The organism is Mesorhizobium sp. Pch-S (assembly GCF_004136315.1).
Taxonomy (GTDB): Bacteria; Pseudomonadota; Alphaproteobacteria; order Rhizobiales; family Rhizobiaceae; genus Mesorhizobium.
Window position 1 is genome coordinate 56,588 of record NZ_CP029562.1, and the last position, 230,686, is coordinate 287,273.

The 230,686-nt window shown below is 60.6% G+C and carries 203 protein-coding genes, 2 tRNA genes and 6 pseudogenes (2 of these 211 cut by a window edge); 84 read left to right on the forward strand and 127 right to left on the reverse strand.

The window, feature by feature from the left end; genetic code table 11:
• From C1M53_RS00260 to purF, 5 genes are all read left to right on the forward strand, one after another.
• On the forward strand, positions 1 to 438 hold the end of the coding sequence (locus C1M53_RS00260) for a small ribosomal subunit Rsm22 family protein (protein ID WP_129410404.1). Its footprint begins 540 nt before the window's first position; 438 of the gene's 978 nt are visible here — the last part of the coding sequence; its start codon lies off the left edge, out of view; it ends in the stop codon at positions 436 to 438.
• A gap of 208 nt (positions 439 to 646) precedes the next feature.
• Complete coding sequence (locus C1M53_RS00265) at positions 647 to 2,137, forward strand: replicative DNA helicase (protein WP_129410405.1); 1,491 nt, start codon at positions 647 to 649, stop codon at positions 2,135 to 2,137.
• A 39-nt stretch (positions 2,138 to 2,176) separates the two neighbouring features.
• Entirely contained in the window at positions 2,177 to 3,580 is a 1,404-nt protein-coding gene (gene radA / locus C1M53_RS00270) for a DNA repair protein RadA (protein WP_129410406.1), read from the forward strand.
• Positions 3,581 to 3,606: 26 nt separating this feature from the next.
• Complete coding sequence (locus tag C1M53_RS00275) at positions 3,607 to 4,272, forward strand: CvpA family protein (protein WP_129410407.1); 666 nt, start codon at positions 3,607 to 3,609, stop codon at positions 4,270 to 4,272.
• An 86-nt stretch (positions 4,273 to 4,358) separates the two neighbouring features.
• The gene (gene purF / locus C1M53_RS00280) at positions 4,359 to 5,828 is read left to right on the forward strand and encodes an amidophosphoribosyltransferase (RefSeq protein WP_129410408.1); all 1,470 of its coding nucleotides are present in this window, start codon (positions 4,359 to 4,361) and stop codon (positions 5,826 to 5,828) included.
• A 17-nt stretch (positions 5,829 to 5,845) separates the two neighbouring features.
• Here purF and C1M53_RS00285 read toward each other — a convergent pair whose 3' ends face one another.
• Positions 5,846 to 6,268, reverse strand: a complete 423-nt coding sequence (locus C1M53_RS00285) for a DoxX family protein (protein ID WP_129410409.1) — start codon at positions 6,266 to 6,268, stop codon at positions 5,846 to 5,848.
• Positions 6,269 to 6,453: 185 nt separating this feature from the next.
• Here C1M53_RS00285 and C1M53_RS00290 point away from each other — a divergent pair, with 185 nt between their 5' ends.
• The 6 genes and pseudogenes from C1M53_RS00290 to C1M53_RS00315 all read left to right on the forward strand — a co-directional run bounded on the left by C1M53_RS00290 (position 6,454) and on the right by C1M53_RS00315 (position 13,009).
• Positions 6,454 to 7,215, forward strand: coding sequence for an SDR family NAD(P)-dependent oxidoreductase (locus C1M53_RS00290; RefSeq protein ID WP_129410410.1), 762 nt, complete (start codon positions 6,454 to 6,456; stop codon positions 7,213 to 7,215).
• 92 nt (positions 7,216 to 7,307) lie between these two features.
• On the forward strand, positions 7,308 to 7,937 hold the full coding sequence (locus C1M53_RS00295; protein ID WP_129410411.1) for a hypothetical protein: 630 nt from the start codon (positions 7,308 to 7,310) through the stop codon (positions 7,935 to 7,937).
• A 197-nt stretch (positions 7,938 to 8,134) separates the two neighbouring features.
• A complete protein-coding gene (locus C1M53_RS00300) occupies positions 8,135 to 8,386 on the forward strand; it encodes a hypothetical protein (protein ID WP_129410412.1) in 252 nt (83 codons plus the stop codon).
• A 251-nt stretch (positions 8,387 to 8,637) separates the two neighbouring features.
• Positions 8,638 to 9,527 (forward strand): annotated as a pseudogene (locus C1M53_RS00305) (DMT family transporter).
• Positions 9,528 to 9,593: 66 nt separating this feature from the next.
• A complete protein-coding gene (locus C1M53_RS00310; RefSeq protein ID WP_129410413.1) occupies positions 9,594 to 10,502 on the forward strand; it encodes a DMT family transporter in 909 nt (302 codons plus the stop codon).
• A gap of 287 nt (positions 10,503 to 10,789) precedes the next feature.
• Positions 10,790 to 13,009 (forward strand): AMP-binding protein, encoded by a 2,220-nt coding sequence (locus tag C1M53_RS00315; RefSeq protein WP_129410414.1) that lies wholly within the window; start codon positions 10,790 to 10,792, stop codon positions 13,007 to 13,009.
• Positions 13,010 to 13,046: 37 nt separating this feature from the next.
• Here the strand turns inward: C1M53_RS00315 and pssA are convergent, their stop codons facing one another.
• From pssA to C1M53_RS00345, 6 genes are all read right to left on the reverse strand, one after another.
• Complete coding sequence (gene pssA, locus C1M53_RS00320) at positions 13,047 to 13,880, reverse strand: CDP-diacylglycerol--serine O-phosphatidyltransferase (protein WP_129410415.1); 834 nt, start codon at positions 13,878 to 13,880, stop codon at positions 13,047 to 13,049.
• 10 nt (positions 13,881 to 13,890) lie between these two features.
• The gene (locus tag C1M53_RS00325) at positions 13,891 to 14,616 is read right to left on the reverse strand and encodes a phosphatidylserine decarboxylase (protein WP_260855053.1); all 726 of its coding nucleotides are present in this window, start codon (positions 14,614 to 14,616) and stop codon (positions 13,891 to 13,893) included.
• A gap of 129 nt (positions 14,617 to 14,745) precedes the next feature.
• A complete protein-coding gene (locus C1M53_RS00330; RefSeq protein WP_129410417.1) occupies positions 14,746 to 15,135 on the reverse strand; it encodes a YciI family protein in 390 nt (129 codons plus the stop codon).
• 179 nt (positions 15,136 to 15,314) lie between these two features.
• Positions 15,315 to 17,204 (reverse strand): ABC transporter ATP-binding protein/permease, encoded by a 1,890-nt coding sequence (locus tag C1M53_RS00335; protein WP_129410418.1) that lies wholly within the window; start codon positions 17,202 to 17,204, stop codon positions 15,315 to 15,317.
• A 10-nt stretch (positions 17,205 to 17,214) separates the two neighbouring features.
• Positions 17,215 to 17,556 carry a metalloregulator ArsR/SmtB family transcription factor gene (locus C1M53_RS00340; protein ID WP_129410419.1) on the reverse strand — a complete coding sequence of 114 codons (342 nt, stop codon included), beginning with the start codon at positions 17,554 to 17,556 and terminating at the stop codon, positions 17,215 to 17,217.
• 63 nt (positions 17,557 to 17,619) lie between these two features.
• Positions 17,620 to 18,954, reverse strand: coding sequence for a LysM peptidoglycan-binding domain-containing protein (locus C1M53_RS00345; protein ID WP_129410420.1), 1,335 nt, complete (start codon positions 18,952 to 18,954; stop codon positions 17,620 to 17,622).
• Positions 18,955 to 19,070: 116 nt separating this feature from the next.
• Here C1M53_RS00345 and C1M53_RS00350 point away from each other — a divergent pair, with 116 nt between their 5' ends.
• Positions 19,071 to 19,682 (forward strand): TIGR00730 family Rossman fold protein, encoded by a 612-nt coding sequence (locus C1M53_RS00350; RefSeq protein ID WP_129410421.1) that lies wholly within the window; start codon positions 19,071 to 19,073, stop codon positions 19,680 to 19,682.
• A 100-nt stretch (positions 19,683 to 19,782) separates the two neighbouring features.
• On the opposite strand, the gene rarD is transcribed toward C1M53_RS00350, so the two are convergent.
• The 7 genes from rarD to cysS form a co-directional block, all read right to left on the reverse strand.
• Complete coding sequence (gene rarD, locus C1M53_RS00355; RefSeq protein WP_129410422.1) at positions 19,783 to 20,691, reverse strand: EamA family transporter RarD; 909 nt, start codon at positions 20,689 to 20,691, stop codon at positions 19,783 to 19,785.
• 105 nt (positions 20,692 to 20,796) lie between these two features.
• Entirely contained in the window at positions 20,797 to 22,419 is a 1,623-nt protein-coding gene (gene cimA, locus C1M53_RS00360) for a citramalate synthase (RefSeq protein WP_207213058.1), read from the reverse strand.
• Positions 22,416 to 23,372, reverse strand: coding sequence for a prolyl aminopeptidase (pip, locus tag C1M53_RS00365; RefSeq protein ID WP_129410424.1), 957 nt, complete (start codon positions 23,370 to 23,372; stop codon positions 22,416 to 22,418). The genes cimA and pip overlap by 4 nt, the downstream gene beginning before the upstream one ends.
• Positions 23,369 to 23,845: a GFA family protein gene (locus C1M53_RS00370; RefSeq protein WP_129410425.1), complete on the reverse strand. Its 477-nt coding sequence runs from the start codon at positions 23,843 to 23,845 to the stop codon at positions 23,369 to 23,371. Before C1M53_RS00370 ends, pip begins: the two co-directional genes overlap by 4 nt.
• Positions 23,842 to 24,333: a GFA family protein gene (locus tag C1M53_RS00375; RefSeq protein WP_129415955.1), complete on the reverse strand. Its 492-nt coding sequence runs from the start codon at positions 24,331 to 24,333 to the stop codon at positions 23,842 to 23,844. The genes C1M53_RS00370 and C1M53_RS00375 overlap by 4 nt, the downstream gene beginning before the upstream one ends.
• Positions 24,333 to 24,716: a VOC family protein gene (locus tag C1M53_RS00380; protein WP_129410426.1), complete on the reverse strand. Its 384-nt coding sequence runs from the start codon at positions 24,714 to 24,716 to the stop codon at positions 24,333 to 24,335. The genes C1M53_RS00375 and C1M53_RS00380 overlap by 1 nt, the downstream gene beginning before the upstream one ends.
• Positions 24,713 to 26,149 carry a cysteine--tRNA ligase gene (gene cysS / locus C1M53_RS00385; RefSeq protein WP_129410427.1) on the reverse strand — a complete coding sequence of 479 codons (1,437 nt, stop codon included), beginning with the start codon at positions 26,147 to 26,149 and terminating at the stop codon, positions 24,713 to 24,715. The genes C1M53_RS00380 and cysS overlap by 4 nt, the downstream gene beginning before the upstream one ends.
• A 388-nt stretch (positions 26,150 to 26,537) precedes the next feature.
• Between cysS and C1M53_RS00390 the strand changes: the two genes are divergently transcribed.
• Positions 26,538 to 26,693, forward strand: a complete 156-nt coding sequence (locus tag C1M53_RS00390; RefSeq protein ID WP_129410428.1) for a hypothetical protein — start codon at positions 26,538 to 26,540, stop codon at positions 26,691 to 26,693.
• Positions 26,694 to 26,854: 161 nt separating this feature from the next.
• Here the strand turns inward: C1M53_RS00390 and C1M53_RS00395 are convergent, their stop codons facing one another.
• The gene (locus tag C1M53_RS00395) at positions 26,855 to 27,640 is read right to left on the reverse strand and encodes an SOS response-associated peptidase (RefSeq protein ID WP_129410429.1); all 786 of its coding nucleotides are present in this window, start codon (positions 27,638 to 27,640) and stop codon (positions 26,855 to 26,857) included.
• Between the two features lie 131 nt (positions 27,641 to 27,771).
• Here C1M53_RS00395 and C1M53_RS00400 point away from each other — a divergent pair, with 131 nt between their 5' ends.
• The 4 genes from C1M53_RS00400 to C1M53_RS00415 all read left to right on the forward strand — a co-directional run bounded on the left by C1M53_RS00400 (position 27,772) and on the right by C1M53_RS00415 (position 29,920).
• Positions 27,772 to 28,197, forward strand: a complete 426-nt coding sequence (locus C1M53_RS00400; RefSeq protein WP_129410430.1) for an NUDIX hydrolase — start codon at positions 27,772 to 27,774, stop codon at positions 28,195 to 28,197.
• 71 nt (positions 28,198 to 28,268) lie between these two features.
• The gene (locus tag C1M53_RS00405; RefSeq protein ID WP_245488659.1) at positions 28,269 to 28,622 is read left to right on the forward strand and encodes a TIGR02301 family protein; all 354 of its coding nucleotides are present in this window, start codon (positions 28,269 to 28,271) and stop codon (positions 28,620 to 28,622) included.
• A 139-nt stretch (positions 28,623 to 28,761) separates the two neighbouring features.
• Positions 28,762 to 29,019, forward strand: coding sequence for a hypothetical protein (locus C1M53_RS00410; RefSeq protein ID WP_101934884.1), 258 nt, complete (start codon positions 28,762 to 28,764; stop codon positions 29,017 to 29,019).
• Between the two features lie 151 nt (positions 29,020 to 29,170).
• The gene (locus C1M53_RS00415; RefSeq protein ID WP_245488660.1) at positions 29,171 to 29,920 is read left to right on the forward strand and encodes a hypothetical protein; all 750 of its coding nucleotides are present in this window, start codon (positions 29,171 to 29,173) and stop codon (positions 29,918 to 29,920) included.
• 77 nt (positions 29,921 to 29,997) lie between these two features.
• Here C1M53_RS00415 and C1M53_RS00420 read toward each other — a convergent pair whose 3' ends face one another.
• Positions 29,998 to 30,327 carry a YMGG-like glycine zipper-containing protein gene (locus tag C1M53_RS00420; protein WP_129410432.1) on the reverse strand — a complete coding sequence of 110 codons (330 nt, stop codon included), beginning with the start codon at positions 30,325 to 30,327 and terminating at the stop codon, positions 29,998 to 30,000.
• A gap of 195 nt (positions 30,328 to 30,522) precedes the next feature.
• On the reverse strand, positions 30,523 to 31,854 hold the full coding sequence (locus C1M53_RS00425; RefSeq protein WP_165358008.1) for a dihydroorotase: 1,332 nt from the start codon (positions 31,852 to 31,854) through the stop codon (positions 30,523 to 30,525).
• Between the two features lie 70 nt (positions 31,855 to 31,924).
• Here C1M53_RS00425 and C1M53_RS00430 point away from each other — a divergent pair, with 70 nt between their 5' ends.
• Positions 31,925 to 32,809 (forward strand): folate-binding protein YgfZ, encoded by an 885-nt coding sequence (locus C1M53_RS00430; RefSeq protein WP_129415957.1) that lies wholly within the window; start codon positions 31,925 to 31,927, stop codon positions 32,807 to 32,809.
• Positions 32,806 to 33,417, forward strand: a complete 612-nt coding sequence (locus C1M53_RS00435; protein WP_129410433.1) for an HD family hydrolase — start codon at positions 32,806 to 32,808, stop codon at positions 33,415 to 33,417. The genes C1M53_RS00430 and C1M53_RS00435 overlap by 4 nt, the downstream gene beginning before the upstream one ends.
• 102 nt (positions 33,418 to 33,519) lie before the next feature.
• Here the strand turns inward: C1M53_RS00435 and C1M53_RS00440 are convergent, their stop codons facing one another.
• Entirely contained in the window at positions 33,520 to 33,837 is a 318-nt protein-coding gene (locus C1M53_RS00440; RefSeq protein ID WP_129410434.1) for a multidrug efflux SMR transporter, read from the reverse strand.
• A 92-nt stretch (positions 33,838 to 33,929) separates the two neighbouring features.
• Between C1M53_RS00440 and C1M53_RS00445 the strand changes: the two genes are divergently transcribed.
• Positions 33,930 to 34,301 (forward strand): helix-turn-helix domain-containing protein, encoded by a 372-nt coding sequence (locus C1M53_RS00445; protein WP_129410435.1) that lies wholly within the window; start codon positions 33,930 to 33,932, stop codon positions 34,299 to 34,301.
• Here C1M53_RS00445 and C1M53_RS00450 read toward each other — a convergent pair.
• Both C1M53_RS00450 and C1M53_RS00455 read right to left on the reverse strand, forming a co-directional pair.
• The gene (locus C1M53_RS00450; protein WP_129410436.1) at positions 34,298 to 35,761 is read right to left on the reverse strand and encodes a RimK family protein; all 1,464 of its coding nucleotides are present in this window, start codon (positions 35,759 to 35,761) and stop codon (positions 34,298 to 34,300) included. The genes C1M53_RS00445 and C1M53_RS00450 overlap by 4 nt on opposite strands.
• Positions 35,758 to 36,864 carry a peptidase C39 family protein gene (locus C1M53_RS00455; protein ID WP_129410437.1) on the reverse strand — a complete coding sequence of 369 codons (1,107 nt, stop codon included), beginning with the start codon at positions 36,862 to 36,864 and terminating at the stop codon, positions 35,758 to 35,760. The genes C1M53_RS00450 and C1M53_RS00455 overlap by 4 nt, the downstream gene beginning before the upstream one ends.
• Positions 36,865 to 37,141: 277 nt before the next feature.
• On the opposite strand from C1M53_RS00455, the gene C1M53_RS00460 reads away from it, so the two are divergent.
• Entirely contained in the window at positions 37,142 to 37,510 is a 369-nt protein-coding gene (locus C1M53_RS00460; RefSeq protein WP_245488382.1) for a hypothetical protein, read from the forward strand.
• A 21-nt stretch (positions 37,511 to 37,531) separates the two neighbouring features.
• Here the strand turns inward: C1M53_RS00460 and C1M53_RS00465 are convergent, their stop codons facing one another.
• From C1M53_RS00465 to rpoZ, 17 genes are all read right to left on the reverse strand, one after another.
• A complete protein-coding gene (locus tag C1M53_RS00465) occupies positions 37,532 to 38,323 on the reverse strand; it encodes an anti-sigma factor (protein ID WP_129410438.1) in 792 nt (263 codons plus the stop codon).
• The gene (locus C1M53_RS00470) at positions 38,320 to 38,838 is read right to left on the reverse strand and encodes an RNA polymerase sigma factor (RefSeq protein WP_129410439.1); all 519 of its coding nucleotides are present in this window, start codon (positions 38,836 to 38,838) and stop codon (positions 38,320 to 38,322) included. Before C1M53_RS00470 ends, C1M53_RS00465 begins: the two co-directional genes overlap by 4 nt.
• Before the next feature lie 202 nt (positions 38,839 to 39,040).
• Positions 39,041 to 39,664 carry an outer membrane protein gene (locus C1M53_RS00475; protein WP_129410440.1) on the reverse strand — a complete coding sequence of 208 codons (624 nt, stop codon included), beginning with the start codon at positions 39,662 to 39,664 and terminating at the stop codon, positions 39,041 to 39,043.
• A 237-nt stretch (positions 39,665 to 39,901) separates the two neighbouring features.
• Positions 39,902 to 41,674, reverse strand: coding sequence for a DUF2339 domain-containing protein (locus C1M53_RS00480; protein ID WP_348630019.1), 1,773 nt, complete (start codon positions 41,672 to 41,674; stop codon positions 39,902 to 39,904).
• Complete coding sequence (locus tag C1M53_RS32430; protein WP_348630020.1) at positions 41,572 to 42,624, reverse strand: DUF2339 domain-containing protein; 1,053 nt, start codon at positions 42,622 to 42,624, stop codon at positions 41,572 to 41,574. Before C1M53_RS32430 ends, C1M53_RS00480 begins: the two co-directional genes overlap by 103 nt.
• 46 nt (positions 42,625 to 42,670) lie before the next feature.
• Positions 42,671 to 43,189 (reverse strand): PaaI family thioesterase, encoded by a 519-nt coding sequence (locus C1M53_RS00485; RefSeq protein WP_129410441.1) that lies wholly within the window; start codon positions 43,187 to 43,189, stop codon positions 42,671 to 42,673.
• Entirely contained in the window at positions 43,186 to 43,947 is a 762-nt protein-coding gene (gene recO / locus C1M53_RS00490) for a DNA repair protein RecO (protein ID WP_129410442.1), read from the reverse strand. The genes C1M53_RS00485 and recO overlap by 4 nt, the downstream gene beginning before the upstream one ends.
• 125 nt (positions 43,948 to 44,072) lie before the next feature.
• On the reverse strand, positions 44,073 to 45,218 hold the full coding sequence (locus tag C1M53_RS00495; protein ID WP_129410443.1) for a porin: 1,146 nt from the start codon (positions 45,216 to 45,218) through the stop codon (positions 44,073 to 44,075).
• A 340-nt stretch (positions 45,219 to 45,558) separates the two neighbouring features.
• Positions 45,559 to 46,341 carry a hypothetical protein gene (locus tag C1M53_RS31885; protein ID WP_207213059.1) on the reverse strand — a complete coding sequence of 261 codons (783 nt, stop codon included), beginning with the start codon at positions 46,339 to 46,341 and terminating at the stop codon, positions 45,559 to 45,561.
• 83 nt (positions 46,342 to 46,424) lie between these two features.
• Positions 46,425 to 47,339, reverse strand: a complete 915-nt coding sequence (gene era / locus C1M53_RS00505; RefSeq protein WP_129410444.1) for a GTPase Era — start codon at positions 47,337 to 47,339, stop codon at positions 46,425 to 46,427.
• Positions 47,336 to 48,064, reverse strand: coding sequence for a ribonuclease III (gene rnc, locus C1M53_RS00510; protein WP_129410445.1), 729 nt, complete (start codon positions 48,062 to 48,064; stop codon positions 47,336 to 47,338). Before rnc ends, era begins: the two co-directional genes overlap by 4 nt.
• Positions 48,065 to 48,067: 3 nt before the next feature.
• A complete protein-coding gene (lepB, locus tag C1M53_RS00515) occupies positions 48,068 to 48,817 on the reverse strand; it encodes a signal peptidase I (protein ID WP_129410446.1) in 750 nt (249 codons plus the stop codon).
• A gap of 197 nt (positions 48,818 to 49,014) precedes the next feature.
• Positions 49,015 to 49,428 carry a holo-ACP synthase gene (gene acpS, locus C1M53_RS00520; RefSeq protein WP_129410447.1) on the reverse strand — a complete coding sequence of 138 codons (414 nt, stop codon included), beginning with the start codon at positions 49,426 to 49,428 and terminating at the stop codon, positions 49,015 to 49,017.
• On the reverse strand, positions 49,425 to 50,015 hold the full coding sequence (locus C1M53_RS00525; RefSeq protein WP_129410448.1) for a DUF2062 domain-containing protein: 591 nt from the start codon (positions 50,013 to 50,015) through the stop codon (positions 49,425 to 49,427). The genes acpS and C1M53_RS00525 overlap by 4 nt, the downstream gene beginning before the upstream one ends.
• Before the next feature lie 29 nt (positions 50,016 to 50,044).
• Positions 50,045 to 50,623 (reverse strand): orotate phosphoribosyltransferase, encoded by a 579-nt coding sequence (gene pyrE / locus C1M53_RS00530; protein ID WP_129410449.1) that lies wholly within the window; start codon positions 50,621 to 50,623, stop codon positions 50,045 to 50,047.
• A 15-nt stretch (positions 50,624 to 50,638) separates the two neighbouring features.
• Positions 50,639 to 52,870, reverse strand: coding sequence for a bifunctional (p)ppGpp synthetase/guanosine-3',5'-bis(diphosphate) 3'-pyrophosphohydrolase (locus C1M53_RS00535; RefSeq protein ID WP_129410450.1), 2,232 nt, complete (start codon positions 52,868 to 52,870; stop codon positions 50,639 to 50,641).
• 109 nt (positions 52,871 to 52,979) lie between these two features.
• Entirely contained in the window at positions 52,980 to 53,381 is a 402-nt protein-coding gene (rpoZ, locus tag C1M53_RS00540; protein ID WP_129410451.1) for a DNA-directed RNA polymerase subunit omega, read from the reverse strand.
• Positions 53,382 to 53,639: 258 nt separating this feature from the next.
• On the opposite strand from rpoZ, the gene C1M53_RS00545 reads away from it, so the two are divergent.
• Together C1M53_RS00545 and C1M53_RS00550 are read left to right on the forward strand one after the other, a co-directional pair.
• Positions 53,640 to 54,230 carry an NYN domain-containing protein gene (locus tag C1M53_RS00545; RefSeq protein WP_129410452.1) on the forward strand — a complete coding sequence of 197 codons (591 nt, stop codon included), beginning with the start codon at positions 53,640 to 53,642 and terminating at the stop codon, positions 54,228 to 54,230.
• A 46-nt stretch (positions 54,231 to 54,276) separates the two neighbouring features.
• Complete coding sequence (locus C1M53_RS00550; RefSeq protein ID WP_129410453.1) at positions 54,277 to 54,939, forward strand: uracil-DNA glycosylase; 663 nt, start codon at positions 54,277 to 54,279, stop codon at positions 54,937 to 54,939.
• Between the two features lie 4 nt (positions 54,940 to 54,943).
• Here the strand turns inward: C1M53_RS00550 and C1M53_RS00555 are convergent, their stop codons facing one another.
• The 3 genes from C1M53_RS00555 to dapA form a co-directional block, all read right to left on the reverse strand.
• Entirely contained in the window at positions 54,944 to 55,645 is a 702-nt protein-coding gene (locus tag C1M53_RS00555) for a GH25 family lysozyme (protein ID WP_129410454.1), read from the reverse strand.
• A gap of 54 nt (positions 55,646 to 55,699) precedes the next feature.
• A complete protein-coding gene (gene smpB / locus C1M53_RS00560) occupies positions 55,700 to 56,179 on the reverse strand; it encodes an SsrA-binding protein SmpB (RefSeq protein ID WP_129410455.1) in 480 nt (159 codons plus the stop codon).
• A gap of 214 nt (positions 56,180 to 56,393) precedes the next feature.
• Positions 56,394 to 57,275, reverse strand: a complete 882-nt coding sequence (dapA, locus tag C1M53_RS00565; protein ID WP_129410456.1) for a 4-hydroxy-tetrahydrodipicolinate synthase — start codon at positions 57,273 to 57,275, stop codon at positions 56,394 to 56,396.
• Between the two features lie 268 nt (positions 57,276 to 57,543).
• On the opposite strand from dapA, the gene C1M53_RS00570 reads away from it, so the two are divergent.
• Positions 57,544 to 59,571 carry a lytic transglycosylase domain-containing protein gene (locus tag C1M53_RS00570; RefSeq protein WP_129410457.1) on the forward strand — a complete coding sequence of 676 codons (2,028 nt, stop codon included), beginning with the start codon at positions 57,544 to 57,546 and terminating at the stop codon, positions 59,569 to 59,571.
• Between the two features lie 111 nt (positions 59,572 to 59,682).
• Positions 59,683 to 60,597 carry an alpha/beta hydrolase gene (locus C1M53_RS00575; RefSeq protein WP_129410458.1) on the forward strand — a complete coding sequence of 305 codons (915 nt, stop codon included), beginning with the start codon at positions 59,683 to 59,685 and terminating at the stop codon, positions 60,595 to 60,597.
• Positions 60,598 to 60,619: 22 nt separating this feature from the next.
• On the opposite strand, the gene C1M53_RS00580 is transcribed toward C1M53_RS00575, so the two are convergent.
• The 3 genes from C1M53_RS00580 to C1M53_RS00590 all read right to left on the reverse strand — a co-directional run bounded on the left by C1M53_RS00580 (position 60,620) and on the right by C1M53_RS00590 (position 63,286).
• Positions 60,620 to 61,669, reverse strand: coding sequence for a site-specific integrase (locus tag C1M53_RS00580; protein ID WP_129410459.1), 1,050 nt, complete (start codon positions 61,667 to 61,669; stop codon positions 60,620 to 60,622).
• 243 nt (positions 61,670 to 61,912) lie between these two features.
• On the reverse strand, positions 61,913 to 62,992 hold the full coding sequence (locus C1M53_RS00585; protein ID WP_129410460.1) for a porin: 1,080 nt from the start codon (positions 62,990 to 62,992) through the stop codon (positions 61,913 to 61,915).
• Between the two features lie 203 nt (positions 62,993 to 63,195).
• Positions 63,196 to 63,286: transfer RNA gene (locus C1M53_RS00590), tRNA-Ser, on the reverse strand.
• Between the two features lie 416 nt (positions 63,287 to 63,702).
• Between C1M53_RS00590 and C1M53_RS00595 the strand changes: the two genes are divergently transcribed.
• Both C1M53_RS00595 and C1M53_RS00600 read left to right on the forward strand, forming a co-directional pair.
• Positions 63,703 to 64,854, forward strand: coding sequence for a porin (locus C1M53_RS00595; protein ID WP_129410461.1), 1,152 nt, complete (start codon positions 63,703 to 63,705; stop codon positions 64,852 to 64,854).
• Between the two features lie 209 nt (positions 64,855 to 65,063).
• Positions 65,064 to 66,176 (forward strand): pyridoxal phosphate-dependent aminotransferase, encoded by a 1,113-nt coding sequence (locus C1M53_RS00600; protein ID WP_129410462.1) that lies wholly within the window; start codon positions 65,064 to 65,066, stop codon positions 66,174 to 66,176.
• Between the two features lie 41 nt (positions 66,177 to 66,217).
• Here the strand turns inward: C1M53_RS00600 and C1M53_RS00605 are convergent, their stop codons facing one another.
• On the reverse strand, positions 66,218 to 66,802 hold the full coding sequence (locus C1M53_RS00605) for a histidine phosphatase family protein (protein ID WP_129410463.1): 585 nt from the start codon (positions 66,800 to 66,802) through the stop codon (positions 66,218 to 66,220).
• 222 nt (positions 66,803 to 67,024) lie between these two features.
• Here C1M53_RS00605 and C1M53_RS00610 point away from each other — a divergent pair, with 222 nt between their 5' ends.
• The 7 genes and pseudogenes from C1M53_RS00610 to C1M53_RS00640 all read left to right on the forward strand — a co-directional run bounded on the left by C1M53_RS00610 (position 67,025) and on the right by C1M53_RS00640 (position 74,784).
• The gene (locus C1M53_RS00610; protein WP_129410464.1) at positions 67,025 to 67,984 is read left to right on the forward strand and encodes a sterol desaturase family protein; all 960 of its coding nucleotides are present in this window, start codon (positions 67,025 to 67,027) and stop codon (positions 67,982 to 67,984) included.
• A 153-nt stretch (positions 67,985 to 68,137) separates the two neighbouring features.
• A complete protein-coding gene (locus C1M53_RS00615; protein ID WP_129410465.1) occupies positions 68,138 to 68,770 on the forward strand; it encodes a TetR/AcrR family transcriptional regulator in 633 nt (210 codons plus the stop codon).
• Positions 68,751 to 69,914 (forward strand): isovaleryl-CoA dehydrogenase, encoded by a 1,164-nt coding sequence (locus C1M53_RS00620; protein ID WP_129410466.1) that lies wholly within the window; start codon positions 68,751 to 68,753, stop codon positions 69,912 to 69,914. Before C1M53_RS00615 ends, C1M53_RS00620 begins: the two co-directional genes overlap by 20 nt.
• A 92-nt stretch (positions 69,915 to 70,006) precedes the next feature.
• A complete protein-coding gene (locus C1M53_RS00625; RefSeq protein ID WP_129410467.1) occupies positions 70,007 to 71,614 on the forward strand; it encodes a carboxyl transferase domain-containing protein in 1,608 nt (535 codons plus the stop codon).
• A 149-nt stretch (positions 71,615 to 71,763) separates the two neighbouring features.
• Complete coding sequence (locus tag C1M53_RS00630) at positions 71,764 to 72,120, forward strand: hypothetical protein (RefSeq protein ID WP_245488384.1); 357 nt, start codon at positions 71,764 to 71,766, stop codon at positions 72,118 to 72,120.
• 132 nt (positions 72,121 to 72,252) lie between these two features.
• Complete coding sequence (locus C1M53_RS00635) at positions 72,253 to 72,660, forward strand: VOC family protein (protein WP_129410468.1); 408 nt, start codon at positions 72,253 to 72,255, stop codon at positions 72,658 to 72,660.
• Between the two features lie 172 nt (positions 72,661 to 72,832).
• Positions 72,833 to 74,784, forward strand: a pseudogene (locus C1M53_RS00640) (acetyl/propionyl/methylcrotonyl-CoA carboxylase subunit alpha).
• Positions 74,785 to 74,863: 79 nt separating this feature from the next.
• Here the strand turns inward: C1M53_RS00640 and C1M53_RS00645 are convergent.
• From C1M53_RS00645 to C1M53_RS00655, 3 genes are all read right to left on the reverse strand, one after another.
• Positions 74,864 to 76,003 carry an ABC transporter substrate-binding protein gene (locus C1M53_RS00645; RefSeq protein ID WP_129415960.1) on the reverse strand — a complete coding sequence of 380 codons (1,140 nt, stop codon included), beginning with the start codon at positions 76,001 to 76,003 and terminating at the stop codon, positions 74,864 to 74,866.
• Positions 76,004 to 76,222: 219 nt separating this feature from the next.
• On the reverse strand, positions 76,223 to 77,347 hold the full coding sequence (locus C1M53_RS00650; protein ID WP_245488387.1) for an ABC transporter substrate-binding protein: 1,125 nt from the start codon (positions 77,345 to 77,347) through the stop codon (positions 76,223 to 76,225).
• A gap of 279 nt (positions 77,348 to 77,626) precedes the next feature.
• Positions 77,627 to 77,893 carry a sel1 repeat family protein gene (locus C1M53_RS00655; protein WP_129410469.1) on the reverse strand — a complete coding sequence of 89 codons (267 nt, stop codon included), beginning with the start codon at positions 77,891 to 77,893 and terminating at the stop codon, positions 77,627 to 77,629.
• A gap of 450 nt (positions 77,894 to 78,343) precedes the next feature.
• Between C1M53_RS00655 and C1M53_RS00660 the strand changes: the two genes are divergently transcribed.
• The 4 genes from C1M53_RS00660 (at position 78,344) to C1M53_RS00670 (ending at position 80,883) form a co-directional block, all read left to right on the forward strand.
• A complete protein-coding gene (locus C1M53_RS00660) occupies positions 78,344 to 78,685 on the forward strand; it encodes a DUF2147 domain-containing protein (RefSeq protein ID WP_129410470.1) in 342 nt (113 codons plus the stop codon).
• Positions 78,686 to 78,924: 239 nt separating this feature from the next.
• Positions 78,925 to 79,074, forward strand: coding sequence for a hypothetical protein (locus tag C1M53_RS31560; protein WP_165357996.1), 150 nt, complete (start codon positions 78,925 to 78,927; stop codon positions 79,072 to 79,074).
• 16 nt (positions 79,075 to 79,090) lie between these two features.
• Positions 79,091 to 79,285, forward strand: coding sequence for a hypothetical protein (locus C1M53_RS00665; RefSeq protein WP_129410471.1), 195 nt, complete (start codon positions 79,091 to 79,093; stop codon positions 79,283 to 79,285).
• Positions 79,286 to 79,380: 95 nt separating this feature from the next.
• Positions 79,381 to 80,883, forward strand: a complete 1,503-nt coding sequence (locus tag C1M53_RS00670; protein ID WP_129410472.1) for an AMP nucleosidase — start codon at positions 79,381 to 79,383, stop codon at positions 80,881 to 80,883.
• 22 nt (positions 80,884 to 80,905) lie between these two features.
• On the opposite strand, the gene C1M53_RS00675 is transcribed toward C1M53_RS00670, so the two are convergent.
• From C1M53_RS00675 to C1M53_RS00685, 3 genes are all read right to left on the reverse strand, one after another.
• Positions 80,906 to 81,508, reverse strand: coding sequence for a DUF922 domain-containing protein (locus tag C1M53_RS00675; protein WP_129410473.1), 603 nt, complete (start codon positions 81,506 to 81,508; stop codon positions 80,906 to 80,908).
• Positions 81,509 to 81,598: 90 nt separating this feature from the next.
• Complete coding sequence (locus C1M53_RS00680) at positions 81,599 to 82,198, reverse strand: DUF922 domain-containing protein (protein ID WP_129410474.1); 600 nt, start codon at positions 82,196 to 82,198, stop codon at positions 81,599 to 81,601.
• Between the two features lie 164 nt (positions 82,199 to 82,362).
• A complete protein-coding gene (locus tag C1M53_RS00685; protein ID WP_129410475.1) occupies positions 82,363 to 84,042 on the reverse strand; it encodes an electron transfer flavoprotein-ubiquinone oxidoreductase in 1,680 nt (559 codons plus the stop codon).
• Between the two features lie 225 nt (positions 84,043 to 84,267).
• On the opposite strand from C1M53_RS00685, the gene C1M53_RS00690 reads away from it, so the two are divergent.
• Both C1M53_RS00690 and C1M53_RS00695 read left to right on the forward strand, forming a co-directional pair.
• Positions 84,268 to 84,912 carry a hypothetical protein gene (locus C1M53_RS00690; RefSeq protein WP_165358010.1) on the forward strand — a complete coding sequence of 215 codons (645 nt, stop codon included), beginning with the start codon at positions 84,268 to 84,270 and terminating at the stop codon, positions 84,910 to 84,912.
• Positions 84,913 to 84,992: 80 nt separating this feature from the next.
• Entirely contained in the window at positions 84,993 to 85,865 is an 873-nt protein-coding gene (locus tag C1M53_RS00695) for a uracil-DNA glycosylase (RefSeq protein WP_129410476.1), read from the forward strand.
• Positions 85,866 to 85,927: 62 nt separating this feature from the next.
• On the opposite strand, the gene C1M53_RS00700 is transcribed toward C1M53_RS00695, so the two are convergent.
• Positions 85,928 to 86,317: a hypothetical protein gene (locus tag C1M53_RS00700; protein WP_129410477.1), complete on the reverse strand. Its 390-nt coding sequence runs from the start codon at positions 86,315 to 86,317 to the stop codon at positions 85,928 to 85,930.
• 201 nt (positions 86,318 to 86,518) lie between these two features.
• Here C1M53_RS00700 and C1M53_RS00705 point away from each other — a divergent pair, with 201 nt between their 5' ends.
• Positions 86,519 to 87,337, forward strand: a complete 819-nt coding sequence (locus tag C1M53_RS00705) for a helix-turn-helix transcriptional regulator (RefSeq protein WP_129410478.1) — start codon at positions 86,519 to 86,521, stop codon at positions 87,335 to 87,337.
• On the opposite strand, the gene C1M53_RS00710 is transcribed toward C1M53_RS00705, so the two are convergent.
• Both C1M53_RS00710 and C1M53_RS00715 read right to left on the reverse strand, forming a co-directional pair.
• Positions 87,338 to 88,285, reverse strand: a complete 948-nt coding sequence (locus C1M53_RS00710) for a DMT family transporter (RefSeq protein ID WP_129410479.1) — start codon at positions 88,283 to 88,285, stop codon at positions 87,338 to 87,340.
• Positions 88,285 to 90,591: a xanthine dehydrogenase family protein molybdopterin-binding subunit gene (locus C1M53_RS00715; protein ID WP_129410480.1), complete on the reverse strand. Its 2,307-nt coding sequence runs from the start codon at positions 90,589 to 90,591 to the stop codon at positions 88,285 to 88,287. The genes C1M53_RS00710 and C1M53_RS00715 overlap by 1 nt, the downstream gene beginning before the upstream one ends.
• A gap of 153 nt (positions 90,592 to 90,744) precedes the next feature.
• Between C1M53_RS00715 and pepN the strand changes: the two genes are divergently transcribed.
• Positions 90,745 to 93,387: an aminopeptidase N gene (gene pepN / locus C1M53_RS00720; RefSeq protein ID WP_129410481.1), complete on the forward strand. Its 2,643-nt coding sequence runs from the start codon at positions 90,745 to 90,747 to the stop codon at positions 93,385 to 93,387.
• 173 nt (positions 93,388 to 93,560) lie between these two features.
• The gene (locus C1M53_RS00725; RefSeq protein WP_129410482.1) at positions 93,561 to 95,879 is read left to right on the forward strand and encodes an ATP-binding protein; all 2,319 of its coding nucleotides are present in this window, start codon (positions 93,561 to 93,563) and stop codon (positions 95,877 to 95,879) included.
• 97 nt (positions 95,880 to 95,976) lie between these two features.
• Here C1M53_RS00725 and C1M53_RS00730 read toward each other — a convergent pair whose 3' ends face one another.
• From C1M53_RS00730 to C1M53_RS00790, 13 genes and pseudogenes are all read right to left on the reverse strand, one after another.
• On the reverse strand, positions 95,977 to 96,432 hold the full coding sequence (locus C1M53_RS00730; RefSeq protein ID WP_129410483.1) for a hypothetical protein: 456 nt from the start codon (positions 96,430 to 96,432) through the stop codon (positions 95,977 to 95,979).
• A gap of 62 nt (positions 96,433 to 96,494) precedes the next feature.
• A complete protein-coding gene (locus C1M53_RS00735; protein WP_129410484.1) occupies positions 96,495 to 99,461 on the reverse strand; it encodes a bifunctional [glutamine synthetase] adenylyltransferase/[glutamine synthetase]-adenylyl-L-tyrosine phosphorylase in 2,967 nt (988 codons plus the stop codon).
• Positions 99,458 to 100,942 carry a HAMP domain-containing sensor histidine kinase gene (locus tag C1M53_RS00740; RefSeq protein WP_129410485.1) on the reverse strand — a complete coding sequence of 495 codons (1,485 nt, stop codon included), beginning with the start codon at positions 100,940 to 100,942 and terminating at the stop codon, positions 99,458 to 99,460. Before C1M53_RS00740 ends, C1M53_RS00735 begins: the two co-directional genes overlap by 4 nt.
• Before the next feature lie 6 nt (positions 100,943 to 100,948).
• The gene (locus C1M53_RS00745) at positions 100,949 to 101,626 is read right to left on the reverse strand and encodes a response regulator transcription factor (RefSeq protein ID WP_129410486.1); all 678 of its coding nucleotides are present in this window, start codon (positions 101,624 to 101,626) and stop codon (positions 100,949 to 100,951) included.
• Positions 101,627 to 101,937: 311 nt separating this feature from the next.
• A complete protein-coding gene (locus tag C1M53_RS00750; RefSeq protein WP_129410487.1) occupies positions 101,938 to 103,461 on the reverse strand; it encodes a Do family serine endopeptidase in 1,524 nt (507 codons plus the stop codon).
• Between the two features lie 232 nt (positions 103,462 to 103,693).
• Positions 103,694 to 104,161, reverse strand: coding sequence for a cytochrome c-type biogenesis protein (locus C1M53_RS00755; protein WP_129410488.1), 468 nt, complete (start codon positions 104,159 to 104,161; stop codon positions 103,694 to 103,696).
• Positions 104,158 to 106,143, reverse strand: a complete 1,986-nt coding sequence (locus C1M53_RS00760) for a heme lyase CcmF/NrfE family subunit (protein WP_129410489.1) — start codon at positions 106,141 to 106,143, stop codon at positions 104,158 to 104,160. Before C1M53_RS00760 ends, C1M53_RS00755 begins: the two co-directional genes overlap by 4 nt.
• 5 nt (positions 106,144 to 106,148) lie before the next feature.
• Positions 106,149 to 106,592: a cytochrome c maturation protein CcmE gene (gene ccmE, locus C1M53_RS00765; RefSeq protein WP_129410490.1), complete on the reverse strand. Its 444-nt coding sequence runs from the start codon at positions 106,590 to 106,592 to the stop codon at positions 106,149 to 106,151.
• A gap of 3 nt (positions 106,593 to 106,595) precedes the next feature.
• A pseudogene (gene ccmI / locus C1M53_RS00770) lies at positions 106,596 to 107,722 on the reverse strand (c-type cytochrome biogenesis protein CcmI).
• A 233-nt stretch (positions 107,723 to 107,955) separates the two neighbouring features.
• The gene (locus C1M53_RS00775) at positions 107,956 to 108,390 is read right to left on the reverse strand and encodes a hypothetical protein (protein ID WP_129410491.1); all 435 of its coding nucleotides are present in this window, start codon (positions 108,388 to 108,390) and stop codon (positions 107,956 to 107,958) included.
• A gap of 104 nt (positions 108,391 to 108,494) precedes the next feature.
• Positions 108,495 to 109,937: an ATP-binding protein gene (locus C1M53_RS00780; protein ID WP_129410492.1), complete on the reverse strand. Its 1,443-nt coding sequence runs from the start codon at positions 109,935 to 109,937 to the stop codon at positions 108,495 to 108,497.
• Positions 109,921 to 110,586, reverse strand: a complete 666-nt coding sequence (locus C1M53_RS00785; protein ID WP_129410493.1) for a response regulator transcription factor — start codon at positions 110,584 to 110,586, stop codon at positions 109,921 to 109,923. The genes C1M53_RS00780 and C1M53_RS00785 overlap by 17 nt, the downstream gene beginning before the upstream one ends.
• A 65-nt stretch (positions 110,587 to 110,651) precedes the next feature.
• Positions 110,652 to 110,954: a hypothetical protein gene (locus tag C1M53_RS00790; protein WP_129410494.1), complete on the reverse strand. Its 303-nt coding sequence runs from the start codon at positions 110,952 to 110,954 to the stop codon at positions 110,652 to 110,654.
• A 275-nt stretch (positions 110,955 to 111,229) separates the two neighbouring features.
• On the opposite strand from C1M53_RS00790, the gene C1M53_RS00795 reads away from it, so the two are divergent.
• Positions 111,230 to 112,006, forward strand: a complete 777-nt coding sequence (locus C1M53_RS00795; RefSeq protein ID WP_129410495.1) for a pyrroline-5-carboxylate reductase — start codon at positions 111,230 to 111,232, stop codon at positions 112,004 to 112,006.
• 71 nt (positions 112,007 to 112,077) lie between these two features.
• Here the strand turns inward: C1M53_RS00795 and C1M53_RS00800 are convergent, their stop codons facing one another.
• The 3 genes from C1M53_RS00800 to C1M53_RS00810 form a co-directional block, all read right to left on the reverse strand.
• A complete protein-coding gene (locus C1M53_RS00800) occupies positions 112,078 to 113,259 on the reverse strand; it encodes a P1 family peptidase (protein WP_129410496.1) in 1,182 nt (393 codons plus the stop codon).
• A gap of 311 nt (positions 113,260 to 113,570) precedes the next feature.
• Complete coding sequence (locus tag C1M53_RS00805; RefSeq protein ID WP_129410497.1) at positions 113,571 to 114,731, reverse strand: porin; 1,161 nt, start codon at positions 114,729 to 114,731, stop codon at positions 113,571 to 113,573.
• Positions 114,732 to 115,053: 322 nt separating this feature from the next.
• Entirely contained in the window at positions 115,054 to 115,446 is a 393-nt protein-coding gene (locus tag C1M53_RS00810; protein ID WP_129410498.1) for a helix-turn-helix domain-containing protein, read from the reverse strand.
• Between the two features lie 339 nt (positions 115,447 to 115,785).
• Between C1M53_RS00810 and C1M53_RS00815 the strand changes: the two genes are divergently transcribed.
• Positions 115,786 to 116,574 (forward strand): SDR family oxidoreductase, encoded by a 789-nt coding sequence (locus C1M53_RS00815; protein WP_207213060.1) that lies wholly within the window; start codon positions 115,786 to 115,788, stop codon positions 116,572 to 116,574.
• 19 nt (positions 116,575 to 116,593) lie between these two features.
• On the opposite strand, the gene C1M53_RS00820 is transcribed toward C1M53_RS00815, so the two are convergent.
• Positions 116,594 to 117,025 (reverse strand): GNAT family N-acetyltransferase, encoded by a 432-nt coding sequence (locus tag C1M53_RS00820; protein WP_129410499.1) that lies wholly within the window; start codon positions 117,023 to 117,025, stop codon positions 116,594 to 116,596.
• Between the two features lie 171 nt (positions 117,026 to 117,196).
• On the opposite strand from C1M53_RS00820, the gene C1M53_RS00825 reads away from it, so the two are divergent.
• The 5 genes from C1M53_RS00825 to C1M53_RS00850 all read left to right on the forward strand — a co-directional run bounded on the left by C1M53_RS00825 (position 117,197) and on the right by C1M53_RS00850 (position 123,174).
• The gene (locus tag C1M53_RS00825) at positions 117,197 to 118,015 is read left to right on the forward strand and encodes an AAC(3) family N-acetyltransferase (RefSeq protein WP_129410500.1); all 819 of its coding nucleotides are present in this window, start codon (positions 117,197 to 117,199) and stop codon (positions 118,013 to 118,015) included.
• A 232-nt stretch (positions 118,016 to 118,247) separates the two neighbouring features.
• Positions 118,248 to 120,404 (forward strand): PBP1A family penicillin-binding protein, encoded by a 2,157-nt coding sequence (locus C1M53_RS00830; protein WP_129410501.1) that lies wholly within the window; start codon positions 118,248 to 118,250, stop codon positions 120,402 to 120,404.
• 157 nt (positions 120,405 to 120,561) lie between these two features.
• Positions 120,562 to 121,146: a DUF1214 domain-containing protein gene (locus C1M53_RS00835; protein ID WP_129410502.1), complete on the forward strand. Its 585-nt coding sequence runs from the start codon at positions 120,562 to 120,564 to the stop codon at positions 121,144 to 121,146.
• Positions 121,139 to 121,687: a DUF1254 domain-containing protein gene (locus C1M53_RS00840; RefSeq protein WP_129410503.1), complete on the forward strand. Its 549-nt coding sequence runs from the start codon at positions 121,139 to 121,141 to the stop codon at positions 121,685 to 121,687. Before C1M53_RS00835 ends, C1M53_RS00840 begins: the two co-directional genes overlap by 8 nt.
• Positions 121,688 to 122,229: 542 nt before the next feature.
• Positions 122,230 to 123,174, forward strand: a complete 945-nt coding sequence (locus tag C1M53_RS00850; protein WP_129410505.1) for a hypothetical protein — start codon at positions 122,230 to 122,232, stop codon at positions 123,172 to 123,174.
• On the opposite strand, the gene C1M53_RS00855 is transcribed toward C1M53_RS00850, so the two are convergent.
• The 3 genes from C1M53_RS00855 to C1M53_RS00865 all read right to left on the reverse strand — a co-directional run bounded on the left by C1M53_RS00855 (position 123,161) and on the right by C1M53_RS00865 (position 126,076).
• Positions 123,161 to 123,508 carry a DUF1491 family protein gene (locus C1M53_RS00855; protein WP_129410506.1) on the reverse strand — a complete coding sequence of 116 codons (348 nt, stop codon included), beginning with the start codon at positions 123,506 to 123,508 and terminating at the stop codon, positions 123,161 to 123,163. The genes C1M53_RS00850 and C1M53_RS00855 overlap by 14 nt on opposite strands.
• A gap of 92 nt (positions 123,509 to 123,600) precedes the next feature.
• On the reverse strand, positions 123,601 to 124,416 hold the full coding sequence (locus C1M53_RS00860) for a peptidoglycan-binding protein (RefSeq protein ID WP_165358011.1): 816 nt from the start codon (positions 124,414 to 124,416) through the stop codon (positions 123,601 to 123,603).
• Positions 124,391 to 126,076 carry a HAMP domain-containing sensor histidine kinase gene (locus tag C1M53_RS00865; protein WP_129415965.1) on the reverse strand — a complete coding sequence of 562 codons (1,686 nt, stop codon included), beginning with the start codon at positions 126,074 to 126,076 and terminating at the stop codon, positions 124,391 to 124,393. Before C1M53_RS00865 ends, C1M53_RS00860 begins: the two co-directional genes overlap by 26 nt.
• 554 nt (positions 126,077 to 126,630) lie before the next feature.
• Here C1M53_RS00865 and C1M53_RS00870 point away from each other — a divergent pair.
• Positions 126,631 to 127,002 (forward strand): DUF5330 domain-containing protein, encoded by a 372-nt coding sequence (locus C1M53_RS00870; RefSeq protein WP_129410507.1) that lies wholly within the window; start codon positions 126,631 to 126,633, stop codon positions 127,000 to 127,002.
• A gap of 122 nt (positions 127,003 to 127,124) precedes the next feature.
• A complete protein-coding gene (locus C1M53_RS00875; protein ID WP_129410508.1) occupies positions 127,125 to 127,553 on the forward strand; it encodes a SufE family protein in 429 nt (142 codons plus the stop codon).
• A gap of 148 nt (positions 127,554 to 127,701) precedes the next feature.
• On the opposite strand, the gene C1M53_RS00880 is transcribed toward C1M53_RS00875, so the two are convergent.
• Entirely contained in the window at positions 127,702 to 128,127 is a 426-nt protein-coding gene (locus tag C1M53_RS00880) for a MucR family transcriptional regulator (RefSeq protein WP_054308879.1), read from the reverse strand.
• A 411-nt stretch (positions 128,128 to 128,538) separates the two neighbouring features.
• On the opposite strand from C1M53_RS00880, the gene C1M53_RS00885 reads away from it, so the two are divergent.
• From C1M53_RS00885 to C1M53_RS00895, 3 genes are read left to right on the forward strand one after another with little or no spacing between them, the layout of a single operon-like run.
• Complete coding sequence (locus tag C1M53_RS00885) at positions 128,539 to 130,644, forward strand: S9 family peptidase (RefSeq protein ID WP_129410509.1); 2,106 nt, start codon at positions 128,539 to 128,541, stop codon at positions 130,642 to 130,644.
• Between the two features lie 43 nt (positions 130,645 to 130,687).
• Positions 130,688 to 131,671, forward strand: a complete 984-nt coding sequence (locus C1M53_RS00890) for an AraC family transcriptional regulator (RefSeq protein ID WP_129410510.1) — start codon at positions 130,688 to 130,690, stop codon at positions 131,669 to 131,671.
• A gap of 59 nt (positions 131,672 to 131,730) precedes the next feature.
• Complete coding sequence (locus C1M53_RS00895; RefSeq protein WP_129410511.1) at positions 131,731 to 132,945, forward strand: MFS transporter; 1,215 nt, start codon at positions 131,731 to 131,733, stop codon at positions 132,943 to 132,945.
• 74 nt (positions 132,946 to 133,019) lie between these two features.
• Here C1M53_RS00895 and C1M53_RS00900 read toward each other — a convergent pair whose 3' ends face one another.
• The 4 genes from C1M53_RS00900 to C1M53_RS00915 form a co-directional block, all read right to left on the reverse strand.
• Positions 133,020 to 133,961 carry a cytochrome c gene (locus tag C1M53_RS00900; protein WP_129410512.1) on the reverse strand — a complete coding sequence of 314 codons (942 nt, stop codon included), beginning with the start codon at positions 133,959 to 133,961 and terminating at the stop codon, positions 133,020 to 133,022.
• Positions 133,962 to 133,965: 4 nt separating this feature from the next.
• Positions 133,966 to 134,403: a cytochrome c gene (locus C1M53_RS00905; protein ID WP_129410513.1), complete on the reverse strand. Its 438-nt coding sequence runs from the start codon at positions 134,401 to 134,403 to the stop codon at positions 133,966 to 133,968.
• 202 nt (positions 134,404 to 134,605) lie between these two features.
• Entirely contained in the window at positions 134,606 to 135,202 is a 597-nt protein-coding gene (locus C1M53_RS00910) for a superoxide dismutase (protein ID WP_129410514.1), read from the reverse strand.
• A 212-nt stretch (positions 135,203 to 135,414) separates the two neighbouring features.
• Positions 135,415 to 136,293, reverse strand: coding sequence for a branched-chain amino acid aminotransferase (locus C1M53_RS00915; protein ID WP_129410515.1), 879 nt, complete (start codon positions 136,291 to 136,293; stop codon positions 135,415 to 135,417).
• 405 nt (positions 136,294 to 136,698) lie between these two features.
• Between C1M53_RS00915 and C1M53_RS00920 the strand changes: the two genes are divergently transcribed.
• Entirely contained in the window at positions 136,699 to 137,520 is an 822-nt protein-coding gene (locus C1M53_RS00920) for a L,D-transpeptidase (RefSeq protein ID WP_129410516.1), read from the forward strand.
• A 151-nt stretch (positions 137,521 to 137,671) separates the two neighbouring features.
• Positions 137,672 to 138,511: a DUF2066 domain-containing protein gene (locus C1M53_RS00925; RefSeq protein ID WP_129410517.1), complete on the forward strand. Its 840-nt coding sequence runs from the start codon at positions 137,672 to 137,674 to the stop codon at positions 138,509 to 138,511.
• A 7-nt stretch (positions 138,512 to 138,518) separates the two neighbouring features.
• Here the strand turns inward: C1M53_RS00925 and C1M53_RS00930 are convergent, their stop codons facing one another.
• On the reverse strand, positions 138,519 to 139,049 hold the full coding sequence (locus C1M53_RS00930) for a GNAT family N-acetyltransferase (RefSeq protein ID WP_129410518.1): 531 nt from the start codon (positions 139,047 to 139,049) through the stop codon (positions 138,519 to 138,521).
• A gap of 30 nt (positions 139,050 to 139,079) precedes the next feature.
• Positions 139,080 to 140,593, reverse strand: a pseudogene (locus tag C1M53_RS00935) (helicase HerA-like C-terminal domain-containing protein).
• A gap of 186 nt (positions 140,594 to 140,779) precedes the next feature.
• On the opposite strand from C1M53_RS00935, the gene C1M53_RS00940 reads away from it, so the two are divergent.
• Entirely contained in the window at positions 140,780 to 142,225 is a 1,446-nt protein-coding gene (locus C1M53_RS00940) for a methylmalonyl-CoA mutase subunit beta (RefSeq protein WP_129415966.1), read from the forward strand.
• Positions 142,222 to 144,339, forward strand: coding sequence for a methylmalonyl-CoA mutase (scpA, locus tag C1M53_RS00945; RefSeq protein ID WP_129410519.1), 2,118 nt, complete (start codon positions 142,222 to 142,224; stop codon positions 144,337 to 144,339). Before C1M53_RS00940 ends, scpA begins: the two co-directional genes overlap by 4 nt.
• Positions 144,340 to 144,363: 24 nt before the next feature.
• On the opposite strand, the gene greA is transcribed toward scpA, so the two are convergent.
• Positions 144,364 to 144,831 (reverse strand): transcription elongation factor GreA, encoded by a 468-nt coding sequence (gene greA / locus C1M53_RS00950; protein ID WP_129410520.1) that lies wholly within the window; start codon positions 144,829 to 144,831, stop codon positions 144,364 to 144,366.
• Positions 144,832 to 144,982: 151 nt separating this feature from the next.
• Between greA and C1M53_RS00955 the strand changes: the two genes are divergently transcribed.
• The gene (locus tag C1M53_RS00955; protein ID WP_129410521.1) at positions 144,983 to 146,362 is read left to right on the forward strand and encodes a TIGR03808 family TAT-translocated repetitive protein; all 1,380 of its coding nucleotides are present in this window, start codon (positions 144,983 to 144,985) and stop codon (positions 146,360 to 146,362) included.
• Between the two features lie 92 nt (positions 146,363 to 146,454).
• On the opposite strand, the gene C1M53_RS00960 is transcribed toward C1M53_RS00955, so the two are convergent.
• Entirely contained in the window at positions 146,455 to 147,459 is a 1,005-nt protein-coding gene (locus C1M53_RS00960; RefSeq protein ID WP_129410522.1) for an asparaginase, read from the reverse strand.
• A 333-nt stretch (positions 147,460 to 147,792) separates the two neighbouring features.
• Here C1M53_RS00960 and C1M53_RS00965 point away from each other — a divergent pair, with 333 nt between their 5' ends.
• Positions 147,793 to 149,205 carry a cytosine permease gene (locus tag C1M53_RS00965; protein ID WP_129410523.1) on the forward strand — a complete coding sequence of 471 codons (1,413 nt, stop codon included), beginning with the start codon at positions 147,793 to 147,795 and terminating at the stop codon, positions 149,203 to 149,205.
• Between the two features lie 119 nt (positions 149,206 to 149,324).
• Here the strand turns inward: C1M53_RS00965 and C1M53_RS00970 are convergent, their stop codons facing one another.
• Complete coding sequence (locus tag C1M53_RS00970) at positions 149,325 to 150,491, reverse strand: acetyl-CoA acetyltransferase (RefSeq protein ID WP_129410524.1); 1,167 nt, start codon at positions 150,489 to 150,491, stop codon at positions 149,325 to 149,327.
• Positions 150,492 to 150,692: 201 nt separating this feature from the next.
• On the opposite strand from C1M53_RS00970, the gene betI reads away from it, so the two are divergent.
• From betI to betB, 4 genes are read left to right on the forward strand one after another with little or no spacing between them, the layout of a single operon-like run.
• Positions 150,693 to 151,277: a transcriptional regulator BetI gene (gene betI / locus C1M53_RS00975; RefSeq protein ID WP_129410525.1), complete on the forward strand. Its 585-nt coding sequence runs from the start codon at positions 150,693 to 150,695 to the stop codon at positions 151,275 to 151,277.
• Positions 151,274 to 152,794, forward strand: coding sequence for a choline-sulfatase (betC, locus tag C1M53_RS00980; protein WP_129410526.1), 1,521 nt, complete (start codon positions 151,274 to 151,276; stop codon positions 152,792 to 152,794). Before betI ends, betC begins: the two co-directional genes overlap by 4 nt.
• Positions 152,794 to 154,446: a choline dehydrogenase gene (gene betA / locus C1M53_RS00985; protein WP_129410527.1), complete on the forward strand. Its 1,653-nt coding sequence runs from the start codon at positions 152,794 to 152,796 to the stop codon at positions 154,444 to 154,446. The genes betC and betA overlap by 1 nt, the downstream gene beginning before the upstream one ends.
• Positions 154,447 to 154,495: 49 nt before the next feature.
• Positions 154,496 to 155,959 (forward strand): betaine-aldehyde dehydrogenase, encoded by a 1,464-nt coding sequence (betB, locus tag C1M53_RS00990; protein WP_129410528.1) that lies wholly within the window; start codon positions 154,496 to 154,498, stop codon positions 155,957 to 155,959.
• Here betB and C1M53_RS00995 read toward each other — a convergent pair.
• Complete coding sequence (locus C1M53_RS00995) at positions 155,956 to 158,208, reverse strand: mannose-1-phosphate guanylyltransferase/mannose-6-phosphate isomerase (protein WP_129410529.1); 2,253 nt, start codon at positions 158,206 to 158,208, stop codon at positions 155,956 to 155,958. The two genes, betB and C1M53_RS00995, sit on opposite strands and share 4 nt — an antisense overlap.
• A 20-nt stretch (positions 158,209 to 158,228) precedes the next feature.
• Positions 158,229 to 159,749 carry a phosphomannomutase/phosphoglucomutase gene (locus C1M53_RS01000; protein WP_129410530.1) on the reverse strand — a complete coding sequence of 507 codons (1,521 nt, stop codon included), beginning with the start codon at positions 159,747 to 159,749 and terminating at the stop codon, positions 158,229 to 158,231.
• A 219-nt stretch (positions 159,750 to 159,968) separates the two neighbouring features.
• Here C1M53_RS01000 and C1M53_RS01005 point away from each other — a divergent pair.
• Both C1M53_RS01005 and C1M53_RS01010 read left to right on the forward strand, forming a co-directional pair.
• Positions 159,969 to 160,045 (forward strand) — tRNA-Pro (locus C1M53_RS01005).
• Between the two features lie 205 nt (positions 160,046 to 160,250).
• Positions 160,251 to 160,565, forward strand: coding sequence for a YMGG-like glycine zipper-containing protein (locus C1M53_RS01010; protein ID WP_129410531.1), 315 nt, complete (start codon positions 160,251 to 160,253; stop codon positions 160,563 to 160,565).
• 84 nt (positions 160,566 to 160,649) lie between these two features.
• Here C1M53_RS01010 and C1M53_RS01015 read toward each other — a convergent pair whose 3' ends face one another.
• The 4 genes from C1M53_RS01015 to C1M53_RS01030 form a co-directional block, all read right to left on the reverse strand.
• Positions 160,650 to 162,269, reverse strand: coding sequence for an ABC transporter ATP-binding protein (locus C1M53_RS01015; RefSeq protein ID WP_129410532.1), 1,620 nt, complete (start codon positions 162,267 to 162,269; stop codon positions 160,650 to 160,652).
• Position 162,270: 1 nt separating this feature from the next.
• A complete protein-coding gene (locus tag C1M53_RS01020) occupies positions 162,271 to 163,404 on the reverse strand; it encodes an ABC transporter permease subunit (RefSeq protein ID WP_129410533.1) in 1,134 nt (377 codons plus the stop codon).
• Positions 163,397 to 164,320, reverse strand: coding sequence for an ABC transporter permease subunit (locus C1M53_RS01025; RefSeq protein ID WP_129410534.1), 924 nt, complete (start codon positions 164,318 to 164,320; stop codon positions 163,397 to 163,399). The genes C1M53_RS01020 and C1M53_RS01025 overlap by 8 nt, the downstream gene beginning before the upstream one ends.
• 64 nt (positions 164,321 to 164,384) lie before the next feature.
• The gene (locus tag C1M53_RS01030; protein ID WP_129410535.1) at positions 164,385 to 165,980 is read right to left on the reverse strand and encodes a peptide ABC transporter substrate-binding protein; all 1,596 of its coding nucleotides are present in this window, start codon (positions 165,978 to 165,980) and stop codon (positions 164,385 to 164,387) included.
• 380 nt (positions 165,981 to 166,360) lie between these two features.
• Here C1M53_RS01030 and C1M53_RS01035 point away from each other — a divergent pair, with 380 nt between their 5' ends.
• Both C1M53_RS01035 and C1M53_RS01040 read left to right on the forward strand, forming a co-directional pair.
• Positions 166,361 to 166,822: a TadE/TadG family type IV pilus assembly protein gene (locus C1M53_RS01035; protein WP_129410536.1), complete on the forward strand. Its 462-nt coding sequence runs from the start codon at positions 166,361 to 166,363 to the stop codon at positions 166,820 to 166,822.
• 369 nt (positions 166,823 to 167,191) lie between these two features.
• Positions 167,192 to 168,616 (forward strand): hypothetical protein, encoded by a 1,425-nt coding sequence (locus tag C1M53_RS01040; protein WP_245488663.1) that lies wholly within the window; start codon positions 167,192 to 167,194, stop codon positions 168,614 to 168,616.
• 55 nt (positions 168,617 to 168,671) lie between these two features.
• On the opposite strand, the gene C1M53_RS01045 is transcribed toward C1M53_RS01040, so the two are convergent.
• Both C1M53_RS01045 and glgX read right to left on the reverse strand, forming a co-directional pair.
• Positions 168,672 to 170,303 carry an alpha-glucosidase family protein gene (locus tag C1M53_RS01045; RefSeq protein WP_129410537.1) on the reverse strand — a complete coding sequence of 544 codons (1,632 nt, stop codon included), beginning with the start codon at positions 170,301 to 170,303 and terminating at the stop codon, positions 168,672 to 168,674.
• A complete protein-coding gene (gene glgX / locus C1M53_RS01050; protein ID WP_129410538.1) occupies positions 170,300 to 172,300 on the reverse strand; it encodes a glycogen debranching protein GlgX in 2,001 nt (666 codons plus the stop codon). The genes C1M53_RS01045 and glgX overlap by 4 nt, the downstream gene beginning before the upstream one ends.
• A 160-nt stretch (positions 172,301 to 172,460) precedes the next feature.
• Here glgX and C1M53_RS01055 point away from each other — a divergent pair.
• Positions 172,461 to 172,900, forward strand: a pseudogene (locus tag C1M53_RS01055) (SRPBCC family protein).
• A 105-nt stretch (positions 172,901 to 173,005) separates the two neighbouring features.
• Here the strand turns inward: C1M53_RS01055 and C1M53_RS01060 are convergent.
• The 8 genes and pseudogenes from C1M53_RS01060 to C1M53_RS01095 all read right to left on the reverse strand — a co-directional run bounded on the left by C1M53_RS01060 (position 173,006) and on the right by C1M53_RS01095 (position 185,439).
• The gene (locus C1M53_RS01060; RefSeq protein ID WP_129410539.1) at positions 173,006 to 174,634 is read right to left on the reverse strand and encodes an alpha-D-glucose phosphate-specific phosphoglucomutase; all 1,629 of its coding nucleotides are present in this window, start codon (positions 174,632 to 174,634) and stop codon (positions 173,006 to 173,008) included.
• Positions 174,635 to 174,637: 3 nt separating this feature from the next.
• Complete coding sequence (gene glgA, locus C1M53_RS01065) at positions 174,638 to 176,083, reverse strand: glycogen synthase GlgA (protein ID WP_129410540.1); 1,446 nt, start codon at positions 176,081 to 176,083, stop codon at positions 174,638 to 174,640.
• Positions 176,084 to 176,086: 3 nt separating this feature from the next.
• A complete protein-coding gene (glgC, locus tag C1M53_RS01070; protein WP_129410541.1) occupies positions 176,087 to 177,352 on the reverse strand; it encodes a glucose-1-phosphate adenylyltransferase in 1,266 nt (421 codons plus the stop codon).
• Between the two features lie 107 nt (positions 177,353 to 177,459).
• Positions 177,460 to 179,661 (reverse strand): annotated as a pseudogene (gene glgB, locus C1M53_RS01075) (1,4-alpha-glucan branching protein GlgB); the annotation flags it as partial.
• A 52-nt stretch (positions 179,662 to 179,713) separates the two neighbouring features.
• The gene (locus C1M53_RS01080) at positions 179,714 to 182,182 is read right to left on the reverse strand and encodes a glycogen/starch/alpha-glucan phosphorylase (RefSeq protein ID WP_129410543.1); all 2,469 of its coding nucleotides are present in this window, start codon (positions 182,180 to 182,182) and stop codon (positions 179,714 to 179,716) included.
• A 197-nt stretch (positions 182,183 to 182,379) separates the two neighbouring features.
• Positions 182,380 to 183,165, reverse strand: coding sequence for an ATP-binding cassette domain-containing protein (locus tag C1M53_RS01085; protein WP_129410544.1), 786 nt, complete (start codon positions 183,163 to 183,165; stop codon positions 182,380 to 182,382).
• Positions 183,162 to 184,244, reverse strand: coding sequence for an ABC transporter permease (locus C1M53_RS01090; RefSeq protein ID WP_129410545.1), 1,083 nt, complete (start codon positions 184,242 to 184,244; stop codon positions 183,162 to 183,164). Before C1M53_RS01090 ends, C1M53_RS01085 begins: the two co-directional genes overlap by 4 nt.
• A 163-nt stretch (positions 184,245 to 184,407) precedes the next feature.
• Positions 184,408 to 185,439, reverse strand: coding sequence for a sugar ABC transporter substrate-binding protein (locus tag C1M53_RS01095; RefSeq protein WP_129410546.1), 1,032 nt, complete (start codon positions 185,437 to 185,439; stop codon positions 184,408 to 184,410).
• Between the two features lie 218 nt (positions 185,440 to 185,657).
• Between C1M53_RS01095 and C1M53_RS01100 the strand changes: the two genes are divergently transcribed.
• The 4 genes from C1M53_RS01100 (at position 185,658) to C1M53_RS01115 (ending at position 189,639) form a co-directional block, all read left to right on the forward strand.
• Positions 185,658 to 186,884 carry an ROK family transcriptional regulator gene (locus C1M53_RS01100; protein ID WP_245488389.1) on the forward strand — a complete coding sequence of 409 codons (1,227 nt, stop codon included), beginning with the start codon at positions 185,658 to 185,660 and terminating at the stop codon, positions 186,882 to 186,884.
• A 1-nt stretch (position 186,885) separates the two neighbouring features.
• Positions 186,886 to 187,323: an RbsD/FucU domain-containing protein gene (locus tag C1M53_RS01105; protein ID WP_129410548.1), complete on the forward strand. Its 438-nt coding sequence runs from the start codon at positions 186,886 to 186,888 to the stop codon at positions 187,321 to 187,323.
• 4 nt (positions 187,324 to 187,327) lie between these two features.
• Positions 187,328 to 188,272, forward strand: a complete 945-nt coding sequence (locus tag C1M53_RS01110) for a carbohydrate kinase (protein ID WP_129410549.1) — start codon at positions 187,328 to 187,330, stop codon at positions 188,270 to 188,272.
• 227 nt (positions 188,273 to 188,499) lie between these two features.
• A complete protein-coding gene (locus C1M53_RS01115; protein ID WP_129410550.1) occupies positions 188,500 to 189,639 on the forward strand; it encodes a DegT/DnrJ/EryC1/StrS aminotransferase family protein in 1,140 nt (379 codons plus the stop codon).
• A 136-nt stretch (positions 189,640 to 189,775) separates the two neighbouring features.
• Here C1M53_RS01115 and cysQ read toward each other — a convergent pair whose 3' ends face one another.
• The 18 genes from cysQ to hisH all read right to left on the reverse strand — a co-directional run bounded on the left by cysQ (position 189,776) and on the right by hisH (position 210,384).
• Positions 189,776 to 190,549, reverse strand: coding sequence for a 3'(2'),5'-bisphosphate nucleotidase CysQ (gene cysQ, locus C1M53_RS01120; protein WP_129415967.1), 774 nt, complete (start codon positions 190,547 to 190,549; stop codon positions 189,776 to 189,778).
• Positions 190,550 to 190,734: 185 nt separating this feature from the next.
• Positions 190,735 to 192,672, reverse strand: a complete 1,938-nt coding sequence (gene cysN / locus C1M53_RS01125; RefSeq protein ID WP_165358012.1) for a sulfate adenylyltransferase subunit CysN — start codon at positions 192,670 to 192,672, stop codon at positions 190,735 to 190,737.
• A gap of 2 nt (positions 192,673 to 192,674) precedes the next feature.
• Positions 192,675 to 193,580, reverse strand: a complete 906-nt coding sequence (gene cysD, locus C1M53_RS01130; RefSeq protein WP_129410552.1) for a sulfate adenylyltransferase subunit CysD — start codon at positions 193,578 to 193,580, stop codon at positions 192,675 to 192,677.
• Positions 193,581 to 193,910: 330 nt separating this feature from the next.
• Positions 193,911 to 195,869 carry a nucleoside-diphosphate sugar epimerase/dehydratase gene (locus C1M53_RS01135; RefSeq protein ID WP_207213061.1) on the reverse strand — a complete coding sequence of 653 codons (1,959 nt, stop codon included), beginning with the start codon at positions 195,867 to 195,869 and terminating at the stop codon, positions 193,911 to 193,913.
• Between the two features lie 225 nt (positions 195,870 to 196,094).
• Positions 196,095 to 197,213: a DegT/DnrJ/EryC1/StrS family aminotransferase gene (locus tag C1M53_RS01140; RefSeq protein WP_129410553.1), complete on the reverse strand. Its 1,119-nt coding sequence runs from the start codon at positions 197,211 to 197,213 to the stop codon at positions 196,095 to 196,097.
• A 126-nt stretch (positions 197,214 to 197,339) separates the two neighbouring features.
• Positions 197,340 to 198,515, reverse strand: a complete 1,176-nt coding sequence (locus tag C1M53_RS01145; protein WP_129410554.1) for a DegT/DnrJ/EryC1/StrS aminotransferase family protein — start codon at positions 198,513 to 198,515, stop codon at positions 197,340 to 197,342.
• Positions 198,516 to 198,527: 12 nt separating this feature from the next.
• Positions 198,528 to 199,157 (reverse strand): acetyltransferase, encoded by a 630-nt coding sequence (locus C1M53_RS01150; protein ID WP_129410555.1) that lies wholly within the window; start codon positions 199,155 to 199,157, stop codon positions 198,528 to 198,530.
• The gene (locus tag C1M53_RS01155) at positions 199,154 to 199,768 is read right to left on the reverse strand and encodes a sugar transferase (protein ID WP_129410556.1); all 615 of its coding nucleotides are present in this window, start codon (positions 199,766 to 199,768) and stop codon (positions 199,154 to 199,156) included. The genes C1M53_RS01150 and C1M53_RS01155 overlap by 4 nt, the downstream gene beginning before the upstream one ends.
• Complete coding sequence (locus tag C1M53_RS01160) at positions 199,765 to 200,988, reverse strand: glycosyltransferase family 4 protein (protein WP_129410557.1); 1,224 nt, start codon at positions 200,986 to 200,988, stop codon at positions 199,765 to 199,767. The genes C1M53_RS01155 and C1M53_RS01160 overlap by 4 nt, the downstream gene beginning before the upstream one ends.
• Before the next feature lie 114 nt (positions 200,989 to 201,102).
• Positions 201,103 to 201,678 (reverse strand): acyltransferase, encoded by a 576-nt coding sequence (locus C1M53_RS01165; protein WP_129410558.1) that lies wholly within the window; start codon positions 201,676 to 201,678, stop codon positions 201,103 to 201,105.
• Positions 201,678 to 202,664: a Gfo/Idh/MocA family oxidoreductase gene (locus tag C1M53_RS01170; protein WP_129410559.1), complete on the reverse strand. Its 987-nt coding sequence runs from the start codon at positions 202,662 to 202,664 to the stop codon at positions 201,678 to 201,680. Before C1M53_RS01170 ends, C1M53_RS01165 begins: the two co-directional genes overlap by 1 nt.
• Before the next feature lie 100 nt (positions 202,665 to 202,764).
• Positions 202,765 to 203,841: a UDP-N-acetylglucosamine 2-epimerase (non-hydrolyzing) gene (wecB, locus tag C1M53_RS01175; RefSeq protein WP_129410560.1), complete on the reverse strand. Its 1,077-nt coding sequence runs from the start codon at positions 203,839 to 203,841 to the stop codon at positions 202,765 to 202,767.
• An 11-nt stretch (positions 203,842 to 203,852) separates the two neighbouring features.
• The gene (locus C1M53_RS01180) at positions 203,853 to 204,980 is read right to left on the reverse strand and encodes an N-acetyl sugar amidotransferase (protein WP_129410561.1); all 1,128 of its coding nucleotides are present in this window, start codon (positions 204,978 to 204,980) and stop codon (positions 203,853 to 203,855) included.
• A 220-nt stretch (positions 204,981 to 205,200) separates the two neighbouring features.
• Positions 205,201 to 205,446: a hypothetical protein gene (locus C1M53_RS31970; RefSeq protein WP_245488391.1), complete on the reverse strand. Its 246-nt coding sequence runs from the start codon at positions 205,444 to 205,446 to the stop codon at positions 205,201 to 205,203.
• 14 nt (positions 205,447 to 205,460) lie between these two features.
• Complete coding sequence (locus tag C1M53_RS01185; protein WP_245488394.1) at positions 205,461 to 206,303, reverse strand: N-acetyl sugar amidotransferase; 843 nt, start codon at positions 206,301 to 206,303, stop codon at positions 205,461 to 205,463.
• A gap of 1,332 nt (positions 206,304 to 207,635) precedes the next feature.
• Entirely contained in the window at positions 207,636 to 208,928 is a 1,293-nt protein-coding gene (locus tag C1M53_RS01190; RefSeq protein WP_165358013.1) for a lipopolysaccharide biosynthesis protein, read from the reverse strand.
• An 80-nt stretch (positions 208,929 to 209,008) separates the two neighbouring features.
• Complete coding sequence (locus C1M53_RS01195) at positions 209,009 to 209,773, reverse strand: AglZ/HisF2 family acetamidino modification protein (protein ID WP_129410563.1); 765 nt, start codon at positions 209,771 to 209,773, stop codon at positions 209,009 to 209,011.
• Complete coding sequence (hisH, locus tag C1M53_RS01200) at positions 209,767 to 210,384, reverse strand: imidazole glycerol phosphate synthase subunit HisH (protein ID WP_129410564.1); 618 nt, start codon at positions 210,382 to 210,384, stop codon at positions 209,767 to 209,769. The genes C1M53_RS01195 and hisH overlap by 7 nt, the downstream gene beginning before the upstream one ends.
• A 589-nt stretch (positions 210,385 to 210,973) precedes the next feature.
• Here hisH and C1M53_RS01205 point away from each other — a divergent pair.
• The gene (locus C1M53_RS01205; protein WP_129410565.1) at positions 210,974 to 212,272 is read left to right on the forward strand and encodes a nucleotide sugar dehydrogenase; all 1,299 of its coding nucleotides are present in this window, start codon (positions 210,974 to 210,976) and stop codon (positions 212,270 to 212,272) included.
• A 133-nt stretch (positions 212,273 to 212,405) separates the two neighbouring features.
• Positions 212,406 to 213,782, forward strand: coding sequence for a UDP-glucose/GDP-mannose dehydrogenase family protein (locus tag C1M53_RS01210; RefSeq protein ID WP_129410566.1), 1,377 nt, complete (start codon positions 212,406 to 212,408; stop codon positions 213,780 to 213,782).
• Positions 213,783 to 213,988: 206 nt separating this feature from the next.
• Here C1M53_RS01210 and pseI read toward each other — a convergent pair whose 3' ends face one another.
• The gene (gene pseI / locus C1M53_RS01215) at positions 213,989 to 215,035 is read right to left on the reverse strand and encodes a pseudaminic acid synthase (RefSeq protein ID WP_129410567.1); all 1,047 of its coding nucleotides are present in this window, start codon (positions 215,033 to 215,035) and stop codon (positions 213,989 to 213,991) included.
• A gap of 178 nt (positions 215,036 to 215,213) precedes the next feature.
• The gene (pseG, locus tag C1M53_RS01220) at positions 215,214 to 216,248 is read right to left on the reverse strand and encodes a UDP-2,4-diacetamido-2,4,6-trideoxy-beta-L-altropyranose hydrolase (protein WP_129410568.1); all 1,035 of its coding nucleotides are present in this window, start codon (positions 216,246 to 216,248) and stop codon (positions 215,214 to 215,216) included.
• 136 nt (positions 216,249 to 216,384) lie between these two features.
• Between pseG and C1M53_RS01225 the strand changes: the two genes are divergently transcribed.
• The 3 genes from C1M53_RS01225 (at position 216,385) to C1M53_RS01235 (ending at position 218,844) form a co-directional block, all read left to right on the forward strand.
• Positions 216,385 to 217,119, forward strand: a complete 735-nt coding sequence (locus C1M53_RS01225) for a glycosyltransferase family protein (RefSeq protein WP_129410569.1) — start codon at positions 216,385 to 216,387, stop codon at positions 217,117 to 217,119.
• A complete protein-coding gene (locus C1M53_RS01230) occupies positions 217,116 to 217,502 on the forward strand; it encodes a GNAT family N-acetyltransferase (protein ID WP_129410570.1) in 387 nt (128 codons plus the stop codon). The genes C1M53_RS01225 and C1M53_RS01230 overlap by 4 nt, the downstream gene beginning before the upstream one ends.
• A gap of 82 nt (positions 217,503 to 217,584) precedes the next feature.
• Complete coding sequence (locus C1M53_RS01235; RefSeq protein WP_245488662.1) at positions 217,585 to 218,844, forward strand: aminotransferase class III-fold pyridoxal phosphate-dependent enzyme; 1,260 nt, start codon at positions 217,585 to 217,587, stop codon at positions 218,842 to 218,844.
• A gap of 58 nt (positions 218,845 to 218,902) precedes the next feature.
• On the opposite strand, the gene C1M53_RS01240 is transcribed toward C1M53_RS01235, so the two are convergent.
• The 3 genes from C1M53_RS01240 to pseB are packed head-to-tail and all read right to left on the reverse strand — an operon-like array spanning position 218,903 to position 222,067.
• The gene (locus C1M53_RS01240) at positions 218,903 to 219,805 is read right to left on the reverse strand and encodes an aldo/keto reductase (RefSeq protein WP_129410572.1); all 903 of its coding nucleotides are present in this window, start codon (positions 219,803 to 219,805) and stop codon (positions 218,903 to 218,905) included.
• Positions 219,806 to 219,821: 16 nt separating this feature from the next.
• Positions 219,822 to 221,033 (reverse strand): UDP-4-amino-4,6-dideoxy-N-acetyl-beta-L-altrosamine transaminase, encoded by a 1,212-nt coding sequence (pseC, locus tag C1M53_RS01245; RefSeq protein WP_129410573.1) that lies wholly within the window; start codon positions 221,031 to 221,033, stop codon positions 219,822 to 219,824.
• Positions 221,034 to 221,041: 8 nt separating this feature from the next.
• The gene (pseB, locus tag C1M53_RS01250) at positions 221,042 to 222,067 is read right to left on the reverse strand and encodes a UDP-N-acetylglucosamine 4,6-dehydratase (inverting) (RefSeq protein ID WP_129410574.1); all 1,026 of its coding nucleotides are present in this window, start codon (positions 222,065 to 222,067) and stop codon (positions 221,042 to 221,044) included.
• A 207-nt stretch (positions 222,068 to 222,274) separates the two neighbouring features.
• On the opposite strand from pseB, the gene C1M53_RS01255 reads away from it, so the two are divergent.
• Positions 222,275 to 223,183 carry an MBL fold metallo-hydrolase gene (locus C1M53_RS01255; protein WP_129410575.1) on the forward strand — a complete coding sequence of 303 codons (909 nt, stop codon included), beginning with the start codon at positions 222,275 to 222,277 and terminating at the stop codon, positions 223,181 to 223,183.
• A gap of 50 nt (positions 223,184 to 223,233) precedes the next feature.
• Here the strand turns inward: C1M53_RS01255 and C1M53_RS01260 are convergent, their stop codons facing one another.
• Both C1M53_RS01260 and C1M53_RS01265 read right to left on the reverse strand, forming a co-directional pair.
• On the reverse strand, positions 223,234 to 224,022 hold the full coding sequence (locus C1M53_RS01260; protein WP_129410576.1) for a DUF1499 domain-containing protein: 789 nt from the start codon (positions 224,020 to 224,022) through the stop codon (positions 223,234 to 223,236).
• Positions 224,023 to 224,315: 293 nt separating this feature from the next.
• The gene (locus C1M53_RS01265) at positions 224,316 to 225,944 is read right to left on the reverse strand and encodes a fatty-acid--CoA ligase (RefSeq protein WP_129410577.1); all 1,629 of its coding nucleotides are present in this window, start codon (positions 225,942 to 225,944) and stop codon (positions 224,316 to 224,318) included.
• A gap of 182 nt (positions 225,945 to 226,126) precedes the next feature.
• Here C1M53_RS01265 and C1M53_RS01270 point away from each other — a divergent pair, with 182 nt between their 5' ends.
• Positions 226,127 to 226,495, forward strand: coding sequence for a hypothetical protein (locus C1M53_RS01270; RefSeq protein WP_313956076.1), 369 nt, complete (start codon positions 226,127 to 226,129; stop codon positions 226,493 to 226,495).
• 84 nt (positions 226,496 to 226,579) lie between these two features.
• Complete coding sequence (locus C1M53_RS01275; RefSeq protein WP_129410578.1) at positions 226,580 to 226,969, forward strand: DUF427 domain-containing protein; 390 nt, start codon at positions 226,580 to 226,582, stop codon at positions 226,967 to 226,969.
• Between the two features lie 24 nt (positions 226,970 to 226,993).
• Here the strand turns inward: C1M53_RS01275 and C1M53_RS01280 are convergent, their stop codons facing one another.
• Positions 226,994 to 227,887: a transcriptional regulator GcvA gene (locus tag C1M53_RS01280; protein WP_129410579.1), complete on the reverse strand. Its 894-nt coding sequence runs from the start codon at positions 227,885 to 227,887 to the stop codon at positions 226,994 to 226,996.
• 110 nt (positions 227,888 to 227,997) lie between these two features.
• Between C1M53_RS01280 and C1M53_RS01285 the strand changes: the two genes are divergently transcribed.
• Positions 227,998 to 228,486 (forward strand): VOC family protein, encoded by a 489-nt coding sequence (locus C1M53_RS01285; RefSeq protein ID WP_129410580.1) that lies wholly within the window; start codon positions 227,998 to 228,000, stop codon positions 228,484 to 228,486.
• Between the two features lie 31 nt (positions 228,487 to 228,517).
• A complete protein-coding gene (locus tag C1M53_RS01290) occupies positions 228,518 to 229,249 on the forward strand; it encodes an SDR family oxidoreductase (protein WP_129410581.1) in 732 nt (243 codons plus the stop codon).
• Positions 229,250 to 229,286: 37 nt separating this feature from the next.
• Here C1M53_RS01290 and C1M53_RS01295 read toward each other — a convergent pair whose 3' ends face one another.
• Positions 229,287 to 230,045, reverse strand: coding sequence for a polysaccharide deacetylase family protein (locus tag C1M53_RS01295; RefSeq protein WP_129410582.1), 759 nt, complete (start codon positions 230,043 to 230,045; stop codon positions 229,287 to 229,289).
• 90 nt (positions 230,046 to 230,135) lie between these two features.
• On the reverse strand, positions 230,136 to 230,686 hold the end of the coding sequence (gene ppdK / locus C1M53_RS01300) for a pyruvate, phosphate dikinase (RefSeq protein ID WP_129410583.1). 2,110 nt of this gene lie beyond the right edge of the window; only the last 551 of its 2,661 coding nucleotides appear in the window; the start codon falls outside the window, past its right edge; the stop codon is at positions 230,136 to 230,138.

The window sequence follows — 230,686 nt, forward strand, 5'->3', positions numbered from 1 at the left end:
GGCACGCTGCTCGTCGTCGAACCGGGCACGCCTGCCGGCTGGCAGCGCATCCTGGATGCCAGAACCAGGCTGATCGAGATCGGCGCGTCGATCGTGGCTCCATGCCCGCACCAGGCACCCTGCCCGCTTGTTGCGCCGGACTGGTGCCATTTTTCGCGACGCGTCGCCCGCTCACGCCTGCACCGGCTGGCCAAGGATGCGGATGTGCCCTGGGAGGACGAGAAGTTCATCTACCTTGCCGCATCCCGTATGCCCCGCACCGCGCGGGCAGCCCGTGTTCTGGCGCCGCCGAGAACCGGTTCGGGCAAGGTCGCACTCAAGCTGTGCCAGCCTGACGGCACCGTATCGGAGCGGCTTTTCACGAAACGTGACGGAGACCTCTTCAAGACGGCTCGCCGGCTTGATTGGGGCGATGCGCTCGACCTCGAATCTGCCTGATCACGGCAATAGTTCTTGATCTGTTCCTGTTGCTCGGCTAGGCTTTATGCCCCACCGAGTCAATCGGATTCGGGGTGCCGGAATATCGTCCTGTGGACGATGTGGCAGTTCTGTGAATCACGGGCATTGGTTGGTCGTTCGGGGAGTCTGAATGGACCGTTGCCGCGATCCTTCTGCTAACGACACACCGGAATAGATTGGGGATATCATGGCAGAGGCAGCTCTCAAATTCGGCGCGGCGGAAACGCCGCTCTATCGGGAAGCCCCCAACAACATCGAGGCCGAACAGGCTCTGCTCGGCGCCATGCTCGTCAACAATGACGCCTTCTACCGGGTCTCCGACTTCCTCAAGTCCGCCCATTTCTACGAGCCTCTGCACCGCAAGATCTTCGAGGTCTCGGCGGAACTGATCCGCATGGGCAAGATGGCCAACCCGGTGACCATCAAGACCTTCCTGCCTGCCGACGAAAAGGTCGGCGACATGACCGTCGCGCAATATCTCGCAAGGCTCGCCGCCGAGGCCGTCACCGTCATCAACGCCTCCGACTATGGCCGCGCCATCTATGACCTGGCCACCCGCCGCGCGCTGATCACCGTCGGCGAGGACATGGTCAACATCGCCTACGACGCGCCGGTAGACATGTCGCCTTCGGAGCAGATCGAAGACGCCGAGCGGCGCCTGTTCGAACTGGCCGAGACCGGCCGCTACGACGGTGGTTTCGAAGCCTTCACCGACGCCGTCAAAACCGCGGTCGACATGGCCAATGCCGCCTATATGCGCGACGGCCATCTTTCCGGCATTTCCACCGGCTTGCGCGACGTCGACCGCAAACTCGGCGGCCTGCAACCCTCCGACCTGATCATCCTTGCCGGCCGTCCGGCCATGGGCAAGACGTCGCTGGTTACCAACATCGCTTTCAACATCGCCGAAGCCTATCAGCCGGCACAGCAGGCCGATGGATCAATCAAGGCCGCCAATGGCGGCGTTGTCGGCTTCTTCTCGCTGGAAATGTCGTCGGAACAGCTGGCGACCCGTATCATCTCGGAGCAGACCGAAATCTCGTCCTCGAAGATCCGCCGCGGCGAGATCACCGAGACCGATTTCGAGAAGCTGGTCGCCTGCGCGCAGACCATGCAGAAGATCCCGCTCTACATCGACGCCACCGGCGGTATCTCGATTGCGCAGCTTGCCGCGCGTGCGCGCCGCCTCAAGCGCCAGCGCGGCCTTGAAGTCATCGTCATCGACTACGTCCAGCTGATGCAAGGCTCCGCCAAATCCTCACAGAACCGCGTGCAGGAAATCACCGAAATCACCACCGGTCTCAAGGCGCTGGCCAAGGAACTCAATGTGCCCATCATCGCGCTGTCGCAGCTGTCGCGTCAGGTCGAAAGCCGCGACGACAAGCGCCCGCAACTGTCCGACCTTCGCGAATCGGGCTCGATCGAGCAGGACGCCGACGTCGTGCTCTTCGTCTATCGCGACGAGTATTACATGCAGAACAAGCAGCCAGAGGAAGGTACGCCGGAATATGAAGACTGGCGGATCAAATTCGAGAAGGTAAAGGGCAAGGCCGAACTGATCATCGCCAAGCAGCGTCACGGTCCGACCGGCACGGTCGAGCTTGCGTTCGAAGGTCAGTACACCCGCTTCTCCGACCTCGCCGAAGAGCATCAGTTGCCCGAGCGGTTCGAACATTGATCCGTATCCCTGCACCTCAGCGCAGAACAGGCCGTGTTCGTGGCTAAGTCGCGCGTTCAGTTCATCTGCCAGAATTGCGGCACGGTGCATCAGCGCTGGGCGGGCAAATGTGACGCCTGCGGCGAATGGAACACACTGATCGAGGAAGGTACCGCCGGCGGCATCGGCTCGGGACCCGCTTCGCTCAAAAGCGCCCGCAAGGGCCGCGCCGTCGCGCTGACGACACTGTCTGGTGACATCGAGGATGCACCCCGCATCGCCTCCGGCATTGGCGAACTGGACCGCGCCACCGGCGGCGGCTTCGTGCGCGGCTCGGCGCTCCTGGTTGGCGGCGACCCCGGCATCGGCAAATCGACATTGCTCACCCAGGCCGCAGCGGCACTCGCACGCCAGGGCCACCGCATCGTCTATGTGTCCGGCGAAGAGGCCGTCGCACAGATCCGGCTGCGCGCGCAGCGGCTGGGTGCCGCCTCGGCGCCGGTGGAACTCGCCGCCGAAACCAATGTCGAGGATATCCTGGCCACGATCGCCGACGGCAAGCGCCCGGATCTGGTCATCATCGATTCGATCCAGACCCTGTGGACAGACCTCGCCGATTCGGCCCCCGGGACGGTCACGCAGGTACGCGCGGCGGCCCAGGCGATGATCCGCTATGCGAAATCCACAGGCGCTGCGGTGGTGCTGGTCGGGCATGTGACCAAGGAAGGACAGATCGCCGGACCACGTGTCGTCGAGCACATGGTCGACGCCGTTCTCTACTTCGAAGGCGAAGGCGGCCACCACTTCCGCATCCTGCGCACGGTGAAGAACCGTTTCGGCCCGACCGACGAGATCGGCGTGTTCGAAATGTCGGACAAGGGCTTGCGGGAGGTCGCCAATCCTTCCGAGCTTTTCCTCGGCGAACGGCATGCAAAGTCGCCCGGCGCCGCGGTTTTCGCCGGAATGGAAGGCACCCGGCCGGTGCTGGTCGAGATCCAGGCTCTTGTCGCGCCCTCCTCTCTCGGCACGCCGCGCCGTGCGGTTGTCGGCTGGGACGGCGCGCGGCTGTCGATGATCCTGGCCGTCCTGGAAGCGCATTGCGGCGTGCGTTTCGGCCAGCACGACGTCTATCTGAATGTCGCCGGCGGCTATCGTATTTCAGAACCGGCTGCCGACCTCGCGGTGGCCGCGGCGCTGGTGTCGTCGCTCACCGGTCTTGCCCTTCCCGCTGATTGCGTCTATTTCGGCGAAATCAGCCTTTCCGGCGCCGTGAGACCGGTTGCGCATGCGCAACAGCGTCTCAAGGAGTCCGAGAAGCTGGGCTTCGGAAGCGCAGTCCTGCCCGTGGGCAGTGAGGAAATTGCCGGGGGTATAGGCGCCGGCGCTTTCCAGCCTACCGAGCTCGCCGATCTTGTGGCGCGCATCGCCGGCACTCGCCGCGGTCGTGCCACAGAGGACGAATGATAGGGCATATGGAGTAGGCGCAGGACATGCCGATTACGCTGCTAGACGGGATTCTCGCCGGCTTCACGCTTGTTTCTGCAATGCTTGCCATGGTGCGCGGCTTCTCTCGCGAGGTGCTGTCGATCGCCTCCTGGGCGGCAGCGGCGGTCGCGGCCTACCTGTTCTACAAGCCGGTCATTCCTTACGTTCAGCCTTATATCGACAATGAAAAGATCGCGATGGGCGCTGCCGCCGGCATCGTCTTCCTCATCGCATTGATCGTCGTGTCGGTCATCACCATGAAGATCGCCGACTGGATCATCGATTCCCGGGTTGGCGCGCTCGATCGCACGCTGGGCTTTCTCTATGGGGCGGCACGCGGCATTCTGGTCGTCGCTGTCGGCCTGATGTTCTTCAACTGGCTGGCGGGCGAGAAGGCACCGAACTGGGTTGCCGAATCGAAGTCGCGCCCGCTGCTGGAATCGATCGGCAAGTACATCGAAAGCGTGCTGCCGGAAGATCCGGAAAAGACGATCCTCAAGCAGCTCAACAAGAGCGGCGTGGTGCCAAACACTGGAACACCGCCCGCGGGTGCGCAGGCCCCTGCCCCCGAAGGCACAGTGCCTGAAAACAACGAGGCGCCGGCACCGGACGACGAGGCGCCGGCCGACCAGCCGCCTGCCGGCGGCAATGCGCCGGCTACAAACAACTGACGATCGTGTGAAACGCCGCGAGAGCACGTTGCTTTCGTGGCGTCATAGCCTTATATCGCGGTTTTAGCGGGCAAGAGGCTTCCGGCATGGCAGACGCAACCGACGTGCTTTGCGCCGAGGCAGATGACCACTTCCATGACGAATGTGGTGTCTTCGGTATTTTCGGCCGCCAGGATGCGGCCGCCATCACCACACTTGGGCTTCATGCCTTGCAGCATCGAGGCCAGGAAGCGGCGGGCATCGTCTCCTATGACGGCAACCAGTTCCATGTCGAACGGCATGTCGGCCTGATCGGCGACACCTTCACCAAGCAGTCGGTGATCGACCGGCTGCAAGGCAATCGTGCCATCGGCCACACACGCTACGCCACCACCGGCGGCGCCGGCTTGCGCAATGTGCAGCCCTTCTTCGCCGAGCTCTCCACCGGCGGTCTCGCCGTTGCCCACAACGGCAACATCACCAATGCGCTGACCGTGCAACGCACGCTGCAGAAGCAGGGTTCGATCTTCTCCTCGACATCCGACACCGAGACGATCCTGCATCTGGTCGCCACCTCCAAGGAACGCGACATCAATTCGCGTTTTATCGAGGCCATCCGCCAGCTGGAAGGCGCCTTCTCTCTGGTGGCGCTGACCTCGAAGAAGCTGATCGGCGTTCGCGATCCGTTGGGTATCCGCCCGCTGGTGCTGGGCGATCTCGACGGTGCCTGGATCCTCGCCTCTGAAACCTGCGCCCTCGACATCATCGGCGCCCGCTTCGTTCGCGACATCAAGCCCGGCGAGATGGTCGTCATCACCACCAAGGGTATCGAAAGCCATTTCCCATTCGAACCGCAGAAAACGCGCTTCTGCATTTTCGAATATGTCTATTTTGCCCGCCCGGACTCTTCGATAGAGGGCCGTAACGTCTATGACGTTCGGAAGCGCATCGGCGCCGAGCTGGCGCGCGAAAACCCGGTCGAAGCCGACATTGTCGTGCCGGTGCCGGATTCCGGAACCCCAGCCGCGATCGGCTTCAGCCAGGAAGCCGGCATTCCGTTCGAACTCGGCATCATCCGCAACCACTATGTTGGCCGCACCTTCATTTCGCCGGGCGATTCCATCCGCCACATGGGCGTCAAGCTGAAGCACAACGCCAACCGCCGCATGATCGAAGGCAAGCGTGTGGTGCTGGTCGACGATTCGATCGTGCGTGGCACCACGTCGCAGAAGATTGTGCAGATGGTGCGCGATGCCGGCGCCAAGGAAGTGCATATGCGCATCGCTTCGCCGCCGACCCGTGCGTCCTGTTTCTACGGCGTCGATACGCCGGAGAAGTCGAAGCTGCTCGCTTCACGCATGTCGGTGCAGGAAATGGCGGAATTCATCCGTGTCGACACGCTCGGTTTCCTCACCATCGAGGGGCTCTATCGCGCGGTCGGCGAGGCCGGCCGCAATGAAGAGCAGCCGCAGTTCTGCGACGCCTGCTTCACCGGCCAGTATCCGACGCGCCTGCTCGACCATGAAGGCGCCGACAATGTGCGCACGCTGTCGCTGCTGGCGAGCGGCGGTCAGTAAGTCGAGTGGCTTTCGCGTCAGTTCGTGGAAGCCTCCGATCCCTTCCACAGAGTACCCTGGCGCAATGTCAGCCGCTCACCCGGGCCGTGAACCGCGGCGTAAAGCAGCCCTGCGAAAAAGGTGAAGTGGTCGACAAAGAAGCCGAATTCGGCCTGGTTCGCCTGCCAGTGCGACGGGCCGTGGAACGAGAGCGCCAGGAAGATCACATAGGCAGCTGCCAGCAAGGCTGCTTCCGAAAAGAAGGCGCCGCTCAGGAAGGCCAGCACCAGCGCGACCTCGAAGATCGCCGCCAGCCAGGCCAGCAGCAGCGGAACCGGGAAACCCGCCGCCGCGATGTAAGCGGCCGTATTGGCCATCCCCGCAAACTTGAACGTTGCGGCCATGGCGAAGACACCGGCAAAAATCAGTCTTGCGGTGAGAATTGCAGCAGTCCGGCCCATCTTGTCCTCCTTTGCAAGCCGTGTTCGCTTCAAGGACGTCTGGACGTCGACTTTCCCGACATGCCCCGCGAAAATGCTGCGACCATTCGTCGAACCGGCCGTCGGCCGGGGCCGGCGGGGTTTCGTTTGCGTGGATTTCGTCCTATCTGGTCGCGCTGACCGTTCTCGTCATATTGGATGACCGCATGACTGCTACTCCAGACCTCACCGGCCGCCTCGCGGTCGTCACCGGCGCTTCGCGCGGTATCGGCTACTTCATCGCGAAGCAGATGGCGGCCGCCGGCGCACATGTCATCGCAGTTGCGCGTACCGTTGGCGGATTGGAGGAACTGGACGACGAGATCAAGGCGGAGCACGCCAGGACCGGCAAGGGCGAAGCGACGCTGGTGCCGCTCGACCTCACCGACATGGCCGGCATCGACCGGCTGGGCGGCGCGATCCATGAACGGTGGGGCAAGCTCGATATCCTGGTCGCCAATGCGGGCGTGCTCGGCGTGATTGCCCCGATCGGCCACGTCGAAGCCAAGACCTTTGAGAAAGTGATCAACGTCAACGTCACCTCGACGTGGCGATTGATCCGCTCGGTCGACCCCCTGCTCAGGCTTTCCGATGCAGGCCGGGCCATCCTGCTCTCGTCGGGCGCAGCACACTCGGCACGCGCTTTCTGGGGTCCTTACGCCGCCTCCAAGGCCGCGGTGGAAGCAATGGGGCGCTCCTGGGCGGACGAGACCCGCAATTCGCCGCTGCGCGTCAACATGGTCGATCCCGGCGCCACCCGTACCGCCATGCGCGCGCAGGCAGTGCCAGGCGAGAATCCGGACACCTTGCCGCACCCTTCCGAAATTGCAGCGCGCATCGTGCCGCTTGCCGGCCAGTCGGTCACCGAGACCGGCATGATCTTCCAGGCCAAGCCCAATCGCTGGGTCTCGTACCAGATGCCCGCCTAAGTCACGGGATCCGCAACGGGCATGGTTGCAGGATGAATTGCCCTCCCGGTATCGTTGCTCCTGGCAGGGGCATCAAATCGGGAGGAGTTTCCATGCGCAAACTGCTTTTCTTCTCCGCAACCGTGGCACTGATTCTTGCCGGATCCGCTCACGCCCAGGACAAAACGATGAGCTTCTTCGTCACCAGCGCTGGTTCCGGCAAGGGCGCGGATCTCGGCGGACTGGCTGGCGCCGATGCCCATTGCGGCAAGCTGGCCGAAGCTGCCGGTGTGACCGGCAAGACCTGGCACGCCTACCTTTCTAGCAAAGATGCGGACGCACGCGACCGAATCGGCAAGGGCCCATGGTTCAATGCCAAGGGCGAAAAGATAGCGGATGATGTCGCGTCACTGCACAGCGACAAGAACAACCTCACCAAGCAGACCGCGCTCAACGAAAAAGGTGAAGTGATCAATGGACGCGGCGACAAGCCGAACCGGCACGATATCCTGACCGGCTCCAACCCGGACGGCACCAGGGCTGCCGACAAGACCTGTGGCGACTGGACGCAGAGCGGTGCCGAAGGCGTCGCGCTGATGGGGCACTCCGATCGCACCGGGCTGGACGATTCGGCAGCGGCCAAATCCTGGAATTCGTCGCACGGCTCGCGCGGCGGCTGCAGCCAGGACGCGCTGAAAGGCACCGGCGGCGACGGGCTGTTCTATTGTTTCGCGGCGGAGTGAGCGAACCCGTGGCAACCGTCTGATCCAAGCCACACTTAAATCCAAGTTCGGTTGCTCTGTTCACTTTTGAAGGCAGCTGGCTCCGAAGGTTGATTCAGCTTTCGGGGCCATGCGTCATGGGCGCGCTTTCACGCGCGGCCAAGACTTGCTAGGTTCCGTCAACTCATTCATTCCCAATCCCAAAGTGAGGACTTTCCATGTCATCGACCGTTGCTCTGGTCTGGTATCTCGTGGTTGCCGGCCCGCAAGGCGGCATGGTCGTGCTGCCCAGCACCTTCGACAATCGCGAGCAGTGCGCGGGCGCCATCACCGAATTCCAGAAACAGCAGCCCGCACCGACCGGCTGGACGGTCCAGTGCGTGCCGAGCGCCTCGCCTTACGCCGACATGGGCGATGACGAGCCCGGCGCCGAACAGCAGCAGCAACAGCCGGCGGCACCGGCTCAGTAAGCCCGGCACGTTCAGGCGCCAAGCAATTCCAGCAAAAGTGTACAACGGTTTTCCGTCGGGAATTGCGTAGGCAAAAGCTGGAGTGTTTCTGCGTTTCCGTGAAAAACGGAAACGTGCCGAAACTGCGCCAACGCAAGCATTTGTCTGGCTCAGCAGCGCTGAGGCAGCCTCTCGTGTAGCTTGACAGCTACGGAGGGGCCTGGACCAATGACGATCCTGGCTCGGCCGTGCATTCCGCAACCGAGCCCACAATGACGGACGTCATTCTTTCCGATACGCGTGAAAAGGTGCTGGCAGGCATTCTGCTGACCAGCCTGGCCTATCTGCTGTTTTCGCTGCAGGACGCCTCGATCAAATTGCTGGTGACGGCTGCCACGGTCTGGCAGATCCTGTTCATTCGCAGCGCCACGATCCTGGTTGGCTGCCTTGCAACCGGCGGTCGGCGGCTGGTCGTCGATTCGGCACGCTCGCCGATCCTCAAATCCATGCTCCTGCGCAGCTTCCTCATCCTTGCGGCCTGGCTTTGCTACTACACGGCCGCCAAGACCTGCAGCTCGCCGAGCTCACCACCATCTATTTCGCCGCACCGATCATCGTGACGGCGCTGTCGATCGTGATCCTGAAGGAGCAAGTCCCGCTGCTGCGCTGGGTGGCCGTCCTGATGGGCTTCGGCGGCGTCTTCGTCGCCTGTGACCCGGCCAGCCTCGGCTTTTCACTGCCTGTTCTGCTGGTATTGGCCGCGGCCGGCTTCTGGGGGCTCTCCATCGTGTTGCTGAGCAAGGTCGCCACACAGGAGCGCACCACAGTGCAGCTCGTGCTCAACAATGCATTCTTTCTGGTGATCGCCGGAGTTCCACTGCTGTGGACCTGGCAGACACCGAGCTGGCAGGAGCTTCTCCTGATGATCGCCGTCGGTGTTCTCGGCGGCCTCGGCCAGTATTTCCTGTTCGAGGGCATGAAGCGGGCACCGATCTCCATCATCGCTCCGTTCGAATACACAGCCCTGCTCTGGGCCTTCGCGCTTGGTTTCCTGATCTGGGGCGACGTGCCGCGCGACGCCGTGTTTGTCGGCGCGGCCATCATCGTGCTTGCCGGTCTTGTCGTCGTCGCCAGCGAACGTTTCCGCAAGCCTGCAGCCTGAAGGACCGGTTTCCTGCCAGAAGGCTGTCAGTAGCCCGCAGCTAGTATGATCGGCACGGAGGGGCTGATGGCACAGGCGAATGAGGCTGAAAGGAACCGCGCACTCGGCATCCTGCTGGTGGCAGCATCGGCAATCGTCTTCGGCCTCAGCGGTGTGCTGACCAAATCGATCACTGCCGACGCGCTGACGGTTACGTGCTGGCGCGGATTTGTCGGCTTCCTGTTGATCGGAGTCTATGTGCGCTGGCGACCCGGGCAGACCGGGAAGCGGCCTGACATGCGGCTCGGCTGGCGTGGATGGCTCCTGGCCGTCGAAGGGGCCGCTGCCAGCATCGCTTTTATCGCGGCCTTCAAGTTCACCTATGTCGCCAATGTCGCGGTCATCTATGCAACGGCGCCATTCGTAACCGCCCTGCTCGCCTGGATACTGGTACGCGAACCTTTCCGGCTGCCAACCATGGCAGCGGCCATACTGTCGCTGTGCGGCGTCGCCGTCATGGTGCATTCCGGCCTCGGTACCGGCAATCTATTCGGCGACGGGCTGGCACTGCTGATGACCATCGGCAGTTCGCTCTACATGATCATGGTCCGTGGCTTTCGCGACACTCCCGTGGTCTGGGCCGGTGCGGTTTCCTCGTTGCTACTGTTCCTGTTCGGCTGGTTCGTCACGGATCCGTTGGCCATCAGCCGCCAGGATATCCTCCTGCTTGCGGTTTTCGGCACCTCCTTCGCGGTCGCCTCGGTGCTGTGGACCGAAGGCAGCAGACTGATCCCCGCCCCGGAGGCAGCGCTGCTCGGTGCCGCCGAGATTCCTGCCGCCGCGTTGTTCGCCTGGCTTTTCCTGTCCGAGTTCCCTCCCTATGCCAGTCTGGCAGGCGGAGCCGTTGTCCTCTGCGCGGTCCTCGCACACGGTTGGCATGACTGGAGTTCCGCGCAACGCCTGATGCAACTTTCCACAGGCAAGGCTGTAAAATAATTGCGCTGTCATGGAACCATCACAGAGCCCGCGCATTATTTTGGTGCGGGCCATGCTCTAGTCCCCCCAACCCCTCGGCCCGCCCCCCTCCAGCCGACCTCATGGTCGGCTTTTTCTTTGCACCCAGTCGACCTGACGGTCGGTTTTCCCCATACGTGCGCTCTCCCGTTTCGCATTGACCTTGATGTCACTTTCGATAGGGTCTGCGCGGTGCGGCCGGTGATCGGAGCGCACGAAGCGTCCGCAGGGACGCGCGACACCCTGAACTGCATTGGGAGTGACGCGGTATGATTCTCGGCGTTGGCCTGTTTGCCGCTGTCGCGATTGCCTGGCTGCTGATTGCGGCGATCGAGAAAGTGCGCCTCGGCCTCAGCTTCGCCCAGGCATTCCTGTACACGCCGTTCAAACTTGCCTACCGGATCACCGATCACAATCTCAGGACCATCCGCGACGCCAACGCGCCAGTGATCTATGCGATCGTTCACCAGTCGAAACTCGATCCGGCGCTGATGCTGTCGCTGTTGCCGGAGAACACGCTCCATATCCTCGACGAGGCCTCCGCACGATCCTTCTGGCTGGAACCCTGGCGCGAGCTCGCCCGCACCATCGCCTTCAACGCCGAACATGTTTTCGTCAGCCGGCGTCTGGTGCGCGTCCTGAAAGGGCGAGGTCGCCTCGCGGTCTATTTCCCGGATGCCGTCGAGCCGGACGTGAAATCGTTCCGGCTCTACCGCGCGGTGTCGCGCATCGCCTTGCAGGCGGATGCCCGTATCGTGCCGATCTTCGTCGGTGGCGCCCGCTGGCTTCCCAGCTCGCTGACCCCCGCAGAGCTGGCCCCTCGCAGGCTGTTCCCCAGACTCGTGGTCAGCGTGCTGCCCCCGATGACACTTGAGCAACTGGCTGCGCGAGATGGCGAACCGGCGCGAAATCGCGGCAATGCGCTGTTCGACTATGTTGCGGAAGCACGCTTCGGCGCCACCGATCTCAGCCGCGGCCTGTTCCAGTCGATCCGCGATGCTTCCGATCGTTTCGGCGCTTCCCATCCCGTCATTGAAGACGTGGTGAGCGGAACGCTCAGCTACAGAACACTTTTTGCCGGCGCCCGCGTCTTCGGTCAGCGCGTCGAAGCACGCACGGCCCCCGGCGAGGCCGTCGGCGTGCTTCTGCCCAATACCAACGCCATGGTGATCTCATTGCTTGGAATGTGGTCATCCGGCCGGGTCGCAGCGATGATCAACTACACGGCAGGCCCGGCCAATGTGACTTCCGCCGTGCGCACGGCGGTGATCCGCACCGTCGTCTCCTCGCGCGCCTTCATCGAAAAGGCGTCGCTTGCCGATGTCGTCACCGCTGCCGAAGAAGGTGGCGCGAAGTTCCTTTGGCTCGAGGACATTCGCGAGACCACGTCCGGCCTCGAAAAGCTTGCCGCGGCAGCCTGCTGGCGCTGGCCGCTGCAGCCGCAGGACGCACAGAAGCCGGCAGTGATCCTGTTCACGTCAGGCTCGGAGGGCCACCCGAAAGCCGTCGTGCTCTCGAATAGAAACCTTGTGGCCAATGCCATGCAGGCCGAGGCACGGCTCACGATTTCGCCCAGGGATATCCTGTTCAATGTGCTGCCTGCCTTTCATTCATTCGGCCTGACCTGCGGCACCATCCTGCCGCTTGTGAGCGGGATGCGGGCGTTTCTCTATCCCTCCCCTCTCCACTACAAGATCATTCCCGAGATTGCGGGCAAAAAGCACCCTACCGTGATGATCGGTACCGATACCTTCCTGGCAAACTATGCGCGCCACGCGGGCGATGGTGATTTCGCCAGCCTGCGGTTCATCGTGGCAGGTGCCGAACCGGTGAAGGCAGAGACACGCCGTATCTACCGTGACCGGTTTCAGGCCGAGATCGTCGAGGGTTTCGGCCTGACGGAGGCCGCCCCGGTCGTCGCCGTCAACACCGCGATCCACAGCCGCGAAGGTACCGTCGGCAGGCTGCTGCCAGCCATCCGCATGCGGCTCGATGCCGTCGAAGGCATCAAGGATGGCGGCAGGCTATGGCTCGCCGGACCGAACATGATGATGGGCTACATGACCGCAGACCGGCCAGGAGAGCTGCAGCAGCTGGAGAACTGGCACGATACCGGCGACATCGTTTCAGCCGATCGGGATGGTTTCATCACCATCCGCGGCCGAGCCAAGCGTTTTGCCAAGATTGCCGGCGAGATGGTTTCCCTGGGTGCAGTCGAAATGATGGTGCGGTCGCTTTGGCCGGAAGACAATCACGCCGCTGTCGCGGTGCCCGACAAACGACGGGGCGAACGCATCGTGCTGGTGACCACTGCCGACGATGCCGACCCTGAAGATCTGCGCAAGTTCAGCAAGCAGCATGGCGCGGCCGAACTGATGGTGCCGCACGATATCGTCAAGGTCGACACACTCCCGGTTCTGGGATCCGGCAAAACCGACTATGTCGCCACGAAAAAGCTGGCGATGGAGCAGCTCGGGCTAACCGTCTGACGCTCCGGAAAATTTACTCGGACGCGGGAAACGCCACTCAGCTTTCGCTTTCGATCCCCTTGTGGTCGACGTCCGGCGGCAGGATCGCCTCGCCTTCCTTCTTGGCGCGACGCGAATAGGCCCGCACGCTGAAGGGCAGGAAGATCAGATAGGCTGCCACCGATGCCGTGAGCGTATGCCAAGGGTAGCTGACCAGGAGCAGCACATAGAGCACGACCGCAAGGATCACCGGCAGCACGCGGTCTCCGGGAATTTTGAGGCTCTTGCCGGAGTAGACCGGCAACCGGCTGACCAGCAGGAAAGCAATCAGCACGGTGAAGGCGACCCCAGCGAATGCGATCGGCCGTGTCGGCTGCATGCCGAGGAAAGCCAGATAGAGCGGCAGCAGGACAAGGACGGCGCCCGCAGGAGCAGGCACGCCAACGAAATAGTCGGCCTGCCAGGCCGGCCGATCCGTTTGCTCGTCGAGCACGTTGAAGCGCGCCAGGCGCATACCGCAGGCGATGGCGAACAGCAAAGCGGCGATCCAGCCGGGCGATCCAGCCCTGTCAAGCAGATAGGCGTAGAGGACCAGTGCAGGTGCGACACCGAAATTGACGATGTCGGCCAGCGAATCCATCTGTGCGCCGAACTTGGATGTTGCCTTGAGCAGCCGCGCCAGACGTCCATCGATGCCGTCGAGGAATGCCGCAAGCAGCACCATCACCACCGCCGTCTCGAAACGGTTTTCGAAAGCGAAGCGAATACCGGAGAGGCCGGCGCAGATCGCCAGGACGGTCACCAGGTTCGGAAGAACCATGCGCAGCGGGATCTCGGTGATGCGCGGTCCGCCGTGACCATGCGGCTCGAATTTCTTGAAAGGAGCGCCCATCGCGCCGTCCTTACGAGATGCGCACAAGTGGCGCCGCCTGCGCGCCACCGAACTCGGCAATGATGGTTTCGCCGGCAACCGCCGTCTGGCCAACGGCGACGCGCGGAGCGGCATTGGCAGGCAGGAAGACATCGACACGTGAGCCGAAACGGATCAGCCCGAAACGCTCGCCAACCGCCAGTGTGCCGCCGGCGTCAGCCCAGCAGACGATACGCCGCGCGACAAGGCCGGCGATCTGCACCGCTGCGACCGTGCCGTTCGGGCTTTCGATGACGAGGCCGTTGCGCTCGTTTTCCTGGCTCGCCTTGTCGAGTTCGGCATTGAGAAACTTTCCCGGCCGATGCTCGATACGTGTGATGCGGCCGCGCACGGGAGAGCGATTCACGTGGCAGGAGAACACGTCCATGAACACCGAGATGCGTGTCATCTCGGTTGTGCCGAGACCAAGCTCACGCGGCGGCACCGCTGGGCCTACCGCCGAGACGACGCCATCGGCAGGGCTGACGACCAGGCGATCATCAACAGGCGTCACACGCTCCGGATCCCGGAAGAAATAGGCGCACCAGGCGGTGAGGATCAGGCCGATCCAGAACAGTGTCGACGAAAAATAGCCGAGCAGCAGCGTCGCCGCGGCAAAGCCCGCGATGAACGGATAGCCTTCGCGGTGGATCGGAACGAACGCGTTCTTGACCGTGTCGACAAGATTCATCGGGCTGGGGGCGGCTCCGTTTCGGATGCGCCTCTCTACCGGAAAGCGCCCGCCATCGCAACGCGCCAAAGCCGCGCGGGCGGCAGCCAACGCATAGACGCAGCCGCGGACGCTCCGATGTCCGGCGACTCATCTGGCTAAGGGATTGAGATCCCTCTAACTTTCCTCGACTTGCGTAACCGGGAACGGAACACCCGGCAAATAGACCGGAACAGGACGGATCTCATAGACTGCGGTCGGATTGGCGCTGCGGAGGCTGCGTGCGGCCTCGACGGCTTCCTCGCGGGTCGCACAGTCGATGACATAGAAGCCAAGCAACTGTTCCTTGGTCTCGGCGAACGGTCCGTCGATGACCATGCCGGCTCCCGGTCCCCTCAGGGTGAAGGCACCTTCGGTCGGCCCGAGGCGTGCGGCAGGACCCAGCTTGCCCTCCGCAAGCAGTCTGTCGCGCACAATGGCGAGATCCGCCATCACTGCGGCGTCCTCGTCCGGTGTCCAGGATTCGACCACGCCCGAGGCGTGGTAAGCAAGAATGGCGTAGAGCATCGGTTCCCCGGCTTTTGTGTAGCGAACGTCCCTGCCCCTGACGCACGTTAGAGCAATTCCAGGAAGAGTGCGTAGCGGTTTTCCGTCCGGAATTACGCAAAAACAGAAAGATTGGAGCGTTTCCTTAAAAGGCGGAAACGCTTCAGCCCGGCCGTTGATGTAATGCAGATGCGTGTTGCTTACGACACTTCTTCCGTGCGCCTGCGAACGACGACGCCAAGATCGTCCGTTTCGCGGGCAATGCGCAGGCGTTCTTCCGCTTCCGTCGCTTCGCGCTGGCGGTCCCACATCGACGCATAGAGACCATTCTGGCGAAGCAGATCGCCATGCTTGCCACGCTCGGCAATCTGACCATCCTTCAGGACAATGATCTCGTCCGCCGAAATCACGGTCGACAGGCGGTGCGCGATGACGATCGTGGTGCGGTCCTTTGAAACCAGGTCGAGTGCCGCCTGGATTTCCTGCTCGGTATGGCTGTCCAGTGCTGACGTGGCTTCGTCGAGGATCAGGATCGGCGGTGCCTTGAGGATCGTTCTGGCGATGGCCACGCGCTGCTTCTCGCCACCCGAGAGCTTGAGGCCGCGCTCGCCGACCATGGTGGCATACCCCTCCGGCAGACGCTCGATGAAAGGGCCGATCTGGGCCAGCTCCGCTGCGCGGCGGACTTCATCCTCGCTGGCGTCCATGCGGCCATAGCGAATGTTGTAGGCGACGGTATCGTTGAAGAGCACTGTATCCTGCGGCACCATGCCTATGGCCGAGCGCAGGCTTTCCTGCGTGACGTCGCGGACATCCTGCCCGTCGATCAGCACCGCGCCCGACTGCACGTCGTAGAAGCGGAACAACAGCCGCGAGATCGTCGATTTTCCGGCGCCTGAAGGCCCGACGATGGCGACGGTCTTGCCGGCCGGGACCTCGAAGCTGACGCCCTTCAGGATCTTGCGGTTGGGATCATAGGAAAAATGCACATCGCGAAATTCGACATTCCCGCTGCCGATGGCGAGCGGCTTGGCGCTCGGCTTGTCGACCACCTCCTGCTTGACGCCGAGCAGGTCGAACATGTGTTCGATGTCGGTCAGGCCCTGACGGATTTCGCGATAGATGAAGCCGATGAAATTGAGCGGCACCGAGAGCTGGATCAGCATGGCGTTGATGAACACGAAGTCGCCGATGGTCTGTGTCTTGTTCATCACCTCATAGGCAGACATGCACATGACGACCGTGGTGCCGAGGCCGTAGATGACGCCCTGGCCGAAGTTCAGCCAGCCGAGCGACGTCCAGATGCGGGTAGCCGCGGTTTCATAACGCGCCATCGACCGATCGAAACGCTGGGCCTCCATCGCCTCGTTGCCGAAATATTTGACCGTTTCGAAATTGAGCAGCGAATCGATCGCCTTGGTGTTGGCGTCGGTGTCGCTGTCGTTCATGTCGCGGCGGATGCCGATGCGCCAGTCACTCGCCCTTACCGTGAACCAGACGTAGAGCGCGACGGTGACCGCGACGACGGCGACGTATTTCCAGCCGTAGGTGAAGGCGAAGATGCCGGCCGTCAGCGCAAACTCGAGCACGGTCGGCGCCGTGTTGAGCATGATGAAGCGCACGATGGTTTCAATGCCCTTCGTACCGCGTTCGATGATGCGCGACAGACCGCCGGTGCGACGCTCCAGATGGAAGCGCAACGACAGCTGATGCATGTGCACGAAAGTGCGAAATGCCAGCTGACGCACCGCGTGCTGGCCGACCCGTGCGAACAGCGCATCGCGCAACTGGTTGAAACCAAGCTGTACGAGGCGCAGAAAATTGTAAGCAATCACGAGCGCGATCGGCGCCAGCAGGATGTCCGGCAGCGGCGGATGATATTGCCCGGTACCGGCAAGGGCGTCGGTTGCCCATTTGAAGAAATAGGGACCTGCCACCAGCACCAGTTTGGCAATCACCAGCAGCAACGTCGCCCAGGTGACGCGCCAGCGCAGGTCGGGCCGGTCGGCCGGATACATGTAAGGCCACAGATTGCGCAGCGTTTGGAAAGTGGTGCCGGTATCGGCAGCGGAAACGGTCTTTTCGGCCACTGTTCTTGCCTTATGAAATCAATTCGGCCGTGCGACGGCAGGCGTCGACCAGCGCGACGACAGATGCTGAGACAGCAGCAAGCGCCTTTTGGTCAACCTCGTAGCGCGAACGCTGCCGGTCGGGCGTGAAGCGGACCAATCCTGCTTCGACAAGGATCTTCAGATGCTGTGAAACCGTCGACTGCGCGAGGTCGAGATGATCCACCACCTCGCCGCAGCAGCAGGAACGGCTGGCGGACAGGCACTTCAGGATCTCGATCCGCGCAGGATGCGACAGCGCCGCAAACTTTGCGGCGACTGCGCGCGTATCGATGGGGTGGCCGGCGCCACAAAGTTCAAGTGGAGAGTCCATGGTTCATCGTCGATAAACGATGAACCAATTTTGCGCAACCTGGCCAGATGGACGAAACGAATTCTATTCAGTGACGGTTGCCTGGTCGCCCAATGTCTTCATGTCGGCGGTTTCGCCTTCCTTCGACTTCTGCGGCACCTTGAAGACCTGGCCCGGCCAGATGCGATCCGGATTGCTGATCTGCTGCTGGTTGGCAAGGTAGATCGTCGAATAACGCACGCCGTGCCCGTAAACCCGACGCGAGATGCGCCACAGTGAATCGCCGCGACGGATGATGACGGCGTGGTCGACCTGCTCGAGCTTCGGCGCGACGGTGGTCGGAGCCTTGTCTGCCGACGCGGTTTCCTGCTGAGGCACGGTCGGAACCGCTTCGGAAGCCGAAGGCGCGACCGCGGCGACGGCTTCGCCGGGCTCACGCTGGAACGGAACCGTCGCACGGGCAAGCACCTTGGAGCCGTCGGCATCCAGAAGATCGACCCGAACGGTGTAGTCGCCGACCGGCAGATCGCGGGTCGCCTCGACAAGGAACTGTCCCTTTTCGGATGCCACGGCCTCGCCGAGCAGGATCTCGTTGGCATAGGCGCGAACCTTGCGGCCTGCATCGGCGGTACCGGCGACAAAGATCTTGCCGCCGTCGATTTCGACAGCGCCGACCGAGACCTTCGGTGCCCCAGCCGCAGGCTGAGCTGCAGGTTCGGCAGGCTGAGCCGCGGAAGCCGTCGGCTGTGGCGAGGTAGCCTGTGCGCCGGCAGGTGCGGAGGCTGACTGCTGTGGGCTGGTTTCACCAGCCTTCTCTTCAACCTTCGGCACCGAGAGCAAGGTTGCGGCCTTGCCCGGTTCCTCGACCAGGGCCAGCACCTGACCGTTCGACTTCTCGGGAATAGCGACGACGGCGGTCTGCGCGGAAGGTACGACAGCGTTGGATGGAGCGGTCGAACGCAGCTGCAACTGGTAGTTTCCAGGCTTCAGCGGATCGTTCAGAACGATTGCAAAGTCGCCATCGGGACCGGCCGTCGTGGTTCCGAATACGGTTGCGCCCTGCACGACATCAACCTTTGCATTCGGGGCGGCCTTGCCGGCGACAACGACAGAGCCATCGCCTTCGGCACGCACAACGTCGAACGTCGGCGTGACAGGGCCAGACGCTGGCGCCGGTGCGGCCGGCTTCTCCGGCGTCTGTGTCACGGCGGCCTGCTGCTCAGCCGGCTGCTGCGACGCCGCGGGCTGCTGCACCGCTGGCTGTTGCGTCGACGGCGCAGGTGGCTGAACGGCGGCGATCTGCGCGGGTGGAGTGGATTTCAGGTAAGGGTCGAGCGCACCGGAGATATACGCAACCCCGGCAACCGCTGCTGCGCCGCCTCCCGCAAATAGCAATGCCCTGACAAGCGCTGTTGTCATATTCTGTTAGCCCCCTTAGCCACCTATAGTCGGTCTAGCTGCTTTTCTCAGAGCCGACAAGAAAAAGCCCGCCTTCAGGCTTGACCAGGCCTGCAGACGGCATCACCAATCCAATCATGAACACGATTCGATCCGTCTGCGTTTATTGCGGCTCGTCACCTGGCCGCGATGGCATCTATCTTGAAGCCGGTCGCCAGCTCGGTCATTCCCTCGCCCGTTCAGGCCTGCGCCTGGTCTATGGTGGTGGCACCAAGGGTATCATGGGCGCGGTTGCCGAAGGCACCATGCGCGCGGGCGGCAAGGTCATGGGCATCATACCACGCTTCCTGATGAACAGGGAGGCGACGGAGAGCGCGCTCGATCGACTGCATGAGCTGGTCGTCACCGACAACATGCACCAGCGCAAGCACAGGATGTTCGAAGAATCCGATGCTTTCGTGGCGCTGCCGGGCGGTATCGGCACGGTCGAGGAAATCGTCGAGATCATGACCTGGGCGCAGCTCGGCCATCATCGCAAACCGATCGTGTTCGCCAACATAAAAGGTTTCTGGGACCCGATGCTGGCATTGATCGATCATATGGCGGCTGAAGGCTTCATCCACACGGCTCACAATGTGAAGCCCCTGGTGGTCGAGGATCCCGACAAGATCGTTGCGACCATTCTCGCGACAGGCGCTGCCGTCGACGCCCCGACCGGCGGCGTCTCCTCCGTCATCGACAAGATGTGATGCCGATGACGGCGGACCGCTTTCCTTCCGACCGCTGAACTCTTTAATTCTTCTGGGCAAATCCAGGGACGCAAAACCTGCGTACCATACCTGGATTGCCTCAGCCGCGCCGGCTCGCGGCCAGCATCGACCACGTATAGATCGCCAGCGCAGCCCAGATCAGACCGAAGGCGATCGCTTTCGTCGTGTCGAACGGCTCGCCAAAAACGAAGACGGCGATCAGGAACACGATGGTCGGCGCAATGTACTGCATGATGCCGATGGTCGAGAGGCGAAGCAGCTTGGCGCCGAAGGCAAAAAGCAGCAGCGGCACGGCGGTGACGATGCCACTGCCCATGAAAAGCAGCGTATCCGTCGTGTTGCCTGTCGCGAAATGTCCCTCCCCCTTCAAAGCCAGCCAGACGACATAGGCAAGTGACGGGATGGAAAGGAGGAGCACTTCCAGCAGGAACCCCTGGCTCGGACCGATCGGCAAGGTCTTGCGGAAGAAGCCATAGGCCGCGAAAGAGAAAGCCAGGGCCAGCGAAACCCAGGGCAAGGTGCCGCTTTCGACGGTGAGCACGACCACCGCGACTGCCGCCAGCGCGACAGCCACGATCTGCAGGCGGTTCAGGCGTTCGCCAAGCAGAAGCGCGCCGACCAGGACGTTGACGAGCGGATTGATGTAGTAGCCGAGCGCAGTCTCCACAGTACGATCGACCGCAATCGCCCAGACATAGATGCTCCAGTTGACCGTGATCAATGTCGCCGTCAGCGCGGCCATCGCCAACATGCGTGGCGAACGCAGCGCGACCTTGAAATCGGCGGTCCGCCCGAGCCAGATCAGCACGGCCGCGGCGATCGGCACCGACCAGATGATGCGATGGGCAATGACCTCCGCCAGCGGCAGATGGGCCACTGCCTTCATGTAGAAAGGCAGGAGCCCCCACAGGAGATAAGCGCCAAGGGCCAGGAGAAAGCCGCGACGCGCGCCGGAATCAGTTTCCATTGGTACAGTCTGGGTGGTCATGGCCCAAAGCTATGCGCCAGCGGCTACGCCAAGACCATCAACTAATTCTGATGCATCATGGACTTTCGCTGATGAATTGCTTGAGGTCGTGGCTCCTTCCGGGCTCTATTCGGCAGCAACCAGCCCGGCCATCTCGCGGTTCTTCATCAGCTTGTAGATGATTGAATCCATCAGTGCCTGGAACGAAGCGTCGATGATGTTTTCCGACACACCGACCGTCCACCAGCGGGCGCCGGTGGAATCATGCGATTCGATCAGAACGCGGGTGATCGCCTCGGTGCCGCCATTGAGGATACGCACCTTGAAGTCGGCGAGCTCAAGGTCGACAATCTCGTTCTGGTACTTGCCGAGATCCTTGCGTAGCGCGAGATCGAGCGCATTGACCGGACCGTGCCCCTCGGCCACCGACATCTTCTCCTCGTTGTCCACCATCACCTTAACGATGGCTTCCGAGACGGTCTTCAGCTGGCCATTGGCGTCGAACCTGCGCTCGACCATGCAGCGGAACGAGGTAACGGCGAAGAATTCCGGCAGGCCGGACAACATCTTGCGCGCCAGCAGCTCAAAGGAAGCATCGGCTCCTTCATAGGCATAGCCTTCTGCTTCGCGTTCCTTGACGACGGCGATGAGCGCATCCAGCCGCGCATCATCCTTCGGCACGTCGATGCCGCGCCGCTTCAGCTCGGCGAGGAAGTTGGCTTTGCCACCCTGATCGGAGACCATGACGCGGCGACGGTTGCCGACGGCTTCTGGCGGCACATGCTCATAGGTCTGCGGCTCCTTGATCAGAGCCGACGCATGGATCCCGGCCTTGGTGGCGAAGGCTGAGGAACCGACATAAGGCGACTGGGCCTCAGGAGCGCGGTTCAGCAACTCGTCGAAAGCACGGGAAAGGCGCGAAATGCCGGCCAATTGCTCCGTCGAGATGCCGGTCTCGAAGCGATCCCTGTAGGCCGGCTTCAGCATCAGCGTGGGGATCAGCGTCACCAGATTAGCGTTGCCACAACGCTCGCCGATGCCATTCAACGTGCCCTGGATCTGCCGCACGCCCGCTTCGACCGCAGCGAGCGAGTTGGCCACGGCCTGTCCGGTGTCGTCGTGGGCATGGATACCGAGATGGTCACCCGGGATGCCGGCCGCGACCACCTTTTCGACGATGACGCGGATCTCGGCAGGCTGGGTGCCGCCGTTGGTGTCGCACAGCACCACCCAGCGCGCACCGGCTTCATAGGCGGCTCTGGCGCAGGCCAGCGCGTAGTCCGGATTGGCCTTGAAGCCATCGAAGAAGTGCTCGCAATCGACCATGGCTTCCCTGCCGGCGGCAACAGCAGCGGCGACGGAGGCGCGGATTGCCTCGAGGTTCTCCTCATTGCTGCAGCCTAGCGCGACGCGAACATGATAGTCCCAGCTCTTGGCAACGAAGCAGATCGCGTCCGAGCGGGCCTGCACCAGCGCTGCGAGTCCTGGATCGTTCGACGTTGAAACGCCGGCGCGCTTGGTCATGCCAAAGGCAACGAATTTCGAGCGCGTCGTGCGTTTCCTGGTGAAGAATTCGGTATCGGTCGGATTGGCGCCTGGATAGCCACCCTCGACATAGTCCATGCCGAACTCGTCCAGCATACCGGCGATCGCAATCTTGTCCTCGACCGAAAAGTCGATGCCCGGCGTCTGCTGGCCATCGCGCAATGTCGTGTCGAAGAGGTAGAGGCGGTCGCGTTGCATGGTCATTTTCCGGCGTATCTGTCCGTTGCGCGGATCAGGCTGTCGAGGATGCCTGGTTCGGAATAGGCGTGTCCGGCGCCTTCGATGAGGTGGAAATCAGCTTTTGGCCAGGCCTTGTGCAGCAACCAGGCGTACTTCGCCGGGCACGGCATGTCGTAGCGGCCATGGATGATGGTGCCGGGGATATCCTTCAGCCTGTAGGCATCGCGCAGAAGCTGTCCCTCCTCCAGCCAGCCGCCGTGGACGAAATAGTGGTTTTCGATGCGCGCGAAGGCGACAGCGTAGTCGTCCTGCGCGAACGGGTCGCTGGTCGACGGTTCCGGCAGGAGCGTGATGGTCTCGCCTTCCCATATCGACCAGGCCTTGGCCGCCTCGATCTGCTCCCGGCGATCGTTGCCCACCAGTCGCTTGCGGTAGGCGGCCATCATGTCGCCGCGCTCGTCCTGCGGGATCGGCGCCAGAAAACGCTCCCACTTGTCGGGAAACATCTCCGAGACACCGAACTGATAATACCATTCGAGCTCGGCACGGGTGAGCGTGTAGATGCCGCGCACCACCAGTTCACTGACACGTTCAGGATGCGTTTCGGCATAGACGAGCGACAGCGTCGACCCCCAGGATCCGCCGAAGACCAGCCACTTGTCGAAGCCGGCCATCTCGCGCAGCCGCTCCATGTCGGCGACCAGATGCCAGGTGGTGTTGGCCTCCAGCGAAGCGTTGGGCGTGGACTTGCCGCAGCCACGCTGATCAAACAGGATCACGTCGTATAGCGTCGGATCGAACAACCGGCGATGGTTCGGCGAGATGGTGCCGCCCGGTCCACCGTGCAGGAAGACGGCGGGCTTGGCACCCTTGGTGCCAACCCGTTCCCAATAGATCTGGTGACCGTCGCCGACATCCAGCGTGCCGGTCTCGAACGGTTCGATCTCGGGATAAAGCGTACGCAACTCCAGACTCACAATTTCAGCCCCTTCTCAGGCCAGTTTTCGGTTTCGTGGTCAGGATGCTGGAAGGAGATGATGTGCTCCTGCCGCGCGTAATAGTCCGCATTCTGGTGCGCCGGCGTCTCGAAGATCTTCTCCACCCAGGGCAGCCGCGAGGCGTAATTGACCTGGTGCGTCGGTGCCAGATCGGAACGGTCGTCGAAACTGCCGATCGAAATCTCCAGCGCATCGGGGCTCTTGTAGGTCATCGGCGTGCCGCAACGCTTGCAGAAACCGCGCGCGATGTTGACGGACGACTGGAAATAGCTCGGCTCCTCATGCACCCATTCGACGCCCGCCGACGGCACGGTGACGAAAGCACCGAAGAACGAGCCAAACTGCTTCTGGCACATGCGGCAATGGCAGATGGACGGGCGCCCCAGCTCGCCGCTTATGCGGAAACGCACGGCCCCGCACTGGCAGCCGCCGGTTCTGGTGGCATCGGTCATGATATGTCCTCCGGGGGCCAGGTTGCGGTGTCGTGATCGGGATGCTGGTGGTTCACCATCGAGGCGATGAACGGGACGGAGGCGGGGTCATCCTCGGTTACGCCGCCGGGCAATGAGGGAATGTCATCCACATAAGGCAGCTTGGCCTCGATGCCCCACTGGACCGTGGGTGGAATTTCTTCCGGATGATCGAAGGCTGCGATGGCGAGCGCGATGCCATGGGGATCGCCGAAGGTCAGCGGCGTGCCGCATTCCGGGCAAAAACCGCGCTTGGCGAAACTGGACGACTGAAAAAACTTCGGCTCGGCACGCGTCCATGTCAGCTTGGCGCCGGCGATAGAGACCAGCGGCTGGTAAAAATTGCCGCTCGCCTTCTGGCACATGCGGCAATGGCAGATCGAGGCATCACCGAGCACGCCTTCGACGCGAAAACGCACCGCGCCGCATTGGCATCCGCCGGTATAAATGGGTTTGTTATCGAGGCTCATCACGCCGGCCCATGGCAAACGGCTTCGATGTTGTTGCCGTCGGGGTCGAAGACGAAAGCCGCGTAATAATGCTCGTGATAGTGCGGGCGCAGCCCCGGAGCCCCGTTGTCCCTGCCGCCCGCAACGACCGCCGCCTTGTGGAAAGCATCGACATCGGCCCGGCTGTTGGCAGCGAAAGCATAGTGACGGCCCGGCGCCGACGTCCTTGTCTCGTGGAGCCAGAACACCGGCCGGTCACGGCCGTAACCACCAACCTTGGCTCCACCGGTATATTGTTCGGGCACCATGTAGAGCAGCGAGGCGCCAAGTGGCGCCATCGCCTTGTCATAGAACGTCTTCGCCGCCTCGAAATCGACGACGGAAATGCCGGTATGGTCGATCATCTTTTCACCTCCCAGGTCGTCACCCGCTCCCCTGTCACCGGATCCTTGCCGTCCTTCAACTGGATACCTTGTGCCAGCAGTGCGTCACGGACACGATCCGCCTCTGCCCAGTTCCTGGCTGCAATGAAGGCGAGGCGCTCCGCTATGGTGTTCGAAACAGCCTGCTCGTCGACGACTGCAGTAGCAAGACTGAAACCGAGGAACTGCAGCGCCGCCTTGAGGCCGGCGGCCGCGTCATTTCCTTCGGCGGCATCCGCTGCAAGTTGTGTCAGCACCTGGAAAGCCTGGTAGGTGGCGAGATCGTCCGACAGCGCCTCGATGATGGCTTGTGGAACGTCAGCAGCTTCCCCGGCAGCCAGATCAGCGCCACGCTTCCACTTGCGCAGCGTATTCTCGGCTTCTTCCAGCTTGCGGACCGAAAAATCGATCGGCTCGCGATAGTGCGTCATCAGCATGGCCAGGCGCAGCACCTCGCCCGGCCATTTGCGGCCGCCGAAAGTCTCCGTCTCGAGCAGTTCGTTGATCGAGTAGAAGTTGCCCAGGCTCTTGGACATCTTCTGGCCTTCGACCTGCAGGAAACCGTTGTGCATCCAGACATTGGCCATCACGGCGGTGCCGTGGGCGCAGCGCGATTGCGCGATCTCGTTCTCGTGGTGCGGAAAGATCAGATCCAGGCCGCCGCCATGAATGTCGAAGACTTCACCGAGATAGGCCGCACTCATTGCCGAGCACTCGATGTGCCAGCCGGGCCGTCCCCGGCCCCATGGGCTCTGCCAGCCAGGCTCTTCCGCGGATGAAAGCTTCCACAGGACAAAATCGCCAGGGTTCTTCTTGTGCGCGTCGACAGCGACGCGCGCGCCGGCCTGCTGTTCGTCCAGGGGACGCTTGGAGAGTTCGCCATAATCCGGCATCGACGCGGTATCGAACAGTACCTCGCCTTCCGCCGCATAGGCATGGCCGCGGTCGATCAGCTGGTGGATCAGACCGATCATATCAGTCTTTCCGTCGGCACGCGGTTCCACGAACTCGGTGGCGCGCGGCTCGTAGGTCGGCTCAAGGCAGCCCAGCGTGGCGACATCCTTGTGGAACTGGTCCGCCGTCTTTTCGGTTACGCGCCGGATTGCTTCGTTGAGCGACAGCTTGCCGGAGGCGATATCGTTGCCGAAATCACGCAGCGCGCGCGCGTTGATCTTGTCGTCGAGGTCGGTGATGTTCCGCACATAGGTGATGTGCTCGGCGCCATAGACGTGACGAAGCAGCCGGAACAGCACGTCGAAAACGATCACCGGCCGGGCGTTGCCGATGTGGGCGAAGTCGTAAACGGTCGGGCCGCAGACATACATGCGCACATTGTCGGGATCGATGGGGACAAAATCCTCCTTCGCCCTGCTCAACGTGTTGTAGAGGCGCAAGCCGTTCGAACCCTCAGACATTCATCCCCTTCCCGACCGGTCCCGGCCGCCGCGCATTTTCGCGCACAATCAAACCCCAGCCTGCTGGCCGGGGCGTTGTCCACTCAGAGAGAAAGTTGAGGCGAAAACGTCCAGACCAGCGCGAGCGCTAGCCAATAATGCAAATGCCACAAATGGCGAAAGACGTTCTCATGGGCGGCTTTATCGCGCCCGCCCGTGTTGCCGTCAAGTCGCAACTTTCAGCATCAGGTCGCCCTGACGGGCGTAAACCATTTGAAGAAACTTTTTCTTAAGCATGTGCGTTCAGTGCTATAATATTTGTCGGCTCACGTGGAAAACGCCACGATTTGGTCGGAATCGACCATCAAATGCAGCGCCTTCCAGTGACCTTGACCTTGGGGAAGTCGAAATGCCACGCAGCAAGCAGGAAGCCAGTCGAGCGAAACAACCGACACTCGCCAGCCAATACCGGGCAATCGGCCCGGCGGCAGTGGTGGCGGCCTTGCTCCACACGGCTAAGAAGAAAAAGCCCGCGCACAAGATCACTTCGCCACGCGCGGCCTGAACAAACGGTCTGTGGGCGCAGGCCGTCGCTGACGAGCCGATGCTCGTTCAGAGGCAGAGCGTTTCCGTTTTTCACGGAAACGCGGGACGCCCTGAGTTTTTGTTTTTACGCAATTCCGGACGCAAAACCGCTACACACTTTTCCTGGGATTGCGCGAGAGACTAGAATAGCGACATCTGATCAGCATCGTCGCCTCCGGGTTTCTTGCGCGCTGGTTTGGCCGATGCTTGTTCGACCGCCAGGTCGTCGGGCGACGCGACAAACCTCTCCTGGATCTCCGGACCCGAATTGGCGACCTTGTTGACGAGGTCCGAGACCGGAATCGCCTCGAAAAACCCCTCCTCGACCGGACGCAGAAGATCGGCCACGGCACGCGGCTCCTGGCGCCGGCAATCCAGCCAGCGCGAAAAATCCTCGCGATGGATGACGACCGGCATGCGGTCGTGGATATGGGCGATGTCGGCATTTGCCGACGTGGTCATGATGGCGCCCGTATCCATCTCGGAGCCACCGGGCTCGGCGTATGTTTCCATGAGCCCCGCAAAGGCAACGATGCCGCCGTTTTTCGGACGCACCCAATAGGCCTGCCCCTTCCTGCTGCCCGCCTGGCGCCATTCATAGAAGCCGCTGGCCGGCACCAAGGCGCGGCGATGGCGCATGGCGGTACGGAAAGAGGCTTTCTCGGCTGCGCTCTCGGATCGGGCATTGATGAGAAGCGGGAACTGGCGCGTGTCCTTGACCCAGGTTGGTATCAGCCCCCACCGAACCAGCATGGAGCTCCGGTCGGAACGGTTCGAACCAGGCGCCTGCGGAGCACCCGAAAGCACCATCGTGATGGGTTGTGTCGGCGCAATGTTGTAGCGCGCTGGAAAAGGCTCGATATCGTCCAGCCCCAGGAATGTGGTGACCTGGTCGGGCGTGGCTGTCAGGGCAAAACGTCCACACATGGCGCAATCTCTTCTCTGTCTGGCCCCGAAAGTGGTGGTGGAAGCGCGTGGCTGCAACCGCTAAAGCTTGATTTGGAAGTGCGATCCACAGCCATCGCGCGGTCTGGCAAACAACGGAAAGACACAGCGAAATGACGCGCAGGCAAACCATACCGTCGGTTTCCGTGGCGGTGGTGCGCGGCGACACAGTGCTTCTGGTGAAGCGAGCCAGGCCGCCCTCCCAGGGCGTCTATGCCTTCCCGGGCGGCAAGGTAGAGGCCGACGAAAGCCTGGAAAGCGCAGCCAAACGGGAGCTTCTCGAGGAGACGGGCCTCGACGCTGCCGACCTGCGTCAGCTGATCGAGATCTTCATCGACGGCTCCGCTGAGGGCCATCCGGTCGACTATCGCCTGACGGTGTTCGGCGCCCGCTACATCGGCGGCGAAGCCAAAGCCGACGATGATGCCGAAACGGCCGCCTTCTACACGCTTGCCGAGATGGAAACGATGCCCCTGGCCGGTTCGGTCTTTTCCGTCGCCATTGATCTGTTGAGACCGGATAAAAAGCCGTTGGGCTAAGTCAGTGAGCGCCTTGCAGGAGACAAATTGTTTCTTCACAAAAGCTTATGATCCGCGCGCTCGCCTCTTTCATGCTTGGCATTGCCATATTCGCGACGGCTCCGGCGCGCCCGACGGCGGCCGCCGAGGCCCCGTTCGAGCCCGGGCTGATGCGACTGGCCGAGGTTCTGGGGTCCCTGCATTTCCTGCGCAACCTGTGCGGTGAAAAGGGAGACCAGTGGCGCGGCGAGATGGAGAAGCTGCTGGAATCCGAGAACCCCGATCCGGAGCGGCGCGCACGTTTCATTGCGGCCTTCAACAGGGGCTACCGCTCGTTCGGCAGCACCTACACACAGTGCACATCTTCTGCCAGCGAGGCGATCAGCAGGTACATGAAAGAGGGCGAGAAGCTCTCGCGCGACATCGCGTCGCGCTACGGCAATTAGCGAGCTGTTAACTTTTTCACCATTGTGGCAGCACAGCACCAAAGTCCTGTGGTAGGAACCTTAATGGGACATTAAAGGGACGGGTCAAGTTTGATCCTCATTTGAAGGATCGCCGCTTGAACAAGGGTGGTAGTTGCGTATGGGACACACAGCCAACGATATCGATGCCCTCGTCAGGGAAGAAAAACGCCTGACGGCCGTCGAAAGCCATAGCGAAGCATGGGCGGAAGGGCTTTCTGCGGGTATCGAGCCAGATATCATCGCCGAGGCGGCACTGGAAACCGCATTTTGCGAGATGCTGCGCGCCAATGGCGAAACCGCGGCCCTTGCCCTGCTCGACAGGATGCGTGAAAAGGTAATTGCCGGGGCGTTCGAGCCCGACCAAGTGCGGCACTGAACCGACGCCCGGCGCCGCGCCGGCGGAATAGCCTTTCCGCCGCGCGGCGGCATACCGACCGGGCAAGCCCGGCAGCATGGAGAGGCGGCCGTTGAAATTCTCGTCCTTCGACAGACCCCGCGGCCTGGCGTTCGGCGCTGGTTTCCTCGCACTGACACTTGCGACACCTTCGGCCCTGCTCACGACAGCCCGGCCGGCCGCCGCACTCAGCGAAATCAAGCACGATGACGTACAGGTCCCCGGCAAGCGTCCGCAAATGGGACCGGAAGCGCCAAAACCGGGTACCGTGCCACTGCCGGATCCCATCCAGACCATTCCGCCGGCCCAGAAAGCAACGCCGCCGGGCCAGGACGAGCCGGAACAGGTCGAACCCGCCAAGCCCGGAGAGGGTACAGGCAACCTCGCGCGGCCGCAGATTGATCCGACCGCGTCGTTGCCGCCGGTTCAATATGACCTGGCCAAACTGCCGGAACCGGTACGGCGCATGCGCGACCTGATCATCGAAGCCTGCAAGAGCGGTGATATCGAGAAGCTCCGCCCATTGATCGGCATCGGCGATTCGCTGACACAGCTTTCGCTGACCGATATCGAAGGCGATCCGATCGCCTTCCTCAAGGGACTGTCAGGCGATACCGAGGGTCAGGAAATCCTGGCCATCCTGCAGGAGGTTCTGGACGCGGGTTACGTGCAGCTCGACCCCGGTACACCCCAGGAACTTTACGTCTGGCCCTACTTTTTCGCCTATCCGCTGGCCAAGCTCGACGCCAAGCAGCGAGTGGAGCTCTTCAAGATCGTCACCGCCGGCGACTACGAGGACATGAAGCAGTACGGCACCTACATCTTCTATCGGGTCGGCATCACGCCGCAGGGCCGCTGGACCTTCTTCGTCGCCGGCGATTGAGGTCGCGATCCGCTTTTCAGGACGAGACCTGCTGCCAAAGAGGGAGCCGGCGGGACAGTATGCCCGCCAGACGGTCCTTAGTATCCGCGGCGGCGGTAGTAGCGTTCGTCGCACGGCGCGGTGAAGATGCGGCCGTAGCGATCCTGATAACGGCACATCTCCCGACCACGGTCGCGCGGTTGCGGACCGCCAGAGGTTGCCAGAACCGCGCCGAGCAGCGCGCCGGCACCAGCGCCGATCAGGGTGCTCTCCGTATTGCCGCCAATCGCCTGGCCGACCAGCGCGCCACCAGCTGCGCCAAGGGCGGCACCACCAGTTGCCCGCTGCTGTTGTGCCGTCTGCGAGCATGCGGCAAGGCCAAACGTCATCACCAGGGCCGTGGCGGTGGCGAATTTCATCAGATTCATCAGGACTTTCTCCGTTGGGTCCGTGCGGACGTCAACGCGACCTTAGCGATCCAACATGAACGCAGCCTGTCTAAATCTCAGCACGATCCGCTGCAGAACCTGTTCGCCGCCATGACGCCCAAAGTCGGGAAAACCACGACGTTGACCAGATAAATCAACAGCAATACCGGCCAGGCGGCCGATGCAGTCGACCGACTAGCTGACAAAAGCTTCCGAGAATTCGACCGCCCTGCCCTGCGATGGCGTGACGATCTCACCTTCCCACATGACGCGAGTGCCACGCACGATGGTGCCAACCGGCCAGCCGGTGACCTCTTTGCCGTCATACGGCGTCCAGCCTGCCCGCGAGCCCGCCTGCGCATTGGTGATGGTCTCGCGCCGCTTCATGTCCACGACGGTGAAATCGGCATCGTAGCCGGCGGCGATACGTCCCTTGCGCGCCATGCCGAAGATGCGGTTCGGACCATGGCTGGAAAGATCGACGAAGCGCTCCAGCGTGAGCCGACCGGCATTGACGTGATCGAGCATGATCGGCACCAGTGTCTGCACTCCGGTCATGCCCGAGGGCGAAGCCGGATAGGTTTTTGCCTTCTCGGCCAGCGTATGGGGAGCGTGGTCCGAGCCGAGCACATCGACAATGCCCTGGCTGATGCCATGCCAGATGCCGTCGCGATGGCGAGGCGCACGCACCGGCGGGTTCATCTGCAGAAGCGTACCGAGGCGGCCATAGTCATCAGAACTCATGGTCAGATGATGCGGCGTCGCCTCGCAGGTGGCGACATCCTTGTGCTGCTGAAGGAAAGTGATCTCCTCAGCCGTCGAGATATGCAGCACATGGATGCGCGCCCGGGTCTGACGCGCAATGCGTACCAGGCGCTCCGTGCACTGCAGCGCAGCGATCTCGTCGCGCCACACAGGGTGCGAAGACGGGTCGTTCTCGACCCGCAAGCCAAGACGCTCGCGCAGGCGGAATTCGTCCTCCGAGTGGAATGCCGCGCGGCGACGGGTGTTGCGCAGGATGGAGGCCACGCCTTCGTCATCCTCCACCAGCAGATCACCGGTGGACGACCCCATGAACACCTTGATTCCGGCCGCTCCCGGCAGCCGCTCCAGTTCGGCCACATCACCGGCGTTGTCGCGCGTGCCGCCGACCCAGAAGGCGAAGTCGCAATGCATGCGCCCGGTGGCCCGCCCGATCTTGTCGGCGAGCGTCGCTTCGCTGGTCGTCAGTGGATTGGTGTTGGGCATCTCGAATACGGCGGTGACTCCGCCCAGAACCGCAGCGCGGGAGCCGGTTTCAAGATCTTCCTTGTGCTCGAGGCCCGGCTCGCGGAAATGCACCTGGCTGTCGACGACGCCAGGCAGCACGTGCAGGCCGCGACAATCAATGGTTTCTCCGGTGGAAGCGGAACCAAGATCGCCGATTGCGGCAATCCTGCCACCATTCACACCAACGTCGCGCTGGCCGATGCCGTCATGATTGACGACGATGCCGCCCTTGAGGATGAGGTCGTAGGTCACAGCCATCCACTCCGGCCCTTGTGTGGGAATTGCCTGCGGCTTACGTAATGGCTCTTCGAAATGCAAGATCAGGCCCATGCCGACAACTCTTATTGCAGACCGCGCCCTCGTCTCCGTTTCCGGCCCTGAGGCCGAGCACTTCTTGCAGAATATCCTCACCGTCGATCTCGATCCGCTTGGTCAAGGCGAGGCCAAGCCGGGTGCCCTGCTGGCGCCGCAAGGCAAGATCCTCTTCGATTTCCTGGTCTCCCGCACCGGTGAAAATGCCTTTCGGCTGGAGTGCCGTTCCGACATTGCCGATGATTTCATCAAGCGGCTGATGTTTTACCGGTTGCGCGCAAAGGTCGATATTTCCAAGCAGGAACAGGATGTTGTCGCCGTTTGGTGGCAGGCTGATTCAAATGCCTCGCAAAATGATTCCGCGACCTCAACCAGTGAATCAAATGCCGGCGTGCGCGACAGCCGTTTCAGCTCTCCGGTCCTGCGCTTCTACCAAGCGCCATTGCCTGCAACAAACGCCACGCAAGCCGAATGGGATGCCTTTCGCTTTTCACAGGGCGTCGCTGAAAGCGGTCCCGACTACGGCCTGAACGATGCCTTCCCGCACGACGTCCTGCTCGATCAACTGGACGGCGTCGGTTTCAAGAAGGGCTGTTTCATCGGCCAGGAGGTTGTTTCGCGCATGCAGCATCGCGGCACAGCGCGTCGGCGTGTGCTGCTGGTGGAGGCTGCAAGTACCCTGCCCGCTTCCGGTACCGAGCTGACCGTCAATGGTCGCCCTGTCGGTACTCTGGGCTCGGTGTCAGGTACGCACGGTCTGGCCATTGCGCGCATAGACCGCGTCAAGGCTGCAATGGACGCTGGCCAGGACATCAGCGCCGAAGGCATCTCTGTTTCGCTGACCATTCCAGGCTGGGCACGCTTCACATTCCCCGAAACCGCCAGTGCGGAAGACGCCTGATGGCAGACCGTGTCGGCGCGCCGCCACGAGCCTGGCAGCGCATGCTGTCGGGACGCAGGCTCGACCTGCTCGACCCTTCCCCGCTCGACATCGAAATCGGCGACATTGCGCATGGCCTTGCCCGCGTCGCGCGCTGGAACGGCCAGACTTCCGGCGATCATGCGTTTTCCGTGGCACAGCACTCGTTGCTGGTCGAAGAGATATTCCGGGCCATCGTGCCATCAGCGTCGCCCGCCGCGCAATTGACGGCCTTGCTGCACGATGCGCCGGAATATGTCATCGGCGACATGATCTCGCCGTTCAAATCGGTGGTCGGTGGCGGCTACAAGTCCTGCGAGGAGCGGCTGCAGCATGCCATTCACCTGCGCTATGGGTTGCCCGCTTCGGCAAGCCAAAGCCTGAAAAAGGACATCAAGCGTGCCGACCAGATCGCTGCCTATTTCGAGGCGACGACGCTGGCAGGTTTCGGACTGGCGGAGGCAGCGGAATTTTTCGGCCGCCCACGCGGACTGTCCGCCGATCAATTCGACCTCACACCCAAGCCTGCGAAGCAGGTGGAAAGGGCATTCACGGCCCGGTTCCACAAGATCGAAGCCGATCTGCGCTAGAGCGTCTCCGTTTTTCACGGAAACGCAGAGACACTCCAACTCCTTGTGTCAGCGCAATTACGGGCGGAAACCGCTATGCACTTTCCCTGAGATTGCGTCAGGTCACCCTTCGACGAAGCGTAGACCGACCACGCCGACAATGATGAGCGCGATGCAGCCAAGCCTCAGTGGCGTCGCCGGATCGCCAAACAGCACGATGCCGAGCGTCGCGATACCAACAGCGCCGATACCCGTCCAAACTGCATAAGCGGTGCCGGCCGGCAGGTGTCGCATGGCGAATGTCAGCACAAAGACGCTGAGCAGCGCGAAAAAAATACCGCCGACGCTCGGCCAGAACCGTGTCCAGCCCTCGGCATATTTCAGCGAAACGCCCATCGCGATCTCGATGACACTCGCGACAAGAAGCAGCAACCAAGCCATCCCGGCCCTCCTTTGGTGTTCTGATGCAGGCTCATGTGTGATAACAGGAACCAAAGGGCAATTACGCACCTTTTGGTGCCTACGGGTTTTCGATGGCCGCGCCAAACGTCTACGATTCTGGCTGTTCCGCACGGGATGCACTGGAACTTATCGCGTCCAAATGGGCGATGCTGATCCTGCCGGCTCTATCTGGAGGGCCAATGCGCAACAGCGCGCTGCTCCGGAAAATTGGCGGCATTTCGCAGAAGATGCTCACCCAGACGCTGAAAGACCTGGAGCGTAACGGGCTGGTGATCCGCCAGGACATGCAGACAGTGCCGCCGCATGTCGAATACAGGCTGAGCGCTCTCGGCAGCTCACTCAGCGAAGCCCTGATCACGCTCGACCGCTGGGCGGAACGTCATTCCGGCGATCTCGATGCCGCCCGCGAGCGCTTCGACGCTGACCGAAAGTCTCTTGATTAGCGCCCCTGGCGCTCCAGACGATCCAGGAACCACTGTGTCAGCCGCACCCAGACTTCGTCTTTCTCGCCGGTGTCCTCACAGCCGTGGTCGAGGTTGGGATTGTCGTTGACCTCGATGACGAAGACGCCATCCCTGGTTTCCTTCAAGTCAACTCCGTACAAGCCATCACCAATGCAGCGGGCTGCCTTGACTGCTGTCTGGACCGCATGTGCCGGAGCATCCTTCAGGGTGAAGGTCTTGAAGCCGCCTTCATCTGGTTTGCCGGCGCGATCGTGATTGACGATCTGCCAGTGCTGTTTGGCCATCAGATACTGCACGGCAAAGAGCGGCTCGCCACCCAGCACGCCGATGCGCCAGTCGTAGTCGGTGGGAATGAACTTCTGCGCAACGAGCAGGTCGGAATCCTCCAACCACTCGGTCGCCAGTTTCTTCAACTCGCCAAAATCCTTGCACTTCTTGACGCCGCGCGAGAAAGCGCTGTCGGGGATCTTGAGGACCAGCGGGAATCCGAGCGTGTCTGCCGCCACTTCCAGGTCTGAGGGACCGGCGATCATCACGGTGGGCGGAACCGGTACGTCGTTGAAGGCCATCAACTCGTTCAGATAGACCTTGTTGGTGCAGCGGATCATCGACAGGGGATCGTCGATCACCGGCATGCCTTCCTGCTGGGCCCGGCGGGCAAACCGATAAGTGTGGTTGGAAATCGAGGTCGTCTCTCGAATGAACAAGGCGTCGTAGTTGGCAACCCTGGCCAGGTCTTTTTTGGTGATCGGCTCGACCTCCACGCCCATCTTCTCGGCTATGCGCGCCCAATAACGCAGCGAGGAGATCGCCGAAGGCGGCAATTGCTCATGCGGATCGACCAGGGTCGCGAATGTGTAACGCGCCGGGATGCGTGCTTTGCTGTCTCGCCATTCGCGGCCGGTGTAGACATCGAGGCACTCGAGAAAACGCTTCTCTTCCACCTCGGTCATCCGCGCCAACGGATAGAAGCCTATCTTGCGGATCGTCGCCCACTCGCCGGCGTCGGCTATCGCCACTTCCAGTGCTGGTGCACGGAACCAGTCGAACAGGAGTTTGGCGAAACGATCCCAGGCCTTGCCGGGACCGATACCGAAGAAGATGTGAACCTTGGCTGGGAAAGTGCCGCCGAGATCCTTGCGGCACTTGTTAAGCGCCAGCTCCAGTTCCGGCAGCGCATGCTCGTAGAGCTTGCGCTCGGAGAGGTCGATCATCGTCTCGACGGTCGGAATGACCTTGTGGCCGCGCGAACTCGCCAGCAGCGAGGCGTAGTAGCCGCGGCTCTGATAGTCATAACGGTTGGAAAGGTTGATCACCTTCGGGCGTTGGCCGCGAAACAGGCCCGGATGGGCCAGATAGTCTCGATTGGTAATGACTTTGTGCGGCGTTGCCACCTGGTCGAGATCGTTCTGCCTGCCTGTGAGGATGACCCAGGTCATTGTTTCGCGCGCGCTCCAAGAATGATGGCGGCACGCAGTCCGTCGCGGCCGAACTGCGCCATGGAAATGAAGATGTCGTACGGCACCGGAATGTTGGCGGCATCCACCTGCGTTTCTTCCCGCTCGTCCTCGACCCATGGGTCGTGAATGAGGATATGGTCGCCGTCGTCGCCGATCGCCAGAACCCAGTGCGGGACTTTCTTGCCGAACATCAGGAAGCCGCTGATCAGGACAACAACCAGCTTGCCGGCGGCGATCGCGGCGCGGATGTCTTCAATGGAGAAGGCATTGTAGCGCACCGGGATGCCATACTCTCTGGCGCGACGCTGGAAATCGATCTGTGCCAGTTCCATGACACGGCGTTTCTCGACACTGCGGACCGATTGCAGGAACAGCGGCCCGTCGAACGAAACGAAAATCTCGGCCGAAAGTCCGTATTCATAGGCAGCCACCGCCAATCCGAACGGCTCGCAGCCGCCGGGCCCTGACATCATGAAAACTGTGGTTGCCTCCCGCCACAGCCGCACTTCCATGACCGGGTCTGGCCTGAACCCGGTGTCGAAATGCGCCATGGTCATCATCAGGCAGCAGGGACCGCAGGTAAAATCGCAGGTCTGCTCATAGAACGGGACCGAGGTAGCGACTGGCACGTGGCCGCGCAGCATTTTCTCGTAACGCAGCGCGGGCGCACCATCCTCGTAATAGTCGCTCTCGCGGCCAATCTTGCGATAGCCGGATTGTTCATAGATGCGGATCGCGCGCGCGTTGTCCTCGCGCACTTCCAGGCGCAACATCATGCGATCGTGTTCGAAAGCGGTGTCCTCCGCCGCCTCCAGCAACAGGCGGCCAACGCCGCGCCCACCGAAATCAGGGCCTGTGGCCAGCGAATAGAGCCGTGCGACGCGGCTGCCCTTGCGAAAAAGGATGATCGCATAACCCGCGATGTTGCCGGCGCTCTCAGCGATCAGGGTCTCGGCCGTTTCCCGCTCGATGAGCTGGCGGAAAGAACGGCGCGAAATACGATCGGTTGCAAAGACGGCGTTCTCGATGGCGGCGAGAGCATCGACGTCGGAAGCGCGGGCCGTGCGGACTTCGGCAGGCATGAAGGCTTGAAAAACCTCGGTGCGTGGCAGAAAACAGGCCTATCGAAACATCGAAGACGCCGACGGGGAAAGCCGACCCGTATCCAGCGTTTCGCGCTTCGATTTCGGCTGAATTGTGACAGATTCGACTTGCTTGCCAAGACGTCCAACAACTTCCGTCACCGGACATATCTGAGGAGTGGACCTCAGACGACAGTCGCGGACAGGTCTCTGGCAGGTGATACGAAAAACACAGAAAAAGGCTTTGCTGTCAGCCGGAGCCGTGCAACCAAAGGGCATGATCCGTACCGAACGACAACAGTTCCTGCGCCCCTGGCCGAAATGGCTCGGATGGGTCGGCATTGCCATCCTCGTTGCGGCTATCCCGGCAGCATTGGCTGCAATGACGGTGCCGGCGAATGAATACAAAGCCTGGGGCGTGGAGGCGGTCGATTGTGACGGGCCGATCTCGGTCTATCTGTTTGCGATCCCCACGCTGCTGATCTACGGCACCGGTGCGATCGTGAACGGCCGCTATTTTCGCAACCGGCTGAACCTGGTCTTCGCGGTCTTCTCTGCCCTGCTCTGCGTCCTGATAGCCGCCAATGTCGCCAGTGCAGTGAGGGAACAGGTGCATCTGGAGCGCGATCTCCGGGCCTGTCTATAAGCCGGACGGCTGACAGCTCCCTCAGACCTTGCTTTCGGCGCCTTCGATCAACTGGCGATAGGCATTGCGGGCAACGCTGGCGAGCCGTTCCTGCGGCAGGACGCCGACAACGGCACAACCATAGCCTTTGTCGAGCCAGTAGATCGCCGCCGGGCCATTCTTCTCGGCATAGGTGCCCTTGGCATAGCTGCCTGCTTCCGAAGTCACGAAAAGCGAGATGCGATTGCCCTCGGCATCCTCATAGAGCAGCATTGCTGCCTTGCCGGTGCCAGAAGGCAGCAGCCGGCCACCGACCAGCTGGAATCCGTCGGCCGTGAGATCCGGGGTCACCAGTCGCAAGCCGATCCGCGCCGACAGCCAATTGCGCATATGCTCCCCGTCCGAGGCGGGTACCTCGACGGCATGACGCTTCTCGGCAGCATAGACGATGTAGGCAGCGACAGCCTCCTCGGCGAACCTGTCGGCCGAAACGTCTTCCGAGCCGATACCGCGTGAACCGACGACGTAACCTCCTGTGCCACCCATTGCCAGCAGGACCGCTGCCGCAGCGGCTTGCCACCAGCGGGAACGCAGCAGCGGCCGGCGGCCGCTATCACCGGCAACCAGCTTGGTGAAGCGCGCCGGAACCGGTTCATCAAGAGTGGCCGACAAAGCGCTGCGCAAAGTTTCGCGATCGGCACTGAACCGATTGCTCCTGGCATTCATCTCCGGATTGCTCTCGAGCCATGTCTCGAAGGCAGCACGTTCTTCATCGGGCAATTCACCGTCGAGTGCCAGATGGATGTCGCGTTCTGTGAAATCGCGCGTGGTCATTTTTCGACCACCTTCAGCGAACGGCGCCGCGCGCGATCGTCGAGCAGTGCACGCAGATCCTCCCGGCCGCGCGAAATCCGCGACATCAGCGTCCCTGCGGGGATGCCGAGAATGTTGGCTGCTTCAGCGTAGGAGAAACCTTCGATGGCAACGGTTACGATCGCCGCGCGGCGCTCTGGCGCGATCGCCTGCAAGGCATCGAGGATTTCCCTGGAGGCGATGCTCTCGACCTGGATCGATGGCACTGTCAGCGCCTCATCACCGTCCAGCGGCAGCATCGCCATTTCGCCGCGGCGGCTCGCCTTGCGCATCTGGTCGATGAAAAGGTGGTGCATGATCGTGAACAGCCATTTTCTCGGGCTTTCGCCGGTTTGCCAGTTGTCCAGCCTGGCCAAGGCGCGCTCGAGACAATCCTGGACAAGGTCGTCCGCGGAATCGCGATTGCGCAGGAGCGCGCGCGCATAGCGGCGCAAGCGCGGAATCTCGCCAAGGATCGCAGCCTTCCTGTCGTCCATGGGTGGCGGTTCGCCAATCTTTCCCGTTGCCCTGGCGATTGAACGCGCCTTCGCCGGCTAGCGCAAGCGGCGCCAATGCCCGCTCTGTTGCCTTCAGGAACAGAACGAAGCCAGCGAAGGGATTATTCCCAGCTCAATTGGCGGGGTAAAAAAAATAACGCCGCCAGCTCGGGGAGCCAGCGGCGCTGGAGAGCGATAGATATCAGAACCGGTAGTTGAGACCCATCTTGACGGTGTGGCTCTTCAGGTCGTCCGAGCGCTTGGCGCCGTTGCGCAACGTGTAGTCCACGTCACCATAATTTACATAGTTGTATTCAACCTTGGCCGAAATGTTGCCGGCGAATGCCTGCTCGATACCACCACCGAGCAGATAGCCGCCCTCCCACTTGCCACCCGAGGCAACGGTGCCGCCCGGCTTGACCTTGGTCATCGAATAGCCAGCCGTGCCGTAGACCAGCGTCCTGTCGAAGGAGACACCTGCACGGACCTTGGCGGCACCGGTCCAGGTACGCTTCAGCTCGGCACCGTCATCCAGCTTGTGCTTGGTGCCCTTGGAGTAGGTGCCGTCCAGTTCCGCGCCGTAAACGAAAGGGCCGCTCTGGAAGTTGGTGCCGACCTGGCCGCCGAATTGCCAGCCGCTCTTGCTCGAAAACGGGTTGGGAAAGCCCGAGGACGATGCACCCAACTGGCCGCCAATATAGCTGCCCGACCAGTTGTAGGCGGGATCCGAATAGGTCTGGTCGGACACGAGGTCGGCCGCCACGGCCGGCACGGCGAAAGGTGCAAGGCCAGCGAACATGACGAGAAACAGATTTCGCTTGGACATGGTTTTAGCTCCGAAAATGATTGAGCTGCGGAGCATTTAGCTCCGCAGCCCGTTGACGGGGCTGACGGCCGGTCGGCGACTGGGGAAGCAATCCGCCGGCTGGGCCCCGTGCACCAGCGCGCTGGTTGCATGGGGACAATGGCCGGCATGGATTACGCCAACATTGCGCAAAGTTTAGCGAAAACAAATATTTATGGGTAATATTTCAGTAAGATTCCTTAAGCGTTCCTGAAGGCGCTACCCTTGCCTTGGCGCCCGCGACAACAGTCGCTGATAGAACAATCCAATGCCGATGAGCACCGCGCCCAGGCCGATGAAGGAAAGCGCCCGCAACACGCCTTCCAGTTCCGACATGTCGAACAGGAAGACCTTCAGCACGGCGATCGCAATCAACGCTGCCGAAGCGACACGCAGCACATAAGAGCCGAACCGGACACCAACCACGAGCAGCACAACGCCGAGCAGTAGCCACAGGGCGGAGTAACTGTAGGTCTCAATCTGCTCCATGCCGCTCCACAGGCCGATGAACTCCCCCTTGAAGAAGCGCCGCACCGACAGGGTTGCGTAGGCAAAAGCCAGCAGCGCCCCGATCAGCGCAAGCATGGCGGAATACCATTTAGGGCGTTTGCCGCGCGCGTAATAGGCCAATGCCCCAGCTGCGACGGCCGGCAACAGATAGGCCAGGAAAAGCAGATTGAAGACCGGGATTCCGCCCGTCGACTCGTCCGTGAAGAGCGGATTGAGGACGACAAAATGCTGGCCGACGATGGTGAGCGCTGAAACGACACCGACGATGAGCGAACCATAACGCAGCACCGAACTGGGCGAACGCATGTCGATGCTGATGAGGATAGCGCCCGCACCGAGGGTTATCAGCGTATAGATCGCCTGTTCGGCAAGCGACACCCGTCCGTCGTCGATGACGCCACCATGCATGGCATGGCGCACCAGCATGGCCACGCAGAGCAAGGCAAACAGCGCCGCTCCGGCTTCCATGGCTAGGCGTGGGCGGCCGTTGGTGGTGCGCGCCAATTGCCAGGCGGCAAAGCCGAAGCCAAGCGCCGGCACACCGTAACCGGCCAACAGCCAGTTGAAGACTGGTGTCCTGGACAGGAACTCCGCACCGACGATGGTCGGATCGAAGGCTATGCGAGCAAGAACGGCCACGACAGCACCGACCGAAAGCCAACCGAGAACAGGATAACTGCGCCAACGCGTGGCCAGGGCAGGCACGACGGCTGCTGCGCCCAACAGAACCGTGGTCAGGCCTGAACCAAAGGCCATATGCAGCAGCAGCAAGGCTGCGAGCCCCGCGCCAGACAACACGAAGGAAACGGCCAAACCGCCGATGAGCGGAGGTTGTTCGGCACGCGCGATCCATTCGCCACCAAAAACCAGGACGGCGAGCAACAGTAAGGTGAGCGCAGCATAGACGAAGTCCCGATCGATATCGCCGAACGTCACCCAAAGCGACAGCACGATCACGAGAGGCACAGCCGCAGCCCATGCAGCCCACGAAGCCGATTGGGCGGGGCTTGTCCCGACATGTCGCCTGGCACTCCACAGGCCCGCACCCAGGAACAGCAAGCCAAGCACGATGCCGATGCGGACCATCGCGGCGTCTGCAACGACGGTCACTGGCGTCGTGTCGAAGGTGGCGTAGCCTGAAAGATCGATGGACGCTTCAGCCAACGGCGTGACCTTGAGATAGGCAAGGAGGGTCGTCAGAGCGGCTCCGTACAGAACAGGCAGGGCCTGCGGCCGAAACACGACGGTACCGATCATCGCAGCGACGATCAGGGTTGCAGGCCAGGCACCACCAAGATCGGCGAAACGCGGCTCCGCAAACAACACCAGGCTTGCCGCCGCGACGAAGATCGCGGGGGCGATCGAAGTTGGGTCGAAGCCTATCCTTGCTTCGGCTGGGCTTGGCTCCGAGCCGGTCCAGACAAAGCCAAGGATGACCAGCACAACGAGATTGATGAAGACGAGGACGCCGAACCCAGGCATCGGCGCTTCGACCATAAGAGCACGACCCACAAACCGACGCCGGCAAAGGCCGCCGCCATCAGCAGCGACCAGCGGCGGATGCGCGCGATGAAACCGGTCGCCGCGAGGACGATTGCCAGATAGCCGAACAAGGCCCAGGGGTTGGGGGATTGGGAAGAGACCAGCATCGGGGTCGCCAGCGCACCGAGCAGTCCGACGCCGGCGAGCGCCTGGCCGTGCACGAGCGCAGCAGCGATCGTCGCGATGCCGATCAGCCCAAGCAGCGTGAAAGCCACCGAGGGGCCGATGAAGCCGTAGATGCCGTGTGCGGCATAAACGGTACCGAACAATGTGAAGGCTCCGGCCGCGGTGAGAATCGCCGGGATGAAGGCGCCGGCTGCACCCTGCACAGGCACCTTGAAGCCGGTGCGGCGGATGAATTCACCGCCGCCGGTCAGAACCAGGCCAAGGATTGCCGCCATGGTGAGCCGTACACCCGGCCCAAAAATACCCGCCTCGATGCTGTAGCGCACGAGGAAGAGCCCCCCAAGGGCCAGTGCAACGCCACCGACCCATACCGCCCATCGTGTGCCGAGCGCGGTTTCGATATCCGGCTTCTTCGTCGCCTCTTCCGGTTTCGCAGCACCGTCTTCGCCCTTCGGCTCGGAAACAGCTTCCTCATCCCGTGCCGGGCTTCCCCAGGGACCAGCTGCCGCAATATCCTGCACATCCCCCGGTTCGGAACTCTGAGCAACATCGTCGGGCCTGCCCTCAAGCAAGGTTTCGCTTGAGTTCCGCGGCGATGGCTCGGTCGCGAGCGCCTCCGCGGGCTTCAAGGTCGATCCGGCGGCACCCGGAATGACCAGTTTGCGTACTTCGCCAAGCTCGCGTTCAATCCTGCCGAGCTGCGAGCGCTGTCGAGCCACGATAACAAGCAGAATGACAAAACCGACAATGCTGAAAACATCCACCGAGGCATCCCCCTGAAGCCGCGTTCCACCGTGTCGCCCGAATCGCCTATCGGGCCGCCAGATTGGCCACCGAGAAGATCGAACAGGTTTCGGTACCGAAAGCCAGTAGCCTGCCTGCACTGTCCTTCAGGGTCGCTTCCGATACGGCCAAGGTGCGCCCTTTGTGCATGATCTTGCCCTCGCACACCACCTCGCCGATGTTCGCCGTAATGGGTCGCATCAGGTTCACCTTGAATTCCGCCGTCGCATAGGCTTCGCCCTTGGCCAGCAAGGTCTGCACGACGCAGCCGAGCGCCGAATCGAGGATGGTTGCGGCCCAGCCGCCGTGTACCCCGCCCATCGGATTGAGGTGCTTTTCGTTGGGCATGCCGCGAAAGACGACGCGCCCCTCCTCCGCCTCGGTGAGGGCGAAGCTCAACTGATACGCCATAGGCGGCGCTGGATAGCGCCCGTCGATGACCCGCTGCAGCAGCTCCAGTCCCGAATAGGTCAGCATGTCGGCATGCGGGATGGTGCCGACGCCCATGGGCGAAATCCGGCCGGGATAGAGTTCAACAGCACTCATGCAGCGGTGTCTCCCTTGCTCGTGCCATGAACAGCGTGGTGCTTGCGCAAGGCGGCGATGAAGCCGGAGCGGGCATCAGGTGGTTCGACGCCACGCGGCTCATAGACATGACGGGTGAAAAAGAACGACGTCAGCCTGAAGGCTTGCTCCACTGCGAAAAGATCCGCGTTCAGCGCCGCGCCTCGCTGCAGGAACATAGGCAACGCCAGCATCTTGTCGTGCCAGGGTTCGCCCGCTTGGCGCGACACCGCCCTGCCCGACTTCGGCGAGACATAGACCAGGTTCTCCCTGGTTCCGGTAGCAGCGCACTCGGAAAGGTCGAGGCCGAAGCCGAGTTCGTCGAGGACCATGAGCTCAAACCGCGCAACCAGCCCGCCTGCGACCTCGGCGTCCTCCAGATGTGCGATGATGAGGGCCAGTGTCTCATAAAGCGCATCATGCGGATCGCGCTCTGGCAGAAGACGCAGATTCGCGGCCAACAGTTGCAAGCCGTAAACGGCGATCGCGCTGTCCATCAAACGCGCAGCATTCATTTCGATGGCTTCAGCCTGAAACGTTCCAAGATGTTCGTCGAGGCGAGCGTGCCAGATCAGGTCGACCCGGTTTCCGGCCTGCAAAACCGGCTGCATCTTGCGGGCGCGGCCACCGCGTACCAGACCGAGATGCCGGCCATGCGCGCGTGTCATCACCTCGAGGATGGCGCTGGTTTCGCCATGCTTGCGGGTGCCGAGTATGATTCCCTCGTCGCGCCATTCCATGGCGGGAGATTTGACGCCTTCTGCTGCGAAATCAAGAAGCAGACAGGACAGCCGGCAAAGCCTCCCGCCAAAACAAACGGCCCGCGGCGAGTGCCGCGGGCCGCAAGAGATCGACTGGAGGTCGATTAGAAGTTGCGCTGGAAGCGGATGATGCCGCCGAAGCTGTTCTTCTTGTCAGCCCTGGTCCAGCTGCCGAGGTAGCCGGCCTTGCCGTAACGGCCTTCATTGACGAAGTCCACTTCGGGGGTGATCACGAAGCCAGGAACGATTTCGTAGGCAACGTTGGCCGCGATCGCGAGGGTGCGGTTGTCGTCATACGAGACCTGGGCATTGAACTTGGTCTTGGAGTCAAACTTGTAGGTACCACCACCCCAGACAGCCCAGTTGCCGCCCCAAGGCTTGTACTGGTTGCGGTCGATGTTGTCGTCGGTGCCGTAGCCAGCCATCACGAAGAGGGTGAGGTCGCTGGTCGCGTTGACATCGAGGCGAACCTTGCCAGCCCATTCTTCGAAAGCGCTGTTGTAGGCGGCGACGCCGGTGATCGAACCCCAGTCGCCCTTGTACTTCAGACCGCCGACCACATGCGGAACGTAGCTGTCGATGGTGTTGTCGGCGCTGCCCCAGGTGTCGCCGACGCGCTTGAAGCGGGAGTAGCTGCCCGAACCCTGTTCCAGCGACACGATCGCCGAGAGGCCGTTGCCGGCGTCGAAGGTATAGCTGATCAGGTTGGTGTCCTTGCCACCGTAGGGGATCAACGTGTCCTGGATCACGTTACCGGCGTAGCCGATGAACGAATCGAACGCCGTTTCGTCCTTACCGACGCGCAGGCCGCCAAGCTGGATCCAGGCGAAGTTCAGCGAAACGTTCTTGTTGATGGCGTCGCCGGCGGTCGGCGTGTTGCCGAACTGGAAACGGGTCTCGGTGAAGGTCTTCAGGGTGCCGAGTTCGGTCTCCTGGCCGGTCCAGGTACGCAGAGCGAAACGTGCGTTCTTGGCGTAGGTATGATTGCGGTCGCCGTCCAGGCGATCGGTGGCGACGGAACCATCGAAGGTACCGATATCACCGAAACCGGCGTCATAGCGGATGTAACCACCAACGCGCAGGCAGGTCTCGGTGCCCGGGATGTAGAAATAGCCGGCGCCGTACACGTCGCAGATCTTGACGTATTCAGCGGGTTCCGGCTCGGCGACCACAACAGCGTCGGCGGCGCGCGCACCGGAAACTGCGAGCAGTGCCGCAGCCGAGCCGAGAAGGAGGCTCTTGATGTTCATTTTTGACCTCTCCAGTCAATTTTCAAAAATATGTTTTCAGATTTCTGGCTGAAGGCCATTGCCACCAACCGCCACTCGAAAGGCGACGCCCGAGCGCCCCTTTCTGCCGGGACAATACCCATCGAGTTTCCACTTTCAACGAATATTGCACTGCACAATGAGCAGACAGGACATTCGCCTGCGGCTTGTTGTATATTTACAACTAAGATATTGATATTAAACGATTTTTGGCACATACGGCACATCGACAGAAAACTGTCACAAAAGCCCAATCATTCGTCGAATAACTTTTCGCCGGCCAATCAAAAATCGAAAAGCGGAACCAGGGACCCGAAGGCTGTCAGGCGGCTTCAGTGGGCCGGCCAGGACTTACCGAAAGGGCCTCGGCGGCGCGAATGACATCGTGGGCCTGGTCCCTGATCAGCAGGGTAAGTGGAGCTTCGCCGCCAAACTCCGATGCCGGCCGCACCAGCCACGACCATGCGGCTCTGGGATGGCCGACAAGTCCGAGCACTTCACGAATCCCTGGCACAGGTCGCCCGTCGACAAATTGCGCGAGCGGGAAAACATGCTTCCTACCGCCGGTACGCAGGGCAATGACTTCGCCTCGACGCTGCCAACGATGCAGGGTCGAGCGCGGGATGCGCAAGGTCTCTTCCAGATACGTTGAACCCGCCACCGGGCCTGCCCATTCTTCAACCAGAACAGACGTCAGACCGTTGCGTTGCGGCGCAAGACGCTCCGAAGCTGGTTCAGACAGCGGGCTTTCCAGCAAGGAAGCGCCACCTTGTGCCTGCAGCGTCCCTTCCGATGCCTGAGCGGCATCGACCAGCAAGATTTTGACAATATTGGCAGCAAGCTTGGATTGGTCCTTGAGCCACCGGTCAAGTGCCCGGTGCTGGCGCGGAGAGAGATTGACGATAGCCGTGGCGATGCTGCCACCGACAAATGCGGCAGCTCCAATGGCATCCTCACTCGAGGGATCAACGCCGCTCCGCAAGACACGCTCAAGCTCAGCTACCGTAGCGCGCTCGAGGTCAAGCCGAGACAAGCCGCCCGTGGTACGGGTATGTCCATTCATGCGCATCATTCCGCCGTAGCCCCGGCGCAGAACGAACGCCATCGGGACACCGATGGCTATAGGTGCGGCACATGACAGTTACGTGACGAACCGATGACAGTTATGCGGCAGGTGGACAACCCCGTTCAATGCGGGAAATCCAGTCCCATCTGGCGATAGCGCTCAGGGTCGTCCCCCCAGTTCTCGCGCACTTTCACAAACAGGAAGAGATGGGCCTTCTGCTCCAGGATTTCGCCGATCTCCTTGCGCGCGGCTTCGCCGATCGCGCGGATGGTCTCGCCCTTGTGGCCCAGCACGATCTTTTTCTGGCTGTCGCGCTCGACATAGATCACCTGTTCGATTCGTACCGAACCGTCCTTCTTTTCCTCCCATTTCTCGGTTTCGACATGGGAGGAGTAAGGCAGTTCCTGATGCAGGCGCAGGTACAGCTTCTCGCGCGTGATCTCGGCGGCGAGCTGGCGCATGGGCAAGTCGGAGATCTGATCTTCGGGATAAAACCAGGGACCGACCGGCAGAGCTTCGCCGAGATAGTCGAGCAAATCCTTGCAACCGGAACCGGTCAACGCAGAAACCATGAAGGTGCGCTCGAACGCAACGCGTTCATTGGCAGTCTTCGTCAGCGTCAGCAGCATTTCAGGTTTCACACGATCGACCTTGTTCAGGACCAGTATCTTCGGCTGGCGCACTTCGGCCAGCTTGTCGAGGATCGCATCGGCATCGCCCCTGATACCGCGTTCAGCATCGATCAGCACCAAAACCAGATCAGCATCCTTGGCACCACCCCATGCGGTCGTGACCATCGCCGTGTCGAGCCGCCGCTTCGGCTTGAAGATGCCCGGTGTATCGACCAGCACGATCTGAGCGGTTCCATGGGTGGCAATCCCGCGCACCAGAGCACGGGTTGTCTGGACCTTGTGGGTGACGATCGACACTTTGGTGCCGACGAGTTGGTTGATGAGCGTCGACTTACCTGCGTTGGGCGCGCCAATCAGCGCGACAAAACCGGAATGCGTCGTCTCTGCATTCATGTCAGCCGTCATCGTGTATTGTCTCCTTCGACGGCCCAAATGCCCTCACGGACCAGAAGCGCCGTGGCGGCGGCCTGTTCCGCTTCACGCTTGGAGCGGCCGGTGCCCGAAGCCGATTCCTTGGAGGCAACGCTCACCGTCACCGTGAAAAGCGGGTCGTGATCAGGCCCCTCCCGGCTATCGATGCGATACTCGGGCGTGGCGGCTGCCGCCTGATGCGCCCATTCCTGCAATTCGGTCTTTGGATCGCGTCTTGCTGCACCAGCGGCTTTGGCGCGCGGTCTCCAATATGCGTGGATAAAGCGCCTGGCCGCGTCGAGACCGTCATCGAGATAGATGACGGCAATCAGCGATTCCAGTGCATCGGCGCGCAAATTGACCCGCTTGCGTTCGGCGAGGTTCCGGACCTCGCTGCCCGCGCGGATCAAATCGGCCAGTCCGATCTCGTCGGCAATTTGTGCCAAGGTTTCGGCGTTGACCAACGCATTCAGCCGCACCGACAGCTCGCCTTCGGGCGCGTCCGGAAAGTCGGCCAGCAGCATATCGGCGACAGCAAGACCGAGTACCCGGTCGCCCAGGAATTCAAAGCGCTCATAGTCGACCCCGGCATGGCTACCGCGAGCGCTGGCATGTGTCAGCGCACGCTGCAGACGTTTGGGATCGCGGAAACTATGACCGGTTCGACTTTCCAGGACAGCGGCCAACGCCTCGGGAGTTAAACGCTTGGGCGCCGTCATCTGTCAGTGGACAAAAGTAAAGAGGCGCGACGGACGCATCTCGGACGGCCACTTCCAGATCTCAAGCGGGCTGGCACCGCCGGCGATGGAGAAGAAGATGATGTTGGCGCGGCCGACAAGATTGTCCGCAGGCACATACCCGACACTGAACCGGCTGTCGCTGGAGTTGTCGCGGTTGTCACCCATCATGAAATAGTGGCCTTCCGGCACGACGAATTCGCGTGTGTCATCGCCGATGCCGTTTGGCGTCAGGTCGAGCGTGTCGTAGCTCACCCCGTTAGGCAGCGTCTCGCGATAGACGTCGACCGGCCCGTTCTGCTCGGTGATATCGGGGTTGTCGATCTGGCCAACCTTGGTGCGCGGCACGCCAACGCCATTGATGAAGAGCTGGCCGCCCTTCATCTGAATCTTGTCGCCCGGAAGGCCGACTACCCTCTTGATGTAGTCGACGGACGGATCCGGCGGGAACTTGAAGACGGCGACGTCGCCGCGGTTTGGTTCCGAGCCCCAGATGCGACCCGAGAACAAATCTGGCCCGAATGGCAGCGAGTAGCGCGAATAACCGTAGGCCCACTTGGTGACAAAGAGATAGTCGCCCTCCAGCAAAGTCGGCCGCATCGAACCGGAAGGAATCGAAAAAGGCTGGAAGAACAAGGTACGAATGACAAGCGCCAGAAGCAGAGCCTGCACGATAACGCTTACGGTTTCGCCAAGTCCGCCGCTTTTCTTATCGGATTTGTCAGCCACGCTCATCTCATCCTCACTAGAGCACCGCGCGTTTGTTCGGACGCACATGGAACGCTCTAAAATTTTATCTACACATCCTTCTGGCCGAAAATCGATTCCGACTTTCAGGCCGATGCATTGTCCCGCCGATCATATACGGGGTCGCTGGCTGCCGGGCAACGCCGTTGTCTTGCCAGGCAACGCCAATAGCCCTCCAGCCTCCATCACTGTGGCGCTTCTGCGACCGGCAGTGCCTCGATGATCACAAAGGCTTGAGCGAGCGGAAAATCATCGGTGATCGTAAGATGGATCACAGCGTGATGCCCGGGCGGCAGAAGCTTCTGGAGCTGGACTGCTGCACCACCTGTCAAAACCATGGTCGGCTTGCCGCTCGGCAGGTTGGCTACGCCCATGTCACGCCAGTAGACGCCCTGCGCGATGCCCGTTCCCAGCGCCTTGGCGCAGGCTTCCTTGGCGGCAAATCGCTTGGCGTAGGAGGCTGCCCGGGCTCTACGGCCTTCCGACCGGGCCTGCTCGACGTCGGTATAGACCCGCATGACGAAACGCTCACCATGTCGCTCGAGCGACTTCTCGATGCGACGGATGTCGATCAGGTCGGAACCGATGCCGATGATCATCGTGTCGCCGAACCCAAGGCATCAGGGCCGGATACCCGGTGATGCGCGGCCCTTTCGGCAAGCCGCCGGCGTCGACGTTCCCGAAACACCGTCATACCCCAACGCGTGAGCCCGTAAGCGACAACGCCGGTCAAAAGACCAAGCGGAACCGCGCCGATCGTCATCGGCTTCAGCACCGGCTCCCAAAGCTGCGACAGGCTGAGATGCTCCATCATGGCACCGAGATGCTCCGGCACACCCTTGCGTGGCAGGTGCTGGTGCAAAATAAGCTTGCCGGTCTCCCAGGACGCTCCCCACAGGAACGGCATGGTCAGCGGATTTCCGAGCGCGGTGCCGATGGCAGCAGCGACCAGATTGCCGGCGACCAGCCAGCATACGGCCGCGGCAACGACGAAATGCAGTCCAAGCGGAAAGAAAGAGGCAAACACGCCCGCCGCCACCCCGGCGGCGACGGCATGTGGCGACGCCTCCAGCCGCACGATACGCCTGGCATAATAACGCAACGATCGCGACAACGAGCGGCGTGGCCATAGCCACACCCTCAGGCGTTCACCAAGACTTTCCGCTTTTCTGCGCTTGAACAACATGTCGATCAGGTCAAACCGGCCCGGGCCACTCAGAGCGTGCGACTGCCCGGCTTCACCGGCGGAATGGCGGCCAGCTCAGGCGGCAACTGATCGGCAGGATACGCCGGAACCTCATACTGCGCGAGTGCAATCAACGGCACGCCGACGTCGGTCTTGCCGGCTGAACGATCGATGATGCAGGCCGCCGCCAGCACCTCGGCACCGAGACCATGCAGGCATTCGATCGTCTCGCGGATGGACAGGCCCGTCGTGACGATGTCTTCCACGATGACGACGCGCGCACCCTTCTCGATGTCGAACCGCCGCAGTCTGAATACACCCTGTTCGCGCTCGACCCAGATCGCCGGCACGCCAAGATGGCGCGACGTCTCATAGGCAGGGATCAGGCCACCTACGGCAGGACCGACGACATAGTCGATCGGTTCCCTTACCTCGGCGCGGATTTTTTCGGCCAACGCCTTGCAGAGTCGCTCAGTCTTGTCCGCATGCATGAACACGCGTGCCTTCTGCAGGAAAGTCGGGCTGCGCAGGCCAGAGGTCAGGATGAAATGACCCTCGAGCACCGCGCCCGCAGAGCGAAAGATATCAAGCACTTCAGCCGTGTTCATGCCTTGCGGCTCCAATCATCCGTTAACACGCCGCGCATCGCTGACGCTCGAGTTTTCCTTGAGCTGCGACAGCAGCCGGTTCAAGTGCTTCAGATCCCAGACTTCCAGATCGACCAGCATTTCTGTGAAGTCGGGCGCCGTGCGTACCATCGACAGCGTGTGGATGTTGGCGTCGTTCGAAGCAACGACCTGTGCGATATCAGCAAGAGAACCCGGCGCATTGATGGCCGTTACCGAAATGCGTGCCGGAAAGCGCTCGCGGTTGTTCTCGTCGATATCCCAGCGCACGTCGATCCAGCGCTCCGGCTGATCGTCGAAAGCAGTCAGCGACGGCGACTGGATCGGATAGATGGTGATGCCGGAGCCCGGCTGGATGATGCCGACAATGCGATCCCCGGGAACCGCACCTTCCGGCGCGAAGCGCACCGGCAGATCACCACGCACGCCACGGATCGGCACCGCAGCATCGTCCCGCGGCTGTGTCTTGTCGCGGCGAGCGGCACGCCCCGGCATCTGGAACAGCATGCCGGCTGCATTGCGGATGCGTGACCATCCTTCCTCGCGCTGCTTCGGCGGCGCCACCGTGACGCGCTCGTCCTTGTAGTCGGGAAAAACCGCCTTCAAGACATCTGCCGAAGCGAGTTCGCCACGCCCGACGGCCGCCAGAACGTCCTCGATATCCTTGCGTGCCAGCCGGTGCAGCACCGACTTCAGGTTTTCCTTCGAGAAGGTTTTGCCGCCACGTTCGAAAGCGCGCTCGAGGATACGCAGGCCAAGTCCTGAATATTGCTTGCGGATAGCGTTCTTGGTGGCGCGGCGAATCGCGGCGCGCGCCTTCCCCGTGACCACGATCGATTCCCAGGCTGCCGGCGGCACCTGCGCCTTCGAGCGGATGATCTCGACCTCGTCGCCATTCTTCAATTCGGTCATCAGCGGCATGACGCGACCGTTGACCTTGGCGCCGACGCAGGTGTCCCCGACATCGGTGTGAACCGCATAGGCGAAATCGATCGGCGTCGCGCCACGCGGCAGCGCGATCAGCATGCCCTTCGGGGTGAAACAGAACACCTGGTCCTGGAACAGCTCCAGCTTGGTGTTCTCCAGGAAATCTTCCGGATTGTCGCCTTCGGCCAGCTGCTCGATGGTACGGCGCAGCCACGCATAGGCGTTGGTCTCCTTGGAGATGATGTGGGTGCCGCCATTGGCCTTGCCGGCGGCATCCTTGTAGATCGAATGGGCAGCAACGCCGTATTCCGCGATCTTGTTCATCTCACGCGTGCGGATCTGCAATTCGACACGCTGGCGCGAAGGACCAACGATGGTGGTGTGGATCGATCGGTAATCGTTCTGCTTCGGCGTCGAGATGTAATCCTTGAAGCGTCCCGGCACCATTGACCAGGTGGTATGGATCAGGCCAAGCGCGCGGTAGCAGTCCTCGACCGTGTCCATGACGACACGAAAGCCGAAGATGTCGGACAATTGCTCGAAGGACAGCGCTTTGGCTTCCATCTTGCGGAATACCGACCATGGCTTCTTCTGGCGGCTTTTGACGCTGGCCTTCATTGCGTGCTTGTCGAACAATGCGGAAAGCGCGTTCTCGATCTCGGTCAGCACACCCTTGTTGCGCTCCGAGATTTCGGCGAGCCGCGCGGTTACCGTGCGATAGGCCTCCGGATTGATATAGCGGAACGCGATCTCCTCGAGCTCCTCGCGCATACCCTGCATGCCCATGCGCCCGGCCAGCGGCGCATAGATTTCCATTGTCTCCTCGGCAATGCGCAGACGCTTGTCCTCGCGCATGTGATCGAGCGTGCGCATGTTGTGCAGGCGATCGGCGAGCTTGACGAGAAGAACGCGCACATCCTCGGAAATCGCCAACAGCAGCTTGCGCAGGTTTTCGGCCTGCTCGGCCTTCTTGGAGACGAGATCGAGCTTTTTCAGCTTGGTCAGGCCCTCGACCAGCTTGCCCATGTCGGGGCCGAAGAGTTCATCGATCTCGGCACGAGTGGCCGTGGTGTCCTCGATCGTGTCATGCAGCAGGGCAACGGCAATGGTTGCCTCATCCAGATGCATGTCGGTGAGGATGGCTGCGACTTCGAGCGGGTGCGAAAAATAGGGATCGCCGGAAGCACGCTTCTGGTGGCCATGCTTCTGCATGGCGTAGACATAGGCCTTGTTGAGCAGCGCCTCGTTGACGTCCGGCTTGTAGCGCTGGACGCGCTCGACAAGCTCATACTGACGCATCATGGGCGGATTCTCGCAACGCTGAAATGAATCATGCGCCGCTCGCCGAGCGACGCATGTCACAAATAGCCACGAAAACTATGGCGCGAAAGGGCTTAGGCCCCGCCGGCTATCAATAATCGTCGTTCTTTTCCGGTGCCACCAGGCCTTCGATACCGGCCAGCAGATCCTCTTCCGACATGCGATCGAAAGTGATGTTCTCTTCCGGCTCGTCGGCGTCGACAGCAACAGCGGTACCGGTCTGATCGGTGATCGCCTCGGCTTCCGGTGCTTCCGGCTCGTCGACCTCGACATGCTTCTGCAGCGAATGGATCAGGTCTTCCTTGAGGTCGCCGGGCGAAAGCGTCTCATCGGCGATCTCGCGCAGCGCCACGACCGGGTTCTTGTCGTTGTCGCGCGGCACGGTGATCATCGCACCCTGGCTGATCTGGCGGGCGCGGTGACCGGCCAACAGCACCAGCTCGAAGCGGTTGTCGACCTTGTCGATGCAATCTTCAACGGTTACGCGGGCCATTCGATGCCCCTTTCATGCTCTTGATCTATTGGAAATCTGGCGGGCTCCATAGCCCGAACCGGCCCGGAATACAAGCGCGGCGCGCCTCAAGCACCCGCCAGGCCTGTCTCCGATCACAATTTCTTGCTCAATCCCTGCCCACCCTTGGAATGCCATCATCCGGGCGTTATTTCCAAAACAATATGGGCTTGGCGGTTTTCTTTAGAAACCTTGCCAGACGTACTTATCGCATTGCCTATTTTCAAGAAGGATATTGCCATGTTCGACCCACGCGAAAAGATCGCTCTTTTCATCGACGGCGCCAATCTTTACGCCACTTCCCGTTCCCTCGGCTTCGACATCGACTACCGTAAACTTCTGGCCAGCTTCCAGAAGCGCGGCTATCTCCTGCGCGCTTATTACTACACCGCGCTGGTCGAGGACCAGGAATACTCCTCGATCCGGCCCCTGATCGATTGGCTCGACTACAACGGTTTCAAGGTTGTGACCAAGCCGGCCAAGGAATTCACCGACGCTGCCGGTCGCCGCAAGATCAAGGGCAACATGGACATAGAACTGACAGTGGATGCGCTGGAACTTGCCGATGTCGTCGACCACTATGTTCTCTTTTCCGGTGATGGAGACTTCCGCACCCTGGTGGAAGCCTTGCAGCGACGTGGCCGCAAGGTCTCGATCGTCTCGACCATGGCATCACAACCACCAATGATCTCGGATGACCTGCGCCGGCAGGCCGACCATTTCATCGACCTGATGACCTTGAAGAACGAGGTTGGCCGCGATCCGACCGATCGTCCGGTCCGGCGTCCCGAACCGGCGGCCGCCCAGGATGAAGACGACGACCAGTATTGATGGACCTGTATTGATGACGGGGGCCGGCAGATGGTAGCACCCGAGCATGCTTGTCTCCGCCGAACCCGATCACGACTGCCCGCTTTGCCCGCGCCTGCACGACTTCATTGCCGGTTGGCGTGAACGCGAGCCTGGCTGGTTCAACGGTCCCGTACCGGCATTCCTGCCCAAGGGCAGTGCCCCAGGCCGGGAAGACAGCGTCCGCCTGCTGATCGTCGGGCTGGCACCTGGCCTGCGCGGCGCCAACCGGACCGGCCGGCCCTTTACCGGCGATTATGCCGGCGACCTGCTCTATTCGACGCTGATTGCCCATGGTTTCGCCCGTGGACGCTTCGAGGCGCGACCGGACGACAGCCTGGAACTTGTCGACACAGCCATCGTCAACGCGGTGCGGTGCGTGCCACCGGAGAACAAGCCGACCGGTCCGGAGATCGCAACCTGCCGAACCTTCCTGGTCCCGACGATAGCGCGTTTTCCGAATCTGCGCGCCATTCTGACGCTGGGGGCGATTGCGCATCAATCGACCGTTCGAGCTCTTGGCCTCCGGGTCGCAGCCTTCCCGTTCAAGCATGGCGGCAGCTATGACACTGGCAAGATCCAGCTGTTCTCCAGCTATCATTGCTCGCGCTACAACACGAACACCGGCGTGCTCACGACGGAGATGTTCGTGAAGGTATTCGCAAATATCGCCGAATTTCTCCGCAAGTAGACTGCTATCGCACCAGCTCGATCAATCTGGATGGCGTGCCCTGCAACACATTGAGGTCGACCGGACCTTCAATACCATCGACGCTGCCACGATTGTGATACTGCCAATAGACCCACTTCTCATGGCCCGGGTGAAGCACCAGTGACCGCACCCAGCGTTCGCGCACTGGCATGACCGCGTCGTAGAAATCCATGGCCTCACCGATCAGGTAGATGATCGCAGGTTTGCCGAATTGAGCCTCGACCGGTTGCAAAAATGCGTCGAGCTCCGAGCGCAGTTCGTCCGGGGTCAGGCGACGTGGGCAATTTCCACCGAACTCGATGTCGACCACGGGCGGCAGCATTGGCTGGACGCGCGGGACAACGGTCAGGAAATTCTGCGCCTGCTCCGCTCCAGGGCGACAGAAGGTGAAAAAGTGATAGGCCCCCACGGCAAGGCCGGCGGCACGGGCCTCATTCAGATTGGTCGCAAAAGTATCGTCGACATGATCGCCGCCTTCCGTCGCCTTTATGACGGCAAAGGCCACGTCATCCGCCGCGACGCGACGCCAGTCGATCTTTCCCTGATGATGGGAAACATCGATTCCGCGCACAGGATACCTCTGCCGATCAGGCGAGAAAGCCGTGAAATACAAGTAGCCTGCAGCAGCGAAGGCGCCTGAGATGATCAAGCCAGCAGCAACCCAGCGCCGCAGCCGACTTGCCATGTCAGCTTCGCCGCACGTTGGCGGCTCCTCGCGGACAGGACCGGCGCTTTCGGCTCATCCCCTCTCCTTCAACAGCCTGCCCTTTTCCCGGGCCCAATCGCGCTGCTTTTCGGTCTCGCGCTTGTCATGCAACTTCTTGCCGCGCGCCAGGCCGAGCAGGAGCTTGGCCCTGCCCTTGTCGTTGAAATAGATCTTGAGCGGCACCAAGGTCATTCCGTCGCGCGCGACGCCCTGCCCCAGTTTGGCGATCTCACGCTTGTTGAGCAGCAGTTTTCTACGTCGCCGCGGCTCGTGGTTGAAACGGTTGCCCTGCAGATATTCCGGCAGATAGGAATTGATCAGCCAGATGCCGCCATCCTCCACGGAAGCGTAGGATTCCTGGATATTGGCCTGGCCCTGACGCAGCGATTTCACCTCGGTGCCAGTCAGCACCAAGCCAGCCTCGACCGTATCGAGCACTTCATAGGAAAAACGCGCCTTGCGGTTTTCCGCGGCGGTCTTGTTGTTGGGGTCGGCCTTCTTCACCTGGTTCATGGCATTCAATTTCAATCAAACTGTCGACGCGCCATGGCTTCGCCACCCGGCGCGCCGGAAAAGAAGCCATCACATGGCAATGCGGGCCGAATTCCGCAAGAGCAATTCCAGGAAAAGTGTGTAACGGCTTTCCGTCCGGAATTGTGAAAAAACAAAGAGTTAGAGCATTTCAACGTTTCCGCGAAAGCCGGAAACGCTCCAAACCTATAACAGCTCAGTTCAAAAGACCTGCAAACTTCATCGCCGCGTCGATCTTGGCAGCAGTGCTTTCTTCCACCGTCATGAGCGGCGAGCGCACTGCATTCTCGACACGGCCGAGTCGCGAGAGCGCATATTTGGCGCCCGAAACGCCTGGCTCGACAAAGATCGCCTTGTGCAGAGGCAGCAACCGGTCCTGCAACTCCAGCGCGCGCTCCTTGTCGTTGGCAAGCGTGGCTTCCTGGAACTCGGAGCACAGGCGTGGCGCAACATTGGACGTGACCGAGATGCAGCCAACGCCGCCATGCGCATTGAAGCCGAGCGCCGTCGCATCCTCGCCGGAAAGCTGGATGAAATCCTTGCCGCAGGTAGCGCGCTGTTCAGACACGCGCTCGATCTTGCCGGTGGCGTCCTTCACGCCAACGATGTTCTTGAAATCATTGGCCAACTGACCCATCGTCTCCGGCATCATATCGATCACCGAGCGCGGCGGGATGTTGTAGATGATGATCGGCAACCTTGTGGCCTTAGCGACGGCAGCGAAATGCTGATAGAGGCCGCGCTGTGTCGGCCTGTTGTAGTAGGGTGTCACCACGAGGGCAGCGTCGGCACCGGCCTGTTCGGCGAACTGCACCAGACCGACCGCCTCTTCGGTGTTGTTGGAACCGGCACCCGCCACCACCGGCACTCGGCCCTTGGCGACTTCGATGCAGGTCTTCACAACATGACGATGTTCTTCATGCGACAGCGTCGGAGATTCGCCGGTTGTGCCGACCGGAACCAGCCCGCGGGTCCCTTCTTCGATCTGCCAGGCAACAAGCGCGCGAAAGGCTTTCTCGTCGAAGCGCCCGCTCTTTTCGAACGGTGTCACGAGCGCAGTCAGCGAGCCTCTCAGCATGTCTTCAAACTCCACGGAACCCAACGGTTTCCAAGCTTCTTTTTCAGGGTATCGATCGAGCCAGGCCGATCCTGAACGGCTCTAGCCCATCGAAAGGCCGGGCACCATAGTCTCGACACTGTTCTGGGGCAAGTAGAGCCGGCGCGGAAGACGGCAAAGGAAACGGAACCGATAACCTTTCTTTTATCGGCTTTGCGCTAGCGACTGCTGGGGTTTCCGCAATCCCAACCTATTTGTAGCGCGTAGACACCTTGAACAGACCGGAATTATGACCGCCAGACGGCTCTATCGTTTTGCTATCCTGGGAGCGATCGTGGTGCTGGCGCCGGCGATCGCCATTGGCAGCGGCGTCGACAAGCGCCTGTCCGGAGCGCTGCCGATGTTTCCCGTGCCGAGCAAGCAGGATCTGCCGGCTTTCAATCCTTTGCAATTGAAGATCGGGCTCGACGCGCTTGCCACCAAGGATTTTGACGGCGCGCGCGCAGCCCGCGACAACTTGCCTGTGTCCTCGCTCGACCATCATATCCTGGCTTGGGCCATCGCACTTTATGGCGGCGACAGGGTGCCATCCGGCGAAATCGCAGCGGCCGCAGAGCTGCTCCCCGGCTGGCCCGGCATGGCAACGCTGCGCAGGAACAGCGAGCGCGCCCTCGTCCGGGAAAACCCCGGCGCCGACATCGTCATCAAGGCTTTCGGTGGCAGTCAGCCGCAGACGGCAGAAGGCATCATCGCACTCTCCCGCGCCTATGTCGCCAAAGGCGACGTTAAAGCGGCGCAATCCGTGCTTTCCCCATTCTGGCGCACGGAAAAACTGGAAGCCAAGGACGAAACGGCGATCATCAACGAGTTCGGCCCGATCATTCCAACGGCGGATCATCGTTATCGCATGGAGCGCATGTTCTATGCCGACCGGGTCGGCTCGGCTCAGCGTGTCGCCATGCTGGCCGGCGCCAAAGAACTGGCTGACGCTTGGGCTGCGGTCTCGGAAGGTGACAAGAACACACCGAAACTGCTGGCTGCGGTTCCGACGGAGCAACGCTCCGCAGGCTACCTCTTTGCCGAAGCGGAATATCTGCGCAAGCGCAAGAAATTCGGCGACGCCGCGGCCTTGATCCTGAAGGCCCCCACCGACCGCACCGCACTCGTCGACCCCGACGCATGGTGGGTCGAACGGCGCGTGCTTTCGCGCGAACTGGTCGACAAGGGCGACATGAAGACGGCCTACCGGATCGTCTCGACACACATGGCGGAAAGTCCGACCAACGCCGCCGACGCCGAGTTCCACGCCGGTTGGTATGCCTTGCGCGGCCTGAAAGACCCGGCCAAGGCGGCCGAGCATTTTTCTCGTATCGCCAATCTCGCCCAGGGCAACCTTTCGCTATCGCGCGCCTACTACTGGCTTGGCCGCGCCGCCGAAGCCGGCGGGCCTGGCGACGCCAAGGAATATTTCACGAAAGCCTCGGCATTCGGCACGACCTTCTATGGCCAATTGGCCGGCGAGCGCGTCGGCAGCCGCACACTCAACATTGCATCTCCACAACCCAGCGACGTCGACCGGCAAAGTTTTTCGAAACGGGAGGCGGTTTCCGCTATCGGCCGACTGCAGGAAGCAGGCTATGAGCGCTATGCGAATACGCTCTACGTCGATCTGGCTGGTCAGTTGACCAGCCCTGGCGAGGTGGCTTTGCTTGCCGAAATGGCTGAAAAACGGGGCAATCATTTCCTTGCGTTGAGAATCGGCAAGATTGCAGCGGCGAATGGCGTCAATGTCGGGGCGTTGTCGCACCCGATCGGGGTCATTCCAGAAACCGCCAACATTTCCGGATCCGGCAAGGCCCTTGCTTATGCCATTGCGCGTCAGGAAAGCGAGTTCAACGTCAGTGCGGTGTCTCGTGTTGGCGCGCTCGGCCTGCTGCAATTGATGCCGAGCACGGCCGAACAGCTGGCGAAAAAGGCCGGCATGGCATTTTCACAAACCAAGCTGACCACCGACGCAGGCTACAACGCCACATTGGGTGCGGCCTTTCTCGGCCAGCAGCTTGATCGCTACAACGGCTCCTATGTGCTGACCTTTGCAGGCTACAATGCCGGACCGCGCCGGGCCGACCAGTGGATCAAGCGCTACGGCGACCCGCGCGGAAAGGACATCGACACCGTCGTCGACTGGATCGAGCGGATTCCCTACGCCGAAACAAGAAGTTATATCCAGCGCGTTATGGAAAACTACGAGGTCTACAAGATGCGGATCTCAGGCGAATTCGATATCGTTGGCGATCTCGTCAACGGACGGAAATAGGCGGTAAAGCCGTATCGGCGGTCCTCCGCTTCCATTCACGGGCACCCGATTTGACGCCGCTCGTCCTCGCCTGTAGCCCTTGTAAAGCAGCACTGAGGGAAGGAGCCGGGCGTGACGGCAGGTTTTTCCGATTTTTTCTATTCTTCTCCGGATGGTTTGAAACTGCACGCCAGAATCTATGGCGAACGCAACCACGCCGGCCTGCCGGTCGTGTGCCTGCCGGGCCTGACGCGAAACGCGCGGGATTTCCACGAACTGGCGCTCTATCTCTCCAACGAGGCCAGGCCACAACGCAAGGTTGTTTCATTCGACTATCGCGGGCGCGGCCAATCCGCCTATGACAGCAATGTCGCCAACTATACGGTGGGCGTCGAAGCCAACGACATCCTGGCAGGTCTCGATCAATTGGAGATCAAGCAAGCCGCCTTCATCGGCACCTCGCGTGGTGGCCTGATCATCCACGTTCTGGGGATGTTGAGACCCACGATCCTGAAGGCGATCGTGCTCAACGATGTCGGACCGGCGCTCGAGATCTCGGGGCTGGCCCATATCAAATCCTACCTCGAGAAGGCGCCGAGGCCGCAGAACCTGGCGGAAGCTGTCGAGGCTCAGAAGGCCGCTCACGGCCAGGATTTTCCTGCCCTGACCGATGCAGACTGGCAGCGCATGGTCGCCGCCATCTATCGGGAGGAAGATGGCAAACTCGTTCCGGACTTTGATGCAAAACTGGTAGAGACGTTGGCAGCCGTCGACCTGTCGAAACCGCTGCCAACGCTCTGGCCGCAGTTCGAGGCGCTTGGCAAGGTACCGACACTGGTGGTTCGCGGCGCCAACTCAAGGTTGTTGTCGAAAGAAACCCTGCAAGAAATGGCGCGGCGTCACCCCAAGCTGCAAACCGTGACCGCGGCAGGCCAAGGTCACGCTCCATTCCTGGAAAGTGGCGAGTTGCCCGGAATGATAGCCAGCTTCATCAACGCTGCGGAAAAGCAGCAATCGCAGGAAGAATCAGTTCACCAACGCTCTTAGGACGAACGGGCATCGAACCCATTCAGGCGCGTTTCTTGTCCTCGGCCTTGGCTGAAGCCGGATTCTTCTTTGCCCGCTGCTTGCGCGGCTTGGCTGCAACGCTCTCCAGAGGTGACAGGTTCGCTCCGCCAGCGGCCTCCGTGGGCCGGGTTTCCAGCACGACAACGCAGCTATCGAGATCATTGGTCGCGAGGTGCGCATAGCGCATCGTCATCTGCAAGGTCTGGTGGCCGAGCCACATCTGCACGCGGCGGATGTCGATACCCCCCTGGACAAGCCGGGAGGCGCAAGTGTGACGCAAGATATGCGGCACCACCTGCTCGTCGGCGCCGAGACCGACTTCCATCTTCGCCTCGTTCCAGATCTGGCGGAACTGCGGTTGGTTCAGCATGGCGAACGGACCCTTCGGTCGCCGGCCTTCGCCTGAAAAAGCCACGACTTCCCGCGCACGCAGCGTCAATGGAATGGTGCGGCTGCGCCCCGATTTGGTAATCCAGAAGCTGACACGTGTCGGCTGCAGGTCGTTCCAGATGAGCCCGAGAGCCTCGCCGAGTCGACAACCCGTATCGACCAGGAAGATGGAGAGCCTATAGGCGTCCTCGCTGCGGCTGCGAATGGCCGCGAACAACCGCGCCTCCTCGTCCTTTTCGAGGAAACGGATTCGCCCTGCCCGCTCCTTCTGGCGGCGGAACTCGGGCAAGCTGTGGATATCCCCCATCTTGTGAGCCTTGCGCAGCAGTTTGCTCAGTGCAGCCATCTTGCGATTGATGGTTGCGTTGCTGTTGCCGCGTTGGCGCAGGGTGCCGACCAGATTATCCAGGGTGCTTTGATCGAAAGCGCTGAAGCGCTCGCCAAGCAAAATCTCGTCTATCTCGCCGATGAACGAGCTCACATTGTATTTGTGCCGCCCATCATCCCACAATATGTCGCGATAGGCCGAAAACAGCTCACTGATCCGATAGGATTTTACCTCTCGTATATTGCCGGTACTGTATTTTATCCGGACGTTCTGAGACGTAAATGCAGCGAATCGATCGGAGAGCATGCTCTCCTGCAGCGCGTCTTGAGACATCTTTTTGCCACACCCCCCTGTGGATGCACCAAGGCATACTCACAAGGAGACATCCTTTCAAGAGAGCAATTTGTGATCGCCTCATCCCGGAATGATCGGGATCCCTTCGAGACCATCGCCAAACTTGCTTCCAGTTACCGTTCCACCCCCTGTTTCCTTTGTTGTTCCCAAGCCCAACGCTAAACAAAAGAACCCGGGCGCAGGACGCCCGGGTTCGATAGATGCTTAAAGAGACAGCATCTCTTAGAAGTCGCGCTGGAAGCGCAGGATGCCGCCGACGCCGTCGTCCTTGACAGTGCGCCAGTTGCTGACAGCCTTGTTGTAGTAGTCAACTTCAGCCGTGATGGTGAAGCCTGGGACCAGCTGGTGAGCGACGTTGGCAGCCAGACCGAAGGTCTTGCCTTCGTCATACGATGCCTGGATGTTGAACGAGGTCTTCTCGTTGAACTTGTAGGTACCGCCACCCCAGATGGCCCAGTTGCCATCCCAGAGCTTGTAGAAGTTGCGCGGGCTGTTGTCGTCGGAACCCCAGCCGCCCATGATGAACAGGTCGATCTGGTCGGTTGCCTTGACATCCAAACGGAGCTTGCCGGCCCACTCTTCGCGAGAGCTCTCATAGGCGACGACGCCAGTGATGCCACCCCAGCCAGCGGTGTACTTGGCACCACCAACGACGTTCGGCACATAGCTGTCGATCGTGTAGACACCCGAGCCCTGCTCCAGCGAGACGATCGCCGAGAAGCCATTGCCGGCGTCGAAGGTGTAGCTGATCAGGTTGGTGTCGAATTCGCCATAAGGAACGATCGTATCGTCGATGACGTTGCCGGCATAACCCGAGAAGGTGTCGAAAGCCGACTCGTCCTTACCGACGCGGAGACCACCGAGCTGGATCCAGGCGAAGTTCAGCGAAACGCCCTTGTTGCTGGCCACGTTGAAACCACCGACGTTGCCGCTGTCGAAGTTGAAGCGGGTCTCGGTGTAGGTCTTCAGGGTGCCGAGTTCGGTTTCCTGACCGGTCCAGGTCTTCAGAGCGAAGCGGCCGCGCTTGAAATAGGTGTCGTTGCGGTCGGTCGGGTTCAGGACATCGATGACATCCGTCGTGCCTTCACGATCACCAACGCCGATGTCGTAACGGACATAGCCGCCGATGCGCAGGCAGGTCTCGGTGCCTGGGATGTAGAAGTAGCCAGCGCCGTAGACGTCGCAGATCTTGACGTATTCAGCGGGTTCCGGCTCGGCGACGACGACTGCGTCGGCGGCGCGCGCACCGGAAACTGCGAGCAGTGCCGCAGCCGAGCCGAGGAGAAGGCTCTTAATGTTCATTTTCTGACCTCCAGTCAGAATCGAACATATTCGCGAAAGGATTCGCGCCCCGAATGCCTCAAAGTGCTGTTATTGTTCATCTTTCTGGAGAACGGCGGCTACGCCGCGATGGGAGCCACGCTCTTCGCGATGCAAAAATAGCCGTCGCGAAACGCCGGAGCTGCCCGTTTGAGGCGGTTAAAAACACGGGAAGGGTGAGGAACTGGCGGAGAGGATGGGATTCGAACCCACGAGACCCTTTTGAGGTCTACTCCCTTAGCAGGGGAGCGCCTTCGACCACTCGGCCACCTCTCCGTTGCGGCGCTGGATAAAGAAAAGGGCCGGCACAATCAATAAGCCAGCGCATATGACCCCATAAAAAAGACAGCGAGAGATAAAGAAGTCTGTTCCCAGGTCGGTATTGCACCGTGATTCTGCGCAGAATGGGCCAAAAGGCTGCGTTGCAAGGGCCGGTTGGAACCACATGGTTAACGAGAGCTTTCGACCATGGGCAAAATCGTGTCATTTGTGCAACAACGCTATCCGATAGCACCCGGGCATCGCTTTTGCCGGTACGTTCCTTGTTGAACCGGACAGCCCGATGGGTAATGTCGACATCGAAGAAGCGGCGCGCAGCGCATCTTTTTCAGTAAGGGGATGGGGCAGGGAACGCTGTCCTTCAGCAAAAAATACCCAGACCCGTTTTTAAACTTTTGACTGGAGGTCAGAAAATGAACATTAAGAGCCTTCTCCTCGGCTCGGCTGCGGCACTGCTCGCAGTTTCCGGTGCGCGCGCCGCCGACGCAGTCGTCGTCGCCGAGCCGGAACCCGCTGAATACGTCAAGATCTGCGACGTCTACGGCGCTGGCTACTTCTACATCCCAGGCACCGAGACCTGCCTGCGCATCGGCGGTTACATCCGTTACGACGCCGGCTTCGGTGACGTTGGTTCCTTCGACGGTGCTCGCACCACCGATCGTCTGAATCCTAGCAAGGAACAGGATACCTGGTCGAAGAAGGGCCGTTTTGCTCTCAAGACCTGGACCGGTCAGGAAACCGAACTCGGCACCCTGAAGACCTACACCGAGACCCGCTTCAACTTCGGCAATGGCCAGGGTGGCAGCGCTACCAACAGCTTCTCGCTGAACTTCGCCTGGATCCAGCTCGGTGGCCTGCGCGTCGGTAAGGACGAATCGGCTTACGACACCTTCTCGGGCTACGCCGGCAACGTGATCCAGGATACCCTGGTTCCTTACGGTGAGTTCGACACCAACCTGATCAGCTACACCTTCGATGCCGGCAATGGCTTCTCGGCGATCGTCTCGCTTGAACAGGGTTCGGGTGGCTACAACACCTTCGTCAAGGACGGCGCTGGCAACTGGGTTGCCGCTACGACCAACAACACAATCGACAGCTACGTTCCGAACGTCGTTGGCGGCGTGAAGTACACCGCTGGCTGGGGTGGCATCACCGGCGTCGTCGCCTACGATTCGTCGTGGGAAGAGTGGGCCGGCAAGGTTCGCCTGGACGTGAACGCAACCGACCAGATCTCGCTGTTCGTCATGGGCGGCTACGGCACCGACGACAATGTCGCTCGCAGCTTCTACAAGCCATGGGGCGGCAACTGGGCCATCTGGGGCGGCGGCACCTACAAGTTCAACGAGAAGACCTCTTTGAACGCGCAGGTTTCGTATGATGACGCCAGCACCCTCGGTGTGGCTGTCAACGTTGCTCACCAGCTGGTTCCGGGCTTCACCGTCACGGCCGAAGTTGACTACGTCAACGAAGGTGACTACGGCAAAGCCAACTACATGGGCGGCTGGACCGGCGCTACGGACAAGAGCAGCCTCGGCGGCCTGATCCGCTTCCAGCGCGACTTCTAAGAGAAAGTCTCTTCCGACTTTCAAGAACCCGGCGGGCAACCGCCGGGTTTTTTGTTTGTGAAACGACGGCAAGAGAGATTCTGCCAGCCACAGAATCGGAGGGCACGTGAAAGGCTGATCCAGACGCCGTCGCACGGAAGCAATCTCAATGCTTGCGCGGGCCGGCACCTCGCTGTAGCCAGAACCGGAATACAATCCGGGTTTCGTCCATGCCAAAACTCCCACCGCTTTCGCCCATCGTCGCAGCGCTGCCGGCCACGGTGCCGTTCGTCGGTCCCGAGGCGCAGGAGCGCGATCGCGGCAGGCCGTTCCGTGCACGTCTCGGTGCCAATGAGAGCAGCTTCGGCCCCTCTCCTCGCGTGGTCGAGCGCATGCAGGCCATCGCCGGCGACATGTGGATGTATTGCGACCCGGACAACCACGACCTCAGGCAGGCGGCCGCCGTGCATCTCGGCATCTCGGCCGACAATGTCGTGGTCGGAGAAGGCATTGACGGCCTGCTCGGCCTGCTCGCCCGCATGTATGCCGGACCGAACGATCCGGTGGTGACCTCGCTCGGCGCCTATCCGACCTTCAATTTCCATGTCGCAGGCACTGGCGGACGGCTGGTGACGGTGCCTTATGAGAACGACCGCGAGAACCTCGATGGCCTGCTCGCCGCCGTAAAACGCGAGAACGCGCCGCTGGTCTATCTCTCCAATCCCGACAATCCGATGGGAAGCTGGTGGGAAGCGGACGACATCAACGGGTTCATGGAAGCCTTGCCGGAAACGACAATGCTGGTGCTGGACGAAGCCTATGGCGAACTCGGACCGACCTCGGCCTCGCCATCGGTCGATGTGACGCGGCCGAATCTTATTCGCATGCGAACTTTCTCCAAGGCCTATGGGCTGGCGGGCATCCGGCTGGGTTATGCCTTTGGTGAAAGGCAGGTGATCAGCGACTTCGAGAAGATCCGCAACCACTATGGCGTGAGCCGCATGGCACAGGAGGCCGGCGTCGCGGCGCTGGCCGATCAACCATGGCTGCAGAACGTCGTGACCAAGGTCGATGCGGGGCGCCAGCGAATCGCGACAATTGCTCGCGACAACGGGCTTGTTCCCCTGCCCTCGGCAACCAATTTCGTTACCGTCGACTGTGGTGGCGATGGCGCTTTTGCAGGAAAGATCCTGCAAGCGCTGCTGTCGCGCGACGTTTTCATCCGCAAACCGATGGCAGCGGGACTGGATCGCTGCATCCGCATCAGCGTGGGGCTCGACCACGAGCTCGACATTCTGGCCGAAGAATTGCCTGGTGCCGTGGCCGCAGCCAGGGGCAACTGAGCCACTGTCCTGGCAACCGGCCGACAATCAGGCGGCGCAAATTAGCGACGTTGAGCCTTAAGCGCTGTCACCCCGCTTGCCCGCAGTTGCCAGCGGATGCCGTCGCTGCGGAAATCGGCGAGGCTAAGGGGTTCGACATCGATGAACCGGAAGCCAGTGAGCGGCGCCTTCAGGACATGCAGGATCGCCGCCCGGATCACGGCCGGATGTGTGACAGCGATCGTATGGCCAGGTTCCGCCTTCTGCTCGTCGAACAGAGCGCCTATGCGAGCGGCAACGCTCTTGAAATTCTCACCATCCGGCGGTGTCGTGCCAGGATCTACTAGCCAGGCGCTTGCCGCTTCCGGCTGGGTACGCTGGACGTCCTCGAAAGCCCTGCCTGCCCAGGCGCCGAACTCCTGATCCTTCAACGCAGGCACATCTGCTGCCTGCAAGCCTAAGGCGTCAGCTGTCTGGCGGGCGCGAAGCGCAGGGCTTGTCCAGATACGTGTTGCCGTATCCAGCTTTTCAGCCAGCGCGGGAATACCGGCAAGCGCCCTGTCTTCGAGTGGTTCGTCGGCAGGAAAGAAGCCGCGCCGGCTGGTTGCGGTCAACCCGCAGCAGATCATGGTGAGACGGACAAGCATGCGGAATCGCGACCCTCGTGTGCCAGAGAAGCTAGCACGGACACAGATCAGCGCCGCAGGATGAATGCGAGCTGCAAAAAGCTGCACAAGCATCGACGGGTCGATGATGAACTAGCCAGGCGCCGCTGAAATTTTCGTCGCCGAATCGCAATAGAATGCAACGTTGACGCAATCTCTCGGGCATAGTGCGCCTGCAGCGACAGACTGGACCGGAAAGACTGAATGCAGGCGTTTCGCTTCAACCGTGAAAGCGTGCCCTATAGGGCTTTGTCGGTCAGCCTCTGGCCGCTGATTTTTGCCGCAAGCATGACCGGAAGCCATTTCGCATTCGAAAGTAGCCACCCCATTTTCTGGTTCAACGTCGTCTACCTGGCGACCATTGCTGTGATCGCCTTGTTCGAGCGCATCATGCCTTATGAACGAAGCTGGCTGGAACCTGATGGCGAGACCTTCAACAATGTCGCGCACACGCTGGTCACCAAAGGCCTGACCCAGATCGCGGCAGCTGTGACAACCTCCTTTCCAATGCTGTTCGCAACAGTCGCGCAGCCCGCGCTGCAGCATTCCCATGCATTCTGGCCGAGCGAAGCGCCGATGGTCGTGCAGGCGATTCTCGGCCTGGTCATCGCCGAGTTCGGTCTCTATTTCGCGCATCGTCTCAGCCATGAGCGCCTGCTGCTCTGGCGCTTCCATGCCCTGCATCACAGCGTCGAGCGGCTCTGGGTGCTCAACACCGGGCGTTTCCACTTCGTCGATTCGCTGATCAAGATGCTGCTCGGCCAGTTGCCGCTTTATCTGCTCGGCGCGCCGCTGCCGGTGTTTCTCTGGCTCGGCGCGGCGTCAGTGTTCATCGGACTTTTGACCCATTGCAACATCGATATGCGCACCGGCCTGCTCGACCGGATCTTCACCACGCCGTGCATCCATCGTTGGCACCATTCGCGCGACCTGCGCGAAGGCAACACCAACTATTGCGAAAACATCGTCATCTGGGATCAGGTGTTCGGTACCTATCACAATCCCGCACGCCCCTCCTCGACCGACATCGGCATCAGCGGAACGATCGACAGAAGTTTCTTCGATCAGATCATACAGCCCTTTTCCAAAGCCGGTGTACGACGCATCCTCGGCAGGCCGCCACGGAAAACAAGTCGGGACGAATCCGAGCGCCAGGAAACCTAGACCGGCTGTGACGCCTGCCAGTGTCACGGCGGTCTCAGGCACCATCCGCTGGACCATTGACATTTTCTTTCGTCGAACCCTCGTGAATTGAAACCTTCCGCACTTGAATTAATTGAACGTTCGTTTTATTCCTATCTTCGCGGAGAGAGGACAATGGCCAGAACGACAGGTTCGGACGGCGAACGGACGGAAGCGGCGATCCGCGACGCGGCGCTGCTGCTGATCGCGCGTCATGGCTACGAGGCGGTTTCAATGCGCCAGCTGGCTGCGGAAGTGGGCGTGCAGGCTGCCGCGCTTTATCGCTATTTCCCGACCAAGGAAGACCTGCTCTACACACTGATGCAGGATCATATGGCGGGACTGCTGGCGGCGTGGCAGGTCGCTCGCCCTGACACAGCCAGCCCGGCGGTGCGTCTCGCGGCTTATGTCGAAAACCATATTGCCTTCCACATCGAGCGCCGATCATCGACGCATGTCTCCAACATGGAACTACGCAGCCTCGCACCGGAGCGGCTGACCCATATCCTGAAGCTCCGCACGGCCTATGAGAAGGAACTACGCTCAATCCTGCGCGACGGCGCCGAAGCTGGTGTCTTCGCTGTTGACGACATTGGCCTCACTGCCATGGCGCTGATCCAGATGATGACTGGCGTCATCGTCTGGTACCGGCCCGGCGAGCGCCTGTCGATCGGCGGCGTCACTGAAACTTATCTGTCCATGACCATGCGCCTTGTCGGGGCGCCACAGCCTGCTGGGGAGCAAAGGCATGTACACGAACACGCTTAATTTCGGGCTCGGCGAGGATATCGAAGCGTTGCGCGATCTCACCCGCCGCTTCGCCCAGGACAAGATCGCGCCGCTGGCAGCGGAAATCGACGCCAGCAATGAATTTCCACCGCATCTGTGGCCCGAACTCGGCGCGCTTGGCCTGCTCGGCATGACAGCCGATCCCGATTATGGCGGCTCGGGCATGGGCTATCTGGCGCATGTGGTGGCGATGGAGGAGATCAGCCGTGCGTCGGCTTCTGTCGGCCTTTCCTATGGCGCGCATTCCAATCTTTGCGTCAACCAGATCAACCGCTGGGCGACGCCGGCGCAGAAGGAAAAATACCTGCCCCAGCTCTGTTCGGGCGAACATGTCGGCGCACTCGCCATGTCGGAACCCGGCGCCGGCTCGGACGTGGTATCGCTGCGTCTGCGCGCTGAAAAGAAAAATGACCGTTATGTCCTGAACGGCACCAAGATGTGGATCACCAACGGTCCCGATGCCGAGACCATGGTGGTCTATGCAAAGACCGACCCGGAGCGGCATTCGCGCGGCATCACCGCCTTCATCATCGAGCGCAGCTTCAAGGGCTTTTCGGTGGCGCAGAAGCTCGACAAGCTCGGCATGCGCGGCTCCAACACCGGCGAACTGGTGTTCGAAGATGTCGAAGTACCGTTCGAAAACGTGCTTCACGAAGAAGGACGCGGCGTCGAGGTGCTGATGTCCGGCCTCGACTATGAGCGCACCGTCCTTGCAGGAGGCCCGCTCGGCATCATGGCCGCGTGCATGGACGTCGCCCTGCCCTATGTGCATGAGCGCAAGCAGTTCGGACAGCCGATTGGCACCTTCCAGCTCGTCCAGGGCAAGCTGGCCGACATGTATACGACGATGAATGCCTGCCGCGCTTATGTCTACGCGGTGGCTGCCGCCTGCGATCGCAAGGAGACCACGCGCAAGGACGCCGCCGGCTGTATCCTGTTTGCCGCGGAGAAAGCGACCTTGATGGCGCTGGATGCCATCCAGTTGCTCGGCGGCAATGGCTATATCAACGACTATTCGACCGGCAGACTGCTGCGCGACGCCAAGCTCTATGAGATCGGCGCCGGCACCAGCGAGATTCGCCGCTGGCTGATCGGTCGCGAAATGATGGCAGAAGCGATCTAAGGTGGAACCCCGCGCGACATTTCCCGCCGTGCTGGACATCTTTCATGCCAAGGCAGCAATGGATGCCACCTGTCAGCGCCTGAGGAGGAAACATGCCGGTCATTAAGTCTTCCATCTCCACCTCCTCAGAGGGCTTCCGCGCCAATGCGGAGCGCATGCGCGCGCTGGTCTCAGACATTTCGGACAAGGCAGTCTTGGTGCAGCGTGGCGGCTCCGAGGAAGCTCGTGCTCGCCACACTGCACGCGGCAAGCTGCTACCGCGCGATCGATTGGCGCAATTGCTGGATACGGGCTCGCCCTTTCTCGAGATCGGCCAGTTCGCGGCGTGGGATATGTATGACGACGCGATTTCCGCAGCCGGCATGATCGCCGGCATCGGCCGTGTCGAGGGCCGTGAGGTCATGGTGGTGGTGAACGACGCCACCGTCAAAGGTGGCACCTACTATCCGCTGACAGTCAAGAAGCATCTGCGCGCACAGGAGATCGCGCTGCAGAACAGGCTGCCCTGCGTCTATCTGGTCGATTCCGGTGGCGCCAACCTGCCCAACCAGGACGAGGTCTTTCCCGACCGCGAGCATTTCGGCCGCATCTTCTACAACCAGGCCAATATGAGCGCGGCAGGCATTCCGCAGATCGCCTGCGTGATGGGCTCATGTACGGCGGGCGGCGCCTATGTGCCGGCGATGGCGGACGAATCGATCATGGTGCGCAAGCATGCCACCATTTTCCTCGGCGGCCCGCCATTGGTTAAGGCGGCGACCGGCGAGGACGTCAGCGCCGAAGAGCTTGGCGGTGCCGACCTGCACACACGCGAAAGCGGCGTTGCCGACCACTACGCCATGGACGACGAGCACGCGCTGGCGATTTGCCGCCGCATCGTGCGCAATCTCAACCGCAGGAAGCAGATCGGGCTCGACCTGCGTTCACCTTTGGCGCCACTCCATGATCCGCGCGAGATCCACGGCATCGTGCCTGCGGACCTGCGCCAGCCCTATGATATACGTGAAGTGATCGCGCGCATCGTCGACGGCTCGGAGCTCGACGAATTCAAGCAGAACTACGGAACAACACTGGTCACCGGGTTTGCCCACATTCACGGCATGCCCGTCGGCATCATCGCCAACAATGGCGTGCTGTTTTCCGAAAGTGCCGTGAAAGGCGCGCATTTCATCGAACTGTGCTGCCAACGCAGGATCCCGCTGGTGTTCCTGCAGAACATCACCGGCTTCATGGTCGGCAAGAAATACGAAGCTGGAGGCATCGCCAAGGACGGTGCCAAGCTGGTGACCGCGGTCGCAACCGCACAGGTGCCGAAGGTGACGATGATCATCGGCGGCTCATTCGGCGCCGGCAATTACGGCATGTGCGGCCGCGCCTACTCGCCCCGCTTCCTGTGGATGTGGCCGAACGCGCGCATTTCGGTAATGGGCGGCGAGCAGGCGGCGATGGTGCTGGCGCTGGTGCGGCGCGAGAACATCGAGCGCAAGGGCGGCGCGTGGTCAGCTGCTGAAGAGGCGGAATTCAAACGCCCGACGCTGGAGAAATATGAACGCGAGGGCCACCCGCTCTATTCTTCCGCCCGCCTGTGGGATGACGGCATCATCGACCCGGCAAGATCGCGCGAGGTGCTGGCGCTGTCGTTGTCGGCTGCGCTGAATGCGCCGATCGAAGATACGAAGTTCGGCGTATTCAGGATGTGATGCCGTGGGTTTTTCTTACGCCACATTGAGGCACACCCGAATCAGCGGCTGGCTCAAAGAATTCAGTTGGCCGCGGCCAAGAATCTCCTCTACCCACTGGCGTGTTCTGCTTTGGGCATATGGGGGTAAAATTGCGACATCTTCGTTCCTTGAATATATCCATTCTTGCTGGCGTGATTCTTGCGGCGATTTCAAACACAGCAGGCGCGGAGCCTCTGGCAGGCAGTCAGGGCGACAAGCGTTTCCCGCCGACGTTGCCGGACAGTCCGAAAGATCCCTGCACCAAGGCCTGGAAGGCCTATGTGGCGGCCGGCGGTCACTCGGCCTACGCGATCACGCCCTATTCGCGGGTGAGGGATATTTTCGTCATCTGCGGCAGTTCGCTCAACGCAAAGACGCAGGCCGCCGCGGAAGAAAAAGCGATGGCAAGCTGCGTACGGACCCGCGACAGCTACAAGGGCAAGATCAACATCGGTGGCGTCTGCGAGATCGCCGCTTCGAAGTAGGTCGCGCCTGCTCCAGCCACAACGCGGCGTCGCAGACTCGATCGGAATGTCGGCCGCACCAGGCATGGGGTGGCCGGCACGGTCTTCTTCCGACACATTGTTTCCTCCAGTAGCCAACCATCGGAGGAGAGCATGCAATTCCACCGCGGCCGCCTGATCGACCATATTCACCTTCGGGCAGCTGACCTGGAGGTGACCAGACGCTTCTATCGCGCCGTGCTCGCCGCCATCGGCCGTGCCGATTCCATTTATGAAGGCGACAGCTTTTTCTCCGCCGACGAATTGTGGATCGACACTGCAAACGGGCCAACATCGCGTGTGCACCTCGCTTTCCAGGTGCCCGATCGCGAGACAGTGGCGAAATTTTACGAGGCGGGGCTTGCCGCAGGCGGCAAGGACAATGGCGAGCCAGGTGAGCGCAATTATCATCCCGGCTACTATGCCGCCTTCCTGTTCGATCCGGACGGCAACAACATCGAAGCGGTCTTCCATGGCCCCTCCGAGCGTTCCGCGCCTTCTGTCGTGATCACGCCGGAATAGATGCAAGCGGAAGCAGGATGCCCAGGACAGGTTTCGTCGAAACGGATTTCGCAAGGGTCAGCTTGGTGCAATCGCACGCCGGCGCGCCCCGCGAAAACCACGAGAATTCAATTCGTTGCTGGTGGAGTTCGCGAAGAGCGATTGAGCCGTCTTTTCGCCGATGGAGGCCCCAATGTTCTCAAAGATCCTGATTGCCAACCGCGGTGAAATTGCGTGCCGTGTCATCCGCACGGCGCGCCGGCTGGGCGTGACCACCGTTGCGGTCTATTCGGATGCGGATGCCGCCTCGCTGCATGTCGCTATGGCCGACGAAGCCGTGCATATCGGTGCCTCTCCGGTTGGCGAAAGCTATCTGAGGGGAGATCGCATCATTGCCGCGGCAAAGCAGACAGGAGCCGAGGCCATCCATCCCGGCTACGGTTTCCTTTCGGAAAATCCGGATTTTGTGGATCAGGTCATCGCCGCCGGCCTGGTCTTCATCGGCCCGTCGGCCGATTCCATCCGCGCTATGGGCCTCAAGGACGCTGCCAAGCGGCTTATGGAAAAAGCCGGTGTGCCGGTAGTGCCCGGCTATCACGGTGAGGCGCAGGACATTGTGCTGCTTGCCGGCAAGGCCCGCGAGATCGGCTATCCCGTGCTGATCAAGGCGCGTGCCGGCGGTGGCGGCAAGGGCATGCGTCGCGTCGACAACCCTGACGATTTCTCGGAGGCTCTCTCCGGGGCCCGCCGCGAGGCCAAGGCAGCCTTCGGTGACGACCGCGTGCTGGTCGAGAAATATGTCGACAAGCCACGCCATATCGAGGTGCAGGTGTTCGGGGACAATTTCGGCAACGCCGTGCATCTTTACGAGCGCGACTGCTCCGCACAGCGCCGCCACCAGAAGGTCATCGAGGAGGCCCCCGCTCCGGATATGACTCCGGCCCTGCGCAAGGCGATGACCGAGGCAGCGGTAAAGGCCGCCAGGGCAATCAAATACTCGGGTGCCGGCACCATCGAATTCATCGTCGACGCATCGGAAGGGCTCAAGGCCGATCGCTTCTGGTTCATGGAAATGAACACGCGTCTGCAGGTGGAGCATCCGGTCACCGAGATGATCACCGGCGTTGATCTGGTCGAGTGGCAGTTGCGTGTCGCCTCGGGCGAGAAACTGCCCAGGACGCAGGACCAGATCACCCTTTCCGGCCATGCCTTCGAGGCGAGGCTCTATGCGGAGGACGCCTCGAAAGGCTTCCTGCCCGCCATCGGCACGCTGCACCATCTGCGTTTCCCCGGGCAGGCACCGGCCGAGGCCACCATGCGCATCGAAACGGGCGTCCGCGAGGGCGATGCCATTTCGCCTTATTACGATCCGATGATCGCCAAGCTTGTCGTGCATGGAAATGACCGCACGGCCGCACTTTCTGCGCTGGAAACCGCGTTGGCGGGAACGGAAATCGCGGGCTCGGTCACCAACACGGCGTTTCTGGCGGCGCTGGCTGCAGACCCGGATTTTGCCACGGGCGACGTGGACACGGGACTGATCGGCCGCAAGCAGGAAAGACTGACCACCATTCCTGCCCCCGGCGACGAGATCATCGCCACGGCGGCACTCGCAGCCGCCGATGTTGCGGAGAATCGCGATCCGTCGGACCCGTGGTCATCGCTTGTCGGCTACGCCCATTTCCACGCGGGTGCCCGAAACATCGCGCTCAAGGCGGGCGAGAGCACCATCACGGCCCGGATCACCGCACGCACCGACGGTGGCTTCGACGTCGCCACCGACAATGGCATCCATTCGCTGCGTGCTGGTGCGGCAAGCGATTGGCACGCTGGCCGGAGCACGTCACCGTCTTCTCTGGTGCGACCGGTTACAATTTCGGCGTTCCGAACCCGCTCGCCAGGGCAGACGATGCCGGTGCAGGCGCGGGCAACCTGCGCGCGCCGATGCCCGGCCTGGTCAAGGTGGTGCGCTCGGGACCCGGCGAGACCGTGGTCAAGGGACAACCGCTGCTGATCCTCGAGGCCATGAAGATGGAACACACGATCGCGGCGCCGCATGATGGCACCATCGCGGAGATCGCCGCCGAGGGCGCGCAGGTGACCGACGGCACCGTACTTGTGAAATTTGTCGAGGCAGACGCCTGAGCGATGATATCGAACGCCTCCAAAAAAGAATGGCCGGGACAAGCCCGGCCATTCTTTTTTGGAAATCGATCTTACGAGATCAGTCCAGCTTGATCGGCGCGTATTTGCCGTCGTGCCACTGGTTGATGTCGAACTTCGGATCCTTGATGTCACCCTTCTCGTCCAGCGTGATTTCACCAACCACGGTGGCGATCGGCTTGCCGTCCTTCAGGGCCGCAGCCACCTTGGCCGGATCGTCGGAACCGGCACGCTCGACGCCCTGGGCGATTGCCTGGATAACGCCGTAGGAGAACAGGGTGAAGCCTTCCGGCGAGAAGCCGCCGGCCTTGATCTTTTCGACAGCTTCCTTGGCCTCAGGCTTGGCCTGCGGGTCGGACGGGAACACGAACATCGTGCCTTCGCCAGCCGGGCCGGCGATCTGCCAGAACTCCGGATTGGAAAGGCTGTCGGGCATGATCAGCTGGAAATCAAAGTTCTGTTCCTTGGCCTGACGTTTGATCAGACCACCTTCCGGGTGATAACCGCCGAAATAGACGACATCGGCCTTCAGTTCCTTCAGCTTGGTGACCAGCGCCGAATAGTCCTTCTCACCGGCGTTGATGCCTTCGTAGGCGATTTCCTTGAGGCCACCCTCATTCATGGTCTTCTTCACCGCATCCGCCGCGCCCTGGCCGTAAGCGCTCTTGTCATGCAGCAGCACGACATTCTTGCCGGCGTATTTCTTGGCGATCCACGGACCGACGAAATTACCGCCGGCATCGTCACGGATGTAGAGGCGCAGGATCGTCGGCCAGCCCTTCTTGAAGGCAGCTTCCGTCAGTTCCGGGTTGGACGAAGCCGGCGTGATCATGACGATGCCATTCTCGGCATAGATGGCCGACGCCGGAATGGTGGAACCCGAACAGGCATGACCGTCGACGAACTTGATACCCGCGGCCGCAATGCGGTTGGCGACCGAAACGGCCTGCTTGGGATCGCAGGCGTCGTCTTCGACGACGATCTTGATCTTCTTGCCGCCAATGCCACCCTTCTCGTTGATCGCTGCGGCAGCGGCATTGGCGCCCTGCTTGAACTGATCGCCGATCGGAGCGAGCTGACCGGTCATCGGACCGACCACCGCGATGGAAATATCTTCGGCGTATGCCGCCGAGGCGCTGAGCACCGTGGCAAACACGGCTGCGCCCAGGAATTTTGCTGATTTCAACTCGAACCCTCCCATTGCTTTGCGCAAGCCCTCCCGGCTGCGCTTGCGTGCAATGGGCGCAAAAATTTGCTGTTCGTCAAGCCCATGCGGGCTGCATTGCATGTGTCCGGTTAATGCAATGATCAATTCCTGTGATTGGTGTCAGAACCGGTGCCAGTGTTGCCACAGCATCGAAAATAAGAATGGCCGGGATTATCCCGGCCACTCTTCTGTTCAGCAGGAACCTGCCATGGATCAATCCTGTTTGATCGGCGCGTATTTGCCGTCATGCCACTGGTTGATATCGTATTTGGCGTTCTTCAGGTCACCTTTCTCATCGAAGACGACCTCTCCCACGACGGTACTGATCGGCTTGCCGTCCTTCAGTGCTGCAGCGACCTTGGCCGGATCATCGCTGCCGGCGCGTTTGACACCTTCGGCGATCGCCTGGATCGTGGCGTAGGAGAACAGCGTGAAGCCCTCCGGAGCGAAACCCTTGCCCTTGATCTTCTCGATGGCTTCCTTGGCTTCCGGCCGCGCCTGCGGATCCGACGGGAACACGAACATCGTGCCTTCGCCGGCCGGGCCTGCCACCTGCCAGAATTCAGGGCTGGCGATGGAATCCGGCATGATGAGCTGGAACTTGAGACCCTGCTCTGCCGCCTGCCGCATGATCAGCCCGCCTTCCGGGTGGTAGCCGCCGAAGTAGACGACGTCAGCCTTGAGGTCCTTCAGCTTGGTGACGAGCGCCGAATAATCCTTCTCGCCGGCGTTGATGCCTTCGTAGAGGACATCCTTGAGACCGGCATCGTTCATCGTCTTCTTCACCGCGTCGGCGACGCCCTGGCCGTATGCGCTCTTGTCGTGCAGGACGACAACATTCTTGCCGGCATACTTCCTGGCGATCCAGGGGCCGATGAAAGCGCCCTGTGCATCATCACGGGTATAAAGACGCATGATGGTCGACCAGCCCTTCTTGGCCGCGTCGTCGGTCATCAGCGGGTTCGAGGAGGCCGGGCTCATCATCAACGCGCCGGCTTCAGCGTAGACAGCGGAAGCCGGAATGCTCGAGCCCGAGCATGCGTGGCCATCAATGAACCTGACGCCGTTGCCGACGATCCGGTTGGCGACCGAAACCGCCTGCTTAGGATCGCACTGGTCATCTTCGATATCCAGCTTGATCTGCCGCCCGCCGACACCGCCAGCAGCGTTGATCGCCTCGGCGGCGGCTTGCGCGCCTTGCTTGAACTGATCGCCGATCGTGGCGAGCTGCCCCGTCATCGGCCCCACAACCGCGATGGAAATGTCTTCGGCGTAAGCCGCTGAGGTGCTCAACGCTGTCAGCAACAGCGCTGCGCCCAGGAATTTTGTTGTTTTCACTCTAACTCTCCCATTTTGCGCTCCCCTTTGTCGCGCACGATCGAGAATGGGTGAAAAAAACCGTCGTTCGTCAAGCCCGGCCGAACACCGTCGTTCGTCAAGCCCGGCCGAACAAAGCGAAAACCGCGCCGGTCTTGTCACGACCGGTCGCGGTTTTCTCGCAATTCCCCCGAGCACAGCTTCTTGGAGGAAGTCTTCCCTGTTGCCTGGTCGATCCGACTAACCGGTCGCCTTTGTGTTCGCCGTTGGAGCGGCGTCGTCATGTCTTTCAGATGGAAATCAATGCGTGGTCATCCACTCGCGGGCATCGCGCAGCGCTTGTGCAATCTCGCCCTTGGACATTGCCGACGAGAGTTCCGAGCGCCATTCGGCGGCGCGCAGTGACCCCTTGATGGCCGCAATGTTGAACCATTTGTGAGCGGCAATGACGTCGGTCTCACAATCACGACCGGTCGCATACATCACGCCAAGTTCGAAGAGAATGTCGGCCTGCGCGGTCGCGCCCATCGTGCCGACCCCAGCTTCAAGCATTTCGAAACGTGCCATTTGAAATCCCCTTGTCTGACCCTGTTGCTCCTGAAAGCCGCCGTCCGTTTCTTGGTGTGGACGTGCGCTCTTCCGATGCTTCGAAGGATGCCGGGGACGCTTGAATCCGTCGTTAAATGGCTTGCTTAATTTGAGGAAAACAAAGCTAAAACAAGAAGTAAACGTGAGAAACCGTTAAGGATAGGAAGGGCGCGATCGCTGGGTTTCCATTCAAATTCGATGAAAATTCGCGACTGCGAAAACAAGGTTTCGCTAACCACGGCGAAGCTTCCATTTTAGTAAGAAATCAAAAACGCGCATTTCCAACGTCTTGCGGAGGTCAAAGAAAAGCAGCTTTCCTTCCCCAGCGGCACGGCTTTTGTTTTACCGGGGACTGGATTAGCTTACCTGAGCGTAAGGGATGGAGAGGCTGGACCCGGCGTCCAGTTGAAGCGCAAAGGAAGGAACTCGATGTTTCGCAAAGTCAGCCTGGCACTCGCTGCCACATTGATCATGTCGGGTGTGGCGCTCGCCGACCCGATCGAAGGCAACTGGAAGACCGCATCCGGCGCGACTGCCGCGATCTCGGGCGGCGGTTCGTTCTCGATCACGCTGAAGACCGGCAAGCACGCCGGCAAGACCATCGGATCGTTCAAGGCCGCCGGCGAGGGCAAATATTCCGGCACGATCACGGATCCGGACACCGACAAGACTTATAACGGCAAGGCTTCGCTATCCGGCAGTTCGCTGAAGATGAGCGGTTGCGTGCTGGGCGGGCTGATCTGCAAGAGCCAGACCTGGACCAAGCTGTAACCGGACAGCCGGTAACGACGTCAACGGCAAGGCGTTTCCGCCACGCGGGAACGCCTTTTCTTATGGTCCCGGCTTCTTGCAGCCCCGACAAGGCAAGCTCTTCTCTCCCCCCCGGAAGGGAGACATGTCGGACCGTCTCAATTTCCCGTCAATCATTTTGAACCCCGGATGAACGGCAACCTCAGAAGGGGTTCAGCCGCGTTGATGCATTCTCTCCAGCATTGAAGGAGAGGACCCAGATGCTCGCGCGCCGCTTTACCATCGTCTGCCTGCTGACGGCGCTGTTCGGCATGGGTTTTGCGATCCTCGTTGCAGAGAATGCACGGCTGGACCACGGCTGGAACCAGGCCGGCCTGCGATGCGGCACAACCTGCTCCAGTTCATTTTGATCGAGACGAAAACGCCATGACCTCGTTTGCGCAAAACGCCATCGCCATCCTGAAGCTTCTGCCCCGTGCGACGCTGATCCTGATGTTGCTTGCAGCACCGGTTCTGGCGGTACCGACGATGCGGGCCGATGCCGCTTCGACCATCGAAGCGCCGGCACTCAAGAAGAAGGGACTTGGGCTGGTTCTTCTGGTGAGCCTGCAGCGCGCCTGAGTTCAGCGATTTGCGAACGCATCTGGAAAAGCAAATAGCGAACCGCCTGAGGAACCACCCCTCCCAACTGTCATTTTCCATCTCTATAATGGGTCATGGAAAAGCGAATCTACCCACAAGCAATCGAAACCGTGGTCATGCCGGAGCCCTACGCCCGGCAATCCTTTGACGATGCGGGCAAGGCCGTCGCGGCGTTGCGTGCACTGTATGAACGCAACACCAAGTTCCTGCGTGATTCCTTCTCGGCACTGGCTGCCGGCGGGGACAATGACAAACGCTACCGCGCCTTCTATCCCGAGGTGAGCGTCGTCACCAATTCCTTCACCCAGGTGGACTCGCGACAGGCCTACGGTCACATGCCGACACCTGGCCAGTTCTCGACCACGGTCACAAGGCCGGACCTTTTCCAAAGCTACCTGACCGAGCAGTTGCGGCTGATCATGCGCAACCATGGTGTTCCGGTCATCGTTTCGGAATCGGAGACGCCGATCCCTGTACATTTCGCGTTCCTTGAAGGGACCTATGTCGACAGCGCCGCGGCCGAGCGCATTCGCCGGCCGATCCGCGACCTGTTCGACGTGCCGGATCTCGACGGCACCGATGACCAGATCGCCAACGGCACCTTCGAAGTGGCGCTGGGCGATCCACGACCGCTGGCACCGTTCACCGCCCAGCGCATCGACTATTCCCTGCATCGGCTTACCCACTATACGGCGACGAGCCCGCAGCATTTCCAGAACTTCGTGCTGTTCACCAACTACCAGTTCTACATCGACGAATTCTGCGCGATGGCACGGGATCTGATGGCGAAGGGCGGTGAAGGCTATACCGAGTTCGTCGAACCGGGCAACGTCGTGACGAAACCGGGAGCCACGACGCCCAGTGAAGGAATTGCACCGCCACGCCTGCCGCAGATGCCCGCCTATCATCTGAAGCGTGGCGATCATGGCGGCATCACCATGATCAACATCGGCGTCGGCCCCTCCAATGCCAAGACGATCACCGACCATGTCGCGGTGCTGCGCCCGCACGCCTGGCTCATGCTTGGCCACTGCGCTGGCCTGCGCAACACGCAGGCGCTGGGCGACTACGTGCTGGCACATGCCTATGTGCGTGAGGACCACGTGCTGGACGACGACCTGCCGGTATGGGTGCCGGTGCCGGCGCTGGCCGAAGTCCAGGTGGCGCTCGAAGAGGCGGTCGCCGAAGTGACGGGGCTTTCGGGTTACGATCTCAAGCGGGTGATGCGCACCGGCACGGTCGCCACCATCGACAACCGCAACTGGGAACTGCGCGATCAGCGCGGCCCGGTGCAGCGGCTGTCGCAGTCACGCGCGATCGCGCTCGACATGGAATCGGCAACGATTGCGGCCAACGGTTTCCGTTTCCGTGTGCCTTACGGGACATTGCTGTGTGTTTCCGACAAGCCGCTACACGGCGAACTGAAGCTGCCCGGCATGGCCACCGAGTTCTACAAGCGGCAGGTGTCTCAGCATCTCACCATCGGCATCCGTGCGATGCAGAAGCTGGCTGAAATGCCCATGGAACGGTTGCACTCGCGCAAGCTGCGTTCGTTCTCGGAAACCGCGTTCCAGTAACAGCCGGCTCCCGCTGGGGGTGCTAATCACCATTCACCAGCTCGAGAATGAGCCGCTGGATGGCTCCGCCGCCTCCCATCTCGACGCGGTCGAAGTCGCGGCTCTGCTGGCGCTGCGCGATAGAGGCCTCGGAAAGCGGTTTCTGGATTTCCTGGCGAATCTTCTGGCAACCGGGGTCGTTGGGCACCGATACTCCGATGGTCGTCCGTTCGATCTGCGCCAGCATCGCCTTGATGTGGTCGCCATGCACCTTCTCATGGCGACGAAGACCGTCGATGAAGATATCCCAGCGTTTCTGCACCGCAGGCGGCAACGGGTTTGCAGGCTTGGGCAGCGTATAGGTAATGATGAGCGTCGGTGTTGCCGACTTCAGCGTGCAGCCACCGTTTTCGGGGACGTAGTTTCGTCGCCAGGTGAGCTTGAAGAAAGTGTGCGCGATAACACGGCCACCGCTTCTTCCAACTTCCGGCCCGTTCCGGCCGATCGATGCGTAGAGTTCAGCACCGGTGGTGCCGGTTATAGCGTAGGGCTTTTCCTGCTCGATGGTCTTGGCGATGGCGGAGGTTGCCACCATAAGCGCTGCCACACACGCTGACAGGAGGCCAAGCCCGGTCTTCGAAGTCATTCTGTCCTGCCATGATGCCATTTTCGCGCGCACCATAGATGCCGAACCGGCGACGATCAAAGCGGAATTGAAATTGTCGGCTGCAGGATGTCAGCGCTCGCGCACAAGCCTGGCGACCAGGGCCTCGACCCGGCCGCCTCGACGATGCTCACGCTGGTCGAAGGCGACCTGCTTTGCCTCATACTCTTCGTAGATCGCATCGACGCGCCGCTGCGCCTCACGCTGCGTCTTGATGCAATGCGGATCGTTGGCCACAGCAAGATCAGCGATGGCGCGTTCGCCCGCAGCAATCCCCTGCCTGGCGATGCGGCCATGTGTCTGCTCATGCGCGCGCACGCCAGCGAAGAAACGCTGCCACCGCTTGCGCAAGGCAGGTGACATCGGCGTCGTCACATTCGGATACATATAGGTCATGTCCAGCGTGGCGCTGGCGGCCCTGACCTGGCAGACGTCGGCCTTGGCCTTGAGATCGAAATTCCAGTCGACCGTGTAGGAGGTCTGGGCAATGGCCCGTGTCAGAAAGCCGTGCTTGGGACCGCTCTTGTCCATGGCGTCGATCAGCGCCTGGCCGCTTTCACCGGCGATATCATAGGTGCGTATGTGGGTGATGACCTTCGAGCCGGCGGTCGCTACGCCCGGCGCGCCTATCGCCGCCAGGAGAGCAAGACTGCAGAAAATAGACCGGCCCATCTGATATCCTCCCGCGCTCGCCCATTTTATCACTGTTGGGGTGCGAGCACAGGAGCATAAACGCTACCATACGGTCAAATTAAGGCTCTTAGGATCCTTTTGGCGCCTTAGAGCACGGCCGTCCGCCAGCCGTGCAAAAAACGCTCCGATGCGCGGTCCTGAAACTACATGTTCTGGTAGACCGGGCCCTCTCCACCCTGCGGCGGCACCCAGTTGATATTCTGGTTCGGGTCCTTGATGTCGCACGTCTTGCAGTGCACGCAATTCTGCGCGTTGATGACGAAACGCACGTCCTTGGCCGACGGATCTGCCGCGGCGTTGCCGTCAGCGTCCACCCATTCGTAGACACCGGCCGGGCAATAACGCGTCGACGGGCCAGCGAAGACGTCGTGCTCCGAACTCACCTGCAGCGCGGCATCCTTGACCAGGAGATGAACCGGCTGGTCCTCCTCATGATTGGTACCGGACAGGAAGACCGACGACAGGCGATCGAAGGTCAGCACACCATCGGGCTTCGGATAGGCGATCTTCTGGTGCTTCGAGGCCGGCTCAAGTGACGCCGCATCGGTCTTGCCGTGCTTCAGCGTGCCGAAGGGCGAGAAGCCGAACAGCGTGTTCAGCCACATGTCGAGCGCACCAAGGCCAACACCGGCAAGTGTTCCGAAGCGCGACCACAGTGGCTTGACGTTGCGTACCTTCTTCAGGTCCCTGCCGATATCGCTGTCGCGCCAGGCTTCCTCGTAGGAGACAAGTTCGTCATTGGCACGGCCGGCGGCAATCGCCTCCACCGCGTGCTCTGCTGCGAGCATGCCGGACAGGACGGCATTGTGGGAGCCTTTGATGCGCGGCACGTTGACGAGACCCGCAGCGCAGCCCATCAGAACACCGCCAGGGAACGACATCTTCGGCACGGACTGGTAACCGCCCTCGGTGATGGCACGGGCACCATAGCCGAGACGCTTGGCGCCTGCGAAGGTCGGCGCGATGGCCGGATGTGTCTTGAAGCGCTGGAATTCCTCAAAGGGCGACAGATACGGGTTCTTGTAGTTCAGGTGGACGACGAAACCGACCGCCACCTGGTTGTCCTCGAGGTGATAGAGGAAGGAACCACCACCGGTCTTCATGTCGAGCGGCCAGCCGAAGGAATGCTGGACAAGACCAGGCTTGTGGTTCTCCGGCTTGACCTGCCAGAGTTCCTTGAGGCCAATGCCGAACTTGGCCGGCTCGCGGCCAGCGTCGAGCTGATATTTGGCAATGAGCTGCTTGGAGAGCGAGCCGCGTGCGCCCTCCCCGATCAGCACGTACTTGCCCATCAGCGCCATGCCTGGCGCGAAGTTCGGCCCGTGCGTGCCGTCCTTCTCCACGCCCATGTCGCCGGTATAGACACCGGTGACCGCACCTTCTTCGTTGTAGAGAAGGCCGGCCGCGGCAAAGCCGGGATAGATTTCAACGCCCAGCGCCTCGGCCTTGCCGGCCAGCCAGCGGCAGACATTGCCGAGCGAGACGATGTAGTTGCCGTGATTGTTCATCAGCGGCGGCATGAGAATGTTCGGCAACCGGAAGGAGCCAGCCGGCCCGAGCAAAAGGAAATGGTCCGCGGTAACTGGCGTCTTGAAGGGATGATCTCCTTCTTCGCGCCAGCCGGGAAGGAGGCGGTCGATGCCGATCGGATCGACGACCGCGCCGGAGAGAATGTGCGCACCCGCTTCACCGCCCTTTTCGAGCACCACGACGGAAAGATCGGGATTGAGCTGCTTCAGCCGGATCGCTGCGGCGAGGCCTGCCGGCCCGGCTCCGACGATCACCACGTCGAATTCCATGCTCTCGCGTTCGATCTCGCTCATAGGTCCCTCCGCACTGGCTTGCCGTTCCGGCATATTGCTGGCTCATGCGCTCCATAGCGCATCATTCCGCGACGCGAAACCGGCATGGAACGACGGCATCGCATTGACAACAGACGAAGCCGCCACGTTCTCCAGAATATTTTACGTTCACGTAAACGTCAATTGTAGGATGTGCCCGAAAACGGACGCTTTTCGAGACACCAGTTATCGGTCATAGTCCTGTTCATGCGCATTCATGGGCCAGCCGGCTTAGCAACATCGCGCCTCCGTTCCGCCTCGGGCCTGTTGTGGCCGGCGGCCATCCTCGGCTTTCTCCTGTTAGTCTCTCCGGGCCAGGCTCAAAAGAAACAAAAGGTTTGGGAAAGCGGAGCTTATTCCTTTTCCGACGAGCTCGGTGGTTTCCGCATCAGGGGTGTCTCCGGCAAGGGCACGCGCGCGGATCCGATTGTCATTGACGAGGAATTCAGCTCCGCAACGCCGGTGACGCTGACGATCCGCACCATCAAGCCGATCCAGCCCTTCGACAGCACGGGCGACTATGCCAGCGGCATCATCTATATGCGCATCAACGTGCTCAACAGCAGCGGCCATGCCTGGGTGGAATTCCAGTTCGAACTGCAGGAGATTCTCGACCAGCCAAGCGTGTTCGGCGACGGCCTCTCCTTCGATCAGCGCAACAAGACACCGGAAAACATAGGGTCATCGAACTTTGCGACCTTCGACCGCAATTTCGAACCCTACGACCGGTTGCTGTTCACCAAGGGCAAGGTCGATCCGCTGGAAACAGCGGAGTTCGAATTCCTGATCACCGATTACACGCCGCGCTGGACCTTCTATCTGATGCAGGATCCGCGTATTCCATCGAGCTAGCGTGCTTTCGGGCCGAAGATCACCGAAGCATTGGCGCCTCCAGGCTTGAAAATCCTGCGCCATCGGAAGATGGTGCGGCGATGAATGCCCCCTCACCCCAAAACCAGCCGGCGCTGCACGAACTGCTGGCCTTCTATCTGGAGGCTGGTGTCGACGAAGCGTTGACCGAAGAGCCGGTAGACCGCTTTGCCGAGATGGCGCAGATACGAAGCGCGTCGGCTTCAACCTCGGCTCCCGGACCATCCTCGGATCGACGTCCTCAAACCGGCGGCGCTTTTGCAGAAAGCAGTTCCACCAATCCGGCGACTGCCCAGCGTGCTCCATTTACCGCTGCGGTGCCGGACGAGGCTCAGGTGCAACTCGCGCGCCAGCTTGCGAGTCAAGCCTCCAACCTGGACGAGTTGCGCGAAGCGATGGCTGGCTTCGACGGCTGCAACCTGAAATTCACCGCCAAGAATCTCGTCTTCGCCGACGGCAGTCCAGACGCCTCACTGATGCTGGTCGGCGAAGCGCCGGGCCGCGACGAGGATCTCGAAGGGTTGCCTTTCGTCGGCCGCTCCGGTCGGCTGCTCGACCGGATGCTGGCAGCGATCGGCCTCGACCGCAAATCTGCCTACATCGCCAACGTCATCCCGTGGCGGCCACCGGGAAACCGTACGCCTACCCCGCACGAGACCGAAATCTGCCGGCCGTTCATCGAGCGGCAGATTGAGCTCGTCAATCCGAAGGTCCTGGTCAATCTCGGCGGACCTTCAGCAAAAACCCTGCTCAACACCACCGAGGGTATTCTGAGATTGCGCGGCAACTGGCGTGCGCATACGACAGCCAGCGGCATCGCGATACCGGCGATGCCGACATTGCACCCCGCCTATCTGCTGCGCACGCCTGCACACAAGCGGCTGGCCTGGCGCGATTTCGTCGAAGTGAAAATGAAACTGCGCTCACTCTCGTGAAAGCAAAATCTGCCCGGACAACAGCGAGCCGGGCAGAAAGGTCCTTCTGTCAAAGGTATTCCTCAGACAGCCACGCGGCGCAGGCCGACATATTGCAGTTCGGCAAACAGCGCCACTGCAATTGCCTGCGCGCTGACGAAGGCAATGCCGAGCAGGTTCGGCGCGATGAAACCGGATACCAGCAGGCCGAAACTGGCGATCACCCACGCCGCGTTGATCGCGATGATCTCGAGCAGCATGCCACGCGATACCGCCTGTCGGCGTGAAACCGCGAGCACCATCAGCACGAATGGCACCAGAGCGGCGCCCGACCAGAACAAAAGGCTCTGAGGAATTTCCAGCAACGGGCTCAGCATGTGGGCGCCACCAAGCAGGATAATGGCAGCAGCGCCACTGACGAGTGCATCCAGCAGCAGCACATTGCGGAGGAACGGGGAAACGGAAATCTGCATGATCTTTCTCCAGGTTCGTGATGCTGCGGACCGTCCGGCATCTGATGGACAGAGATTGTCAGCCCGGTTCAGCCACCGCGATTACGCGCCAGGTAATGGAAATGACTTTTCTCCGATCATAGATTTGCAGCTGTCCCGATACGCATCCTCTCCCGATACGCGAAGGGCAGCCGATCTCTCGTTTCACCAGACAGGATTTTCATGAGCGCCCCCCAGACCTCCGCCGGTACCCTGCTCCGCGAATGGCGCACGCGCCGACGCATGAGCCAGCTCGATCTCGCCATGGAGGCCGAGATCTCGCAGCGGCATCTGAGCTTCGTTGAAAGTGGCCGAGCCATGCCGTCGCGCGAGATGGTGCTACGGCTTTCGGAGCAGCTTTCAGTACCGCTCAGGCAGCGCAATCAGATCCTTCTTGCCGCCGGCTTTGCGCCTTCCTTCGGCGAACGCTCGCTGAACGATCCAGACCTCGCTCCAGCAATGGAAGCCGTGAAGCTGGTGTTGAAAGGACATGAACCGTTTCCCGCGCTCGCCGTCGACCGGCACTGGAACCTCGTTGCCGCCAATGACGCTCTTGCGCCAATGCTTGCCGGCGTCAGCGACCCGTCGCTGCTGCAGGCGCCGGTCAATGTGTTGCGGCTCAGCCTGCATCCGAAGGGCGTCGCCCCCAACATCGCCAATCTCGCAGAATGGCGCGCGCATCTCCTGGAACGGCTGAAACAACAGGTCGAAGCCTCCGGCGATCCTGTCCTGGAAGCGCTCGAGGAAGAACTGCGGGCCTACCCAGTCCACTCGAGCACGAGGCCGCCGAAGCCGGAAACCAATGCAATCGTTCATCCCTTGCGCATGCGGCTTGGTGACAGCGTGTTGTCCTTCATCAGCACGACCACGGTGTTCGGCACACCGCTCGACGTCACACTCTCCGAACTTGCGATCGAAACCTTCTTCCCGGCCGACGAAGAAACACGGCAGGCTTTGACCCGCCTCGCGCTAGAGCGGACGAAAGCTGCGGGACAGGCCTGATCAGCCGGATGGTTGCGAAGCCTTTCGTGCCGATGCCCGCTCGAGACCGAGCTGCCGTTCGCGCCAGATGATGAAAAGGCCGGCGGCAACCACGATAGCCCCTCCCACCAGCATGTGAAGCGTCGGCACATCGCCAAAGGCGAGATAGCCGACGACGATGCCGAGCAGCATTGAGGTGTATTCGAACGGTGCCACGACCGAAGCTTCGGCGTGGCGATAGGCGGAGGTCATCAGGATCTGTCCAAGCCCCCCGCAGAAGCCGGCCAGGATAAGCAGCACGACCTGTCTTGTCGCCAGCGCCTGCCAGCCGAACGGAATGGTCAGCAAGGCAAGGATGCTCGCCGTCAGCGAGAACCACAGAACGATGGTTGCCGTGCGCTCGCTATGCACGAGGCTTCGCACCAGAAGCATGGCGACCGCCGAGATCGCCGCTGCGATGAATGCCGCGATCACGCCCAGCACCTCCTGGTCACCAAGGGCAGCGCCCGAACGCAGCAAGGTGAGCGTCGGCCAGGAAATGATGATGACGCCGATTAGACCGACGATGACAGCGCCCCAGCGATAGATGCGGATGGTCTCGCGCAGGAAGATGGCGCTGAACACCACGACCAGAAGCGGCTGCGCATAGTTCAGCGTGATCGCCTCCGGGAGCGGCAGGCGCGTCAGCGCGAAGAAGCCGAACCCCATGGCGCAGACCCCCACCACGCCACGCGCGATGTGGTTGAGCGGGCGCCTGGTCGAAAAGGCCGTGCGCAGTTCGCGCCGAAAACCGAGGAAGACCAGGATCGGGAAGATGGCGAAGAAGGAGCGATAGAAAACGATCTGGCCGGCAGGCAGCTCGCCGGCGGCCTTGATCAGCGACGACATCGCCACAAACACCGAAACCGACAGGATCTTCAGCGAGATGCCGACCAGCGTGCGCGGCTGGACGGAAGATGCATTTGACATCACTGCATGCCGGCGTCCCGTATCGCCCCCCAGATGCGCGACGGTGTCGCCGGCATGTCGATATGTTTGATGCCGTAGGCACGATAAAGCGCGTCGGTCACGGCGTTCAGCGCAGCCGGCGTGGCACCGATCGTCCCGGCCTCGCCCGCCCCCTTTATGCCGAGCGCGTTTGTGGTCGAAGGCACGTTGCGGGTCTCGAAATGGAAGAATGGCACGCTGTCTGCGCGCGGCATGGCATAGTCCATGAAACTGGCCGACAGCAACTGGCCATCCTCACCATAGACCGTGTCTTCCACCAGTGCCTGGCCGATGCCCTGGACGACACCACCATGCACCTGGCCAGCAAGAAGCAGCGGATTCACCGTCGCGCCGAAATCATCGACGATGCAGTAGCGTACGATCTCCGTGCTTCCCGTGTCCGGATCGATCTCGACCTCGCAGATGTGCGTGCCATTCGGATAGGTGGCCTCGTCCTGCACGAATTCGCCAAACCCCTTGAGGTCATCCGGCTTTTTCGCCGCCCGGGCAATGGCGGCGAAATCCATCACGCGGTCCGTGCCGACGATCCGGGCGACGCCATCCTTGAGCTCGATGTCGGCACTGGCAGCTTCCAGCTCGTCGGCCGCGATGCGCCTGATCTTCTCGGCCAGGTCCTCGCCTGCACGCGCCGTGGAAACACCGCCGAGCGGAATGGAGCGCGAACCGCCTGTGCCGCCGCCTGCCTTCAATTCATCGGTGTCACCCTGGCGAACGTGAATGCGTTCGATAGGCAAATCGAGCTTTTCGGCCAGCAATTGCGCGTAGGCGGTGGCATGTCCCTGGCCGTTGGTCTGGGTGCCGATCTTCAACGTCACCGTGCCGTCGCCGTTCAATTCGACATGCGCCGGCTCGGAGCCCGCGAACGCACAAGCTTCGACATAGGTCGCCATGCCGATGCCGCGGATCTTCCCGCGCGATTTCGCGTCTTCCAGTCGCGCGGAAAATTGAGTCCATTCAGCCCGTTGCATGGCCTGATTCATGTGGCCTACGAACTCCCCCGTATCGTAGAGGCGGCCGGTCTGTGTCCGGTAAGGCATCTGGTCCGGCCGGATGAAGTTCCGACGCCGGATCTCATCAGCGGTCAGGCCCATGTCGCGCGCGCAGGCGTCGACCAGCTTTTCGATCAGCAGCGCCGCTTCGGGGCGGCCCGCGCCGCGATAGGCGTCGACAGGCGTGGTGTTGGTGTAGACAGCAGTTACGGAGACATCGAGCGCCTGGATGTCGTAAACGCCGGTGGACATCGAAACACCGACGACCGGAATGAACGGTCCGTATTGCGAGATATAGGCACCCATGTTGGCGATGAGGTTCACGCGCAGGCCGAGAAAGCGCCCCTCGCTGTCCATCGCCATCTCAGCGACAGTGACATTGTCGCGCCCGTGCGCATCGGTCAGGAAATGCTCGGTCCGATCCCCGGTCCACTTCACGGGCCGTCCGAGCCGCCTGGCCGCTTCCAGGACCAGCAGATACTCGCGATAGACGAAGGTCTTGGGTCCGAATCCGCCGCCGACATCCGGCGTGACGACCCGCAGCTCATCCTTGCCTATGCCCAACACGCTGCTGACGATCTTCTGCATCGAATGCACGCCCTGCGAGCCGGTGGTGAGCACGAAGCGCCCCTCCTGCTGCTTCCATTCGCCGATGGCGGCACGCGCCTCCATGTAGTTGCAGACCAGCCGATTGTTGACGAAGTCGATGCGCGTAATCCTGGCAGCCTTCGCAAAGGCTGCGTCTGTCCGCTCCGTGTCTCCGATGTGATAGGAAAATGCACGGTTCGAACCGAGTTCCGGCCAGACCAGCGGTGTTTCCTCGTCGAGCGCCGTCGCCGTCACAGCGGCGGCATTCTGTGTGTCGAAATCGAGTTCGATCAAATCGGCTGCGTCCTGTGCCTGCTCGCGACTGTCAGCCACGACGAAAGCGATCGCGTCGCCGACATAGCAGACCTCGTCCCGGCACAGGATCGGGATGTCGCGCGTCGGCGCCCGGGTGCCGTCAGGCTGTGGCTGCATGACCCCGGAGCGCAGGTCGCGAAGATGATCGAGATCAGCTCCGGTAAGAACCAGATGGACACCCGGCGCCGATCGCACGGCCTCTGTCGAGACGACCGAAAAAAGCGCCTTGGCCACTGGTGAACGAACGACATAGCCGTGCAGCACGCCGTCCGGGCTGATGTCATCGGTGTAGCGTCCCCGTCCAAGGATGAAGGCATTGTCCTCAACCCGACGGACCGAGGCACCCATCCCGAATTTGGGTGTGACGGCAGACATGGCAACCTCGCAGGGGATCGGTGAAGGCTGGGAAAGCCTTGGGGATGTGCCGGCAGTTTTGTCGAGGGACGGTTTCGTGTAAAGAGCCGCAACCTCCTTTATCTTATCCCAGCAAATGCCGGCTACACCGAAATCATCAGGACAAATCGACGGATGCGCACAGATACCGGCCAGGTTTTCAGGCTCGAAGACTATCGCCCCAGCGACTACCTGATCCCCAGGACCGAATTGAACTTCTCGCTTTCCAGGGAAGCGACCCGGATCATCGCGACCCTGACCGTCGAACCCCGGCAAGGTGTAACGGCGGGAACCCCGCTGGTGCTGGATGGTGATGAACTGCGGCTGGCCGGCGTTTCGATCGACGGCAAGCCGCTTGGCGCGGCCGATTATGCCGCGACGGCGGATCAGTTGACCATCCTGACGCCGCCGGCAAAGCCGTTTCGACTGACCATCGAGACGGATGTGAACCCGTCGACCAACAGCACACTGATGGGCCTCTACCGTTCCAGCGGCGTCTATTGCACGCAATGCGAGGCCGAGGGCTTCCGTCGCATCACCTATTTCCTGGATAGACCGGATATCCTTTCGGTTTACACCGTGCGCATCGAGGCCGATCGCAGCGAGGCGCCGCTGCTTCTGGCCAACGGCAATCCGGTCGAGCACGGGGATCTCGGTGACGGCAAACACTTCGCCGTCTGGCATGATCCGTTCCCGAAACCGAGTTACCTGTTCGCGCTTGTCGCCGGCAGCCTTGGCAAAGTGGCCGACGAATTCATCACCCGGTCAGGGCGCAAGGTCGAACTTGGCATCTATGTGGAGCACGGCAAGGAAGCGCTGGCCGGCTACGCCATGGACGCCCTCAAACGCTCCATGAAATGGGACGAGGAAAAATTCGGCCGCGAATACGATCTCGATGTCTTCAACATCGTCGCCGTCTCCGATTTCAACATGGGCGCGATGGAGAACAAGGGTCTCAACATCTTCAACGACAAATATGTGCTGGCCGACGAACAGACTGCCACCGATGCCGACTTCGCCAACATCGAAGCGATCATCGCCCATGAATATTTCCACAATTGGACAGGCAACAGAATCACTTGCCGCGACTGGTTCCAGCTCTGCCTGAAGGAAGGGCTGACCGTCTATCGCGACCATGAATTCTCGGCGGACGAGCGCTCGCGCCCGGTCAAGCGCATCGCCGAGGTGCGCACGCTGCGCTCCCACCAATTCCCGGAAGACCAGGGGCCTCTTGCGCATCCGGTACGACCGCGACGCTACCGCGAGATCAACAATTTCTACACCGCGACTGTCTACGAGAAGGGCTCGGAAGTGGTGCGCATGATCCGCACCATCCTCGGCGCAGAAACCTTTCGTGCCGGCATGGACCTCTATTTCGAGCGCCATGACGGCGAGGCGGCCACCATCGACGATTTCCTCAAGGTCTTCGAGGACGTCTCGGGCCGCGACCTCTCGCAGTTCGCACTGTGGTACCATCAGGCCGGCACGCCACATGTAACCGTCAGCTCCAGCTACGACCAGGCGGCCCGCGTCTTCACGCTCGAGATCGAACAGTCGCTCGCCCCGACCCCATCGGAAAGCCGCAAGCGGCTGATGCACATACCGCTGGCATTCGGCCTTGTCGGAGCCAACGGCAAGGATCTTCCCTATGACGGCGTCGAGGGCGCAACGGTAGAAGACGGTGTCATCCACCTTCGCAAGCGACATCAATCGGTGCGTTTCACCGGCGTCGCCGAACGGCCGGTGCTTTCATTCAATCGCGGCTTCTCGGCACCAATAACGCTTTCGCTGGAACAGAAGCCGGAAGACCTGATCTTCCTGGCCGGCAAGGACAGCGATGCCTTCTCGCGTTGGCAAGCCTTCAACACCTTGCTCACCGACGCGCTGATCGCCGGCTTCCGCAATGTCCTTGGCGGAAAGCAGCCGGAATTCGGCGAACATCTTCAGACGCTGGCCGGACGCATCGCGGCAGATACGTCGCTGGAACCGGCATTCCGTGCGCTGGCACTGAGCCTGCCCGGTGAAGCCGATATCGCGCGCGAAATCGGCAAGGGGATCGACCCGGATGCCATCCTGGCAGCGCGCCATGCATGTGCCCAGACGCTGGCCGTGGCCAATGAGCCAGACTTCAGGCGTCTCTATGGCGAATTGCGCGACAGCGGACCCTTCCTGCCCGACGCCGAGGGCGCGGGCCGCCGCGCGTTGCGCAACGTGCTGCTCGACTATCTTGCGCTGTTGCCGGGCGGTGCCGATCTCGCCGCCAACCACTTCGAGAAAGCCACCAACATGACCGACAGGGCGGCGGCTCTGGCTGTCCTGGCTCACCGCCACCCTGATTCCGCTCAGGCCAACAAGGCCTTGAAACAGTTCGAGAAACAGTATTCGGACGACGCGCTGGTGCTGGACAAGTGGTTCATCATCCAGGCTGGCGTACCGGGACAGCGTGCGCTCGAAACGGTAAAGGCACTGACCGAGCATCCCGCTTTTTCGATCACCAATCCCAACCGCGTCCGCGCGTTGATCGGGACATTCGCAGGCGCCAACCAGACCGGTTTCCACCGCGCCGACGGGGCGGGCTATCGTTTCTTTGCCGACATCGTCCTGCAGGTCGAAAAGCGCAACCCCCAGGTCGCCGCACGGCTTGCTACCGCCATGCGTTCATGGCGTTCCCTGGAACCCGTACGGCAAGGTCATGCACGTGAGGCCCTGGTGTCGATCCTCGGCCAGGAGAAGCTCTCGGCGGATCTCAAGGACATTGTCGAGCGCACATTGGCCTGATTGACGGCCAGAACACGGGCCGGCGCTCGAAACGCCGGCCGATTTACTGAATCTTCAATCTTTTTTCTCCTCACCCACTGGACAAGGCGAATCACGTTTGATTCTTTAATGACGATTCGGAAGTACGGTGTTGCCGGATCATCATCGGGGAAAATTTCGGGGAGAGCCATTCCATGGCCAAGGCGGACGCGTTGCGCGCGCCCGGACGGACAGCTTTTGAGTGGCGCAGCCGTCCGCGCCGCAGCAATGCCTTGATCGGCAATGCGCGGCTGATCGCCGGCCCAGCCTACGGCAAGCTGTTGGCCGCTGAACCGATCCTGCGTCGACTGATCCCGTCCCTGATCATCCTTTTCCTGATCGTCGTGGCCTGCCTGCGTTTCCTGTCGATGATGAGCTGGCACGACGACATCGAACGCAATGCCAAGACAATTCTCACGCTTTCCGCAGGTGAACTCGCCAAGGCTGGCGCCGCCGCACCTGCCACCAACCCGCAGGAGCTGCTGGAAGAAGCCGTACGCCAGGGTTCGCTCGGTGCGGATCACGTGCTGGCCGTGACCGACAAGGAATTCACCGTGCTTGCGGTGTCACCGAAGTCGACCCGCTGGCAGGGCCGCACGCTCGACAGCGTCATCTCGGGCGGGCAGCCGCTGTTCCTGTTCGGTGAGCGCGCCGGCGTGCTGGAAGTCCGCATCGGTGAAACCGACTGGTACGCCGCCGTCGACCTCAGGCCCGACGGCAAGGGTGCGGCAGCCGTTCTTGTTCCGCAGGAAGCGGTCTTTGCCGAGTGGCGCAAGTCCGTCTCGCTGAACGTGACGCTGTTCGTGCTCACGGCCGGCGTGCTGCTGATCGTGCTCTATGCTTATTTCTGCCAGGTGACGCGTGCCAAGAGCGCCGACCGCATCCTCGGAGATTCCCTGCAGCGCATCGACATGGCGCTGGTCAGGGGGCGCTGTGGCCTCTGGGACTGGGACATGGCTCGCGGCAAGATGTACTGGTCGCGCTCCATGTATGACATGCTCGGTTACGAGCCTTGCGAAACGATGCTGTCCTTCGGCGAGGTCGATGAGATCATCCACCCTGAAGACGGCAACCTGTTCGAGCTGGCCGAGCGCATCATGGCACGCGAGATCGATCAGATCGACCAGGTCTTCCGCATGCGCCACGCCGATGGCCAGTGGGTGTGGATGCGCGCCAGGGCGCAGGTGATGGATCCGGACGCGCCGGAAATCCAGCTCATCGGCATCGCTGTCGACGTCACCGAACAACGGCATCTCGCGCTTCGTTCCGAAGCCGCCGACCTGCGGCTGCGCACGGCGATCGAGAACATCAACGAATCCTTCGTGCTGTGGGACGCGTCGGAACGGCTGGTGATGTGCAATTCCAAGTTCCAGCTCGACAACGGCCTCTCCGACCGCAGCGTCATGCCCGGCACGGCGCGTGCCGAGATCGAGGAGCGCATGCTGGCCTTCGCAGCCGAACGCCGGCTGGCCAACGCGAACGGCCCCAATGGCGGCATCACCATCGAGCGCCAGCTGGGCGACGGTCGCTGGCTGCAGGTGAACGAATTGAAGACCCGCGACGGCGGCACCGTTTCGGTCGGCTCCGATATCACACAGATCAAGCAGCATCAGGACAAGCTCATGGACAGCGAGCGGCGTCTGATGGCCACCATCCACGATCTCAGCCTCGCCCGCCGTGCCGAGGAAGAGCGCACGCGTGAACTGGTCGAGCTGAACCGAAAATACATCCGAGAAAAGGATCGCGCCGAAGCCGCCAACCAGGCGAAATCGGAATTCCTCGCCAACATGTCACACGAGCTGCGTACGCCGCTCAATGCGATCATCGGTTTCTCGGAATTGATGGAGCAGGCGCTGTTCGGGCCGCTGGGTTCGGAGCGTTACGAAGAATACGCCACCGATATCAATTCGTCGGGCAAGTACCTGCTTGGTGTCATCAACGACATCCTCGACATGTCGAAGATCGAAGCTGGCCAGTTCTCGATCGATCGGGAGCAGATCGACCTCGGTCCGCTGATCTCCGAGACGGTACGCGTGGTCTCGCTGCAGGCCGCCCAGAAGGCGATCACCGTGGAGACACGCATCGCCGACAGCCTGTCACTGGTTGCCGACCGGCGAGCCATCAAGCAGATCGTCATCAACCTGCTGTCCAACGCGGTGAAATTCACCGGCCAGGGCGGGCATATCGTGGTGAAGGCCCGCAACGCATCGGGAGCGCTCACACTCACCATCGAGGACAATGGCTGCGGCATTCCGAAGACAGCACTCGGCAAGCTCGGACGACCGTTCGAGCAGGTACAGAACCAGTTCTCGAAGAACCATACCGGTTCCGGCCTGGGACTCGCCATCTCGCGTTCGCTGGCCGAGCTGCACGGCGGCGCACTCAAGATCCGCTCGACGGAAGGCTCCGGCACCATCGTATCAGTACGCATCCCGCTCCGGAAGGCACCGCAGCTGGTCAAGGCCGCGGCTTGAGGATGCCCCCGCAAGAGGTTGCGGGGCCCTTCGGACAAGATCTTCCGACAGGATAAAACACCCGGCGGCGGTTGCCGCCGGGTGTTTTCGGTGAAGTTTATTCGACTTCGCTCTGGCGATGGTCGCGACCACCACGCTTCGGCAGCTCGCTCTTTTCGATCTTGCCGTCATTGTTCTTGTCGAACAGCGCGAACATCTTCTTCTGGTGTGCGGTGACGTCTTCCTGGGTGAGGACGCCCTCACCCTTGCTGTCGTAACGTTCGACCATGCGCTTCGCCATTCGTTCGAAACGCGCCTTCTCCAGCGCCGCGGCAAGCTGTTCGACGGTGACCTTGCCGCCATTGTCGGCGAGGATCTTCTTCAGTTCCGGGTTCATCGCTTCCGAGAACTGATCGAAGGTGATGCCACCCTCGGAATCCTTCAAGGCCTTCTGGAGGCGCCAGTGCGAGCCATCGCGCATGTCGCCGCCCTTGTTCTGTTCGGCATGGGCGGCGGTTCCAACGAGGCCGGCAAGGGTCGCAAATGCGAAGGCAAGTTTCGTCGACTTTTTCATCGGTTTCTCCTGTTGCATCGTCACCCCCGATGCTTTGGAAACCGCCCGGAGGCGTCAGTTCCTCACGAGCGTTTCCCACGCAGCAAAAGGTCGAAGTCCTTCCTGACCTTTCGCGACGTCTCTTTGAGGTGCGCTTCCAGCACCGTGAAATCCGGCAGATCGGTTGCTGCCAAAAGAAGATCGACCAGACCCGGCGGCACGTCATCGCGTTCGAACGTGCTGGTCAGGCACAGCCTGATCATCTGGGTAACCGACAAATACAGCGAATATGCGTCGCAAAGCGCGTGCCGGATCTCGGGATCGGCAAAGTTTGGCGCCAATCTCGCCAAAGTCTGTGCGGTGCCGGGCGTGCGAACATCGCCTTCAAGTTGGGCTGTGATGGTTGCCACCTGAGCGACAAATTCCAGGTCGATCAGACCACCGGGAATGAGCTTGATGTCCCAGAGGTCGTGTGGTGGCTTCTCTTCCTCGATCAGCTTGCGCATCTCGACAGCCTCGGCGGCCACCTTGGCGCGGTCGCGCGGCTGCGCCAGGATGTTGTCCACCTCCTGTTCGATCTCGGCGCACAGAGCGGGATCTCCGGCAACTGCCCTCGCCCGCGTCAGCGCCATCTGTTCCCAGGTCCAGGCTTCCTGCCGCTGATACTTGCGGAAGGCGTCGACATGCGTCGCCACAGGCCCCTTGTTGCCGGATGGCCGCAGCCTCAGATCGAGCTCGTAGAGCACGCCTTCGGCGGTCGGCGCCGAAACAGCAGCGATCAGGCGCTGCGTCAGGCGGGCGAAGTAGTGCGATGGCGCCAGAGGCTTCTCGCCATCCGACTCTTCCGCCTGCTCGTCATGGTCATAGAGCAGGATAAGGTCGACGTCCGAACCAGCAGTCAGCTCGCGGCTACCCAGCTTGCCCATCCCCAGAAGCGCGATCCTGCCTCCCGGGATATGGCCGTGGCGCTGTGCAAACTCCTCCACCACCGCGTCCAATGCCGCTCCGATGGTCAAGTCAGCGAGATCGGAAAAGGCACGGCCGGCACGCGCCGCATCGATCGAACCGGCCAGAAGCCGTACGCCGATGAGGAACTTCTGCTCGGCCGCGAAGATGCGCAGGCGGTCGAGTACCTCTTCATAGGCGCGGTCGCCGTCAAGAAATGCCGCCAGTCTCGCCGACAGATAGGTGCGGTTTGGCAGTTCGGTGAGCAGTGCAGGATCGAGCAGGCCATCGAACACATGCGGGCGGCGCGTGATGATTGCCGCCAGCCGCGGCGCAGCACCCATGATGGTCGCCATCAGCCTGAGCAGCCCCGGATTGGACTGCAGCAGCGAAAACAGCTGGATGCCCGCCGGCAAGCCGGACAGGAATTCGTCGAAGCGCATCAGCGCCTCATCGGCGCGGCGTGTCTTGCCGAATGCCTCCAGGAGCGCAGGCGTTAGTTCGGTCAGCCGCTCGCGGGCCTCGGCCGAACGCGTCACCTTGTAGCGGCCGAAATGCCAGGTTCGGATGACGCGACAGATGTCACTCGGCCGCTGGAACCCCAGTCCGAGCAAGGTCTGCAGGGTGTCCGGATCATCGACGTCACCGGTGAAGACCAGATTGCCTACGCCGGCCGAGAGTTCAGGCGCGGCCTCGAACAAGGCCGCATAGTGGCCTTCCACCTGCTGCAAGGCGGCGCGTAGCGTCGTGGAGAAAGTCCCGGCATCCTTGTAGCCCAGCATGTGGGCGATGCGCTCCAGCCCCTCGTCGTCTTCCGGCAGCATGTGGGTCTGTTCGTCCGCCACCATCTGGATGGCGTGTTCGACGCGGCGCAGGAACCAGTATTGCTGGGTGAGAACATCGCGCGCTTCAGGCGTGATCCAGCTGCGTTCTGCAAGTTCAGCAAGCATCGGCACCGTCTCGCGCCCGCGCAACTCCGGGAAACGGCCACCGGCGATGAGCTGCTGCGTCTGCACGAAGAATTCGATCTCGCGGATACCGCCGCGGCCAAGCTTGACGTTGTGGCCTTTGACCGCGACCTCGCCATGCCCCTTGTGAGCGTGAATCTGGCGCTTGATCGAATGGACGTCGGCGATCGCCGCATAGTCCATGTATTTGCGCCAGACATAAGGCTGGAGTTCCTTGAGAAAGGCTTCGCCGGCTGCGATGTCGCCGGCTACGGGCCGCGCCTTGATCATCGCGGCGCGCTCCCAGTTCTGCCCCCTGCCCTCGTAATAGGTGAGTGCCGCCTCCACCGGGATCGCGAGCGGCGTCGAACCGGGATCGGGCCGCAACCTGAGATCGGTGCGGAAGACATAACCATGTTCGGTGCGATCCTGGAGAATGCGAACCAGGCGACGAGTCAACCGTGAAAACAGTTCGGTGGCATCGAGCGGGTCGATCACCGCCGGAGCTTCCGGCTCGAAGAAGACGACAAGGTCGATATCGGACGAGAAGTTCAGCTCGTGAGCGCCGAGCTTGCCCATGCCAAGCAGGATCCATCCGGACTTCAGTGTCGGGTTCTTCGGATCGACCAGCTTCAGCTTGCCCTGTTCGTGGGCGTCGCGCAGCAGAAAATCGACCGCCGCGCGGATCGAGGCGTCGGCCAGATTGGAAAGCCTGCGCACGGTCAGCGACGTCTCGGCAATCCCGGCCAGATCGTCGAGCGCGATCAGGAAATGCGCCTCGGCCTTGAGAAGACGCAGTTCCATCATCAGGCTTTGCTCGGAAACGTTCTCCAAGCGCGACGCGGTGCCCATCATCTCGGCTACCGCGGCAAGTCGTTGTTCGACCGTTTCGTCGAACAACGCGTCCAGTATCTGCGGGCGGCGTCTCGCCACATCGCGCAGGAACGGAGAAAGATCAAACACGGCAGCCAGGAAATCCTGCGCGTCTCCCTTGCCGGCCAGGAACGCCGCCAGGCGCGACAGTTCGTCTTCCTTGGCTGCTGCGGCAATGTCGGCAAGTTCCTCGCGTGCATGACCGACATCGAGCGGCGCAAGTTTCAATTTCGGCTGCAGGCGAAGCCCTGCCTTTTCCCGCTCAGCCGCCGCACTTGCCGTCATCCGTTTCTCCCCGACGAAACTTCCCGCTCCGGAAAGCTCATGACGACGCATAGTCCAGGATCGGCAGGCTGCAGATCAAGGGTGCCCTTGTGGAATTTCATGATTGCCTTGGCGAGGCTAAGCCCGAGTCCCGATCCGGGTTGCGAGCGGCTTTTTTCTAGCCGCACGAACCTTTCGGTGACGCGCGCACGGTCGGCGTCGTCCGGGATGCCCTGGCCATTGTCGGCCACGGTGAGCCTGATCGAGCCCGCCCTGCGTTCGAGCGTGACCCGCACCGCGGGGCTGGCCGTGGCATCGATCGAATACTTGATCGCATTGTCGACGATATTGGATAGCGCCTGCCCGACGAGTTCCCGGTTACCATCGATCAGATATGGCCCGGTGACATTGGCTTCCAGGCCGACGCCCGCTTCTTCCGCCACCGGCTCATAAAGCTCGACGACATCGCGGACGGTCGCGGCCAGGTCGACCTGCGTCACGTTCTCGGACGAATAGCCAGCCTCAAGACGAGAGATCATCAGGATGGCGTTAAAGGTCTTGATGAGCTGGTCGGACTCCGCGATCGTGCCTTCGAGGGCAGACTTGTAATCGGCCGCACTGTGCTTGCCCGACAGCACGGCCTCGGCCCGATTGCGCAGCCGGGTCAGCGGCGTCTTGAGGTCGTGTGCGATGTTGTCGGAGACCTGTTTCAGGCCTTCGTTCAAGGTGGCGATGCGCGCCAGCATGGCGTTGAGGTTTTCGGAAAGCCGGTCGAACTCATCGCCTGCTCCACTGACCGGAAGCCGGCCGGTCAGGTCGCCACCCATGATGCGGCGGCTGGCCTCCGACACGTTGTCGATGCGCTTGAGCGCGGTGCGGCCGACCAGGAACCAGATCAGCAATGCGCCCAGTCCCATCATGCCGAGCGTCAGGGTGAGCGCCCGACGAACAACACTGCGGAACCGCTCGGGCTCGCCGAGGTCGCGGCCGACAAGCAGGATCATCTGGTTGGGCAGCCGCACCACAAGGGCAATGGCATCGTGGCCCTTGTTGCGGCGTATCTGCGCCGGTGCCTGCCCGGAAGACTTGCTGGCGTCGTTCGCGCCCTGCGCCTGTTCACCGCCGCTTTCGCCATAGCGTTCGTAGGAAAACGGGATCTCCGTCCAGCCCTCGCGGGCAATCACCCCCGGCTCGATGCTCTGGACGTTGCCGGCCAGGACCTCGCCGTTGGGATCGGCGATCATGTAGAGATTGGCCCCGGGCGCGCGTGACCGCCGCTCCATGGTGCGCACGAGAAAAGGCAGGCCACCACGCTGATAGGAACGGGCAAGATCGGCCACTTCCTCGTTGATGGTTTCCTGCGTCTGCGCCGTCAGCATGCGTGCCGACAACGAGGTCATGTAGAAGACCAGCAGAACCGCGCAGATCGCAAACAGCAGAAGATACAGCGCGGAAAGGCGCGCCGCCGTCGTCTTCATGATGGCTGGCACGGTCAGAGCCATCGAGACCTAACCGCCGCTCTTCAGCATGTAGCCGGCGCCACGAATGGTATGCAGGATCGGCTTTTCAAAGCCCTTTTCGATCTTGCCGCGCAGCCGCGACACGTGCACGTCGATGACATTGGTCTGGGGATCGAAATGATAGTCCCAGACGTTCTCGAGCAGCATGGTGCGCGTCACCACCTGGCCGGCATGACGCATCAGATATTCGAGCAGGCGGAATTCGCGGGGCTGCAGGACGATTTCCTTGCCGGCGCGCTTGACCGAATGCGACAGCCGGTCGAGTTCGAGATCACCGCTCCTGTAGACCGTCTCGCTCTCCTTCACGCCAGCGCGGCGATTCAGGACCTCGACCCGCGCCAGCAGCTCGGAGAAGGCATAAGGCTTGGTCAGGTAATCATCGCCACCTGCGCGCAACCCGGTTACGCGGTCATCCACCTCGCCCAGCGCCGACAGAATGAGCACCGGCGTGGTGTTTCCGCGCGAACGCAATGCTGCGATGACCGAAAGACCATCGCGACGCGGCAGCATGCGGTCGACGACCATCACGTCGTATTCGCCGCTGTCGGCCAGTGCGAAACCGGACTCGCCGTCGCCGGCGACATGGGCTGTATGGCCAGCCTCGGTGAAGGCCTTTTCCAGATAGTCGGCGGCTTCCCGATCGTCTTCGATGATCAGAATCTTCATGGAGCCGTTATACGCAATTTCCGAAGCCGTTGCGGCAGACATCTCTGGACATCCTGTGATTTTGCGGCAGCGGGACGAGAGCCCCGCTGCCGCTGAGGTCGGACACTACTGACTGACACGCCGACCCTGCTTCCTTCACGGCGATCCGGGGGTGCGACACCGCCGTTCCGGAAGCAATGTTTCCGGATGCACGACCACCGGGAGTGGCGGCAACCGAAAGGCACCGACCGGCACGGGATTGTCCGGCTCGCCTGGTTCAGTGCCCCCACTGCCCCAGGCGCCTGCGGCTCTCCCTTGCCAGCGGCGATCGATCAGCCCTTGGCGACCGGCAGCGTCACGAAGCGGTTGGTGTCTTCGCGGCTGATCTGCACCAGCACCTGCTTGCGACCGGCCTTCTGCGCTTCCTTCATCGCATTGGAGATATCGGAGGCGCCGGCCACTTCCTGGCTGTTGATGGCAGTGATGACATCACCGGCCTGGATGCCGCGATCGGCGGCATCGCTGTCGGGATCGACGTCGGTCACGACCACGCCCTTGCCGTTGTCGGACTTGGTGACCGTCAGGCCGAGGTCGGCCAGGGAGTTGGTCCCCGACGGCTCGGATGGCTTGCCGGCCGACGCCATCTTGTCGCCATTCGGCAGCTTGCCGAGGTCGACCTTGATGGTCTCTGCCTTGCCGCCGCGCCAGACGGTGACATCCACCGACTTGCCGGGCTGATAGGCGCCGATCAGGCGGGCCAGTTCCTTGGTGGTCGCGACATCCTTGCCGTCGACCTGGGTGATGACGTCGCCAGCGACAATGCCGGCCTTCTTGGCGGGGCTGTCGTCCTGGGCACCGGAAACCAGGGCGCCCTTTTCAGCCTTCAGGCCGAGTGACTCGGCGATATCGGCCGTGACCGGCTGGATTTCGACACCGAGCCAGCCGCGTTCGATCGTGCCGCCCTTCATCAGCACCTCCACGACCTGCTTGGCGGTGGAAGCCGGAATGTCGAAGGCGATGCCGACGCTGCCACCCGAAGGCGAGAAGATCGCGGTGTTGATGCCGACCACCTGGCCGCTCTGGTTGAAGGTCGGGCCACCGGAGTTGCCACGGTTCACCGGGGCGTCGATCTGGATGAAGTCGTCATAGGGGCCGGCGCCGATGTCCCGGCCACGCGCCGAGACGATACCGGAGGTAACGGTGCCGCCAAGGCCGAACGGATTGCCGACGGCGACCACCCAGTCGCCGACACGGACCTTGGAGTCGTCGGCAAACTCGACATAGGTGAATTTCTGGTCCTTGCTGTCGACCTTGAGCACCGCGAGGTCGGTGCGCTGGTCGGTACCGACCAGCTTGGCGTCGAATTCCTTGCCGTCTGTCATGACGACGGTGAAGGCGGTGCCGCCATCGACCACGTGATTGTTGGTGACGATGTAGCCGTCCTCGGAAATGAAGAAGCCCGAGCCCTGCGCGACCGGACGCGGCTCGCGGTTGGGGTTGTCACGATGCTGGAAGCTGCGGCCACCCTGGCCGTTGGGACCACGGAACTCCTTGAAGAAGCGCTTGAGCTGCGGATTGTCCTGGAAAAAGTCGGGAGCGTCGAAGGGCATGCCGCCGTCATCGGAAGCCGGCTGGACCTTGGCCTTGACCTGCACCGAAACAACGGCCGGCGAGACCTTCTCGACAAGATCGGCGAAACCCGGAACCTGGGGAGCCTGAACGTTGACGGCCTCGGCCATCACGGGGGCCGTCCCGGTGGTCACCGCAGCGAAGCCGATGGCGCCGGCGATCGCCAGCGAAGCGGCTGCAGCGGCAAGGCGCGAACGGGTACGGGAGGAAGTGGGGGTAGCAGTCATTGATCCGTTGTCCTCTAGAACTGGACGCTCAAGCGGCATCCTTCGGGACAACAGATAGAGAAGGCGACATTACCGCTTCATTTCCAGTAGATGAAACTTTGGTAATGTTGGCTAACCCGAAAATCGGAACCGATTTTCGAAAAGGATGAAACTTTGGTAATGTTGGCTAACCTGAAAATCGGAACCGATTTTCGAAAAGGATGAAACTTTGGCAATGTTGGCGAAAGCAGGATCAGTCGCGTTTCAGGATCGCATCGAGCCTGGCTTTTTCGTCCACACTCAATCCGGCCGTTTCCGGTGCCTTCGGCCGGCGCGCCGCCCGCATCATGAATGCCCCGCCGATCAGGAGCAGGAAAACAGGCGCGCCCCATAACAAGGCAGTGCGCCATTCGAAACGCGGCTTCAGGAGCACGAACTCGCCGTAGCGCGAGACGACATAGTCGATGACCTGTGTGTCGCTGTCGCCGGCTTTCAGCCGATCGCGCACGAGAACGCGCAGGTCGCGCGCCAGGTCGGCATCGGATTCATCGATCGACTGGTTCTGGCAGACCATGCAGCGCAGGCCGGCCGACAGCGAGCGCGCGCGTGCTTCAAGTGCCGGATCGGACAACATCTCATCGGGCTTTACGGCGAAGGCACTGCCTGATGCCAGCAGCACGAACCCCAGGACCAGTCCGGCGACAAAACCTCGCATCGTCATGACACGGCTGCCGCCGCTGCTGGCTTGCTCTTGCGCTTGGCCGGCGCACCGACCCGCAGGCGACGGTCGGCCAAGGACACTGCGCCACCCACCATCATGACCAGGGCACCCAGCCAGATCAGCGTCACCAGCGGCTTCCACCAGATACGCGCCACGACCGACCCGTCGGCAGATTCATCACCCAGCGCGATGTAAAGCTGGCTGAAGCCGATCGTCTTTATGCCCGCCTCGGTGGTCGGCATCTGGCGGGCGGGATAGAAACGCTTGGACGAATTGATCGTCCCCGTCACCTGACCACCGGCATTGATCAACTGGAAACGGGCACGGTCTTCGTTGAAGTTAGGCCCCTTCATCGGCTGAATTCCGTCGAAACGCACAGCTCGGCCGGCAACCTCGACCGTCTGCTGCGGCTTCATGGTCAGGATGTGCTCTTCACCGAAATTCAGAGTGCCGACCATGCCGATCAGCGTCACCCCGAGGCCGGCATGGGCAAGCGCGGTTCCAAAGACCGACCGCGGCAGGCCGCGGAAGCGACGCAGCATGACCGGGAACGCCACCGAACCGAAACCCGATTTCATCGCCAGGTCGGTGGCCGCTCCCAGGATCAACCAGACGGCGAGGCCTGTACCGAACGCAGCGAGGACTGATCCGCCGTCGATGAGGAAAAGCACGACCAGCGCCGCCAGCAAGGCCGCGCCGAAGGCAGCCATCAGCCGCTGCGCGGCGGCAAACATGTCACCGCGCTTCCAGGCAAGCAGCGGACCGAACGGCACCAGCAGCAGGAGCGGCACCATCAATGGACCGAATGTCAGGTTGAAGAAGGGCTCGCCGACCGAAATCTTGTCTCCCGTCAGCGCCTCCAGCGCAAGTGGATAGAGCGTACCGATCAGCACGGTTGCCGTCGCCGTGGTCAGGAACAGATTGTTCAGCACCAGCGCGCCCTCACGCGAAATCGGCTGGAACAGGCCACCCACCGTCAGCGAGGACGCTCGCAGTGCAAACAACGCCAGCGAACCGCCGATGAAAAAGAGCAGGATGCACAGAATGAAGACGCCACGCGACGGATCCGTGGCAAAAGCGTGAACGGATGTCAGCACGCCGGAGCGCACCAGGAAGGTGCCGAGCAGCGACAGCGAGAAGGTGAGGATGGCGAGCAGCAGTGTCCAGATCTTCAGCGCGGAGCGCTTTTCCATGACGATGGCGGAATGCAGCAGTGCCGTTCCTGCCAGCCACGGCATGAAGGAGGCATTCTCGACCGGATCCCAGAACCAGAAGCCGCCCCAGCCAAGTTCGTAATAAGCCCAGTAGGAACCCATCGCGATACCGCCGGTGAGGAATATCCAGGCCACCAGCGTCCATGGCCGGACCCACCGTGCCCAGGCGGCATCGATGCGGCCATCGATCAGGGCGGCGACCGAGAAGGAGAAGCAGATCGAGAAGCCGACATAACCGAGATAAAGCAGTGGGGGATGCACCGCCAATCCAAGATCCTGCAGGATCGGATTGAGGTCGCGTCCTTCGACCGGAGCCGGGATCAACCGGGTAAAGGGGTTGGACGTCGACAGGATGAACAGCAGGAACGCGACGCCGATCGAGCCCTGAACGGCCAGCACGTTGGCCTTGAGACTGGCCGGCAGATTGGCGCCAAAGGCCGCGACCAGGGCACCGAAGAAAGCCAGGATCAGCACCCACAGAAGCATGGAGCCTTCGTGATTGCCCCAGGTCCCGGTGAGCTTGTAGATCATCGGCTGCAGCGAGTGTGAATTTTCCCAGACGTTGACGACCGAAAAGTCGGAACCGGCATAGGCAATCATCAAGGCAACGAAGGAAAGCGCCGTCAGTGCGAAGCCGGTGATGGCGGTTGGAGCGGCCACCGCCATCATGCGTTCATTGCCCATCCGTGCGCCGACCAGCGGCACGACCGTCTGGATCAATGCCAGCGCAAAAGCCAGAACCAGGGCGAAATGACCGATCTCAACCATGCCCGCTATTTAACCTGTGTTTCCTGCCACACGCCCTTGGCCTTCAACCCATCGGCGACTTCCTTGGGCATGTAGCGTTCGTCGTGCTTGGCCAGCACGCTATCGGCAACGAAAACGCCATCGGAGCCAAATGAACCTTCGGTGATGACGCCCTGCTCCTCGCGAAAAAGGTCCGGCAGGATGCCCGTGTAGGTAACTTTCACGGCATCGTGCGTGTCGGTCACGGCAAACGACACGGTTGTTCCCTGGCCGCGGACGATCGTGCCTTTTTCCACCAGTCCGCCGAGCCTTATGCGCTGGCCTGGCGCAACGTTGGCGGCTGCAAGATCGCCCGGCATGTAGAAGTATGAGGCCTTCTGACCGAGGGCATAAAAAGTCAGGGCGGCCGCGATGGACAGGAAGCCCAGCCCCGCCACGATCACCGACAGTCGCTTCTGCTTGCGCGTCATCGCCTACTCCGTTGCGGCGAGGCCGAGTGTACCGGCAAAGGCCGTGAATTGCTTGGCCTCCGGACTATCGGCGCCAAAAACCGCGATACCGCGCCGAAGTGCGGCGCGAGCCTCGTCGGTCTTGCCCAGCACCACATAAGAACGAATGAGGCGCATCCATCCTTCCGTGTCGCGCGGGTTCTGTTTGAGCTTTTCATCGAGACTGGCCACCATCGTCTCGATCATGGCGCCGCGCTGCTCGTCCGACAACGATGATGCGGCCGCCACATCGCCTGCCGACGGACCGCTTTGGGGTGGAACAGGATTGGTCTCCAGGCTGGCCAGAGCCTGTCCAACGGCCTTGCGCCATGGAGAATCCGCCGGCAGCGTTGTCTGCAGCTTCTGCAGCGTGGCGACCGCCTCCGGCTTGCGGCCCTCCTGCGAAAACGCCAGTGCCAGATAGAAATTCGCCTTGGGATCGTTCGGTTCAAACTTCAACGCGGTCTCGAAGGCCGTCTGTGCGTCGGCCGAAACAACCCCGCCGGCGCCATTGACCAGTGCCTCGCCCAGCCCTGTCTGGCGGGCGGCATTGTCTCCTTCGAGCCGGATCGCGTTGCGGTAGGCAGTAACGGCATCGCAAACCGGCCGATGCGTAGATAGATCGGGGCCAGAACATCCCAGCCGCGGCCATCGGCGGGGTTCTTCACCAGATGCGCTTCGGCCCTGGCCACCAGTTCATCGACCGAGCTGTCGGCCGGGTTCTTGGCAAGGCGCTCCGCCAAAGGCTGGGAAGGCAAGTCCGGAGAGCCGAGACGAGCATAGATGCCCCAGCTCAACAGGGGTACAGCCAGCACCGCGACGACGGACAGCAGACGGACGACTTTCGATCCTGCGCCGGAATCCTGTACCGCAGTTCCGCTGCCACCCAGGCGCAGGATACGGCGACCGATTTCAGCACGTGCCTGCTCGGCCTCGGCCGGTTGGATCAGGCCACGCGCCAGATCTCCGTCGAGTTCGCCCAGCTGGTCACGATAGACCTCGAGATCGTGCGCGTTTTGGGAATCCTGTTCCTTCCCCCCTCCGGCGAGAGGCAACAGCACGGCCAGGCTCGCACCCAGCGTCAGCACCGCGGCTATGACCCAAAACAGCATGGCACTTCCAATAGCGGTCCGGCTTCGTCCTGCCAACACAAGCGTCCTGCGACGCTTTGACAGAATTGCGACCAGCCGACTTTGATCGAGCGCAAATGCCCGACTGCAGCCTTGGAAAATTGTAGCGGCTGACTGGAGCAATTTCAGGAAAAGTGTGCAGCGGTTTTCCGTCCGAAATTGCGTAAGAACACAGAACTAGAGCGTTACCGCGCTTCCGTTAAAACGGAAACGCTCTAGGTCAGTGGTGTCCAGCTGCCGTCCGAGTTGCGGCAGGCGGTGCCGCGCGCAATCTGGCCGGCGCCACCCGAATAGACCGTGTGGCGATACTGACGGCAATCCTGAGAACCGACGCGATATGGCTGTGCCGCGACGACCTCGCCGTAGCGGCTGGACTGGTCACTCTTCCAGGTCACGGTCTGGCCGCTGGCGGTATATTCCAGCGCCTTGTATTCGGCCTCGAGTGCCTTGCGCTTTTCGGTCGAGGACAGGTTCGCCCCGATACTGCCGCTGATAAGGCCACCGCCCATTTCCGAAAGCACGGTTGCAGCGACAGAAGCGTTGTCCGCGCCGGATTTCGGTGCGATATCAGGCCCGCTTCCATTCGACCCGGTCGTGCTGCAGCCAGCCAGTGCCAGCATTCCGGCAACGAGGCCCATGCGAATCGTCATGCTGTCAAAATTCCCCTCTTCGCCGCGCAATCGGCGACGACCGCGGCGATAATCCCGATATTGGGCTGAAATTGGGCCATGTGCCACCCCCCATAACACGTTCTTCACTGGACGCTGCGCAGGCGAACGATCGCGTTCAAGCCTCCAAGCGACGAGCGTTCCAGTGCGAGCGTGCCGCCATACTCCTTGATAAGATCAGCCACGATGGCCAGCCCAAGCCCCGTCCCGGGTTTTGTTTCGTCCAGCCGCTTGCCGCGCTGCAGGGCCTCTCGCGCCTTGTCTTCCGGAATTCCCGGGCCATCATCCTCAATCGAGATTTCGAACTGTTCGCCGTTTTCGCCGGCTGCACCCACCGGCCTGACTGTAACCTTTGCGTTGCCACGCGCCCATTTCATGGCGTTCTCGAGCAGGTTGCCCATCACCTCTTCGAGATCCTCACGCTCACCGGCAAAGATGATGCCCTCGGCAGGCAGCGCAAGCGAAAGCGTCACTTTGGGGTTCAGCTTCTGCATCACGCGCACCATGCGCTCGGCCAACGGCGCGATCGGCGTGCGATACACGACACTGTTGCGCTGGGCGGCGATACGCGCCCGCTGCAGATAGTGCTCGACCTGCTTTTGCATTGATGCGGCCTGATCGGTGATCAACTGGCCTTTCTGCCCGCCAAGCGCCCTTCCCTCGTTGAGGAGCACGGCAAGCGGTGTCTTCAGCGAATGTGCCAGGTTGCCGACCTGCGTACGCGAGCGCTCGACGATACGCTTGTTGTTCTCGATCAACGCATTGGTCTCGTTGGCCAGCGGCTCGATCTCCGCAGGGAAATGACCGTCCAGGCGCTGCGCCGTCCCCTCGCGCACCATGGCGAGGGCTGCCCGGACCCTTCGCAGCGGTTGCAGGCCGAGCAGGATGGCAATGGCGTTGATGGCGATCATGCCGGCGCCGAACAGCGACAGGTAGGTGAGCAGCCTTCCCTGAAACGACCGGATTTCCTCTTCCAGCTCGCTCTTGTTGCCCATCACCCTGAAACGGGCGATGTGGTTCTTGGCATCGAGCACGAATTCGCTTTCGAAGACCTGCAGCGCCTCGCCTCTCAGCCCTTTTGTCGAATAGCTGCGCTGGAAGCTGGAGTTGAATGGCACCTCACCGATGGTTGGTGAAGGCAGTGTCTGCGCCATCATCGACGATGAGCGCAAATGACCGCTGACACCCTCCGAGGCCGGTTCGACCGACCAGTACCAGCCGGAAAAGGGTTCCGAGAAACGCAGGTCACCGAGATCCGGCGCGCCGATCAGCACGCCCTTGTCGGAAATGCCGACAGACCCGATCAGGTTGAAAAGATGTGCCGAGAGCAGGCTGTCGAAACCGCGCTCGCTGGCCTGACGGTAGAGCGTGGTGATCAAGGTGAAGATGACGACCAGCGTCAGAACCGCCCAGATCGAGGAAAAAGCAACGACGCGAAAGGTCAGGGAGCGCAGCCAGAAACGCAGCGGCGCCCTCGTCCTCGTCCGTTTGGTGGTGGCAAGCGGTTCCGCTTTACGCCTCCGGTTCACGCATGCGGTATCCCATGCCGCGCACGGTCTCGATCATGTCGACACCCATCTTCTTGCGCAGCCGGCCGACGAAAACTTCGATGGTGTTGGAATCGCGATCGAAATCCTGATCATACAGATGTTCGACCAGCTCGGTGCGCGATACCACCTCCCCCATGTGGTGCATGAGGTAGGCAAGAAGCCGGAACTCATGCGACGTCAGTTTCAGCGGCACACCGTCGACATCGGCCTTGGAGGCTTTCGTATCCAGGCGCAATGGGCCGCAGGTCAGCTCGGATGACGCATGGCCGGCGGCGCGGCGGATGAGCGCGCGCACACGGGCCAGGACTTCTTCGATGTGGAAAGGCTTGGTCACATAGTCGTCGGCACCGGCATCGATACCGGAAACCTTGTCACTCCAGCGATCGCGCGCTGTCAGCATCAGCACCGGCATCTTGCGGCCGTCGCGGCGCCAGCGCTCGACGACACTGATGCCGTCCATCTGCGGCAGGCCGATGTCGAGCACCACCGCGTCATAGGGCTCGGTATCGCCGAGATAATGACCTTCCTCGCCATCATAGGCGCGGTCGACCACATAGCCCGCATCGACAAGCGAATCGGCGAGTTGCCGGTTCAGTTCCTTGTCATCCTCGACCACCAGTACGCGCATCCTGCCTCGTGTCGTTCTGTTCGATTGTTCGGATATACGCCGATTCCGGAACGCGGAAACCGCGATCAGCCAGCCGGCACCACCATCTCGGCCCTGCGCGGGCGCTCTCCGTCCTTGCCCGGCACCAGCACCACAATAACGCAGACCTCCTGTCCACCGCGGTTGGCGGACGAAGCCTTGGCAAGCGTGCCACCGTTCTGGGCAGCGACTTCCTGGCCGATCGCGTAGCAGTCGGCCGCGACGGTCACAACCTGCCTGGGATAGGCGGGAGACGAGATCGGCATCGCACTCGCCGGAGTGGCGGCAGTCAGCCCGCCGACGCCGAGCGCCAGCACAAAAGACCGAAGAGTGGAGCGGATCCTGTTCATGGCGCCTTTATTAGCGCATCGGGGCTGAACACGAAATGAACACCGGCGATTGCGTCTCCCTGCCTCGTCCACAATGGCAAACCAGGCGGACCTTAACCGATACGTTCGACGCCAGACAACCGTCCACACGAAGCGACCCGACTCCCGGATCGCCCTCTCCCATCGCCGAGACGTGGAGAGACACTGACCGACCAGACGTTTCAGCCCTTGCCCGCGTGGCTGTGGCGACTATGGTCGCCGGCAATTCAAATCCAACCAGCAACACAGGGCATCGCATGAAACTTGGCTTCGTCGGCACGGGCGCCCTCACCGCAGCGATTGTCACAGGGCTCAAATCGGTGGCCGACAACTCGGTGTCGGTGCTGCTGTCGCCACGTAACGAGGAGATCGCAGCAAACCTCGCCTTGCGGTTTGATGATGTGCGGGTGGCGAGCGACAACCAGGCCGTGCTCGACGGCAGCGACATGGTGATGCTTGCGGTCCGGCCACAGGTCGCACACGAGGTCATCCCGTCGCTGCGGTTCAGGGCGGATCATCACGTCATCAGCCTGATCGCGACGCTCTCGCTGAAGGAGATCGCCACGCTGGTTGCGCCGGCCCGCAAGCTGACCAAGGCGCTGCCGATGCCGATGATCGCATCGAGACAGGGGGCTACCATCCTCTGCCCGCCGGACAAGGATGTCGCGGCCTTCTTCGGACGCCTGGGAAAAGCAATCGAGGTCGAGAGTGCGAGCGAGTTCGACGCTCTCAGCGTGGTGACAGCGACTTACGCCAGCTTTTTCAAATATCTCGATACCGTTCACGCATGGCTCAAGGACCAAGGTGTCGATGAGATCAAGGGGCGCGACTATATCGCCACCTTGTTCAAGGCGCTGGCCAATGCACCCGACGCTTCGCCTACCAGCGGCTTCATGCATCTGTCGCAGGAATACGCGACACGCGGCGGCATCAATGAGCAGATCCTGCGCGAACTGACGAACGCCGGACTGTTCGACACCTTTACCCAAAGCCTGAGCGGCGTGCACAAACGCATCGTTGCTTCGCAAACCTGAGCGCGGGATCACCCCAATTGCACAAGTCCGGCCGGCTCCGCCTGGGAGCCGGCCTTTCTGGTCGGCTTATTTCATTTCGCCAACCGGTTGTACTTCCTCAAGGCTTCCTGCAGCCTGTCGTGTGGAATGGCAAAGGAGACGTTGTCGTCTCGTCCCTTCATGGTCTCGGCCGCCACCATGGCGTTGACGATCGCCTCCTCCGTCGCATCCGCAGTGGCATGGAACAATGGATTGATCTTGTCGTTGGAGACCATCTCGACCGTCGTGTTCTTCTCCTGATTGAAAGCCTCGGGATTGGCGGTCGAGAAGGTGATGAAGATATCGCCACTGCCGTTGCCGCCATAGCCACCCGTCTTGGCGATGCCGAGCGGCACGCGGCGGGCGAGACGCTTCAGCTGATGCGGCAACAAGGGTGCATCGGTGGCCACCACGACGATGATCGACCCCGCTTCCTCGCGTTTCCATGACACATCCGGCATCAGGTCGGTGATCTCCTTGCCGATGGGTGCGCCGGCAATGGTGAGATCCGCGCGCGAGCCGAAGTTGCCCTGGACCAGAACGCCGACATTGTAGCCACCATCTTCGGCCGACAGTTTTCGCGAGGCCGTACCGGTACCGCCCTTGAAGTTGAACAGGTTCATGCCCGTGCCGCCGCCGACATTGCCTTCCGCGATTGCGCCGGATTTGGCCGAATCGAGCGCGGCATAGACATGTTCCTTCTTCACGTGCATGCCGTTGATGTCGTTCAAGATACCGTCCCAGGTCTCCGCCACCACCGGCAGCCTCCAGTAAAGGTCACGGAAATGCGGCCCGACGAGGTTGTTCTCGGCTTCCCAGGAGATGACCGAGTCACGGACGACGCCGACACTGTGTGTGTTGGTGATCATGATCGGGCCTTCGAGGAAACCGCTTTCCTCGATCCAGGTCGTCCCGGTCATCTCGCCATTGCCGTTGAGCGAATACCAGCCGGCGAAAGACGGCCCGAACGCCTTGCCGCGCGGCAGGATTGCGGTGACGCCGGTACGCACAGGTCCCTTGCCGACTACTATCTTGCCTTCGCCTTCGATGATCGTTGAATAACCGACGGTGACGCCCGGCACATCGGTGATGGCGTTGTTCGGCCCCGGTGTCCCTTCGAACGGAATGCCAAGGTCGCGGGCACGTGGTTTGTCGGCAGCCGACGCAGCAGCCGCACTAACAGCCAGAGCGATGCCGCACATCGCCCCGACCAGATTTCTGTTTGCACGTTCCATGGTGTCTCCTCCACTCTGATGAAAACGCGCTCAGTCCTCCTTTGATCTTTCGATCAACCAAGCGACAGACGCATATCGCCATCCGGAAATGGAAGCGGCAACCATGATTGACGCCACGTCAATGCAAAGGCAGTTTCTGGACCAAAGGCTGGAGCCAGCACGGCAGGCTGCCCTGGCCGCGGCTTGAACATTGTCGGCCCAAAAAAAGAATGGCCCGGCTACGGGCCGGGCCATTCTTCGGTGAAATTCTCACCTTGATAAAAAGAGCGAATGACTGGAGGTCAAGCCGGCACCCGCTAAAGGAGAAATGCTTAGAAATCGCGCTGGAAGCGGAGGATGCCGCCGACGCTGCTGTCCTTGTCCGCACCGGACCAGCTGCCACGGTAGTCAGCCTTGCCGAACTTACCTTCGTTGACATAGTCAACTTCGGCCGTGACGGTGAAGCCCGGAACCAGCTGATGCGCGACGTTGACGGCGACGCCAAGGGTCTCGCCTTCGTCATACGAAACCTGCGCGTTCAAAGAGGTCTTCTCGTTGAACTTGTAGGTACCGCCGCCCCAGACAGCCCAGTTGCCGCCCCATGGCTTATAGAAGCTGCGGTAGATATTGTCGTCAGTACCGTAGCCACCCATGATGAACAGCGAGATCTGGTCGGTTGCGTTCACATCGAGGCGAACCTTGCCGGCCCACTCTTCCCAAGGCGCGTTGTAGGCGACGACCGCGGAGATGCCGCCCCAGCCCTGCGTGTATTTGGCACCGACGACGACGTTCGGAACGTAGCTGTCGATGGTCTGGTCATTGTCAGGAGTGAAGACCCAGTTTCCGGCACCATCCTTTACGTAGGTGTTGTAGCTGCCCGATGCCTGTTCGAGCGAAACGATCGCGGAGAAGCCATTGCCGCCGTCGAAGGTGTAGCTGATCAGGTTGGTGTCAAAATCACCGTAGGGAACCAGGGTATCCTGGATGACGTTGGCGGCATAACCCGAGAAGGTGTCGTAGGCCGACTCGTCCTTACCGACGCGCAGGCCACCGAGCTGGATCCAGGCCCATTTGAGCTGGATGTCGCCCTTGTTGCCAGCTTCACCGCTGCCATCACGGTTGCCGAAGTTGAAACGGGTCTCGGTAAACGTCTTCAACGTACCGAGCTCGGTTTCCTGACCGGTCCAGGTGCGCAGTGCGAGACGGGCGTTCTTCTGCCAGGTGTCCTGCTCATCGCCATTGAGGCGATCGCGGGTCTTGGCGCCGTCGAACGAGCCGATATCGCCAAGGCCGGCATCGTAACGGACATAACCGCCGATACGCAGGCAGGTCTCGGTGCCCGGGATGTAGAAATAGCCGGCGCCGTAGACGTCGCAGATCTTGACGTATTCTGCCGGTTCCGGCTCTGCGACGACGACGGCGTCGGCGGCGCGAGCGCCGGAAACGGCGATCATTGCCGCTGCCGAGCCGAGAAGAAGGGTGTGGATTTTCACTGATATCCCCTGTTCGTACTTTAGGACCGTCAAGTTCCCCCAGTCGCGAGCAAAACGCCGCCGGAAGTTCCCGATCCGAACGGACGGACTATGCATAATTTGTGGCATCAGCTCTGATAACAAAAATGTTACCGATCTGTAACATTCAAAACAATGTATAAGTATCCATTTGGCTACCACCAATCTTCAAATGACTGATTTTACACGCGAATTTGATATTCATGAAAAATCTGATGTAATGGTCTTAATTTTCATACCGGATTTCGCAACGCCAATTCGTTTCAATTGTGCATTTATCGCGTTGCAATAAAGACACAATCGGTCACGCGACCATCGAACCAGGCGCTTTGGATTGCTTCTGGTCAAAAATCTGCTGTGCGTGATGGATCGCGTGGGCGTTGCTTTCAGACCAATCGCGCAACACGCCAAGAGGCAATTTCAGGGAATTTCCCAGCGCCGTGAGGCTGTATTCGACACCGGGGGGCGTGGTGTCGACGAGGTGGCGATTGACAAGGCCGTTCCGTTCGAGGCGCCGCAGAGATTGCGTCAGGGTCTTCTGGCTGATGCCTTCCACCTGACGCTTGAGCGCATTGAAACGCGCCGCACCGCCATCAAGGTAAATCTGCCGCAGTACGACCAGGGTCCATTTGTCGGAGAAAAGTTCGAACATCGTATCCCCGTCGACGGCCAAACGGTCGGTGACGTGATCGTTCATAACTGTCTCCTGATTTGCTTCCCCCCAAATCGAAACTCGCGCAGTAACAGCCGTAGGCTGCTTTGGTTCCTTCACAATTTGGAGTTTTTCGCCGGTCAACGCCGATCTGACCGATCGAAACAGCGACGGCGGCACCCGCAACGGCTTGCGACCTCTGGCTCGATGCCCTGTCGACCCTGCCGCACCTCTGACGAGGCGTAACACGACTGCACCAATCCAAACCGACACTCTGAGCCAAAGCCGGGGTCGCGACCCCGGACTCAACGATCATCCCTGAGGACGACAGGATTGCACCCGAGAGTCTGCTAGGCTTGGCCACATTCGAAAGAGGGAGAAACCATGCAGATGAACGACGGCAAGCCCGTGGTGATCATAACCGGCGGCGGCAGCGGCATCGGCGCCGCCTTGGCCGAACGGCTCGCCACCTCCCATCATGTCGTCATCTGCGGGCGTCGCAAGGATGCGCTCGATAAGGTTGCGGCGCGCAGTGGAGCGCATGCTGTCGCCCTGGACGTCACCGATCATGCTGCTGCAAGGCTGCTGGTAACGCAGACGCTGGAGCGATACGGACACCTCGACGGCCTTGTCCTCAATGCCGGTATCATCCTGTCCGCGTCGATCGCGGAACTCCCTGTCGCGGACTGGGAGCGTCAGATCGCGGTCAATCTGACGGCGCCCTTCGTCATGACCCAGGCGGCGCTGCCGCATCTTCTGGCCAGTCGCGGCGCTGTCGTTGCGGTGAGTTCGGTGGGGGCGATGCAAACCGGGCCTGGTATCGCAGCCTATTCGGCAGCCAAGGCCGGCATCAGCCAGTTCACCAGATGCCTTGCTTATGAATATGCGCGCCATGGCCTGCGTGCCAATGTCGTGGCGCCCGGCTGGATTCGCAGCGAGATGGCGGATGAGGAAATGCGTGCGTTGCCGATCGGAACCGATCTGGAGGCTGCCTACGCCAAGGTGAGCGAACATGTTCCGCAACGGCGCGCCGGCTCTTCGGCAGAGGCCGCCGAGGTCATCGCTTTCCTCCTGTCGCCTGCGGCTTCTTTCGTCAACGGCGCGGTCTATGCAGTTGATGGCGGCTCGCTGGTCGCCAATTCCGGCATGACCTATGTCGACGGACTGGACTGAGGGCCACATAGGCGCGCGTTTACCGCAACCGGATTAGACCGGCATCGGTCGGCGCGAACCGGCAAGCCTTGAAGTAGAAGTCCCGCAGGTGGGGGTCGAAATCGACATGCAGCCATTCGCAGCGCGAAGTCTTGGCGTTGTCGACGGCAACCCGCACCAGTTGCGATGCGTAGCCGCGGCGACGGTGCGCCGAATGCACCATCGTATCGAGCAGGAAAGCATGTACGCCACCATCCCAGGCAACGTTGACGAAGCCGATGAGATCGCTCCCGATCCGCAGGGTCACCCAACCCAGGCTGAAACGGTTGGCCTGAGACCACCAATCATCGTCAAACTGCGCATGTTCGAAACATTCGGCATGCAGTGCATTCAACTCGGCGTTTTCGAAACCGCCGCGCCATAGAAAGTGCGGCAGGGAGCGATCCGGCGTAGTGTCCAGGCTTGCTGTCATGGGTCCTTATCGCCAGGCACTGCTTTTGAGACAAGATATTCGCCAACCTGCGCCATGCACGCGGGCCGTTTGTGCCAACGGATGGGTTTGTCTGGGAACCGCGCGCAGCTGCGAGATCATTCTGAAGATGCGTCCCACATCGCATAGGCCTGTAGCGTCAAGGAAGATCAGATGACGGAACACCGCATTGTCGCTGCCACTCCCGAGCCGCGGACCCGGGACGGCCTCATCCGTGATCTGCAGCAACTGGGCGTAAAGCCAGGCGAAACGCTGCTCGTCCATTGCGCCCTGAGCACGCTGGGCTGGGTCTCTGGCGGCGCGGAAGCGGTTGTGCGTGCCTTGCTCGACGCGATCACCGAGACCGGCACATTGGTGATGCCCTCGCAGTCGTCACAGCTCAGCGATCCCGTGCACTGGCAGGCACCAGCCGTTCCTGACAGCTGGATCGAAATCATCCGCGAGACCTTGCCAGCCTTTGACCCGCTCACCACGCCGACGCGAGATATGGGTGCGGTCGCGGAACTGTTCCGCACCTGGCCTGGCGCGCGGCGAAGTCTGCATCCGACCTGCTCCTTCTCCGCCCTCGGCCCTTCGGCAGAGACAATCATCGCGCGGCAACCACTGGCAGAGCCGTTCGGCAAAGATGGTCCCCTTGGGCACCTCTATCGATCGGCAGCACGCATTCTGCTGCTCGGCGCGGATTTCGACACGTGCACTGCCTTTCACCTGGCCGAACACATGGCGTGGCCGTCCCTGCCGAGGATCGCGGAAGGATCTCCCCTCATCGTGGACGGGCAACGCCGTTGGGTGAATTTTGACATTGCGTCCGGGGATGCAGACCGGTTTCCGAAGATTGGGAAGGAATTGATGCTCCAAGGCCTGGTCCAGACCGGAGTGGTTGGCTCCGCAACCTGCCATCTGATGTCGATGCCGGCAGTTGTCGATGCTGCCGCCAGGATCATGGCCATGCAGCAACCTCCTTCCGAATGAGTCACTCTGAAGAAACGGCAGAATGGAGAGGTCATCGTGCGCCGATACGCCGCCGCCTTTACCTTCCCTTCACCAATCGCGCATCCAATGGTGAGGCTCTTGCCAGTACCGCCGCAATCGACCAATAGTCGGCTCGGCAACTGAAAATGAAGCCGTCCGCGTTCCTGATTGCGCGGCAAACGAGTATACTGGCGCCACGGCGCAACCCATCGCAAGCGTGTAACCGGCCTCGATGACCATCCCCCAGGAACCGCGCAAGAAAAGAGGGCCGATCGCGGCCTGGTTCCTGTCGCTCGACGCATGGCTGGATTCGAGCCTCTACAAGCTCCGCTACCGCGCCGGTGAATTCTGGGAATCGGCAACCATCTTCTTTCGCCGCTTCAAGGTCACCGGCTGGCGACGCTGGCTGATCGAAGGCCTGTCTGAGGGATTTACGCTCGGGGCCGGCGCTTCCGTCGCGCTGCTGGCGCTCGCCCTGCCCGCCTTCCAGGAAACATCGGGCGACTGGCGAGCGCAGGGCGACTTCGCGGTGACCTTCCTGGACCGCTACGGCAACGAGATCGGCCAGCGCGGTATCATCCAGCGCGATTCCGTGCCCGTCGACCAGATGCCGGATCATGTCATCAAGGCCGTGCTTTCCACCGAAGACCGCCGCTTCTTCGAACACTACGGCATCGATTTTCTCGGCCTGGCGCGCGCGCTGACGGAAAATGTGCGCGCCAATTCAGTGGTTCAGGGTGGCTCCTCCATAACCCAGCAATTGGCCAAGAACCTGTTCCTCACCAACGAACGCACGTTGGAACGCAAGGTCAAGGAAGCTTTTCTTTCCCTGTGGCTTGAAGCCAACCTTTCCAAGAAGGAAATCCTGCAACTCTACCTCGACCGCTCCTACATGGGCGGTGGCACTTTCGGCATCGAAGCGGCGGCCGATTTCTATTTCGGCAAGAGCGTGAAGGATCTGACGCTGGCCGAGGCAGCGATGCTGGCCGGCCTGTTCAAGGCGCCGACCAAATATGCGCCGCACATCAACCTGCCCGCCGCGCGCGCCCGCGCCAATGTCGTGCTCAACAACATGGTCGACAGCGGCTTCATGTCGGAGGGGCAGGTCCTGCAGGCCAGGCTGCACCCGGCCAATGTCGTCGACCGCGGCGAACGCAAGAGCCCCGACTATTTCCTCGACTGGGCCTTCGACGAGGTCAAGAAGATCGCCCCGAAGGGCACGCACTCGCTGGTTGCGCACACCACGTTCGACGCCAACATCCAGGATGCGGCGGAAGAATCGGTCGAGTTCCACCTGCGCCAGTACGGCAAGGAATACCGCGTCACCGAAGGTGCTGTCGTCGTCATCGAGACCAACGGCTCCGTGCGCGCGATCGTTGGCGGACGCGACTACGGCGCCAGCCAGTTCAACCGCGCCACCAAGGCGCTGCGCCAGACCGGATCGTCCTTCAAGCCCTATGTCTACGCGACAGCCATGGAACATGGCTTCACGCCGGATTCGGTCGTCTCAAGCGGTCCCGTCAGTTGGGGCAACTGGTCGCCGAAGAACTACAGCGGTGGTTTCGGCGGCAAGATCACGCTGCTCAACGCTTTCGTGAAGTCCATCAATACCGTGCCTGTCAGGCTCGCCAAGGACTCGCTGTCGATCCCGCCGATCAAGAAGCTGGCCGAAGACATGGGCGTTGAATCGCCGCTGGAATCGCACAAGACCATGGTGCTCGGCACCTCCGGTATGACGGTGATGGACCAGGCCACCGGTTACTCGGTCTTTGCCCAGAACGGCTATGTCGGCACCCGCCACGGCATCACACAGCTGGTCACCCACACCGGCGATGTCGTCTACGACTGGGCCAAGGATGCCCCCGCCCCTCGCCGTGTGCTGTCGGAACAGGCTTTGCGCTCGATGAACGCGATGCTGACCCAGGTGCCCGTCATCGGTACGGCGCGGCGCGCGGCCCTGCCCAACATCGTCTCCGGCGGCAAGACCGGCACCACGCAGAGCTATCGCGACGCCTGGTATGTCGGCTTCACCGGCAACTACACGGCAGCTGTCTGGCTCGGCAATGACGATTTCAGGCCGACCAACAACATGACCGGCGGCTCGCTTCCGGCGATGATCTGGCAGCGCATGATGGTCTACGCCCATCAGAACATCGACCTGAAGCCGATACCCGGCATCGACCAGCCTTTCGTCGACAAGACGGTGGCTGCAAAGGCCGAAGAGGCGCAGAAGAAGCAAGCCGCCGAAGAGGAGGCGAGAGTCGCGGCGGAACGCCCACCCGTGCTCTCCAGCCGCACGACACAGACGCTGCGCACGCTCTCCAAGACCTTCGAGGACGCAGTTCAGCTCGTTCCACCCGCCACGCCTGAAAAGCTCTCGGCCCTGTGACGCCTGCACGCCCCTCCTGGCTTGCCCGTGTCTCCTCGCGTGGCTATGTCGAGATGTTTCCGTTTTTCACGGAAACGCGGAAACGCTTTAACTCTTTGTCTTTACGCAAAAACGCTACGAACTTTTGCTGCAATTGCTCTGGTCCTGACGAGCCTACATGCTGAAGAACGCTTTGCTGACGCTGCTGGCACTCACCATCGCCATCGGGCTCGGCGGCGGCAGCGTCTGGTATACGCTCGACGCCCAGAGCGGCGGCGGCGCCATCCGCATCGGACCATGGACGGCCTTTCCCGACATCGGCACGCTCGACGCTGACCCCTATTCGCAGGCACGCGTCGCTCGCCAGGGTGCACTGACGCTTGGTCGCGCAGAAGGCTTGTCGTTTATCGCCGAGGCCGATTCGAGTGGCGAGGGATTGCGGCGCGAATGCAGCTACACGATCGAGGGCGGCTCCCCCACCGCGCGCTTCTGGACGCTGCATGTTGCGGACCTGACGCTCGACCCGATCGCCTCGGGCAGACCGCACCAGGCCGCCCTGCACTCCTACGAAATCCTGCGCCAAGGCGATAACTCGGCCATCATCACGGTGGCTCCGAATGCCGCCCCTGGCAACTGGCTTCCGGTCAGCGGCTCGGGTCCGTTGCGTTTCGTTTTGAATTTCTACGATACGCCGATCGCCGCTTCGACGGGGCTTTCCGATGTGAAGCTGCCCACCATCGTCAGGGTCGGCTGCAATGGGTAAGCTCCTCCACGCAATCATCATCGGGCTGATCGGCGCCGCGATCGTCCATATCGCGGTGCTGTTGCTGGTGCCGGAGTTTTCAGAGCGCGATGCCTGGTCGAACCTGTCGATGAAGGCGGATTTCTACGCCATGACGCGGCTCGATGCCGAGCCCGACAGCCCGGCCCCGATCAAGTCGATCGATCCGCTGTTTGCGGCCGCGGCCTGCCGTTTCGACCTAAGCGACGGCGTGGTGCAGGTGACCGCACCCGGCTCGGTGCCATTCTGGTCGGTCTCGGTCTATGACCGCAATGGCCACAACATCTACAGTTTCAACGATCGCAGTGCGACCAGCGGACAGATGGATGCGGTTGTGCTGACGCCGGCGCAGATGATCGAGATGCGCAAGGCATTGCCGGAAGGCTTCGAAGGTTCGATTTTTGTCGAAGCCCCCATCGAAGAAGGCATCGTGGTGCTGCGCGCATTCGTGCCGGACGAAAGCTGGCGGCCGGCCGTGACCAAATTTCTCAGTCAGAGTTCCTGCGACCTGCAGCAATTCTGACCCTGGAACATTTTGCAGCCACGTGGAATCACTTGGCGTTACAAAAATGAATCACTTGGCGTTACAAAAATGCTTCAAAAACAAAAACTTAGAGCGCTTCCGTGAAAGACGGAACCACTCTGACGACCACCTGTTCAGTGTCGCGGCTTGGGCGACGGCGTGCCGTTCGCGCCGGCTTCGATGCCCGCGACAGCCGGTATTGCCTCCTGGGGCCGCTCGTAGCGGACTCCCGGGAAGATGATCACGGCCGCCGCCGTATCAACGCTGCGTGGAAGTCTGTTTGGTGCCGCACTCCGCGGCGTAAAAGACAGAACCTGTCCCATGGTTCGCGCATTCCTCTCAGGTTGTACCCAGAGCACAAACGCAACGCCTCCTTCTGTGATTAGGCTCTCAGAGGGTTAACGTAGCGCTAACGGATGGTCGCTAATTTGAAGATTGTTCGCGCGTTTGACGGCCGGCTCGGCTCTGTAGCAAGCGACGGCGTACTGGTGTGAATTGTACAGGCGTAACCCGTGTCTTCTTCCGATTTCCGGCAAATCGCTATGCGGACCGAAACGCGAAAGGCCGAGCGGCTGTTTCGCGCCGCCATCTCAGCGTTCTGTTCGTTGCCACGTCCCTCGCGACGCGAGATCGCGCAACTGGAAGATCTTGCGCTGCCTCTCTTCGACGATGTCCCCGATGAAGCGCTGCGCTTTGGCGCAGCCGCACTGTCGGAAACCGAATATGCTCCACGACAACTGATATTGCGTCTGGCCGAATGCAAGGTCGACGTCGCCGCACCTCTGCTGATCCGCTCTGCGGTGCTCGGTGATGTCGACCTCATCGCCCTGATCGGTCGGCACGGGTTGCCACACGCGCGGGCGATTGGCCGCCGCAAGGACCTCAATCCGGCCATTGCGCATCTGATCCGCGCGCTCGAAAGGCCAAAACTGGCCTTAGCTCAGCCTGCCGAAGACGCCGCTCCCAAAATCAATGACCGCACCACCACCGAACCGGGTGAGGCCGCTGAAGGCGTCCGTCACCGGTTGCGCACGATCATGGCCGAAACACGCGGCACATCCGCCGCAGTGCGTGACGCCACGCCCTACACCAAATTGCGCGAGACGGCGCTGAGCGGCAATCTGGCCTTCTTCCAGACCGCGTTGGCCGATGCGCTGCGCATCGACTTCGCCACAGCCCACTCCATCGTCATGGCCAATGACTTTACACGGCTGCTCTCGGCACTGCGTGTACTCGAGCTTGGCGAGGACCATGCTTTCCTGATCGCCGTTGCCGTCCTTCCGCAACAGTTTCCGCATCCTCAGGCGATCCGCCTGTTCCTGGACCGCTATCGGCTGCTGCCACCAGAGGTCGCTCGCAATCAGCTCAGCCAATGGCAGCTCGAGGCAATGTCGCCCGGCCTGCGCGATGCCCGGCAGACGACGGCAAACTCAGACAGGCCCGTCGCTGTACAGCCGAAATTCGGCAAGAGTTTCAAGAAGTCCTGATCGCGATCAGTTCCTCGATCGGAACCGAGCCCGGCTCGACCTCGACCACCCAGATGTCGGGATCGAATTTTCGTTCCCGTTCCAGCCTGGTGTTGACGGCTTCTTCGTCCAGTGTCGTTTCGAGCCTGCCGAACAGGCGCTCGTCAGGCCTGGCTTCGTCATAGCTGGTCTGCGGGGCCGGACCGAACAGCGTCACTTCGCCGAAGCGATCGCGCGTCAGCACAAAGACGGCGCCGGCCTCGGTCGCGCCGCGCTGAATGACAGCCGCGAAGCCGCTGGAGGAAAAGACCCGTCTTACCATGGCCGAAACCCAGAGATCGGTGGTTACGCGCATGCCCGGTCTCCACGTGGAGGGCCGCAGTCTATGTTGCTGGTCATGGATTGATTGCTGTAGCAGGGCGTACGCTGCTGTCCAGCGAGGAAAACCTAGTTCGTCAGGCCGATCTCACGCATCTTTGCGTACACCGCCTCATCCGGCTCGCCGGTTTCGGGCAGGCCGAAAAGTGACTGGAACTCGCGGATGGCAGCCTTTGTGCGCCCCCCGATGACCCCATCGGTCTTGATATCGTTGTTGCCGAAAGCGCGCAGGCCGGCCTGGATTTTCACGATCCGGGCGTCGAGCTTCTGCTGGCCAGGCACCGGGGCCGTACCGGCTTGATTGCCAATGATCCCGGCCACTTCGTCACGCGGCGCAGGTTGCGGCACCACGGACGCAGTGGTGGCCGCGATACCAAGCTGGTCGAGCAGCGCCTCATCGATGTTACCGGAAACCGGCAAGCCCATCTTCTGTCGGTAGGCCTCGATTGCCTTGCGCGTCGCAGGCCCGGTCAGACCGTCGACGGTGCCATCGTAGTAGCCGATATCCTTCAACACGCCCTGCACACGCTGCACGATCGGGTCGCTTTTGGCGATGACGGCAACCGGAGAAGTCGTGCCCTGCGCGGCGGACGCCTGCGGTTCAGGGCGTTCGATATTGATCGTGGTTTCCGGCTCCACCTGTGCCGGCGCCGGGAAATGCTGGTAACTGCGGGTGGCAAAAAAGGCGCCCGCATGCAGGCCGGGCTGGTACCAGAGTGCATTGGCCGAGACGTAGAACAGCGTCACCAGGAAAGCCGTCGAGCCGCCCACCAGAACAGGATTGTTGGCGATCGCCTCACCCAGCGCCGCGGTCCCGGCCTGCAGCATGCCGGGACGCTGCTTGGCTCGCGTGCCCTTCCTAGGCTGTTTTACGGAGCGGGCCAAGGCCGGCCTCCTTTTCGTTCCGTGGCTGCGCGAGCGGCAGAACTGTCGGCTTGGACGCACCGCCCTTCGGACCATCGATCGGCAGGCTGATCGTCACCTTGGTGCCCTCGCCTGGTGCGCTTTCGATCGACATCGTGCCGTCATGCAGGCTGACCAATCCCTTGACCAGGGACAGGCCAAGCCCGGTGCCCTCGAAGCGACGGGTATAGTCGTTCTGGATCTGCATGAACGGCTTGCCGAGATTGCAGAGGTCGGCCTCCGCGATGCCGATGCCGGTGTCACTCACCCAGAAATGCAGTCGCGAACCAAGGCGGCGCGCACCGATCGACACAGCGCCTCCATCAGGCGTGAACTTGATCGCATTCGAGGTCAGGTTGATCAGGATCTGTTGCACGGCACGACGGTCGGCGTTGATCTCGCCGGCGTCGGCCGGAATCTGCGTGGTCAACTTGATGTGCTTTGCCTCAGCCTGGATGCGCATCATCGATTGGCACATCTCGACGGCGTCGACGAAACGGAAAGGCTCCGGCTGCGCTGAATATGCGCCCGACTCGATACGCGATACGTCGAGGATCGAGGTGACCACGGCCAACAGATGCTGGCCGGAATCACGGACCAGCTCCACGTACTCCTTCTGGCGCGGATCCTTGAAGCCACCAAAGATCTCGTTGAGCAGCATGTCGGAGAAACCGATGATCGCATTCAGCGGGGTGCGCAACTCGTGGCTGACAGCCGCGAGGAAGCGGCCCTTGGCGACATCGGCACCGGCAGCGGATTCCCGCGCGACATCGAGGGCTTCCCTCAGGTCGACTGTCTCGTCATTGGCGCGCAGCAGCGCAACGAGGTCGTCACCCCCTCGCATCAACTCCAGCAGGAACGGCCTGTGGTTGGCACCGAGATCGGTGGTATCGCCCTTCGGCAAACGTATGCGCAATTCGACGCGACGCAGAACAGCACCTTCGCGCATGTCGGCCAGCGCAGACAGGTAAGCAACGCGATCTGCAAGGTGGACCCGGTCGAACAGACCGCTACCGGAAAGCAGCTCCGGCGCGAGCTTCAGCAGGACGCGCGACTGGGAAGATGCATCCGCCACTTCTCCGTTCAGGCCTATACGCAATACGACCGCGTCGATGACATCCTCGAGGCGCGCCTGCTCCTGCGCTGGCTCTTCCGAAGTCAGCGCCAACCCACGCATGCGCGGCAGCAGGGTGAGCCCCCAGGCGACCGGGAAAAGCCAATGCCACGCTGCAGGCGCTTCCACCGGCAGCAGGGGGGTGAGCACGAACTGGAGGGCAACGGTTGCAATGGCGGCGATGACACCAAGGCCTACGGAGCGGCGGCGGCCACAGACAAAGAAAGCTTCCACCGGGAGAGCCAGGACCAGGACCAGCAGCGGCGAAGCCAACCCGCCTCCAGCCGCAATCAAACCAGCCAGGCCAACGGATGCCAAGCCGAGCGCTGCGCCTGCAGACGGAACGAGCCGACCCGTTGCGGCTACCAACAACGCCATGAACCAGGAGAGTCCGAAGACTGCAAATATGGTGGCTACGGTCACGCCGGCACCCAGCCTTGCCGTGACCAGAACCACCGCCATGCTCGCAGCAAGGAATGGCGCTGCAAACATAAGGCCGACAAAGCGACGCTGCATGCGGCGTGCCATTGGATCGATCACGGACGTGTGCACGAGACGCTCGCAGCCAGCAGCCACGGCATCGGGCAAGTCAGCGTATCGGGTCGCAATAGAGTTCAACGCAACGCACTCTCAACTGTCTGCTTTGCAGATCACTTTTGGTTGGTCTGAAACTCGCATCCAGCATTTAAGGAATGAATAAAACGAAGCCTGACAACGACATCTCCACGGCGAATATCGGCATCGAATGGCCCGCATGCCCAGCCGATTGCGGTCATGGTAAACGCAGGGTTAGCCGGATAGGGTCGCGGACCCGATGCCCGTTTTCGCGCCGGCTAAAAACCACATTAAAAAAGATCTTCAAAGACAATCAGTTAGATGGTTACTCCCACCCTAACGGGACCGCTCTCAATTTAGCATTGCTTAAATCAAAAACCGTTCCTTACCCGGTCGTCTAAAATTTGAAGAAAATTCTCTGTTGGGCTGCAAGCCGTCCTTTGTACGACTGTGTCAGGATCACTCTCAACAAACGAGGTCGCGGCACAAGAATGCACGACCCGGTCACAACGAGAGAGGGTCATACCATGTTCTTCCTGCTCAGAGCCGCGTTCTGGTTCTCCCTGGTGCTGCTCGCCCTGCCTTTCGGCATCGGCTCCGGCGAACAGGGCCGTGAGAGCGTCAATCCGATCCAGGCACTGCTGGCTGCACGCGACGCCGTCGGCGACATTGCCGGCATGTGCGAACGCAAGCCCGATGTCTGCGAAACCGGAAAGGCCGCCATGCACACGATCGGCGTGCGCGCCCAGGAAACCGCTCGCATCGCTGCCGACATGCTCGATCAGCAGCCTGCCGAGCAGGTTGCGCGCCCGGTTGAAACCGTTCCTGTCACCGACCAGGCGACCATTACCGGCAGCGTCATCCCGACGCCGTCGGCCCGTCCAGACCCGAACAGCTGACATATTCCGCGCCTTGATTTTCCCTTGCCGACCTCCGGCATCACCGCAGGCTGCCTCCCTCTCGGCACCTGCGGTTTTTCTTTTTCCGTGACTGTCTCGAGCGTCGTGACTATATCGCCTGCATGACCACAACAATCGACGCCATCCGCGACGACTTCTCCCTGCTGGACGAGTGGGAGGATCGCTATCGCTACGTGATCGAATTGGGCGAGTCGCTGGCTGAATTCCCGGAAAGCGCTCGCGTACCTGCCAATAAGGTGCCCGGCTGCGTCAGTCAGGTATGGCTGACGACCGAACGCAGCGGCGATACGGATCCCGTCCTGACATTCCAGGGCGATTCCGACGCGCATATCGTACGCGGGCTGGTGGCGATCATGCTGGCACTGTTTTCGGGCCGCCCTTCCAGCGAAATCCTCAAGACCGACGCGGAAGCCACGCTGAAAACGCTGGGGCTGGACGAGCATCTTTCGCCACAGCGGGCCAATGGGCTGCGCTCGATGGTCAAGCGCATCAAGCATGACGCCGAAGCGGCTCTGACGCAGGCTGCCTGAGTTTTATCCGGATCAGCAAGCCGCCCTCGCAGCCCTTGCAACAGCGATAACCTGAACAAGCAGCGAAAGAAAAACGGCGCCGAAAGGCGCCGTTCAACACTATACCCGAAGTATACTCGACGGGATACTCCAGGATCGACTGCTGGATTCAGCGTCCCTTGCGCTTGCGACCCAAACCCATCTTCTTTGCAAGCTGCGAGCGGGCGGCAGCGTAGTTCGGTGCCACCATCGGATAGCTGGCATCCAGGCCCCACTTCTCGCGATACTGATCCGGGGTGAGCCCGTAGTGGGTCATCAAATGACGCTTGAGCGACTTGAACTTCTTACCGTCCTCAAGGCAGACGATGTATTCGTCATGAACCGAACGCTTCGGGTTGACGGCCGGCTTCTGCTTGTCAGCAGGCGGCTGTTCCACCGTTCCACCCACTCTGCCCAGGGCAGCGTGAACGTCTGCGATCAGATTAGGCAATTCACCGACAGGAACGGGATTGTTGCTGACATAAGCGGCAACGACGTCCGCGGTGAGTTCGATCAGCATATCGCTATTTCTAGGAGGCGTTTCCGCAATATCCATATCGTTCTGGTCCCAACGAGAGTTAAGTGTTGCCCATTCTTCAGAGGGCGTCGCACGATTCTCAACAGGGCGCGCCCATGAGTCGTGTCACGCAGCCTTAATGGACTTGATGGGCAAGTAAGTCAATTCATTGCCTGACTATATTAATACTAAACAAGCAAATATTCTTGGACGAATGGATATTTTTCGTACTATGTACACATTTCCGGTTCTCCCCCGCCCCTAATCAACGACACTCCTGCAGAATTTCTTGAACTATTTCGGAAGTGTCGACGGAAGGTTCTTCCAACGGCTGCTGTTCCCAAGGCCAGACAGCTCTCCCTCGGCACCGATCAAAGCCACCGACGCCCCTTGAACGGAACGCGACCAGAGTGTTCAGTCAAACCTTGGATTCGACAGCACGAGATATGGATGACCCTAAAAGCGATCTTCCCATCGGCCGAGGCACCGCGGGCGAAAAAGCAGCCTCAAGCCGATACGCACCACGGCATCACCCGAACCGACGACTATGCCTGGCTGAGAGCGGACAACTGGCAGGAAGTCTTCAAGGATCCGTCGCTGCTTGCTCCGGAGATCCGAACTCACCTGGAGGCCGAGAATTCCTATCAGTCAGCGCTGATGGCGGACACGGCTGAGCTGCAAAAAGCGCTCTTTGCCGAGATGAAGGGACGTATCAAGGAAGATGATTCCTCCGTTCCGATGAAGGACGGGCCGTTTGCCTATGGCTCCTCCTTCAAGCTTGGCGGCGAGCAGCCGCGCTATTTCCGCATGCCAAGAGAAGGCGGCGAACAGCAGATCCTGCTCGACGGCGACCTTGAGGCCGAAGGCAAGGCCTATTTTCGCCTCGGCGGCGTCGATCACTCGTCGGACCACAACAAGTTGCTCTGGTCGTTCGACGACAAGGGCTCGGAATTCCACACGCTGCTGGTGCGCGACATAGCGACGGGCAAAGACCTGGCCGACCGCATCACGGATACCGGCGGCAGCGGTGTCTGGTCACGAGACAACAGCGGTTTCTTCTACACAAGGCTGGATGCCAACCATCGTCCTTCCAAGACTTTCTATCACGCAATCGGCAGCGACGAACAAGAAGATCGCCTGGTCTACGAGGAACAGGATCCCGGCTTCTTCATGAGTGTCGGCGGAACGCGTAGCAATGAATGGATCATGATCGGCATCAACGATCATGAGACATCCGAATACAGGCTGCTGCCCGCCAGCGATCCGACGGCAGAACCAAAGCTTGTGGCCGCCCGTGAAACCGGGCTGCAATACGACCTGGAGGAAGGCGGCGACGTCTTCTTCGTCCTGACCAACGCTGATGGTGCCAAGGACTTCAAGGTCATGGCGGCTCCCGCGCACGATCCGGTCAGGGCCAACTGGAAGGAAATCGTCCCGCATGAACCCGGGCGGCTGATCCTCTCCGTCATCGGCTTCAAGGATTTTCTGGTGCGGCTGGAGCGCAAGGACGGGCTGCCGCGCATCGTGGTGCGCGAACGGGCGAGCGGCGAGGAACACCTGATTTCATTCGCGGAAGAGGCATTCTCGCTGGGATTGTCAGGTTCCTATGAATACGACACCGACGTGGTGCGGTTCTCCTATTCGTCGATGACGACGCCGGCCCAGGTGTTCGACTACGACATGCGTACGCGCCAGCGCACGCTCCTGAAAACACAGGAGGTGCCATCGGGCCATGACGCCAGCCACTATGTTACACGCCGGCTTATGGCGCCCTCGCATGACGGCGAGCTGGTCCCGGTATCTCTGATCCATCATCGCGACACCGCGATCGACGGCTCGGCACCCTGCCTGCTCTATGGTTATGGCTCCTATGGCATCACCATCCCGGCCTCGTTCAACACCAACTGCCTTTCTCTGGTCGATCGCGGCTTCGTCTATGCGATTGCCCATATCCGTGGCGGCAAGGACAAGGGATACGCCTGGTATGAGGACGGCAAGCGAGCCAAGAAGACAAATACCTTCAAGGATTTCGTTGCTGTTGCCCGCCATCTGGTGGCCGAACGCTACACCCGTCACGACCGGATCGTGGCGCAAGGCGGTTCAGCCGGCGGCATGCTGATGGGCGCGATCGCCAATATGGCGCCGGAGGCTTTCGGCGGCATCGTGGCCGAAGTACCATTTGTCGATGTCCTGACCACCATGCTCGATGAGACACTGCCGCTGACGCCGCCGGAGTGGCCGGAATGGGGCAACCCGATTGCCTCGGAAGCAGACTACAAGACGATCGCCGCCTATTCGCCCTACGACAAGGTAACCGGGGCGAACTATCCGCCCATCCTCGCTGTCGCCGGCCTCACCGATCCTCGCGTGACCTATTGGGAGCCCGCGAAGTGGGTGGCGAAGTTGCGCGAGGTGAAAAGTGGTGACAATCCGGTTCTGTTCAAGATCAACATGGACTCCGGCCATGCCGGTGCGTCCGGCCGTTTCTCGCGACTGGAGGAAATCGCGCTGAACTACGCGTTCGCGCTGAAGGTAACGGGCAAGCAGACCGCGTAGGGGTCGACTTGCCACCCGGACGACCGGCACATAGAATAGCCGGATGCTTCACTATTCGTCCAAGTCACCGCCACCGGTCCCGACGGACGCGCTCAGCCAAATCCTCCAGGATTTTCGGCTCAGCGGCGTCAGCTACGGCCGTTGCGAGCTCCGGCATCCATGGAGCATCACCTTTCCCCAGCAACCTTTGCTGCGGTTTCATTTTGTCAGCGACGGGCCCTGCTGGGTACACACCGAGGCCGAGGGCTGGCAGGAATTGCGCGCGGGCGACCTCGTGCTGCTGCCACAAGGCGTCGAGCATCGCCTGGCCAGTTCGCCGGAAGTTACCGGCAACTGCATGACGAGTTGCGAAGTGACCCAGCACGGCGGCAATGTCTGTGAAGTCGTGCAACAGGGCGAAGGCGCCGCCAGCGTGTTGTTCTGTGGCTCGATGGCGTTGGGAGCCTATGCCCTGCACCCGCTGATCAGCCTGATGCCCGTTATCATCAAGGGCTGCGACGTGGCCGCCAACGACCCGATCGTCAGCCCCCTGCTGGAGGCCATGGCGCAGGAGGCATGCCATCCCAAGATGGGTGGCGCCACGATATTGTCGCGTATGGCCGACCTGCTTACCGCCCGGCTGATACGCTGCTGGGTCAAGTGCAATGACAGCTCGACCACCGGCTGGCTCGCGGCCATTCGCGACCCCCATATCGGGCGCGTGCTTGTGGCAATGCACCGCGACCCCGGTCATAACTGGACGCTGGAAAGCCTCGCCGGCCTGGCCGGCCAATCGCGCTCGGTTTTCGCGGAGCGCTTCAGCGCCATCCTTGGCGAAGGTGCCGCGCACTATCTGGCCCGCCTGCGCATGCAGCTCGCAAAGGAATTGCTGGGACAAGGCGATCTTTCGGTCGCCGAAGTCGCCACTCGCCTGGGCTATGAGTCCGAAGCCTCCTTCGCGCGCGCATTCAAGCGCATCACCAACGTCTCACCTGGTGTTGTGCGGCGCACAATTTCCGGACGAACGGACATGGAATTCGGATTTTAAGATACAGATCATCCTGATAAGCTTGTTTATGAAGAGCTCCAAACCTTGGAGACCTTCATATGACGGACACAACCCTATCGCTTGATCGCGTCGCGATAGATGTCGAACCGGACGCGTCGGAAGAAACGTCCTGGAGCGCCACGACCTGGCTCGCCGTTCTGTCGATGGCCGCCACCAGCTTCGCGCTGGTGTCGGCTGAATTCCTGCCGGCGGGCCTTTTGACACCAATGGCGCGCGATCTGGGCATCAGCGAAGGAACGGCTGGACAAGTCGTCACCGCCACCGCCTCGGTGGGCGCGGTGGCAGCGCTGCTGAGCAACGTTCTCATCGGCAAATTGAACCGCAAGACGGTGCTGATCGTCCTCAGCGCGCTGGCGATCGGCTCCAACATTCTTTCCGCACTGGCAACGGACTTCTGGCTGCTGCTGCTGGGTCGTGCCGGGCTGGGTATCTCGATCAGCGCCTTCTGGGCGCTTTCGGTCGCGGTCGTGGCGCGGCTGGTTGGCGCGAACGCGACCGGACGGGGCATGGCCATCGTCACCCTTGGCGTCTCGCTGGCCACCATCGCGGCGCCGTCGCTCGGCGCGCTGATCAGCGACTGGCTGGGCTGGCGTGTCGCCATGGCGATGACGGCGGGGCTCGCCGCGCTTGCCATGGTGCTGCAGTTCATCAGCCTGCCGACCCTGCCGGCGGCCGCAAGCAACAGCCTGGCCGACGTGCTTCGGCTGACGCGCCGGCGCGGCATCCAATTCGGCATGCTGGCCATCCTCGTGTTGATGACCGGGCACTTCGCGGGTTCGGTCTATGTGCGTCCGTTCCTTGAAAAGGTGACCCTGCTCGGCACCGGACCGATCGCGCTGGCGCTGCTCGGCTTTGGCATCGCCGCAGTAGTCGGCAACGTTGCCGGCGGACGCATGGCGGACGCCAACATCCGCATGGCGCTGGTTACCACCTCGATCCTGATGGGGCTCGCTGCGCTCGCGCTGGTGCTATGGGGCGCGCATATCGGTATCGCCTTCGGTTTCGTCACGCTCTGGGGCTTCGCCTTCGGCATGGCGCCGGTCGTGTTGCCGACCAATCTGTCGCGCGCGGCGCCAGACGCGCTGGAGGCTTCCGGCAGCCTGATGGTGGTGTCCTTCCAGGTCGCCATCACCACCGGAGCGGTTGTCGGCGGCTATATCGTGGACACCTACGGCGCTTCGGGACCTTTGACCCTTACCGCCATTCTCGCAGCGGTAACGGCGGCCCTGGTGCTGCTGCAGCCGCGCGGATAAACCTCTACCTGCCCCGCCGCGCCATGGCGGGGCAGCCGCTGGCGCGATCCCTTCCATGCAGGCGCCGCAATGCCTTAACTCTGCGGTTTTGCCACCTGGTATCCATCCTTGTGCGCCGGAATGGCCTTCAGATACGCCGCGATCGCCGCACGGTCCTGCGGCGTCAGTTTTGCCATGTTTTCCTGCACGTCGGCCATGGCGCCACCGGCCGAGTCGAATTCCGGCGTGAAGCCGGTTTCGAGATAATTGGCGATGTCGGCGGCAGACCAGTCGCCGATGCCTCCCTCACCACCGGTGATGTTCGGCACGACGCCGCCACCTTCGGCCGCTTTCGCGCCGGCAAGCCATTCGGCCTTCTTCGCTCCCCCGAACATGTCACGCGGGGTATGACATTCGCCGCAATGCCCCGGTCCTTCAACCAGGTAGCGGCCGGCGAGCACATCGGCCGGCGCGTCGGCAGCGAATGCAACCACCGGGCTGCTGTCGAGGTACAGCTGTTTCCACAGGCCGATGCCGCGGCGAATGTTGAAGGGGAATGACAGCACCGGCTCCGCCGCCTTGCCCGGCACGGCTGGCAAGGTTTTCATGAAGGCATAGAGATCCGCGACATCCGGCAGCTTCATGCGCGCGTAGGAAGGATACGGAAACGCCGGATAGAGATGCTCGCCCGCTGGCGAGACACCGCGCATCATCGCATTGGCGAAGTCTTCCATCGACCAGGCGCCGATACCATCGGCCTTGTCCTGCGAGATGTTGGGAGCAACGAAGGTGCCGAACTCCGTCTTCAACTCAAGCCCGCCGACGAGCTCGAGCCTGGCTTCTCCCTCGGCCTTGGGCCGGGCATGGCAGGAGGTGCAGCCGCCGGCATAGAAGATACGCTCGCCGCGCCCGGCGTCGCCCTGGCCGAGCGCCTGCACGTCGCCTGCCGCCAGCCGAACCGGCTCCGACAGCCACCAGCCGATACCCGCGGCGACCGCAGCCAGCGCCACCACGGCGCCGGCTATCTTTCCCAGCACCGGATCAGCTCTTCTTCAGGCGATAGACCTTGTGACAGGCGCCGCAATTGGCTGCGACCTTGCCGAAGCTTTCCTTCAATGCGTCGACATTGGCAGGAGCTGCCGCAACCGCAGCCTTCACATCGGCTAGATACTTGTCTTCGGCGGCCTTGAAGCCAGCCATGTCTTCCCAGATCTTCGGCGAGGCTTCCGTCTTGCCCTGATCGCTGCCGGCCGGGAACAAAACGGCCACGTCGAACTTGTCGGCATTGGCTTCAAGCGCCTTCAACTGCTCCAGCACGGCAGCAGCATCAAAAGCTTCCTCGCCTTTGACGACCTTGGACAGGCCGCCGACGATCTTGCCGCGTTCCTTCATCGAAGCCTCTCGGTCGGCGATCGGATCGGCGAAGGCTGCCGAACCGGCGAAGGCGAGCATTGAGATGGCGAGGACTAGCTTTCTCATTCCGTGGGCTCCGTGATTGAAAGTGAGGCATATGCCTGCGGACAACGGCCAAGGTGGCGTAAAAATTCCCGAATATCCACCGCCAGCGTTCTGAACTTCCGGTGAACGACCTGAAGCCCCTGCCAAGATCCGGTACAATTTCTTGATTTCAAAAATAAAAAGCCCCGCTCTCGCGGGGCTTTTCTGGAACGAAAAGACCGTTTCAGGCCTTCTCGTAGAGTTCCAGCACGTAGTCCCAGTTGATGAGGCTGTCGACGAAAGCCTCGAGATACTTCGGGCGCGCGTTGCGGTAGTCGATGTAATAGGAATGTTCCCACACGTCGACGCCGAGGATCGGGGTCGCGCCATGGACGAGCGGGTTCTCGCCATTCGGGGTCTTGGAGATTTCGAGCTTGCCGTTCTTGACCGAAACCCAGGCCCAGCCGGAACCGAACTGCGTGGTACCGGCGGCAATGAAGTCGGCCTTGAACTTGTCGTAGCCGCCGAGATCGCTGTCGACTGCCTTCTGCAGCGCCCCGGGCAGCTTGTTGCCGCCGCCGCCCTTCTTCATCCACTTCCAGAAGTGGATGTGGTTGTAGTGCTGGGCAGCGTTGTTGAAGAGACCGGCATTCTTGCCGAACGACTGTTTCACCACCTCTTCGACCGACAGATTCTCGAGACCAGCCTCGGCAGCCAGCTTGTTGCCGTTGTCGACATAGGCCTTATGGTGCTTGTCGTGATGATATTCCAGCGTCTCCTTCGACATGAAGGGCTGAAGCGCCTCATAATCGTAAGGCAGGGCGGGCAATTCGAAGGCCATGGATAAACTCCCTTGTGGCAAAAAACTCAGTGTCGATACCGAACTAAGATAGGGTTGGATCGATCAGCGACAACTCCGAAAAACGAAGCGTCGGCCATCTTCTAAAGCATGTCGCGCCCAAGTGTGTAGCGGTTTTGCGATAACGACACGCGCAAAATCGAACGCCCGGTGCGCAATGCGCGAGGCTGAAAGATCGCGACGCGCATGAGCCTTCAATGCACCGGTGTCGAATGGGCCCAGTCCCAGTAAAGCTCCCGCGCCTTCTTGGCGACCGGACCAGGTTGCAGATCGCGGTCCTCGAAGCGAGTGATCGGCACCACCTTCGAGTGATTTCCGGTCGAGAAAATCTCGTCCGCCTCACGAAAATCCTTCACCGTCAGCGTCTTCTCGGTGGTGCGGAAGCCATAGTCGGCGAGCAGCTTGATCGTGCGCGCACGGGTGATACCCGAAAGGAAGGTGCCATTGGCAGCCGGGGTGTAGACATGACCGTCCTTGACCATGAAGACATTGGACGAACCGGTCTCGGCCACGTTGCCCAGCATGTCCAGTACCAGCGCGTTGTCGAAACCGCGCGCCTTGGCTTCAAGGATCGAGCGACCATTGTTGGGATAGAGGCAGCCAGCCTTGGCATCCGTTGGCATCGTTTCCAGCGACGGGCGCCTGAACGACGACACGCCGATCGAAAATCCGGCTGGTGGCAACATCGGCGCTTCATAGAGACAGAGGCAGAACCGTGTCGATGCCGGGTCGGCGGGCACGCCCATGTAGCCGCCGTGTTCGGCCCAATACATCGGCCGGATGTAGACAGCCGTCTTGCCGTCGAACTTCTTCAGCCCGTCCCAGGTGAGGCCGATGATCTCCTCCGGCGTCTTGGTCGGCTCCAGGCCGAGCGAAACGGCCGACGCGTTGACGCGGGCAGCGTGGCGGTCGAGATCCGGTGCAACGCCCTCGAACCAGCGTGCACCGTCGAACACACTGGACGCCAGCCAGAACACGTGGCTGCGCGGGCCAACAAGAGCAACATTGCCTTCATGCCAGTCGCCATCGACGTAGGTCCAGGTGGTTGAAAGCGCTGCCGTTGCCAAAGTCATCGTCACGTCCCGTTTCTTGCCGCGATAAGGCTGCAGAGATTGGGCGTGCGGCAACGACCCCGTCAACCGGCATCGGTCAGATTTGGTAAGGCCAGGATGATGGAGCCGCCATCCGGCATCCGCCGGAGATCGTCACGCAGATGTGATCGGATCGCTGCCTACACGGACCAAGAGCAGGCTACGCAAGCGCTGGCGCGTTGGAAACCGTCGCGAATCCGCAGGTCCACCTCAAAATGGCGTTGCCGATCAGCAACAGTGGACCGCCTGTCATCGCCTCGCCTCTTTTTGTCCACCTTGCCGCCCGATTCAGAAACGCCTATCGCGCCCAACTGAAAAGAAAGCAACCTTTCGGGGCTCTGGCCCGTTCACGCTTTCTTCGACATATCGAACTATTCCAAGGCCATCATGATCAAGACGCCAGCTGCCCTCCCGATGACCCGTCGCGGGTTTCTGAACACCGCCCTGGTCGGTGCCGCGTCGATGGCACTCGCCGCCTGTACCACCGTTTCCCAGGAGCCGCCGCCCGTTACGCCAGTGGCCCCTCCTCCGCCGCCGGATCCGGTACTGCCGGAATATGCGGTCATGTACGGGCCGGTCGTGGACGAGAATTACGAAATCCCCGCCATTCCCTACCGCAAGATCGACCAGCAGTTCCTGCGCCAGGTGGTTCCCGACCCGACCGGCGAAAAGCCGGGTACGGTCGTCGTCGAGACCTCCACGCATTTCCTCTATGTCGTGTTGCCTGGCGGCCGTGCGTTGCGCTACGGCGTCGGCCTCGGTCGGGCTGGCTTTGCCTGGTCGGGCAGCGCGGTCATGCAGTGGAAGCGCAAATGGCCGAAGTGGACGCCACCTGAAGAAATGATCCAGCGTCAGCCGGAACTGAGAAAGTTCAGCGCCGACAATGGCGGCATGCCGCCCGGCCTGAAGAACCCGCTTGGCGCGCGCGCACTCTACCTGTTCCAGAACGGCGAAGATACGCTTTACCGCCTGCACGGTTCACCGGAGTGGAGTTCCATCGGCAAGTCTGTCTCGTCTGGCTGCGTGCGCCTGATGAACCAGGACGTCATTGACCTCTACGACCGGGTCAAGAACGGTGCCAAGGTGATCGTCACTGATGTCGCCGGCCGCCCCGTTGCCCCGACGGCCCCTGACGAACAGGGCATCCCGATTGACGAAGGCGTGCCCGAGGCGCGCCTTCTCGGCCCCGCCGGCCGTTCGTGGTTCTAGCTGACGCGACCGGAAACGACCTCTTTGAGACAGCCGTCACCCCGCCAGGTGGCGGCTGTTTTCTCTTGCACCCGATCCTGTTCGAAAAATCTGCACTTCCCGGAATGATGTTCTAAGCTGCTGCCATCGCGCTCTGGAGGAGACATGGCGCATGTGGGGACGTTTGAAATTCGTTTTTCTGGCGGCGGTCGCACTCGTGGCTGCAGCCTGCTGCAGCGCCAATGCAAAGGAAATTGACCGTGCCGACCTCTACCGCGCACAGTCGGTGACCAACGGTTTCGGGGAAGCGAACCGTGTGCGAGCGCTGGCGCCCAGCCTCACGGAGGTGCTGGTCAAGGTTTCCGGCGATCCAAGGCTGACCAGCGATCCGCGCGTTGCTGAAATGGCTGCCCGTGCGGCCGACTACGTCAAGGACTTCAGTTATCGCGACCTGCTCAACAACCGGCCGCCGCATGACGAGCAAGGCACCTACGACCGGCCGCAGTATCTCACCACCGATTTCGAGCCCGACAAGATCGATGCCCTGCTGGCATCTCTGACACGCAAGCCGTGGAGTTCGCAGCGCCCCGCAATCGTCGCGCTCTTCGACGTCAAGCCGATGAAAGGCAACGGTTTCGCGCTAGCCAGGGATAGCGATGCCGCAAACGCGGCCGACATGCGCACAGCCCTGATGGTGGCTGCCAGACAGGCCGGAATACCGCTGGTTCTACCCGGGCAAGACAACATCCGCTCGACCCGGGACAAGAAGCCGGAAGCACTGGCCAGCATGGCGAAAACCATTGGCGGCGACCTGGTCCTTGCCGGCACGATGGCGTGGCGCGACGAAGCACTTGGCTGGGTTGCTGACTGGCGGCTCCTTGCCAACGGCAAGGATTATCGCTGGCAGGTGCGCGGCGTAAGCTTTGACGACGCGTTCCGCAACGCCATGCTGGGCACGGCGCAGATCCTGTCAGGAAACGGCCAGCCCGAAGCGGTCACTTCTGCGCGTTAAATAGCGATCAGGTCGTGAAATTCAGCGCATAGCGACGCTGATCAATCATCTCGCCGCGCGACCGGGAAAAAACCTCGACGGTGTCGATGAAACTGAAGCCAAGTTTCGCGAGAACCCGCCCGGATGCGACATTGTCGACTGCGTGCCCGGACTTGAGTCCTTCGAACCCGGCATCCTCACGGGCAAAATGCACAGCAGACCGTGCCGCTTCAAACGCAAACCCGTGTCCCCACGCAGCAAGGTCGAACCAATAGCCCAGGCTGCCAACGCGGTCGGCGATCTCGTCGATATCGACGAGGCCAATCATTCGTCCTTCCCGTTCCACGGCGAACCGGTAGGCTTCACCCGCCAGCCATTCGCGTGGCTGGTCGTGAAACCATCGTCGTATCTCTTGCAGGTCTGGCGGAAACGACGCCATCCGCAGCATGCGAGCCACATCCCACTCCGACTGGATCGCGAAGGCCCTGTCGGCATCCGCAGCAATGGTCGGCCTCAGAACGAGACGTTCTGTACGCAAGGACCGGCGTGCGACCATCATCCCGGCAATCCGCGACGAAGCCTCGGAAGATCAGCGGCGTGAGAGACTGCCCAGGATCCCGCGCACGATTGCACGGCCGAGCGAGGAGCCGACCGAACGCACGACCGACTTGATCGCGGCTTCGGTGACGGTTTGCCGGTTCGATGGGCGCGGGGCGCGCGACTGGCCGGAAGGCTGGCGGCTGCCGCCGCCGAAATCCGGCAATGTCCAACCAGAACCGCTTTCCTGAGGTGCCTGCGCTTCGGCCGCCTTCTTCTGCAAGATCTCGAAAGCGGATTCGCGATCGACGGTCTCGTCATACTGGCCGGCGACGGGGCTTTCGGCGATCAGCCTGCGGCGCTCGTCGGTGGTGATTGGGCCAAGCCTCGACGACGGCGGACGGATCAGTGTGCGCTGAACCATGGATGGCGCACCTTTTTCCTCAAGCGTCGAGACCAGCGCCTCGCCGGTCCCGAGTTGGGTGATCGCCTTGGCACAGTCAAAATCGGGATTGGGACGGAAGGTATCGGCTGCCGTCCTCACCGCCTTCTGCTCACGCGGCGTGTAGGCACGCAACGCGTGCTGTACACGGTTGCCAAGCTGGGCCAGCACCGTTTCTGGTACATCGAGCGGGTTCTGGGTGACGAAGTAGACGCCGACGCCCTTCGAGCGGATCAGCCGCACCACCTGCTCGACCCGGTCGATCAGCGCCTTGGGCGCGTCGTCGAACAGAAGATGTGCTTCGTCGAAGAAGAAGACGAGCTTCGGCTTGTCGGGATCGCCGATCTCGGGAAGCTGCTCGAACAATTCGGACATCAGCCAGAGCAGGAAAGTGGCATAGAGGCGCGGATTGCCCATCAGCTTGTCGGCCGCAAGCACATTGACCGCGCCACGGCCGTCGCGTGTGGTGCGCATGATGTCGGCGATGCGCAGTGCCGGTCGCCGAAGAAATTGGCCCCACCCTGCTGCTCCAGGATGAGCAGCGAGCGCTGGATGGCGCCAACCGACAGCTTGGTGACATTGCCGAAACGGGCGGCAATTTCGCTGGCGCGTTCGGCGATGTTGGCGAGCAGCGCCTGCAAATCCTTCATGTCGAGCAGCAGCAGGCCTTCCTCGTCGGCAATGCGGAAAGCGATGTTCATCACCCCTTCCTGCGCCTCGGTAAGGTTCATCAGCCGCGACAGGAGCAGCGGTCCCATCTCCGAGACCGTGGCCCTGATCGGGTGCCCCTGCTCGCCGAACAGGTCCCAGAAGATGACGGGGAACTCCTGGAACTCATAAGGATCGAGCTTCACGTCCTTGGCGCGCTTGACCAGGAAGTCCTTGGCTTCTCCGACCGCTGCAATGCCTGAGAGATCACCCTTGATGTCGGCGCAGAAAACCGGAACCCCGGCATTCGAGAAGCCTTCAGCCATGATCTGCAGTGTCACGGTCTTGCCGGTTCCGGTGGCGCCGGTGACCAGGCCATGCCGGTTGCCGTAGCGCAACAGCAGGCTTTCCGGCCTCTGGTAGCTGTCGTCCGGCTTGCGGCTGGCGCCCAGGAAGATGCTTGTCTCGTCAGCCATGTCTCGTCTCCGCAAAGCCGCTGTGCAAATCGTCACAAACCAGTCCCGTCGCAGGTATAGTAACGCAACCACCAAATTCAAAGGCGTTAGTGACCTCCTTGCGACATTGGCCGCATTGCGATGCGCGGCAATGGACCTTAGAGTGATTTGAAAGTGGCTGATGCGGCCGGCAGACGAGGATAGATGATGGGCAGCAAAGCCATCGACGAACCGAGCGAACCCGACAATCCGCAGCGGCAGCGCTGGCTTGCGCTGGCGGAGAAGGCCCTGGCTGGTGCCTCCTTCGAAGAGAAGCTGGTTTCGCAGACAGATGACGGCATCCGCATCGACCCGCTTTATGAACGGGCTGCGGGTCGGGAGCACAGCCTGCGCGCCAACCCGCTGAAGCCCTGGATCATCTCGCAACGTGTCGATGACCCTGATGTCGAACGGGCCCGCCTGCAGGTCAGCGAAGACATAGCGCAGGGCGCCACCGGACTGTCTCTGGTGTTTGAGGGCGCCCCCAACGCGTTCGGCTACGGCCTGCCCTATGCACCCGACACGATTGAGCGCGTGCTGGAAGGCGTGCCGCTGGACCAGACTTACCTGCGTGTCGACGTACACCCAGCAAGCCGTGCCATGGCCGATTGGCTCACCGCATTCCTGGCCAAGCGTCGCGTCGACCCGGCCAGGCTCAACCTCTCCTTTGGCATTGATCCGGCGGCGATTTTCGCCGGCACCGGTCGGCTGCGCATGTCGATCGAGGCGCTGCAGGCTTCAATGCCGCAGTCGCTGGCGCATTTCTTCGCCATGGACGTGCCCGGTGTCCTGCTCGAGGCTGACGGCCGCGTATTCCACAATTCCGGCGCCACCGAAGCGCAGGAACTCGGCATCATGCTCGCTTCGGCCGTGTCTTACCTGCGGCTGTTCGAGGAAGCACGGCAGGCCCTGATCTACGCTGCACCTCATATCGGCTTCGCGCTTTCGATCGACCAGGACCAGTTCCTGTCGATCGCAAAGATCAGGGCGTTGCGCCGGTTGTGGACGCGGGTGCTGGAGGCCAGTTCCATCCAGCCGACGCCAGCCAGCGTGCACGCAGAGACGTCCTACCGGATGGTCACGGCACTCGACCCGGAAACCAACATCCTGCGTTCGACCATCGCGTGTTTCGCCGCGGCCGTCGGGGGCGCCGATTCGATCTCGATCCTGCCGCACACCATCGCGCATGGCCTGCCGGCGGCCTTCGCGCGCCGCGTTGCCCGCAACACGCAGCTTGTCGTCGCCCGCGAAAGCCATCTCGACCACGTCGGTGACCCGGCTTTCGGTTCCGGTGGCATCGAAGCGCTGACCGACAGCTTGTGCGAGGCAGCCTGGAAGGAATTCCAGCAGATCGAGAAAGAAGGCGGTGTGCTTTCCAGCCTGAAGGATGGTCATATCCAGGCCCGCATCGCCGCCGCCCGCAAGGCACGAGCAGAAGCCTATCATCGTGGCGAACGCGCCATCGTCGGCACCACACTGCATCCGCTGAAGACCGAACGGCCGGTAGAGACGCTGGACGCTAAGCCGCGGATCGTGCCGACCGACGGCACCGTATTTTGCGAAGCGCTGCCGCCGGTCCGTGACGACCTGGCGGTGGCCGGAGGAACGGCTTGATCCCAGATTTCAGCAATATGGACTGGGTGGCGCCGCGTACGCCGTCCACCACGACCAATGGCACGTGGGAGACGCCGGAAGGCATCTCAGTCAAACGCCGGTACGACCAGGTCGACCTCGAGGACCTTGGCAGTCTTGATACTTATCCGGGTGTGTCGCCATTCCTGCGCGGCCCCTATCCGACCATGTATGTCCAGCAGCCCTGGACGATCCGGCAATATGCCGGTTTCTCGACGGCGGAAGAATCCAACGCCTTCTACCGGCGCAATCTTGCTGCCGGGCAGAAGGGCCTTTCCATCGCCTTCGACCTCGCCACGCACCGCGGTTACGACAGCGACCATCCGCGTGTCGCAGGCGATGTCGGCATGGCAGGTGTGGCGATCGATTCCATCCTCGACATGCGCCAGCTCTTCGATGGCATCCCGCTTGGCGAGATGACCGTGTCGATGACCATGAACGGCGCCGTGCTGCCGATCCTGGCGCTCTACATCGTCGCCGCAGAAGAACAGGGCGTCTCGCAGAAAGATCTAGCCGGAACCATTCAGAACGACATTCTGAAAGAGTTCATGGTGCGCAACACGTATATCTACCCACCGAAACCATCGATGCGGATCGTGTCGGACATCTTTTCCTACACGTCCAGGAACATGCCGAAGTTCAACTCGATCTCAATCTCCGGCTACCACATGCAGGAAGCCGGTGCGACTGCCGACCTGGAGCTCGCCTACACCATCGCCGACGGCATCGAATATGTGCGCGCCGGCGTTGCGGCGGGCCTGGATATCGACAAATTCGCGCCGCGGCTCTCCTTCTTCTGGGCGATCGGCATGAACTTCTTCATGGAAGTCGCCAAGCTTCGCGCCGCGCGCCTGCTCTGGGCCGAACTCATCGAGAAGAACTTTGCACCGAAGGACCCGCGCTCGCTGTCGCTGCGGACCCACAGCCAGACGTCCGGCTGGTCGCTGACGGCGCAGGATCCCTACAACAACATCGTGCGCACGATGATCGAAGCGATGGCGGCCACCCAGGGCCACACCCAGTCGCTGCATACAAATTCCTTCGACGAGGCGCTTGCGCTGCCAACCGACCATTCGGCGCGCATTGCCCGCAACACGCAGATCATCCTGCAGAAGGAAAGTGGCACCACCCGCATCATCGATCCGTGGGGCGGCTCGGCCTATGTCGAACGGCTGACCCACGAACTCGCGACGCGCGCGCGTGCCCATATCGAGGAAGTGGAAAAGCTGGGCGGCATGGCGGCGGCTCTCGAAAAGGGCATTCCGAAGCTGCGCATCGAGGAGGCGGCGGCACGCACACAGGCCCGGATCGACTCCGGCGAGCAGGTCCTGGTCGGCGTCAACGCCTTCCGCCCCGAGCGCGACATCGAAGTGGACGTGCTGAAGATCGACAACGCCGAGGTGCGGGCAAGGCAGCTGTCAAAGCTGCAGCAACTGAAAGGCACGCGCGAAGTCGGTGCCGTCGAGACTGCGCTGGATGACCTTTCAAAAGCAGCACAAGGCGATGGCAACCTGCTGGAATTCGCCATCCGCGCCGCCCGCGCCAAGGCGACAGTCGGTGAGATTTCGCTGGCGCTGGAAAAGGCCTTTGGGCGCCATGTCGCGTCCGTGCAGATGATCTCAGGGGTCTACCGCGCTGCACTCGGTGAGAACCCGGAAGTCGACCGATTGCAGGAAAAGATCGCTGTCTTCGAGAAGAAGCACGGCGCCAAGCCACGCATCCTCGTCGCCAAGCTTGGCCAGGATGGTCATGATCGCGGCCAGAAGGTGATCGGTACCGCCTTTGCCGATCTCGGCTTCGATGTGACGGTTGGCGCGATGTTTCAGACCCCGGAGGAGATCGGCAAGCTGGCGGTGGACAACGACGTTCATATCGTCGGCGTTTCCTCGCTCGCCGCCGGTCATCTTACCCTGGTGCCGGAATTGAAAGCCGTCCTGAAGAAGCTCGGCCGCGAAGACATGCTGATCGTTGCCGGCGGCGTCATCCCGCCGCAGGACTTCGATGCTGTTCTGAAGGCCGGTGCCGCCGAAATCTTCCCACCGGGTACGGTGATCCCGGAAGCTGCGGAACGGCTGGTGGACAGGTTGCTCGACTAGAACCGGTATGGTTCTGACGATCGGCTACTGCAGCCCGACCACTTCCCATTCCCGGCCGTTGACCGCCACCGTGTCGCCCACGCTTTTGCCGAACAGCGCGAGTGCCATCGGTGAAACATGCGAGATCGAACCTTTGGCTGGATCGGCCTCGTCCTCGCCGACGATCTTCCATGTCACAGCCTTGCCCGCATCATCCTCCAGCGTCACGCTCATGCCGAAGCGCACCACGCTGCCATCGGGCTCTGGAACGGAGAGTTCGGCGTTTTCGCGCCGCGCGTTCCAATAGCGCAGGTCACGTGAAACCAGCGCGATACGCTCGCGGTCGCTGTCCGCTTCGGCATTGGCCAGCGCAGCGCGCAACGAGGCCATTTCGGCATCGATCATCGCCAGGCCATCCACGGTGACGAGATTGCGATGCGCACTGACTGGCCGCTCGCCAATGCCGGCGATGGCGTTTTCGCTGTCTTCTTCGCGGGTGAAAGCTCTGCTCATAAGAGGAACTTAAGACTGGCTAGCCAGCTTAACAAGCCGCCGAGCAGCACAGGACATTGCCCCGACTTCTTTATGACGGCCCACCTAGCCAGCCACTCATCACCATGGCACGGTTCCTGCCTGGCAACCTGGAAAACAAGGAATCGCACCGATGCTGAACAGACGCCACGTCCTCGGCTTCGCCGCCGGTGCTGCCGGGATAGGGCTGACGGCGAATGTGGCAACAGCGGCCAAGCCGACGGCAACGAAGCAGCTTTCGGCAAGAGCAGGCGGCATCGACCCTGCAGCTTTCGGCGTGCGGCCAGGCGCAGCCGGTGACCAGAGTGAGGCTTTCGGCAAGATGCTGAAAGCAGCCAGCGACGCCAATCAACCAATCCTGTTGTCGCCGGGCGCCTATATCGTCTCCGGCATCGCGCTGCCGCCACGCGTGCGGCTCAGCGGCACTGCCGGAGCCACCCGGCTGATCCATGGCGGCGGCGGCCCATTCCTGTCGGCCGAGAATGCCGACCACATCGCCTTTTCGGGCCTGGTCTTCGACGGCGCCAAGCAATATCTCGGCGAAAGCGTTTCCGGCCTTCTCGACCTGCGCTCGGTAAAAGTCCTTGCAATCGACGACTGCCAGGTGAACGACGCCTCCAAGAACGGCATCGCGCTGCAACGCACGGCCGGGCGCATCGAACGCTGCACCATCACAGGTGCCGCGGATGCCGGCATCTGGTCAGTGGACGCTACCGGCCTCGCGATCAGCGCCAACACCGTCGGCGACTGCGCCAATGGCGGCATCCTGGTGCACCGCTGGCAGATTGGTGAAGACGGCACCATGGTCATTGGAAACCGCATCACCCGGATCGGCGCCCGCAATGGCGGCACCGGCCAGAACGGCAACGGCATCAACGTCTTCCGCGCCGGTGGTGTCCTCATCGCCAACAACATCGTCAGCGACTGCGCCTTTTCAGCGATCCGTGCCAATTCCGGCTCCAACGTACAGATTACCGGTAACAGCTGCCTGCGCTCCGGCGAGACCGCGCTTTATGCCGAATTCACCTTCGAAGGCGCAGCGATCGCCAACAATGTCGTCGACGGCGCGGCCAACGGCATCTCGATCGTCAACTTCAACGAAGGCGGGCGCATGGCGACCTGCAGCGGCAACATCGTGCGCAATCTTTCCACCACGGGCCCGTACCCGGCGGAGGTCGGCGGGTTCGGCATCGGCATCGGTGTCGAGGCCGATACCACGGTGACCGGCAATGTGGTGGAAAACGCGCCCCAATGCGGCATGCAGCTCGGCTGGGGGCCATATCTGCGCAATGTGGTGGCGACGGGCAATGTCGTGCGCAAGGCAGGGATCGGTATAGCCGTCAGCGTCGTCGATGGTGCCGGGCCGGCGATCATCACCGACAACGTGCTGCAGGAAGTGCTGCATGGCGCCATCATCGGCAAGCGCTGGGCAGAGCCGGTGACTGTGGACCTGGCCGAGGTCGGCAATGCCGGCTTCACGCATCTCACCGTGGAAAGGAACCGGGTGAGCTAGATTCCAGGAAAAGTGTGTAACGGTTTTCCGTCCGGAGTTGCGTAAAAACAGAAAGTGAGAGCGTTTCCGTTTTTCACGGAAACGCTCAAGCGTCAAACCAGCGCGGCGGTCGGGCGCAGAAGGCCGACGCGGGCACCCAGGCGACTTTCGACCGGCGGATTGGCGAACTCGACCAGCTTCACCGCCAATTCGGCATCGCCTTGCAAAAGCTTCGCCAGGACGGCGGCAACCATCACGCCTGCAGCCCGCTCGGCTCCATCATCGCATTTCAACGCGATGCCGAGCCCAAGCTCCGGCAAAGCGGCGCAGAACACGCCCTCTGCGCCCACCTTCACGAAGATGCGGCCGGGAGCCGTCCGCATCAGCCTGGTGTCCAAACGATCGGTTCCCGCAACCAGGAAGGGCTCGGCCATGCAGGCGTCGATCAGCCGCTTCGCCGCCTTGGCACGCTCCGGCTCAAGGCCACTGCCCGTCGCCATCCTGGCGAAGCCTGCCGCGAAGCTGCGCAACGGTACGGCGTAGGTCGGTATCGAACAGCCGTCCGTACCGCAATGCGAAGCGCTGTGGGCGGCGCCTGTCACCGTCTCCATCGCTTCCTTGATCATTTCCTGCATCCGATGGCCTGCCGCCACATAACCACGATGGTCGATGCCGGCATGGCAGCAGGTGCAGATGAAACCGGCGTGCTTGCCGGAGCAGTTGTTGTGCAGAGAATTGGGTTCGCCGCCGGAGCGCGCGAGGTCGATCGTTGCCTGATGGTTGGAAGGCCAGTGCGAACCGCACTCCAGCGCGCTGACATCAAGCCCCGCCTTCGCGAGCATCGCGGCGGCGAGCTCGACATGTTCGGGCTCGCCGGAATGAGACGAGCAGGCCAGTGCCAGCTCGCGATTGCCGAAACCATAGGCATCGGCCGCGCCGCTCTCCACAAGCGGCAAAGCCTGGATTGCCTTGACTGCCGAGCGCGGGAAAACCGGATGTGCGGTATTGCCGATATCGAACACCGTCTTTCCGTCGGCATCCACAACCGCAACCGCACCACGGTGTGCGCTTTCCACCACGGCACCACGTAGCACCTCGACCAGAACCGGATTGGCCATGGAATCCTCGCTTCGATTTCGCACCGAACGGGTAGCGGCTCTGCGCTTTCCACGCAACCGGCAAGCATTGGCCCTATGGCACGCGGCCCGAGGCCCACTCCAGGCCAGACCGAAGCCGGCTGAGCGAGACCACAAGCCTGGAGGCGAGAAACGAATAAGCCGTTCGATTGAAAGGATAACTTGATTCAGCGAGCCCGACGCGGCGGTCCGCGTCCCGCGAATGAAGGGAAAAACACAACCAGAGCGCTCACTCTTGACTCGCTACCCGCCCGACTATGTATATACATATCATATCTAAAACGCATCAAAACCGACTCTCGGGAGGAGGAAAGCATGGCAGCGGCATCATCCGGCGTGGCCGAACGGCGCACGATCGATCGGATTCCAGAGGGCGAGCGGCACGGTTCGCCCTTTAATCAGTTCACGCTGTGGTTCGGCGCGAACCTGCAGATCACGGCTGTCGTCGACGGCGCCCTGTCGATCGTTTTCGGCGCGGAAGCGCTGACTGCGATCATAGGCCTCGCAATCGGCAACCTGCTCGGCGGCGCGGTCATGGCGCTGCATTCGGCGCAGGGCCCCCGCCTCGGCCTGCCGCAGATGATTTCCAGCCGCGCACAGTTCGGGGTCAAGGGCGCCGCGCTGCCGCTGATCCTGACGGTATTGATGTATCTTGGTTTTGCGGCCACCGGCACAGTTCTGTCCGGCCAGGCGATCAACCTGATGTTCGGCGTGCAGACACCGGCCTTCGGCATGCTGGTGTTCGGCCTCATCACCATCATCGTCGCGGTGGTGGGCTACAAGCTGATCCACGTCATCGGCCGTATCGCCACGGTCGTCGGCATCCTCGGCTTCGGCTACCTCGCCATACAGCTCTTCTCGCAATACAATGTGGCTGACGCCTTTGGCCAGAAGCCGTTCAGCTTCGCCACCTTCCTGCTTACCGTTGCGCTCGCCGCCGGCTGGCAGATGACCTTCGCTCCCTACGTGGCGGACTATTCACGCTATCTGCCGACAGCAACGCCAGCAAAAACGACCTTCTGGTCAACGCTGCTCGGCTCGGCGATCGGCGCACAGATCGCCATGAGCTTCGGCGTCATCGTGGCAGCTCTCGGCGGCAAGTTCCTGCAGAACCAGGTCGGCTTCATGGGCGACCTCGCCGGTGCCGGGCTTGCCGCACTGCTGACCTACATCGTTATCGTCACCAACAAGCTCACGGTGAACTGCCTCAATGCCTATGGCGGCTCGATGACGATGTTGACCACGGTCAGCGCCTTCACCCGGCAGGAGCGCATCTCACAGGCGACGCGTATTGCCTATATCGTCGTCTTTGTAGCTGCGTCAGTGGCGATCGCCATCTTCGCCAGCTCCAACTTCCTGTCCGCTTTCAAGAACTTCGTCTTGCTGCTGCTCGCTGTCTTCGTACCGTGGAGCGCCATCAACCTGGTGGACTACTACCTGATTTCGAAGGAGAAGGTCGACATCCCGGCGCTCTACGATGCATCCGGCCGCTACGGCGCCTACAACTGGACAGCACTTGGTTGCTATCTCTTCGGCGTGGTGATCCAGATCCCGTTCCTGAACCAGGCCCTCTACGAAGGACCGATTGCGGTGCTGCTGGGTGGCGCCGACATCTCCTGGATCGTCGCCCTGGTGGCCACCTCGGTGGTCTACTACTTCCTGGCGCGCGGCAACGCCAACGTGCCCAAGACCATGATCCTGCCCAAGGATGCGCCCGCCCGCGCATGATCAGGCAGCATAATATCGAGAAACAAAAAGGGCTGCCGTTTCGGTGAAACGGCAGCCCTTTTCATTTGTCAAAGGTCATTCCGAATGGAAAAGCGCCGTGCACTTTTCCCGAAAATGCTTCAGCGAATACGGTCGAGGATCGAGACGTAATTGGCGACCGCGGCACCACCCATGTTGAAGATGCCGCCGAGCCTGGCGTCCTTCACCTGGATGCCACCAGCCTCACCGGCAAGCTGCATGGCGGTCAGCACATGCATCGAGACGCCGGTGGCACCGATCGGATGGCCCTTGGCCTTCAGGCCGCCTGACGGATTGATGGGCAGCTTGCCGTCCTTGGCGGTATAACCTTCAAGCGCCAGCTTGGCGCCCTCGCCCGGCTTGGCCAGGCCCATCGCTTCATATTCGATCAGTTCGGCGATGGTGAAGCAGTCATGCGTCTCGACGAAGGAGAGGTCGCCAAGTGTGACGCCCGCCTTCTTGAGCGCGCGCTCCCAGGCCTGCTCGCAGCCCTCGAAGGCAAGGATGTCGCGCTTCGACATCGGCAGGAAATCCTGCACATGCTCATTGGCGCGGAAGGTGATGGCGCGGCGCATCCTCAGCGCGGTGTCGGTATCGGCAAGCACCAGGGCGGCCGCGCCATCCGAAACCAGGGAACAGTCGGTGCGCTTGAGCGGCCCGGCGACAAATGGGTTCTTCTCACTTTCCTGGCGACAGAAGTCGAAGCCGAAATCCTTGCGCATCTGCGCATAGGGATTGTCGACCCCGTTCTTGTGGTTCTTGGCCGCGATCATCGCCAGCGCGTCGGACTGGTCGCCGTAACGCTGGAAATAGGCCTGTGCGATCTTGCCGAAGACGCCGGCGAAACCGGCCGGTGTATCGCCGTCTTCCGGCAGATAGGAGGCCTTGAGCAGGTTCTTGCCGATCTCGGGACCAGGCGTTGTCGTCATCTGCTCGGCACCGACCACCAGAACGATGCGCGCGGCATTGGCGTCGATGGCTCGAATACCCTGCCGAACCGCAGCCGAGCCGGTGGCACAGGCATTCTCGACCCGGGTGGCCGGCTTGAAACGCAACCGGTCGTCGGCCTGCAGCACGAGGCTCGCGGTAAAATCCTGGGCTGAGAAACCGGCGTTGAAATGGCCGAGCACGATTTCGTCGACGTCGTCTGGTCCGATACCGGCATGCTCGAGCGCCTCCGAGGCGACCTTGGTGATCATGCCTTCGAGCGTCTCGCCCTCCAGCTTGCCGAAGCGCGAATGCGCCCAGCCAACGATGCTTGCCGTCATGGGAATTCTCCAGATTGGCCTTGCCTTTCCTAGCATATTAGGTGCGGCGCGGTAACTGTTCAATCCTGAACATATAGGCCAGTCAGGAGGAGTTGCGAAGGGCGCTCACGGCGTCGCGTCGCAACGACCACAATGCATGGCGGGATTTTTATTGATTGACGCGTCAATAAAAAATAACTTGCCCGCCGGGAGAAGCTGAAAATGCCGAAAATCGGAATGGAACCGCTGCGCCGCAAGGCGCTGATCGACGCCACAATCTCGGCGATCGGCGAGCGTGGATCGCTCAACGTCACGATGTCGGAGATCGCCGACCGCGCCGGCGTATCCTCGGCGCTCGCCCATCACTATTTCGGACCGAAGGAAGAACTGCTGCTCGCCACGATGCGACATCTGCTGGCCGATCTCGGCGCCGACACGATCGTGGCACTCGGCAAGGCCAGCACGCCGCGGGAACGGCTCTCGGCAATTGTCGGTGTGAACTTCAACGCCGGCCAGTTCCGCGAAGAGACCGTGCATGCCTGGCTTGCCTTCTATGTCGAGGCGCAGAATTCGCTCTCGCTGAGACGGCTGCTGCGCATCTATGCGCGCCGGCTGCATTCCAATCTGATGAGCGGACTCCTGCCGCTGGTGCCACGCGACGAGGCCGCACGCATGGCCGAAGCGATCGCCGCCATGATCGATGGGCTCTACATCCGCCGCGCGTTGCGCGACGGCCTGCCAAATCCCCTCAGCGCCGGCGCGCTGGTGGAGGACTATATCGACGCCAAGCTGGCACAGGTACGATGACCCCCAACATCCTGATCATCATGGTCGACCAGCTTGCCGGAACGCTGTTTCCGGACGGGCCGGCGGATTTCCTGCAGGCGCCGAACCTCAAGGCGCTCGCCGCACGTTCGGCGCGTTTCCGCAACAACTATACCGCATCGCCGCTGTGCGCTCCCGGACGTGCGGCTTTCATGAGCGGGCAACTGCCGTCACGCAACGGCGTCTACGACAATGCGGCCGAATTCCCATCCTCCATCCCGACCTTCGCGCACCATTTGCGCGCGGCCGGCTATCACACCGTGCTGTCGGGCAAGATGCATTTCGTCGGACCCGATCAGTTGCACGGCTTCGAGGAACGCCTGACCACCGATATCTACCCAGCCGATTTCGGCTGGACCCCGGACTACCGCAAGCCCGGCGAGCGCATCGACTGGTGGTACCACAATCTCGGTTCGGTGACCGGCGCGGGCGTCGCCGAAATCACCAACCAGATGGAGTATGACGACGAAGTCGCCTTCCACGCCCAGCAGAAACTCTACGATTTCGCCCGGACATCGGACGACCCGCAGCGCCGCCCCTGGTGCTTGACCGTCTCCTTCACGCATCCCCACGATCCCTATGTCGCGCGCCGCCGCTATTGGGATCTCTATGAAGACTGCCCGGCGCTCGAACCCGAAACCGGCTTCATCCCGTACGCAGATCAGGATCCGCATTCGCAGCGGCTCTACAGGGCGAGCGACTACGACAGCTTCTCGATCACGCCCGAACATGTCCGGCGTGCCCGCCAGGGCTATTTCGCCAACATCTCATATCTCGACGACAAGGTCGGCGAGCTGCTGTCCGTGCTCGAGCGCACCCGCATGACCGACAATACCATTGTCGTCTTCGCATCCGATCATGGTGACATGCTGGGCGAGCGCGGCCTGTGGTTCAAGATGTGCTTCTATGAAGGTTCGGCCCGTGTGCCGCTGATGATTGCGGGCAAAAACATTGCGCCCGCCCGCATCGACAGTCCGGTTTCGAACCTCGATGTCTGCCCGACACTCTGCGACCTCGCCGGCATCGACATCAGCGCCATCCGGCCCTGGACCGACGGACAGTCGCTCATGCCACTGCTTCAAGGGGGCGGACGCGACGAGCCGGTGCTGATGGAGTATGCCGCCGAAGGCTCATACGCCCCGATGGTAGCGATCCGTGAGGGCCGTTACAAATTCGTCCACAGCGAGATCGACCCGCCGCAGCTGTTCGATCTCGAACAGGACCCGCAGGAGCGCGTCAATCTCGCCGGCGACCCTCGCCATGCGGCAGTTGCAGCAGGTCTCATGGAAAAGGTGCGGTTGCGCTGGGACATGAGCGCGTTCGATGCCGCGGTGCGTGAAAGCCAGGCGCGCCGCTGGGTCGTCTATCCCGCACTGCGCAACGGCGCCTACTACCCGTGGGAATTCCAGCCGCTGCAGAAGGCATCCGAGCGCTACATGCGCAACCACATGAACCTCGACACGCTCGAAGCGGACAAACGCTTTCCGAGGGGTGAATAATGCTTGAAGCGGATTTCGTCATCATCGGCTCCGGCTCTGCCGGTGCAGCCATGGCCTACAGGCTGTCGGAGGACGGCAAGCATTCGGTGATCGTCATCGAATATGGCGGTTCCGATGCCGGCCCGCTTATCCAGATGCCGTCGGCGCTGTCGATCCCGCTCAACATGCCGCTCTACGACTGGGGCTTCGCCTCCGAACCGGAGCCGCATCTCGGTGGGCGCATCCTCGCCACGCCACGCGGCAAGGTCATCGGTGGCTCATCCTCGATCAACGGCATGGTCTATGTGCGCGGCCATGCCCGCGACTTCGATCACTGGGCAGAACAAGGGGCGAATGGCTGGAGCTTCGCCGACGTGCTGCCCTACTTCAAACGCATGGAGGACAGCCATGGCGGCGAGGACGGCTGGCGTGGCAAGGGCGGCCCGCTGCACGTCCAGCGCGGTGCCCGCACGAACCCGCTCTACGCCGCCTTCATCGAGGCGGGCCACCAGGCCGGTTTCGAGCTGACCGACGACTACAATGGCGCCAAGCAGGAAGGCTTCGGGCCGATGGAGCAGACCATCCGCAGGGGCCAGCGCTGGTCGGCGGCGAATGCTTATCTCAAGCCTGCGCTGAAACGACAAAATGTGAGTCTTGTCAAAGGCTTCGCGCGGCGTGTGATCATCGAGAATCAACGTGCTGTCGGCGTCGAGATCGAAGCTCGCAAACAGATTCAGGTCGTTAAAGCGCGACGCGAGGTCATCGTCGCAGCATCCTCGATCAATTCGCCCAAGATCCTGATGCTATCCGGCATCGGGCCGGCGAAACACCTGGCCGAGCACGGCATTGCGGTCGTTGCCGATCGGCCTGGCGTCGGCCAGAACCTGCAGGACCACATGGAGCTTTACATCCAGCAGGAAGCGACCCAGCCGATCACGCTGAACTCGATCCTCAACCCGTTCTCCAAGGCGCTGATCGGCGCGCGCTGGATGGTCTTCAAGAGCGGTCTGGGTGCCACCAACCATTTCGAGGCCGCCGCCTTCGTGCGCTCGGCGCCGGGTGTCGACTATCCCGACATCCAGTATCATTTCATTCCAGCGGCCGTGCGTTATGACGGCAAGGCAGCAGCGAAGTCGCATGGTTTCCAGGCGCATGTCGGGCCGATGCGATCGAAATCGCGCGGCTCGATCATGCTGCGATCGCATGATCCCAACGCCAAGCCGGTGATCCGCTTCAACTACATGTCGCACGCCGATGACTGGAGGGATTTCCGCCACTGCATCCGCCTCACGCGCGAGATCTTCGGTCAATCCGCTTTCGACCCGTTCCGTGGCAAGGAAATCTCGCCGGGCAGCCATGTGCAGAGCGACGATGAACTGGATGCATTCATCCGTGCGCATGCCGAGAGTGCCTATCATCCCTGCGGCACCTGCCGCATCGGCCGGGCGGACGATCTGCATGCGGTGGTCGACCCCGAATGCCGTGTGATCGGTGTCGACGGGCTGCGTGTCGCGGACTCCTCGATCTTCCCCCGCGTCACCAACGGCAATCTCAACGCGCCGTCCATCATGACCGGCGAGAAGGCAGCCGACCACATTCTTGGCCGCACGCCACTCGCGCCTTCGAACCAGGAACCCTGGATCAATCCGCGCTGGCAGGTCTCGGACAGATAGAGCATCATCGGCTACCGCACCCGGCAGGCCAGAGAATTCGGAGTATCCCATGCGCGCCCAACCCAAGGCATCGCACTACATCAATGGCCGTTTCGTCGACGACGAACAGGGCGCACCTCTGCCGGTCATCTATCCGGCGACCGGTGAAACCATCGCCACGCTGCATTCGGCGACACCCAACATCATCGAACTGGCCGTCGAGGCTGCACGCGCCGCGCAGCCGGCCTGGGCCCGGATGAAACCGGTCGAGCGCGGCCGCATCCTGCGCCGTGCCGCCGACATCCTGCGTGCCCGCAATGCCGAACTTGCCCGGATCGAAACGCTGGACACCGGCAAGGCAATCCAGGAAACACTGGTAGCCGACCCGGCATCCGCCGCAGACGCGCTCGAGTATTTCGGGGGCGCGGTGGCGAGCTATACCGGCGACTACATCGATCTTGGCGGTCCCTTCGCCTATACGCGGCGCGAAGCGCTCGGCGTCTGCGTCGGCATCGGCGCCTGGAACTATCCTATCCAGGGTGCAGGCTGGAAATCGGCACCGGCACTCGCCATGGGTAACGCGATGGTTTTCAAGCCGTCGGAAAACACGCCGCTTTCCGCCCTCGCGCTTGCCGAGGTTTACACGGAAGCCGGACTCCCGGATGGACTTTTCAATGTCGTGCAGGGTTATGGCGATGTCGGTGGCGCGCTGGCTTCGCACGAGGTTGTCGCCAAGGTCTCGCTGACCGGCTCGGTACCGACCGGCAAAAAGGTGCTGGCACTGACCGGCTCACTGATGAAACACGCCACGATGGAGCTCGGCGGCAAGTCGCCGCTGATCGTGTTCGACGATGCGGACCTCGAGAACGCCATCGGTGGCGCCATGCTCGGCAATTTTTACTCGACGGGCCAGGTCTGCTCCAACGGTACCCGCGTGTTCGTGCAGAAGGGCCTGCATGACCGCTTCGTCGAACGGCTGACTGAACGCACCAAGGCAATCCGCATCGGTGATCCGCTCGACCCCGAAACGCAGATGGGCCCGCTGATCAACAAGGCGCAGCACGACAATGTGATGGCCTATGTCGGCATCGGCAAGACTGAAGGTGCCTCGCTGCACCATGGCGGCGGTGAACCGAAACTGCAGGGTTTCGAGAACGGTTTCTTCATCGAGCCGACCATCTTCACCAATGTCACCGACCAGATGCGCATCGCACGCGAGGAGATCTTCGGCCCGGTGATGAGCGTGCTTTCCTTCACCGATGAAGACGAAGTGATCGACCGCGCCAACGATACGGAATTCGGCCTCTCGGCCGGTGTCTTTACCCGCGACCTGCCGCGCGCGCATCGTGTGATTGCCGAACTGCAGGCAGGCACCTGCTGGATCAACAACTACAACCTGTCACCGGTCGAGATGCCGTTCGGTGGCTTCAAGCAATCGGGCATCGGCCGCGAAAACTCGCTGGCGGCGCTGGCGCTCTATTCGCAGGAAAAGTCGGTCTATGTGGAAACCGGCGACGTGGCGAGCCCATACTAGGCTCGCCCCACCCTGCCGGCTTCCTCGGTCTTGTCGAGATACTGCGTGAGGGCAGTAACGAGATGATAGAAGATGCTGGCCGGCACTTCGGTTGCCTGTGAGCGGCCACGCTCGTCGATCCAGTCGATCCACAGGCCGAGAGGCGCCGGATCGATGTGCCAGCGGAACAGGCGCCCGACACGCGCCTCGATCTCCGGTTTCAGATCCGGCCCCCCGGTGCCGTCCAGCGCGATCGCCGCCTTGATCGCCTCCGTCTGTGGCCAGCTACGCGAAATGCCGTCGAGCGGCAGGCCCTCGCGCGAGACCGCACCATAGGCGAGCCCGGTGGCGCGGTTCAGTCCATTGGCTATGGCCGAGGCGTAGAGCTTGCGCGCGAAACCGGTGAGATCGACCTGGCCGCTTCGCTGCGCGAAATCGACCAGCAGAGATGCCCATTCGAAATGATGACCGGGTTCGGTCCATTCGCCACGCTTGCCCGGCGCCGGTTTCCACTCGTCATCGAAATATTCGCCGAGCGTCCAGCTTTCGCGGTCGAAGAAATGGTTGCGGAACAGGTCGACAAGCCTTGCGGCGCGGCGCAGATAGGTGCGGTCACCCGTGGCTGAATGCCATGCCAGGAAAGCCTCCAGCAGATGCATGTGCGGGTTGGAACGACGCTCTCCCCTCCCGCCCGATATTTCCAGGAAGCCGGTCAGGCGTTCGTCCTCCAGATGCGCATCCAGGAAGGAGAACGTCTCCTGGCCCAGGCGTAGCGCATCCGGGTTGCCGCACATATGTGCGTGGGCGAGCGCCAGCAACACGCAGGAGTGGTCGTAGGCATCCTCCGCGGCATCGGCGACGCTGCCATCGACATTCATCGTGCGCACCCAGCCGCCTTTGTCCGTGCGGCCATGACGTGCCATGAAATCGATGCCATGTGCGATCAGCTGGTTCGCCGGCCCATCCCAGCCGCGCGCCTTGGCCACTGCGAAGGCATAGACCTGACGGGCCATGGTGCGCATGCGCTTGGGCCTCATCAGAGGCGACGCATCGAGACCCAAAGCCTCGTGAAAACCACCAAAGCGATCATCGACCCCGATGGTCGACCACAGCGGCATGGTTTCCTCGAACAGCCAGTGGTGGACACGCTTGCGCCAGGAGCCGCTCTCGATGACACGATCATGTGCCGGTGTGAACTTGGTTTCCAGGCGTCCGCTCTTTTCGAGCTGCTCGACCACCTTGCGCACATTCTGGCTGTGACTGACGGGAGCCACGAAAGTGGCATCGGCGGTGGAAACGATGGCTATGTCCCGCAGGCCGACGGCCGAGAGAAGGCGGCCCTGACTGCGGATGTAGGAGTTCTGGCAATCGATCGCGACGACATCGCCGATGACGACATTGCCAGCCTTGTCGGCAGGCCCGACATCGAGCAAGGACTGCCAGGAGCCAAGATCGTTCCAGCGAAAGCCGGCCGGGACCATGGCGATATCAGCTGCCCGCTCCATGATGGCATAGTCGATCGAAATCGCAGGAATGGCTTCGTAGAGATCCTGCGCCATGTAGAGGCCGGAAACATCGCTTGTCGCCGCCTTGAAGGCGGCCTCGGTGGCCTGCCAGATATCTGGTCGAAACGACTGGAAGGCGTCACGCATGGCGCTGGCGCGAAACAGGAAGATGCCGGCATTCCAGTAGAAATTGCCTGCCGCGAGGTAGTCTTGCGCGGTGGTGAGATCCGGTTTTTCGACGAAACGCGAGACATCGAACACACCGTCCCGTTCCGCGCCGGCCTCGATGTATCCATAGCCGGTTTCCGGTTGGGTCGGCCGCACGCCAAACACGACCAGCCTGCCGGCACTGGCTGCCGGAATGCCGGCTTCCACGGTTTGCCAGAACTGCGCAGTCGTTGAAATCTCGTGATCGGATGGCACCACCAGCATCAGCGCATCGTCGAACTCGGCGAGTGTGCGCAGCGTTGCCAGCGCCACGGCGGCGGCGGTGTTGCGACCAACGGGCTCGAACAAGGCACCGCCACGACCAAGATCGACGCCCGCAAGATCGCGGCCGACCCGATCGGCATGGCGCTCGGAGGCGATCAGAAAAACCGAAGCTTCACCGTCCTTGCGCGCTGCCAGGCGTTGCAGTGTCTTGACCAGCATCGAGCCGTCGCCAGACAGATCGTGAAACTGCTTGGGATTGTCCTCGCGCGATAGCGGCCATAGCCGCGAGCCGACACCGCCGCTCATGACAAAACCGACGATGCGCTCGCTCATGCCGTCCCCGTCGCCTGCGCTCAAAATGTCTGATTGTACGGCCCGACCTCCGGGCTGCGTCGCAATACAGTGTCCAGGCCTTCGAACATCTGCTGCCGCCGCTCCGCGGAAACCGGGCTTTCCACCACGACCACCAATTCGGGCTTGTTCGACGAGGCTCTTACCAGTCCCCAGGTGCCATCCTGCGCCACCACGCGAACACCGTTGACCGTGACCAGGTCGACGATCTTCTGACCCGCGAAGACCTCGCCCCGTTCCCTCAGTGTCCGGAAGTCGGCGACCACACGCTCGACCACGCCGTACTTCTTGTCATCATCGCAGTGCGGTGACATGGTCGGGCTACCATAGGTCAGCGGCAAATCGCGATAGAGGTCGGCCATCGACTTTCCGGGATTGCGATCGAGCATGCGACAAATCGCAATGGCCGTCACCAGCCCATCGTCGTAACCGCGTCCGATAGGCGGGTTGAAGAAAAAATGGCCGGACTTTTCAAACCCGGCGATGGCACCAAGCTCGGCAACCCGACGCTTGATGTAGGAGTGACCGGTCTTCCAATAGTCCGTTCTGGCGCCGTTGCGGCGCAGAACGTCATCCGTGTTGAACAGGCCGGTCGACTTCACGTCGACGACGAAAGCTGAACCGGGATGCTCGCCGGAAATGTCGCGGGCGAGCATCACGCCCACCTTGTCGGCGAAGATTTCATGGCCTTCATTATCGACCACACCGCAGCGGTCGCCGTCACCATCGAAACCCAGGCCGATATCGGCACCGGTCTCCAGCACCTTGTCCCGGATGGCATGCAGCATTGCCATGTCTTCCGGGTTGGGATTGTAGCGCGGGAACGTGTGGTCGAGTTCAACGTCCAGCGGAACCACCTCACAGCCGATGCGCTTCAGCACTTCGGGTGCAAAAGCCCCTGCTGTGCCGTTGCCGCACGCGGCTACCACCTTCAATTTTCGGGAGATGCGCTCGCCGGAAACGAGATCATCCATGTAAGCGGCGCGAAAGTCCGGGACGAACTCATAGCTGCCACCATCGGCGAGATCGAAATCCCCACCGAGCACGATGTCCCGCAGCGAAGCCATCTCTTCCGGACCAAAGGTGAGTGGCCGCTGAGCCCCCATCTTCACACCTGTCCAGCCGTTTTCATTATGCGAGGCGGTGACCATGGCGACTGAGGGAACGTCGAGTGCAAACTGGGCGAAATAGGCCATTGGCGATAGCGCCAGTCCGATATCCCTGACCTTGGCGCCGGCGGCCATCAGACCGGACACCAGCGCCAGCTTTATCGACAGCGAGTATGACCGAAAATCATGCCCCGTGACGATACCAGGCCCGACGCCCAGACGGCGAATCAAGGTGCCCAGTCCCATACCCAGTGCCTGGACACCGACAAGGTTGAGTTCAGGCGGCTGCGGAGAGCCGGGATGACCGAACCACCAGCGTGCATCATACTCACGGAAACCCGACGGTTTGACGAGTGCCTCGGTCTCGAACGCGAAGGTGTTGGGCCTGGCCTCAGTGACGATCTTGAAGGTCAAGACAGCGAAACTCCCATCGGCACGGGCCTTTTTGCAGCGAAAATGACGTTGCGCATCGCCGTCACGTGCAGCGCTCTTAGCACATCTGCCTAACAGGAACCTTATTCGGAAAAGCACTGCGCCGACAAAGCTCAACAAAGCTCGTGAAATGCGACCGTAACTGAGCCATACCCGCTTGCAGGAACCGAACGTGGCAGCTATAAGCCCGCCGTCTGGTCACGGAGTGTAGCGCAGCCTGGTAGCGCACATCGTTCGGGACGATGGGGTCGCAGGTTCGAATCCTGCCACTCCGACCAGAAAAATCAGTGACTCGGCTTTCCCGAAAAACAGCCGGTTCTCAGCTTTCACAATCATTCAGAGCCAAACGGTGAAAAGTCACCGAATTCGTGGGCCGGTGCCGATCACGTTGCGTTGCCGGCGGTCACGACATGATTTGCTGCCCCCGTTCCGCCGCATTGGCCTTTCAGGGCAACGGTTGGGCTTCATCATGGAGGATTCCCGATGCGACTTCATACAACCATTGCCGCCATGCTGATGGCGGTGGCGCTCGCGGGCTGCGAGACATCGGAACAGGGTCAGCGGGCAGGCACGGGCGCGCTGATCGGCGGCGCCGGTGGCGCGCTGGTCGGTCAGGCGATTGGCCGCGACACCAAGAGCACGCTTATCGGAGCCGGTGCCGGCGCGTTGCTGGGCGCGGCCGTAGGCAGCTCGACCACTCCGCAGAGACGCGGCGAGGAAATGTGCCGTTACCAGGACCGCTATGGCCGCGTCTACACCGCGCCCTGCGATGAGCGCTACTACAACGGCAACTATTGAGCCCAAGGCTCAGTTACCCCGAGATGAGAAAAGCCCCGGTTCGACCGGGGCTTTTCCTTGCAATCAACCTGGGTCCGACCGGTGTCAGGCGCTCGCCCGGAAGCGGGTGGTGTCGATGGCGGCAGTCATCAACGTCTGCGTGTATTTCTCGCGTGGATGGTCGAAAATGGCGTCCGTTGGGCCTTCCTCGACAATCTTGCCCTGTTTCATGACGATGATGTAGTCGGCCATCGCCCGCACCACCGCAAGATCATGGCTGATGAACAGATAGGACAGATCGTGGTCGGCCTGCAGCTTGCGCAGCAATTCCACGATCTGTTTCTGCACCGAGCGATCAAGCGCCGAGGTCGGTTCGTCCAGAACCACCACTTTCGGTTTCAGGATCATCGCACGCGCAATGGCGATACGCTGGCGCTGGCCGCCCGAGAATTCATGCGGATAGCGGTTGCGCATGACCGGGTCGAGCCCCACTTCCTTCAACGCTTCCACCGCTCGATGGTCACGCTCCCTGGAAGACAACGCAGGCTCATGCACCAGAAGTCCTTCTGTGATGATCTGTCCGACCGTCATGCGCGGCGACAGCGAACCGAACGGATCCTGGAACACCAGTTGCAGTTCGCGGCGCAGCGGCCGCATAGCCTGTTTGTCTGCTCCGGAAATGTCGTTGTCGCCGAAGCGTATCTGCCCGTCGCTCGGCAAGAGCCGCAGCAACGCACGTCCGAGCGTCGATTTGCCCGAACCGGATTCACCGACGATGCCGATGGTCTGATTGCGTTTGAGACGAATGGAGATGTCGTCGACGGCCCGCAGGATGACCGGATCACCGGCAAGGAAACCGCCGCCGATCTTGAAGGTGACTTCGACCTTGCGTCCCTCGAGCAGAACCGGAGCATTGGGCGCCGGTGCCACCTTGTGGCCGGTGGGTTCGGCTGCCAGCAGCATCCTGGTGTAGGGATGTTGCGGATTGGCGAAGAGCGCCGTGGCCTCTCCTTCCTCCACCACCTCGCCGGAACGCATCACATAGACGCGGTCTGCGAAGCGACGCACGATGCCGAGATCGTGCGTGATGAAGACGATGGCCATGCCGAGCTTCTTCTGCAGTTCGGCCAGCAACACCAGGATCTGCGCCTGGATCGTCACATCCAGCGCCGTCGTCGGCTCGTCGGCGATCAGAATGTCCGGATCATTGGCGAGCGCCATGGCGATCATCACACGCTGGCGCTGGCCGCCCGACATCTCGTGCGGATAGGATTTCAGCCGCCGCTCGGGATCGGGAATATGGACGAGGCGCAACAGTTTCAGCGCCTCCTCGCGTGCGGCCGCGGCACTCAGGCCGCGATGTCGCCGGATCGGCTCCATCAACTGGTTGCCGATCGTGTAGAGCGGATCGAGCGAGGTCATCGGCTCCTGGAAGATCATGCTGATCTTGCGGCCGCGAACCTTGTTGAGCTCGCTTTTGCGCATGGTGAGCAGGTTCGAGCCGCGATAGTCGACCACGCCAGTTGCTTCACCATTGGATGCAAGCAGTCCCATCGCAGCCATCATGGTCTGGCTTTTGCCGGAGCCCGACTCGCCAACGACGGCGACGGTTTCGCCGGCTTTCACGTTGATGTTGATGCCCTTCACGGCCTCCACGGCACCATCGAGTGTGCGGAAACGAACCTTGAGGTCGCGAACATTGAGAACGGTTTCTGCAGCTGCCATCTCAACGGTCCTTCGGATCGAGCGCATCGCGCAGGCCATCGCCGACGAAGTTCAGCGCAAACAGCGTCGAGACAAGGAAGAAAGCTGGAAACAGCAGCAACCAGTTGGCGGTACCGATGTTCTTGGCCCCGGCGGAGATGAGGACGCCCCAGCTGGTCATCGGCTCCTGTACGCCAAGCCCCAGGAACGACAGGAAGCTTTCCAGGATGATGACCTGCGGAACCAGCAACGTCATGTAGATGACGACCGGTCCGAGCAGGTTGGGAATGACGTGGCGCAGCAGAATGCCACGCTGGCCAACCCCAAGCGCCTCTGCCGCCTGCACATACTCCTGCCGTCGGATGGACAATGCCTGGCCGCGCACGATGCGAGCCATGTCCAGCCAGAGCACCGCGCCGACCGCCAGGAACATCAACACGAAGTTTCGGCCGAAGAACACCACCAGCATGATGACGAAGAAGATGAAGGGCAGTGAATAGAGCACGTCGACGATGCGCATCATGACTTCATCGACCTTGCCGCCGGCAAAACCCGCCGTGGCACCGTAGAGCACGCCAATGACGACGGCGACGACGCCGGCAAGCAGGCCGATGGCCAGCGAGATGCGGCCAGCCACGAGGGTGCGGGATAAAAGGTCACGGCCGATATTGTCGGTGCCGAAGAAGAAATAGGCCTGCCGCACCGTCGTGCCGATAACGAGTTCGTTGCCTTCCGGCGATTTGCTCAGCACCTGGGCGCCATCGAAGGTATCCGAGCGATCGAGGTAGCGAAGATAGCGTTCATCGATCGGCTTGGACGAACTCAGCGTGATGGTCAGATTGCCGCCATCCTGTTTCACGTCCTTGACGTCGACACGCATGCGCCGGACCACGTCGTCCAGCGCCGTCTTGATCATCTCTTCCTTCGGATAGGCGGAAAAGCTCGGCGGCGTGCGCACATAATCGGAATAGATCGTCGTGTACTGGTGCGGCACGAACCAGGGACCGATGATGCACACCAGCCCCATCAGGATGAGATAGCAGAGGCTGATCATGGCCGCCCGATTGGCTTTCAATCGTGCCCAGGCATCGCCCCAGAGCGATCGGCCCACAACGGTCGAGGGGGGAGGAGCGGAGGTGGCTGCGATCTCAGTCATAGCGCACCCTCGGATCAACCACGGCGTAGAGGATATCCACGATCAGGTTGAAGATGATCGTGAAGATGGCGATCACCACCACCGTGCCCATCACCAGCGTGTAGTCACGGTTGAGCGCCGCATCGACAAAGTAACGACCGACCCCGGGAATCGAGAAGATGGTCTCGACCACGATGGAACCGGTGAGCAACGCCGCGGCCGCGGGACCGGCATAGGAGACGATCGGCAGCACTGCGCCTCGCAGAGCGTGCTTGACCACAACCGACCAGTCCGAAAGCCCCAGTGCCCGCGCCGTCCGGATGTGATGCGACCGCAGGGATTCGATCATCGAGCCGCGCATCAGGCGCGCCACGATGGCGATCTGCGGCAAGGCCAGCGTGATCACCGGGCCGATCTTGTTGATCAGGGCGCCATCGCCCCAGCCGCCGATCGGCAGCAGTTTCCAGCTCAGTCCGAAGACAAGCTGGATCAAGGGCGCAATGACGAAGGTGGGGATCGTGGAACCGGCGGTTGCGACCGCGATCACGGCATAGTCTGCTGTCTTGTTCTGATTGAGCGCTGCAACGACACCAAGGATGGAGCCGAGGATCAGCGCCAGGATCAAGGCAGACGTGCCAAGCTGAACCGAGATCGGCAAGCCCTTCCAGAACAGTTCGCCGACGGTGAAATCAGGCAGATTGTAGCTCGGCCCAAAACTACCGTGCAGCAAGTTGTTGAGATAATTCAGATATTGTTTCCAGAGCGGTTCATTGAGACCGAACTGGGCCTCAAGATTGGCCTTGATGACGGGACTTAGTCCACGCTCCTGGTTGAAGGGGCCGCCAGGGGCGACCCGGATCAGGAAGAACGCCAGCGTAACGATCACGAATAGCGTCGGGATAGCGGTCAGAAGCCGCCGGAACACGTAAATCAACATTGTCGCCAGACCTCACCAGCGCAGGGAGCCGCCGTCTCCGGGAGGAGACGGCGGTCCATACGGATTATTGGTCTTTGCTGATGAAGCGCGAAGGATGCACGTCCATCACGTTGTCTTCGAAGCCGTGCAACTTCGGAGAAACGATGTTGTGGAAGCTATAGTAGAGCAGCGGGATCTGACCGACTTCGTCGATCATGACGCGTTCAGCTTCACTCAGCAGCTTCATGCGCTCTTCCGGATTGCCGCCAGCGGCAGCAGCCTTGTTCATGGCTTCTTCGAATTTCGGGCTGTTGTAGCTCGAATAGTTGTTGCCACTGTCCTTACGGGTGATGCCGAGGAAGGTTTCCGGATCCTGATAGTCGGCGATCCAGGCAGCGCGGGCAACGTCGTAATTGCCCTTCTGTTCAAGGAAGCCGTAGTGGGTCTTGGTATCGGTGTTGAGCAGAGTGACCTCGACGCCCAGCGGTTTCAGCTGTTCCTGGATGGCGACGGCAGTGTTCTTGTGGTTCTCGGAAGTGTTGTAGCGGATTTCCATCTTCAACGGGTTGCTCGGACCATAGCCGAGCTTTTCCAGAACCTTCTTGGCCTCGTCCTCGCGGTCGATCTGCGACTTGTCCGCGAACTTGGCCATGGCCGGTGTGTAGCCCTTGATACCGGGAGGTACCATCGAGTAGCCCGGGAACATCGAATTGTTCCAGACCTTCTCGGCCAGGAAGTCGCGGTCGATCGCTTCGGAGATGGCGTTGCGCAGTTCGACGTTGTCCCACGGCTTCTTGTCGGTCTTGATCGCGTAATAGTAGGTACCGAGGTAAGGCGCGACACGGATCTGGTCACCGAACTTCGCCTTGAGGTCAGGCAACTGCTCGGTCGGCAGATCGTCGTAGCTGTCCATTTCGCCGGCCTCGAAGCGCTTCATTGCCGAGGAGCGATCTTCGGTTGGAATGAAGTTGACCACGTCGATCTTGACGTTGGCGGCATCATGGAATTTCGGGTTCTTGACCATCTTGATGTGGTCGTTCGGTACCCACTCAGCCAGTGTATAGGCGCCGTTGGAGACCAGCTTGCCCGGCTTCACCCATTCCGCGCCCAGCTTCTCGATCGAAGCCTTGTTGACCGGATAGGCCGCCTGGTGGGTCAGCATTTCGAGGAAATAAGGCGTCGGTGCGTTCAGCTTGACTTCGAGGGTCAATGGGTCGACCGCCTTGATCCCCATCTCCTCAGGCTTGGCCTTGCCCTTGTTGACGTCCTCGGCCTTGACCACGGGATACAACATCGAGGCGTATTCAGCGCCGGTCGCGGGATCTTCCAGGCGACGGAAGGCATAGACGAAATCATCTGCCGTCACCGGGCTGCCGTCCGACCAGACCGCATCCTTGCGTAGCTTGAAAGTGTAGGTCTTGCCGTCGTCGGAGATCGTCCAGCTCTCGGCCGCACCGGGGATGAGATCGGCCTTGGCGTCCTGCATGACCAGGCCTTCGAACAGGTCGCGCAGCACATGGGCCTCATAGACCGTCGACGTCTTGTGCGGATCGACGGTTTCCGGCTCGGCCGCGCTGCCGCGATTATAGACCACTTCGGCGAACGCCGCCGCGTGGAAGGCGCCGCTTGCCAAAGCAAGTGTAGAGGCGAACACGGTCGCCTTCAGCATGGTTTTCAGCATTGAATCAATACTCCCTTTCTCATGCGAGCCAACTCTATCGGGGCTCGCGGGACGTTGACGCCCGCAGACCGTTCACCGGCCTCTCCTGGGGCGAGCCGCGGTTCCCTCTCCGCAGCAGATGCGCAGACACTAACGCCGCGAATTTTTATTTCAACACACCTTCAACCTTCCCTAGCGTCATCTTTCATCGATAGTTGTGCAGATGTTTCGAAAGATTAATAAAATCAAATACGTAACCCATAACTAACCATCATTTGGCTTAACTCACGAAAAACCCAACTCGTTTGACAGCCGCCCAAAATATTAATGCGACATTAAGCAACCCCCGGTTACTTTCGAATGTACTTTTGTAGGCTTTTCTTTTTTAGGCGGGAGAAATCATGCATAGTATACGAGGAGTCTCAACTTTCACTCTCCGCTCGAGAATTTCGAGATGGAAAGAAAACGACGATGGAACTTCGGCGATTGAGTTTGCTTTGCTTGCGCCGCTGTTCATTCTCTTTTTGCTCGGAATGGTTGCATATGGTATCTATTTTGGTGCCAGCCATTCCGTTCAACAGATCGCGGCGGATGCGGCCCGTACCGCGGTCGGTGGGCTGAACCAGACCGAGCGTCAATCGCTCGTCACCACCTTCCTGGCCAACAACGCGGCAGGCTATCCGTTTGTCGATGCCACCAAGCTAACCGTGGTGGCCAGGGACAGCACGGCTGACGGCAGCCAGTTTGTGGTTTCCGTCACCTATGATGCGCGCAACCTGCCGATCTGGAACCTCCTGTCCGGACTGCCGCTGCCGGGCACGAACATCGCGCGCCAGTCCACCATCCGCGTCGGGGGCATCTGATGAGCGCTCCATCCAGCTTGCGCAGTCTGATCGAACGCTTCCTGCCTGATCGGAACGCCAACTTCGCCATCATGGCGGCCCTGTCCATGCCCGTCGTCATTGCAGTGATGGCCGTCGCCATCGATGAGGGCTCTCTCTATACCGAGCGGCGCGCATCACAATCCGTCACAGACCTTGCAGCCATCGCGGCTGGCTCCAATCTCACCAATGCCAACCAGGCGGTGCTGAACGCGTTGAGCGACAATGGCCTGACCGGCGCAACGGTGGTCCAGCCGGGCACAGGTACACCCACCCCTGCAAACCCGCTGGTGAGTGTCGTGCGAGGCCGGTACACGCCGACTTCGGCTGTCGGACAGCGTCCAGGCCAATGTGCAACCCTACAACGCTGTCTCGGTGTCGGTGCGCAAGGTTGGCACGATGTATTTTGGCGGTGCCTTCATGAGCCCGCCAATCATCAGCAACAACGCCATCGCTTCGGTCACGCCACAGGCTGCCTTCTCCGTCGGATCGCGATTGGCTTCGGTCGACACCAGCAAGAGCCCCCTGCTCAATGCAGTGCTCGGCGGCCTTCTCGGCACCAATGTCGCGCTCAACGTGATGGACTACAACTCGCTGCTCAGCGCCGACGTGAACGTTCTGTCGTTTTTGGATCAGCTTGCCATCAAGCTCAATCTTAACGCCGTCAGCTACTCAGACGTATTGGGCTCCGAGGCCACCATCGGACAGATCCTCAGTGCGCTGGCCAGCGTGCCCGGGCTGGATTCACGCAGCCAGCTTGCGCTGCAAACCCTGGCGGCGGGCGCAACCAATCTGATCAAGATACCACTCAATGCCCTTGTCGACCTTGGCAATGTCGGACGCCTCGGTCTCGGCCAGCGACCAGCCGGCCTGACCGTCGATGCCGGCCTGTTCAACATGGTGTCGGCAGCGGCCGGCCTTGCCAACGGGAACAAGCAGATCGATCTCGGTGCCGCCGTGAACATTCCGGGCGTGCTGAAGATCAGCATCCTGCTCGCCGTTGGCGAACCACCTCAATCTTCGCCATGGTTCAGAGTGGGACAGAAAGGCGACGTGGTGCGCACCGCCCAGACACGGTTGAAACTGGTCGTCGAGGTTCTTCCGGCCTCCAGCCAACTGACAGCAGGCGTTGACATCAAGAAGGATGCACAGGGCAAACCAGGGGTAGTTACCCTACCCGTCAATGTCGAGCTGGCTTATGCCGAAGCTACACTCAGCGACATCAGCTGCTCGACCGGGCAGCCCGCGAGCCGTGTCGTCACAATCGCCGCGCGTCCAGGAATCGGTGACGTGAAGATCGCGCAGACCACAGGAACGGGTTTCGCCGACTTTACGCAACCGCAGAACTTCACGCCTGCCCCGATCCTCAATGTAGCGATCAACTTGTTGCTGCTGCAGCTCAATCTGGTGACGGTGAACGCCTATGCCGATATCGACATCGGCAATACGAACACCACGAACCTGACATTCAACAACTCGGACATAACCGCCAAGACGGCCAAAACCGTAAAAACGACGAACTATACCAACTCGGCAACGACTTCACTGCTCAGCAATCTGCAATTGAGTGCAACCGTTCTGGGAATAAAACTCGACCTCATCACGGATCTTCTCCTGAACACCATTCGCCCGGCACTGATCCCACTCCTGCAGACGATCACCACGCCGCTGGACAACGTGCTGGCGTGGCTGCTCTCGTCTCTCGGCATCGGTCTGGGCGAGGCCGACGTGCGCGTGACTGGAGCCACCTGCGGACAATCCGTCCTCGTGCAATAAACGCCGTTGGCGATATCTGGAACAGAAAGGCGGAAGGCTTGCCTTCCGCCTTTCTTCAATCAACCAGCCTGGCCAGAAACGCCCCGAGCGGCGGCAGTGAAACATTTGTTTCAAAGCCGACAGCTTCGACGCCGACGGAATCAAGCACTTCCGCGATTTCGAACCCGCCAGGCAACGGCCAGACGGCGTCCCCACCGGTGAAGTTGAAAACACACAGCAGTGCCTCGCCTTCCGCTTCCCGCACGAAAGCAAGTACATCGCCCTCCGCATCGAGGAAACGGATCGAGCCCCTCGCGAGCGATGGATGCCGCCGGCGCAACGCCAGCACCGCGCGATAGACGGCAAGTACGCTTTCATTGCTATCGTTTTGAACATCAACAGCGCGAATGCGATGCTCATCCGGTATGGGAAGCCACGGCTTCGCAACTGAAAAACCTGCGTTCACGGCACCGGCTTCCCAGGGCATCGGCGTCCGGCAGCCATCCCGCCCCTTGAACCCAGGCCAGAAACGGATGCCATAGGGATCGCGCAGATCTTCGAAGGCCAGCTCGGCCTCGGGCAGTCCAAGCTCTTCGCCCTGGTAGAGGCAGATCGAACCGCGGAGGCAGGCGATCAATCGAATGGCGAATTTCGCCACGGCGTCGGCATCTCCGCCCGGTGGCGTCCAGCGGCTGACATGGCGAATGACGTCGTGGTTGGAAAAAGCCCAGCAGGCCCAGCCATCCGGTGCAACGGCCCCAAACGCCTCGACGCAGCCCCGCACATGCGCAGCCGAAAAGGCCTGCCCCAGCAGATCGAAGGTGTAGCACATATTGAGGCGATCGTCGCCCGAGGTATAGGCCGCCATGGTCTGCAACGACCGGCCTTCATCACCCACTTCGCCGACCACGGCGCGGTCGCCGTACTCGTCGATCAGGCCACGGAACCGCTTGAGGAATTCAAGGTTTTCCGGGCGCGTCTTGTCGAACAGATGCTCCTGGAAAAGATAGGGATTGGTTTCAGTCAACGTCCCGGCGAGGCTTGCGGTCAGCGGTGGATTCGAGCGCAGCCAACGGTCGTGCACGTAGTAGTTCACCGTATCGAGACGAAAGCCGTCAACGCCACGCTCCAACCAGAATCGAACGCTGTCCAGAAGCGCATCCTGCACCGCCGGATTGTGGAAATTGAGATCCGGCTGGGCGGCAAGGAAATTGTGCATGTAGTACTGCCGACGTGTCGAATCCCATTCCCAGGCGGGCCCTCCGAATACCGACAACCAGTTGTTCGGAGGTGAGCCATCCGGCTTTGCCTCAGCCCAGACGTACCAATCCGCCTTTTCATTGTCGCGACTGGCACGGCTTTCCTGGAACCAGTCATGCCGGTCTGATGTATGCGACAGCACCTGGTCGATGATGACCCTCAGTCCCAGCCGGTGCGCCTCGGCCAGCAGCGCATCGAAATCCTCGAGCGAACCGAAGATCGGGTCGACAGCCCGGTAGTCAGAGACGTCATAGCCCATGTCGGCCATGGGTGATTTGAAGAAAGGCGAGAGCCAGACGGCGTCGACGCCGAGCGAGGCGACATGGGCAAGCCGTGCGGCGGCACCCTTGAGGTCGCCGCTGCCATCGCCGGTCGTATCCTGGAAGGACCGTGGGTAGATTTGATAGATGACGCAGCCGCGCCACCATTCATTTCCGGGATTGGTCATCTCGGTTCTCCACCATCCTCGCTCAGCACGCGCTCGATCATCAAGCAGACAGCCCTGCCCTCGATCAGGCGCCAGGCTTCGGCAGGCGCCGTGGGGTCAAGCGCATCGAACCAGCGATAGCCGTCGCGCAGGGGCAAAACGAAAGTCGAGGATCGCCGATCACCATTGACCAGTACTGCCAGCCTGCACCCGTCGACGCCCGCGCTGCCCAGCACCATCGTCAGGCGGTGCCGGCTCGGGTCGTTCCAGGCCGCTTCATCCATCGGCAGACCGGTCTCCGTCATCCAGACGACATCCGGCAACCCGTCGCCACTACGCGGCTGACCGGTCAAAAAGACGGTGTCGCGCAGCGCAGGCAGATCACGACGCAAAGCCGATAGGGCAGCGACATAGGCTTCCAAGGTCTGGTCGCGCCTGCGCCAATCCAGCCAGGTGAGGTCGTTGTCCTGCGCATAGGCGTTGTTGTTGCCGCCCTGGCTCCTGCCGAATTCGTCGCCTGCCGTCAGCATGATGGTGCCTCGAGAGGCGAACAACGTCGCCAGCAGCGCTCTCTGATCACCGGCGCGGCGAGCAGCAATACGCGGTTCTGCGCTCTCGCCCTCGACGCCGAAGTTCCAGGACAGGTTCTCGTCATGGCCGTCACGATTTGCCTCGCCATTGGCCTGGTTGTGCTTTTTCTCGTAGCGCACGAGGTCGGCGAGCGTCATGCCGTCGTGGGCAGCGATGAAATTCACGCTGCGGGTTTGTGCTTCACCCGCGAAAACATCCGAAGACCCAGCCAGCCGCGTCGCCAGCCGTCCAACCAGACCGGCATCGCCGCGCCAGAACCGGCGGACATCGTCACGATACTTGTCGTTCCATTCGAGAAACGGGGAGCCAAACCGGCCGAGTTGGTAGCCACCCGGCCCGATGTCCCACGGCTCGGCAATCAGGATACGGTCCGAAAGAACCGGATCCGCACGCATGGCCGCAAGCAGTTGTGCGTTCGGCGCGAAGCCGTTGTCGTCGCGCCCCAGCACCGGAGCAAGGTCGAAACGGAAACCGTCGACACCGGCATGGCGCACAAAGTGGCGCAAGCTCGCCAGCACAAGATCGCGCACTTCCGGGTGGTCACAGGCAAGCGTGTTGCCGGTACCGGTGTCGTTGATCAACCGGCCGTCCGGACCATGGCGATAGTAGGCGAGACTGTCCAGGCCGCGCAGCGACAACGTTGGGCCATGATCGTCGCTCTCGCCTGTATGATTGAAGACCAGATCGAGGATGACGCCGATCCCCGCCTTGCGCAGGGTATCCGTCGCGGCGCGCAGGTCGGCAATCCCTGCCGGCGCCAGATGCGGATCCAGCGCCATGAATGTGACCGGGTTGTAGCCCCAGGCATTGGTCAGGCCAAGCGGCGGCAAATGGCGTTCATCGATCTTTGCGGTGACCGGCATCAGTTCGACAGCAGAAACGCCGATCTTCTTCAGATGATCGATAACGGCCGGATTTGTCAGGGCGCGCAGCGTGCCACGATCGTTGTCCGGGATGTCCGGATGGCGCATGGAAAAAGCCCGGACAGGCAGTTCGTAGATCAGCCCACCCGGTTGGAACAGCGGCGGCACTGATGGTGCGCCGGACAAGGCCGTAACGACCGCCTTCGGGACCAATGACGCGGTGTCGCCGCCCTCTCCGCGACGCGCACCGAGCTTCGCATCGTAGACGTAGGGGCGGTCGATGGCGACGGCATAAGGATCGACCAGCAATTTGTCAGGATCAAACCAGAAGCCTCGCGCAGGGTCATAGTCGCCATCGGCGCGATAGCCATAGCGGGAGCCCGCGCTGACGCCCTTCACATAGATCTGGAAAATCCCGTCCTCGCCACGCACCATCGGCAGGCGCTCGACCTCTTGGTCGGCGGCGTCGAACAGGCAGAGCTCGATCTTTCCGGCACGACTGGACCAGACCGCAAATTCGGTGCCTGATTTGTCGGGTCGTGCTCCGAGTGTGGCGGGGGCCATGCGCTCCTGCAGTGAATTCGGTGTTGTTTGCGACTCGCCAGCAGGCAACAATAGCAAGCTTGCCGCAACGCGAAACCACGCGTTTCATCGCTCTGTTTCAGAAAGTCGATACTGGCTGTTTCATCCGAATTTCCCGCCGGCAACTGATGAGGAGTAAGTCGTGCCCTACACCATCCGCTTGCATCGTGTCCTGAAAGCCCCACCCGAAAAAGTCTATCGCGCCTTCCTCGATGCCGATGCCCTGTCGCGTTGGCTGCCGCCCTACGGTTTCCTGTGCAACGTCGAGCATGTCGACGCCAAGGTTGGCGGCACCTTCCGCATGGCGTTCAGGAACTACACGACCGGCCATGCACATTCCTTCGGTGGCGAATTTCTGGAACTCGAGCCCAACCGCAAGCTCGTCTACACCGATCGCTTCGACGATCCAACCTGCCAGGAGAGATCAAGGTGACGGTTGAACTCACCGAAGTCTTCTGCGGGACCGACCTCAGGATCGAACAGGCCGGCATACCCGACCTGATCCCGGAAGCCGGCTGCTATCTCGGCTGGCAGGAGTCGCTGCTGCAACTCGCCAACGTGGTCGAACCCAACATTCCCTAGAGCGAGTAAAGCGCATAGCGGTTCTGTGTCTGGAGCCGCGCAAAAACAACGACAGGGCGTTTCTGCGAAAAACCGAAACGCCCTGTTCCTGCCAGCCGAAGCGGTTCAGGTGATCACGCTGGGCTTGTCGCGGCCGGTATGGCGCTTGATACCGGCGATGTCATCGGCGGCGGCGATGAGGTCGGCCAGCGCCTCCTGCGTGTCGAGGCCGTGCTTGGACTGATCCGGCTCATAGCGCTCGATATAGACACGCAGCGTCGCGCCGGACGTGCCCGTACCGGAGAGCCGCAGCACCACGCGCGAGCCACCCTCGAACAGGATGCGGATGCCCTGCTTCTGGCTGACGGAACCGTCAACCGGATCGTGATAGGAAAAATCGTCGGCCGCTGCGATCTTCAAGCCACGCACAGCGGTTCTGGGAAGCGAGGGCAGCTTCGCGCGCAACTCATCGACAAGCGTATTGGCACGCGCACTGTCTACCTCTTCGTAGTCGTGACGCGAATAGTAGTTGCGACCATATTCGGCCCAGTGTTTGGTGACGATTTCCTTGGCGCTTTCTCCGCGTGCGGCCAGGATCGACAACCACAACAGCACAGCCCAGAGACCGTCCTTCTCACGCACGTGATTGGAACCGGTGCCGGCACTTTCCTCGCCGCAGATCGTGGCCATACCGGCGTCGAGCAGGTTGCCGAAGAACTTCCAACCGGTCGGCGTCTCGTAGATGCCGACACCGAGCTTCTCCGCCACGCGATCGGCCGCGCCGCTTGTTGGCATGGACCGGGCTATGCCCTTGAGACCGTCCTTGTATCCCGGCGCCAGATGCGCGTTGGCGGCCAGCATGGCAACGGAATCCGACGGCGTAACGAAGATACCTTTGCCAATGATCAGGTTGCGATCGCCATCGCCATCGGAAGCAGCGCCGAAGTCCGGCGCGTCCGGCCCCATCATCTCGTCGTAGAGATGCTTGGCATGGACAAGGTTCGGATCGGGATGGTGGCCGCCGAAATCCGGCAGCGGCTTGAAGTTGCGGCAGGTACCGGCGGCCGCGCCGAGTTGGTTTTCCAGGATTTCCTTGGCGTATGGACCAGTGACAGCGTGCATGGCGTCGAAGCGCATGCGAAAGCCGGATTTGAACAGCCTGCGCAGCGCATCGAAGTCGAACAGCTCAGCCATCAGTTCGGCATAATCGGTAACGGAATCGATCACCTCCACCGTCATGTCGCCTGCCTTCACCGTGCCGATCGCGTCGAGATCGACCGACGCGATATCGGCGATCCTGTATTCGGTTATGACCTTGGTGCGCTCATAGATGGCGTCGGTCAGCTTCTCGGGCGCAGGGCCACCGTTCTCGGCATTGTATTTGATACCGAAGTCTTCGTGCGGCCCACCGGGATTGTGCGACGCCGACAGGATGATGCCGCCAAAGGCCTTGTATTTGCGGATGACATGGGAAGCGGCCGGCGTCGACAGGATACCGCCCTGCCCGACCATGACCTTGCCGAAGCCGTTGGCCGCAGCAATAGCGATCACCTTCTGCGCCACTTCGCGGTTGTAGAACCGGCCGTCACCGCCCAGCACCAGCGTCTTGCCCTGAAACCCCTGCAGTGAATCGAAGATCGACTGCACGAAATTCTCGACATAGTTCTCCTGCTGGAACACCGGCACCTTTTTGCGCAGCCCGGACGTGCCGGGTTTCTGGTCGTCAAAGGGCTTGGTGGCAACGGTACGGATCATCGTTCAGGCAACCTTCCTTGCAAGCAGCGAGCGATAGAGCTCGACATATTTGTCCGCGCTGCGGTCCCAGGACACGTCGGCCTTCATGCCTTGCCGCTGGATCGAGGTCCAGACGCCGGCATTGCCGTGCGCCTGCATCAAGCGATGTACCGCGTGCAGCATCGCATCACCACTGTTGGCGGCGAACTGGAAACCGGTCGCCACACCGGCCGCAACAGCAGCCTCGTTGGCGTCGATGATGGTGTCGGCCAAGCCGCCGGTCCGCGCCACCACGGGAACGCAGCCATAGCGCAGACCATAGAGCTGGGTCAGGCCGCATGGCTCGAATCGGGAAGGGATGATGATGGCGTCGCAGCCACCCTGCATGACGTGCGACAATGCCTCGTCGTAACCGATCACCGTGCCGATGCGGCCACGATGGCGCGCTGCGGCGGCCAGCAACGCGCCTTCGAGACCCGGATCGCCGGAACCCAGTATGGCCAGCCTGGCACCGGCCGCGACAACGCCGTCAGCCACAGCGGCGAGGATGTCTATACCCTTTTGCCAGGTGAGGCGGCTGACCACGCAGATGATCGGGCTGTCATCCCTGGCGAGATTGAAGCGTTCTTCCACCGCGGCCCGGTTCGCGGCGCGCTTGACCAGGGCCTCGGCAGAATAGGTCGACACCAGATGTTTGTCGGTGGCGGGGTTCCAGATGTCGACGTCGATGCCGTTGACGATGCCATGGAGATCGGCAGCCCGCAGGTTGATCAGCCCGTCCAGTCCCATGCCGAACTCCGGTATGCGGATTTCCTGCGCATAGGTCGGGCTGACGGTGGTGATCGCCCAGGCGGCCTGCAAGCCAGCCTTCAGATAACCCACACCACCATAATATTCGACGCCATCGAGGCTCATGGCCTGCGCAGGCAGCCCGAGTTCACCGAAGATGCCGGCGCCAAACTGACCCTGGAAGGCCAGATTGTGCACGGTGATCAGCGATGGCGTGCCAACTGCCTTGCCGTAGCGCATGTAGGCCAGCGTCATCGCCGCCTGCCAGTCATGGGCATGCACGATATCGGGCTTGTAGCCATCAATGCTGCCGCCGGCGATGTCACCGCCGACACGACTTAGTGCGGCAAAGCGGCGCCAGTTGTCCTGCCAGTCGCGACCGTTGCTGTCGCCATAGGGACCGCCGACACGATCAAACAGGTGCGGCGCGTCGAGTACCAGGAGATCGAGCCCCTCCACCTGGGCTGCCTGGACAGTCGCTTTGCCGCCATAGAGTGCCTGATACGTCGCCGCGGCCTTCTTTTTCTTCAGCGCGTCCATCACGACAGGATAGCCTGGCACGAGCGAGCGCATCGCCACGCCCTTGCCGGCCAGTGCGACCGGCAGAGCGCCGGCGACATCGGCCAACCCGCCGGTCTTGACCAGTGGGAAGATCTCCGGCGTGACGGACAGAACCTGCATGCGTTACGTTCCCAACCTGTCGATCATGTCCTGCGTTATCAGAACAATGCCCCGTTCCGAAACCCGGAAACGCTTGCGGTCGAGTTCCAGGTCCTCACCAACGATCAGGCCTTCGGGAATATGCACACCGTGGTCGATGACGACGTTGGTCAGTTGCGCGTTGCGGCCAACATGGCAGTCCGGCAGCATCACGACATGGTCGAGGCTGGAATAAGAATTGATGCGGGCTCCGGTGAAGATCAGGCTGCGCTTCAACGAGGCGCCCGACACGATGCAGTCGCCCGAAACCAGTGACGACACCGCCATGCCGCGCCGTCCCTCGTCATCATGCACGAACTTAGCCGGCGGCTTCAGTTCCGCATAGGTCCAGATCGGCCAGTCGCGGTCGTAGAGGTCAAGCTCGGGCGTGATATCGGTGAGGTCGATATTGGCTTCCCAATAGGCGTCGATGGTTCCGACATCGCGCCAATAGGGTCCCGCCTCCGCCGTCGAACGCACGCAGGACTTGGCGAAACGGTGCGCCACGGCCTTTCCGTGCTGGACAATGTACGGGATGATATCCTTGCCGAAATCTCGGCTGGAATCCGGCTCGGCCGCATCACGGCGCAGCTGCTCCATCAAGAACTTGGTCTTGAAGACGTAGATGCCCATCGAAGCGAGCGCATAGTCCGGCTTGTCGGGAATGCCGGGCGGATCGGCCGGCTTTTCGATGAAGGAGAGGATGGCATCCTTGTTGTCGACATGCATGACGCCGAAACCGGTGGCTTCCATGCGGGGGACCTCGAGACAACCCACCGTGACGTCGGCGCCGGCATCGACGTGCTGGCGCAACATCAGTTCGTAGTCCATCTTGTAGATGTGGTCGCCGGCCAGGATCACCATGTATTCCGGCCCATAAGCCTCGATGATGTCGATGTTCTGGTAGACCGCGTCGGCTGTGCCCTCATACCATTGCGTTTCCGAGACACGCTGGCTGGCTGGCAGGATATCGAAACTCTCGTTTCGCTCCGGCCTCAGGAAGTTCCAGCCGCGCTGCAGATGGCGGATCAGCGAATGCGCCTTGTATTGGGTGGCCACCCCGAGGCGTCGGATGCCCGAGTTCAATGCATTGGAGAGCGCGAAGTCGATGATGCGGGTCTTGCCGCCGAAATAGACCGCGGGTTTTGCACGCCTGTCGGTCAACTCCTTGAGGCGACTGCCGCGTCCGCCGGCCAGGACATAGGCCATCGCATCACGCGCCAGCGGTTGCGACCGTTTGAAATCCGCCATTATCAACCTCCCTGCTTTGCCCTTGGAGCCGCCGTTTTCCTCGCACGTGGCCCCGTACCCGAACCAACTCGTCCTTCGACCTTCCTGCCCCTGGTTATCGGCACGAATTCCAGCATCAGTGTCGCCAGTGGCGGCAATGTGAGCAGTGCCGCTGTACGATCACCCTCGACGTGCGCTTCCACCGCACCACCATTGCCCTTGCCCGAGCCGCCATAGACGACGGCATCGGTGTTGATGATTTCGCGCCAGGTGCCCGCCTCGGGCAAAGGAACACGATAGTTCTCGCGCGGAACCGGCGTGAAATTGGAAATGACAGCGACCGGATTGGCACCCGGGGTCTTGCGCAGCCAGGCAAACACCGAATTCTCGGCGTCATCGACAATCAGCCACTCAAAGCCTTCCGGCTCGCAGTCGCGCTCATGCAACGCGGGCTTTTCACGATACAGGCGATTCAAATCACGCACGACATCCCGCACGCCGCGATGCGGAGCGTGCTGCAGCATGTCCCAGTCGAGCGCGCGCGCCTCGCTCCATTCGCGGCGTTGGGCGAACTCCTGCCCCATGAACAGCAGTTTCTTGCCGGGATACCCCCACATGAACGCGTAGTAGGCGCGCAGCGTCGCGAATTTCTGCCAGTCATCACCAGCCATCTTGCCGATCAGCGTCGACTTTCCGTGCACCACCTCGTCATGCGAGAGCGGCAGCACGAAATTCTCGGTGAAGGCATACATCAGCCCAAAGGTGATCTGGTTGTGATGGTGTTTGCGGAAGATCGGCTCGCGGGCAAGGTATTCCAGCGTGTCGTTCATGAAACCCATGTTCCACTTGAAACCGAACCCCAGGCCCCCCTCATGCACGGGATGCGAAACCTTTGGCCAGGAGGTGGACTCTTCAGCGATGGTCATGACGCCGGGATGGGTGCCGTAGAGTTCCTTGTTCATGCGCTGCAGGAAGGCGACGGCCTCGAGGTTCTCGCGCCCGCCTTTCTCATTGGCGATCCACTCGCCGGCCTTGCGTGAGTAATCGAGGTAGAGCATCGAGGCGACCGCATCCACGCGCAACCCGTCGACATGGTATTTTTCGGCCCAGTAGAGCGCATTGTTGACGAGGAAGGACAACACTTCGCGGCGGCCGAAATTGTAGATCAGCGTGTTCCAGTCGGGCTGGTAGCCCTTCCGCGGATCGGCATGCTCATAAAGGGCGGTGCCATCGAACCTGGCGAGCCCGAATTCATCGGTTGGAAAATGCGCCGGCACCCAGTCGAGGATGACGCCGATGCCAGCCCTGTGCGCTCCGTCGACGAAACGTGCGAAGCCTTCCGGGTCGCCGAAACGAGCGGTCGGTGCGTAGAGGCCGGTGGTCTGATACCCCCAGGAAGGATCGTAGGGATGTTCCGAGATCGGCAGCAGTTCGATGTGCGTGAAGCCGGTGTCGATCACGTACGGGATGAGCTGTTCAGCCAGCTCGTCCCAGGTCAGGAAACCACCATCCTCGTTACGCTGCCAGGATCCGGCGTGAACTTCGTAGATGGAGATGGGCTGGCGGCGCGCTTCCGCTTCGCGCCAGAATTTGCGATGCGCGGCGTCGCCCCATTTGTGACATGACGGAGCGGTCGTAACCGAAGCCGTGGCGGGGCGTAATTCCGAGCGAAAAGCGAAGGGATCGGCCTTGAGCGGCAGGCGAACGCCCTTTGCACCGACGATCTCGTATTTGTAGGGCCGTCCCTCGCTGAGGCCCGGAATGAATATCTCCCAGATGCCGCTGTCCTGCCGCTGCCGCATCGGATGGCGGCGGCCGTCCCAAGCGTTGAAATCGCCAACGATGGAAACGCGTCTGGCGTTGGGTGCCCAGACAGCGAAATGCACGCCGCTCGCCCCTTCATGATCGATGAGATGCGCGCCCAGCTTGTCGAACAGGCGCAGATGCGACCCTTCGGCCATGTAATAATCGTCGATCGGTCCCAGGACCGGTCCGAATGAGTAAGGATCGGTGATCCACCAGTCGCCGCCCGCGTTGCGGGCATGATACTTCACAGGCTGGCGCCTGCTGACCGCGATAGGCCCTTCGAAAAAACCGGCCTCACCGCGACGAGAGAGTTCACCGATCTCCTTGCCGGCCAAGGTATACACAGCGACGGTCTCGGCATCGGGAATGAAACACCGTGCGACAAAACCCTTTCCGGCTTCCTGGACGCCCAGGACCGAGAAGGGATTACCATGCGTGCCCGCCGCAATCGCCTTGACGTCGGCAGTTGAAGCCGACCCGTCAGATTGATCGCTCGTCGCGGTCGCGCGCGGCTTTTTTGTCAAGCGGTACCCCTCCCTGGGTCCACGGCCACGGACATGGCCTCATGCAATCACATCATACAGGCACGTTCCAGATTTCTTTCGCGTACTGTCGGATCGTCCTGTCCGAAGAGAACCAGCCCATACGCGCAACGTTGCGGACGGCACGGGCGTTCCAATCAGCGCTGTCGCCCCAAACCGCGTCCACTTCGCGCTGCTTGGCGGCGTAGGCGTCAAAATCTGCTGCGACCATGAACCAGTCGCTGTCGTAGAGACCGTTCATCAGGTCGCGATAGCGATCCGGATCATGCGGCGAGAACACTCCGGACGAGATCGCTGAAATGGCCTGCGCCAGTTCCGGCGAACCTTCGATGACGGCGCGCGGCTGGTAGCCGCTGCGGCGGCGCTCGGCCACCTCGTCGGCTTTCAGGCCGAAAATGAAGATGTTGTCGTCGCCGACATGTTCCTTCATTTCGACATTGGCGCCGTCAAGCGTACCGATGGTGAGCGCGCCGTTCAGTCCGAACTTCATATTGCCGGTCCCCGACGCTTCCATGCCGGCTGTCGAGATCTGTTCCGACAGGTCGGCCGCCGGCATCATGATCTCGGCAAGGCTGACGTTGTAGTTGGGCACGAACACGACCTTGAGCAGCCCGCGAACAGCGGGATCGCCGTTGATGACCTTGGCGACGTCGTTGGCCAGTTTGATGATCAGCTTGGCGTTGTGATAGCTGGGGGCCGCCTTGCCGCCGAAGAACTTCACGCGCGGCGTCCAGTCCTTCTCCGGATGCGAACGGATCTGGTCGTAAAGCGCCACGGCTTCCAGGATGTTGAGCAGTTGCCGCTTGTATTCGTGGATGCGCTTGATCTGGATGTCGAACAGCGCCGATGGATCGACGCGGATACCCAGCCGGTCGGCGACCAGATTGGCAAGCCGCACCTTGTTGGCGCGCTTGACGGCCGCGAACTTCTTGCGGAATGCCGCATCGTCCGCGAAACGGTCGAGATCCTTGATGCCCGCAATGTCGTCGAGGAAACGATCACCGATGGCTTCGCGTGCCAATGAAGTCAGGCCGGGATTGCACTGGATCAACCAGCGCCGCGGCGTGATGCCGTTGGTCTTGTTGTTGATACGGTCGGGATAGAGCCGGTGCAGATCGGCGAACACCGTCTGCTTCATCAGTTCGGTGTGCAGCGCCGACACGCCGTTGATCGAATGCGAGCCGACGAAGGCAAGATTGCCCATGCGCACGCGGCGGTCGCCGTTTTCCTGGATCAGCGAGATGGAAGCGATCTGGTCGCCGGAGAAACGACCCGTCGCGCGCGCTTCCTGCAACACCTCGGCATTGATGGCGTAGACGATCTGCATGTGCCGCGGCAGCAACCGTTCGAACAGCGGCACCGGCCAGCTTTCCAGCGCCTCCGGCAGCAGCGTGTGGTTGGTATAGGCGAAGGTGCGCTTGGTGATGTCCCAGGCCTTGGCGAAATCCATGCCATGGACATCCATCAAGAGCCGCATCAGCTCCGGCACGGCAACAGCCGGATGAGTGTCGTTGAGATGGATGGCAGCCTTGTCCGGCAGCGATTCCAGCTCGCCATACTGGCTGAGGTGACGTTGCAGGATGTCCTGCAACGAAGCGGTCGAGAAGAAATACTCCTGGCGCAGCCGCAACTCCTGGCCAGCCTTGTGCGAATCCGCCGGATAGAGCACGCGCGACAGCGCATCCGCCTTGTTGCTCTCGGCCAGAGCGCCGATGTGGTCACCAGCATTGAACTTGTCGAGCAGGATCGGGTCGACCGGCATGCCGGACCAGAGCCGCAGCGTGTTGACACGCTTGGCCTTCCAGCCGACCACGGGCGTGTCATAGGCGACCGCCAGAACATGCTCCAGAGGCTTCCAGACATGGCGCTCGAGTCGACCATCCCTGGCAGTGACGGATTCCACCGAGCCGCCGAAACCGACTTCAAAAGAGCGCTCGCGACGTTCGAACTCCCAGGAATTGCCATGATCAAGCCAGGTTTCCGGCAGTTCGACCTGCCAGCCATCCTGGATCTCCTGGCGGAACATGCCATTGGCATAGCGGATGCCGTAGCCGTGCGCCGGCACATCAACGGTCGCCATGGATTCCATGAAACAGGCGGCAAGCCGTCCCAGGCCGCCATTGCCCAGCGCCGCGTCCGGCTCCAGCGTGGCGATCTCGTCGAGGTCGACCCCGAGCGAGGACAGCGCCTCGCGCATCGGCTCCATGATGTCGAGATTGGAGAAGGCGTCGCGCATCAACCGGCCGATGAGAAACTCGAGCGACAGGTAATAGACGCGCTTTTCCTGCTGGTCGTAGGTCTCCTTGGTGGCGCTGATCCAGTGGTCGATGATGCGGTCGCGCACCACCTTGATCGAGGCCGTCAGCCAGTCGTAGGGCGTCGCAACGGTGGTGTCCTTGCCGACGCGGTATTTGAGGGCCATCAGCACCTCGGACGCGAGCGTCTGCGGGTCTGGATGATCGAGATCAGGCAGCGGGACACTCAGCGTCTTGGTGCGGGTCATCTTGCCTCTCGCGCGACCGGCGATCAGAGCTCACTCATCTCGCCGAGAACCGATTTTGCCTTTCAAAAAGCATGCATAGCAGGACGTTCCGGTCCAGACTAGACAGCCGATCGGAATTTTTCAATCGATTTAATATTGCTAATATTCCGCATTGCACCCAGAGCATATCGCAATGCACTCCGGGCGCAATCGGCAGATCATGCTGCGGCAGCAGCGGCCTCTGGCGGAGCCTTCGCCCCGGTCATGAAGGCGACAGCATCCGACATCGAATATTCCTTCGGGTTGATGACAGTGAGACGTCGGCCAAGCCGATGGATATGGATACGGTCCGCCACCTCGAAGACGTGCGGCATGTTGTGCGAGATGAGCACGATCGGCAAGCCGCGCCGTTTCACGTCGAGGATGAGTTCCAGAACACGCCGGCTTTCCTTGACACCAAGCGCGGCCGTCGGCTCGTCCATGATGACGACACGACTGCCGAAAGCGGCCGCACGCGCGACAGCCACCCCCTGGCGCTGGCCACCTGACAAAGTCTCGACCGCCTGGCCGATGTTCTGGATGGTCATCAGGCCGAGTTCGGTGAGCTTTTCGCGCGCCCGCTTCTCCATGGCCGTGCGGTCGAGCATGCGAAACCAGGAGCCGAGAATGCCAGGCTTGCGGATTTCGCGACCGAGAAACATGTTGTCGGCGATGGACAAGGCCGGCGAAAGGGCGAGGTTCTGGTACACGGTCTCGATGCCGGCGGCGCGCGCCTCCATCGGAGACTTGAACTGCACCGGCTTACCCTCGAGGAGGATCTCGCCCTCGTCCGGGGTAACGGCACCGGAGATCGCCTTGATCAGTGACGACTTTCCGGCGCCGTTGTCGCCAATGACCGCCAGGATTTCGCCTGGGTAGAGGTCGAAATCGGCGCTGTTCAGTGCCGTGACACGGCCGTAGCGCTTCACCAGTCCGCGTGCGGTGAGAATGGGTTCCGTGGTCATCCTGCGACCTTCCTGATCCATTGGTCGATGGCGACGGCGCTGATGATCAGCACGCCAATCAACAGATAGGTCCATTGCGGGTCCGTGCCGATGAGACGCAGCCCGAGCGAGAAGACGCCGACGATCAGCGCCCCGAACAGCATGCCGAGGATGGATCCTCGCCCTCCGAACAGCGAGATGCCGCCGATCACCACCGCGGTGATGGATTCGATGTTGGCGAACTGGCCGGCAGTCGGCGAAACCGAACCGATGCGTCCGATGAGCAGCCAGCCGCCGAGCGCGCAGATCAGCCCCGACAGCACGTAGACCGAAAGCAGCATGCGGGTGACGCGCACGCCCGACAGTTCAGCTGCGTCCGGGTCGTCGCCGATTGCGTAGACGTGACGTCCCCAGGCAGTGTGGTTCAAGACATACCAGAGAATGGCGACCAGCAGCACCATGGCGACGACGCCATAGGTGAAGACCGCATTGCCCATGCGGAAATTGTTGCCGAAGAACTGCAGGATCGGCGCCTGCGTTTCGATATCCTGTGCGCGGATGGTTTCGTTGGCCGAATAGAGGAAATTCGAAGCCAGAACGATCTGCCACATGCCGAGGGTGACGATGAAGGGCGGCAGCTTCATGTAGGCGACAAGCGCACCGTTGATCCAGCCGCACAGTGCGCCGACAGCGAAGCCGCACAGGATCGCGATCGATGGCGGCAAGCCATAGCGGAAGGTGAATTGCCCCATCACCACGGAAGACAGCACCATGATGGCGCCAACCGAAAGGTCGATGCCGGCGGTGAGGATGACCAGTGTCTGCGCAGCGCCGATCACGCCGGTGATGGCGACCTGCTGCAGGATCAGCGTCATCGAGAAGGCGGAAAAGAACTTGCCGCCGATGATCAGGCCGAAGATCAGCACCGACACCACCAGCACGATCAATGGCACGGCAGCCGGATTGGAATGCAGGAAATGCTGTATCTTTTCCAGGGTCGAACGCGTGTGCGTATCGAAGTCCGCCACCGCAGTGTCGGCTCCAGTCAGCACTTTCTCGAATTCCTGCGGTCGCCTGGCATCCGCCGAAGCGTCGGTCATGTCGGCTCCTCCCGATCGGGGACTGACGCCCCGTGATACGCCCAAGGTGTTGATGCCTCGCCGGCGCGCCGATGCCCCCTCCCCGGCCGGAAGACGGCCGGGAGAGAGGGTGCTCCGCCAGGAGAGCACCCGCCAGACAGCATCATGCCGTTAAGGGTTCAGATCAACCCCAGCACTTGGAAAGACCGGTCTTGACGTCGATGGATTCGACGCCCTTGGCCGGCTTGTCGGTGACCAGTGCGACACCGGTGTCGAAGAAGCTCTTGCCTTCCGTCGGCTTCGGCTTCTCGCCGCTGTCGGCGAACTTCTTGATCGCCTCGACGCCGAGTGATGCCATCAGCAGCGGATATTGCTGCGAGGTGGCACCGATGACGCCGCCTTCGACGTTCTTGACGCCGGGGCAACCACCGTCGACCGATACGATCAGCACGTTCTTTTCCATGCCGACGGCTTTCAGTGCCTCATAGGCGCCCGCCGCGGCCGGCTCGTTGATGGTGTGGACGACGTTGATGGAAGGATCCTTCTGCAGCAGGTTCTCCATCGCCTTGCGGCCGCCTTCCTCGTTGCCGTTGGTGATGTCGTGACCAACGATGCGCGGATCATCCTCGTCACCGATCTTGTTGGCGTCCTTGGGATCGATACCGAAACCGATCATGAAACCCTGATCGCGCAGCACGTCGACAGTCGGCTGCGACGGGGTGAGGTCGAGAAAAGCGATCTTGGCATCCTTCGCCTTGTCACCGAGCGTCGCGGCAGCCCATTGTCCGATCAGCTTGCCAGCCAGCAGGTTGTCGGTGGCGAAAGTGGCATCCGCGGCATCGGCCGGCTCGAGCGGGGTGTCGAGCGCAATCACGAGAATGCCGGCATCGCGCGCCTTCTTGATGCTCGGCACGATGCCCTTGGTGTCGGAAGCGGTGATCAGGATGCCCTTGGCGCCGTCGGCAATGCAGCTTTCGATCGCGGCGACCTGGCTTTCGGTGTCACCGTCGATCTTGCCGGCATAGGTCTTCAGGGTGACGCCGAGTTCCTTCGCCTTGGCGGTAGCGCCTTCCTTCATCTTGACGAAAAACGGATTGGTGTCGGTCTTGGTGATCAGGCATGCGCCGACATCGGCTGCCGAAGCAGGCGCGGCAAAGCTTGCGAGCGCAGCAACCGCTGCGCCGAACACGGACGTCTTGAGAACGGAAAATCGCATTGAGGTACTCCTCCCAGAAACCAAAGATCGCGGCCAGCTGAATGCACGCCGCCGAGGTGCCCGTCTGCTTTTCCCGGTGAGCTCCCCGGCACAAACGAAACACCAATCGCAATCTTGAGTCAATAATTAAATCACTCTTATTTATTATTGACACACTTGCGGAGCCGGCTCATTCTCGGTCAAAAGTCAGACAAGAAATCATGGGAGGGAGGAAGCTGTTGGACGACGGCGTTCAAAAGCACGGTTCGAACGAGCCGGCGACCAGCCGTCTCCACCGTGGCACGAACCAGAGCGGTATGCGCGACCACAATGAGCGGCTCGTGCTTTCGCTCGTGCGCCAGCATGGCGGCCTCGCGAAATCCGACATTGCCCGCATGACCGGCCTGTCGGCGCAGACCGTCTCCGTCATCATGCGTGAACTGGAGGACGAGGGCCTGCTGCTCAGGCGCGAACCGCTGCGTGGACGCATCGGCCAACCGTCCATCCCCATGGCGCTCAATCCGGAAGGCGCCTTCTTCATAGGCCTCAAGATCGGCCGCCGCAGCGCGGAACTGGTGCTGATCGACTTTCTCGGCGAGGTGCGCGCCATGCTGCACCACTCCTACCGTTATCCGGCACCGTCGGAGACTGTGGATTTCGTTGCCGCAGGCGTCGCCAAGCTGAGATCGGAACTGACGCCCGCGCAGGACCGGCGCGTCTCCGGCCTCGGCATCGCCGTGCCTTTCGAACTGTGGAGCTGGGCTGACGCCGCCGGCGCGCCGCGCTCAATCATGGAAGAATGGCGTCACCGCGACATCCGCGCCGACATCCAGGCGCTGTGTGATTTTCCGGTTTATCTGCAGAACGACGCAACCGCTGCCTGTGGCGCCGAGCTTGTTTTCGGCAATGCCCTGGATGTCCGCGACTTCGTCTATTTCTACATCGGCGCCTTTGCCGGCGGCGGCATCGTGCTCAACGGCCGCATCTACAGCGGGCCGACCGGCAATGCCGGCGCGCTTGGATCGATGCCGGTGCCCGGACCGGACGGCAGGCCAATCCAGCTTATCGACGTTGCCTCCATCGCAACGCTGGAAAAGGCGCTGGCACTGCGCGGCGTGGATGCGCAGCACCTTTGGACCTCACCCGAGGAGTGGGGCGACATCGGACCGGAACTCGACACGTGGCTTGGCGACGCGGCCAATGCTCTTGCCTATGCCATTGCCTCCGCATCTTCCGTGATCGATTTCGAGGAAGCGGTGATTGACGGCTGGATGCCCACCACGATCCGCGCGCGCCTGGTCAAAGCCGTTGGCAGCGCGCTGGACCAGGTCGACGCCGAAGGCCTCAAGCTGCCAACCGTGCGCGAAGGCACGGTCGGCATCCACGCCCGTGCGCTCGGCGGCGCCAGCCTGCCGCTGTCCGACCGTTTCCTCGTCGGCCCAACCTCCACATCCGGAACACTCTGACATGCTCATCGGCATTTCCCCCCTGCTCGGGCCCGAACTTCTTGCGGTGCTGCGCGCCATGGGCCACGGCGACGAAATCGCCATCGTCGATGGCAACTATCCAGCCGAAGAACAAGCCACGCGGCTGATCCGGGCGGACGGCGTCGACCTGGTGCCAATGCTCGATGCCATCCTTTCCGTTCTGCCGGTGGATGACTTTGTCGAAGAAGCGCTGTTCCGCTCTTCGAAAAAAGGCGACCCAAAGCTGGTCGACCCCGTCCATGGCGAGATCGAGGCGGTCTGTGCAAAACGAGCGCCTGGTCGCAAGGTGGTGGCCACGCCCGGCGCCGATTTCTACGCCAGGGTGAAGGCCGCCCACGCGATCGTTCAGACGTCGGAGCCCCGGCTCTACGCCAACATCATCGTCCGCAAGGGCGTTATCTACCCGACCGGAGCTTGAGCGCATGATCCTGTGCTGCGGCGAGGCCCTCATCGACATGTTGCCGCGCGAGACCACGGCCGGCGAAGCGGCTTTCGCACCCTATGTCGGCGGGGCGGTGTTCAACACGGCGGTGGCGCTCGGTCGGCTCGACATTCCGGTTGGTTTCTTCACCGGCATCTCGACGGATTTTTACGGCGACATGCTGCGCAATGCCCTTGTCGCCAGCAAGGTCTCGCTCGACTTCATCAAGTTTGCCGACCTGCCGACGACGCTGGCTTTCGTACGGCTCAATGCAGGCCACGCCAGCTACCTTTTCTACGATGAAAACACGGCAGGCCGCATGTTGGTCGAAGCTGACTTGCCCGCCGTCGGTGACGCGGTTGAGGCGATGCACTTTTCCTGCGTCAGCCTTATCCAGGAGCCATGCGGAGCGACCTACGAGGCGCTGATGCGCCGCGAGCACGACAAGCGTGTGATGATGTTCGATCCCAACATCCGCAAGAATTTCATCAAGGACAAGCCAAGGCATCTCGCACGCATGCAGCGGATGCTGGCGCTAGCGGATATCGTCAAGCTCTCGGACGAGGACCTGGACTGGTTCGGTGAGACCGGCACCCTCGAGGACATCGCAGCGCGCTGGCTCGATCTGGGTCCCAGCTTGATTGTGGTCACGCAAGGCGCCAAGGGCGTGGTGGCTTTCTCCAGAAACCATTCCGTTTCGGTGCCGGCCGAGCCGGTCAAGGTTGTCGATACGGTTGGAGCCGGCGACACCATCAATGCCGGAATCCTCGCCTCGCTGCGCGATCAGGGACTGCTCTCCAAGCAGGCAATCGCCGGTCTTTCCGAAAACCAGATCCGTACGGTGCTCGCCTTCAGCGCCAAGGCGGCCGCTATCACTGTTTCACGCGCCGGCGCCAATCCGCCTTCACGGCGGGAGCTGGCCGAAAGCGCCGCTTTCGCCGGCTGACAGCCGTCGCCGCAATCACATTATGTTTCGCGAATTGCGATGCAGTTGCGGTCTGACGCATGAGAACCCGGCAAAAGCTTGGCTTTGTGGCTTTTCGCGTAAGCCACCTGACACCTGTCGGTAACAAGCGGCGCCGCTGCCTAAAGCCGCAGCCCGGCTGCAAATCTTTCGCGCGCCGTGCAACTCTGGTACCAGCGGCGCGTTATCAGGCAAAACTCGGGACCGACATGCAGTTCATCGATCTAGGCGCGCAGCGCGCACGCATCCACGACAGGCTGAAAGCGGCCATGGACAAGGTCGTTGAGGAAGGCCGCTATATTCTGGGCCCGCAGGTCGCTGAATTCGAAGCCAAGCTGGCTGACTATGTCGGCGTCAAGCATGTGGTGGCTTGCGCCAATGGCACCGACGCGTTGCTGCTGCCGCTCTATGCCTCCGGCGTCGGGCCTGGCGACGCGGTATTCGTGCCAAGCTTCACGTTCGCGGCCACCGCCGAAGTGGTGGCACTGGCCAAGGCCGAGCCGATCTTCGTCGACGTCGATGCCAAGACCTACAATATCGACATCGAAAGCCTGGAAGCCGCCATCGCCATGGTCAAGGCCGAAGGCCGGCTGAAGCCGAAGGCGATCATCCCCGTCGACCTGTTCGGCCTTGCCGCCGACTACGACGCGATCATGGCGATTGCCAAGCGCGAGAACCTGTTGGTCATCGAGGATGCGGCGCAATCCATCGGCGGCACCGCCGACAATGCCAAATGCGGCGCCTTCGGCCATGTTGCCGGCACCTCGTTCTACCCGGCGAAGCCGCTCGGCTGTTATGGCGACGGCGGCGCCATGTTCACCAATGATGCGGCGCTCGCTGAAAAGCTGCGGTCCTTCGCTTTCCACGGCAAGGGCGAGACGCAGTATGACAACGTCCATGTCGGCATCAATTCGCGCCTCGACACGCTGCAGGCGGCGATCCTGATCGAAAAGCTGGCGATCCTGGAAGACGAGATGGTTGCCCGCCAGAAAGTGGCAGCGCGTTATGCCGAAGGCCTTGGTGACATTGTTACCGCAGCGCGCAACCTCGACGGCACCCGCTCGGCGTGGGCGCAATACGCCATCGAAACACCAAAGCGCGATGGGCTAAAGGCACACCTGCAGGAAAAGGGCATTCCGTCCGTCATCTACTACGTCAAGCCGCTGCACGAGCAGGTGGCCTATCGCCACTTCCCGCGTACGCCAACGGGCCTGGCTGTGTCGGAAGGCTTGCCAAACCGGATCCTGTGCCTGCCGATGCATCCTTATCTCAGCGAAGCCGACCAGGATCGCGTCATCGAGACGATCCGCAACTACATCGGCTCGAACTCCGCGCAGGCGGCGGAATAAGCAAGTCCTTCGCCGTGATTGCGGGGAAGCGACACAAGCGACGCCGGTTCAGGCGTCGCTTCCGCAGCAGCGGTTGTTCAGTTCTCCTGCATCCGCTTCAAGACACCTTCTCTCGGGGGCGCGGAGAGAAGCCCCCTCACCTGCCCTTGGCAATGAAGAACGGATTGGCGAAATCGGCGTCGTCCGCCTGATTGCGCTTGCCGTAGGCGAGCGGTGCGCCATCAAGGGTCGAAGTGCGGCCGCCTGCGGCGCGCAGCACAGCGTCGCCCGCGGCCGTATCCCATTCCATCGTGCGGCCGAAACGGGGATAGATGTCGGCCACCGCTTCTGCGAGCAGGCAGAATTTGAGCGACGAGCCGATCGAGACGATCTCGGTTGGCCCGAGCGTCGCGATGTAGTTGTCGGTTTCCGCCGTGCGATGCGAACGGCTGGCGACAACGGCCAGTGGTGAAGCTGCGGCACGCACTGTGATTGACCGGCGTTCGGCAACACTGAAGTCGGCATCGACATCTGCCGTTTCCGCCCTGCCCGGCCGCCCCGAATAGAGCTTTCCCGAACACGGCGCGAAGACGACGCCAACCTCCGGCGCGCCGTGGCGTATCAGCGCGATGTTGACGGTGAAGTCATTGCCGCGCTTGACGAATTCCTTGGTGCCATCGAGGGGGTCGATCAGAAAGAAGGCTTCGCCCAGCGACTCCGGCAGGATACCGGCGCTGACCTCTTCTTCTGCCACACAAGGGACATCCGGATAGATTTCGCGCAGGCCAGCCAGGATGATCTGCTCGGCCTGACGGTCGGCTTCCGTCACCGGCGAGGCGTCCGCCTTGGCGTCGACGACACAGCCTTCGTGGAAGATGCGCATGATGGCACTGCCGGCATCCAGCGCCAGCCTCTCGAAAACGGCAATCATTGCCGCATCGCCGTCCTTCAAGCTGTGTACAGCACTCATCTCGTGCCTGTTGAGGTTCATGACAGAACAAGCCTGAAGTCGTGGATTTCACCAGCAGGGATACAGCATGCGGCAAGGCATGCAAACAACGGGCGCCAGGACGGCGCGCCATTGACGGACCGATATCGATCGGATCTCAACACGCCCTAGATGCCGCCACCGCTTTCATACTGCGTCTCTGCCTTGTCGCGCTCGGCCAGCCAGTCGTCCAGGATATCCACCATCTCTTCGACGGTTCTGCCAACCGTTTGAAGGCGTATCTCCGGATTCTCCGGCGGCTCGTAGGGAGAATCGACGCCGGTGAAGTTCTTGATCTCGCCACGCAGTGCCCGCGCATACAGGCCTTTCGGATCGCGGCGCGCGCACTCTTCGAACGGCGTATCAACAAATACTTCGACGAATTCACCACCTGCCATCAGCTCACGCGCCAGGCGTCGCTCGGCACGGAAAGGCGAGATGAAGGAAACCAGCACGATCAGGCCAGCATCCGCCATCAGTTTCGCCACCTCGGCGACACGGCGGATGTTCTCGACACGGTCGGCATCGGTAAAGCCGAGGTCGCGGTTGAGGCCATGGCGTACGTTGTCGCCATCGAGCAGATAAGTGTGACGACCAGTGGCGGCGAGCTTCTTCTCGAGCAGGTTGGCGATGGTCGACTTGCCGGAACCCGACAGGCCTGTAAACCAGAACACGGCCGGCCGCTGATGCTTCATGTCGGAGCGTGCACGCTTGTCGACATCGAGCGACTGCCAGTGGATGTTCTCGGCACGGCGCAGCGCATGCTGGATCATGCCGGCGCCGACGGTCGCATTGGTGATGCGGTCGATCAGGATGAAAGCGCCGGTCGAACGGTTTTCAGCAAAGGCATCAAAGGCGATGGGCGTGCGGGTCGAGATGTTGACGACGCCGACCTCGTTCATCTCCAGCGACTTCGCCGCTTCTTCCGCGAAATCATTGATGTTGAGACGGTGTTTCAGCTCGGTCACCGTCGCGCTCGCCTCGTCCGTCTCGGTACGCAGGATGTAGGAGCGGCCCGGCAGCAATGCCTGCTCGTCGAACCACACCAGATTGGCAGCGAACTGGTCGGAAACCTGAGGGCGCGAGTCCGGCTGCACCAGCATGTTGCCGCGCGAAACCTCGACTTCCTCGTCGAGCACCAGCGTCACCGCCTGGCCGGCAATGGCCTTCTGAAGGTCGCCACCATAAGAGACGATGCGCTTGACATGGGCGGAACGGCCGGACTTCGCCACCACCACCTCGTTGCCACGCGACACCGAGCCGGACGCGACAGTGCCGGCAAAGCCACGAAAATCGAGGTTCGGCCGGTTCACATATTGCACGGGGAAACGAAACGGCTGTTCAGCCGAAGCACTGTCAACCGGGACAGTCTCCAGATGCTCGATCAGAGTCGGCCCCTGATACCAGGCCAGGCGCTCCGAACGCACCGAGACATTGTCGCCATAACGCGCCGACATCGGGATCGGCTCGATGCTCTCGAAGCCGAGGTCGCGCGCGAAATCCCGGTACTCGGCAACAATGCGATCGAAGGTGACACGGTCAAACCCGACCAGATCGATCTTGTTCACCGCCAGCACGATGTTGCGAATGCCCAGCAGCGAGGCAATGATGGAATGGCGCCTTGTCTGGCGCAGCACACCCTGACGAGCGTCGATGAGCACGATGGCAAGATCGGCGGTCGAGGCACCGGTTGCCATGTTGCGGGTGTATTGCTCATGGCCCGGCGTGTCGGCGACGATGAATTTGCGCTTCGGCGTGGCGAAGAAGCGATAAGCGACGTCGATGGTGATGCCCTGCTCGCGTTCGGCCTCGAGACCATCGACCAGCAGCGCGAAATCGACATCCTCGCCGGTCGTGCCATGCTTGCGGGAATCGCGCTCAAGGGCCGCCAGTTGGTCCTCGAAGATCTGCTTGGTATCGGAAAGCAGTCGGCCGATCAGCGTCGACTTGCCGTCGTCGACCGAGCCGCAGGTGAGAAAGCGCAGCAGCGATTTCTTCTCCTGCGCAGCCAGATAGTCGCGCACCTCGTTGCTCGGCTCGAGGGTCTTTGCCGGAACATGGCGCATTTTCAAAAATACCCCTCGCGCTTCTTCTTTTCCATCGAGCCGGCCTCATCGCGGTCGATCAGGCGCCCTTGTCGCTCCGACGTACGCGCCGTCAGCATCTCGCCGACGATGGCCTCCAGCGTGTCGGCGCTGGATTCGATGGCACCGGTGAGTGGATAGCAGCCGAGCGTACGGAACCGCACCAGACGATTTTCGACCACCTCATCCGGACGCAGCTTCATGCGGTCGTCATCCTTCAGGATCAGCATGCCGTCACGCTCGACCACAGGCCGCTCCTTGGCAAAGTAGAGCGGCACGATGGGGATATCCTCCTGCAGAATGTACTGCCAGATATCGAGCTCGGTCCAGTTGGACAGCGGGAAGACGCGGATCGATTCACCGGCACTGATGCGCGTGTTGTAGATGTTCCACATCTCCGGCCGCTGATTCTTTGGATCCCAGGCATGGCTGGCATTGCGGAACGAAAAGATGCGCTCCTTGGCGCGCGATTTCTCCTCATCGCGGCGCGCACCGCCGAACGCGGCGTCGAAGCCATATTTGTCGAGTGCCTGGCGCAGGCCAATGGTCTTCATGATGTGGGTGTGCACGTTCGAACCGTGGTCGAACGGGTTGATGTTGTCGCGCACACCGTCCTCGTTGACGTGCACCAGAAGGTCAAAGCCGAGCTTCTCCGCCATCTGATCGCGGAAGGCGATCATCTCACGGAACTTCCATGTCGTGTCGACATGCAGGAACGGGAACGGCGGCTTGGCCGGATAGAAGGCCTTCATCGCCAGGTGCATCAGGACCGACGAGTCCTTGCCCACCGAATAAAGCATCACCGGCTTGGAGAAATTGGCCGCAACCTCACGGAAGATATGGATGGACTCCGCTTCCAGCCGCTGGAGGTGGGTCAATACCATGTTCATGAATGAGGTCTCTGGTCACCGGTGCCGCCTGAGAACAAATCAGAACGAACAACCTCTGGCGGAATAAGCTGTCGTGGTTCTTGGCAGTTGCCAAACCTGCTACCTTTTACCGATGGAAACTGCTGTCGCCAACGTTGCTAGGGCTCTTTCGATGTGTCTAGTGAGTTGATTTTTTTATAAAAGGCGCTGTTCTTAGAAACCAAACACTGCAAGGCTCTCGCACATGCACTGTATTTCAACATACAGACCGCGTCGATTTACGGAGACGACGGAACTGGATGTTAACAAGCGCCATCCTCGTATTTTTCCGAACGACCTAGACGTAAAGGGTCAGAACCTCTCTTCGGCATGATTGAAGACGGACATGTTCTCAGGAACATGCGACTGGGCATTCGATGTCGGAGGCACCACGCCACTGCCATTCCATTGGAAGCCAGAAACTGTCCGAGTCAACACCTCAGCGAGCAAAGCCGTATCCTGCAGCTCAACAGATCGACGTATTATCTCGATTTCGCCCCCGAGCTTTTCGGGAGAGATAAAGTTCTCCCTTGCCATCATAATATGTGGATTTGATGTGCGTTGGGGATCATTGCCGATGAGAAGCTCTTCGTAGAGTTTCTCTCCCGGCCGCAGACCAACGATCTTGATCTCAATGTCACCGTCAGGATTGTCGGGCGTCCGCTCGATATGGCCCGCAAGACGTATCATCTTCCTCGCCAGATCGATAATCTTGACCGGTTCACCCATGTCCAGCACAAAGACTTCCCCTCCCATCGCCATCTGGGACGATTGAAGGACCAGACCAACAGCCTCTGGAATGGTCATGAAGTACCGGATGACTTCGGGATGTGTAACCGTCAACGGCCCGCCGGATGCGATCTGACGCCTGAAAAGCGGAACAACCGAACCGCTGCTGCCCAACACGTTCCCGAACCGCACCATGGAAAAGACTGTCTTTTGACCGGGCCTTGCCGCCAAGCCCTGAATAATCTGCTCGGCTAGGCGCTTGCTCGCACCCATGAAATTTGTTGGTCGCACAGCCTTATCAGTAGAAATTAAGGTGAATCGCTCCACCTTCGCCCTTTCGGCCTCCCTCGCCACGATCGCCGTTCCAAGTATGTTGTTTGTCGCCGCCTCCACCGGATTAGACTCCACCAGCGGCACGTGCTTATAGGCAGCGGCATGATAGACTAGGTTTGGCTTGTGGCTGTCCATCAGCATCCTGACCCGGACGTGGTCTCGGATCGAGCCCAAGCACGGCACGATTTCGGTCAGAACCTTTAGTTGAGGCGCTAATCTACGCAATTCGTCGTCGATTGCGTAAAGGCTGAATTCGTTGTGGTCGAACAACACCAATTTGGCAGGATGCAACGAAAGGATTTGCCGGCTCAGCTCGCCGCCAATTGAGCCGCCAGCGCCGGTGACCAACACTGTCTTGCCACCCACTGCTGATCTGTCGAGAACGGTAACAATAGGAGCCCGCTCCAGCAGATCAATAATTTGCAGTTCCTGTATCTCATCAATGCGCGCGGTTCCGCGAGCCAAATCCAGGATGCCTGGAATAGTACGCACTCGAACCTGTAAATTGGCAAGCGAATCGACGATTTGCCGGCGTCGTTCGACACCAGCGCTCGGTACGGCGATCAGGATATCGCTAATACCAAGCTGTGCAACGACTTCGGCTGCACGCTTAGGGTCAATGACATGACGACCATGCACGCGCCAGTTGTGCTTGGTCGAGTCATCATCAAGGAAGCCGCGAACTCGGTATTCAGGGGTCATCGCAAGCGCTTCATACGCCTGTGCACCAGCCTGACCGGCGCCGTAGATCAGCACATTTTTGACAGTCGCCAAGCCCGGAGCCGCCCGAACTAGTAATTGGGAGGCAACGACACGACTGCCAAATACCAACGTAAAAAATAGGATCGGCTGTAGAATGCCGATCGAGCGAGGTACGCCGGGAAATTTAGCAACAAAAAGAATGGCGCTAAGAATCCCCCCGTACAACAAAATGGCGCTGGCAATGGAGGCTAGGCTTGAGGCTCCAGAATAGCGGAAAATAGCGCGATAAAGCCCAAGGCGAATGAAGAAAGGCACGAAGAGGAAGGTCGCTAGACCATAAGGTGCCCATTCATATCCTGAAGGGGAATGATCCATGTCTAGTCTAAGGGAGAAGGCTAGCCACATAGCCGCCAGAGACATCACAACATCGGCAAATAGGGCCAGAAGCTGCTTTTGCCATCGTGGCAAGCTGATGAGTTTTTTGCGAAAATCCATCCTGGACGTCATGACATCATCTTCTATAGGTGATGGATAACGCACTGAAGGCAAAAATGACACCCTGCCGAGGCATTGGGCCGTCTCTGACCAAAGTGACGTCTCCCCTCTGCTTGCGTGAGGGGATCAACTCGTCGATTCGGCACAAAAGGAGCTAGCGTTGCAGCGGCGCTGCATGCCCAAAGTCTGATCTTATCAAAGCCAGCATCAAGCACGTTGGAACAGACCGGCGCCTGATCAACCTCGAACAGCCTCGATAATACGGTCCTGAACGTCTGCCTCAAGATAAGGATGCATCGGCAGGCTGATGACTCGGCCCGCAAGGTCCTCGCTGACAGCAAGCCCATCCGGATCCTGAGGAAAATCCATGTAGGCGTTCTGGCGATGAAGCGGAATCGGATAGTAAACCACAGTCGGCACTCCAGCCCTTTTCGCCCGCTCCTGAAGCGCATCGCGCTCTGTGGAATCTTTTGTCTTCAGCGTATATTGAGCCCAGATGCTGCGAAGCCCCTCCGGAATAAAGGGCACTTCAAAGTAGTTGCCAAGCGCATTTGAGTATCGTTCGGCAACACGTTGCCTTGCTACAATCTCTTCGGGATAGACCGAAAGCTTCTCAATCAAGATCGCCGCCTGCAAAGTGTCCAGGCGGCTGTTTACGCCAACGCGTTCGTTGCGATATTTGTGCGTTCCCTTACCGTGAACCCGCAAAGAATCTATCAGGGATGCCAGTTCGTCGTCGTCGGTGAAAAGTGCACCGCCGTCACCGTAGCAGCCAAGCGGTTTGGCAGGGAAAAATGATGTCGTGGAGATGTCGCCAATTGAACCGGTGGTCCGGTCTTTATAGATCCCGCCGAAGCCTTGAGCACTATCTCCAATCACCTTCATGCCGCTTTCACGGGCAATATCGATCAGCACATCGTAGTCCGCGGGAAGACCAAACAAGTCCACCGGAATGACGCAGGCCGGACGAAGTCCTCTCTCGCGTGCGTTAACAATTGCGCGCTTCAGGCTCTTCGGATCCATGTTGAAGGTGTCGGGCAAGACGTCGACGAAGACAGGCGTCGCATTCACCAGGGGAACAACTTCCGCCGTCGCCGCAAAGGTAAAAGATGGAACAAAAACAGCGTCACCCGCCTTGATGCCGAGAGCCATCAGTGCGAGTTGCAGCGCGTCAGTGCCATTGGCACATGATAGGCTATGCTTCGCACCACAGAACGCTGAAAGCTGGCGTTCAAATTCCGCTACCTGTGGGCCCATGATGTACTGCCCTTCATCCAGCACACGAGCAATGCTGCGATCAAGAGCCTGGCGGAGCCTCGCTTGCTGCGCGGCAAGGTCAATAAAGGAAATGGTCATGGCATTGTTCCAAAATGTGACGGGAAGGCAGGATCGAGAATACTGCTATCCCTGAGCCAGAGGTCAGTATCGCAAGCTCCCTGCGAAAGCAACGGCGCCAATCTCGGCCAAAAACGCGCCACATCCCTAGCGCGTAGCATCTGCCAAAACGCGCGTTACGACATCAGCTGTCTTTTCTATCTCCTCGTTCCGAAGCGTAGGATGTATCAAAAACATCAGGCTGGTTTCCCCCAGTCGCAAAGCATTTGGCAAACGCTGGGCGGGAGCCAAGCCCGCCTCTACGAAAACTTTCTCGCGATATATCTCAGGCGACCCGCCACTGTAGCAGGGAACTCCAGCCGCATTGACCTCTGCCATGATCCGGTCTCTCGTCCAGCCAGACTTGAGAGTTTCCGGTCGCACGAATGCGTACATTTTATACCATGCGTGTTCGACATCCTCAGGGGGCTGTGGACTGCGTAAAGCGTCGATGGCCGAGAAGGCCTCCATCAATCGAGCGGCGTTCTTTTTACGCGCCTCATGCCATGTAGGCATTCGTTCAAGCTGAATTCGACCAATCACAGCTTGCATCTCAGTCATACGCCAGTTGCTCCCCCAACTTTCATGAAGCCACCGGAAGCCAGGCTGATGCTGTCGCTCATAGACGGCCTCCCAACTCTTGCCGTGATCCTTGTAGGACCACGACTTCTTCCAAATTCCTTCATCGTTGGTCGTGATCATCCCCCCTTCTCCACCAGTGGTGATGATCTTATCCTGGCAAAACGACCAAGCGGAAATATCTCCAAACGATCCGACCGATCGCCCCCCAACCGCACCGCCATGAGCCTGCGCGCAATCCTCGACGAGTCTGAGCCCGTGATCCGCCGCTAGCTTTGAGAAACCCTCCATGTCGCAAGGCCAACCAGCAAGATGCACGCAAAGAATCGCCCGCGTACGTGAAGTGATCAATGGGGCGACGCTTTCCGGCGTTATATTCTGTGAGTCCAAGTCGACATCTGCGAATACGGGCCGGGCCCCAGCCATCACAATGGAGGAAGCTGACGCTTGATAGGACCGCGGGGTACAGATAACCTCATCGCCCTCGCCAATCCCAAGAACAGGCCAAGCGATGTCTATGGCTAATGTGCCGTTTGCGAGGGCGACTGCGTACCCACTATCAGCCCATGTGGCGAATTCGCGCTCAAATTGTCTGCACTCGTCACCAGTCCAATAATTGACTTTACCCGATCGCAACACCTGGGAAACCGCGTCAACCTCTTCTTCGGAGAACGAGGGCCACGGAGAAAAAGGAGTGTTCAACAATCTTGCTATCCTTCAGTGATGAGCAGTCAATACGCGAGCAGGTACGCCTGCGTAAACATGATTGGCGTCAAGATTGGAAACCACAGAGGCGCCGACTCCCACCAATACGTCGTCACCAATCTTTACATCCTGTCGAACGGAGCACCCCGTCCCCAGCCAAACTCGATCACCAGTCAAAACGTTACCGGAAAGAGTGGCACCAGGTGCTATGTGACAGCCACGCCCAATAGTACAATCGTGGTCGACGCGCGCTCCGGTATTCACAATGGAGACGTCACCAATCCTTGTGCCGATGTTGACGACTGACCCGGCCGCCAAGAACACACCCTTCCCTAATTTTGCACCTCGGCTGACTGTGGCTGCGGGATGCACAATCGCAGGCGTTTCAAATCCCGTTTGCTGGAGTTGCTCAAAGAGTTGCAATCGTATTCGACCGTCGCCAATGGCGACTATAGCCACCGGCCACTCTGCGTTGAGGTCACGCAAGCTTGAAATCGGACCAATCACCTTCGAGCCCCCAGGAGGAGCTATGGTTGGCGGCCTGTCATCGAGATAGGCAATTCGCTCATAGCCAACCTCCAGTGCAGCATCACCCACTACTCGCCCATGGCCGCCACATCCGACAATGAGCAGCGATTTCATCGATCTTGTTTCCGCGCTTCCGTTTTCGCCCCTGTAAAGCGAGGCATAGTGGCTTCTCCATGAGCAGAAACCCCCGACCGCCGCAATACGCGGCTGATTGTCAGTATCATTATTCTCAGGTCCAAGGCGAATGAGCGATTGTCCACATACCAGACGTCAAGCGCAAATTTCTCATCCCAGGACAAAGCGTTGCGGCCGTTTACCTGCGCCCATCCCGTTATTCCAGGACGGACGTCATGGCGTCTTGCCTGCTCACTTGAGTAAAGAGGAAGATATTCCAACAACAATGGACGAGGGCCAACGAGACTCATCTCCCCCTTAAGGACGTTCCAGAGTTCGGGTAGTTCGTCGAGGCTGGTGGAACGCAATAGGCGCCCGAAAGATGACAGGCGGTCAGCATCGGGCAGCAGCTGCCCATCACTATTCCTCGCATCTGTCATGGTACGAAACTTGAACATGCGAAACGGTCGCGCGTTCATTCCCGGGCGAACCTGCGCAAAAAACACCGGGGACCCAAAGTGCCATCGGACCAGCAACGCTACCACAACAAGCATTGGCAACAGAACGACAAGTGCCGTCCCTGATGCAACGATATCGAATATGCGCTTCATGCTCCGCCCAAGCATGAATCAAGTGCAGCCGCGAACCGCCCTGAAAGCCGATTCATGTCATAGTTTTCTATCAGATGAAGCCGTCCAGCTGCTCCCATCTCTGCACGGCGCGTGAGTGAAGCAGAAGCAAGTTCCAATATCGCGGCAGCAAGCGCACGAGGATTCTCGGGCGGCACTGTGATCCCGCACCCCGATTCAGAAATCGGATTGTTGGAGGCAGCAGAGCAGAAAAGCACCGGGCGGCCTGCGGCCATGAAATCGAAGAGCTTGTTCGAGCTTATCCCGTACCGGAAAACGGGCGCGTCAATCAAATTGAAAACGAACGCATCCGCTTGGGCAGCCAGGGCTGGAATTGCTGACTTTTGAACCGGGTCTTCGAAGCGTACATTGTCCAAACCCATGCTCCGAGCAGTTGCCTGCAATGATGCCTTCAGAGGGCCGTCGCCGATTAGCCGCAAAACTATATCTGGACGATCGCACTCATCGCGGATGACACGCATAGCGGCCAGCAGATTGTCCAGGCCATTGGCACCGCCATGCGCCCCAAAATACATCAGCGTGAACCCCTCCCCCCCTCCATTCTGAGGGGCTACCGGGAAACGCTCAACATCGACGCCATTGGGAACCCAGACGATCTTCTGCTTTGGTATGCCCAGCGGCTCAATGTATTCGTTCGCCTTGGGCAGCAAAACGATAATTCTAGCAGCATCGCGATACAATGACCGCTCGAGCAGCCTTAGCGCGATAGCCGCCGGATGGTAGTGAGAAAGGCGTCCCATATCGATCAGGGTTTGCGGCCAGAGGTCACGGACCTCGAATGCGAAGGGAACACGGTAGCGCTTTGCAAGGCGGCGCCCTGCCCAAGCTGCAAACGGGTGCACACTAGACCCTACCACCAAGTCTGGTGGCTGAATTCCCGCGAGGCTGTCAACCCGTAGCACCTGACGCGTATAATCAATCATATTACCGACGCGGTCGGCGCCGTTACCCGAATAATTTCTGGCACCCAGCCAAAGAAACGGCACCCCATCATATGATTGTAAGCGTTTCTTTTCACTGGAGAGCAGCCGCTGCTCTCCAGTCCCATGGTCTGTGCTCGCCGCAATGATGGTGGCATTCCAACCGTAAGCCGGTAGATGCCGAGCAAGCGAAAAATGGCGAGTACCACCAGCACCGTTTGGTTCCTGGGCGTAGTGATTAAGTATCCAAACGTGTTTCATTCGTACGCTACTGTTACCTCAAGAGATACCACCAGCAGTGCTTCGCCCCCAGCTGGGCTCTGAGGATCATCCTTACACGCTGGTGTACAATCACTCAGTCTGATCGCCGAAGCTTCAGTCGCTGCCTTCAACCAAAACAAGTGTGCCGCTGTGCTCGAAATAGCGCTCACCGGTACGAGGACACGTCAGCGACTCGTCGAGTATTTCACCCACCCTCGACACCCAGCCGATACGACGCGCAGGTACACCGACCATCAACGCGTAAGCGGGAACATCTCGTGTAACCACAGCGCCGGCCCCGATCATGCAATATTCGCCAAGCTCATTGCCGCACACGATTGTCGCGTTGGCACCAATCGTGGCACCTCGCCGTACGTGCGTCGTCCGAAACTCATCCTTGCGCTCGATCTCTGCGCGCGGATTAAGAACATTGGTGAAGACACAGGAAGGACCGCAAAAGACGCCCGGCTCCAAGTCGACACCTTTATAGAGCGAAACGTTATTTTGCACTTTACAGTTGTCGCCAACCGTAACGTCAGGCCCAGCAACGACATTCTGTCCGATCGAGCAGTTTCGACCGATCCGGGTGCGGGTCATGATGTGGCTGAAGTGCCATATTTTTGTTCCCTCGCCGACCTCTGCACCCTCGTCAACGTATGAACTTTCGTGAATGAAAGGCGGCTTGCTCATCAACGGTCAATTCCCGAGTTCTTCAGATTTTCTGCGAGTGCACGCTCTGCGCTGTCGAGCACACGCAGAACGGCCAACCCCTCACGCCCATCGGTTCGCGGCCTAAGACCGCTCTCAATGCATTCTGCAAAATGACGACATTCTTCTTTCAACGGCTCCGCTTTCGCAACATCGACACGCTCTGCATCCGCCTTTCTTGGGTTCGGTACCGGCCCTGAGATGTCGATCACATGACGATAGACAAGCAGCTTGTCTTCCCATGCAGGCTGACTGTCTTCAAAAACCGCCATAGCCTTCTCGCCTATCACAACCAGACGCTGTTCTTTGAATGGATGCATCCAGGACGCCATTACATGGGCGCGGGATCCGTCGGGAAAACACATCTGTGCCGTCGCGAGATCGGCGATACCGGGCTGAAATGAAGCAACGCCCTGAGCAGTGACTGATGTCGGCTCCGCACCCACCAAGCCGAGGATCATCGAAATGTCATGCGGAGCAAACGACCATAGTACATTCTCCTCTCCGCGGAACTTCCCAAGTGAAAGGCGGTTTGAATAGACATATCGCAATCTACCGATATCTCCCGCCATCACCATGTCGCGCAGCCGCAAATAGATCGGATGATATTGCAACAGGTGGCCCACCATCAGGACGCGCCCTGTCTCCTCAGCCAAGTCTCGAAGTTTCTCCGCTTCACCGATATCGAGTGCAACAGGTTTTTCGACAAAGACATGCTTGCCGGCGCTCAGCGCCGCTCTGGCCTGAGCAAAATGCATTGTAGCAGGCGATGCGATAGAAACGCCGTCGATGGACGGATCCGCCAACACCTGTTCCCAAGAGACCGCTTCGACACCCAGCGCCTCAGCCGCCCCAACGGCTGCGCGGGCATCTGGATCAACAATCGCCTTCAGATAGCCAAGCTCGGCCATATTGCGGGCAATATTCCGCCCCCAATATCCGTATCCAACATGCGCGATCGAAGTCATTTTGCTCCTCGGATTTCTTAGTGTGGACTTCGTTTAGAACCCGCCCCAGGCAAGCGCAAGGCTACGCCAGTTCTGCACCAGCCGTCACGAAAACCTGCAATCAGCTTGGTTCGGCCACAATCTTTGCAATTGCCACCGCCGAGCGGCCGTCTCCATAGGGCGACGCCTCGGTGCCTCGACTGCCTATGGCACTCGCTACCGCTTGAGCAATGCCACCAGTCGAAGGAGAGGCCAACCGATTCCAACCAAGATCGACCGTTTCGCGCCATTCGGTTTCGTCACGCAGCGTCACACACGGTACCCGGTAGAAGAATGCCTCCTTCTGCACGCCGCCAGAATCTGTGGCTATCGCAGCCGCCTGGGATTCCAATGCGACCATGTGGAGGTATCCAACCGGGGGAATCGTCGTGACCCGAGAAAAGGCAAGTCCCTCAACCTTCAATCGGCCAGCAGTGCGAGGATGGATGGGAAGGACCACAGGTAAATCTTCAGCCACCCTTTCGAGGTTCGAAACTATGACCCGCAGCCTCTGCGGATCGTCCGTGTTCTCGGCTCGGTGTACCGTCGCCAGCACGTACCGACCCGGCTCAACGCCAATACTGTCGAGAATATCACGGCGAGCGGCTGCCCTCTCCGCGAACTGCAGTGCGGCGTCGTACATGACATCCCCCACGCTGAATATGCGATCTGAGGAGAAACCTTCCTTCTCCAAGTTGCGAACCGCCGTGTCGGTCGACGCAAAGAGAATATCTGAAAGCTGGTCTGCGACGATGCGATTGATCTCCTCCGGCATCGCGCGATTGAAGGAGCGCAGGCCGGCCTCTACATGCGCGACAGGAATGTGCAGCTTGGAAGCCACGAGCGCTCCGGCAAGCGTCGAGTTCGTATCACCGTAAATGAGCACCCTGTCAGGCCTCAATTGCTGCAGCACGGGCTCCAACTGTTGCAGCATCGCCCCCGTCATAGCGCCGTGGCCACCGCCATTGACACCGAGATGATGGTCCGGCTTCGCGATACCCAATTCCTCAAAGAAAACATCCGACATACTGGCATCGAAATGTTGACCTGTATGGATAAGCACCTCTTTCACCGAACCCGTTGCCGCAAGCGCCTTGCTGACAGGTGCAACCTTGATGAATTGAGGCCGTGCCCCCACGATTGTAGCGATGGTTTTCATGTATTCTTGCCTTAGCGTGGGTAGAGGCCGATCCTCCGAGCTAGCGTGATGCCTTCGCGCAGGACGCGCGCCATCCACTCGGTGTTCTTGTAGTCGCGATAACTCTTGACCGCCTCGCCCATGATTGACTTGAATTGATTATCGCTCATGCCGAATTTCTTCAGCACGAAGGCATAATCTTTGGCAAACAACTCAGGTGGGTAGGCTGGTTTTCCTATCTCCTCCAGAGCTTCCTCTCTCGTCATCTTGCCGCTACGAACGACGTCGCTGAGATGGCCGTAGCGTTTATCGACACCGAACTTCTCTGGCAGGATGTAGCCTTGCATGAACCGCGTATAGACAGATTCATAGTGCTTGCCGCCGTAATATTGCCAGCCCAGCTCCTCTTCAAGAATCTTCATCACCGCCGGCTTGTCGTAGTCGACATAGTTGAGGATGGAGACCGAGCGGATTGCTCGTAGGACATGTACGTAGAAGAGATAAGGATAGGAGAAGTGCGGGAAAGTCTTGAGTTTCCGCTTGCTGAAGCGACGTTGAACATCCTTTATGTAAGGCCAATCCCAATGACCATATACCCAGCTTTTGACAAAGGTTGACTCCGTCGCAAAATTCATACCCGAAATGATATATTTTATGTCATGTTTGGCGGCCTGGCGCCAAAGCACGGCCAATATTGCGTGATCCGTTGGGATCTCCATATCTGTAGTCGAGGCCTTCAAGAAGGAGAGCTGCAGATCACGAAACTCCTCCCAATCCAGTACTTCGGTATAGAGGTCGATCTCCAAGCTCTCCATCGTACGCTCGATGTTCTTTACGGCCAGCTCTGAATTCCAACCATTGTCAAGATGAACCGCAAGAGGTCGAAGACCTAGCTTCTTGGTGAGATAGGCGACATATGTGCTGTCGACACCACCGCTGACGCCGATCAAGCAGTCGTATTCGCGCCCCCTACCGCGAGCTTTGATCGCCTCGACAATTCGGGCGAGCGCTGCCTCACCCTCGGCGCCTTTAATCACACGGATCGGCAGCAAATCCTCGTAGCGACGGCAATGATTGCAGATCCCTTCGGAGTCGATCTCAATATCGGGATCAGCAGCCGAATTCATGATGCAGCGCCGACATTCACGTAAAATGGCCATCTTGTTTTCTTTGTTATTTTCGATTTTGTATATGCTATGCGCTGCAGATATGATATTTATAAATGGCCACAATAATATCTTCTTGTACTTGCCAATTATATATCCTTGCAACCTTGCCGAGTCTTTCCCTCATTGCATTGTCCGAGAGATCAAGAACTTTGCTGATCGCGGCGACGACCGCATCCGGGTCCCATTTTGTCGTACACACACCAGCCACGCTTCAAGAGTAGACGTTGATGTTTTTCCCGCGCAGCCGCGCATAAATGCCCTGCAGGGACTTGATGAGCTTTCTCCGTCCGTCCCAGTTCGCAAAGTCGGTATAGTGTCTATTCGGCTCGTTCATATAGGAATGGAACTCGTTCTCGCTTACTCCAAGCTTCTTGCAAAAAAAGGCAAGGTCCGCAGCCAAATCTTTGGAGTCGTAAAGCGGCTCATTCAAGGCGGCGAGCGCGTTATCGCGGGTCATTTGTCCTGAAACAATCAAGCTCGAAAGATGCGGCCTTCGTTGTCGTATCCGAATTTCTCCGGAAGGTAGTAGTTCTGGAATAGTTTGGTGAACCGCGACTCGCCATGCTTGCGGCCATAGGGACGCCAACCGATGGAGGATAAAGCGACAATCGCCTGTTCCTTATCGTATTGCATGAAATTCAGCGGCCGCACCGTACGCAAACCGTATATAAACGGATAGATGGCATAATACTCTAAGAAGCTAATCATCTGATAGCTTCTCAGCTTGCGTGTTCCGAAGCGTCGCTGCACGGCTTTGAGATTGATCGCATCCATCGCGTCGCCATGCCACGACGTCGGAAAGACCCCCTCCGTCGCCAAATTACCGCCGCTCAGGATGTATTTGATTTTGTTACGCACGGCATAAACGTAAAGATTGGCGAAAAATGCGTGATCCTGAGGCACGTCCTGGTTTGATAGACCGGACTTCAGATAAGAAAGCTGTAAATCACGCATTTCCTCCCAATCGATAACGATCGTATGGAGATCATAGTTACAGGCCTTCACAATGCTCTCGATATTGGAAACGGCAAGTTCACTGTTCCAACCGGCGTCAATATGAATCACCAATGGGCGCAAGCCCCAGTCCTTCGCCTTGAGCGCCAAATAGGAGCTGTCTACGCCACCGCTCAGCCCGATAATGCAATCATATTCTGCATTGCTACCGGCAGCTTTGATCTCGTCGATCTTCTGCTCAAGCAGTCGGGTCCCCTCATCGTTTGGGAACCACCGCTTGCTCGTTACCATTTCGAAGTTGCGACAATGATTGCAAACGCCAGCTTCATCGAAGCTGATTTCGGGATCGGACGTGTCCATGACACAACGCGTGCATATTCTGTAAACCGCCGTCATTACACAGCCCTCAAAGAGTCAATGCGCCTCATACATGCCACGCAATCGGTTTCTCCGAATCGCGCGGGATTTTGTTTTCGTTCGCCCAACTAACGACGATCGGCATGCAAAAACTGGAAGCAACCGATTGATTTCATTCATTATCCGGCAAGAAAAGATTGTAACTAGAGCCGCGATGCCCTATCCCCGGATATACATGGGGGATCGCCCCCCGGCCAACTGGCACTTCTGGCGGCGGCAAATAGCCATTTTTGCCACCCATTTTCAAGGGCCAAGAGCACTCGAACCGATTAAGGCGACCGGCTCCACTGAGCAAAGAACAACCGAAGCAGGCCCAGACACAGATAACCGGTGGATCAGATGCGAGATCCTAGTCCGCCCAGCATCTCACCTGGCACCCATGCGCACCTTGTTTATCGCCCCCCCGCATCGCCCCATCACTTTATGATCAAGCGCAAATTAGCCAGCCCACTCGACGGTACCAAGATTTAGGACGCCACTGTCCTCTCGCGCGGGGAAGCGAAAAGCAACACGCTTACACCATCGCAAGTCCTCAACCTGTGGAATTGAGAAGGGGTCGTGAGGACAGCTTAGAAGCTGAGTGCAAGCGGGATTGCATTAAGCGAGATCCTTATCGCGGGATCAGCGAAGATGGCGTTTAGGGTCACAGGAATGATTCTGATAGCAATAGCAGGCACTATAATCCCATGAAGTCCAAAGTTGGCACAGACTTGTACGCAGTCTGCGGCTGCAACGGTCCCATTGAGACCGCGGGCCTCACCGCAGAGGCACGCAACCAAACGGCATCGATAGGGCGCCAGACAAATGCCTTGGTAAGGGCTTTGAATCCACCTCGGACATTTTTAGGGCTTTAGGAATAGTCGCATCGCGTAGAGCGGGCATTTCTCCGGCGGCGGCGGAGTAGACGGGACGCCGGCAGTAGATCGACCTGCTGCCGGCAATCACATTCAACATCAGGAGCCCCCCAATGAATGTTTATAGCAAGGCGGGAAACCCCATCGACATTTAAAAGGCAGAGCGATTAATAAATAACGAGAAAAATTTACGCAAAAATGCGCAGCAACAAAACATACAGAAAAGATATCGATTGCAGAAAATATTTATTACCATTCATTAAATAGATGCCAATCCAATGGATGGCAACTAATACCGCGAAGAGCACAGCACCCTTTGTTCGCACAAGCTAGATCACAAGAGGACTATGAAACCAACCCAGCTTCCCCCTCAAATACCAAACATCAGATAATTTGAATGATTTAAATAAAAAACATCGAACTAGGAAACTTTATTCTCTTCTCGCGAAATTCTCTCGGAGATCAGGATGTAGATCGCATACAGAACGACACCGACACAAGACAATACAGCGAGTGTTCCTTGAGCACTGAATAGCTTCGAACCTACGAAAAGGGACAGAGAGAACGACACCAATAATGCCAGCTGCCACACAGCGAGCAGCTTTAGTCTCTCAGCAATATAGAAGGACCAACTCACAGGAGACGCAACGAACTGCAGGCAAACAAAAGGCGCCAATATCTGCCCATATACGCCAGCCTCCCTCCATTCGACACCAGCCACGACCTCAAACAGCTTCGGTCCCAACAAGACGAGGGTAGCGCACAATACAACAGAGAGAAGAACAAGCGGCAGAAGAGTAACCCTCATAGTTCGATTGAAGTTTCCAGTTTGTTGACGCTCCGTCGCAGCTCGCTGGCGGAATGTCTCGCCCAAACCGGTTACCATAATGGACGTTCCAGCCCAGATGCGCTGAAACATCGTCAGATATCCAGTGGCCGCCGAACCAAAAAAGGTAGAAAAAAACAAAACCGGCAGATTTGTCGCCAACGTGTTTGAGAAATCCGACGGAAGCGAAAACAGCGGGAAATTCCTATACCGCTTGACTTGCCCATATATCGCGGCTCTATCGGGAAGAGATACGCCGCCATATTGCCTCGCGACAACGCGCGATAAAATCAACGCGCATACGGCATAACCAGCAGTCACGCCGATAGCTAAGCCTTCCGCGTATTGGGTCGACGCGCCGAGCAATATCGATAAAAAAGCAGACACCAGAGCTGCACAAAATCGTGCAAAACTTACCTTTGCGAAGACTCGTTTTCGAATTGCCGCACTCAATAGAATTTGAACGCACCCCGAAAAAGCCACCGCAATGACACCCAGGCCAATCAAAGCCGAGTGAGCACGAACCGATCCAACTCCGATGAAGTATGCTAAAGTAAATATTATCGCGAGAGCGGATACAAAAGCAGTTAGAAAAAGAAATGCAGCACAAGCAATACTGACAGCAGCATCATCTTCTTCTGGAAGTAAGATAGCCGCCTCATAGCGACCCGTAGATGCGATTGTACCCAAGCCAACCAACGCAGCGAATACCCCAAACAAGCCGAATTCAGCTGGCGAATACAGCCTAGAAAGAATGGGGAGAACAGCCACCGGAATGACGGCCGCAAAAAGTACGCCGAGTGTATTGATGAGCGTATCCCGGCCGTAACTTCCTTTACCGAAGAAGACTACGAATCGTTCGCGCAACAGCCGCAGACGAATAGGCACGACCTGACTCCAGCTATCTCTTGGATTGTTGTACGCCACAGCAAAGAACAGAGCCGGGAAGCCTGAACAGATTCAGTTCGTCATCCGATATGGTCCAATAATTTCTCCAGAGCACCATAGCCGGGATAAGTGATAAGCACAGCCCGATGCTTGCCATGAAAAACGAAGAAGGCCCCTGCCGCAACCGCGCTGGCACCTGCCTGAATGGCATCCTTTATATCTTCAAGCTTGCCGACACCACCCAGGGCTACCAGCGGCACATCGATGGCGTCTGCCGCTACCCGGATCAGTTTGGTGTCAACGCCCTGCATGGTGCCATCCCGATCTACGGCATTCAGAACGACCTCGCCGGCCCCAGCATCAACCACCCTCTTGAGATGTGCCTGCCAATTTTTGTCTGTAGCTTTGGTGGCTGACCAATAAAGTTGATACCCTCCCATCCATCCCGTTTTGACATCAATCGAAGCAACCACGGCTTGCGTGCCAAATTTTTCGGCTATCTGAGTAATGAGTTTAAGATTGGTGGCGGTCGCCGTCTGCAAACTCACCTTCTCTACACCGAGGGCAAATAGAGTCTCGGCTTGTTCAAGCGTCGTAATGCCTCCGCCATAGCAGAAGGGCATAAAACACTCAGTCGAAAACTCCTTAATTACCGAAAAATCAGGCCCGCGCCCCTCTCGCGAAGCCATAATGTCCAGGACAAGAAGCTCGTCTACCTCCTTCTCATTGAAGATCCGGATGGCATTGAGCGGATCGCCAACGTAACGAGGGTCCGCAAATTTGGTGGTTTTGACCAATCCCCCATTGCGAAGAAGCAGGGTAGGGATAACGCGATGTCTCAGCATGCGAGTGTCGCGAAACTCTTGAGAACGCTCATACCGAACTTATGGCTCCTCTCAGGATGAAATTGCACGCCGAAAACATTGTCGCGCCCATAGGCAGCAACGAATTGGACGCCGTAGTTGCATGTTGCGATATCGTCGGATGGATATTTCGTGCGCGCGTAGTAGGAATGCACAAAATAGAAGCGCTGCTCCTCCTCGGTACTGGCAATGAGCGGGTTGTCGCGAACTGCAGTGACAGCGTTCCAGCCCATATGCGGAACCTTCAGCGTAGTTCCCGGTTCTGGACGAAACTTCAGAAACTCGGCATCAATCAGTTCCAGCCCCGTCGCATTACCCTCTTCGCTTCGACTGGCGAGTAATTGCATGCCAAGACATATTCCGAGGATCGGAATCTTCCGATCAAGAGCTTGACGACGCAAAGGCTGGACGAACCCTTTGCGGTGCAAGACATCCATCGCGTAGTCGAATGCCCCCACGCCGGGGAGAATAAGCGCATCGGCCTTCTCGATCTCCTCCACAGTCGAGGCAAATGTGCAATCAGCCCCGATGTGACGCAGCATATGGGCCACCGAGCCAATGTTCCCCAATCCATAGTCGACAATGGCAATCATGTGGTCGGCATTCCGTTTATTGGACCCTATCTGAGATCGTTCTGATATCAATCATAACTACTTCCATGCACGGAGGGACTTGTCCTGTCCCTCTCTCGAAACCGATCAGCGCTCACGGAAGGCGTTGGTAGAAATGATCTTAGCCTATCGCGAGCAAGGGAGTATCCCATTTCATATCCGATGAGAAGGAAGTAGGGATATGAAACCAGTTTCTCTTGCGCGAACATTCTCTCGGCACGCAAAGCACTCGCGGCCTCCAAATTTTTCTGCTCTGCAATCGAGCTTCAGCACCCCACCCTAGTCAATCTTGCCCAATGAGGAACTTTAAATTCAGAGGTGCGCACGATTCGTCCTCAGTCTTCTCACCGCACCTCACTTTAACTCTATATGGCTGTCTGTGTCCGCCGTATAGACGGGCACAAGGACCGAGCGCACCTCTTGCGCAGGTGGAAAAAATTCAACATAAGGCACCTTGGCCGCATGACCGGTATGGTGGGTCTTGATCGCAAAATGACCAAGTGATAGCGGCGCAACTCAAGCAACGTACCGGCAAGCTCGGTTCGCACTATTGTCAGGATCTTCGACCCTTATGGAACTACGCAGCAAGTTGTCTTCGCGGCAAGCGATAATCGGCATCGTGGGGCTGGGGTATGTCGGAATCCCGCTGGCGCTTCGGTTCAGCGAAGTCGGCTTCCCTCTTCTCGGCTTCGACATAGACACAGACAGAGTTGCCGCCCTCAATGCGGGGAAAAGCCCTATAAAGCATATTACCGGTGCCAGCATTGCCAATATGGTGTCGAAGGGTTTTGAGGCTACAGCAGATTTCTCGCGCATTGCAGAAGCTGATGCAATTATCATCTGCGTGCCGACCCCCCTCAGTGCGCACCGCGAGCCAGATTTATCGTTTATTGTCGGCACCATGGAGACGATCGCCCCATATCTTAGGTCAGGACAACTGCTCTCTCTTGAAAGCACGACATATCCAGGCACCACAGCCGAGGTTCTGGAGCCTTACGCGCGTAAGCGCGGTTTCACGATTGGGCAAGATTTCTTCCTGGTCTATTCGCCAGAACGCGAGGACCCCGGCAACCCAAACTTCAGCACACACACGATCCCGAAAGTGGTTGGCGGAACCACTCCGTCTTGCCGCGAATTGGGTGAAGTCCTTTACAGTGCGGCTGTCGAGCGCGTGGTACCAGTGTCATCCACTCAGGTGGCGGAACTCACCAAATTGCTGGAGAACATCCACCGATCAGTCAATATCGGTCTCGTCAACGAGATGAAGATGATTGCGGATCGCATGAATATAGACATTTTCGAGGTCATTGAGGCTGCAGCGACCAAACCGTTCGGTTTCACAGCCTACTATCCAGGCCCAGGACTCGGTGGCCATTGTATTCCCATTGATCCGTTCTACCTCACATGGAAGGCGCGCGAATACGGACTGTCCACCCATTTCATCGAACTCGCCGGTGAGATCAACCGCGAAATGCCACAGTGGGTGACCAGCAAAATTGCGGACGCACTGAACGATCGTGAAAAGTCCATAAAGGGCAGCCGTATCCTCGCACTTGGAATTGCGTATAAGCGCGATGTTGACGATATGCGGGAATCTCCATCTGTGTTGGTGATGGAGAACCTCCGAGATCGAGGTGCTATTGTAGAATATTCAGATCCAAATGTGCCCGTATTCCCGAAGATGCGTGAGCATAAGTTCGACCTAAAATCAGTTCCGCTCACCGCTGAGAACATCGCATCGTATGACTGTGTCGTTCTTCTCACCGATCACAGCGACGTCGATTATTCGCTTATTCTGAATTCTGCCAAGCTTATCGTAGATACACGCGGCAAATTCCGTGATCCTGCGATCAACGTCATCAAAGCATAGCCAACACACGCCAATCTGGGAGAATCGGTGAATGAGCAGGTTGCTCTGCTTATGGCGGGTCGGACGGTATTTATCGCAGGCACGAGGGGAGCAGAAGTAGCGCTAGTTGGAAGCCTCCTAGAGATCAGAACACATGAAAATCTCCGTCTTCGGTACCGGCTATGTTGGCTTGGTCGCAGGCGCCTGCTTCGCAGAGGTGGGACATCAGGTCTATTGCGTCGACAACAATGCCGAGAAGATTGAGGGCCTCAAGAACGGCGTCGTGCCGATTTCGGAACCTGGTCTCGATGAACTCGTCGAGCGCAACTTCGCGGCAGGCCGCCTGCTCTTTTCCACCGATGCAAAGGCTGCGATCAACTTCAGCGAGTTGATCTTCATCGCCGTCGGCACACCGCCCGAAGAAGACGGCTCGGCGGATCTCAGCCATGTCCTGGCCGTGGCTGCCACCATTGGCGACAACTTAAACGACTATGCCGTCGTGGTGGACAAGTCGACTGTTCCGGTTGGCACCGCTGACAAAGTGGCGGCCACGATATCGGCCAGATTGTCCGCACGCGGATTAGAGCTGCCATTCGACGTCTGCTCCAATCCTGAATTCCTCAAGGAAGGCAGTGCAATCGAGGACTTCACCAAGGCTGCCCGCACCGTGGTGGGCACGGATTCCGAACGGGCGCGTAAGATCATGCGGGCGGTCTATGCACCGTACAACCGCAACCATGACAAGCTCATCTTCATGGACGTGCGATCAGCGGAGCTGACGAAATACGCCGCCAACGCGATGCTGGCGACAAAGATCAGCTTCATGAACGAGATCGCCAACCTTGCCGAACGCCTGGGGGCGGATATCGAACAAATACGACTCGGTATCGGCTCGGATCCGCGCATCGGGTATCATTTTATCTACCCAGGCTGCGGATATGGCGGTTCCTGCTTTCCCAAGGATGTTCGTGCGCTGTCGCATAGTGCCGAGGAAGTCGGCTACGACGCCGCTTTGATCAAGGCGGTCGAGACAACCAACAAATACCAACGAAATGTGCTGTACGGTAAACTCGCACGCATATTCGATGGCGACCTGGCCGGCAGAACCATCGCGGTTTGGGGACTGGCCTTCAAGCCCAACACCGATGACATGCGCGAGGCCCCCAGCCGCTTCCTGATGGAAGCGCTCTGGAACGCCGGCGCGAAGGTAAAGGCATACGATCCCGAAGCCGGAACTGTTGCCGAAGGGCTCTATGGACATCGAGCCGATTTTACGCTGGTGGAGCGACAGGAAGATGCCGTGGCCGATGCCGACGCACTCGTGATCTGCACCGAATGGAAACAGTTTCGCGTTGTCGACTTCAGTTGGTTGAAGTCACAACTGAAAGCGCCTGTCATCGTAGACGGACGCAATCTCTACGACCCTGCCGAACTCCGCAGGCAAGGGCTGCTATACTACGCTGTCGGCAGAGGCGACTCCGCCAACTTGTTTTCCCCACCAGCGAATGCGGGAGCACGAACAGGCGTTTAGAATGGTATCCGGCCTGCGCGGGAAGGGAATGGTATCAGGCGCAGCGCCCCTCGATTCTCGCTGTATTGCGGTACCACCCTCGACACCGTGGGATAGCGAGAGGGCCAAAAGGGTATCTGGAATACGGCCTGGCGGCGACAACGGACATCGTCCAGGCTCCAGCACATCGACGCCGCAATCCCGAGGTCGCCAGCATTGACGCAGGATCAGCCGATGAGCTCCCAGCTCACTGGCGTACCGACCGGCGCATCCCTGGCCACACGTTTACCGATCACGACATCATAGAACTTCGGCGGCAATCCGAAACCTGGACGGATGATGCGGACATTTTCGGCGGAAAGCACGTCGCCGGCCCTCACATCGCGCGAAATGTAGAGTGAACGCCGGAACGCCGTCGACTTCTCTTCTGCCGGCTGCATGCCATATCTGACGACACCCAGAGATTGCCATGCCCGCTCGGTTTCGACACGCAGTTGCAGGAACTCTTCCGGCTCGAGCGAAAAACTCGAATCGACGCCACCATCGCTTCTGCGGAGCGTGAAGTGCTTTTCGATGAGCACTGCCCCATGCGCCACGGCCGCAGCTGCAGCCCCGCAGCCCATCGTGTGGTCGGAAAGACCAACTTCGCAACCTGGAAACGCCTCACGCAAATGCGGAATTGTGAGCACGTTGGTATTTTGCGGGGTCGCGGGATAAGTGCTTGTGCATTTCAACAGCACGATATCCTCACACCCGGCTTGCCGCGCAGTACGAACGGCGTCGTCGATCTCGGCCAGCGTTGCCATGCCGGTGGAAATGATCATTGGTTTGCCAGCCGCAGCCACTTTCCGGATCAGAGGCAGATCCGTGCATTCGAAGGACGCAATCTTGAAAGCGTAGACATCGAGCGAGCTAAGGAAATCTGTGGCGGTATCATCGAAGGGCGTCGAGAAGCAGTGAATGCCATGGCTGGCCGCACGTTCCATGATCGGTTTGTGCCACTCCCAAGGAGTATGCGCTTCCTGGTACAGCTCGTACAGTTGCCGGCCTGCCCATAGACTTTCCTTGTCGTCGATCACGAAGCCTGGTGCACGGATGTTCAAGGTCATCGTGTCGGCCGTGTAGGTTTGCAGCTTGATGGCATCAGCGCCGGAACGGGCCGCAGCGTCCACAATTTCCAACGCTCGGTCGAGCGACTGATTATGGTTACCGGACATCTCGGCGATCAAATAAGGACGATGGCCCAGACCGATTTCACGATTGCCGATTTTCACAACGCCTCCCCATTCCGACAGCCCAGTTTCGTGTCTGCGCCGGCCGCGACAGGTCCAGACGGGTCGCGGCACTTGAGAGACGAAGTCGACACGTCATCTCGTGAACTTCATTGAACCTGTCAAGCGACGCGGCCGGGCATTCTCTTGCGCTTGCGGCGACAGGAGCCTGCGCCGGATTCTACTCTCGCGAACTCAGCAATGCCTGCACAACGCGGTCAGCGCCGGTCCCGTCGCATACCGCGGAAGCCGCAAGATGCATCGCATGGAGTTTGGTGGTGTTTCGTGCCAACATGCGGATAGCGCCAGCAACACGGCTGACTGTGTCGGCCGAGAGCCTTCCAATCCCGATTGCCGCACCAGCTTCCTCCAACGCCGCCGCATTGTGCATCTGATTGTCAGCGACGATGAGCAGGAGAGTGGGCCGGCCGACACAGCAGCGTTCGTAGCTGGCACTGCCGGGTGCGCCCACGACCAAATCGGCCGCGGCTGTCAGCTTCGCCATCGCTTCAGCGTCGGCGCCAACATGCAGGTTCCATAGACCGCCGGCAGCCGAAATGGCGGTCTTGACGGCGTCGAGGTGAGGCGCGGCCTCGCCGAGAACGCAGTCGACCTCATACATCCCACCAGCTTCAAGGATCCCCTTCAGTACGACCTCGGTAGCATTCAAGTTGTCGCTCAAGCCCAGCGAGATCAAAATATGTCGTACCGCATCCGGCTTTTGTTCAAGTGCCGCGTGCCGTTCTTTTTGGAAAGCGTCGCGCAGCATCGCGTAATTGCTACCGCAAAGCAGGATCGTGCCTGAAGCGACCTGCTGGTCGTACTCTTCTGGCCGCCGTCGAAAGGTCATGTCGACCAAGTGGGTACAAGCGTGATGCCGCGACGGTGCATCGTCGATGACCAGCACCTTCTTGGCCCAACCTGCCAGTGACCTCTCAAATCCTTCACCAAGGCCGTAGTGATCCACAACAGCAAGCTCAACACCGGAAGACCAATGCGCCATCATCCGCGCGGCGTCAGCTTCGGTGCCGACCATGCCTTGCAAAACATCAGGAAAATCGACGAGCAACTGCGGGATGCTCTTCACGGTCTCGTCGGACACGGCAAAGGCGACGTCGAAGCCATTTCGTCTTAACGCCGCGCCCAGCGCAGCGCAGCGTACGACATGTCCCCCACCGATGATCGTCCCCGCGTCGCACCGGATCACCGCCCGCATCAAACGCCCCTCAGCTGAGCCTCAAAATTGTGTGTGATCAGACGCAAAGGTCTTGATAATGCATGGATAGTGCCGCTCCATTTACTATAGAGGCGTAACAGATCGGGCAATCTTACAGCGCTGACCGGATGCACTGATGATCATAGTGGTGTTGCAAGCAAGGGCATCTTCGAGCCGGCTTCCAGGCAAGGTGCTGAAGCCTATCCTCGGCAAGCCAATGCTGCTTCATCAAATCGAGCGCATCCAACGCGCAAAAGTACCTGCTCGGGTGGTATTGGCGACCAGCCGCAATCCGGAAGACGATGCCGTGGCGCATATAGGTCAAAACGCTGGCATCGTGGTCTATCGTGGTGATCTGGACGACGTCCTAGACCGCTTCTATCGTGCGTCCGAACCATTCGCGCCTTCTCACGTCGTGCGGCTAACCGGTGACTGCCCGCTCACCGATCCCGGCATCATCGATGCCGTCACCCGCTTCGCTGTCGACGGCAACTACGACTACGCCTCCAACTCAATTCGACCGACATTTCCCGATGGACTGGATGTCGAGGTCGCGACTTTCGAAGCCCTTCAAATCGCCTGGAGGGAGGCGACAACGAGATCCGACCGGGAACATGTGATGCCGTTTCTCCATCGCCAATCGGATCGTTTCACGTTGGGAAATTATGAAAATGAAAGGGACCTGTCCGCGTTGCGTTGGACAGTCGACGAACCTGCTGATTTCACCTTTGTAGAAGCCATCTATCAGGCTCTCTACCCGGCAAAGTCCGCCTTCGACAGCGGTGACGTGCTTGCCTATCTGGAGGCGAATCCGTCGCTCGCAGCCCTGAACTCCGGTTTCGTGCGAAACGAAGGGTTCAAAGGCGAATGAAGCTGCGCCCCGCGACTGCCGAAGATGCGCGACTGTTGTTCGACTGGCGAAATGAGCCGCTTACCCGAGCGATGTCGGTCAGTACGGAACCCGTCACCTGGGAAGCCCACCTGCAATGGCTGTCCGCCAGATTGGCCCGGCCGGAGCCCGGGCTATACATCTGCGAGGATAACGGCAGCGCACGGGGCATGGTGCGTATCGACGACGACCAGATCAGCTATTCCATCGACCTGAATTTTCGAGGCAAAGGTGCGGCCACCCGCATGCTCATGTTGGCACGACATCACTTCGGCCCGAAACGTGCAAGGATAAAACGAAGCAACGAAGCTTCGGCAAAAGCGGCAATGAAAGCCGGCCATACAGTTGAATACATCAAGGATTGAAGTCGCGATGTCCAAGTCCAGCCCGAGGCAGGAAATGATCTCTCTCCATGCAGGCGGCGGCCGCTATCGGACTTCAGAAGAGATGCTGGACGAGGCGTTGAAGATCATTCCGCTTGGTTCGCAGACATTTTCAAAGAGCCTCACGCAGTATCCGCGCGGTGTCTCGCCCTTCTTCATCCAGCGAGGCAGCGGCTCCGTTGTCTGGGATGTTGACGGCAATGCCTATACCGATTTCAACAATGGCCTGTGCTCGGTGACGCTTGGTCATGCCGATGCGGATGTGAATGCCGCCGTCATGGAGCAGCTCAAGGATGGCATCTCTTTCCCTTTGGCACATCCACTCGAAGCGGCGGTGGCAGAACTCATCGTCGAGATGGTGCCGTCGGCTGAAATGGTACGCTTCGGCAAGAACGGATCCGACGCCACCTCTGGGGCCATCAGGGCGGCGAGAGCCTTCACAGGTCGAGAACGTGTCGCCATGTGCGGCTACCACGGCTGGCAGGACTGGTACATCGGCTCGACTGCCCGCAACAAAGGGGTCCCGAAGGCAACCCGCGAGCTCTCCCATGTCTTCCCGTACAATGACCTGGAAGCGCTCGACAAAGTCCTGTCATCCCACCCCGATGAGTTTGCAGCGGTCATTCTCGAACCGATGAATACCACCTTCCCGAAAGAGGGCTACCTGCAGGGAGTGATCGACCTCGCTCACAGCCATGGCGCACTTGCGATCTTCGACGAAACCATAACCGGTTTTCGATATGCCGAGGGTGGCGCCCAGCAGCTTTTCGGCGTGAAGCCCGATCTTTCCTGCTTCGGCAAGGGACTGGCCAATGGCTATCCTCTTTCTGCGGTGGCCGGTCGTGCCGACATCATGGCCGAGTTTTCCGAAATCTTCTTTTCCTTCACCATGGGTGGAGAAGCGATGTCGCTGGCGGCAGCCCAAGCCAGCTTGAGGAAGATCCGCAGCCATAACGTGATCGAGAAACTCAACACCACAGGCGGCAAGGTCGCAGATGGCGTCAAAGCCTTGATCGCCAAGCATGGCTGTGAAAGCTTCCTTGGCTTCGCCGGGCATCCGACATGGTCGTTCCTGACCATCTCAGATGCCCATGGCAGCACTTCCTTTGAAATCAAAACCCTCTGGATGCAGGAAATCCTGGCTCGGGGCATCATTTCGGTCGGAACACACAACGTCAGCTTCGCGCACAGCGACGCGGATGTTGAAAAGCTGCTCAGTGCCTATGACGAGATATTTCCAATTCTGCGCGATGCCGTGGAAAACAAGGCCATCCGGCAGTATCTTCACTGCGAACCGCTGGTGCCGCTGTTCCGGGTGAGGTAGCGCGAAACGCGCCCGTTGCTCAGAAGCGCGGGCCGTCCACGTAAGACGTAAGACCCGTTTACAACGCGCTCCACAACGCTGGGTTTAACAGGCGTGGATCGGAAATCGGCCAACGCCAGGAGGCATGATCGATTTGTCGAGTGCGCAATAGGTTCGCCGTTGAGACGATTTCCTCGAATTCACGAAGGCTCGCCGCCCCGACGATCACACGATCGATCATCGGATGTCGAAAGACAGAAGCGAAGAGCCCTTCCATGACAGTCAGATGAGCGTCAGCGAAGGCTTGCCGCATCTGGATCAGGGATGGTGCAAGAGCCGCGAACTTCGATGGCAGCTGCTCTGGCGGCAACAAAAGCAATCCCTGGAGAAATATCGAACGGGCGTGGATCTCGACCTTGCGCGCCGCCAGGCTGCCGAGCTGGCCTTCATCAGCCAGGCGCAGATCGAGGGCATTGATGGGAAGCTGGACGATATCGATGTCGTACCGTGCCAGCAGCTCGTCGATGTCGTTGCCGGAATAGACGGAAGCGCCAATCTTGCGGACCAATCCCGATGCCTTGATGTCCTGCAGACAGCGCCACACCCTGTCGCTGTAGCGACCGAGCAGGTCAGCCGCATCATGAACCATCAGGGCATCGACGTGGCTGACCTGGAGATTACGGATAGATCGCTCGAAGCACGAAATGATGGCCTCGACAGCCGCGTCTGGGCTTGTTTCGCTGCCTACCTTGACGGTTTTGGTCACGATATCGAAAGCAGCTCCAGCAGCCGCCTGACCGATCGTAGCCTCACTGTCGCCGTAGAGGGCGGCCGTATCGACGGTGCGTACGTCATTCTGACGTGCAAAGCGAAGGATCGAACTCGCCTCGTCTACCCCCACTTTGCCGGCCTGATTGGTGACCCCATAAGCAAGCCCAAACTGAACGGTGCCGATACCAAGACGCGCGGGACCAGAAAGCATGAGAGCGCCGTTCCCGCTAGCTGTTGATACCGAGGACGCTCCTGAGTGCCCTGACGACCCGTTCCGCGTCCTGGTCGGTCATCAGTGGATAGTAGGGAATGGAAAGGGCCTTTGCGTAGTATGAATCGGCTCCCGGCAGATCGACCGCGCCCGAGTGCTCGACGTAGTAGGGTTGGCGATGGATCGGGATATAGTGAACCTGTGTGCCTATCCCTAACTCCCGCAGATCAGCCATCACGCGCGCCCGCTCCTTGCCGAGTGCAGTGAAATCGATGAGCAGCGGATAGAGATGAAGCACTGGTTCTGCAGAAGTTTCAATCCGAAGTGGTTTTACAAGTTCACCAACGTCGCCGAAATGCCGATCGTAGATTTCCTTCAGTTGCGTGCGCCGCTCTGCAAACATCGACAGCTTCTTGAGCTGCGAATGGGCGAGAACGCAGGCAAAATCCGGCGCCCTAAAATTGAAGCCCAATTCCTGCATCTCGTAGTACCAGGGATTGGCATCACCTGAACGTGCAAACGCCAGATCGCGGTTCACGATTTTCTCGGCCCCTCTTACCATCCCGTGCGAGCGCAAGAGCTTCAGTCGTTCGTGAAGAACCGGATTGTTCGTCGCAATAACGCCGCCCTCACCCATCGTGATCGTTTTCACCGGGTGCAGCGAGAAGACGGTCATCGCGGAATGCTGGCATGAGCCAACCTTAACCGCGGCGCCAGTCTCGTTGCGATAGGTTGATCCCAAAGCATGGCAGGCATCTTCCACCAGAACGATGTCATGTTCGCTGGCAATGCGCGCAATTTCCGGCATGTCCACCGGGTTGCCATTGAGATGCACCACAACTGCCATCTTCACCGGCCCTGCGGCACGTTTTATGGCAGCCTGAAAAGTGTCCGGCGTTACCAGGCCGGTATCCGGATCTGCATCGGCAAAGGCGATTTCGGCACCTGTGTAGCGCATGCCGTTGGCGGAAGCCAAAAACGACATGGTCGGCGCAAGACCGATATCATTCGCACCGACTTGTGCTGCCAGCGCGGCCAGATGCAGTGCCACCGTTCCATTGGAGACGACGACAGCATAGCGGGCACCAACGACCTCTGCGAATGCAGCTTCGAATGCCTCGACCGCGGGACCAGTGGTCAACCAGTCCCCACGCAGGCATGCTGCAACCGCAGCGATATCGTCTTCATCGACCCAGTGTCGACCGTAGGGTAAAAAACTCTCGGACATGACGGACCTCAAATGCCGGTGCGCGCCACCAATTCATTGAAACCGCTCTCGTCCAACCATTCGTCATTGATATCGCTCGAATAGTTGAAATTGCTGGGGACCCGCGTCAGATCGCCCGCGACGTCTTCATCCTTTGTCCAGAAACGGAAGGCGGGCAAGATCGCGTAGCGGTCGCCGAGGTCCACCGTCATGCGAGCATCGTCGCCGGTCACCATGACCTCATGCAGCTTCTCGCCCGGGCGGATGCCCACGATTTCATGCGGAATACCGGGCGCGATAGCATTGGCGAGATCGACCACTTTCATCGATGGAATTTTCGGCACAAAAATCTCGCCGCCATTCATCAGGTCAAATGACGACAGCACCATGTTGATGCCTTGCTCGAGCGTAATCCAGAAACGGGTCATTTCAGGATGCGTGATCGGGATACGATCGACCTTGTTTGCAACCAGTTTGCGGAAAAACGGCAACACGCTACCGCGCGAGCCCATGACATTGCCGTAGCGGACAACCGAGCTCCGGAGACCCGACGCACCGGCAATGTTGTTTGCGGCGATGAAGATCTTGTCCGAGGCAAGCTTTGAAGCGCCGTAGAGATTGATCGGGTTGGCAGCCTTGTCAGTAGACAGCGCCACTATCTTCCTGACCCCTTTGTTCAGGGCAGCGCGCACGACGTTCTCTGCGCCAATGATATTCGTCTGGACGCATTCGAATGGATTGTATTCGGCGATCGGCACATGCTTGAGAGCTGCGGCGTGGACGACATACTCGATTCCTGCCATGGCCATTTCCAGTCGAGCCTGGTCTCGAACGTCACCAATAAAATAGCGCAGACAGGGATGCTCTTGATCGCTGAGCTCCTGGTTCATCTCGTATTGTTTCAACTCATCGCGCGAGAAGATGACAAGACGAGCAGGTTTGTAACGCTGCAGAACCGTACGTACAAAAGCCTTGCCGAAGGAGCCTGTCCCGCCGGTGATGAGTATCGACTTACCATCCAGATTCGGCGCGGGCTCAAGAAAATTGCGGATCATTTGGATGTTTCCAGGAAAATGTCTTTGAGATGAGAATTGAACCGAATCCGAGGGTAAACGCGGACGCTGGAGCAGAGCTTGCCAAGGAAGGCCAATTGACACCCGGCCGAACGGAGGCAGCTGGCCAAAATCGCATCGCGGTTTTGTCAGTTGTCCATGCTCGACGGCAGCCGCTATCGTCGTACCTACACTGGAGCCTTGCCTCGCATGACATTGAAATTCGACGCCCGATTTGATCCGAGCTATGGCTCGGCTGTAGAGCTTGCACCGGGCGTCCTGCGCATCACGGCGCAAAATCCCAGCCCGTTCACCTTCCACGGCACCAATTCCTACATCATCGGTCGCGATACGCTGGCGGTGATCGACCCGGGACCTGAAAACGACGCGCATTTCAACACGTTGGTCGAAGCCATTGCCGGGCGGCCGGTCAGCCATATCTTCGTCAGTCACACACATCGCGATCACTCGCCACTCGCCGTCAGACTGAAAGCAGCGACGGGCGCGACGGTTCTGGCCGAGGGGCCACACCGCCCTGCCCGACAGCTCCGGATCGGCGAAACCAATCCGCTCGACGCCAGCGCCGACACCGAATTCCGACCGGACATTGTCCTGCCTGACAATTCCCTGACCACGGGCGATGGCTGGTCGATCCGCACGGTGCTGACACCCGGCCACACCGCCAATCATGCCGCCTTCGCCCTGGAAGGCAGCGGCATTCTGTTCTCCGCCGACCATGTCATGGCCTGGGCCACGAGCATCGTGGCGCCGCCCGACGGCGCCATGGCGGACTACATGCGCTCACTCGACCGGCTGCTGGAACGTGAGGATCGCGTCTTGCTGCCTGGCCACGGTGGTCCGGTGACCGCGCCGAAAACCTTCATGCGCGGGCTGAAGGCCCACCGCAAGATGCGCGAGCGCGCCGTGCTTGAACGGCTGAAACTCGGGGATCGCAGCATAAAGGCGATCGTCGAGGCGATCTATCGCGAGACAGACCCGAGACTGCATGGCGCTGCGGGGCTTTCGGTTCTGGCGCATCTGGAAGACCTGGTCGCAAGGGGGCTGGCAACCAGTGATGGCGAGGTCTCGATCGACGGCGTGTTCCGGCCGGCAGCCTGATCAGACAGAAGTTCGCGCTGAGCAACGGCCCATCGTTGCCCAGCAATAAGCTATTGCGCAGCCGTCGTCCCGATCTGTGCAGAAACCTCCTGGTCGAGTTCGGCGAGAAATGCGACGATCCGCTCGGCATTGTCGCCCAGATCATGGCGGCCATAGCGCGAGGCGGAGCGCATATCGACCAATGTTGTTTCGCCATCGGTGGTGATGCGGATCGCCACGTCCGCCGGCAGATCCAGCACGAAGGATGTGGCGAGCGCTGTGATCGTCGCCTCGGTTTGTCCCTCCTGCGGTCCGGGCATCTCGCCGACGACGGCCCAGCCGCGACGGTCAAGCACGGTCTGCACGGCCGCCAAAGTCTCGTCGAATGGCAGGTCGTAACGGTGACCGGTCACCGATGGGTAGATCTCGGCCTGCAGGCGCTCCTCGCCCGGCGTCAGCGGGGCGAGGACATTCATGCCGACGGTGCGGGAACTGATGTCGAGCCGGGGCGGATTGTCGAGATCGGTCGAGATGTCCCTCAATGTCGGATAGCTGGCGATGCGGTACCCAGCGACACCGTAAGGCGCCAGCACAAGCACTGCCAGAAGTGCGCCCACCGAAAGGTCGCGGCCACCAATCGCACCATGGCTCCACAACCTTGCCAGCGCGAAACCGGCAAAGAGCAAGGCCAACAGGGCCAGCAGCGCCACCAGCGCCAGCACCCACAGAAAACCGCCTGTCTCGACCAGACCGTAATGGTGACCGACCCACGCGGTGAGCAGAAGCACTGCCGAGAAAGCCCCCGTTCGTCGCGACCAGCCCGCCGCCTTTGCCACCTGCCGTTCGGGATATGCCGTCATTGCCACCGATTTTCCGCAGAGCAATTCCAGGAAAAAGTGTGTAGCGGTTTCCCGCCCAGAATTGCGTAAAAACAAAGAACCAAAGCGTTTCTGCGTTTCGGTCAGGAATGGAAACGCTCTAGTCCGGCCAGAGCATTAGAGTGTTTCGACATCGGAATGAAGCTGAAAGGCGGTGATCAGCACCACCTTCGCTGGGGATTCGCATGCCGGAATGTCACTGTGGCAACGCTCCGGCACTTTGCGTGGCGCTTGATGATTTCCGAAGATCGGTTCCGACGTTCTAAGCCATACGCTCAGTCGGTCGGCAGGCGATAGTCGCGGAACTGGGCACGCAACGCGCTTTTCTGGATCTTGCCTGTGGCCGTATGCGGAATCTCTGCAACAAAGGCGACATCGTCCGGCATCCACCATTTGGCGATCTTGCCGCTCATGAAACCAAGAATGTCGTCTCGCGAGAGTTCCTTGCCCGGCTTCTTCACCACCACCAGCAAAGGCCGCTCATCCCATTTGGAGTGGCGGATGCCGATCGCGGCCGCCTCTGCCACATCGGGGTGACCGACTGCAAGATTTTCGAGTTCGATGGTGGAAATCCACTCGCCGCCGGACTTGATGACGTCCTTGGCTCGGTCGGTGATCTGCATGTAGCCGTTGGGGTCGATATGCGCGACATCGCCTGTGTCGAACCAGCCATCATCATCGAACTGCTCGGCTCCCGCGCCGCCATAATAAGCGCTGGCCACGGCGGGGCCACGCACCTTCAGGCGACCGAATGTCCTGCCGTCCCACGGGTGGGCATTGTCGTTGTCGTCGGTTACCTTCATTTCGACACCGAACGGCGCGAAGCCCTGGGTCTGCTGAACATCGAGCCGCGCATCGCCGGTCAGTCCGGCATATTCGGGTTTCAGTGTTCCCAGCGTGCCGAGCGGGCTCATTTCGGTCATCCCCCACGCATGGATGACCTGGACATCGTAGTTGTCCTGGAACTTCTGGGTGATGGCGCGCGGACATGCCGAACCGCCGATCACCACCTTCTTCAGGTAAGGCAGTTTCTTGCCGGTTTCCTCCAGATATTGCAGCAGCATCAGCCATACGGTCGGAACCGCTGCGGTGAAGCTCACCTGTTCGGTGTCGAGCAGTTCATAGATGGAGGCGCCATCCATTTTGCCGCCGGGCATGACCATCTTGGCCCCGATCATCGGCCCAGACTGGCCAAGCCCCCAGGCATTGGCGTGGAACATCGGCACCACCGGCAGCACGGCATCGCGCGAGGAGATGCCCATGGCATCCGGCATGGCTGCGATCATGGCGTGGAGCACATTGGAACGATGGCTGTAGAGTACGCCCTTGGGCTCACCCGTGGTGCCGGACGTATAGCACATGCCGGCGGCGGTGTTCTCGTCGAAGCTTGCCCATTGAAAATCGCCATCGGCTTCAGCCAGCCATTCCTCATAAGGCACGGCATTGGCCAGGCTGGTTGCCGGCATATGCGCCTTGTCTGTCAGCACGATGATCTTCTTCAGCGACGGTACCGCGCCGGCGATTTTCTCAACCAGTGGCATGAAGGTGAGGTCTACGAAAATCGCCCGGTCTTCCGCGTGGTTCATGATCCAGACGATCTGTTCGGGAAACAGGCGTGGGTTGAGCGTGTGGTACACCGCGCCTATGCCCATCGTGCCATACCAGGCTTCGAGATGGCGAGCTGTGTTCCAGGCCAGCGTCGCGATGCGATCGCCCAGTTTGAAACCATCGCGCGCCAGCCGCTGCGCGACTTTCAATGAGCGCTGCCGGAGTTCGGCATAGTTCGAACGCACGATCGGCCCTTCGCAGGAGCGCGAAACGATTTCACGCTTGCCATGCTGGATAGCCGCATTGTCCAGGATCTTGTGGCACAGCAAGGGCCATTGCTGCATCAGTCCGAGCATCGTGTTCCTCCTCATCTTATGTTTTTTCCGCATTCTGTAAGGAACGCCGAGAAAGTCCAGACTGCCGCAAGGTCAGAAAGACCCTTTGTACGCGCATCGCGCGGCGAATCTGCAACCAACCATTGTCAAGCCGACCAAAGTCTGCATAGTTTCAGATTGGCGGGACGTGGCAGGCGAGATGGATGAGGTTCGCGATGGACCCGCAGATCGACGATGAAGCCCTTGAGACCGCGCTTGAAGAGAGCCTCGGCGAACTGACCCCGGTGGCCAAGGCCGTCTCCACGGAAGAATTCGCAACCGTTGTCGACGGCGCACTCGAAGCCGTCAGCGGCAAGCTTCTTTTCAGCATGTGCGTGCTGAATGAAGGCGCCGACGAGTACGTCGCAGCCGCCTCCGTCGGCGATGGCGAGAACCGCCAATATCTGCTGCTTTCGCTGCCGGCCAAGGGCGGTTCACTCAAGGTTGAAACCGCTTCCAAGAGCAGCAACCCCGCCGCCCGCATTGCCGAGGCCTATGCCGGGCTGATGGATGCGCTGAAGGTCGCGGCCTGATCCCCCAAGGGACGCGTTTTGTCAGCAGCCTGCTGGCGATAGCCATTGCCGGCCCTATATGGGAGCCAGCAACGGAGATCCCCGATGGACCAGAGAACCAACCCTGCTCCCGGTTTCATGCGCGATCCGGCTCACACCATCACCGTCAGACCGTTTGATGGCACGGTCACCGTCAGTTTCGGCCGCGAGGTGATCGCGAGCTCCGGCCGTGCCCAGCTGCTGCAGGAAGCAAGCTATAGGCCAGTGCTTTATGTACCGTTCGCCGACATCCGGTTCGAAGCGCTGTTGCCAAGCGACAGTTCGACCCACTGCCCCTTCAAAGGCGACGCCAGCTACTGGAGCGTCCATGCAGGCGGTGAAACCCGCAAGGACGTGATGTGGGCCTATCAGGCGCCCTATGACGAGATGCTCGTCATCAAGGATCATGGCGCGTTTTACCCTGATCGGGTCGAGATCGAAACGATCCCAGCCTAGCCAGCAGCTGCCGGAGGTGGTTTTTCAAGTCTCGACTGGTTGGATTTCCGAGAGGAGCCAGTCCCGAAAAGCCCGTACCTTGCGCTGACGAATGGCATCAGGAAGATAAACGACGTAGAAGCTGGAGAGAGACTTCAGCGCGCGCGCGAAAGGACGAACCAGCCTGCCGCTGGCCAGATCGGCGGCGACAAGCATGGTGCGGCCGAGCACGACCCCCTCACCCTGCACGGCGGACTCGACGGCGAAACTGGCGGAATCGAAGGTCAATCCACTGCGGGGATCAACGCCTTCCACGCGCGCACTGGCAAGCCAGGCCGCCCAGTCGATCGGATAACCATCATGGATCAGCGTGTGGTGCCTTAGATCCTCAGGTTCACGCAGTGGATACGCGCCTTCCAGCAGCTTTGGACTGCAGACGGGGAAGACCTCCTCGCCAGCCAGGAATTCCGATGTCAGTCCGGGATAGTCACCGCTGCCATAGCGTATGGCGATATCGATGCCATCGCCGCGGAAATTGGTCAGTTTCCCGGTCGTCGATACCCGGACGTCGATATCGCCGTGAGCGCGATGGAAGCGATACAGCCTCGGCACCAACCATTTGCCGGCGAAACCGTCAGACGTGCTGACATTCAGCGTCGTGTTCGAGTGGCGGCTCGTTGCGGAAGCCGTGGCTATCGCCAATTGATCGAGCACGTCGCGGACGGCGCGCGCATAAGGTTCGCCGACGGCAGTGAGACGCACGGACCTCGTGGCGCGCTCGAAGAGCTGGACGCCGAGCTGATCTTCAAGGTTCTTGACTGCCCTGCTGACGGCACCATGCGTGACATTGAGCTCTTCCGCGGCCCTGGAGAAGCTCAGGTGCCGTGCGGCGGCCTCGAAACTCGGTAAGGCGTTGAGTGGCGGAAGCTTGCGAGCCATCGACTATCTGTGAGTAAAATTCACAAATTGGTGCCAACTAATGGTTTGTCCGTCAAGCCATTGCTAGCAAAAATGACAACCAATTTGTGATCAAGGTTCATGGGATCAGCATGGCGACCATTCATCCCTTCTTATGGTTCAACGGAAATTCGGCAGAAGCACGGGACTTCTACCTGTCGGTTTTCAAGGACGCGAAGGCTCTCGGAACCCGGGAATTCACCGACGGTTTTTCCAAGGCAGGCGCAGGCGTTCCACATGCGGTCTTCGACTTCGAACTCGAAGGGCTGAAGCTGACGGCGCTCGACGCAGGATCGATGCCACCCTTCAATGAACGGCTTTCGCTCTATATCGAAACCAGGGATCAGGAAGAGACCGACTACTACTACTACCATGCGCTCATCGCCGGTGGCGGCTCCGAAAAGCCGTGCGGCTGGCTGCAGGACAAGTTCGGTGTCTACTGGCAGGTCATCCCGGAGATCGCGCTGAAACTCATGACCGACCCGGATCGCGAAAAGGCACATCGGGCAAGGCAGGCCATGTATGGCATGACCAAGCTCATCGTCGCGGACCTGGAAGCTGCCTACGCCGGTCAAGCGTGATCCTCCAACATAATCAAAGGCAAAGATTCTCATGGCATCGCTTGCGGGCAAGAAAATCGTGATCGTCGGAGGCAGCTCCGGCATCGGGCTCGGCGTGGCTGCAGCAGCTCTGCAGAATGGCGCCGATGTCACGATCGTCGGTCGTTCGAACGACAAGCTGCAGACCGCACGGCAATCACTCGGCGCAAGCAGCAATCTGCAGGGCATTGTCGCAGACATGACGAAGGAAGCGGAGGTGACCCGGCTGTTCGGGGAAGTCGGCTCTTTCGATCATCTTGTCTCGACGGCCGGGACGCCGCCGCCGAATTATCCGATCAACGATACCGACATGGATTTCGTGCGCACCTTCGTCGACAACAAGCTGGTCGGTGCGGTCATGCTTGCCAAACATGCGGCACGCACACTCAGAAGCCGAGGCTCCATGATTTTCACCTCCGGAATCAACAAGGATCGGCCACCGGTTCCCGGCGGCTCCGTCGTATCTGCCATTGCCGGTTCGTTCAGCTATTTCGCCAGGGCGCTCGCCCTGGAGCTCGCACCGACACGTGTCAACATCGTATCGCCCGGCTGGGTCGACACACCGATGTGGGACGAGCTTGTCGGAGAGGCCAAATCCGGTTTCTTCAAAGACATGGGCTCGCGACTACCGGCAGGAAAGGTCGCCAATCCGGCCGACATCGCCTCGGCTTATCTCTATCTCATGACAAGCGAGTTCATGACCGGTGAGACCATCCATATCGACGGCGGACAGAGGCTGATCTGAGAGGCTGCGCCATACCCGTGGCGAGCAGGCGAACCGTTCAGTAACCGGCAACCGTCTCAACCGTCGTGCCGTCCGAGCCCTCGGCAGGAACATCCGACAGCTTCACGAAGGAAAAGCCTTTGGCCTTGAGGGCAAGGATACCCTTGGCGACGCCCTCGCCAGCCGCATGCGTCGGCTGGTTGATGTGGGCGATCACCACATCGCCATCACGGGCAGCCGCGATGCGCCTTTCGGTGGTTGCGGCACCAAGCAGCGAGCCGCCATCCCCGTTGACGGAGTAGCCGGCGACCCGCAAACCAAGCTTGCGGATCTGCTCGATGGCACTTTTGCTGTAGCGTGCCGTTGCCCCGCGAAACCAGCGCGGTGCCGTCGCACCGGCCGCTTCGATGGCTTCAGCCCCGCCTCGAACCTCCTTGTCGACCGCCTCGGGCGAACCCGCGGCGGCAATACCGAAGATACGGGTCGGTCGATCAACCGCCGGCACATGCATGGCGCCGTGGTCCTCGATCTCGAACAGGTCCGGATGCGCCTGCAGCTCGGCCAGCACTTCCTTGTTGTGCTTCAGCCAGCGGCTGGTGACGAAGATCGTTGCCGGGATGCTGTTTTCGACCAGCACCGACAGGATGCGGCGGTCGGTCTTGCCCATGCAGGCATCGAAGGTCAGCGCGACGCGCGGTGCCACTTTGCCGCCTGGCGTTATGCGCAACGTCGGCTCGACAAGACGTTCCGACGGCCCGGCAAGGGCCGGACCGGTCAGCAGCGTCGCTGTCAAGGCAGCGGTGGCAAGGATACGCATTGCAATTTCCAAGGAATTCGTTCCCGCCGCCCTGTGGCTGGCGAAAACGGCGATCTTGCGACGCAACGCGCAAGATCGCCGGATGTTCACCTACTTCGCGACCGCAGCCTGCGCGGCGGCAAGGCGAGCGATCGGCACGCGGAAGGGCGAACAGGAAACATAATCCAGTCCCACTTCCTCGCAGAAGCTGATCGAAGCCGGGTCCCCACCGTGCTCGCCGCAGATGCCGAGCTTGATGGACGGACGCGTACCCCTCCCCTTTTCGGCAGCCATGCGCACCAGTTCGCCAACGCCATCGCGATCAAGCGACACGAACGGATCCTGCTCGATGATGCCTTTCTGGCGATAGGTCTCCAGGAAGGAAGCCGCATCGTCGCGCGAAATGCCGAAGGTGGTCTGCGTCAGGTCATTGGTGCCGAAGGAGAAGAATTCCGCCGTCTCCGCAATGACATGGGCGCGGATGGCTGCCCGCGGCAGCTCGATCATGGTACCGGTGAGATAGTCGATCTTGACGCCGGTCTCGTCCATCACGGCCTTGGCGACCTGGTCGATGCGCGCCTTCACGTAATCGAGTTCCTTCACGATGCCGACCAGCGGCACCATGATTTCCGGCACCACTAGCGCGCCAGCCTTGCGACCGG

Coding starts and splice junctions, on each gene's coding strand:
- C1M53_RS01240 (WP_129410572.1), bottom strand. CDS start 219,805: ATGCTTTCTGGTCCCGCGCGTCTTGGTATCGGCACCGTTCAGTTTGGG.
- C1M53_RS00870 (WP_129410507.1), top strand. CDS start 126,631: ATGTTCTTCCTGCTCAGAGCCGCGTTCTGGTTCTCCCTGGTGCTGCTC.
- C1M53_RS00285 (WP_129410409.1), bottom strand. CDS start 6,268: ATGGGCCGGACTGCTGCAATTCTCACCGCAAGACTGATTTTTGCCGGT.
- C1M53_RS01260 (WP_129410576.1), bottom strand. CDS start 224,022: ATGACGGCATATCCCGAACGGCAGGTGGCAAAGGCGGCGGGCTGGTCG.
- rarD (WP_129410422.1), bottom strand. CDS start 20,691: ATGACCACCCAGACTGTACCAATGGAAACTGATTCCGGCGCGCGTCGC.
- C1M53_RS00680 (WP_129410474.1), bottom strand. CDS start 82,198: ATGGGCCGGTCTATTTTCTGCAGTCTTGCTCTCCTGGCGGCGATAGGC.
- C1M53_RS00620 (WP_129410466.1), top strand. CDS start 68,751: ATGTACACGAACACGCTTAATTTCGGGCTCGGCGAGGATATCGAAGCG.
- C1M53_RS01140 (WP_129410553.1), bottom strand. CDS start 197,213: ATGACCATTTCCTTTATTGACCTTGCCGCGCAGCAAGCGAGGCTCCGC.
- C1M53_RS00660 (WP_129410470.1), top strand. CDS start 78,344: ATGTTTCGCAAAGTCAGCCTGGCACTCGCTGCCACATTGATCATGTCG.
- C1M53_RS00465 (WP_129410438.1), bottom strand. CDS start 38,323: ATGACCACGCGCGATTTCACAGAACGCGACATCCATCTGGCACTCGAC.
- acpS (WP_129410447.1), bottom strand. CDS start 49,428: ATGATCATCGGCATCGGTTCCGACCTGATCGACATCCGTCGCATCGAG.
- dapA (WP_129410456.1), bottom strand. CDS start 57,275: ATGCTGAGAGGCTCGCTGACTGCGCTCGTGACACCGTTCGAAAAGAGC.
- C1M53_RS01160 (WP_129410557.1), bottom strand. CDS start 200,988: ATGAAACACGTTTGGATACTTAATCACTACGCCCAGGAACCAAACGGT.
- C1M53_RS00815 (WP_207213060.1), top strand. CDS start 115,786: ATGCAGATGAACGACGGCAAGCCCGTGGTGATCATAACCGGCGGCGGC.
- C1M53_RS00605 (WP_129410463.1), bottom strand. CDS start 66,802: ATGCTTGTCCGTCTCACCATGATCTGCTGCGGGTTGACCGCAACCAGC.
- C1M53_RS00480 (WP_348630019.1), bottom strand. CDS start 41,674: ATGCCTGGGTTCGGCGTCCTCGTCTTCATCAATCTCGTTGTGCTGGTC.
- C1M53_RS00665 (WP_129410471.1), top strand. CDS start 79,091: ATGACCTCGTTTGCGCAAAACGCCATCGCCATCCTGAAGCTTCTGCCC.
- cimA (WP_207213058.1), bottom strand. CDS start 22,419: ATGACCATGCAACGCGACCGCCTCTACCTCTTCGACACGACATTGCGC.
- C1M53_RS00315 (WP_129410414.1), top strand. CDS start 10,790: ATGATTCTCGGCGTTGGCCTGTTTGCCGCTGTCGCGATTGCCTGGCTG.
- C1M53_RS00425 (WP_165358008.1), bottom strand. CDS start 31,854: ATGGCTGTGACCTACGACCTCATCCTCAAGGGCGGCATCGTCGTCAAT.
- purF (WP_129410408.1), top strand. CDS start 4,359: ATGGCAGACGCAACCGACGTGCTTTGCGCCGAGGCAGATGACCACTTC.
- C1M53_RS00390 (WP_129410428.1), top strand. CDS start 26,538: ATGCCACGCAGCAAGCAGGAAGCCAGTCGAGCGAAACAACCGACACTC.
- C1M53_RS00295 (WP_129410411.1), top strand. CDS start 7,308: ATGCGCAAACTGCTTTTCTTCTCCGCAACCGTGGCACTGATTCTTGCC.
- C1M53_RS01285 (WP_129410580.1), top strand. CDS start 227,998: ATGGCGACCATTCATCCCTTCTTATGGTTCAACGGAAATTCGGCAGAA.
- C1M53_RS00940 (WP_129415966.1), top strand. CDS start 140,780: ATGGGCAGCAAAGCCATCGACGAACCGAGCGAACCCGACAATCCGCAG.
- C1M53_RS00885 (WP_129410509.1), top strand. CDS start 128,539: ATGACCCTAAAAGCGATCTTCCCATCGGCCGAGGCACCGCGGGCGAAA.
- C1M53_RS01295 (WP_129410582.1), bottom strand. CDS start 230,045: ATGCGTATCCTTGCCACCGCTGCCTTGACAGCGACGCTGCTGACCGGT.
- cysS (WP_129410427.1), bottom strand. CDS start 26,149: ATGTCTGAGGGTTCGAACGGCTTGCGCCTCTACAACACGTTGAGCAGG.
- C1M53_RS01230 (WP_129410570.1), top strand. CDS start 217,116: ATGAAGCTGCGCCCCGCGACTGCCGAAGATGCGCGACTGTTGTTCGAC.
- C1M53_RS00470 (WP_129410439.1), bottom strand. CDS start 38,838: ATGGACGACAGGAAGGCTGCGATCCTTGGCGAGATTCCGCGCTTGCGC.
- C1M53_RS01255 (WP_129410575.1), top strand. CDS start 222,275: ATGACATTGAAATTCGACGCCCGATTTGATCCGAGCTATGGCTCGGCT.
- C1M53_RS01025 (WP_129410534.1), bottom strand. CDS start 164,320: ATGTTGATTTACGTGTTCCGGCGGCTTCTGACCGCTATCCCGACGCTA.
- C1M53_RS00615 (WP_129410465.1), top strand. CDS start 68,138: ATGGCCAGAACGACAGGTTCGGACGGCGAACGGACGGAAGCGGCGATC.
- betC (WP_129410526.1), top strand. CDS start 151,274: ATGACCCCCAACATCCTGATCATCATGGTCGACCAGCTTGCCGGAACG.
- C1M53_RS00915 (WP_129410515.1), bottom strand. CDS start 136,293: ATGACTTTGGCAACGGCAGCGCTTTCAACCACCTGGACCTACGTCGAT.
- C1M53_RS00710 (WP_129410479.1), bottom strand. CDS start 88,285: ATGTCAAATGCATCTTCCGTCCAGCCGCGCACGCTGGTCGGCATCTCG.
- lepB (WP_129410446.1), bottom strand. CDS start 48,817: ATGAGCGTGGCTGACAAATCCGATAAGAAAAGCGGCGGACTTGGCGAA.
- C1M53_RS00405 (WP_245488659.1), top strand. CDS start 28,269: ATGCTTGGCATTGCCATATTCGCGACGGCTCCGGCGCGCCCGACGGCG.
- ccmE (WP_129410490.1), bottom strand. CDS start 106,592: ATGACGCGCAAGCAGAAGCGACTGTCGGTGATCGTGGCGGGGCTGGGC.
- C1M53_RS00455 (WP_129410437.1), bottom strand. CDS start 36,864: ATGCCTGCCGAAGTCCGCACGGCCCGCGCTTCCGACGTCGATGCTCTC.
- C1M53_RS00890 (WP_129410510.1), top strand. CDS start 130,688: ATGCTTCACTATTCGTCCAAGTCACCGCCACCGGTCCCGACGGACGCG.
- C1M53_RS00675 (WP_129410473.1), bottom strand. CDS start 81,508: ATGACTTCGAAGACCGGGCTTGGCCTCCTGTCAGCGTGTGTGGCAGCG.
- C1M53_RS31560 (WP_165357996.1), top strand. CDS start 78,925: ATGCTCGCGCGCCGCTTTACCATCGTCTGCCTGCTGACGGCGCTGTTC.
- C1M53_RS00330 (WP_129410417.1), bottom strand. CDS start 15,135: ATGCTCTACGCCATTCTTGCTTACCACGCCTCGGGCGTGGTCGAATCC.
- C1M53_RS01170 (WP_129410559.1), bottom strand. CDS start 202,664: ATGACTTCGATCGCGCATGTTGGATACGGATATTGGGGGCGGAATATT.
- C1M53_RS00670 (WP_129410472.1), top strand. CDS start 79,381: ATGGAAAAGCGAATCTACCCACAAGCAATCGAAACCGTGGTCATGCCG.
- glgC (WP_129410541.1), bottom strand. CDS start 177,352: ATGGCGGATTTCAAACGGTCGCAACCGCTGGCGCGTGATGCGATGGCC.
- C1M53_RS00785 (WP_129410493.1), bottom strand. CDS start 110,586: ATGCGCGTACTGGTGGTCGAGGATGACAAGGAACTGAACCGGCAACTC.
- pyrE (WP_129410449.1), bottom strand. CDS start 50,623: ATGAACACGGCTGAAGTGCTTGATATCTTTCGCTCTGCGGGCGCGGTG.
- C1M53_RS00855 (WP_129410506.1), bottom strand. CDS start 123,508: ATGCGCGTAACCACCGATCTCTGGGTTTCGGCCATGGTAAGACGGGTC.
- C1M53_RS00645 (WP_129415960.1), bottom strand. CDS start 76,003: ATGGGAGGGTTCGAGTTGAAATCAGCAAAATTCCTGGGCGCAGCCGTG.
- glgA (WP_129410540.1), bottom strand. CDS start 176,083: ATGCAGGTTCTGTCCGTCACGCCGGAGATCTTCCCACTGGTCAAGACC.
- C1M53_RS00340 (WP_129410419.1), bottom strand. CDS start 17,556: ATGGACTCTCCACTTGAACTTTGTGGCGCCGGCCACCCCATCGATACG.
- C1M53_RS00495 (WP_129410443.1), bottom strand. CDS start 45,218: ATGAACATCAAGAGCCTCCTTCTCGGCTCGGCTGCGGCACTGCTCGCA.
- C1M53_RS00930 (WP_129410518.1), bottom strand. CDS start 139,049: ATGATGGTCGCACGCCGGTCCTTGCGTACAGAACGTCTCGTTCTGAGG.
- C1M53_RS00730 (WP_129410483.1), bottom strand. CDS start 96,432: ATGAAAAAGTCGACGAAACTTGCCTTCGCATTTGCGACCCTTGCCGGC.
- C1M53_RS00310 (WP_129410413.1), top strand. CDS start 9,594: ATGGCACAGGCGAATGAGGCTGAAAGGAACCGCGCACTCGGCATCCTG.
- C1M53_RS00970 (WP_129410524.1), bottom strand. CDS start 150,491: ATGACGGCAAGCATCGTTGGCTGGGCGCATTCGCGCTTCGGCAAGCTG.
- C1M53_RS00395 (WP_129410429.1), bottom strand. CDS start 27,640: ATGTGTGGACGTTTTGCCCTGACAGCCACGCCCGACCAGGTCACCACA.
- C1M53_RS00705 (WP_129410478.1), top strand. CDS start 86,519: ATGAGCGCCCCCCAGACCTCCGCCGGTACCCTGCTCCGCGAATGGCGC.
- C1M53_RS01165 (WP_129410558.1), bottom strand. CDS start 201,678: ATGAGCAAGCCGCCTTTCATTCACGAAAGTTCATACGTTGACGAGGGT.
- C1M53_RS01205 (WP_129410565.1), top strand. CDS start 210,974: ATGGAACTACGCAGCAAGTTGTCTTCGCGGCAAGCGATAATCGGCATC.
- C1M53_RS00715 (WP_129410480.1), bottom strand. CDS start 90,591: ATGTCTGCCGTCACACCCAAATTCGGGATGGGTGCCTCGGTCCGTCGG.
- C1M53_RS01210 (WP_129410566.1), top strand. CDS start 212,406: ATGAAAATCTCCGTCTTCGGTACCGGCTATGTTGGCTTGGTCGCAGGC.
- C1M53_RS00830 (WP_129410501.1), top strand. CDS start 118,248: ATGACCATCCCCCAGGAACCGCGCAAGAAAAGAGGGCCGATCGCGGCC.
- C1M53_RS01185 (WP_245488394.1), bottom strand. CDS start 206,303: ATGGACACGTCCGATCCCGAAATCAGCTTCGATGAAGCTGGCGTTTGC.
- C1M53_RS00420 (WP_129410432.1), bottom strand. CDS start 30,327: ATGAATCTGATGAAATTCGCCACCGCCACGGCCCTGGTGATGACGTTT.
- betI (WP_129410525.1), top strand. CDS start 150,693: ATGCCGAAAATCGGAATGGAACCGCTGCGCCGCAAGGCGCTGATCGAC.
- C1M53_RS01150 (WP_129410555.1), bottom strand. CDS start 199,157: ATGAAATCGCTGCTCATTGTCGGATGTGGCGGCCATGGGCGAGTAGTG.
- C1M53_RS00345 (WP_129410420.1), bottom strand. CDS start 18,954: ATGACAACAGCGCTTGTCAGGGCATTGCTATTTGCGGGAGGCGGCGCA.
- C1M53_RS00960 (WP_129410522.1), bottom strand. CDS start 147,459: ATGGCCAATCCGGTTCTGGTCGAGGTGCTACGTGGTGCCGTGGTGGAA.
- C1M53_RS00300 (WP_129410412.1), top strand. CDS start 8,135: ATGTCATCGACCGTTGCTCTGGTCTGGTATCTCGTGGTTGCCGGCCCG.
- C1M53_RS00440 (WP_129410434.1), bottom strand. CDS start 33,837: ATGGCTTGGTTGCTGCTTCTTGTCGCGAGTGTCATCGAGATCGCGATG.
- glgX (WP_129410538.1), bottom strand. CDS start 172,300: ATGGCCCCCGCCACACTCGGAGCACGACCCGACAAATCAGGCACCGAA.
- C1M53_RS00400 (WP_129410430.1), top strand. CDS start 27,772: ATGACGCGCAGGCAAACCATACCGTCGGTTTCCGTGGCGGTGGTGCGC.
- C1M53_RS01135 (WP_207213061.1), bottom strand. CDS start 195,869: ATGACGTCCAGGATGGATTTTCGCAAAAAACTCATCAGCTTGCCACGA.
- C1M53_RS01235 (WP_245488662.1), top strand. CDS start 217,585: ATGCTGGACGAGGCGTTGAAGATCATTCCGCTTGGTTCGCAGACATTT.
- C1M53_RS00350 (WP_129410421.1), top strand. CDS start 19,071: ATGAACACGATTCGATCCGTCTGCGTTTATTGCGGCTCGTCACCTGGC.
- pseC (WP_129410573.1), bottom strand. CDS start 221,033: ATGTCCGAGAGTTTTTTACCCTACGGTCGACACTGGGTCGATGAAGAC.
- C1M53_RS01085 (WP_129410544.1), bottom strand. CDS start 183,165: ATGACCACGGAACCCATTCTCACCGCACGCGGACTGGTGAAGCGCTAC.
- C1M53_RS00910 (WP_129410514.1), bottom strand. CDS start 135,202: ATGGCCTTCGAATTGCCCGCCCTGCCTTACGATTATGAGGCGCTTCAG.
- C1M53_RS00965 (WP_129410523.1), top strand. CDS start 147,793: ATGGCAGCGGCATCATCCGGCGTGGCCGAACGGCGCACGATCGATCGG.
- C1M53_RS00840 (WP_129410503.1), top strand. CDS start 121,139: ATGGGTAAGCTCCTCCACGCAATCATCATCGGGCTGATCGGCGCCGCG.
- C1M53_RS01155 (WP_129410556.1), bottom strand. CDS start 199,768: ATGAAGCGCATATTCGATATCGTTGCATCAGGGACGGCACTTGTCGTT.
- cysD (WP_129410552.1), bottom strand. CDS start 193,580: ATGAACATGGTATTGACCCACCTCCAGCGGCTGGAAGCGGAGTCCATC.
- C1M53_RS00460 (WP_245488382.1), top strand. CDS start 37,142: ATGATCCGTACCGAACGACAACAGTTCCTGCGCCCCTGGCCGAAATGG.
- C1M53_RS00750 (WP_129410487.1), bottom strand. CDS start 103,461: ATGACTGCTACCCCCACTTCCTCCCGTACCCGTTCGCGCCTTGCCGCT.
- C1M53_RS31885 (WP_207213059.1), bottom strand. CDS start 46,341: ATGGCGTTCGTTCTGCGCCGGGGCTACGGCGGAATGATGCGCATGAAT.
- C1M53_RS00920 (WP_129410516.1), top strand. CDS start 136,699: ATGATCAAGACGCCAGCTGCCCTCCCGATGACCCGTCGCGGGTTTCTG.
- C1M53_RS01020 (WP_129410533.1), bottom strand. CDS start 163,404: ATGACTGAGATCGCAGCCACCTCCGCTCCTCCCCCCTCGACCGTTGTG.
- C1M53_RS00700 (WP_129410477.1), bottom strand. CDS start 86,317: ATGCAGATTTCCGTTTCCCCGTTCCTCCGCAATGTGCTGCTGCTGGAT.
- C1M53_RS00875 (WP_129410508.1), top strand. CDS start 127,125: ATGACCACAACAATCGACGCCATCCGCGACGACTTCTCCCTGCTGGAC.
- C1M53_RS00995 (WP_129410529.1), bottom strand. CDS start 158,208: ATGAGCGAGCGCATCGTCGGTTTTGTCATGAGCGGCGGTGTCGGCTCG.
- C1M53_RS00550 (WP_129410453.1), top strand. CDS start 54,277: ATGCTTGTCTCCGCCGAACCCGATCACGACTGCCCGCTTTGCCCGCGC.
- C1M53_RS00850 (WP_129410505.1), top strand. CDS start 122,230: ATGCGGACCGAAACGCGAAAGGCCGAGCGGCTGTTTCGCGCCGCCATC.
- C1M53_RS00725 (WP_129410482.1), top strand. CDS start 93,561: ATGGCCAAGGCGGACGCGTTGCGCGCGCCCGGACGGACAGCTTTTGAG.
- C1M53_RS00545 (WP_129410452.1), top strand. CDS start 53,640: ATGTTCGACCCACGCGAAAAGATCGCTCTTTTCATCGACGGCGCCAAT.
- C1M53_RS00275 (WP_129410407.1), top strand. CDS start 3,607: ATGCCGATTACGCTGCTAGACGGGATTCTCGCCGGCTTCACGCTTGTT.
- C1M53_RS00690 (WP_165358010.1), top strand. CDS start 84,268: ATGCGCATTCATGGGCCAGCCGGCTTAGCAACATCGCGCCTCCGTTCC.
- C1M53_RS00695 (WP_129410476.1), top strand. CDS start 84,993: ATGAATGCCCCCTCACCCCAAAACCAGCCGGCGCTGCACGAACTGCTG.
- betA (WP_129410527.1), top strand. CDS start 152,794: ATGCTTGAAGCGGATTTCGTCATCATCGGCTCCGGCTCTGCCGGTGCA.
- cysQ (WP_129415967.1), bottom strand. CDS start 190,549: ATGATTGCCGTTTTCGAGAGGCTGGCGCTGGATGCCGGCAGTGCCATC.
- C1M53_RS00800 (WP_129410496.1), bottom strand. CDS start 113,259: ATGGAACGTGCAAACAGAAATCTGGTCGGGGCGATGTGCGGCATCGCT.
- C1M53_RS00595 (WP_129410461.1), top strand. CDS start 63,703: ATGAACATTAAGAGCCTTCTCCTCGGCTCGGCTGCGGCACTGCTCGCA.
- smpB (WP_129410455.1), bottom strand. CDS start 56,179: ATGAACCAGGTGAAGAAGGCCGACCCCAACAACAAGACCGCCGCGGAA.
- pssA (WP_129410415.1), bottom strand. CDS start 13,880: ATGGGCGCTCCTTTCAAGAAATTCGAGCCGCATGGTCACGGCGGACCG.
- C1M53_RS01095 (WP_129410546.1), bottom strand. CDS start 185,439: ATGCGATTTTCCGTTCTCAAGACGTCCGTGTTCGGCGCAGCGGTTGCT.
- C1M53_RS01280 (WP_129410579.1), bottom strand. CDS start 227,887: ATGGCTCGCAAGCTTCCGCCACTCAACGCCTTACCGAGTTTCGAGGCC.
- C1M53_RS01105 (WP_129410548.1), top strand. CDS start 186,886: ATGCTCATCGGCATTTCCCCCCTGCTCGGGCCCGAACTTCTTGCGGTG.
- C1M53_RS00685 (WP_129410475.1), bottom strand. CDS start 84,042: ATGAGCGAGATCGAACGCGAGAGCATGGAATTCGACGTGGTGATCGTC.
- C1M53_RS00445 (WP_129410435.1), top strand. CDS start 33,930: ATGGCCGCGCCAAACGTCTACGATTCTGGCTGTTCCGCACGGGATGCA.
- C1M53_RS00865 (WP_129415965.1), bottom strand. CDS start 126,076: ATGGCACGCCGCATGCAGCGTCGCTTTGTCGGCCTTATGTTTGCAGCG.
- C1M53_RS00790 (WP_129410494.1), bottom strand. CDS start 110,954: ATGAACAGGATCCGCTCCACTCTTCGGTCTTTTGTGCTGGCGCTCGGC.
- C1M53_RS00375 (WP_129415955.1), bottom strand. CDS start 24,333: ATGAGCCTCGATAACAAACCCATTTATACCGGCGGATGCCAATGCGGC.
- C1M53_RS00430 (WP_129415957.1), top strand. CDS start 31,925: ATGCCGACAACTCTTATTGCAGACCGCGCCCTCGTCTCCGTTTCCGGC.
- C1M53_RS00525 (WP_129410448.1), bottom strand. CDS start 50,015: ATGTTGTTCAAGCGCAGAAAAGCGGAAAGTCTTGGTGAACGCCTGAGG.
- cysN (WP_165358012.1), bottom strand. CDS start 192,672: ATGCGCCATGTTCCGGCAAAGACCCTCGAGCCGAGCAACGAGGTGCGC.
- C1M53_RS00580 (WP_129410459.1), bottom strand. CDS start 61,669: ATGTCTCAAGACGCGCTGCAGGAGAGCATGCTCTCCGATCGATTCGCT.
- C1M53_RS01045 (WP_129410537.1), bottom strand. CDS start 170,303: ATGACCAATCCCGGAAATGAATGGTGGCGCGGCTGCGTCATCTATCAA.
- betB (WP_129410528.1), top strand. CDS start 154,496: ATGCGCGCCCAACCCAAGGCATCGCACTACATCAATGGCCGTTTCGTC.
- C1M53_RS00585 (WP_129410460.1), bottom strand. CDS start 62,992: ATGAACATTAAGAGCCTTCTCCTCGGCTCGGCTGCGGCACTGCTCGCA.
- C1M53_RS00835 (WP_129410502.1), top strand. CDS start 120,562: ATGCTGAAGAACGCTTTGCTGACGCTGCTGGCACTCACCATCGCCATC.
- C1M53_RS00895 (WP_129410511.1), top strand. CDS start 131,731: ATGACGGACACAACCCTATCGCTTGATCGCGTCGCGATAGATGTCGAA.
- C1M53_RS00810 (WP_129410498.1), bottom strand. CDS start 115,446: ATGAACGATCACGTCACCGACCGTTTGGCCGTCGACGGGGATACGATG.
- C1M53_RS01080 (WP_129410543.1), bottom strand. CDS start 182,182: ATGACCCGCACCAAGACGCTGAGTGTCCCGCTGCCTGATCTCGATCAT.
- era (WP_129410444.1), bottom strand. CDS start 47,339: ATGACGGCTGACATGAATGCAGAGACGACGCATTCCGGTTTTGTCGCG.
- C1M53_RS01035 (WP_129410536.1), top strand. CDS start 166,361: ATGCATAGTATACGAGGAGTCTCAACTTTCACTCTCCGCTCGAGAATT.
- C1M53_RS00925 (WP_129410517.1), top strand. CDS start 137,672: ATGTGGGGACGTTTGAAATTCGTTTTTCTGGCGGCGGTCGCACTCGTG.
- C1M53_RS00745 (WP_129410486.1), bottom strand. CDS start 101,626: ATGAAGATTCTGATCATCGAAGACGATCGGGAAGCCGCCGACTATCTG.
- rnc (WP_129410445.1), bottom strand. CDS start 48,064: ATGACGGCGCCCAAGCGTTTAACTCCCGAGGCGTTGGCCGCTGTCCTG.
- C1M53_RS00535 (WP_129410450.1), bottom strand. CDS start 52,870: ATGATGCGTCAGTATGAGCTTGTCGAGCGCGTCCAGCGCTACAAGCCG.
- C1M53_RS01115 (WP_129410550.1), top strand. CDS start 188,500: ATGCAGTTCATCGATCTAGGCGCGCAGCGCGCACGCATCCACGACAGG.
- C1M53_RS00370 (WP_129410425.1), bottom strand. CDS start 23,845: ATGACCGATGCCACCAGAACCGGCGGCTGCCAGTGCGGGGCCGTGCGT.
- rpoZ (WP_129410451.1), bottom strand. CDS start 53,381: ATGGCCCGCGTAACCGTTGAAGATTGCATCGACAAGGTCGACAACCGC.
- pseG (WP_129410568.1), bottom strand. CDS start 216,248: ATGCGGGCGGTGATCCGGTGCGACGCGGGGACGATCATCGGTGGGGGA.
- C1M53_RS00625 (WP_129410467.1), top strand. CDS start 70,007: ATGCCGGTCATTAAGTCTTCCATCTCCACCTCCTCAGAGGGCTTCCGC.
- C1M53_RS31970 (WP_245488391.1), bottom strand. CDS start 205,446: ATGACCCGCGATAACGCGCTCGCCGCCTTGAATGAGCCGCTTTACGAC.
- C1M53_RS01015 (WP_129410532.1), bottom strand. CDS start 162,269: ATGGCAGCTGCAGAAACCGTTCTCAATGTTCGCGACCTCAAGGTTCGT.
- C1M53_RS00740 (WP_129410485.1), bottom strand. CDS start 100,942: ATGGCTCTGACCGTGCCAGCCATCATGAAGACGACGGCGGCGCGCCTT.
- C1M53_RS00555 (WP_129410454.1), bottom strand. CDS start 55,645: ATGGCAAGTCGGCTGCGGCGCTGGGTTGCTGCTGGCTTGATCATCTCA.
- C1M53_RS00905 (WP_129410513.1), bottom strand. CDS start 134,403: ATGAGAAAGCTAGTCCTCGCCATCTCAATGCTCGCCTTCGCCGGTTCG.
- C1M53_RS00655 (WP_129410469.1), bottom strand. CDS start 77,893: ATGGCACGTTTCGAAATGCTTGAAGCTGGGGTCGGCACGATGGGCGCG.
- C1M53_RS00820 (WP_129410499.1), bottom strand. CDS start 117,025: ATGACAGCAAGCCTGGACACTACGCCGGATCGCTCCCTGCCGCACTTT.
- C1M53_RS00265 (WP_129410405.1), top strand. CDS start 647: ATGGCAGAGGCAGCTCTCAAATTCGGCGCGGCGGAAACGCCGCTCTAT.
- C1M53_RS01180 (WP_129410561.1), bottom strand. CDS start 204,980: ATGGCCATTTTACGTGAATGTCGGCGCTGCATCATGAATTCGGCTGCT.
- C1M53_RS00880 (WP_054308879.1), bottom strand. CDS start 128,127: ATGGATATTGCGGAAACGCCTCCTAGAAATAGCGATATGCTGATCGAA.
- C1M53_RS01010 (WP_129410531.1), top strand. CDS start 160,251: ATGCGACTTCATACAACCATTGCCGCCATGCTGATGGCGGTGGCGCTC.
- C1M53_RS00735 (WP_129410484.1), bottom strand. CDS start 99,461: ATGACGGCAAGTGCGGCGGCTGAGCGGGAAAAGGCAGGGCTTCGCCTG.
- C1M53_RS01265 (WP_129410577.1), bottom strand. CDS start 225,944: ATGCTCGGACTGATGCAGCAATGGCCCTTGCTGTGCCACAAGATCCTG.
- C1M53_RS00775 (WP_129410491.1), bottom strand. CDS start 108,390: ATGACGATTCGCATGGGCCTCGTTGCCGGAATGCTGGCACTGGCTGGC.
- C1M53_RS00795 (WP_129410495.1), top strand. CDS start 111,230: ATGAAACTTGGCTTCGTCGGCACGGGCGCCCTCACCGCAGCGATTGTC.
- C1M53_RS01060 (WP_129410539.1), bottom strand. CDS start 174,634: ATGATCCGTACCGTTGCCACCAAGCCCTTTGACGACCAGAAACCCGGC.
- pseB (WP_129410574.1), bottom strand. CDS start 222,067: ATGATCCGCAATTTTCTTGAGCCCGCGCCGAATCTGGATGGTAAGTCG.
- C1M53_RS01090 (WP_129410545.1), bottom strand. CDS start 184,244: ATGACCGACGCTTCGGCGGATGCCAGGCGACCGCAGGAATTCGAGAAA.
- C1M53_RS00760 (WP_129410489.1), bottom strand. CDS start 106,143: ATGGTTGAGATCGGTCATTTCGCCCTGGTTCTGGCTTTTGCGCTGGCA.
- C1M53_RS00755 (WP_129410488.1), bottom strand. CDS start 104,161: ATGACGATGCGAGGTTTTGTCGCCGGACTGGTCCTGGGGTTCGTGCTG.
- C1M53_RS01275 (WP_129410578.1), top strand. CDS start 226,580: ATGGACCAGAGAACCAACCCTGCTCCCGGTTTCATGCGCGATCCGGCT.
- C1M53_RS00635 (WP_129410468.1), top strand. CDS start 72,253: ATGCAATTCCACCGCGGCCGCCTGATCGACCATATTCACCTTCGGGCA.
- C1M53_RS00485 (WP_129410441.1), bottom strand. CDS start 43,189: ATGAGTGCTGTTGAACTCTATCCCGGCCGGATTTCGCCCATGGGCGTC.
- C1M53_RS01195 (WP_129410563.1), bottom strand. CDS start 209,773: ATGCTGAGACATCGCGTTATCCCTACCCTGCTTCTTCGCAATGGGGGA.
- C1M53_RS00475 (WP_129410440.1), bottom strand. CDS start 39,664: ATGTCCAAGCGAAATCTGTTTCTCGTCATGTTCGCTGGCCTTGCACCT.
- C1M53_RS00290 (WP_129410410.1), top strand. CDS start 6,454: ATGACTGCTACTCCAGACCTCACCGGCCGCCTCGCGGTCGTCACCGGC.
- recO (WP_129410442.1), bottom strand. CDS start 43,947: ATGGAATGGCGCGACGAGGGAATCATACTCGGCACCCGCAAGCATGGC.
- greA (WP_129410520.1), bottom strand. CDS start 144,831: ATGAGCAGAGCTTTCACCCGCGAAGAAGACAGCGAAAACGCCATCGCC.
- C1M53_RS00600 (WP_129410462.1), top strand. CDS start 65,064: ATGCCAAAACTCCCACCGCTTTCGCCCATCGTCGCAGCGCTGCCGGCC.
- C1M53_RS00610 (WP_129410464.1), top strand. CDS start 67,025: ATGCAGGCGTTTCGCTTCAACCGTGAAAGCGTGCCCTATAGGGCTTTG.
- C1M53_RS00570 (WP_129410457.1), top strand. CDS start 57,544: ATGACCGCCAGACGGCTCTATCGTTTTGCTATCCTGGGAGCGATCGTG.
- pepN (WP_129410481.1), top strand. CDS start 90,745: ATGCGCACAGATACCGGCCAGGTTTTCAGGCTCGAAGACTATCGCCCC.
- wecB (WP_129410560.1), bottom strand. CDS start 203,841: ATGAAAACCATCGCTACAATCGTGGGGGCACGGCCTCAATTCATCAAG.
- C1M53_RS01110 (WP_129410549.1), top strand. CDS start 187,328: ATGATCCTGTGCTGCGGCGAGGCCCTCATCGACATGTTGCCGCGCGAG.
- C1M53_RS01290 (WP_129410581.1), top strand. CDS start 228,518: ATGGCATCGCTTGCGGGCAAGAAAATCGTGATCGTCGGAGGCAGCTCC.
- C1M53_RS00410 (WP_101934884.1), top strand. CDS start 28,762: ATGGGACACACAGCCAACGATATCGATGCCCTCGTCAGGGAAGAAAAA.
- C1M53_RS00825 (WP_129410500.1), top strand. CDS start 117,197: ATGACGGAACACCGCATTGTCGCTGCCACTCCCGAGCCGCGGACCCGG.
- hisH (WP_129410564.1), bottom strand. CDS start 210,384: ATGATTGCCATTGTCGACTATGGATTGGGGAACATTGGCTCGGTGGCC.
- C1M53_RS01225 (WP_129410569.1), top strand. CDS start 216,385: ATGATCATAGTGGTGTTGCAAGCAAGGGCATCTTCGAGCCGGCTTCCA.
- C1M53_RS01270 (WP_313956076.1), top strand. CDS start 226,127: ATGAGGTTCGCGATGGACCCGCAGATCGACGATGAAGCCCTTGAGACC.
- C1M53_RS00380 (WP_129410426.1), bottom strand. CDS start 24,716: ATGATCGACCATACCGGCATTTCCGTCGTCGATTTCGAGGCGGCGAAG.
- C1M53_RS00955 (WP_129410521.1), top strand. CDS start 144,983: ATGCTGAACAGACGCCACGTCCTCGGCTTCGCCGCCGGTGCTGCCGGG.
- C1M53_RS00450 (WP_129410436.1), bottom strand. CDS start 35,761: ATGACCTGGGTCATCCTCACAGGCAGGCAGAACGATCTCGACCAGGTG.
- C1M53_RS01030 (WP_129410535.1), bottom strand. CDS start 165,980: ATGCTGAAAACCATGCTGAAGGCGACCGTGTTCGCCTCTACACTTGCT.